The 230,686-nt window shown below is 47.3% G+C and carries 210 protein-coding genes, 5 tRNA genes, 3 riboswitches and 1 other annotated feature (2 of these 219 running past the window's edge); of the genes, 157 read left to right on the top strand and 58 right to left on the bottom strand.

Annotated elements, in window-relative coordinates; all coding sequences use genetic code 11:
• The 6 genes from ACM6JA_RS10355 to ACM6JA_RS10330 form a co-directional block, all read left to right on the top strand.
• On the top strand, window positions 1-7,978 hold the 3' portion of the coding sequence (locus ACM6JA_RS10355; RefSeq protein ID WP_414852204.1) for an SDR family NAD(P)-dependent oxidoreductase. 3,365 nt of this gene lie to the left of the window's left edge; the window shows 7,978 of its 11,343 coding nt (coding positions 3,366-11,343); the start codon falls outside the window, past its left edge; it ends in the stop codon at window positions 7,976-7,978.
• 18 nt (window positions 7,979-7,996) lie between these two features.
• Window positions 7,997-15,382 (top strand): beta-ketoacyl synthase N-terminal-like domain-containing protein, encoded by a 7,386-nt coding sequence (locus tag ACM6JA_RS10350; protein WP_414852203.1) that lies wholly within the window; start codon window positions 7,997-7,999, stop codon window positions 15,380-15,382.
• A 54-nt stretch (window positions 15,383-15,436) separates the two neighbouring features.
• The gene (locus ACM6JA_RS10345) at window positions 15,437-21,451 is read left to right on the top strand and encodes an amino acid adenylation domain-containing protein (RefSeq protein ID WP_414852202.1); all 6,015 of its coding nucleotides are present in this window, start codon (window positions 15,437-15,439) and stop codon (window positions 21,449-21,451) included.
• 26 nt (window positions 21,452-21,477) lie between these two features.
• Complete coding sequence (gene asnB / locus ACM6JA_RS10340) at window positions 21,478-23,295, top strand: asparagine synthase (glutamine-hydrolyzing) (protein WP_414852201.1); 1,818 nt, start codon at window positions 21,478-21,480, stop codon at window positions 23,293-23,295.
• A gap of 93 nt (window positions 23,296-23,388) precedes the next feature.
• Window positions 23,389-24,705 (top strand): condensation domain-containing protein, encoded by a 1,317-nt coding sequence (locus ACM6JA_RS10335; protein WP_414852200.1) that lies wholly within the window; start codon window positions 23,389-23,391, stop codon window positions 24,703-24,705.
• A gap of 46 nt (window positions 24,706-24,751) precedes the next feature.
• Window positions 24,752-25,918 carry a cytochrome P450 gene (locus tag ACM6JA_RS10330; protein ID WP_414852199.1) on the top strand — a complete coding sequence of 389 codons (1,167 nt, stop codon included), beginning with the start codon at window positions 24,752-24,754 and terminating at the stop codon, window positions 25,916-25,918.
• Window positions 25,919-26,099: 181 nt separating this feature from the next.
• Here the strand turns inward: ACM6JA_RS10330 and ACM6JA_RS10325 are convergent, their stop codons facing one another.
• A complete protein-coding gene (locus tag ACM6JA_RS10325; RefSeq protein ID WP_414852198.1) occupies window positions 26,100-26,324 on the bottom strand; it encodes a PLDc N-terminal domain-containing protein in 225 nt (74 codons plus the stop codon).
• 96 nt (window positions 26,325-26,420) lie between these two features.
• Window positions 26,421-27,308, bottom strand: a complete 888-nt coding sequence (locus ACM6JA_RS10320; protein WP_414852197.1) for a LysR family transcriptional regulator — start codon at window positions 27,306-27,308, stop codon at window positions 26,421-26,423.
• Window positions 27,309-27,418: 110 nt separating this feature from the next.
• Between ACM6JA_RS10320 and hutG the strand changes: the two genes are divergently transcribed.
• From hutG to ACM6JA_RS10305, 3 genes are all read left to right on the top strand, one after another.
• Window positions 27,419-28,387 carry a formimidoylglutamase gene (hutG, locus tag ACM6JA_RS10315; RefSeq protein ID WP_414852196.1) on the top strand — a complete coding sequence of 323 codons (969 nt, stop codon included), beginning with the start codon at window positions 27,419-27,421 and terminating at the stop codon, window positions 28,385-28,387.
• Window positions 28,388-28,399: 12 nt separating this feature from the next.
• Window positions 28,400-29,587 (top strand): sodium/glutamate symporter, encoded by a 1,188-nt coding sequence (gltS, locus tag ACM6JA_RS10310; RefSeq protein ID WP_414852195.1) that lies wholly within the window; start codon window positions 28,400-28,402, stop codon window positions 29,585-29,587.
• Window positions 29,588-30,042: 455 nt separating this feature from the next.
• Entirely contained in the window at window positions 30,043-31,617 is a 1,575-nt protein-coding gene (locus ACM6JA_RS10305; protein WP_414852194.1) for an FAD-dependent oxidoreductase, read from the top strand.
• Window positions 31,618-31,698: 81 nt separating this feature from the next.
• Here ACM6JA_RS10305 and ACM6JA_RS10300 read toward each other — a convergent pair whose 3' ends face one another.
• Window positions 31,699-32,304 carry an AAA family ATPase gene (locus ACM6JA_RS10300; protein ID WP_414852193.1) on the bottom strand — a complete coding sequence of 202 codons (606 nt, stop codon included), beginning with the start codon at window positions 32,302-32,304 and terminating at the stop codon, window positions 31,699-31,701.
• A 159-nt stretch (window positions 32,305-32,463) separates the two neighbouring features.
• Between ACM6JA_RS10300 and ACM6JA_RS10295 the strand changes: the two genes are divergently transcribed.
• A complete protein-coding gene (locus tag ACM6JA_RS10295) occupies window positions 32,464-32,937 on the top strand; it encodes a hypothetical protein (RefSeq protein ID WP_414852192.1) in 474 nt (157 codons plus the stop codon).
• 30 nt (window positions 32,938-32,967) lie between these two features.
• Window positions 32,968-33,555: a DUF3238 domain-containing protein gene (locus ACM6JA_RS10290; RefSeq protein WP_414852191.1), complete on the top strand. Its 588-nt coding sequence runs from the start codon at window positions 32,968-32,970 to the stop codon at window positions 33,553-33,555.
• A 159-nt stretch (window positions 33,556-33,714) separates the two neighbouring features.
• On the opposite strand, the gene ACM6JA_RS10285 is transcribed toward ACM6JA_RS10290, so the two are convergent.
• Window positions 33,715-34,089, bottom strand: a complete 375-nt coding sequence (locus tag ACM6JA_RS10285; RefSeq protein WP_414852190.1) for a hypothetical protein — start codon at window positions 34,087-34,089, stop codon at window positions 33,715-33,717.
• Between the two features lie 181 nt (window positions 34,090-34,270).
• Here ACM6JA_RS10285 and ACM6JA_RS10280 point away from each other — a divergent pair, with 181 nt between their 5' ends.
• The gene (locus tag ACM6JA_RS10280; RefSeq protein WP_414852189.1) at window positions 34,271-34,840 is read left to right on the top strand and encodes a GNAT family N-acetyltransferase; all 570 of its coding nucleotides are present in this window, start codon (window positions 34,271-34,273) and stop codon (window positions 34,838-34,840) included.
• Window positions 34,841-34,905: 65 nt separating this feature from the next.
• On the opposite strand, the gene ACM6JA_RS10275 is transcribed toward ACM6JA_RS10280, so the two are convergent.
• On the bottom strand, window positions 34,906-36,366 hold the full coding sequence (locus tag ACM6JA_RS10275; RefSeq protein ID WP_414852188.1) for a flavin monoamine oxidase family protein: 1,461 nt from the start codon (window positions 36,364-36,366) through the stop codon (window positions 34,906-34,908).
• A gap of 155 nt (window positions 36,367-36,521) precedes the next feature.
• Between ACM6JA_RS10275 and ACM6JA_RS10270 the strand changes: the two genes are divergently transcribed.
• On the top strand, window positions 36,522-37,085 hold the full coding sequence (locus ACM6JA_RS10270) for a putative glycolipid-binding domain-containing protein (protein WP_414852187.1): 564 nt from the start codon (window positions 36,522-36,524) through the stop codon (window positions 37,083-37,085).
• A 190-nt stretch (window positions 37,086-37,275) separates the two neighbouring features.
• Here the strand turns inward: ACM6JA_RS10270 and ACM6JA_RS10265 are convergent, their stop codons facing one another.
• From ACM6JA_RS10265 to ACM6JA_RS10255, 3 genes are all read right to left on the bottom strand, one after another.
• Entirely contained in the window at window positions 37,276-37,830 is a 555-nt protein-coding gene (locus ACM6JA_RS10265) for a DUF1700 domain-containing protein (RefSeq protein WP_414852186.1), read from the bottom strand.
• A gap of 3 nt (window positions 37,831-37,833) precedes the next feature.
• The gene (locus ACM6JA_RS10260; RefSeq protein ID WP_414852185.1) at window positions 37,834-38,166 is read right to left on the bottom strand and encodes a PadR family transcriptional regulator; all 333 of its coding nucleotides are present in this window, start codon (window positions 38,164-38,166) and stop codon (window positions 37,834-37,836) included.
• A gap of 348 nt (window positions 38,167-38,514) precedes the next feature.
• The gene (locus tag ACM6JA_RS10255; RefSeq protein WP_414852249.1) at window positions 38,515-39,684 is read right to left on the bottom strand and encodes a serine hydrolase domain-containing protein; all 1,170 of its coding nucleotides are present in this window, start codon (window positions 39,682-39,684) and stop codon (window positions 38,515-38,517) included.
• Window positions 39,685-40,619: 935 nt separating this feature from the next.
• On the opposite strand from ACM6JA_RS10255, the gene ACM6JA_RS10250 reads away from it, so the two are divergent.
• On the top strand, window positions 40,620-42,641 hold the full coding sequence (locus ACM6JA_RS10250; protein ID WP_414852184.1) for an endonuclease MutS2: 2,022 nt from the start codon (window positions 40,620-40,622) through the stop codon (window positions 42,639-42,641).
• Between the two features lie 69 nt (window positions 42,642-42,710).
• Here the strand turns inward: ACM6JA_RS10250 and ACM6JA_RS10245 are convergent, their stop codons facing one another.
• From ACM6JA_RS10245 to murB (ACM6JA_RS10235), 3 genes are all read right to left on the bottom strand, one after another.
• A complete protein-coding gene (locus ACM6JA_RS10245) occupies window positions 42,711-43,901 on the bottom strand; it encodes a multidrug effflux MFS transporter (protein WP_414852183.1) in 1,191 nt (396 codons plus the stop codon).
• 187 nt (window positions 43,902-44,088) lie between these two features.
• Window positions 44,089-44,442, bottom strand: coding sequence for a HesB/IscA family protein (locus ACM6JA_RS10240; protein ID WP_414852182.1), 354 nt, complete (start codon window positions 44,440-44,442; stop codon window positions 44,089-44,091).
• A 23-nt stretch (window positions 44,443-44,465) separates the two neighbouring features.
• Window positions 44,466-45,368, bottom strand: coding sequence for a UDP-N-acetylmuramate dehydrogenase (murB, locus tag ACM6JA_RS10235; protein WP_414852248.1), 903 nt, complete (start codon window positions 45,366-45,368; stop codon window positions 44,466-44,468).
• Between the two features lie 219 nt (window positions 45,369-45,587).
• Here murB (ACM6JA_RS10235) and ACM6JA_RS10230 point away from each other — a divergent pair, with 219 nt between their 5' ends.
• The gene (locus ACM6JA_RS10230) at window positions 45,588-46,223 is read left to right on the top strand and encodes a helix-turn-helix transcriptional regulator (RefSeq protein ID WP_414852181.1); all 636 of its coding nucleotides are present in this window, start codon (window positions 45,588-45,590) and stop codon (window positions 46,221-46,223) included.
• 53 nt (window positions 46,224-46,276) lie between these two features.
• Window positions 46,277-47,194, top strand: coding sequence for a phosphotransferase (locus ACM6JA_RS10225; protein WP_414852180.1), 918 nt, complete (start codon window positions 46,277-46,279; stop codon window positions 47,192-47,194).
• 55 nt (window positions 47,195-47,249) lie between these two features.
• Here ACM6JA_RS10225 and ACM6JA_RS10220 read toward each other — a convergent pair whose 3' ends face one another.
• Window positions 47,250-48,491: a sigma-54 interaction domain-containing protein gene (locus tag ACM6JA_RS10220; RefSeq protein WP_414852179.1), complete on the bottom strand. Its 1,242-nt coding sequence runs from the start codon at window positions 48,489-48,491 to the stop codon at window positions 47,250-47,252.
• Between the two features lie 564 nt (window positions 48,492-49,055).
• Between ACM6JA_RS10220 and fmdA the strand changes: the two genes are divergently transcribed.
• Window positions 49,056-50,237, top strand: coding sequence for a formamidase (gene fmdA, locus ACM6JA_RS10215; RefSeq protein ID WP_106782843.1), 1,182 nt, complete (start codon window positions 49,056-49,058; stop codon window positions 50,235-50,237).
• A gap of 36 nt (window positions 50,238-50,273) precedes the next feature.
• On the top strand, window positions 50,274-50,585 hold the full coding sequence (locus tag ACM6JA_RS10210) for an FmdB family zinc ribbon protein (protein WP_414852178.1): 312 nt from the start codon (window positions 50,274-50,276) through the stop codon (window positions 50,583-50,585).
• Between the two features lie 62 nt (window positions 50,586-50,647).
• Here ACM6JA_RS10210 and ACM6JA_RS10205 read toward each other — a convergent pair whose 3' ends face one another.
• A complete protein-coding gene (locus ACM6JA_RS10205) occupies window positions 50,648-51,382 on the bottom strand; it encodes an SDR family NAD(P)-dependent oxidoreductase (protein ID WP_414852177.1) in 735 nt (244 codons plus the stop codon).
• A 254-nt stretch (window positions 51,383-51,636) separates the two neighbouring features.
• On the opposite strand from ACM6JA_RS10205, the gene ACM6JA_RS10200 reads away from it, so the two are divergent.
• The 5 genes from ACM6JA_RS10200 to ACM6JA_RS10180 are packed head-to-tail and all read left to right on the top strand — an operon-like array spanning window position 51,637 to window position 56,964.
• Complete coding sequence (locus ACM6JA_RS10200; RefSeq protein ID WP_414852176.1) at window positions 51,637-53,256, top strand: AraC family transcriptional regulator; 1,620 nt, start codon at window positions 51,637-51,639, stop codon at window positions 53,254-53,256.
• A gap of 32 nt (window positions 53,257-53,288) precedes the next feature.
• Window positions 53,289-53,882 (top strand): nitroreductase, encoded by a 594-nt coding sequence (locus tag ACM6JA_RS10195; protein ID WP_414852175.1) that lies wholly within the window; start codon window positions 53,289-53,291, stop codon window positions 53,880-53,882.
• On the top strand, window positions 53,857-54,894 hold the full coding sequence (locus ACM6JA_RS10190) for a FecCD family ABC transporter permease (RefSeq protein WP_414852174.1): 1,038 nt from the start codon (window positions 53,857-53,859) through the stop codon (window positions 54,892-54,894). Before ACM6JA_RS10195 ends, ACM6JA_RS10190 begins: the two co-directional genes overlap by 26 nt.
• Window positions 54,894-55,919: a FecCD family ABC transporter permease gene (locus tag ACM6JA_RS10185; RefSeq protein WP_414852173.1), complete on the top strand. Its 1,026-nt coding sequence runs from the start codon at window positions 54,894-54,896 to the stop codon at window positions 55,917-55,919. The genes ACM6JA_RS10190 and ACM6JA_RS10185 overlap by 1 nt, the downstream gene beginning before the upstream one ends.
• 43 nt (window positions 55,920-55,962) lie before the next feature.
• Window positions 55,963-56,964 carry an ABC transporter substrate-binding protein gene (locus ACM6JA_RS10180; RefSeq protein WP_414852172.1) on the top strand — a complete coding sequence of 334 codons (1,002 nt, stop codon included), beginning with the start codon at window positions 55,963-55,965 and terminating at the stop codon, window positions 56,962-56,964.
• Window positions 56,965-57,119: 155 nt separating this feature from the next.
• Here the strand turns inward: ACM6JA_RS10180 and ACM6JA_RS10175 are convergent, their stop codons facing one another.
• Window positions 57,120-57,242, bottom strand: a complete 123-nt coding sequence (locus ACM6JA_RS10175; protein ID WP_414852171.1) for a hypothetical protein — start codon at window positions 57,240-57,242, stop codon at window positions 57,120-57,122.
• Between the two features lie 442 nt (window positions 57,243-57,684).
• Between ACM6JA_RS10175 and ACM6JA_RS10170 the strand changes: the two genes are divergently transcribed.
• Window positions 57,685-58,281 (top strand): PepSY domain-containing protein, encoded by a 597-nt coding sequence (locus ACM6JA_RS10170; protein WP_414852170.1) that lies wholly within the window; start codon window positions 57,685-57,687, stop codon window positions 58,279-58,281.
• A 30-nt stretch (window positions 58,282-58,311) separates the two neighbouring features.
• Here the strand turns inward: ACM6JA_RS10170 and ACM6JA_RS10165 are convergent, their stop codons facing one another.
• Window positions 58,312-58,650: a metallophosphoesterase family protein gene (locus ACM6JA_RS10165; protein WP_414852169.1), complete on the bottom strand. Its 339-nt coding sequence runs from the start codon at window positions 58,648-58,650 to the stop codon at window positions 58,312-58,314.
• A gap of 125 nt (window positions 58,651-58,775) precedes the next feature.
• Here ACM6JA_RS10165 and ACM6JA_RS10160 point away from each other — a divergent pair, with 125 nt between their 5' ends.
• Complete coding sequence (locus ACM6JA_RS10160) at window positions 58,776-59,708, top strand: manganese-dependent inorganic pyrophosphatase (RefSeq protein WP_414852168.1); 933 nt, start codon at window positions 58,776-58,778, stop codon at window positions 59,706-59,708.
• A gap of 50 nt (window positions 59,709-59,758) precedes the next feature.
• Here ACM6JA_RS10160 and ACM6JA_RS10155 read toward each other — a convergent pair whose 3' ends face one another.
• On the bottom strand, window positions 59,759-59,929 hold the full coding sequence (locus ACM6JA_RS10155; protein WP_414852167.1) for a hypothetical protein: 171 nt from the start codon (window positions 59,927-59,929) through the stop codon (window positions 59,759-59,761).
• 136 nt (window positions 59,930-60,065) lie between these two features.
• Between ACM6JA_RS10155 and ACM6JA_RS10150 the strand changes: the two genes are divergently transcribed.
• Window positions 60,066-60,824, top strand: coding sequence for a MerR family transcriptional regulator (locus ACM6JA_RS10150; protein WP_414852166.1), 759 nt, complete (start codon window positions 60,066-60,068; stop codon window positions 60,822-60,824).
• Window positions 60,825-60,871: 47 nt separating this feature from the next.
• On the opposite strand, the gene ACM6JA_RS10145 is transcribed toward ACM6JA_RS10150, so the two are convergent.
• Window positions 60,872-61,456 (bottom strand): pyridoxamine 5'-phosphate oxidase family protein, encoded by a 585-nt coding sequence (locus ACM6JA_RS10145; protein WP_414852165.1) that lies wholly within the window; start codon window positions 61,454-61,456, stop codon window positions 60,872-60,874.
• A 168-nt stretch (window positions 61,457-61,624) separates the two neighbouring features.
• Here ACM6JA_RS10145 and ACM6JA_RS10140 point away from each other — a divergent pair, with 168 nt between their 5' ends.
• The 7 genes from ACM6JA_RS10140 to ACM6JA_RS10110 all read left to right on the top strand — a co-directional run bounded on the left by ACM6JA_RS10140 (window position 61,625) and on the right by ACM6JA_RS10110 (window position 68,020).
• The gene (locus ACM6JA_RS10140) at window positions 61,625-62,569 is read left to right on the top strand and encodes an MBL fold metallo-hydrolase (protein WP_414852164.1); all 945 of its coding nucleotides are present in this window, start codon (window positions 61,625-61,627) and stop codon (window positions 62,567-62,569) included.
• A gap of 151 nt (window positions 62,570-62,720) precedes the next feature.
• A riboswitch (cobalamin riboswitch) is annotated at window positions 62,721-62,871 on the top strand.
• Between the two features lie 156 nt (window positions 62,872-63,027).
• Window positions 63,028-64,023, top strand: coding sequence for an ABC transporter substrate-binding protein (locus tag ACM6JA_RS10135; RefSeq protein ID WP_414852163.1), 996 nt, complete (start codon window positions 63,028-63,030; stop codon window positions 64,021-64,023).
• 1 nt (window position 64,024) lies between these two features.
• Window positions 64,025-65,062, top strand: coding sequence for a FecCD family ABC transporter permease (locus ACM6JA_RS10130; protein ID WP_414852162.1), 1,038 nt, complete (start codon window positions 64,025-64,027; stop codon window positions 65,060-65,062).
• Between the two features lie 8 nt (window positions 65,063-65,070).
• The gene (locus ACM6JA_RS10125; RefSeq protein ID WP_409174725.1) at window positions 65,071-65,847 is read left to right on the top strand and encodes a heme ABC transporter ATP-binding protein; all 777 of its coding nucleotides are present in this window, start codon (window positions 65,071-65,073) and stop codon (window positions 65,845-65,847) included.
• Window positions 65,848-65,871: 24 nt separating this feature from the next.
• On the top strand, window positions 65,872-66,438 hold the full coding sequence (gene cobU, locus ACM6JA_RS10120) for a bifunctional adenosylcobinamide kinase/adenosylcobinamide-phosphate guanylyltransferase (RefSeq protein WP_414852161.1): 567 nt from the start codon (window positions 65,872-65,874) through the stop codon (window positions 66,436-66,438).
• Window positions 66,439-66,716: 278 nt separating this feature from the next.
• Window positions 66,717-67,373 carry a YitT family protein gene (locus ACM6JA_RS10115; protein ID WP_007716449.1) on the top strand — a complete coding sequence of 219 codons (657 nt, stop codon included), beginning with the start codon at window positions 66,717-66,719 and terminating at the stop codon, window positions 67,371-67,373.
• Between the two features lie 170 nt (window positions 67,374-67,543).
• Entirely contained in the window at window positions 67,544-68,020 is a 477-nt protein-coding gene (locus tag ACM6JA_RS10110; protein WP_414852160.1) for a hypothetical protein, read from the top strand.
• Here ACM6JA_RS10110 and ACM6JA_RS10105 read toward each other — a convergent pair.
• The 3 genes from ACM6JA_RS10105 to ACM6JA_RS10095 form a co-directional block, all read right to left on the bottom strand.
• Window positions 68,005-69,117, bottom strand: coding sequence for an N-acetylmuramoyl-L-alanine amidase (locus ACM6JA_RS10105; protein WP_414852159.1), 1,113 nt, complete (start codon window positions 69,115-69,117; stop codon window positions 68,005-68,007). The two genes, ACM6JA_RS10110 and ACM6JA_RS10105, sit on opposite strands and share 16 nt — an antisense overlap.
• 102 nt (window positions 69,118-69,219) lie before the next feature.
• Complete coding sequence (locus ACM6JA_RS10100) at window positions 69,220-70,029, bottom strand: WYL domain-containing protein (protein ID WP_414852158.1); 810 nt, start codon at window positions 70,027-70,029, stop codon at window positions 69,220-69,222.
• Window positions 70,016-71,311: a helix-turn-helix transcriptional regulator gene (locus ACM6JA_RS10095; RefSeq protein WP_414852157.1), complete on the bottom strand. Its 1,296-nt coding sequence runs from the start codon at window positions 71,309-71,311 to the stop codon at window positions 70,016-70,018. Before ACM6JA_RS10095 ends, ACM6JA_RS10100 begins: the two co-directional genes overlap by 14 nt.
• Window positions 71,312-71,493: 182 nt before the next feature.
• Here ACM6JA_RS10095 and ACM6JA_RS10090 point away from each other — a divergent pair, with 182 nt between their 5' ends.
• From ACM6JA_RS10090 to ACM6JA_RS10055, 8 genes are all read left to right on the top strand, one after another.
• Window positions 71,494-72,930, top strand: coding sequence for an RtcB family protein (locus tag ACM6JA_RS10090; protein WP_414852247.1), 1,437 nt, complete (start codon window positions 71,494-71,496; stop codon window positions 72,928-72,930).
• Between the two features lie 281 nt (window positions 72,931-73,211).
• Window positions 73,212-73,754, top strand: coding sequence for a hypothetical protein (locus ACM6JA_RS10085; RefSeq protein ID WP_414852156.1), 543 nt, complete (start codon window positions 73,212-73,214; stop codon window positions 73,752-73,754).
• On the top strand, window positions 73,720-74,529 hold the full coding sequence (gene thiM / locus ACM6JA_RS10080; protein ID WP_414852155.1) for a hydroxyethylthiazole kinase: 810 nt from the start codon (window positions 73,720-73,722) through the stop codon (window positions 74,527-74,529). Before ACM6JA_RS10085 ends, thiM begins: the two co-directional genes overlap by 35 nt.
• An 886-nt stretch (window positions 74,530-75,415) precedes the next feature.
• Window positions 75,416-75,508 (top strand) — tRNA-Ser (locus ACM6JA_RS10075).
• A gap of 8 nt (window positions 75,509-75,516) precedes the next feature.
• Window positions 75,517-75,590: transfer RNA gene (locus tag ACM6JA_RS10070), tRNA-Glu, on the top strand.
• A gap of 62 nt (window positions 75,591-75,652) precedes the next feature.
• A tRNA-Val gene (locus tag ACM6JA_RS10065) sits at window positions 75,653-75,728 on the top strand.
• A gap of 9 nt (window positions 75,729-75,737) precedes the next feature.
• A tRNA-Leu gene (locus ACM6JA_RS10060) sits at window positions 75,738-75,824 on the top strand.
• A gap of 17 nt (window positions 75,825-75,841) precedes the next feature.
• Window positions 75,842-75,917 (top strand) — tRNA-His (locus ACM6JA_RS10055).
• 81 nt (window positions 75,918-75,998) lie between these two features.
• Here ACM6JA_RS10055 and ACM6JA_RS10050 read toward each other — a convergent pair.
• Together ACM6JA_RS10050 and ACM6JA_RS10045 are read right to left on the bottom strand one after the other, a co-directional pair.
• Window positions 75,999-76,367, bottom strand: a complete 369-nt coding sequence (locus ACM6JA_RS10050) for a glyoxalase superfamily protein (protein ID WP_414852154.1) — start codon at window positions 76,365-76,367, stop codon at window positions 75,999-76,001.
• Between the two features lie 344 nt (window positions 76,368-76,711).
• Window positions 76,712-77,620, bottom strand: coding sequence for an EamA family transporter (locus ACM6JA_RS10045; RefSeq protein WP_414852153.1), 909 nt, complete (start codon window positions 77,618-77,620; stop codon window positions 76,712-76,714).
• Window positions 77,621-77,908: 288 nt separating this feature from the next.
• Here ACM6JA_RS10045 and rarD point away from each other — a divergent pair, with 288 nt between their 5' ends.
• On the top strand, window positions 77,909-78,817 hold the full coding sequence (gene rarD / locus ACM6JA_RS10040; protein WP_414852152.1) for an EamA family transporter RarD: 909 nt from the start codon (window positions 77,909-77,911) through the stop codon (window positions 78,815-78,817).
• Window positions 78,818-78,888: 71 nt separating this feature from the next.
• Here rarD and pdxK read toward each other — a convergent pair whose 3' ends face one another.
• Entirely contained in the window at window positions 78,889-79,716 is an 828-nt protein-coding gene (gene pdxK / locus ACM6JA_RS10035; RefSeq protein ID WP_414852151.1) for a pyridoxine/pyridoxal/pyridoxamine kinase, read from the bottom strand.
• Window positions 79,717-79,886: 170 nt separating this feature from the next.
• Window positions 79,887-80,060 (bottom strand): hypothetical protein, encoded by a 174-nt coding sequence (locus tag ACM6JA_RS10030; RefSeq protein ID WP_007723176.1) that lies wholly within the window; start codon window positions 80,058-80,060, stop codon window positions 79,887-79,889.
• 220 nt (window positions 80,061-80,280) lie between these two features.
• On the opposite strand from ACM6JA_RS10030, the gene ACM6JA_RS10025 reads away from it, so the two are divergent.
• Genes ACM6JA_RS10025 through ACM6JA_RS10015 form a run of 3 tightly spaced genes read left to right on the top strand, consistent with a single transcriptional unit; the run spans window position 80,281 to window position 84,012 of the window.
• On the top strand, window positions 80,281-80,982 hold the full coding sequence (locus tag ACM6JA_RS10025; protein ID WP_007723179.1) for an ABC transporter ATP-binding protein: 702 nt from the start codon (window positions 80,281-80,283) through the stop codon (window positions 80,980-80,982).
• 24 nt (window positions 80,983-81,006) lie between these two features.
• The gene (locus tag ACM6JA_RS10020; RefSeq protein WP_414852150.1) at window positions 81,007-82,470 is read left to right on the top strand and encodes an ABC transporter permease; all 1,464 of its coding nucleotides are present in this window, start codon (window positions 81,007-81,009) and stop codon (window positions 82,468-82,470) included.
• A 24-nt stretch (window positions 82,471-82,494) separates the two neighbouring features.
• Window positions 82,495-84,012 (top strand): efflux RND transporter periplasmic adaptor subunit, encoded by a 1,518-nt coding sequence (locus tag ACM6JA_RS10015; protein WP_414852149.1) that lies wholly within the window; start codon window positions 82,495-82,497, stop codon window positions 84,010-84,012.
• A gap of 90 nt (window positions 84,013-84,102) precedes the next feature.
• Here ACM6JA_RS10015 and ACM6JA_RS10010 read toward each other — a convergent pair whose 3' ends face one another.
• Complete coding sequence (locus ACM6JA_RS10010; protein ID WP_414852148.1) at window positions 84,103-84,777, bottom strand: hypothetical protein; 675 nt, start codon at window positions 84,775-84,777, stop codon at window positions 84,103-84,105.
• The gene (locus ACM6JA_RS10005) at window positions 84,774-85,574 is read right to left on the bottom strand and encodes a class I SAM-dependent methyltransferase (RefSeq protein WP_414852147.1); all 801 of its coding nucleotides are present in this window, start codon (window positions 85,572-85,574) and stop codon (window positions 84,774-84,776) included. Before ACM6JA_RS10005 ends, ACM6JA_RS10010 begins: the two co-directional genes overlap by 4 nt.
• Window positions 85,575-85,773: 199 nt before the next feature.
• Between ACM6JA_RS10005 and ACM6JA_RS10000 the strand changes: the two genes are divergently transcribed.
• The 3 genes from ACM6JA_RS10000 to ACM6JA_RS09990 are packed head-to-tail and all read left to right on the top strand — an operon-like array spanning window position 85,774 to window position 88,937.
• Window positions 85,774-87,816, top strand: a complete 2,043-nt coding sequence (locus ACM6JA_RS10000) for a hypothetical protein (protein WP_414852146.1) — start codon at window positions 85,774-85,776, stop codon at window positions 87,814-87,816.
• Window positions 87,817-87,874: 58 nt separating this feature from the next.
• The gene (locus ACM6JA_RS09995) at window positions 87,875-88,069 is read left to right on the top strand and encodes a hypothetical protein (protein ID WP_414852145.1); all 195 of its coding nucleotides are present in this window, start codon (window positions 87,875-87,877) and stop codon (window positions 88,067-88,069) included.
• A 13-nt stretch (window positions 88,070-88,082) separates the two neighbouring features.
• Entirely contained in the window at window positions 88,083-88,937 is an 855-nt protein-coding gene (locus tag ACM6JA_RS09990) for an EcsC family protein (protein WP_414852144.1), read from the top strand.
• Here the strand turns inward: ACM6JA_RS09990 and ACM6JA_RS09985 are convergent.
• Window positions 88,912-89,460: a GNAT family N-acetyltransferase gene (locus ACM6JA_RS09985; RefSeq protein WP_414852143.1), complete on the bottom strand. Its 549-nt coding sequence runs from the start codon at window positions 89,458-89,460 to the stop codon at window positions 88,912-88,914. The two genes, ACM6JA_RS09990 and ACM6JA_RS09985, sit on opposite strands and share 26 nt — an antisense overlap.
• 68 nt (window positions 89,461-89,528) lie before the next feature.
• Entirely contained in the window at window positions 89,529-89,969 is a 441-nt protein-coding gene (locus tag ACM6JA_RS09980) for a flavodoxin (protein ID WP_392430151.1), read from the bottom strand.
• Between the two features lie 140 nt (window positions 89,970-90,109).
• Window positions 90,110-90,299: riboswitch (Lysine riboswitch) on the top strand.
• 91 nt (window positions 90,300-90,390) lie between these two features.
• Between ACM6JA_RS09980 and dapD the strand changes: the two genes are divergently transcribed.
• From dapD to ACM6JA_RS09955, 5 genes are all read left to right on the top strand, one after another.
• The gene (dapD, locus tag ACM6JA_RS09975; RefSeq protein WP_007723196.1) at window positions 90,391-91,101 is read left to right on the top strand and encodes a 2,3,4,5-tetrahydropyridine-2,6-dicarboxylate N-acetyltransferase; all 711 of its coding nucleotides are present in this window, start codon (window positions 90,391-90,393) and stop codon (window positions 91,099-91,101) included.
• A gap of 14 nt (window positions 91,102-91,115) precedes the next feature.
• Entirely contained in the window at window positions 91,116-92,330 is a 1,215-nt protein-coding gene (locus tag ACM6JA_RS09970) for an aspartate aminotransferase family protein (protein ID WP_414852142.1), read from the top strand.
• Window positions 92,331-92,333: 3 nt separating this feature from the next.
• Window positions 92,334-93,467, top strand: a complete 1,134-nt coding sequence (locus ACM6JA_RS09965; RefSeq protein WP_414852141.1) for an N-acetyldiaminopimelate deacetylase — start codon at window positions 92,334-92,336, stop codon at window positions 93,465-93,467.
• A gap of 273 nt (window positions 93,468-93,740) precedes the next feature.
• Window positions 93,741-94,340, top strand: a complete 600-nt coding sequence (locus ACM6JA_RS09960; RefSeq protein ID WP_007723201.1) for a hypothetical protein — start codon at window positions 93,741-93,743, stop codon at window positions 94,338-94,340.
• Between the two features lie 112 nt (window positions 94,341-94,452).
• Entirely contained in the window at window positions 94,453-94,815 is a 363-nt protein-coding gene (locus tag ACM6JA_RS09955) for a DUF4912 domain-containing protein (protein ID WP_007723202.1), read from the top strand.
• A 111-nt stretch (window positions 94,816-94,926) separates the two neighbouring features.
• Here the strand turns inward: ACM6JA_RS09955 and ACM6JA_RS09950 are convergent, their stop codons facing one another.
• Both ACM6JA_RS09950 and ACM6JA_RS09945 read right to left on the bottom strand, forming a co-directional pair.
• The gene (locus ACM6JA_RS09950; RefSeq protein ID WP_414852140.1) at window positions 94,927-95,565 is read right to left on the bottom strand and encodes a glycoside hydrolase family 73 protein; all 639 of its coding nucleotides are present in this window, start codon (window positions 95,563-95,565) and stop codon (window positions 94,927-94,929) included.
• Between the two features lie 111 nt (window positions 95,566-95,676).
• Complete coding sequence (locus ACM6JA_RS09945; RefSeq protein ID WP_414852139.1) at window positions 95,677-96,105, bottom strand: DUF1885 family protein; 429 nt, start codon at window positions 96,103-96,105, stop codon at window positions 95,677-95,679.
• A gap of 180 nt (window positions 96,106-96,285) precedes the next feature.
• On the opposite strand from ACM6JA_RS09945, the gene ACM6JA_RS09940 reads away from it, so the two are divergent.
• From ACM6JA_RS09940 to ACM6JA_RS09920, 5 genes are all read left to right on the top strand, one after another.
• Entirely contained in the window at window positions 96,286-96,834 is a 549-nt protein-coding gene (locus ACM6JA_RS09940) for a MarR family winged helix-turn-helix transcriptional regulator (protein WP_007723208.1), read from the top strand.
• Window positions 96,835-96,912: 78 nt separating this feature from the next.
• Window positions 96,913-97,212, top strand: a complete 300-nt coding sequence (locus ACM6JA_RS09935) for a DUF3055 domain-containing protein (protein WP_015892160.1) — start codon at window positions 96,913-96,915, stop codon at window positions 97,210-97,212.
• A gap of 108 nt (window positions 97,213-97,320) precedes the next feature.
• A complete protein-coding gene (locus tag ACM6JA_RS09930; RefSeq protein WP_414852138.1) occupies window positions 97,321-98,118 on the top strand; it encodes a lysophospholipase in 798 nt (265 codons plus the stop codon).
• A 118-nt stretch (window positions 98,119-98,236) separates the two neighbouring features.
• Window positions 98,237-98,362: a GapA-binding peptide SR1P gene (locus ACM6JA_RS09925; RefSeq protein WP_007723214.1), complete on the top strand. Its 126-nt coding sequence runs from the start codon at window positions 98,237-98,239 to the stop codon at window positions 98,360-98,362.
• Window positions 98,363-98,468: 106 nt separating this feature from the next.
• The gene (locus ACM6JA_RS09920) at window positions 98,469-100,367 is read left to right on the top strand and encodes a TolB family protein (RefSeq protein WP_414852137.1); all 1,899 of its coding nucleotides are present in this window, start codon (window positions 98,469-98,471) and stop codon (window positions 100,365-100,367) included.
• A 263-nt stretch (window positions 100,368-100,630) separates the two neighbouring features.
• Here ACM6JA_RS09920 and ACM6JA_RS09915 read toward each other — a convergent pair whose 3' ends face one another.
• Both ACM6JA_RS09915 and ACM6JA_RS09910 read right to left on the bottom strand, forming a co-directional pair.
• On the bottom strand, window positions 100,631-102,583 hold the full coding sequence (locus ACM6JA_RS09915) for a dihydroorotate dehydrogenase (protein ID WP_414852136.1): 1,953 nt from the start codon (window positions 102,581-102,583) through the stop codon (window positions 100,631-100,633).
• 104 nt (window positions 102,584-102,687) lie between these two features.
• The gene (locus ACM6JA_RS09910; protein ID WP_414852135.1) at window positions 102,688-104,160 is read right to left on the bottom strand and encodes an aminotransferase class I/II-fold pyridoxal phosphate-dependent enzyme; all 1,473 of its coding nucleotides are present in this window, start codon (window positions 104,158-104,160) and stop codon (window positions 102,688-102,690) included.
• 166 nt (window positions 104,161-104,326) lie between these two features.
• Between ACM6JA_RS09910 and ACM6JA_RS09905 the strand changes: the two genes are divergently transcribed.
• Window positions 104,327-105,286, top strand: a complete 960-nt coding sequence (locus tag ACM6JA_RS09905; protein ID WP_414852134.1) for an NAD(P)H-dependent flavin oxidoreductase — start codon at window positions 104,327-104,329, stop codon at window positions 105,284-105,286.
• 84 nt (window positions 105,287-105,370) lie between these two features.
• On the opposite strand, the gene ACM6JA_RS09900 is transcribed toward ACM6JA_RS09905, so the two are convergent.
• The gene (locus tag ACM6JA_RS09900; protein WP_414852133.1) at window positions 105,371-106,006 is read right to left on the bottom strand and encodes a YktB family protein; all 636 of its coding nucleotides are present in this window, start codon (window positions 106,004-106,006) and stop codon (window positions 105,371-105,373) included.
• A 231-nt stretch (window positions 106,007-106,237) separates the two neighbouring features.
• On the opposite strand from ACM6JA_RS09900, the gene ACM6JA_RS09895 reads away from it, so the two are divergent.
• The 3 genes from ACM6JA_RS09895 to ACM6JA_RS09885 all read left to right on the top strand — a co-directional run bounded on the left by ACM6JA_RS09895 (window position 106,238) and on the right by ACM6JA_RS09885 (window position 108,512).
• Window positions 106,238-106,837 carry a hypothetical protein gene (locus ACM6JA_RS09895; protein ID WP_414852132.1) on the top strand — a complete coding sequence of 200 codons (600 nt, stop codon included), beginning with the start codon at window positions 106,238-106,240 and terminating at the stop codon, window positions 106,835-106,837.
• A gap of 225 nt (window positions 106,838-107,062) precedes the next feature.
• Window positions 107,063-107,569 carry a DUF4446 family protein gene (locus ACM6JA_RS09890; RefSeq protein WP_007723233.1) on the top strand — a complete coding sequence of 169 codons (507 nt, stop codon included), beginning with the start codon at window positions 107,063-107,065 and terminating at the stop codon, window positions 107,567-107,569.
• A 346-nt stretch (window positions 107,570-107,915) separates the two neighbouring features.
• Window positions 107,916-108,512, top strand: a complete 597-nt coding sequence (locus tag ACM6JA_RS09885) for a hypothetical protein (RefSeq protein WP_007723238.1) — start codon at window positions 107,916-107,918, stop codon at window positions 108,510-108,512.
• A gap of 102 nt (window positions 108,513-108,614) precedes the next feature.
• Here ACM6JA_RS09885 and ACM6JA_RS09880 read toward each other — a convergent pair whose 3' ends face one another.
• A complete protein-coding gene (locus ACM6JA_RS09880; protein ID WP_414852246.1) occupies window positions 108,615-109,109 on the bottom strand; it encodes a GNAT family N-acetyltransferase in 495 nt (164 codons plus the stop codon).
• Between the two features lie 321 nt (window positions 109,110-109,430).
• Here ACM6JA_RS09880 and speD point away from each other — a divergent pair, with 321 nt between their 5' ends.
• Window positions 109,431-109,832, top strand: a complete 402-nt coding sequence (speD, locus tag ACM6JA_RS09875) for an adenosylmethionine decarboxylase (protein WP_007723244.1) — start codon at window positions 109,431-109,433, stop codon at window positions 109,830-109,832.
• Between the two features lie 79 nt (window positions 109,833-109,911).
• Here speD and ACM6JA_RS09870 read toward each other — a convergent pair whose 3' ends face one another.
• Entirely contained in the window at window positions 109,912-110,523 is a 612-nt protein-coding gene (locus ACM6JA_RS09870) for a YhcN/YlaJ family sporulation lipoprotein (RefSeq protein WP_414852131.1), read from the bottom strand.
• 139 nt (window positions 110,524-110,662) lie between these two features.
• On the opposite strand from ACM6JA_RS09870, the gene typA reads away from it, so the two are divergent.
• Window positions 110,663-112,504: a translational GTPase TypA gene (typA, locus tag ACM6JA_RS09865; RefSeq protein ID WP_017249600.1), complete on the top strand. Its 1,842-nt coding sequence runs from the start codon at window positions 110,663-110,665 to the stop codon at window positions 112,502-112,504.
• A 68-nt stretch (window positions 112,505-112,572) separates the two neighbouring features.
• On the opposite strand, the gene ACM6JA_RS09860 is transcribed toward typA, so the two are convergent.
• The gene (locus ACM6JA_RS09860; RefSeq protein WP_409174691.1) at window positions 112,573-113,046 is read right to left on the bottom strand and encodes a glutathione peroxidase; all 474 of its coding nucleotides are present in this window, start codon (window positions 113,044-113,046) and stop codon (window positions 112,573-112,575) included.
• A 231-nt stretch (window positions 113,047-113,277) separates the two neighbouring features.
• Between ACM6JA_RS09860 and ACM6JA_RS09855 the strand changes: the two genes are divergently transcribed.
• From ACM6JA_RS09855 to ACM6JA_RS09845, 3 genes are all read left to right on the top strand, one after another.
• Window positions 113,278-113,604 (top strand): YlaH-like family protein, encoded by a 327-nt coding sequence (locus tag ACM6JA_RS09855; RefSeq protein WP_173617182.1) that lies wholly within the window; start codon window positions 113,278-113,280, stop codon window positions 113,602-113,604.
• A gap of 10 nt (window positions 113,605-113,614) precedes the next feature.
• The gene (locus ACM6JA_RS09850; protein ID WP_414852130.1) at window positions 113,615-113,890 is read left to right on the top strand and encodes a hypothetical protein; all 276 of its coding nucleotides are present in this window, start codon (window positions 113,615-113,617) and stop codon (window positions 113,888-113,890) included.
• A gap of 190 nt (window positions 113,891-114,080) precedes the next feature.
• Complete coding sequence (locus ACM6JA_RS09845) at window positions 114,081-115,490, top strand: hypothetical protein (protein ID WP_414852129.1); 1,410 nt, start codon at window positions 114,081-114,083, stop codon at window positions 115,488-115,490.
• Between the two features lie 9 nt (window positions 115,491-115,499).
• Here ACM6JA_RS09845 and ACM6JA_RS09840 read toward each other — a convergent pair whose 3' ends face one another.
• Window positions 115,500-115,841: a DUF5665 domain-containing protein gene (locus tag ACM6JA_RS09840; RefSeq protein ID WP_414852128.1), complete on the bottom strand. Its 342-nt coding sequence runs from the start codon at window positions 115,839-115,841 to the stop codon at window positions 115,500-115,502.
• A gap of 138 nt (window positions 115,842-115,979) precedes the next feature.
• On the opposite strand from ACM6JA_RS09840, the gene ACM6JA_RS09835 reads away from it, so the two are divergent.
• From ACM6JA_RS09835 to ACM6JA_RS09825, 3 genes are all read left to right on the top strand, one after another.
• The gene (locus ACM6JA_RS09835; protein WP_414852127.1) at window positions 115,980-116,438 is read left to right on the top strand and encodes a pyridoxamine 5'-phosphate oxidase family protein; all 459 of its coding nucleotides are present in this window, start codon (window positions 115,980-115,982) and stop codon (window positions 116,436-116,438) included.
• 74 nt (window positions 116,439-116,512) lie between these two features.
• Window positions 116,513-116,632, top strand: a riboswitch (SAM riboswitch).
• Between the two features lie 94 nt (window positions 116,633-116,726).
• Window positions 116,727-117,890, top strand: a complete 1,164-nt coding sequence (locus tag ACM6JA_RS09830; RefSeq protein WP_414852126.1) for an aminotransferase class I/II-fold pyridoxal phosphate-dependent enzyme — start codon at window positions 116,727-116,729, stop codon at window positions 117,888-117,890.
• Window positions 117,887-119,074, top strand: a complete 1,188-nt coding sequence (locus ACM6JA_RS09825) for a trans-sulfuration enzyme family protein (protein ID WP_414852125.1) — start codon at window positions 117,887-117,889, stop codon at window positions 119,072-119,074. The genes ACM6JA_RS09830 and ACM6JA_RS09825 overlap by 4 nt, the downstream gene beginning before the upstream one ends.
• 23 nt (window positions 119,075-119,097) lie before the next feature.
• On the opposite strand, the gene ACM6JA_RS09820 is transcribed toward ACM6JA_RS09825, so the two are convergent.
• On the bottom strand, window positions 119,098-119,700 hold the full coding sequence (locus tag ACM6JA_RS09820; RefSeq protein WP_414852124.1) for a YhcN/YlaJ family sporulation lipoprotein: 603 nt from the start codon (window positions 119,698-119,700) through the stop codon (window positions 119,098-119,100).
• Between the two features lie 202 nt (window positions 119,701-119,902).
• Between ACM6JA_RS09820 and ACM6JA_RS09815 the strand changes: the two genes are divergently transcribed.
• Complete coding sequence (locus ACM6JA_RS09815; protein WP_007723274.1) at window positions 119,903-121,237, top strand: PhoH family protein; 1,335 nt, start codon at window positions 119,903-119,905, stop codon at window positions 121,235-121,237.
• 335 nt (window positions 121,238-121,572) lie between these two features.
• Here the strand turns inward: ACM6JA_RS09815 and ACM6JA_RS09810 are convergent, their stop codons facing one another.
• A complete protein-coding gene (locus tag ACM6JA_RS09810; protein ID WP_414852123.1) occupies window positions 121,573-122,049 on the bottom strand; it encodes a DinB family protein in 477 nt (158 codons plus the stop codon).
• A 140-nt stretch (window positions 122,050-122,189) separates the two neighbouring features.
• On the opposite strand from ACM6JA_RS09810, the gene ACM6JA_RS09805 reads away from it, so the two are divergent.
• Together ACM6JA_RS09805 and ACM6JA_RS09800 are read left to right on the top strand one after the other, a co-directional pair.
• Window positions 122,190-122,636, top strand: coding sequence for a hypothetical protein (locus tag ACM6JA_RS09805; RefSeq protein ID WP_414852245.1), 447 nt, complete (start codon window positions 122,190-122,192; stop codon window positions 122,634-122,636).
• Window positions 122,637-122,718: 82 nt separating this feature from the next.
• Window positions 122,719-123,258 carry a hypothetical protein gene (locus tag ACM6JA_RS09800; RefSeq protein WP_414852122.1) on the top strand — a complete coding sequence of 180 codons (540 nt, stop codon included), beginning with the start codon at window positions 122,719-122,721 and terminating at the stop codon, window positions 123,256-123,258.
• A 53-nt stretch (window positions 123,259-123,311) separates the two neighbouring features.
• Here ACM6JA_RS09800 and ACM6JA_RS09795 read toward each other — a convergent pair whose 3' ends face one another.
• Complete coding sequence (locus tag ACM6JA_RS09795) at window positions 123,312-123,812, bottom strand: hypothetical protein (protein ID WP_414852121.1); 501 nt, start codon at window positions 123,810-123,812, stop codon at window positions 123,312-123,314.
• A gap of 63 nt (window positions 123,813-123,875) precedes the next feature.
• Here ACM6JA_RS09795 and ACM6JA_RS09790 point away from each other — a divergent pair, with 63 nt between their 5' ends.
• Entirely contained in the window at window positions 123,876-124,523 is a 648-nt protein-coding gene (locus tag ACM6JA_RS09790) for an MBL fold metallo-hydrolase (RefSeq protein ID WP_047068392.1), read from the top strand.
• Between the two features lie 95 nt (window positions 124,524-124,618).
• A complete protein-coding gene (locus tag ACM6JA_RS09785; protein WP_414852120.1) occupies window positions 124,619-125,875 on the top strand; it encodes a CapA family protein in 1,257 nt (418 codons plus the stop codon).
• 13 nt (window positions 125,876-125,888) lie between these two features.
• Here the strand turns inward: ACM6JA_RS09785 and ACM6JA_RS09780 are convergent, their stop codons facing one another.
• On the bottom strand, window positions 125,889-126,962 hold the full coding sequence (locus tag ACM6JA_RS09780) for a hypothetical protein (protein ID WP_414852119.1): 1,074 nt from the start codon (window positions 126,960-126,962) through the stop codon (window positions 125,889-125,891).
• A gap of 93 nt (window positions 126,963-127,055) precedes the next feature.
• On the opposite strand from ACM6JA_RS09780, the gene ACM6JA_RS09775 reads away from it, so the two are divergent.
• Window positions 127,056-128,153 (top strand): class I SAM-dependent methyltransferase, encoded by a 1,098-nt coding sequence (locus tag ACM6JA_RS09775; RefSeq protein ID WP_414852118.1) that lies wholly within the window; start codon window positions 127,056-127,058, stop codon window positions 128,151-128,153.
• 49 nt (window positions 128,154-128,202) lie between these two features.
• Here the strand turns inward: ACM6JA_RS09775 and ACM6JA_RS09770 are convergent, their stop codons facing one another.
• A complete protein-coding gene (locus ACM6JA_RS09770) occupies window positions 128,203-128,469 on the bottom strand; it encodes a DUF2626 domain-containing protein (RefSeq protein WP_007723294.1) in 267 nt (88 codons plus the stop codon).
• A gap of 137 nt (window positions 128,470-128,606) precedes the next feature.
• Window positions 128,607-129,305, bottom strand: coding sequence for a helix-turn-helix transcriptional regulator (locus ACM6JA_RS09765; protein WP_007723297.1), 699 nt, complete (start codon window positions 129,303-129,305; stop codon window positions 128,607-128,609).
• A gap of 463 nt (window positions 129,306-129,768) precedes the next feature.
• Here ACM6JA_RS09765 and ACM6JA_RS09760 point away from each other — a divergent pair, with 463 nt between their 5' ends.
• The 3 genes from ACM6JA_RS09760 (at window position 129,769) to ACM6JA_RS09750 (ending at window position 131,776) form a co-directional block, all read left to right on the top strand.
• On the top strand, window positions 129,769-130,146 hold the full coding sequence (locus ACM6JA_RS09760; protein WP_007723299.1) for a Spx/MgsR family RNA polymerase-binding regulatory protein: 378 nt from the start codon (window positions 129,769-129,771) through the stop codon (window positions 130,144-130,146).
• Window positions 130,147-130,232: 86 nt separating this feature from the next.
• On the top strand, window positions 130,233-131,000 hold the full coding sequence (locus tag ACM6JA_RS09755; RefSeq protein WP_414852117.1) for an enoyl-CoA hydratase/isomerase family protein: 768 nt from the start codon (window positions 130,233-130,235) through the stop codon (window positions 130,998-131,000).
• Window positions 131,001-131,134: 134 nt separating this feature from the next.
• The gene (locus tag ACM6JA_RS09750) at window positions 131,135-131,776 is read left to right on the top strand and encodes an RsfA family transcriptional regulator (RefSeq protein WP_414852116.1); all 642 of its coding nucleotides are present in this window, start codon (window positions 131,135-131,137) and stop codon (window positions 131,774-131,776) included.
• A gap of 86 nt (window positions 131,777-131,862) precedes the next feature.
• On the opposite strand, the gene ACM6JA_RS09745 is transcribed toward ACM6JA_RS09750, so the two are convergent.
• Window positions 131,863-132,330: an N-acetyltransferase gene (locus ACM6JA_RS09745; protein WP_007723302.1), complete on the bottom strand. Its 468-nt coding sequence runs from the start codon at window positions 132,328-132,330 to the stop codon at window positions 131,863-131,865.
• A 276-nt stretch (window positions 132,331-132,606) separates the two neighbouring features.
• Here ACM6JA_RS09745 and ACM6JA_RS09740 point away from each other — a divergent pair, with 276 nt between their 5' ends.
• The 10 genes from ACM6JA_RS09740 (at window position 132,607) to ACM6JA_RS09695 (ending at window position 142,633) form a co-directional block, all read left to right on the top strand.
• Window positions 132,607-133,962 carry an acetyl/propionyl/methylcrotonyl-CoA carboxylase subunit alpha gene (locus ACM6JA_RS09740; RefSeq protein WP_414852115.1) on the top strand — a complete coding sequence of 452 codons (1,356 nt, stop codon included), beginning with the start codon at window positions 132,607-132,609 and terminating at the stop codon, window positions 133,960-133,962.
• 36 nt (window positions 133,963-133,998) lie between these two features.
• Window positions 133,999-134,211 carry a biotin/lipoyl-containing protein gene (locus tag ACM6JA_RS09735; RefSeq protein ID WP_015892116.1) on the top strand — a complete coding sequence of 71 codons (213 nt, stop codon included), beginning with the start codon at window positions 133,999-134,001 and terminating at the stop codon, window positions 134,209-134,211.
• A gap of 51 nt (window positions 134,212-134,262) precedes the next feature.
• Complete coding sequence (locus tag ACM6JA_RS09730) at window positions 134,263-135,162, top strand: hydroxymethylglutaryl-CoA lyase (protein ID WP_414852114.1); 900 nt, start codon at window positions 134,263-134,265, stop codon at window positions 135,160-135,162.
• A gap of 38 nt (window positions 135,163-135,200) precedes the next feature.
• On the top strand, window positions 135,201-135,974 hold the full coding sequence (locus ACM6JA_RS09725; RefSeq protein WP_414852113.1) for an enoyl-CoA hydratase-related protein: 774 nt from the start codon (window positions 135,201-135,203) through the stop codon (window positions 135,972-135,974).
• 17 nt (window positions 135,975-135,991) lie between these two features.
• Window positions 135,992-137,530: an acyl-CoA carboxylase subunit beta gene (locus ACM6JA_RS09720; RefSeq protein WP_414852112.1), complete on the top strand. Its 1,539-nt coding sequence runs from the start codon at window positions 135,992-135,994 to the stop codon at window positions 137,528-137,530.
• Window positions 137,531-137,702: 172 nt separating this feature from the next.
• Window positions 137,703-138,668 carry a ketopantoate reductase family protein gene (locus tag ACM6JA_RS09715; RefSeq protein ID WP_414852111.1) on the top strand — a complete coding sequence of 322 codons (966 nt, stop codon included), beginning with the start codon at window positions 137,703-137,705 and terminating at the stop codon, window positions 138,666-138,668.
• Window positions 138,665-139,063 (top strand): DUF3397 domain-containing protein, encoded by a 399-nt coding sequence (locus ACM6JA_RS09710; RefSeq protein WP_392427850.1) that lies wholly within the window; start codon window positions 138,665-138,667, stop codon window positions 139,061-139,063. The genes ACM6JA_RS09715 and ACM6JA_RS09710 overlap by 4 nt, the downstream gene beginning before the upstream one ends.
• A gap of 52 nt (window positions 139,064-139,115) precedes the next feature.
• Window positions 139,116-139,673 (top strand): helix-turn-helix domain-containing protein, encoded by a 558-nt coding sequence (locus ACM6JA_RS09705; RefSeq protein WP_007717657.1) that lies wholly within the window; start codon window positions 139,116-139,118, stop codon window positions 139,671-139,673.
• 124 nt (window positions 139,674-139,797) lie between these two features.
• Window positions 139,798-141,420 carry a bacillithiol biosynthesis cysteine-adding enzyme BshC gene (gene bshC, locus ACM6JA_RS09700; protein ID WP_414852110.1) on the top strand — a complete coding sequence of 541 codons (1,623 nt, stop codon included), beginning with the start codon at window positions 139,798-139,800 and terminating at the stop codon, window positions 141,418-141,420.
• Window positions 141,421-141,580: 160 nt separating this feature from the next.
• Entirely contained in the window at window positions 141,581-142,633 is a 1,053-nt protein-coding gene (locus ACM6JA_RS09695) for an S-layer homology domain-containing protein (protein ID WP_414852109.1), read from the top strand.
• A gap of 41 nt (window positions 142,634-142,674) precedes the next feature.
• Here ACM6JA_RS09695 and ACM6JA_RS09690 read toward each other — a convergent pair whose 3' ends face one another.
• Window positions 142,675-143,937, bottom strand: a complete 1,263-nt coding sequence (locus tag ACM6JA_RS09690; RefSeq protein WP_414852108.1) for an APC family permease — start codon at window positions 143,935-143,937, stop codon at window positions 142,675-142,677.
• A gap of 111 nt (window positions 143,938-144,048) precedes the next feature.
• On the opposite strand from ACM6JA_RS09690, the gene ACM6JA_RS09685 reads away from it, so the two are divergent.
• The 34 genes from ACM6JA_RS09685 to ACM6JA_RS09520 all read left to right on the top strand — a co-directional run bounded on the left by ACM6JA_RS09685 (window position 144,049) and on the right by ACM6JA_RS09520 (window position 180,735).
• Window positions 144,049-144,978: a LysR family transcriptional regulator gene (locus ACM6JA_RS09685; RefSeq protein ID WP_414852107.1), complete on the top strand. Its 930-nt coding sequence runs from the start codon at window positions 144,049-144,051 to the stop codon at window positions 144,976-144,978.
• Window positions 144,979-145,061: 83 nt separating this feature from the next.
• Complete coding sequence (locus ACM6JA_RS09680) at window positions 145,062-146,321, top strand: adenosylhomocysteinase (RefSeq protein WP_414852106.1); 1,260 nt, start codon at window positions 145,062-145,064, stop codon at window positions 146,319-146,321.
• A gap of 151 nt (window positions 146,322-146,472) precedes the next feature.
• Entirely contained in the window at window positions 146,473-146,904 is a 432-nt protein-coding gene (gene mraZ, locus ACM6JA_RS09675) for a division/cell wall cluster transcriptional repressor MraZ (RefSeq protein ID WP_007717680.1), read from the top strand.
• A 17-nt stretch (window positions 146,905-146,921) separates the two neighbouring features.
• Window positions 146,922-147,866, top strand: coding sequence for a 16S rRNA (cytosine(1402)-N(4))-methyltransferase RsmH (gene rsmH, locus ACM6JA_RS09670; RefSeq protein ID WP_414852105.1), 945 nt, complete (start codon window positions 146,922-146,924; stop codon window positions 147,864-147,866).
• Between the two features lie 33 nt (window positions 147,867-147,899).
• Window positions 147,900-148,313 (top strand): cell division protein FtsL, encoded by a 414-nt coding sequence (locus ACM6JA_RS09665; protein ID WP_414852104.1) that lies wholly within the window; start codon window positions 147,900-147,902, stop codon window positions 148,311-148,313.
• Window positions 148,314-148,453: 140 nt separating this feature from the next.
• Complete coding sequence (locus tag ACM6JA_RS09660) at window positions 148,454-150,925, top strand: penicillin-binding protein (RefSeq protein WP_414852244.1); 2,472 nt, start codon at window positions 148,454-148,456, stop codon at window positions 150,923-150,925.
• Between the two features lie 64 nt (window positions 150,926-150,989).
• Window positions 150,990-152,918 (top strand): stage V sporulation protein D, encoded by a 1,929-nt coding sequence (locus ACM6JA_RS09655; RefSeq protein ID WP_414852103.1) that lies wholly within the window; start codon window positions 150,990-150,992, stop codon window positions 152,916-152,918.
• Between the two features lie 152 nt (window positions 152,919-153,070).
• Complete coding sequence (locus ACM6JA_RS09650) at window positions 153,071-154,549, top strand: UDP-N-acetylmuramoyl-L-alanyl-D-glutamate--2,6-diaminopimelate ligase (protein ID WP_414852102.1); 1,479 nt, start codon at window positions 153,071-153,073, stop codon at window positions 154,547-154,549.
• A 42-nt stretch (window positions 154,550-154,591) separates the two neighbouring features.
• On the top strand, window positions 154,592-155,563 hold the full coding sequence (mraY, locus tag ACM6JA_RS09645; RefSeq protein WP_007717699.1) for a phospho-N-acetylmuramoyl-pentapeptide-transferase: 972 nt from the start codon (window positions 154,592-154,594) through the stop codon (window positions 155,561-155,563).
• On the top strand, window positions 155,560-156,924 hold the full coding sequence (murD, locus tag ACM6JA_RS09640; protein ID WP_414852101.1) for a UDP-N-acetylmuramoyl-L-alanine--D-glutamate ligase: 1,365 nt from the start codon (window positions 155,560-155,562) through the stop codon (window positions 156,922-156,924). The genes mraY and murD overlap by 4 nt, the downstream gene beginning before the upstream one ends.
• 65 nt (window positions 156,925-156,989) lie before the next feature.
• Window positions 156,990-158,084, top strand: a complete 1,095-nt coding sequence (gene spoVE, locus ACM6JA_RS09635; RefSeq protein ID WP_007717705.1) for a stage V sporulation protein E — start codon at window positions 156,990-156,992, stop codon at window positions 158,082-158,084.
• 79 nt (window positions 158,085-158,163) lie between these two features.
• A complete protein-coding gene (gene murG / locus ACM6JA_RS09630; protein ID WP_414852100.1) occupies window positions 158,164-159,267 on the top strand; it encodes an undecaprenyldiphospho-muramoylpentapeptide beta-N-acetylglucosaminyltransferase in 1,104 nt (367 codons plus the stop codon).
• Between the two features lie 102 nt (window positions 159,268-159,369).
• Window positions 159,370-160,275: a UDP-N-acetylmuramate dehydrogenase gene (murB, locus tag ACM6JA_RS09625; RefSeq protein ID WP_414852243.1), complete on the top strand. Its 906-nt coding sequence runs from the start codon at window positions 159,370-159,372 to the stop codon at window positions 160,273-160,275.
• A 15-nt stretch (window positions 160,276-160,290) separates the two neighbouring features.
• Window positions 160,291-161,547 (top strand): UDP-N-acetylglucosamine 1-carboxyvinyltransferase, encoded by a 1,257-nt coding sequence (gene murA / locus ACM6JA_RS09620; protein WP_048033747.1) that lies wholly within the window; start codon window positions 160,291-160,293, stop codon window positions 161,545-161,547.
• Window positions 161,548-161,678: 131 nt separating this feature from the next.
• A complete protein-coding gene (locus ACM6JA_RS09615; protein ID WP_414852099.1) occupies window positions 161,679-162,464 on the top strand; it encodes a cell division protein FtsQ/DivIB in 786 nt (261 codons plus the stop codon).
• A gap of 22 nt (window positions 162,465-162,486) precedes the next feature.
• The gene (locus ACM6JA_RS09610) at window positions 162,487-163,197 is read left to right on the top strand and encodes a DUF881 domain-containing protein (protein WP_007717717.1); all 711 of its coding nucleotides are present in this window, start codon (window positions 162,487-162,489) and stop codon (window positions 163,195-163,197) included.
• Between the two features lie 20 nt (window positions 163,198-163,217).
• Window positions 163,218-163,964, top strand: coding sequence for a DUF881 domain-containing protein (locus ACM6JA_RS09605; protein ID WP_007717719.1), 747 nt, complete (start codon window positions 163,218-163,220; stop codon window positions 163,962-163,964).
• Between the two features lie 2 nt (window positions 163,965-163,966).
• A complete protein-coding gene (locus ACM6JA_RS09600) occupies window positions 163,967-164,314 on the top strand; it encodes a small basic family protein (protein ID WP_007717721.1) in 348 nt (115 codons plus the stop codon).
• A gap of 142 nt (window positions 164,315-164,456) precedes the next feature.
• Window positions 164,457-165,710, top strand: coding sequence for a cell division protein FtsA (gene ftsA / locus ACM6JA_RS09595; protein ID WP_007717723.1), 1,254 nt, complete (start codon window positions 164,457-164,459; stop codon window positions 165,708-165,710).
• A gap of 126 nt (window positions 165,711-165,836) precedes the next feature.
• Window positions 165,837-166,985 carry a cell division protein FtsZ gene (gene ftsZ / locus ACM6JA_RS09590; RefSeq protein WP_087348016.1) on the top strand — a complete coding sequence of 383 codons (1,149 nt, stop codon included), beginning with the start codon at window positions 165,837-165,839 and terminating at the stop codon, window positions 166,983-166,985.
• Window positions 166,986-167,220: 235 nt separating this feature from the next.
• The gene (gene spoIIGA, locus ACM6JA_RS09585; RefSeq protein WP_414852098.1) at window positions 167,221-168,174 is read left to right on the top strand and encodes a sigma-E processing peptidase SpoIIGA; all 954 of its coding nucleotides are present in this window, start codon (window positions 167,221-167,223) and stop codon (window positions 168,172-168,174) included.
• Between the two features lie 51 nt (window positions 168,175-168,225).
• The gene (gene sigE / locus ACM6JA_RS09580) at window positions 168,226-168,948 is read left to right on the top strand and encodes an RNA polymerase sporulation sigma factor SigE (protein WP_007717727.1); all 723 of its coding nucleotides are present in this window, start codon (window positions 168,226-168,228) and stop codon (window positions 168,946-168,948) included.
• Between the two features lie 149 nt (window positions 168,949-169,097).
• Window positions 169,098-169,877: an RNA polymerase sporulation sigma factor SigG gene (gene sigG, locus ACM6JA_RS09575; RefSeq protein WP_007717728.1), complete on the top strand. Its 780-nt coding sequence runs from the start codon at window positions 169,098-169,100 to the stop codon at window positions 169,875-169,877.
• A gap of 160 nt (window positions 169,878-170,037) precedes the next feature.
• A complete protein-coding gene (locus ACM6JA_RS09570; protein ID WP_007717731.1) occupies window positions 170,038-170,316 on the top strand; it encodes a YlmC/YmxH family sporulation protein in 279 nt (92 codons plus the stop codon).
• A gap of 81 nt (window positions 170,317-170,397) precedes the next feature.
• Window positions 170,398-171,228: a peptidoglycan editing factor PgeF gene (pgeF, locus tag ACM6JA_RS09565; protein ID WP_414852097.1), complete on the top strand. Its 831-nt coding sequence runs from the start codon at window positions 170,398-170,400 to the stop codon at window positions 171,226-171,228.
• 20 nt (window positions 171,229-171,248) lie between these two features.
• Window positions 171,249-171,947, top strand: coding sequence for a YggS family pyridoxal phosphate-dependent enzyme (locus ACM6JA_RS09560; RefSeq protein WP_414852096.1), 699 nt, complete (start codon window positions 171,249-171,251; stop codon window positions 171,945-171,947).
• A gap of 42 nt (window positions 171,948-171,989) precedes the next feature.
• The gene (locus ACM6JA_RS09555; RefSeq protein ID WP_007717736.1) at window positions 171,990-172,418 is read left to right on the top strand and encodes a cell division protein SepF; all 429 of its coding nucleotides are present in this window, start codon (window positions 171,990-171,992) and stop codon (window positions 172,416-172,418) included.
• Between the two features lie 31 nt (window positions 172,419-172,449).
• On the top strand, window positions 172,450-172,716 hold the full coding sequence (locus tag ACM6JA_RS09550; RefSeq protein WP_007717740.1) for a YggT family protein: 267 nt from the start codon (window positions 172,450-172,452) through the stop codon (window positions 172,714-172,716).
• A gap of 12 nt (window positions 172,717-172,728) precedes the next feature.
• Window positions 172,729-173,502 (top strand): RNA-binding protein, encoded by a 774-nt coding sequence (locus ACM6JA_RS09545; protein WP_414852095.1) that lies wholly within the window; start codon window positions 172,729-172,731, stop codon window positions 173,500-173,502.
• A 100-nt stretch (window positions 173,503-173,602) separates the two neighbouring features.
• Window positions 173,603-174,094 (top strand): DivIVA domain-containing protein, encoded by a 492-nt coding sequence (locus ACM6JA_RS09540; RefSeq protein ID WP_007717747.1) that lies wholly within the window; start codon window positions 173,603-173,605, stop codon window positions 174,092-174,094.
• A gap of 90 nt (window positions 174,095-174,184) precedes the next feature.
• Window positions 174,185-174,454, top strand: a binding site (T-box leader).
• Window positions 174,455-174,500: 46 nt separating this feature from the next.
• Window positions 174,501-177,278, top strand: a complete 2,778-nt coding sequence (ileS, locus tag ACM6JA_RS09535) for an isoleucine--tRNA ligase (protein ID WP_414852094.1) — start codon at window positions 174,501-174,503, stop codon at window positions 177,276-177,278.
• A gap of 156 nt (window positions 177,279-177,434) precedes the next feature.
• Window positions 177,435-178,208 (top strand): TraR/DksA C4-type zinc finger protein, encoded by a 774-nt coding sequence (locus ACM6JA_RS09530; protein WP_414852093.1) that lies wholly within the window; start codon window positions 177,435-177,437, stop codon window positions 178,206-178,208.
• A gap of 19 nt (window positions 178,209-178,227) precedes the next feature.
• Complete coding sequence (locus tag ACM6JA_RS09525) at window positions 178,228-179,346, top strand: mandelate racemase/muconate lactonizing enzyme family protein (RefSeq protein ID WP_414852242.1); 1,119 nt, start codon at window positions 178,228-178,230, stop codon at window positions 179,344-179,346.
• A gap of 15 nt (window positions 179,347-179,361) precedes the next feature.
• Complete coding sequence (locus tag ACM6JA_RS09520) at window positions 179,362-180,735, top strand: MFS transporter (RefSeq protein WP_414852092.1); 1,374 nt, start codon at window positions 179,362-179,364, stop codon at window positions 180,733-180,735.
• Between the two features lie 74 nt (window positions 180,736-180,809).
• Here ACM6JA_RS09520 and ACM6JA_RS09515 read toward each other — a convergent pair whose 3' ends face one another.
• Together ACM6JA_RS09515 and ACM6JA_RS09510 are read right to left on the bottom strand one after the other, a co-directional pair.
• Complete coding sequence (locus tag ACM6JA_RS09515) at window positions 180,810-181,283, bottom strand: NUDIX domain-containing protein (protein ID WP_414852091.1); 474 nt, start codon at window positions 181,281-181,283, stop codon at window positions 180,810-180,812.
• A gap of 14 nt (window positions 181,284-181,297) precedes the next feature.
• Window positions 181,298-182,227: an NAD(P)/FAD-dependent oxidoreductase gene (locus ACM6JA_RS09510; RefSeq protein WP_414852090.1), complete on the bottom strand. Its 930-nt coding sequence runs from the start codon at window positions 182,225-182,227 to the stop codon at window positions 181,298-181,300.
• 237 nt (window positions 182,228-182,464) lie between these two features.
• Between ACM6JA_RS09510 and ACM6JA_RS09505 the strand changes: the two genes are divergently transcribed.
• The 3 genes from ACM6JA_RS09505 to ppsA all read left to right on the top strand — a co-directional run bounded on the left by ACM6JA_RS09505 (window position 182,465) and on the right by ppsA (window position 187,334).
• A complete protein-coding gene (locus ACM6JA_RS09505) occupies window positions 182,465-183,826 on the top strand; it encodes an LCP family protein (RefSeq protein WP_414852089.1) in 1,362 nt (453 codons plus the stop codon).
• 84 nt (window positions 183,827-183,910) lie between these two features.
• Window positions 183,911-184,507 carry an Hsp20/alpha crystallin family protein gene (locus tag ACM6JA_RS09500; RefSeq protein WP_414852088.1) on the top strand — a complete coding sequence of 199 codons (597 nt, stop codon included), beginning with the start codon at window positions 183,911-183,913 and terminating at the stop codon, window positions 184,505-184,507.
• Window positions 184,508-184,718: 211 nt separating this feature from the next.
• Window positions 184,719-187,334 (top strand): phosphoenolpyruvate synthase, encoded by a 2,616-nt coding sequence (gene ppsA / locus ACM6JA_RS09495; RefSeq protein WP_414852087.1) that lies wholly within the window; start codon window positions 184,719-184,721, stop codon window positions 187,332-187,334.
• Between the two features lie 86 nt (window positions 187,335-187,420).
• Here ppsA and ACM6JA_RS09490 read toward each other — a convergent pair whose 3' ends face one another.
• From ACM6JA_RS09490 to ACM6JA_RS09465, 6 genes are read right to left on the bottom strand one after another with little or no spacing between them, the layout of a single operon-like run.
• Window positions 187,421-187,636 (bottom strand): spore germination protein, encoded by a 216-nt coding sequence (locus ACM6JA_RS09490; RefSeq protein WP_007717765.1) that lies wholly within the window; start codon window positions 187,634-187,636, stop codon window positions 187,421-187,423.
• 3 nt (window positions 187,637-187,639) lie between these two features.
• Entirely contained in the window at window positions 187,640-188,032 is a 393-nt protein-coding gene (locus ACM6JA_RS09485) for a spore germination protein GerPE (RefSeq protein WP_414852086.1), read from the bottom strand.
• Between the two features lie 14 nt (window positions 188,033-188,046).
• Window positions 188,047-188,238 (bottom strand): spore gernimation protein, encoded by a 192-nt coding sequence (locus ACM6JA_RS09480; RefSeq protein ID WP_414852085.1) that lies wholly within the window; start codon window positions 188,236-188,238, stop codon window positions 188,047-188,049.
• Window positions 188,235-188,843 (bottom strand): spore germination protein GerPC, encoded by a 609-nt coding sequence (locus ACM6JA_RS09475; RefSeq protein ID WP_414852084.1) that lies wholly within the window; start codon window positions 188,841-188,843, stop codon window positions 188,235-188,237. Before ACM6JA_RS09475 ends, ACM6JA_RS09480 begins: the two co-directional genes overlap by 4 nt.
• A gap of 21 nt (window positions 188,844-188,864) precedes the next feature.
• Window positions 188,865-189,110: a spore germination protein GerPB gene (locus tag ACM6JA_RS09470; RefSeq protein WP_414852083.1), complete on the bottom strand. Its 246-nt coding sequence runs from the start codon at window positions 189,108-189,110 to the stop codon at window positions 188,865-188,867.
• Entirely contained in the window at window positions 189,107-189,358 is a 252-nt protein-coding gene (locus ACM6JA_RS09465) for a spore germination protein (protein WP_016740748.1), read from the bottom strand. The genes ACM6JA_RS09470 and ACM6JA_RS09465 overlap by 4 nt, the downstream gene beginning before the upstream one ends.
• Window positions 189,359-189,505: 147 nt before the next feature.
• Between ACM6JA_RS09465 and ACM6JA_RS09460 the strand changes: the two genes are divergently transcribed.
• Window positions 189,506-189,703, top strand: coding sequence for a hypothetical protein (locus tag ACM6JA_RS09460; protein WP_414852082.1), 198 nt, complete (start codon window positions 189,506-189,508; stop codon window positions 189,701-189,703).
• Window positions 189,704-189,711: 8 nt separating this feature from the next.
• Here ACM6JA_RS09460 and shc read toward each other — a convergent pair whose 3' ends face one another.
• On the bottom strand, window positions 189,712-191,694 hold the full coding sequence (shc, locus tag ACM6JA_RS09455) for a squalene--hopene cyclase (protein WP_414852081.1): 1,983 nt from the start codon (window positions 191,692-191,694) through the stop codon (window positions 189,712-189,714).
• On the opposite strand from shc, the gene ACM6JA_RS09450 reads away from it, so the two are divergent.
• From ACM6JA_RS09450 to ACM6JA_RS09425, 6 genes are all read left to right on the top strand, one after another.
• Window positions 191,667-192,800 carry a DUF2515 domain-containing protein gene (locus tag ACM6JA_RS09450; protein ID WP_414852080.1) on the top strand — a complete coding sequence of 378 codons (1,134 nt, stop codon included), beginning with the start codon at window positions 191,667-191,669 and terminating at the stop codon, window positions 192,798-192,800. The two genes, shc and ACM6JA_RS09450, sit on opposite strands and share 28 nt — an antisense overlap.
• A gap of 85 nt (window positions 192,801-192,885) precedes the next feature.
• Window positions 192,886-195,144, top strand: coding sequence for a DNA topoisomerase 3 (locus ACM6JA_RS09445; RefSeq protein WP_414852079.1), 2,259 nt, complete (start codon window positions 192,886-192,888; stop codon window positions 195,142-195,144).
• Window positions 195,145-195,260: 116 nt separating this feature from the next.
• Complete coding sequence (locus ACM6JA_RS09440; protein ID WP_007717775.1) at window positions 195,261-195,926, top strand: PspA/IM30 family protein; 666 nt, start codon at window positions 195,261-195,263, stop codon at window positions 195,924-195,926.
• A gap of 66 nt (window positions 195,927-195,992) precedes the next feature.
• Entirely contained in the window at window positions 195,993-196,397 is a 405-nt protein-coding gene (locus tag ACM6JA_RS09435) for a DUF350 domain-containing protein (protein WP_007717777.1), read from the top strand.
• A gap of 25 nt (window positions 196,398-196,422) precedes the next feature.
• A complete protein-coding gene (locus tag ACM6JA_RS09430) occupies window positions 196,423-196,929 on the top strand; it encodes a DUF4178 domain-containing protein (RefSeq protein ID WP_414852078.1) in 507 nt (168 codons plus the stop codon).
• 17 nt (window positions 196,930-196,946) lie between these two features.
• On the top strand, window positions 196,947-197,738 hold the full coding sequence (locus ACM6JA_RS09425) for a DUF4247 domain-containing protein (RefSeq protein ID WP_414852077.1): 792 nt from the start codon (window positions 196,947-196,949) through the stop codon (window positions 197,736-197,738).
• 77 nt (window positions 197,739-197,815) lie between these two features.
• Here ACM6JA_RS09425 and ACM6JA_RS09420 read toward each other — a convergent pair whose 3' ends face one another.
• Window positions 197,816-200,731: a collagenase gene (locus tag ACM6JA_RS09420; RefSeq protein WP_414852076.1), complete on the bottom strand. Its 2,916-nt coding sequence runs from the start codon at window positions 200,729-200,731 to the stop codon at window positions 197,816-197,818.
• 337 nt (window positions 200,732-201,068) lie between these two features.
• Between ACM6JA_RS09420 and ACM6JA_RS09415 the strand changes: the two genes are divergently transcribed.
• From ACM6JA_RS09415 to ACM6JA_RS09360, 12 genes are all read left to right on the top strand, one after another.
• Complete coding sequence (locus ACM6JA_RS09415; RefSeq protein WP_414852075.1) at window positions 201,069-201,689, top strand: DUF4912 domain-containing protein; 621 nt, start codon at window positions 201,069-201,071, stop codon at window positions 201,687-201,689.
• A 10-nt stretch (window positions 201,690-201,699) separates the two neighbouring features.
• Complete coding sequence (locus tag ACM6JA_RS09410) at window positions 201,700-204,537, top strand: 1,4-alpha-glucan branching protein domain-containing protein (protein WP_414852074.1); 2,838 nt, start codon at window positions 201,700-201,702, stop codon at window positions 204,535-204,537.
• A 30-nt stretch (window positions 204,538-204,567) separates the two neighbouring features.
• Entirely contained in the window at window positions 204,568-206,973 is a 2,406-nt protein-coding gene (locus ACM6JA_RS09405) for a sugar phosphate nucleotidyltransferase (protein ID WP_414852073.1), read from the top strand.
• A gap of 18 nt (window positions 206,974-206,991) precedes the next feature.
• Complete coding sequence (locus ACM6JA_RS09400) at window positions 206,992-208,953, top strand: glycoside hydrolase family 15 protein (RefSeq protein ID WP_414852072.1); 1,962 nt, start codon at window positions 206,992-206,994, stop codon at window positions 208,951-208,953.
• A 19-nt stretch (window positions 208,954-208,972) separates the two neighbouring features.
• The gene (locus tag ACM6JA_RS09395) at window positions 208,973-210,397 is read left to right on the top strand and encodes a phosphoglucomutase/phosphomannomutase family protein (protein WP_414852071.1); all 1,425 of its coding nucleotides are present in this window, start codon (window positions 208,973-208,975) and stop codon (window positions 210,395-210,397) included.
• Window positions 210,398-211,136: 739 nt separating this feature from the next.
• Window positions 211,137-211,778, top strand: coding sequence for a serine/threonine protein kinase (locus ACM6JA_RS09390; protein ID WP_414852070.1), 642 nt, complete (start codon window positions 211,137-211,139; stop codon window positions 211,776-211,778).
• A 77-nt stretch (window positions 211,779-211,855) separates the two neighbouring features.
• The gene (gene lspA, locus ACM6JA_RS09385) at window positions 211,856-212,305 is read left to right on the top strand and encodes a signal peptidase II (protein ID WP_007728465.1); all 450 of its coding nucleotides are present in this window, start codon (window positions 211,856-211,858) and stop codon (window positions 212,303-212,305) included.
• A 45-nt stretch (window positions 212,306-212,350) separates the two neighbouring features.
• Window positions 212,351-213,280, top strand: a complete 930-nt coding sequence (locus tag ACM6JA_RS09380) for an RluA family pseudouridine synthase (RefSeq protein ID WP_007728464.1) — start codon at window positions 212,351-212,353, stop codon at window positions 213,278-213,280.
• Between the two features lie 19 nt (window positions 213,281-213,299).
• The gene (locus ACM6JA_RS09375) at window positions 213,300-213,701 is read left to right on the top strand and encodes a VOC family protein (protein ID WP_414852069.1); all 402 of its coding nucleotides are present in this window, start codon (window positions 213,300-213,302) and stop codon (window positions 213,699-213,701) included.
• 100 nt (window positions 213,702-213,801) lie between these two features.
• A complete protein-coding gene (locus tag ACM6JA_RS09370) occupies window positions 213,802-215,163 on the top strand; it encodes a hypothetical protein (protein ID WP_414852068.1) in 1,362 nt (453 codons plus the stop codon).
• 225 nt (window positions 215,164-215,388) lie between these two features.
• Window positions 215,389-215,928, top strand: coding sequence for a bifunctional pyr operon transcriptional regulator/uracil phosphoribosyltransferase PyrR (gene pyrR, locus ACM6JA_RS09365; RefSeq protein WP_007728461.1), 540 nt, complete (start codon window positions 215,389-215,391; stop codon window positions 215,926-215,928).
• Window positions 215,929-216,089: 161 nt separating this feature from the next.
• Window positions 216,090-217,448, top strand: a complete 1,359-nt coding sequence (locus ACM6JA_RS09360; protein ID WP_414852067.1) for a solute carrier family 23 protein — start codon at window positions 216,090-216,092, stop codon at window positions 217,446-217,448.
• A gap of 14 nt (window positions 217,449-217,462) precedes the next feature.
• Here ACM6JA_RS09360 and ACM6JA_RS09355 read toward each other — a convergent pair whose 3' ends face one another.
• Window positions 217,463-217,615 (bottom strand): hypothetical protein, encoded by a 153-nt coding sequence (locus tag ACM6JA_RS09355; RefSeq protein WP_414852066.1) that lies wholly within the window; start codon window positions 217,613-217,615, stop codon window positions 217,463-217,465.
• Between the two features lies 1 nt (window position 217,616).
• On the opposite strand from ACM6JA_RS09355, the gene ACM6JA_RS09350 reads away from it, so the two are divergent.
• From ACM6JA_RS09350 to pyrE, 6 genes are read left to right on the top strand one after another with little or no spacing between them, the layout of a single operon-like run.
• Window positions 217,617-218,558 (top strand): aspartate carbamoyltransferase catalytic subunit, encoded by a 942-nt coding sequence (locus tag ACM6JA_RS09350; protein ID WP_039961401.1) that lies wholly within the window; start codon window positions 217,617-217,619, stop codon window positions 218,556-218,558.
• Window positions 218,525-219,805 (top strand): dihydroorotase, encoded by a 1,281-nt coding sequence (locus tag ACM6JA_RS09345; RefSeq protein WP_414852065.1) that lies wholly within the window; start codon window positions 218,525-218,527, stop codon window positions 219,803-219,805. Before ACM6JA_RS09350 ends, ACM6JA_RS09345 begins: the two co-directional genes overlap by 34 nt.
• 55 nt (window positions 219,806-219,860) lie before the next feature.
• Window positions 219,861-220,958 (top strand): carbamoyl phosphate synthase small subunit, encoded by a 1,098-nt coding sequence (locus ACM6JA_RS09340; protein WP_414852064.1) that lies wholly within the window; start codon window positions 219,861-219,863, stop codon window positions 220,956-220,958.
• Window positions 220,942-224,154 carry a carbamoyl-phosphate synthase large subunit gene (gene carB / locus ACM6JA_RS09335; RefSeq protein WP_414852063.1) on the top strand — a complete coding sequence of 1,071 codons (3,213 nt, stop codon included), beginning with the start codon at window positions 220,942-220,944 and terminating at the stop codon, window positions 224,152-224,154. Before ACM6JA_RS09340 ends, carB begins: the two co-directional genes overlap by 17 nt.
• A gap of 15 nt (window positions 224,155-224,169) precedes the next feature.
• Entirely contained in the window at window positions 224,170-224,907 is a 738-nt protein-coding gene (gene pyrF, locus ACM6JA_RS09330; protein ID WP_414852062.1) for an orotidine-5'-phosphate decarboxylase, read from the top strand.
• Between the two features lie 27 nt (window positions 224,908-224,934).
• Window positions 224,935-225,573 (top strand): orotate phosphoribosyltransferase, encoded by a 639-nt coding sequence (gene pyrE, locus ACM6JA_RS09325; protein WP_409174607.1) that lies wholly within the window; start codon window positions 224,935-224,937, stop codon window positions 225,571-225,573.
• A gap of 29 nt (window positions 225,574-225,602) precedes the next feature.
• On the opposite strand, the gene ACM6JA_RS09320 is transcribed toward pyrE, so the two are convergent.
• Both ACM6JA_RS09320 and ACM6JA_RS09315 read right to left on the bottom strand, forming a co-directional pair.
• Window positions 225,603-226,700, bottom strand: a complete 1,098-nt coding sequence (locus ACM6JA_RS09320; protein ID WP_414852061.1) for a saccharopine dehydrogenase — start codon at window positions 226,698-226,700, stop codon at window positions 225,603-225,605.
• Window positions 226,701-226,799: 99 nt separating this feature from the next.
• On the bottom strand, window positions 226,800-227,117 hold the full coding sequence (locus ACM6JA_RS09315; protein WP_007728447.1) for an ArsR/SmtB family transcription factor: 318 nt from the start codon (window positions 227,115-227,117) through the stop codon (window positions 226,800-226,802).
• Window positions 227,118-227,307: 190 nt separating this feature from the next.
• On the opposite strand from ACM6JA_RS09315, the gene ACM6JA_RS09310 reads away from it, so the two are divergent.
• The 6 genes from ACM6JA_RS09310 to ACM6JA_RS09285 form a co-directional block, all read left to right on the top strand.
• Entirely contained in the window at window positions 227,308-228,081 is a 774-nt protein-coding gene (locus ACM6JA_RS09310) for a peptidoglycan-binding domain-containing protein (protein WP_414852060.1), read from the top strand.
• Window positions 228,082-228,353: 272 nt separating this feature from the next.
• Window positions 228,354-228,830 carry a GNAT family N-acetyltransferase gene (locus ACM6JA_RS09305; RefSeq protein ID WP_414852059.1) on the top strand — a complete coding sequence of 159 codons (477 nt, stop codon included), beginning with the start codon at window positions 228,354-228,356 and terminating at the stop codon, window positions 228,828-228,830.
• Window positions 228,831-228,884: 54 nt separating this feature from the next.
• Complete coding sequence (locus ACM6JA_RS09300; RefSeq protein WP_414852058.1) at window positions 228,885-229,400, top strand: phage tail protein; 516 nt, start codon at window positions 228,885-228,887, stop codon at window positions 229,398-229,400.
• 27 nt (window positions 229,401-229,427) lie between these two features.
• Window positions 229,428-229,937: a phage tail protein gene (locus ACM6JA_RS09295; protein ID WP_414852057.1), complete on the top strand. Its 510-nt coding sequence runs from the start codon at window positions 229,428-229,430 to the stop codon at window positions 229,935-229,937.
• Window positions 229,938-229,952: 15 nt separating this feature from the next.
• Window positions 229,953-230,477, top strand: a complete 525-nt coding sequence (locus tag ACM6JA_RS09290; RefSeq protein WP_414852056.1) for a phage tail protein — start codon at window positions 229,953-229,955, stop codon at window positions 230,475-230,477.
• A gap of 183 nt (window positions 230,478-230,660) precedes the next feature.
• Window positions 230,661-230,686, top strand: partial view of an ATP-binding protein gene (locus ACM6JA_RS09285; protein ID WP_414852055.1) — the 5' end (the start) only. Its footprint extends 1,150 nt past the window's final position; the window shows 26 of its 1,176 coding nt (coding positions 1-26); it begins with the start codon at window positions 230,661-230,663; its stop codon lies beyond the right edge, outside the window.

The raw sequence follows: 230,686 nt of genomic DNA, 5'->3' as shown, positions 1-230,686 counted from the left end.
GCCAACGTACCCATTTGCGAAGAATCGCTATTGGATTCCGGAAAGCAAAAGTAAATCTGTAAGCGGCAAGACAGCAGCGCCATTCTCATTCACGAGCGAAGCTGCGATTCATCCACTGTTGCAGCGGAATACTTCTGATTTTTCTGAACAGAGGTTTAGTTCCACTTTTACAGGTCAGGAGTTTTTCCTAACGGACCATGTCGTGAAGAATCAGAGAATCTTGCCGGGAGTTGCCTATCTGGAAATGGCTAGAGCAGCAGCAGAGCAAGCAACGGCTGCCCTGACAGAAGAACCAGCCAAGATTCAACTCAAAAACGTGGTTTGGACACGGCCAATTGTTGTGGGGGACCAACCTGCACAGATACATATCGGTCTTGTTCCCGAAGAGAATGGTGAGATTACTTTTGAAATCTATAGCGAGTTGGAGGCTACGGATACAGAACCCGTCGTACACAGTCAGGGTAGCATCATGCTTCATTCAGTTGCTGAGAAACATGCCTTGGATCTGCCATTCTTACAAGCAGAGTGCGGTCAACGTGAGTTTTCATCCGAACAATGCTACAGCATTTTTCATTCAATCGGAATGGATTATGGTTCGGCTCATCAAGGGATCGACACCTTGTATGTAGGAGAGGGCAAAGTATTAGCCAAGCTAGCCTTGCCAGCCTCCATCTCCGAAACGGAGAATCCTTTTGTACTGCATCCAAGCTTAATGGATTCTGCTTTGCAGGCATCTATCGGGCTCATGATGGTTGGGGAGGATACCCCATCAGCTGATGGCGATTCCAGTCGCAAGCCCTCCTTGCCTTTTGCCATGGAGGAGGTCGACATTCACGACAAGTGCACATCCTCGATGTGGGCGTACGTTCGTTACAGTGCCAACAGCAGCGCAGATGACAAGGTGCAGAAGCTGGATATTGATTTATGCGATGACCAAGGAACCGTTTGTGTACGAATAAAGGGATATTCCATGCGAGTGCTGGAGGACGGGAAGCAGGCGAACCATGTTTCTTCGAGCATAGCTTCTTCCGTAACCTCACTGGAGCCTCCTGTGGGGAATCTCATGCTGTCCGCTGTGTGGGATGTGACTCCAGTTGAGAAGGGGGAGCTTTTCCCTAGTGCTGATGAGCAGATTGTCATTGTGGGGGGAAATGAAGAGAATAGCAGCGCCATTCAACAATACTATCCACGAGCAAAAGTGTTGTCCATTCAGGCTGAGAATACGATTGAGGAAATCGTACACCAACTGGAAGAACTTGGTTCCTCCATTGATCATATGGTGTGGATCGCTCCTTTTGATGAGATAGATTCCTTGGCGGATCATCGATTAATCGCGGGGCAAGATCAGGGAGTGATTCTATGCTTCCGAACGATTAAAGCCTTGCTTCGCTTGGGATACGGAAGTAAGGAGTTGGGGTGGAGCGTCATCACGGTTCAATCCCAGCCTATTTGCCATACAGATGTTGTGAATCCTTGCCACGCCAGTATTCATGGGTTAATTGGTTCGATGGCAAAGGAATATCCAAACTGGAAGATTCGACTCATGGATGTAGAGGCCGAATCTGAATGGCCAATGGATGATATGTTGAGGCTGCCAAGAGATCGTCAGGGGCGTCCATGGGTTTATCGTCAGGGTGAATGGTACCGCCAGCAGCTGCTTACCGTCGATCATCCTCCGATCGATCAGACACGTATGAAGCAGGGTGGCATTTATTTGGTGATTGGCGGTGCTGGTGGCATCGGTGAAGTATGGACCGAATATATGATTCGTACCTATCAAGCCCAGATCATATGGATTGGTCGTCGTCAAAAAAATGAAGAGATTCAAGCGAAGATGGATAGGCTTGCCGCTTTTGGACCAGCACCAGCCTATATAGCAGCGGATGCAACGCAGCAGAACGCTTTGCAACAAGCTTATGAGCAGATAAAGAAAACGTATAAACGGATTGACGGAGTTGTTCATTCTGCCATGGTCTTGGTTGAGGAAAGCTTGGAAAACATGCAAGAGGAAGGTTTCCGAGCAGTGCTTTCGTCTAAGGTTGATGTGAGTGTGAACATCGCTTTGGTGTTTGAGAAGGAGCCTTTGGATTTCGTATTATTCTTCTCTTCGCTCATGGCAGTTACGAAAGCTCCGAAGCAAAGCAACTACGCTGCCGGATGTACCTTTAAGGATGCCTATGCTCATCAATTGACCCAAGCATGGCCATGTGCGGTGAAACTGATCAATTGGGGATATTGGAGCAGTGGGCAAGTGGAAGAATCTCATCAAGAGATGGTAGAGACCTATCGTCGTTTGGAGCAAATCGGCATTGGTCTTATTCAGCCGCAAGAAGCCATGCAAGCTTTAGAGACACTTCTCGCAGGAGCCATGGATCAAGTTGCTTTCATGAAGATCACAAAGCCTATTGTCATTGAAGGGATGAAGGTAGAAGAATGGGTGGATGTTCACTCTGCACTTTATCCATCCCTGCTACAGCTGTCTGCCCATGAAAATGAAGGACTTGCTGATGTGGTGGCTGCCTTTATCAAGGAGAGATTGAAGCAGGATCCATCAGCGCGTATACGGATTCTCGAAATCGGAGCAGGTACAGAATCTACCAGTTCCTTGATTTCACAAAAATTACATGCCTATCAATCTTTTATGAGCTTCCAAGTTTTTGATCCAGAAACGGCGTTAAGTGAACAAGGAATGAATGCTGATGAATACGACCTGATTATCACAGCTGATAAACTTCACACAGCTCAACAAATTCGCCAAACCCTGCGTAACTGCAAGAATCTCTTAAAAAGGAATGGTCTGCTTCTAGTACAAGAGATGACCGATCAAAACGTACGTAAAGACCTCGCAGCAGGTCTTTCACTACCTCTGGAAGCTTGGCAGAAAGTATTGAGAGAAGAGGGCTACCGAGTTGTCTCCTATCCACAGTTGATGATTGCTGAAAGTGACGGCGTTGTCCGTAAGTCCAAACAACAGCAGAAATCAATGGGGACCTCAGCTTCCACTCTACCCATTCCTTCACATGCAGACAGAGGAACGAGCACAGAGGCTATGCTTCGAGAGAAAAGCATAGCCTATTTCAAGCAATTGGTCGGAGAGACACTGAAAATTCCATTCGACCAGATCGACTCTTCTGCTGCCCTGGAAGAGTATGGCATTGATTCGATTATGATTGTGCAGATGACGAATGTCTTACGGAAAAAATTGCATCAGATTAGCACGACCCTCTTTTTTGAATATCAAACAATTGATGCGCTGGTCGAGCATTTCATGACAACACAAACGAATGAATTGCAGGCATTAGTAGGAATAGATGAACAGCAGCCTGTTCAAAAGCAAATAACCAACTCAGTAGCTTCTGCAAAGCCAACCAGAGAGCAAGCTGGCTCGTCATTTCGAAAGGCAAAGTCTCGCCGTTTCCTGCAAGTTCTTGATACAGAATCGTTAAAACCAACAGCGCCGTCCAGACAGGATGTGGCGATCATTGGTCTTTCAGGTCGATATCCGCAAGCGGAGGATGTCTGGGAGTTTTGGACTCGCCTGAAAGAAGGGAAGAATTGCATCACGGAAGTACCGGAGGATCGTTGGAATTGGCAAGAATATTTCAGCGAAGAAAAAGGAAAAAGAGGATACATGTACACCAAATGGGGCGGTTTCATCAAGGATATGGATAAATTCGACCCGCTGTTTTTCCAAATTTCGCCTAACGAAGCAGAGCAGATGGACCCTCAGGAGCGCTTATTTTTACAAACGGCATACGCCAGTTTAGAAGATGCGGGCTACACTCCTGCCACATTAGGAGAAAGCAGAAAAATTGGTGTGTTTGTTGGTGTCATGAATGGAAATTATCCAGCAGGAACGAGCTACTGGTCGATTGCGAATCGCCTTTCCTACTTCTTCAATTTCCAAGGACCGAGTCTAGCAGTGGATACGGCGTGCTCCTCTTCTTTGACGGCGATCCATTTAGCCTTGGAAAGCCTGTATAACGGTACAAGTGAATGTGCCATAGCTGGCGGTGTCAATTTAATCGTTGATCCGTTTCACTATATTCGACTGTCTGGAGCGACTATGCTATCTGCTGGTGACCGCTGCAAGTCGTTTGGCGACCAAGCGGACGGCTTTGTAGATGGAGAAGGTGTGGGAGCTATCGTATTGAAGCCTCTGCAAAAGGCGATTGCCGACGGAGACCACATATACGGCGTGATCAAGGGAAGCATGCTCAATGCAGGCGGCAAAACAAATGGATATACGGTTCCCAACCCAATCGCGCAGTCGCAGGTAATCCATGAGGCATTGCAGCGGGCAGGAGTGGATGCTCGTACCGTCAGCTATATCGAAGCGCACGGTACAGGTACCGCTTTGGGCGATCCAATTGAGATTGCGGGACTGACTCGCGCATTCGGACAATACACGAAAGACAAGCAATTTTGCGCGATCGGCTCGGCCAAGTCGAACATTGGACATACGGAGAGTGCGGCAGGAATTGCAGGATTGACCAAAATATTGCTTCAGATGAAATACGGTCAAATCGCACCATCCCTACACACTGAGGTAATGAATCCAAACATTGATTTCAGTGATACACCATTTGCGGTTCAGCAAAAGCTGACAGAATGGCAAAGACCAACCATTGAAATCAACGGAGTAACCAAGGAGTATCCGAGAATCGCGGGGCTATCATCATTCGGGGCGGGAGGGGCCAATGTCCATATCCTCATCGAAGAGTATCTCGAAAAAGATAGAGAGCCCCAGAGTAACATTCAGCCACAGCATCCAAAAGTGATTGTGCTCTCAGCGAAGAACGAAGAGAGACTGTTCACTCAAGTGAATCGATTATTGAAGGCCATCAAAGAAGAATCATTCACCGATGCCCATTTGGCTGACATCGCTTTTACACTACAAGTAGGACGGGAAGCGCTGGAAGAACGCTTGGCTGTTCTCGTCAGATCAGTTGATGAGCTTGCGGAAAAGCTAACGCATTTTGCAGAAGGCGCAGAGAACATTGCCGATTTGTATCGTGGGAGAGTGAAACGCAACCATGACACGGTAGCTCTTTTTGCTGATGAAGATATGAAGCAAACAGTGGAGACATGGATTGCCAAGGGGAAATACGCAAAACTGATGAATCTTTGGGTCAAGGGTGTCTCTTTTGATTGGAATAAGCTAAATAGCGAAGATAAGCCGCGCCGCGTCAGTTTGCCTACCTATCCTTTTGCCAGAGAGCGTTATTGGATAGACATTCAAAAGCCAATAGCAACAGGTATGCCCGAAGCATCTTCGGCTAGCGGGGATATTCTCCATCCATTGCTTCATAAAAACACCTCTGACCTCTATGAGCTGAGATACAGTTCCAGCTTTACAGGGCAGGAGCCGTTTTTGGCTAATCATATTGGAAACGGGCAGTGCCTCTTTCCACTCACTGCTTATCTGGAAATGGCACGGGCGGCAGTGAAACAGGCAACAGGAGGTAGAGAGGGGACTTTATCTGGAATCCGAATGACTCATGTTGCTACAGATGATCCGCTATTGGTGGGCGATGATCTGGTTCAGGTACACGTGGGTATATATCCAGAGGACACTGGAGAGCTTGCTTATGAAATCTACAGCGAATCGAAAGAAGATGATACCAGGTCTGTGGTACATAGCCAAGGTATGGTCGAATTCACTTCGCTCGTGGAAGCACCAACTTTGAATCTAGCTGCCTTGCAAGCCGAGAGCAGCGAGATGCTTACTGCCCGACAATGCTACGAGCTGTTAAAAGAACGTGGAATGGCTGATCATCTGAATTTTCAAGGGATTGACCACGTATACAGGACGCGGGGACAAGTACTGGTAAAACTCTCCTTGCCTTCAATTGCGATGGAGACAGCAGGACAATTCGTTCTCCATCCTAGCTTGTTGGAGTCTTTGTTGCAGTCATCTCGTTATCTCATCACGGAGGCTACATCATCTGACAACATCAGCCCCATCCAACCAGATGGTACTTTTACCCTTGAAGAGCTGGAGATCTTCGAGAATCATCATTCTGTGATGTTTGCTCTCATTCGATTTAGTGATGAAGAGGAGAGTCAAACAAAAATAGATATCGATTTATGCGATGAGGCAGGCAGAATAGGCGTGAGGATGAGAGGCTTTTCAACTGGGAGTGAAAAACGGGTTGCGACGTTGAAAGAGACTCAGGAAACAGTGACTTCCGCTCCACCGCTGATGGGAACCACGATGCTCACTCCAGTATGGAACGCTGTGTCTGTAGAAAAAGGTGAAGTCACTCCGGCGACAAGTGATCAAGTAGTCATCGTTTGCGCCCAAGAAAAGGACAGAAGTCTTCTACAACGTCATTACCCTCAAGCTACTGTTTTACCGCTTCAGTCAGATGACTCTATTGAGGTTATCGCAAGTAAGCTGGAAGAGCAGGGTGTGATCGATCATATCATGTGGGTTGCTCCTGATAGCTCTGTGGAATCCGTAAAAGAGGAGTCCTTGATGATCGAGCAGGAGCGAGGCGTTATTCATGTTTTCCGCTTGATCAAGGCTTTGCTTGCGTTGGGGTATCAGACGAGAGACTTGGGCTGGACGATCATAACTGTCCAGGCGCAGGCTATCTACAAAAAAGATACGGTCCATCCAGCGCATGCCAGCATCCACGGATTGATCGGATCGATGGCGAAGGAATATCCGAACTGGAAGATAAGACTCGTCGATTTGGAAGCGCATGCCGATTGGCCGCTACGTGATATTTTTGCTTTGCCTGCCGATGCTCAAGGAAACGCTTGGGCATATCGTGGACACGCGTGGTATCGCCAGCAGTTGATGCCCGTGCAGAGTCCTTCCATCAACCAAACCGTCTACAGACAGCATGGAGTCTATGTTGTGATTGGAGGCGCGGGTGGTATTGGACAAGCGTGGAGCGAATACATGATCCGCACCTATCAAGCACAAATCATTTGGATCGGTCGCCGCAAGAAAGATGAGTCGATTCAGAACAAAATAAATCAACTTGCTGCCCTAGGACCTGCACCGCTCTACATCGATGCCGATGCTACGGATCGCGAGTCGCTGCGATCTGCTTACGAAGAGATCAAGAAGCAATATGGCAAGATTAACGGGGTAATTCATTCCGCTATTGTTCTCCTTGATAGAAGTCTGGCGAATATGGATGAGACAACCTTCCGCGCTGGAATGGTACCAAAAGTAGAGGTAAGTGTGCGGATGAGCCAAGTGTTTGGCGAGGAGCCGTTGGATTTTGTCCTGTTTTTCTCCTCGATTAACTCGTTTACGAAATCGCCTGGACAAAGCAATTATGCTTCGGGCTGCGCCTTCAAAGATGCTTTCGCCCAGCAGCTTGCCGAGGAATGGACGTGTGCGGTGAAAGTAATGAACTGGGGATACTGGGGCAGTGTTGGAATCGTTGCGTCCAAGGGCTATCAGGAACGAATGAAACAGATCGGCATAGGCTCGATTGAACCTTCAGAAGGGATGGAGGCATTGGAAGTCTTGCTTTCAGGTCCGATGAATCAATTGGCGCTGATGAAAGCGATCAAGCCACTCGATATGGAGGGAATCAATACAAGCGAATCTGTTGCAGTCGTTTCAAACAAAATTTCTTCCAGCATGGCAAGCATTAAAAACAAGTTAAAAGTAAAAGAAATGCCGAGAGCAGCCTATTTTGCATCAGACTTGGATACGAACAGGATCAGCTTGTTTGATGACATACAAGCAACGATCATTCAACTCGCCTCTCTAATCCTGAAAGTAGAGAGCGAAGAAATAGATTCGGATATTGAACTGAAGGAGTACGGATTCGATCCAGTCAAGCTCACCGAGTTTTCTACTAAAATCAATCAGAAGTACAAGCTTGAACTGACACCTGCTGTGATGATGGACTATCCAACGCTTAAGCACATCACTGAATTTCTAGTCAATACCACGCTGAAATCTCAATCGGAAAGAGAACAGGACAACCCGGTTCTATACGTGTAAGCCGAAGGAGTGCCTAGAATGAACAAAATGGACGAGCTTCTCTTAAAGTTATTGTGGGGTCAAATGCAGTCGCTTGGCTGCTTTACGGAAAAGAATCAAGCGCTTAGCGATCTCAAAAGAAAAAGCGGTCTGCTTGACTTATACGACATGTGGCTCAAAGAAACGGCTTCTGTTTTGGCCCGGAATGATTATCTCGTTTACGATAGCGCAACATCTACCGTGATCGATACTGCTCCCATTTCCAGTACGGCTGTCTGGCAAGAATGGGAGCAAGAAAAAGAAGTCTGGCTAAAAAATTCGGATACGAATGCGCAAGTCAAGCTAGTCGAGGCAACCTTGCGTGCTTTACCACAAATTCTCACTGGAAAAGTGCGGGCCACAGAGGTCATCTTTCCCAATTCGTCGATGGAATTAGTCGAGAAGGTATACAAAAATAACATGGTTTCCGACTATTTCAATGTAGTGCTTGCTGATACAGTGGTTGCTTTTGTGGAGGAACGGCTGAACCAAGATTCTGCAGCCCGAATTCGCATTCTCGAGATTGGTGCAGGTACGGGGGGAACGAGTGCCTTCGTTTTCCAAAAACTAAAGACGTATGAAGAGCATATCCAGGAATATTGCTACACAGACCTCTCCAAAGCCTTTTTCATGCATGCAGAAAAAGAGTATGGCCCAAGCAATCCTTATTTGACCTATCAGATTTTAAACGTAGAAGAGTCAGTGACGGGACAAGGAGTGGATCTGGGCGCGTATGATATTGTCATCGCAGCAAATGTCCTGCACGCCACTAAAAATATTCGCCAAACCGTACGTAATGCGAAAGCCGTTCTAAAAAAGAACGGCTTACTTCTTCTAAATGAAATGAGTAAGAACACCATCTTCCTCCATCTTACCTTTGGTTTGTTGGAGGGATGGTGGCTGTACGAAGACCCAGAGCTGCGTCTTTCAGGTTGCCCTGGGTTATCTTCGTCAACGTGGCAGAGAGTATTGGAGGAAGAAGGATTTCAGTCGGTCTTTTTCCCAACAGAAGAGGCGCACGCGATGGGGCAGCAGATTATTGTTACCGAAAGCGACGGCGTGATTCGCCAACAGCAAAGACAACAGCCTAAACCGAAGCCAAACATACATGCTGAACAGCCAAAAGCAAAGAGAGTGAATATACCTTCCGCTCCTAAAGGAAGGGAAATCGAGGATGTCCTGCGCGAAAAAAGTACGGAATACATCAGACAGCTAATCGCTGAAACATTGAAGATGCCGAGTAACCGAATGGATGCTTCCGAGCCTTTAGAGGCATACGGTATGGATTCCATTTTATCTGTACAACTGATCAATCAATTTCGGAAAATTTTCGGCGAAACCATCAGCGGTACTTTGTTTTTTGAATATCAGACGGTAGATGACTTAGTCGAGCATTTACTAGAGACACAAAGAGAAGCGCTGATTTCGCTCACAGGATTGGATGATCACAAGCAGGAGCAGGAGTTAAATCGAACGGAAGATCATGTTGAGTTTGCTCCATTGCCGAAAACCGAAGGGAAACAAAACCTAAGAAAAACGAGAGCATTTGCGCCATCTTCTCGTTCGCAAATGACGGCGTCCAAGCCTGCGACCTCCGGTAAAATAGCGATCATTGGCATGAGTGGGCGTTTTGCTCAAGCTAATAACTTGGACGAGTTTTGGGAGAATTTACTGCATGCGAAAAAGGCTATCTCAGAAATCCCAGCAAAGCGTTGGGATTGGACAGAATATTATCATCCAAATCGGGAGGAAGCCATTTCCCAAGGAAAAAGTTATAGCAAATGGGGTGCCTTCTTAGAAGAATTTGATCAGTTTGATCCGTTATTCTTTCAGATGACTCCGCGAGAAGCAGAAAATATAGACCCTCAAGAGCGCCTCTATTTAGAAGAGTGTTGGAAGGCGTTAGAAGATGCAGGATATGCCTCATCGAAAATGTCTGCGGAGCTCCGCAAGCGAACAGGGGTTTTTGGTGGCATTACGAAACAAGGATTTCATCTGTATAGCACGGAAACCACCCATCACTTTCCGACAACCTCGTATTCATCGATGGTCAATCGGGCTTCCTACTATCTAAACTTACAGGGTCCAAGTATGCCGATCGATACGATGTGTTCCTCAGCTTTAGTTGCGATTCATGAAGCATGTGAATACATCCGAAACGGGAAGGGAAGCATGGCGATTGCTGGTGGGGTGAATCTGTACACCCATCCGCTTACGTACTTCGGTCTGACTGTGGGACAGCTCATCTCGCATACTTCTGACAGTGCTGCCTTTGGGAACGGCGGAATAGGTTTTGTGCCTGGCGAGGGAGTAGGGGCTGTTGTTCTCAAGGATTACGATCAGGCTGTACAGGATAGAGACCATATCTATGCCGTGATACGCGGAACCGCTGTCAACCATAAGGGTAAAGCCAATAGCTACATGACACCAAGCCCCATCCCAATTGCAGATGTGATGGAAGAGGCTTTGGAAGAAAGCGGACTGGATCCTCGATCCATTAGTTATCTGGAAGCTTCTGCCTATGGATCAGACATAGTCGATGCCGTCGAAATGACAGCAGTGACGAAAGCTTTTCACAACCGTCAAGGAACAGAAGGGGATTATCGACTCGGTTCGGTTAAACCGAATATCGGGCATTGTGAATCGGCTTCCGGCATGTCGCAGCTGATGAAAGTGATTTTGTCATTACAGCATCAGACGTTGGTTCCAACCCTGATTCCTGACGAATTGAATCCGAATATTCATTTTGATCAACTCCCATTCCAATTGCAGCGAGAGGTATCGGAATGGAAGCAGGTCACTGTAGATGGGCAGACAGTCCCCCGGCGAGCAGGCATTACCAGCTTTGGCGGCGGTGGAGTGAATGCCCATCTTATCGTTGAGGAATACAACCACAATCCAGAAGCCCAAACGCTCTCATCATCTAGTAGAGTAAACGATTCAGATTCTGAGCTGTTTGTCTTTTCGGCTAAGAATAAAGAGAGATTGCAAGAATACATTCACCGCTGGATTGGTTATTTGCATAAGAACCAGCATATCGATGTAACGAATACAGCTTACACCCTTCAAATCGGAAGAGAAGAAATGCCTTGCCGTTTGGCTGTCATCACCAAAAGTCAAACAGAGCTTTACCAGCAACTGGAACGCTGGTTAGAAAATCAAGAAGATGCGGAACATTGCTTTTTTGGCGATCTAAAGGAAAACAAAGAATTGATGTCAGACCGGGTTACGCGGGCAATCGAATCAAAAGATGTAGGAGAACTAGCAAAATTGTGGGTTCTAGGCAATCCCATCCCGTGGCAGAAGCTGCATGAAGGGAAGGAGTTATCCCGAGTAGCTAAGCTCCCAACCTATCCATTTAAGAGGAGAACGTGCTGGATAGAACGCAATCAAACGAATCGCTCTAGGAGGGAGACGAGCATGACATCCACTCAGCCAGAATTCGAAAACAAAGCCGTTGAAATTTACACATATAGCGCCAACAGCAGCGAAGCGGAGTTTTCGGAGGATTACTTGACTGTATGTCCATTTGAAAGAAAGATTCCAGGCTTTTCAATGAGCCGTGTCATTTTGAACCCGGAAAAATATCCGTTGGAAAGAGAAATGGTAAGAGAGAAGCAAGTAGAGATGCGCCAAGTACTTTTTTACAAAGAAAATTTCTCTCGTGTGCAAAAAGTGTTGGACTTTGGATGCGGTCACGGGACAGATGTGATTCAAATAGCAGAGCTCTATCCGCATATTGAAACCCATGGATTTACGATTACCAAGGCGCAAGCAGAGCTTGGCAATCAACGAATCGCGCAGAAAAATCTGGGAGCTCGTGCGAAAATATTCAATAAAGACAGCTCCAAGGATACCTTTCCCGATCTCTACGACATCATTGTCGGGATAGAAGTGAGCTTCCATATTCGAAATAAACATGGACTATTTCAAAATATCTCCTCTTCTCTGAACGAAGAGGGAACCGTTCTGTTGATCGATTACATAGCCAATACGCGAGGACCGATCGTAGACCAGAACGTAGAAGTCAGCATTCCCACCGTGCAAGAATGGAGTGAGCTTTTAGCGGAGCATCAGTTAGTGATCGATGAAATCATTGACGTATCGCCGCAGATTGCTAATGCCTTACATGATCCTGACGTGGAACAGTACATCAAGCATCTGCCTAAAGCTGTTCAAAATTTGTATATCAACACGGTGAATCAATCTATCTCTCTTGAAAGAGGGTGGATCAGCTATTGCTTGTTTAAGTTGAAAAAGGCTCCGCATCTTGCGTACATGAAGCGTTGTGAATGGAATGCCAGCAAAATAACGAAGAAAAGAGCTTATCCAGAAGCATTAGCGGAAATGGTAAACAGCGGTTATATTCCTTATCCGAAACAGCAAATGAGAACTCTCCCTCATCCAAATCAGCATGACCACAGCTTTCATTGGAATAGCGAAACAATCAAAGAATCGTTAGTCGAGGCTTTTGCCGCCGTTTTAGGTCTTCAACCAGAAGAACTGGAAGAAGTAGAGACCTTGAAGGATATAGGAATTGGCTCTCTTAACGCCGTTGCCTTATCCGAAATGATTAACAGTAAATTCAATCTGAAACTACCGACCAGCGTTGTGTTTGAACATAATACGTTAGATTCATTGGCAAGCTATATTGCTAGCCAATTGCAGCAAGACGAGCCTAGCCAGCTCCATTCCAATAAACCATTCGTGTCGGATGCTCAAAATCAACCAATATCATCTGAATATTCTGGACAAAAACATAATTTGTCGATAGATCAGTCCATTCCAGATCGGACAAAAATCAAAGCGAGCCTAATCGAGGTCTTTTCGACCGTTTTAGGCTTGAGAGAAGAAGAGCTGGAAGATGTGGAATCCCTAAAGGAATTGGGAATCGGCTCGCTCAATGCCGTTCAATTATCCGAAGCTATCAATAGCAAGTTTCATCTAAAACTACCGACAAGTGTAGTGTTTGAACATAATACGCTAGAAGCATTGGCGAGCTACATCGCGACTCATCTACCAGAGCGCCAATCAGCGCAGACAGAATCGTTTATCCAAAATCATGGAAATCTTGAAGAGAAGCCTGCTTATACAGAGAGAGTCTCGACGCGGAATATTGCCTACGAGCCGCCTAAAGTAGCTTCCGATGATATTGCGATCATTGGGATTTCCTGCCGCACAGCAGGTGCAAAGGGGCAAGATGAGTTCTGGGAGCTTGTCAGTCAGGGCAAAGATTGCATCAGAGAAGTGACCAATCCAGACTGGCGCGCCTTTTTCAAAGAAAATGCACTCGGCGATATTCCGGTTAAATACGGGGCGATGGAGGATATTGAATATTTTGATCCAGCGTTTTTCAAAATTTCTCCTACCGAAGCCCAATCGATGGATGTCACGCAGCGCATCCTTTTACAAGAGAGCTACAAAGCGCTAGAGGACGCAGGTTATACCCCGTCCATGCTGCGAGGACAACCCGTTGGAACCGTCATTGGCGCAATGGCGGGAATGACGGTAGAACAAGATTTTTCTCATTTTGGCATGCTCGGATCGGATACGAGTATACTCGCCTCGCGCATTGCTTATTTCCTTGACCTAAAAGGACCAGCTCTGGCTGTGAACACAGCTTGCTCATCCTCTTTAGTTGCAATCGATATTGCTTGCCAAAAGCTAAAGACGGAAGAGGTTAATCTTGCTATCGCAGGAGGAATTACGATTTATTCCCATCCCGCTCCGTTTATCTCAATGAGTAACGCAAGGATGCTATCTCCTACAGGGGAGTGCCGCCCGTTTGACAATGGAGCCAATGGCATTGTCGTTGGGGATGGCGTTGGCGTTGTGATTTTAAAAAGACTGGAAGATGCATTACGGGATAACGACAGCCTCTATGGTGTCATCCGTGGCAGTGGAACCAATCAGGATGGACGGACATTGGGCATTACCGTGCCTAGCTTCCAAGCGCAAAGCGACCTGCAAAAATCCATTTACGCGAAAAAACAGATTGATGTGGAAGACCTTCAATATATCGAGGCACACGGAACCGCGACCAAATTAGGGGACCCTGTTGAGATTCATGCACTGAGTGAATCTTTTCGCCAATTCACGCCGAAGAAACGATTCTGCGCAATTGGTTCTTTGAAAGCCAATATCGGGCATACCACAGCAGCGGCTGGGGTGTTGAGTGTCATCAAGGTGTTACTCAGTATGAAAAACAAGAAAATGGCTCCGTCGATCCATTTTGTCAAAGAGAATGAACACATTGATTTTGAAAACAGCCCTGTTTATGTGAATACCAAGCTGCAAGATTGGCAGACCAATTCCAAAGGCTCTCGTTTGGCTGCGGTCAGCTCTTTTGGCTTCAGCGGCACCAATGCTCATCTGGTGATCGAAGAGTTTAATAGAAGCAAGGCCAGATCCGCTGCTCCTGTTGAGGGTCAAGAGATAGCGACGGGAGTCTTCGTGCTGTCAGCTGAATCACGTGAACAATTAGTAGCCTATGCCAAGAAAACAAAGGCATTTATAGAAAGGCATCATGATGTGAAACTAGCAGATTTTCTTTATACCTATCAGACTGCAAAGGAATCCATGTCTCATCGAGTAGCAGTCGTGGTCAACAGTAAAGAACAGCTGATTGCGCAGTTAGAGCAATTCATACAAAGTAATGGGGCGAAAACGTCTGATCTGTTTATCGGAGAAATAAACAAAACGGGCGGAATCAAGATCGGCGATACAGAAGAGGGAAGGGAATTTATCCGCAATCTCGCTCTGAACAAGAAGATCAAAAAGCTGGCGGAGATATGGGTTCATGGTAACGAAATAGATTGGGGAGCTCTCTATCCAAAAGGAATGGTGAGCCGTCTATCAGGTCTGCCAAGCTATCCTTTTGCCAAGGAACGATACCGTTTACCCAAAGTTGTCGTAGGCAGCCGTACCCATCAAGAAGCAGCAGCCACCTCCGAACAGACAGCAGAAAAGCACGAACACAGAGCAGCAGACATAGCCAACTTAACTGAGGTAACTCGTGTTCAGACAGAAGGAGCTGATGTGAGGGAGACAGAAATCCAAAACTCGGTTATCCATCATGATGTCATACATGCAGACGAAGACGATACACCACGTAACGAACTAGTCCGAAAAATTGCTGCTGCTTGGGAAGAGGTACTTGGTGTGAAAAAGGTTGATATCCACAAAAACTTCCAAGACTTGGGCGGTGATTCAATCATGGCCACTCAGATTATTTCCAGATTGAAGAATAGCTTCCCGGTTGATTTGAATTTAGACAATCTCTTTTCGGCGCCAACCGTTGCAGGAATGGCGGAGCTGATTGAAGAGGAACTGATTGCTGTTATTGATGAACTTCCAGAAGAGGCGATTTTGGAGCTATTAAGCTGATGAATTCCTCTAGAAGAAAGGGAGCAGAATCAACATGTGGGAAGGAGCAATCCGATGATCAATGATAAGGAATCAGCTAAATCAAGAGATGAGATACTTGCCGAGAGCAGATCGAAGCTTTCCGAGAAGAAACTGGCATTGCTGGAGAAGCTGAAAGGCTCAAAACAGGAGACGAAAAAGACTGGGATTCCGCGGCGTTCAAGAGAGGGCTTCGTGCCCCTCTCTTTTGCCCAGCAGAGACTATGGTTTTTAGACCAGTTGGTACCAAACAGTCCTGCTTATAATGTGGTGGCTGCCTTCCATCTATCGGGTGAGCTTCACACAAACATCATGGAGCGGTGCGTTAATGAGATAGTGAAGCGTCATGAAGCCCTGCGAACCACCTTTCAAGTCGCAGACGGAGAGCCGTATCAGCTAATTGCTCCTGCCTTGCAAATTCCTTTTCCTATTGTCGATCTTACAGGACATCCCGAGGCGGAGAGGGAGGATGAGTTTCGCCGACTCGCAAAAGAGGAAAGCATGTATGTTTTCGATCTAACCAAGGGACCCTTGTTGCGTGTTACTTTATTCAAACTCGGCGAGGATTTGAATATTTTACTTTTGAACGTTCACCATATCATCATTGACGGATGGTCAGTCGGGGTTTTCTTCAGAGAAATGGTTCTGCTTTATCAGGCCTATCTTGCGGACAAGCCCTCACCATTGCCTGAGCTTCCGATCCAGTACGCTGATTTTTCAAGCTGGCAGCGGGAGTGGCTTCAAGGAGAAGTGCTGGAGAAACAGCTTTCTTACTGGAGAGAAACCCTTGGAAAAGATAGCAGCGTGCTAGAGCTGCCAGTAGACCGTACAAGACCGCCTATCCAAACGTTTCAAGGAGGGAGCCTAAAACTACAAATTCCCTCTTCCCTTTCACATGCCATAAAAGCGCTGAGCGAGCAAGAAAATGCCACGTTGTATATGGTCATGATCACCGCGTTAAAGATATTGTTGCACCGTTACAGCGGGCAAAATGATATCCGGGTGGGAGTGCCCGTAGCGAACCGCAACCGCGTGGAAATGGAGAATCTGGTCGGCTTTTTTGTAAATACGTTGGTCCTCAAAACAGATGTTTCCGGCAACCGTAGCTTTAGAGAGCTGTTGTCACGTGTGAGAGAAACAGCGAACAGCGCATACAGGCATCAAGATGTACCCTTTGAACGATTGGTAGATGAATTGCAGCCTGAGCGTAATATGAGTCAAAATCCACTTTTTGAAGTCTGCTTTGTATTGCAGAACTTTCCTATGCCGAAAAAATCGGACATGTCTGCACTAGGCTTTTCTTTGGTCAAATTTGAAGAGTTCCGTAACAACACATCCAAGTTTGACCTCTGGATTCAGGTTGTAGAAAAAGGGGATATCCTTGACTTAGACGTTGAGTTCAATTCCGATATTTTTAATGAATCGACAATCAGTCGTATGTTAGAAAGCTTTACAATCGTGCTGGCAGGTATTGTCACGAATCCGAACCAGCCGATTTCAGATTTGCCGATTTTGACCGCTGCTGAAGAGCAAAAGCTGTTGGTTGAATGGAACAATACGAAGACGTACTACCCACAACAAGATAGGTGCCTTCATGAAATTATCGAAGCGCAGGCTGCCAAAACTCCAGATGCGCCAGCCGTTATTTTTGAAGAGGTGCCACTCACTTACAAGGAATTGGATCAACGGGCGAATCAACTGGCTAACTATCTCCGAAAACAGGGCGTAAGAGCGGAAACGCTTGTGGGCATTTATATGGAGCGCTCCTTTGAGATGGTCATTGGGCTGTTAGGTATCCTCAAAGCAGGCGGCGCCTACGTTCCCCTAGATCCAAGCTATCCGCAAGATCGGGTTGCCTTTATGATCACGGATGCGAATCCTTCTTTCCTCTTGACTGCGGAGGGGCTGAAGAACACACTCCCTGAATACGATGGACAACTAATTTGTCTCGATTCAGATTGGGAGACAATCAGCATGGAGAGCCATGTGGCGCCTGCAAGCGGAGTCAACAGCGACAATTTGGCGTACATGATTTACACCTCAGGTTCTACTGGTAAGCCAAAAGGTGCGATGAATGCCCATCGCGGTATCGTCAACCGACTTTTATGGATGCAGGAACAATATCAGCTGAATGAAACCGATCGGGTCATGCAAAAGACGCCTTTCAGCTTTGATGTGTCGGTATGGGAATTTTTCTGGCCGTTAATGACGGGCGCCTGCATGGTAGTAGCTCGTCCAGAAGGTCACAAAGATACGACATATTTGGCACGCCTGATCAAAAAAGAGAAAATCACCACCATGCACTTTGTTCCTTCGATGCTTCAAGTATTCCTGGAGGAGACGGAAATTAGCGGCTGCGATACGCTGCGACGAGTCATTTGCAGTGGGGAAGCCTTATCTTATTCAACGCAGGAGCGCTTTTTCGAGTGTCTCGATGCGGAATTGCACAACCTTTATGGTCCTACAGAAGCGGCGATTGATGTCACCTACTGGGCATGTCAAAAAGGAAGCAAGCTAAGATCCGTGCCGATTGGACGTCCTGTGGCGAACACCCAAATCTATCTGTTAGACGAGCACCTGAATCCTGTTCCCGTCGGTGTTGCTGGAGAGCTACACATCGGTGGTGTGCAACTGGCTCGTGGATACTATAACCGACCTGAGCTGACAGAAGAAAAATTCATCCCTGATCCATTCAGCAATAAAGAGGGAGCGCGCCTTTATAAAACAGGTGACTTGGCACGTTACATGTCGGATGGAACAATCGATTATCTGGGCCGCATTGATTTTATGGTCAAATTAAGAGGGTTCCGTATCGAGCTGGGTGAGATTGAAGCTGTATTAGATGAACATCCACATGTACAAAAAGCGGCTGTGATCGTTCATGAATCCGAGCAGAGACCAGGGCATAAGCAGTTGGTATCTTATATCGTGCCAGATTCACAGTCCAAGGAAAAACTGAAAAAGGCAACAGAAGAAGAAGCACTTCCTGCGGAACAGGTATCAGAATGGCAGGATGTCTTTGATAAAGCCTATGATGATGAAAATAAATATGAGGCCGATTTCAACATTACCAGCTGGAATAGCAGTTATACGGGTCAGCCTCTTTTAGCGGAAGAAATGCGTGAATGGGTCAATTCGACGGTTGATCGTATCCTTGCCTTGCAACCGAAAAAGGTACTCGAAATCGGGTGCGGTACAGGGCTGTTGTTATCCCGAATTGCGCCTCATTGTGAACAATATTGGGGAACTGATTTTTCGTCGATGGCGTTGGATTATATTACTGCGAATCTGATCAACCAAAGAGAGGATTTATCCAATGTCACCCTGCGTAAGAGCTATGCGGATGATTTTAGTGGACTAAAGGGACAGAAGTTCGATGTGATCGTGCTCAACTCTGTGGTGCAGTATTTCCCAGATGCGAGCTACTTGTTGGATGTGCTGAAAAAGGCCATACACTCCATGAATGACAAAGGATCAATTTTTGTCGGTGATGTTCGTAATCTTTCTTTACTGCAAACCTTCCTCACTGAGGTAGAGATGGAAAAGTCACCGGCGACGTTGACCACCGATCAATTGCAGCGCCGCGTGCAGAAGCGAATGAGACAAGAGCAGGAGCTGGTTATCGATCCTGCCTTTTTCTATGCGCTTCAAGAGCAGCTACATCAAATCAGCCATGTAGAAATCAAGTTGAAGCGTGGAAGTCATCATAATGAATTAACTCGCTATCGCTATGATGTGATTCTTCATCTCGGCAAAAAAGTGCAGCCGATTGAGGACTTTTCATGGCTGGATTGGCATGAGGAGCGAATCCAAAATATTGATGGGCTTCGTCAAATCATGACCAAGTATAAACCGCAAATCTTAGGTCTTACGAATATCCCTAATCTGCGGTTGGACAGGGCGAATCGATACCAGTCATTGCTTGCTGACAGAGATGTTCTCAAAACGGTGGAAGAACTGAGAACAGATCAGAACCATCCAGGCACTGGAATAGACCCTGAGGAGCTTTGGAAGTTGGGCGCTGAGCTACGATACCGTGTGGATATCGCTTGGATGGGTGATAGAGGGGATGGCAGCTATGAAGCTGTGCTCAGACCTGAGCATTTACTAGAAAAAAGACAGCGTAACACAGTGGTCACCGCGTGGCACCGTCCAGCGAAAAACCACCAACCGATCGAAACGTATGCGAACGATCCTTTGACAGACAGAGTTGCTCGCCAGTTCATTCCAGAGCTGCGCAGTTATTTACGGGATAAGCTGCCAGATTACATGGTTCCGTCTATCTTTGAGTTTATCAGGGAAATGCCAGTGAACATGAATGGAAAATTGGATCGCAAAGCGCTTCCTGCGCCGCTTATGGAAGTGCCAGAGATGGAAGGAGATTTTGTACCACCGACGACGGAGACGGAAAAAATTCTTGCCGATGTCTGGGCTGAAATATTGGGCTTGGATAAGGTTGGCATACATAATAGCTTCTTCGGATTGGGTGGCGATTCCATTCATACCATTCGAGTGGTTGCGAGAGCAAAACAACACGGTTTGGAATTGACTCCACAGCAAATTTTCCAATTCCAGACCATAGCTGAACTGGCAGAGGTTGCAGGTGAGGCTTCCACCCAAAGTGCGAAGCGAACGGCAACAGTAGTAGAGTTACCAACTCTTGAGAAACATCAGTTGGATAGGATAGTAGTAGACAACCCATACATGGAGGATGTATATCCGCTGACGATTATGCAAGAGAATATGCTTTATCGATACAAACATCATCCAGAGCCTGGTTTGAATGTGGTTCATCATGCTTTTCGCATAGAGGGAGGCCCTTTCCATGTATCTGCTTTTGAGCAGGCATGGCAGCATCTCATCCAACAGTTCCCTGCATTGCGAACATCCTTCATCTGGGAAGAGCTGGATGAACCGATGCAGATCGTGCATGAGAAAGTGGATATCCACATCAAACAGGAAGATTGGCGGGGCATTCCGGAAGAAAATCAACATGAACAATTGCAATCCTATATTCAAAAGCTGAGACAACAAGGATTTGAGATGGGCCAAGCACCACATGCGCATCTTGCTCTGCTTCAAGTAGGAGAGGATGTCTACTACTTTATTTATGTCTTCAACCTGATGTTGCAGGATGGCTGGAGCTATACGTTGATCGTTAAGAGACTATTCGAATATTATCAAGCGTTTTCCCAAGGGAAGGCGATTGATATTGTGCCTGTATATCCTTATAGGGATTATGTTGCGCAACAAAAACAGCAGGACTTAACGGATGCCGAGCTGTTTTGGAAGAAGAATCTGAAAGGAATGACCAGGTCCACTCTTGAATGGGCGCAAATGAGCAGGAAGGATATTTCTGCCGAAGAGCCTCCCTATTCTCAAGAAAGGTTCATCGTATCGCCAGAAGTCTCCTCGGCGCTCTTATCCTTGTCCAAGAAGTATCATCTGACGCCATATACATTGGTACAAGGGGCTTGGGCATTGCTGCTCCATCATTATAGCGGCAAGGAAGACGTTGTATTTGGTACGATCTTCTCCGGCCGCAGCATAGCGATGATGGAAGTCGAGCATTCTGTCGGGCTTTTCTTCAATATTCTGCCCATTCGCGTGAGCATCGAGCAAAACATGAGGTTCTTGTCTTGGCTCCAAAACATGCAATCCAAGGTAGTAGAGACGAGTCAGTACGAATACACACCGCTGAAAAATATATACGAGTGGTGCGATATTCCACGAGATCGGCTTTTATTTGACAGTTATCTGGTAAGCGAACAGCTCCCAGATTTCTCTTCCGTGTTTAGAGGATTTAATGATGTCCTCGGTGCTACCATCTATGAGTCGATCGCTCAGACAGAGCATCCATTACGAGTGGAAATCCTTTTCTATGAACAAGTGCTGGTCCTGCATATCAACTACTATCGACGTTTCTTCAACGATAAGGAGATTAGCAGTATGCTGCAGCACTTGAACGCTCTTTTAGAAGGATTGGTAGCGAACCCTGAGCAAAAGGTAAGCGAGTTAGTCAATGCGATAACGTATCATCCCCAACACTAAATTTGCGAACAAGAGGAGAGGTTACTATGTGTGGAATTGTGGGATGGCTTGACTGGGATGACGATTTGTCATCCCAGCATGCTATTTTGCACAAAATGGCTCAAGCGATCCAACACCGCGGACCAGACGAAGAGGGATATTGGTTGTCTCCCCGGGCAGCGATTGCGCATCGGCGCCTGATCGTGATCGACCCAGAAGGCGGCAAGCAGCCAATGATCTACCGGGAAGGAGATCAGACGTGTGTCTTATCGTTTAATGGGGAAATCTACAATTATTTGGAACTGCGCCGCCAGTTAGAGATGCTTGGGCACTCCTTTCAAACCAATTCTGATACGGAAGTATTACTGCACGCTTTTTTGGAATGGAGAGAGGAATGTGTCCGTCATCTCAATGGGATTTTTGCATTCGCCATTTGGGACGAAAAAAATCATCGCTTGTTTTTAGCGCGTGACCACTTAGGTGTAAAACCATTATTTTATTGCCAACGAGGGAGCTCGTTCTTGTTTGGCTCCGAACTGAAGGCCTTGCTTGCCCATCCAAAAGTGAAGCCTGAAGTAGAAGCGGATGGGTTAGCAGATATTATCGGACTCGGTCCGGCGAGAACGCCTGGATTTGGCATTTTCCGCAATGTAAATGAGATTCGAGCTGGACATTGTGTAACAGTCACGAAGGATCAAATCAGGACAAGGCCATACTGGAAACTTGAGAGCAAGATGCATACCGATGATATGGATACAACGACAGAAAGAATACGCGCCCTGTTACAAGACACGGTACAACGCCAGTTAATCTCTGACCTGCCTTTGGTTAGTATGCTGTCTGGCGGTTTGGACTCTAGTGGCTTGGTGGCTTTAGCTGCTGAAGAGCTTCGTAAAAAAGGGAAGACGTTGCAAACCTATTCGGTTGATTTTGTTGACAATGATCAGCATTTTGAAGAAGGGTTGCTGCATATTAGCTTGGATGCGCCATGGGCAAAATCAGTCTCAGAGCATGTACAAACGAGGCATCAAGAGATTACCTTCAACGCTCAAGATCTGATTACTCATTTTCATATGCCGTTGAGAGCGCGTGATCTACCGGGATTAGGGGAGACGGATACCTCGCTCTATTTGTTCTGCCGGGAAATGAAGAAAAAAGCGACTGTCTCGCTATCAGGTGAATCGGCAGACGAAGTGTTTAACGGGTATCCTTGGTTTCAGAAGGAGAAATTCTTGAATTCAGGAAAATTCCCTTGGATGGAGCATGACGGGTGGAGTTCCTTTTTAAATGAAGAAGCCATCGAAAAGATTCGCCCACAAGAATATCTTCGCAGGCGGTATGAAGAAGGGATTGCTGAGGTACACCCTTTGGAAGGGGAGACAGCATTGGAAGCTCAACAGCGCAAAATGTCGTACCTCTTTATCACACGGTTTCTTCCGTTGCTATTGGATCGCAAGGATCGAATGAGTATGTATACGGGGTTTGAAGTACGTGTTCCTTATTGTGATTACCGTCTGGTTGAATATTTATGGAATGTTCCATGGAAAGTAAAAAATATTGATCAAATCGAAAAAGGATTGCTTCGCAGAGCGTACAAAGGATATTTGCCGCATGACGTATTGTACCGCAACAAAAGCGCATATCCGATGACCTATCACCCAGAGTATTACCATGCGATTTTGGAGCATATGAAACAAATTTTAGCGAACCCTAATTCGCCTCTACTACCATTGATTAATAAGTCTGTGATCCAATTTGTACTGGATGGAAAAGCACCTATGAATCTAGCTCAATCAACGAAGCTGATCGAATACCTCGTCCAGATAAATATGTGGTTAGAGGAATACAAGGTTTCCATTCGATAGAAGCCCTAAGATTTGCTGATAAAAAGGACAGTCAGGATGTTTTTTCCTGACTATTTTTCTTTCAAAAATTGTAGTTGAAGGGATGTGTAGTAAATGAATGTCAGTGAGGTCAATCAGAATATGGCAATCCCACAACGACTGCCTGCAAACGGAAGTGACAGGTTTAATTACATGGTCAGCTATCTTTCCGATTGCCAACTTCAAATGGTGCTGGAAATGGACGGACATGTGAATCAACAGCGATTGCTTCAAGCGATGGAGGCAAGCACCATTGCGGAACCTATCATTGGTTGCCGCTTTATAAAAGATCCAGTCCGCCCCTATTGGGAGCGACGCAGCGATTTGGCGTCAAGCGGTTGGTGTTCCTTGCAACTTCTCAGTGAGTCCGATTCCGAAGAGAAAGCTATACAGGAGTGGCTGTCGAGCCCAATAGACATCGATGCTGATGCGATGGTCAAAATTCGTATTCTGCGGACCTCAACCAAAGATATCATTTGCATCAAATTGAATCATCTATGCAGTGATGGTGCAGGATTGATAGAGTATGTTCACTTGTTAGCTTCGCTATATAGTGAGCTTGCCAAAAACCCTCGCTACGTTCCCAAGTCAAACCCTGAGGGCAGGGATCAGAGCCGTTTGTTCAAGGAGATGGGTATCCCAAATGGCGGGATGCCGCAAGCTCCAGAACCCCAGGGACCAACACTTCCTTTTACGCTTGGAGAACCAGCTAAAAGGAGACAAGCCATTCGCAGAATACCGCGCGAAGAGTGGCTGGAGCTAGCGCAAGGATTTAAACAAAAAGGGTTCACGGTAAATGATGTGTTACTGGCTACCTACATGCGAGCTTTATATCAACAAATGGAGAATGTTCCAGCTGAGCAGGTCAAAGTCATGGTGACGGTTAATGTAAGAAAATTCTTACCCACGGGCAAGGCGGACGCCATTTACAACTTATCCGGCGTTGTTCACGCCTCCATGAATCAAGCAACAGGGACATTTGCAGATAAGGTGAAAGAAGTGGCGGAATTCATGAAGAGTCAACGCGATAACAAAGAGATTCTGCATGATGCGGTAAACACGTTTGCCTTTGTGGAAAATTTTGAGTTTCAACACACATTGCAGATCATACAGGATGTAAGAAAACAAATCGTAGCGGATGGAAACAGCACACCAATATTATCAAATTTCGGTATGATTGGTACTAGTCAGATATCATTCGATGATGTGAAAGTCGCAGGTGCGTATATCGTATCGCCAGCCTATTACGCACCAGGACTGATGCTTGGAGTCAGTACGTATCAAGATTGCATAAGCCTCAACATTTCCTTCTTTGAATCGAACACAGACATTGGGTTAATAGAAAAACTCCTGGATACCATGGTAGAAGAAATCAAGTCATACCGAGAGTAGCCAGCTTGCAGCAATTACTTACCCATTTAGATAAGGAGTGAATAAAATGAATAAAGTAGTATTTCCTAATGAAATATCAGGTGCCGAGAATCTGCAACAACAGTTCGAACCCTACGGCTGGTATGCAGAAATGAGAAAAAATAGCCCGGTACATTACGATGAAAAGCAACAGGTTTGGAACGTATTTCTGTATGCGGATGTAGAGCGTGTGCTGACCGATTATCACCTCTTTTCAAGCGATACAGGCACACGAATCGCTGGTTCCCTCGCATTGAAAGAAAAGGGGATCACAGAGATGGACCCGCCTGATCACGGAAAAAGGAGAGCTCTCTATACAAAGGCATTTTCAACCAGAACACTCCAGGAGTGGGAGCCGCGTATTCAAGAAATTTCACGTCATTTGCTAGAGGAAGTAAAAGAAAAGCAAAGCATCAAAATTTTAGGTGATCTTGCAACCCCGATGCCGGTGATTGTCATTGCTGATTTGCTCGGTGTACCGTCCAGTGATTGGATGCTGTTCAAACAATGGTCCGATGTTCTCATCTCTTCCGGGACCCGCGAAACGTATGAGGATATTAACCTCAAAAAGGAAGAAATCATGAAGGAAATGGCCGTTTATCTCTCTCCGATCATTCAAGAAAAAAGAGAGAATCCGGCAAAAGATTTCCTCTCCGATTTAACGCAAACAGAATATAAAGGTCAAAAACTATCTGATCGTGAGATTATTGATATTGCAATCAGCTTGCTGCTTGCCGGAAATGTAACGACAAGTACGCTCTTGTTCAGTGTTTTCTACTGCTTTTTACTGGATCGACCAGGCGTATATCGTGAATTAAGAGAGAATCCGCAACTGGTAGATCAAGCAATCGAGGAAGTATTGCGCTTCCGTCCGCCAGCACAGGTTTTGATGCGCAAGGTTCAAGAAGATACGGATATGTTCGGAAGTCTGATGAAAAAAGGCGAAATCGTCATGGCATGGCTCGGGTCTGCCAATCGTGATGAAAATACTTTTGCACAGGGAGATCAATTCGATATCCATCGACCTAATAGCAATAAGCACTTGTCCTTTGGAAAGGGCTGCCACCTATGCCTGGGCGCACCACTATCCAGACTGGAAGCCAAGGTGATGCTAACAGAAATGATCAAGTGCTATTCTGACATCTCAATCGGTGGATTTGATAACGATCTGATCCTCAATGTAACGAGAGACTAATCATATTTTCTTAGCAAGCAGTTGAGCAGGAAGGTTATCCCTGTTCGACTGCTTTTTTTTATCGGAAAGAAGAGCTCCTAACCGCATTGTTACGACCGATTGTTCACTTCCAGGGGATATTTCTATGGAGTTTGGTTTTCCTAGAAAATAAAAAAGTAAGGAAAATAGAATTCCTTACTTTTCAATACTTATCTTTCCGAATCAACAAATAAACAATCAACCCTATAATCGGAAAAAATAATAACGCAACAAGCACGATGATGGAGAACTCCTTGCTGTTCCCTCGTCTCCTTGCATCACGGTATACCCAAATACTGATGACAATATTAATCACGTTCAAAAATAAGATGAGAAGGATCGGGAGAAACACAAAAAAGGTAGAGGGGGCATCGCCTACTTGAACCAAAGGATCACCTGCTTTTGAATATTTTCAAGACTTTCCCAATTATATATAAAGAGGAGAGAATTGTGAAATTGATTTATGGAGTCATTTTCGCAACGATCACCGGGATGGAAACTTCCCCCGAACCTCCTCCAAAAAAGCCTGCACCGCTGGGGACAAATAACGATTTTTCATATACGCCAAATAAACTGTCCGCTCCAACGCAGGCGAATCAATCGTTTTCCGAACAAGCGAAGCATCTGTTGATCCGGACAAATAGTTCTCCGGAATAATCGTAACTCCGAGATTCTCCCTCACTAACGTTAACGCGGTTTCAAATCGCTCAATCTCAAATTTGATTTGCGGGTTGACTTGTTCAAAAGAAAAGGCAGTTAGAATATCCTCTCTCGTCTGAAATCCCTCTGTACTAATGATGAATGGCTCACTAGCCAAGTCTTTCAATCGAACCGTTTCCTTTTGCGCAAGTGGATGATCCTTGTGCAGCACCAGCATTAAGCGCTCATCATACAGGGGAAATAATTCGATATCTTCTTCATCGGTGAATTGGTTGGTTATGAGTAAATGCGTATGATACTTCCGCAGTGATTCCTTTACAGCTTTTCCGCTCAACACCTCGATTAGCTTGATGTTAATAGAGGGAAAACGCCCCTGATATCCGCGAATGACTTTTGGAATCCAGTGCTTCACGGACTCAATGATGCCGATGATGAGATCTCCGCTGCCGGTCAGCTTTACTTCTTCCATCTCTTTTTTCAACATGTTCATTTGGGAAAGAAGCACCAACGATTTCTGATACAAAATTTTACCAGCATCCGTCAATTCCATTTTTCTCGTGTTTCTCTCGAGCAGGGGAGAGCCGACTTCTTGCTCCAGATTTTTAATCGCGTTACTTAAGGAAGGCTGTGAAATATGCAGTTTTTGTGCGGCTTTGGAGTAGCTCAACTGATCGCAAACTGTCACAAAATAGTGCAAATGTTTGATGTCCAACTGGATCGCCTACCCTTATTTATAGCTTCAAGCTATCAATTTATTTAAATTATATATTAGAAATAATAAGTTTGTCATTATATAATCAATAAACAAAAGGTTCAGAAAGGATGAATAGCTTGCCAAAGAATGTATCAGCAGATTTGTGGACCGGCCGGACTGACCATACGGAGAGACGAAGCAGTTTTCGTTACCATCAGATTGTAGAAATAACGGACTTGGATACATTGCAAGCTGCCAAGGATCGCACAGTCGCTATCATTGGGTTTGAATGTGAAGAGGGAGTGAGGCGCAATCAAGGACGATTAGGTGCAGCCAAAGCTCCAAACGCAATTCGGCAAGCGCTTGCAAGCCTTCCTTGGAAGGTTGAGGAAGGGAAACGGATTGTTGATGTGGGGAATGTTGCTTGTCCAAACGAAGAGCTAGAAGCTGCCCAGGAAGAACTGGGGAACGCCGTCTCTGCAATCTTTTCCAAATCCATGACGCCCATTATTTTAGGCGGAGGCCATGAGACATTGTATGGTCATTACGCAGGTGTTCGAAAGCATATTGGAAAAGAGGCTTCTCTGGGAATCATCAATATTGACGCTCATTTCGATTTGCGTTCCTATGAAGTTCAGCCTTCATCGGGGACGATGTTTCGGCAAATACTAGAGCATGACAAAAATAGCAGCTATTTTGTGTTGGGGATTCAGCGTTTCGGAAATACGCAGGAGCTATTTGATAAAGCAGATGAGCTCGGTGCCCGTTATGTGTATGAAGAAGAGATGACAGACGCACGAATGGATGAAATTACTTTATCTGTAAGCGAATTCATTGAAAAACACGATCATGTCATGCTGACGCTATGTACAGATGTTTTAAACGCAGCTTTTGCACCGGGGGTAAGTGCTCCATCTCCTTTTGGCTTAACACCAATGGTTGTCCGCACTTTGATCCGTACCGTTGCCGCTCATAAGAAAACGCTTTCTTTTGATATTTGTGAAGTGAATCCGATTTTAGATGAAAACGGAAGAACAGTAAAGTTAGGTGCTTACTTGACGAATGAAGCCATCATGGGATTACTAGAGAACAACTAAGGGGAGACAACTATGACGTTAGCACTTAATCAAGTAACGACGATTTTTCTCGCAGTAGCACTTCTCGTATTAGGTACATTCCTCGTAAGAAAGGCTAGTTTCTTGCAAAAGTTTTGTATCCCGGCACCAGTGGTTGGGGGCTTGTTGTTCGCTGTCATTGCAACGGCTTTGAAAGCGACCGGAATTTTACAAATTACATTGGATACTTCCTTGCAAAGCTTATTCATGCTCACGTTCTTTACTACCGTTGGATTGGGAGCGAGCTTTAAGCTGATCAAGCTTGGCGGTAAGCTGCTCGTTATTTACTGGATCGCTTGTGGATTTCTGGCTTTGGCGCAAAACGTAATCGGTGTGTCTTTGGCTTCAGTGTTCGGCATTCATCCACTGATCGGGATGATGGCAGGGGCTGTTTCCATGGAAGGTGGACATGGAGCGGCTGGCGCTTTTGGACAAACGCTTGAGGATATGGGCATTCAATCTGCGTTGGCGATTGGGATCGCAGCAGCTACCTTTGGTCTCGTAGCAGGGGGCTTGGTTGGCGGACCGACTGTGAAATATTTGATTGCCAAATACGATCTGAAGCCGACGGAAACGGAAGAAGTAGTGGAGGCAGTAGAAGAAAAAGGACAAGCGATTAACTCGAATACCTTCTTCATCCAAGTCCTCTTGATTACATTCTGTATGGCATTGGGAACGTATTTGGGAGAGTTGTTCTCGACTGCAACCGGATTTGTTCTTCCTGGTTATGTGGGAGCGATGTTTGTAGCGGTGATTGTCCGTAACATTGTAGACAAGCTCAATCCAAAGGCAATCGACATGAAGAGAATCAACCTGATCAGTGACGTGACGCTTGGAATTTTTCTGTCCATGGCACTGATGAGTATTAAGCTGTGGGAAGTTGCAGATCTTGCGCTTCCAATGCTCGTGATCGTGTTTGTTCAAGTAGTATTCATCGTTTTGTTTGGGATTTTCGTCCTGTTCCGTTTGCTTGGCAAAAACTACGACGCCGCAGTCATGGTCGCAGGCTTTACAGGACATGGACTGGGCGCTACACCAAACGCAATGGCGAATATGGCGGCTGTAACGGGAAGGTTTGGTCCTTCGCGAAAAGCATACCTGGTCGTTCCGATCGTAGGTGCCTTCCTGATTGATGTGTTCGCAATGCCGATCATTATTACCACGATTAATTTGTTTAAATAAAGAGGATTCAAAAATCCCTTCATGCTGGAGAAAGTCGAGCTGGAGGGATTTTTTGTGCTTACGTTCACTCTGGCCTACTATCTACGCCTAGAATTCTACAAATAATAGAAAGAAAAGGAAATAATTCCTTGACTGTTCGCATCTTGTTCTTATATATTTATATAAGAACGTACGTTCCTGTTTTTGGTGCCTTTGCAAAGAAAATCTCACCCAAAAACACAAGATTCAGGGTGGAGATGTGGAATGCTGGCTTGGCAAGAGACAGCAGGAAGGGGATGAAAAGGGGCAGCAACTCCGAGGCAAATTTGAGGCACTGATACAGAGTCAAAGTTTGCACAAGTAGAAACTAATAGAAAAAATATTTAGTTTTTTTGCGAAAATTGTAACGTATTGTCATTTTTTGCGTATTAATTGGCAAGAACAACCAAAAATCAGAAAATATGGAGGGAAGAAGAATGAGAGAACTTCATGCTGATGTGGTAATTATTGGAGGAGGTACTGGTGGCTGCGCAGCAGCACTGGCAGCAGCGAAATCTGGAAAAACAGTCATTATGACGGAAGAAACCGATTGGATTGGCGGTCAATTTACGAGCCAAGCCGTACCGCCAGATGAGCATCCATGGATCGAACAGTTTGGTTGCACGCGAAGCTATCGTACATTCCGTGACAGCGTGCGCGACTATTATCGCAACCATTATCCAATGACGGCAGAAGCACGTGTCATCCCGAATCTTGACCCTGGTAATGGTTCTGTAAGTCGCCTTTGCCATGAACCAAAAGTAGCGCTCGCTGTTTTTTATCAGATGCTTGCTCCTTATATTAATAGTGGTAGACTTACTATTCTGACGAATCACAAACTGCATGCCGTTCGCATGGCTGGCGATAACGTACTGTCGATCACAGTAGAAGATCAGGAGCATCATGATTTTCATGAATTGGTAGCACCTTATTTCTTGGATGCGACAGAATGTGGAGATGTGCTCCCACAAGCCGGGGTAGAATACGTACTTGGCGCTGAATCAGTCGATCAAACAGGAGAGCCAAATGCTGTTGTCGGGCCGCCGCAGCCAAATGATATTCAGGCGTTTACGTATTGCTTTGCCATGGATTATTTGGAGGGCGAAAATCATACGATTACCAAACCGGAAACGTATGACTTCTGGCGAAACTACAAAGCAGATTTCTGGCCGGACAAGCTACTCAGCTGGACAGGCTCCAATCCGCGAAATACTGCTGAATCTGTACGATATGAGCTGTTCCCGGGTACTAAATATTTTCCGCTCTTCACGTATCGTCAGATTGCTGACCCGAAAAACTTCCAAACCGGATTGTACAAGAGCGGCGTAACGACCGTTAACTGGCCGCAAAATGATTACTGGCTCGGCTCGATCATTGATGTGCCAGAGGAAGAGCGTCAGCGTCACCTCTACGGCGGTAAACAGTTAAGTCTCTCCCTTCTGTATTGGATGCAAACTGAGGCTCCTCGCCCAGATGGTGGACAAGGGTATCCAGGCCTGCGACTGCGCAAGGATGTAATGGGAACAGAGGATGGACTGGCGATGTATCCTTATATTCGCGAATCCCGCCGGATCAAAGCCGAATTCACCGTATTGGAGCAACATGTGAGTGCATTCGTCCGCAATACAGGCAAAGCAGAAGCCTTCCATGATTCCGTTGGGGTCGGCAGCTACCGAATCGACCTGCATCCGAGCACGGCAAACCGCAATTACGTTGATGTGTCTACCTATCCGTTCCAAATTCCGTTGGGCAGCTTAATCCCCGTGCGTGTAAATAACCTGCTGCCAGCGGGCAAAAATCTTGGGGTTACGCATATTACAAATGGATGCTTCCGTCTCCACCCAGTAGAGTGGAACGTCGGTGAAGTAGCTGGCTATTTGACAGCTTATTGCTTGCAATACGGCCTGACTCCACGCGCTGTCCGAAATACTCCTGATGAGCTGAAAAAGTTCCAAGCTTTCTTGTACGCGGAAGGCGTAGAGTACTTCTGGCCAACGATGTACGCAGTGTAAGCAGTTAGACCATCTGATTGCCTGAGTTCGGGATTTCACCGAACTCAGGTTTTTTCATGGATAGCGGGAGATCATCCAGTTTCAAGGCAGCTGAGTTGCACGATGGGGATTTCGACAAGCAATCTGCAAGATTTCCTCGACAGTTTCCTGAGGTGTCTGCTCGGAAGAATCGATCCACATGCCGAGCTTTGGTGTTTCGGTCTGCAAGATTTTATTGAGGTGGGGAATCGTCCACGCACCATACCCTGATTTGGAACGGGAAGCCTCTCTCTCTTCAATCACTTTTTCATTTGGCGTGAGTACTACAACATACAACGGACGGTTCCGAATCATTTCAACAAATTCGCTCAAAAAGGGGCCGATCACAACATCCTGTACAACGACATTAAATCCTTCTTCAAAAAAAGTGTCTGCCGTAGAGGCTGTTATTTTGTAGCGCAACCACAACTGACGAATGGCTTCTTCTGACGGTTCGGGCATATATTCCTCTCTGCCATTTACAATCATTCGTCGAAACGAATCACCTCGGAGATGAACGCCTCGATTTAGCTTTTCAGCAAGTAACTGAGCTACTGTTGATTTACCAGAAGCCATAATCCCAGTAACGAGAAAAATACATCTGTCTGGAGCGTGAAGATTGGCATTCTCTTGCAACATCATCATCCCACCTTGCTCATTCGATGTCATGTGAGTCTATTTATGGTAATCACTGGATAATTCTTATCTTTTTGAATCATAACATGGCGGTCATGAAAAGGCGATTTAGAAAACGAGGCACAAATAGGATAATATTTCTACGTGTCGAAAAAGGAAGTACAGTCACACCAAAATGAGGGGGACTTTATCGTGATAGGTCCTATTTTTTTGCGCGGGGAATTAATAGAGAGATTTCGGGAGCATCTATTGAATGTGCCTTATTATCTGGTGATTCATCAAGGAATAAGCTGCGTTGATAACGAAATGAAGAAGGTATGCACAGATGAAGTAGATGAGATCATCAATCAATTTGTACATGCTCGTTTCCCTATTGTTTGTTCTGCTGGGAGTAAAAGCTCCATACCATTTTGGGACTATCATCTCGCCTTACAATATGACGAGGAGAAGAGAACAGCTACCATCTGCGAGCTTCTCGTGCGTGAACCAAACCAGGATCATTGTAGAAAAGCGTTGCTCATGGCGTATTATTTATTGGTGAATCCGAAGACGGGCGTAGAAAGGATACAAGCCCCCATGAATCTGTCCAATTTGGCTGATTGTAAAGAATTTGAAGATATCTTTATTGAGTTCATTCCGCACCAAAACATCACATATTTGTCTTAGAAGAACAATAACACATGGAGGTGCCAATGTATGGTAAACCTGATCAAAATTAGAGCGAGTGTATTTATCCCCCTGTCATGGACAGAACCAAGGACCGATCCGCAAACAGGAAAAATCATTCAATTCGAAGGCGATTCGCGTGAATTTACCCCTTATGCCGTTAACACCAAGCGGTCCAGAGTCGAGCAAGAGGTTGTCGTAGACTTTATGAAAAAAGAAATTTTTTCTTATCAGAATACGGGAATTACAACAGAGAAGATCACGAATCCTGATGGATCGATTCAGCTGCGAAAAGGAAAAGCGAGTACAGTGGGCATTTTATGCAGGAATATGGTATGGAAATCGGATGAAGAAGTTAGCTTTGAAATGAGCGCAAGTGCGAGTAATCCCCTGAATGAGCATGCGCCTCCGGTTGACTACTTATTGTCGGTAACTGCGAAAAGGGATGGGCTTGTTCAAATCGAAGGAGCGCATGATGGTTTCCCTTGCTTTGAGTTTTATAAACAAGCGGATTTTGGGCCGTTTGAAACGATTTATACCCATGATTTCCGAGTAACAGGTGATACTCCGGCAGCCTTGGCTGGAGAGATGGAATATCATTTTCGTAAGATTCTGTAGGACGAATAGATGGCGCTAGTTTAAAACCTTGGTAAATCAAGGTTTTTTCTTTTTGATATGCGCGGATTCAAAAAAAAATATCCAAATGGCGGGATGTTTTTTTCTTCCAGACGTAGTTAGTATGTGAAAGTCCAAAAAAGCGAAGCAGCAACCTGGAGTTCATTTCACTCTGCTTTCCTTCCACCAGTAGAACAAAGTTGTCACGACAAAAATACCGATCAAGACCATCGTCAAAAAAGGAGTCTTTTTACGATCTCCCCACAGCAAGAGGCCACACATGACGGTGAGAAGCAGACTATAAACTTGAGCCGAAATATCAAATTCAAAATTGACGATTGTAATATTCAAGGAAATGGGAAAGAGACAGATTGCAGCGATCGTTCTGGTCCGCGGAAAAAGAAGAAGCAACGCACAGGCCAGTTCAGCAATCCCAATGAATATTTCGTAAAACCGCGAGTAGCCAAAAAAGTGCCACGCCAAAATACGCGGCTCATCCCCATAAAGGAAGAAAGAAAAAGCTAAATAAAGCCGCATAGTAGCTGGAATGCTCTTTGAGAAACGCTCATGGAAAGGAAAGGTTACAAAGAACACAAACGAATCAATACATTGCTTCTGCTTCTTGTCCTTCCTATAATAAACCATATCATTCACTAGATTATGGAAGGGAGTAGGCACCAAAAATCTCCCATCCTACGTTTTTGAGGAGGTTCTTATCGTGAGTAATCCGACTATGTTCGATCAATTCCCTGTCATCGAAACAGACAGATTGATCCTTCGACAACCTGATCAACAAGACATCGAAGATATTTTTGAAGTGTTGTCACATGAAGATGTGGCGAGATATGTAGGGATAGCGAGGTTTCAATCGATAGCAGATGCTGAAAATGAACTTCGATGGTATCGAGACTTATTTGAACAAAAACAGGGACTCAGGTGGGCGGTCACGGATCGTTCCACTGGAAAATTTCTTGGCAGCTGCGGCTACAAGCATTATCATGCTGTACATAACAAAGCGGAGATTGGGTATGATCTGAATTTTTCGTGGTGGAATAAGGGGATCATGTCGGAAGCACTGCGGCCCATTATCGCGTACGGGTTTACGCATATGCATCTAAACAGAATAGAAGCAGACGCAGATACGCGAAATACGGCATCTATCCATTTGCTCCAAAAATTTGGCTTTCAAGTGGAAGGAATCCATCGAGAAACGGAATTTGAAAATGGGATGTACATTGATCTTGTGAAGCTGGCGCTGCTTCGAAAAGAACATGAGTTGAATTCGTAAAAGAATCGTAGTCGAAAAGCGGCGGGGGAAGGTACGGAATCTTTCATCGTACAGACGACCCCCGCTCATTTTCTCCCCACCTCTACAGCCACGCGTAAAGCAGACTCAATCGCCCCTTGAATCCAGCCGTGATGTTCATTCGAGGTGTGCTCTCCCGCAAAATAAATTCTTCCTTCAGGCGCACCAATGTAAGGAGTTAATTCTGTCTCTTGCAACGGTTTGAACAAGGCAAAGGCACCAGCAGCATGAGGCTGCAATGCCCAATTATGTGTGACCCCCGTAACGAAGGTAGTGTACACTTGCTCCCCATGAATGTCAGCCAGATGCTTTACCGCTTGCATAACTTGTTCTTCTTTCGACATGCTGAGCCACGGAAGGTCGTCATCCTCCCATGTGTAACTGACCAAAACGATACCACCAGGCTTATCAAAACCGTGGTTGGGAAAGTAGGAGAGGCGAATAGGCGAATCGGTTACGGTTTGTCCGCTCCTTATTCCTTGTGTTTCCCAGAATCGCTGAGAAAACTGGACGCCTATTTTGGATGAGGAAACATAGTGGAGTTGACGAATGGCTTTCCACTTTTGATAGGAAAATAGGTCGTACGGTTCGACCCGAACAAACTGCAATACGGTAAAAGGGATGGTAACAATCGCGATATCACCGGTCATCTGAAACAGTTCGTCCGTGTCGGTACGCACGCCAGAAATGGTTATTTGATTTCCCGTCTCGGCGATTCGCGTCATTTTATGCCGGAAGTAAATATTGTCCTGCAATTGGGGGAGAAATGCCTGTGGCAGCTGGTCAAATCCCCCTGCTATTTCGTAAAAGCTTGTAGAAGGATCAAACAGGATGAAGTCTCGTAAAATTTCGGGAAAGGCGAGCTCTGGGAATCCTTCGAAGCCAGTCATGACCTTAATCATATCGATAGCGGGGGCGGATAAGGAAGGGCCAACAGGATTGAAGCGCATAAATTGATCCATGGAAAATCGATCGTATTTTTTGACGACTTTGGGCCAATTCTTCGCTGGATCGAGGTTGATGAAATCGATGACAGGCTTTATGGCTTGCCCGGCTAATTCATTGAAAGTACGGCCTTTTTCATGTGGAGCTACAGGGAAGCGGAGGATGTCGGGATCGCGTTGATAGATCCAACGTCTTGTTTTGATGCCATTTACGTAGATGATGTCGTTCGGAGAGCTGTTGATAAACGGATGAAGCGGAAGAGCGAATTTCGTTACGTATGCCAGGGTAAGTTCGTGCGTGTGAGGAATACGCATTGCTCCAGCGTCTAGATAATGACCATGGGTAAAAGGAGAGCGCAATGTGAAAACTCTGCCGCCTATCCGGTCCGCTGCTTCCAAAATTGTTATGTTGTGTCCCGCAGTTTTTAGCAACGAGGCAGAAACAAGACCAGCCATTCCAGCTCCGACGATGATGATATTAAGGGGGGAGTGGGTTTGTGGGAGACCATTGCGAATAATGGACAGCATGTCAGGTTGTGTTAAGGAGAAGGAGGGATTATTCATAGATTGTCTCCTTTCCATTCTTTTCCGGTACTATGATCCTATTCCATGGGTTACTCGGGTATGCGTTGTGTAAGCCGATCATACAGGACTCTACCATTTTCATCCAAGAAATGATAGGATGGAGAAAAGGGGAACAAATGATCGGAGGGGTTTGCATGTTACCAATGAATGTTATCTGGAAACCAGCGACAGGTGTCGGATATGAGCACTTGAGAATACGGGAGGGCTCGAACAGAATCCACGTAAATAGCATCGTGATCGGGAGTCAAGATGACAGCACCCTAACAAGAATCCAATATGAAATTGTCCTTGATTCAGATTGGGTCACGCGAGAGGTTTCACTGGCAATCATGGGCGAAGAAGGCGCTTTGCATCTCGCATCAGATGGCAGGGGAAAGTGGACAAACGCAGCGGGTGAACCTATTCCGGAACTCTTTGGCTGCATCGATATTGATATTTCTTGTACACCATTCACGAATACACTGCCAATCCGGCGCTTGTCGTATACACCGTTGGAACCGCAGTCTATCCAAGTAGCCTACTTCTCAGCCCATGAGTTGATGTATAGACAAGTGCAGCAGCAGTATACGTTGCTAGAAAAAAGAGGGGCCTCTTCTGTATATCAATACCGGGCAGGAACATTCATGGAGAACATTACAGTAGATTCGAACGGACTTGTTCTGATCTATCCCGAACTGTTTTTGCGTGAGCAGTTGTAACGAGACAAGAAGTGATCGTTATGACTGAATGGGTTCAAGTCATCTCAGGCAACATTTTGGAAGCAAAGGAAAGGGGTAAGGGTTTTATACCTTTTCCCTCAAAATCAGCGTTCTACTGCGTGACATACCCATAGTAAAAACGGGGTGCGGTTGGTCTATGAATGACCGCCGCGCCCCGTTCTTTTTATTATTACAATTTTATCTTTTTCTGACTAATTGCGTGTATATATTTCATTGTAAGTTTCCATAACACTTTCCCCAACAAAAACATCAACACACCACTCACAATAGAAAATGGCAAGTACTGCATTGGGCGGGTTGCTGTAAATGCTCCAATTTCGAATGTTATTCCGGCAATATCATATCCCATAAGATATCCGACAAATTTAATAATTCCGCCTATCGGTGCAATAACTCCACTAATCATAAAAGTAATGGAAAGAATACTGATAATCGGCAAAACAAACATACCGTTGACGCCTGCATAGCTATAAAATGCAAATACAGCGCCGAATTTATGCCAACTAAATGTACTGTTCTTTGAAATGGCTTCACCTAAGTATGCTTTCGCTAATTCTTTTGGGTCTCCTAACCGTTCGATGATTTGCTCAGAAGATACACCATTATGTTGCAATTCAAGCATTACACTTTTGATTTCTTTTACAATGTCAATACGCTCGGGAGTGGACATAGGCATCAAATGTTTTCCGATTTTTTCAAGATATTCATTCAAAATTTTATCCATAATTTAACTCCCCTTAATTTCTGATATAGCTGTTAATAAATTTTCCCATTCTAAGGACATAGCGTTTAAGTATTCGTTTCCTTTTTCTGTAATGGTATAATATTTTCTCGGTGGCAAGCCCTCTGTACTATCTTGCCAAGATGAAGAAATATATTCTTCTTTCAATAATCTTCTAAGAAGGGGATAAATTGTATTTTCTTTTGCAGCAATAATAGGATACTGCTCTAACTTACTTATGATTTCATACCCATAATATGGTCGTTGCTTTATTAGCAATAGAATACAAAAATCGAGTGTTCCTCGCTTAATTTGTGATTTCCAATCTTCTACATTCATGTATTGTACCTCCTGCATATGCATCGTACAACACAGTACTTTGTTAATCAATAGTATATCAGAATTTTTTTATTCAACGTAATAGAGATATCTTGAACGAAATTCAGTACCAACAACCGCCGAACGCACGCAGAAACAGCGGGCAATGTTACGCATTAGTGGCGCATAAGTCCTTGTATAGCGCGGGTTTTCCGGGCGCGTTTTGAGAGGGGCAAGATTTAAAAAGTTGCCGACAAAATCCCAAAAATACCCAAATTATTTTTTAAAAGTAAGTTGGGGATTTTGAACCAGAAAGGTATATTTTTAACTATAAAAACTATGACAAAATTTCCCGTTTTTCCTTTTTTCCTACTTGCTAAATTCAGCAAGTAAAATATTTGTAAAAGGATTAGGACTGTTATCTCTACCCAAACTGTTCAAACTGACGACCAACGTATGCTTGCCTCCAATTGTACCTCCAGCAAAAGTAGAAAACCCTAGAAGGCCACCTGTGTGTCCCCATATCGAGACACCGTTTGGAAGCTTAAATTCAATGATTCCAAGACCATATCCATCCATTCCTGCTTTACCTGTAGGAACTGTAGTAAGCATTTCTTTTAGTTGCTGTTCCTTTAGTAATTTGCCACCGAGCAAGGAAGAGAAGAATTTATTTAAGTCGTCAGCAGTAGAAATCATATCTCCAGCCGAGCTACCTGCACTTGGGTTATAAAAAGTAACGTCTTTTATCTCACTTGCTTCGCTTGGTTGAGAATATCCCCGAGCATGCTTGGTGCCTGGAATAACGCTTGAATTGCCAGGTAGGAATGTATCCGACAATTCAAGCGGTTCAATAATCCGATTTTCAATCTCTTCCGCGTAGCTGTTTCCGGTTACTTTTTCAATAAGAATCCCCAGTAATACGTATCCTGTGTTTGAATAAGACCATCTCTTTCCTGGGGCAAAGTCTGGGGGCAGAGAAATCCCCATCTTCACAATTTCTTCAGCCGTATACGATTTTTTTGTATCCATAAAATCAGCGTCTTTTGACCTTGAGTATTCAGCGATCCCACTTGTATGATTCAATATTTGCCGGATGGTAATCTGCTTACCATTATATCCGTTTCCTTGAATGACACCAGGCAACCATTTTTCGATGGAGTCGTCTAGATTCAAGCGGTTCTCTCCAGCTAATTGAAGTACAACCGTTGCGGTGAACGTCTTCGTCACGCTACCAATGCGAAAGCGAAAATCTGTTTCCATTGGTTTCTTTGTGCTCAGATCCGCTACCCCAGCCGCATAACCCCACGTTTTTCCACCCTCAGAAGTTTTAGCAAGTATCCCCGGGAATCCCAGTTGCAATGTATCCCGCATTGCTTGCTCGACGGAATTATGATCTTGTTGAGTGCCTGTTTGTAACGAACAAGATACATTTTGAGTGGGCTCTGCTTTTACAATTGAGGTTGGCGATGTGTATAGCAAGGAACTTCCAGTTATTAAAAGGGCCAGACTTGAAAATATAATTTGACTATGTATTTTCATAAAGCATTCCTCTTCTCTATTCATATTGTATAGGTGGTTGCTTGTTGTTCCCTATTAGTCACACAGCTATCATCTCCACCAATGACAAAATCTCATCATTAAGTTTGTAATCATCTTCATAATTGTTTTACCAACGCCATTCTGTCCTAACAATCGGTAAATTCCTCTTTTTTCACATGTATGTTCCCCCCTAAATGCCTTCTTTTCCTCGAAATACTCTTGTAAACGGGTTTGTTTTTCATATATACGTCATATCTGTTCTGCCTTTCACGCCTACCTCCTGTATATACATCGTACAACACAGTACATCAAACAGCAACAGTATATCAAATTTATTCAACGTAATAGAGATATTTTGAAAGAAATTCAGTATCAACAACCGCCGCGCCCCGTTCTTTTTTTGCGCTTATCGTATAAGAGGGTCTGGCCAACGCGAAAAAAGAAAATCTGACCCTCGCCATTCCATACGGGATCGGTGCGGATTAGCAGGCGGAGACTGGGATGTAGTACGTAAACAGCTTGACGTTATTTTTGCTGGCTATGGTGTGAAGGTGTACAAATTCGAAGCGGATTGACGGCAGAAGATCACATGCGCTATAGTAGAGAGAACCATATCTAGGGAGAGATGTTGATGTCGGCGGTCGTTCTTAACTAAAGCAATTCCATACAAAAGGTCTTGATTCATCATTCGAAATTTTGCCATGTAGCAAAGTTTCTTTGTGCTGGATGATAATCGGCCTTGGAATTAGTTAAGAACAACGGATATCATACAATGCCTTAGGTGAAAACCCTATCATTGCGCCCAAAATCCGTGCTGTGTTCAGCGCGGTTTTTTATTTGGTTGCGTTTTGTTTAGGTAACCTAAAAAGGGCGGAGAATGACATTTGTTCATTCTTCGCCCTTTTTTATTTTTCATAAAAAAGGAGAAATCAGTCATGAATGAAAAAGCATTACAGCGTCTCGAATACGACAAAATCAAAGAAAAGGTAATGGAATACGCTTTATCGTACGCAGGGAAAAAGCATGTAGTACAAATGATGCCGATGGACTCTGTCAAAGTAGTGCGAAGTAAGTTGGACGAAACAGCAGAAGCCAAGAATATCCTGCAAAATGGAGCCAGTGTACCGATTCCCGCGCTGGAAGGGATGGAGAAGATCCTTTCCCTCCTGGGGACGGGATATGTATTTGGTGTAAACGATTTTACCAATCTGTACCTGTTCCTGACGAGTTGCTCACAGCTAATGAAGTACATGGCGACAAAAGCACAATTGGCACCACGCGTAAGCACTTATGCAGCATCGATGTACGTCGCCACCAAATTGAAAAATGAAATCGAACAATGCATCCGTCATGGGCAAGTTGTCGATTCTGCCAGCAAAGACTTGTTGAAGGTGCGTAAGCGCATCATCGTATTTGAAGAGCGCTTGAAAAGACAACTGGATTCCATCATGAACAAATATCGTTCGATCATGCAAGAAAATGTCATTAGTACACGCAATGGACGTTATGTCATTCCCATCAAAAAAGAACATCGCAAGCAAGTGGCTGGCAGTGTTTTAGATGAATCGGCGAGCGGTCAAACCGTCTATATGGAACCGACTGAGATCAGCACCGTACAGTTTGAACTCACAGCACTCAAGGCAGAGGAAGAACGCGAAGTAACAAAAGTACTGATGCAATTGTCCGCGTTCGCAGAAGAATATACGCATGAACTAACTGTGAATGTCGAGACCGTTGGCATGTATGATTTCCTTTTCGCAAAAGCGAAGTACGCGTTGGCAATCGGAGGAGCGAATGTCGAACTAAACGAAAAAGGGATCATTGATGTCAAGGAAGCACGGCATCCGCTACTCGGACCGAAAATGGTGCCGCTTCATATGAAGATTGGTCGAGAGTACAAATCGCTTATTATTACAGGTCCCAATACAGGGGGGAAAACATTGACGTTAAAAACCATCGGGCTTTTAACCATGATGGTGCAGTCGGGTTTGCTCGTACCCGTACAGGAAGGCAGTCGCTTCTCTATTTTCCGTAACATCGCGGTAGATATTGGGGATGGGCAAAGCATCGAGCAAGCGTTAAGCACGTTTTCCGCGCATATTCATAATGTCCTGGAAATCTTGCAGATTACCGACGCCTCGACCCTCGTTCTGATTGATGAGATGGCTACGGGTACAGATCCAGGAGAAGGTGTCGCCTTGTCGATTGCGATTTTGGAGGAGCTGCACAGAAGAGGTGCGACGGTGATTGTGAATACGCATTTTAACGAAATCAAGAATTTTGCCTCCGCAACTGCCGGGTTCCAAAATGCACGAATGGAATTCGACGAGGAGACCTTGCAGCCATTGTATCGATTGCGCATCGGAGAAGCTGGCCAGAGCTACGCATTCCTGATCGCATTGAAGCTAGGTATCCCATCCGAGATGATTCAGCGTTCTCGGGAAATTACTCGGAATGGATTCACGACTACGACTACCACTACGGAAAGGCTGGAACAATACCAAGACGTAGAGCAGGAAGAGGATGAGGATGAGACTCCAAGTTATGTGGGGACACGAATAATAGAAAACCCAGAAGAAGTGGAGGTAGAGGTGGAAGAGGAAAGACAAGAGCGTCTTCCACAGGAGATGTCAGAAAAAGCCGCAGATACGCCAGCCACGCCTGAGCGTGACAAACCATTTGCTGTTGGTGATTGTGTATTCATCTCCTATCTGGGGAGAACCGGCATCGTGTTTGCTGCGGAGGACTCCAAAGGCATCGTTGGCGTCATGATTCAAAATCAGAAATATAAAATCAACAAAAAGCGCCTCGTCTTGCATATTGAGGGCAAAGAACTGTATCCGGCCGACTATGACATGGACATCGTATTCGAGACAAAAGAGAACCGGAAGAAGCGCAAAATGATGAGTCGCAAGCATGTCGAAGGATTATCGATCGAGACGAAGCGGGAGGGGTGACGTATACGGGCAAAAAGCCGATTTTCTCTAAGAGAGAATCGGCTTTTTGATATTGATAGGATGAATGGGCTACTTGGCTGTATGGCTAACTGTCATTTGTTTACTAACAAGCACCATGATGATCGTCAATAGCAAGAAGTAGAGTGGCATGGTGACGAGCGAGCCATTATGAAAATAACTCATGCCGCTGGTGATAAGACTGACGACGATGTAGTAACCCAAACCAAAAATAGCGCCAGCTGTCCCGAGTACATCGCTGTAGTGGACAAGGGCTAAACTCAGGCAGTTTGGAATCATGATTCCAATCCCCAGCAGAAGAGTAAAGATAGAGGCTACCATGATCGCCATCGAAATAACGGACGGACTCACTCCATACAAAGTGAAGCTTGTGAGGCATACCGCCCCTAAAGTCGTCACCAGTGAGCCGATCAGGATAATGTTCTCAGCCGGGTATTTGGTTAGCAGTTTTTTCGAGAGCATGGCTCCGATCACAGAAGCCAACGCTACGAAAATACCCAAAAACCCAAACACACCAGGTGTCATACCGAAAAACGCAATGAAAATAAATGGAGCTTCGGCATAGTAACTGAACAATATGCCATTTGTCGCCCCAATTAAGAAACCAAAAGCCAAAATCTTTTTGTCCGTAACAAGTCGTTTGGCTACAGCAAGCGTACTTATCTTGGAAGCTGTAGATGTTTTGGTCTCGGGCAACGAGACAAACGCGTAAGCAAAAATCGCTAGGCTCATCGCAATCAGCGTGAAGAAAACAGCCTGATATCCAAACGATTGATCCACCCAACCACCGATTAAGGGGCCAATTGCAGGCGTAAAAGCGAGAGCAGCGGAAATCTGAGCAAAAACAGCATGTCGCGTGGTGGTATCGGTACTCTCTCGTAAGATGGTTTGGGTTACCACCGATCCTGCACTCGCACCGAAAGCTTGAATGAACCGACTCCATAACAACCAATCAGCCGAATCAGAGAGGTAGCAACCCAAACTGCCAAGTCCGTAAACGAAAATTCCCCAGAGCATGGCAGGGCGTCGACCGATAGAGTCAGAGAGTCTTCCCCAGCAAAATACACCAAAGGCAAAACCGAGGAAGTAAATACTGAGCGTCAGTTGGATCATATTGTTACTGGCATGAAGACTATTGGCGATATCAGGTAACGAAGGTGTGTAGATCGTTTCGCTAATTTGCGGAAAACCCACCAGGATGATCAACAGTAGCAAAGATGGTGTTGAGATTTTTCTATTCACTTGTCCATTCCCCCTACATTCCGAAAATCTCAAACAGCGCAGGAGGGAGATTACGGAATTGGGGGTTTACATTTAATGAGTCTTGAAAATGAAAGCATATTGTCACCTTACATAAGGAATAGGGGGAAATTTTTCAATAGAATAGCATTCATTTGGAGTCGGTGACAAGTCATTTTCGTCTGGTGTTTTACTCACACTTTTCTCTTTTTCCTCGATGTAGGGCTGTACGGAAGCTGCTTCCACAACCGCAGGTTGCGACTGCATTCGGATTTTGGATCGTAAATCCACCCATCATCCCTGTCTCTTTGTAGTCGATTTCGACGCCATCGACATACGGATAGCTTTCTGGATTGACGACCAGCTTCACACCATCCATATCGATTGTAGTGTCGCCTTCTTGATAGGTATCATCAAAACCAAGTCCGTAGGTCATCCCGGAGCACCCTCCGTCCTTCACGCCAAAGCGAATGAAGAGAGAAGAGCTTTCTTCTTCGAGCATATTTTGAATGCGAGACACGGCAGCTTCGCTGATTTGAATCATCGTGGGACCTCCCTTTTTTATGCTTACTGTTCACCTACGATCACAACCTCAGGAACAAGGTGAATGCCTGATTGGCTGTGAACTTTTTCCTGGATCTGCCTCATGAGTGTCCGTACATCAAGTGCGGTGGCATTGCCGGTATTCATAATAAAATTGGCATGCTTGCTCGATACTTCCGCACCTCCGTACCGCATGCCCTTTAAGCCAGCATCTTCAATGAGCTTTGCAGCAAAATGACCTGGGGGATTTCTGAATACACTACCTGCACAGTCAAACGGCAGAGGCTGTGTTTTTAAACGTTTTTCTTTATATTGGTTCCACTGGAGCTTGATGCTTTCGCTGTCGCGCGGGCTCAGCTCAAAAATAGCTTCCGTGATAATGACATCAGTATCTTGCAAGGAAGAGTGGCGATAAGAAAAATCCAAATCTCCAGCACACAAGGAGCGAATGGTTCCCGCTTGCGTGATCACTTCAGCTGAATAGAAAATGTTCGCTATATCTGATCCGTTCGCGCCCGCATTCATATACACAGCGCCACCGACAGACCCGGGTATTCCGCCTGCGAACTCCAAGCCACTGAGCCTGTGCTTGTTTGCCAACGCTGCGAGCTTGATCAAGGAGTAGGCGGCCCCTGCATAAATCTGATTGCCCACGATCCGGGCATAGTCCAAAGCTTTGTTTAATGTAATGACCGCGCCACGATAACCCTTGTCTGTGACTAAAAGGTTGGAGCCCTTTCCCATCACCATCCATGGGACATGATGTTCATTCAGTATTTGCAGGACCATGATCAGTTGGGATTTACTGCTCGGTGTAATCAGTAAATCCGCAGGTCCGCCAATTTTCCAGGTAGTATGTGCCGCCAAAGGCTCCTGATAAGTCACTTCGACCTGTCGTTCACGGAGAAGGGAGAATACAGGTTTCATTCGTTTCACCTATCCTTCTTGGAAAAAAGCACCTTGCACTACAATCACAGTATATGCACTATTTTATATATATTCAACTAAAATGTTTAATAAATTGCAATTGCGTAGGTTTTGCGATGAACAAAGAGTGTACTTTATAAACATGTTTGTTGAATTAGTTATACAAAGGACATATACTGTGAGCGTATCGTTCTTTTCCAATAAAGGGGCGAAGAGAAAATGGAGAGATATAGACACCTATCAACACGTGAATACATTCTATTGTTGCTGAAAAGGGAAGGGGAGCTCAGCACAAAGGATTTGCAAAACAGGCTGGAGCTCACAAAGGTAGCTGTCAGCAGGCAAATGATTTACTTGGAAAAAGACGGTTTTGTTGTGTGTAGAGTAGGCCGTCAAAAAGCAGGTAGACCGATGCACTACTACTCGTTGACACAGCAAGGTAACGAACAATTTCCGAATGATTATGGGCAATTGGCCGTGGATTTGATGGAGCATATCGTGCTGGCAGACGGGGAAGACCGAGTGGATCAATTTTTCGCAAGACAGCAAGAGAAGGTTATCCAGAAATACGAGGGACAAATGGAAGGAAAAGCGCTATCTGAAAAGGTGGCAGAGATGGCACGCATCCAAGATGAGAACGGATTTATGGCGAGATGGGAACAGGTAAGTGATGAGGAATATGTGATCACGCAGCACAATTGTCCCTATTTTAAAGTAGCAGATCGGTATCAGATGATCTGTACAAGAGAGCTTAATTGTTACCGAGCGTTACTCCAGACGAGTGTAGAACGGACCGAATGCGTGGCAATCGGCGGTAAGAAATGTGTCTATCAGATCCGTTCTACGCAATCGTAGCTACAAAGCACCATCACGGCAGATGAAACGACAAATGGGAGGGAACGAACACAATGACCAACTCGAATCCATGGGATGCTGACTGGGAAGTATCTGAACCATTGGCACGCGAACTCATCTTCCGTCAGTTTCCGCAGCTATCTTCTATGCCCATTAAGCTGATTGGCTGTGGTTGGGATAACGTGGTCTTTCGAGTGGGGGGCGAATATGTTTTCCGTTTTCCCAGGCGGAATGTCGCTGTTGAACTGATCAAAAAGGAAGGGGTGCTGCTTCCAAAACTTGCGGCATTCCTGACGATACCGTATCCGAAGCCAGTTTTTTATGGAGAACCAAACAACGACTATCCATTTCCTTTTTTGGGGTACAGGTATGTACCGGGAACGTTTCCAAAAGGCTTGACCGACGAGCAACGCGCTTCATCGGCAGTGGCACTTGCGACGTTTTTAAAAAGTTTGCACTCGTTTCCGCCCCAGCGTGCCCGCGAGAACGGGATCGAGCATGATCACAGGAACCTCCTGGACATTGCACAGAGAAAAGAAAAGATGCAGACGTTCTTGTCTACCTTAGCTGTACATATTTCTGAAGAAGATCGGGATGCGATCGTGAATTATTTAGGGCAAGTCGTGATAGACCGAATAAGTCCGCGTGAAGTGCTCCTGCATGGAGACTTGCATGTTAAAAATATGCTGGTAGATGAAGCTGGGCATATATCAGGCATCATCGACTGGGGAGATCTCAATGTGGGTCACCCGGGAGCGGATTTAAATGTGGCCTACAGTTTCTTACCGCCACAAGCCCGCCTGTCATTTTTTCATGCGTATGGAGAAGTGGATGAAGAGACAAAAATATTGGCCAGGATGATGGCGGTGTACATTCCGATGCTGCTCTGGATGCAAGCTATTGATCACAAGGACGAAGAAGTGGCAGAAGAAGCAAGAATGACTATAAGGCGAGCACTCGCTGACGATTAGGGCATCGGTAAAATGTTTCGGGGGACAAGCTGCTTACGCTCATCCCCCGATTTTCTTATCCGATTCCTAACTCTTCCATTTTTCGATATAGGGTGCTTCGCGCAATTCCTAGCTTTTTGGCAGCAGCGCTGATGGACGGAGCTTGTGTGATGGCTTGCTGGATCGTCTGTCGCTCTAATTCGCGCAATAATGGCAAACGTTCACCGGATGTTTCTTGCAGTCCGTACTGTTGCTGCCATTCACTCGGAAGATGGTGAGAGGTGAGCCACGAATCAGCGTACGCATGTAAAAAGGCTCGCTCTATGATATTGCGCAGCTCACGAATATTTCCGGGCCATGAATGCTGCTGCAAGATCGCCAGGGCAGATTCACAGATACCTGTCGGACCGCCAGCGTATTGGGTATGAAGCTGCTGGAGGAACTCGTTAGCCAAGCTTGCAATGTCTTCCTTGCGTTCGCGCAGGGGAGGGATGCGTATTTGCAGGACATTGAGCCTGTAGTAAAGATCTGCACGAAACTGCCCATTCCGTACTTCTTCTTCAATGGAACGATTAGTGGCAGCGATAATCCGAATGTCCAATGACTTTTCTTCGTGAGAGCCCAATCTCGTCACTTTGCGTTCTTCGAGGACGCGAAGCAAAAGCACTTGTAGCTCCATGCTCATTTCCCCGATTTCATCGAGAAATAGCGTTCCTCCATTTGCTGCTTCAAATTTTCCTGATTGCCCGCCTTTTTTTGCTCCAGTAAAAGCTCCTTCTGTATATCCAAATAGCTCACTTGCGATCAGTTCACGCGGAAGTGCTGCGATATTGACCGCAAGAAAAGGGCCGTCTTTTCGTGAACTGGAGGAGTGGATGGCACGTGCCAGAACTTCTTTGCCACAGCCTGTTTCTCCGAGCAATAACGTATTTGATAGAGATTGTGCAGCGATACGCGCTGTATGTAGTTGGGCGTGATAGAGGGGACTATTTGTATGAATCTCTGAAAACGAGTAACTGCTAGCTGTCTTTGACAAGGCTGACGTGCATGGGCGAATAAAAAAGAGGCGATACCACGTCTTTTCCCCCAGATCGAGTTCCTCCAAGAACCAATTGGTTAAGCGGTCTTGTTCCCAGTCCGACTCGAGCACGAGGCCTTCAACTAACGAAAATCGTTCTTGTGCTCGCTTGTTAGCAAAAAGTACGACGCGCTCGTCACTAAGTGCGATGAGGTATTCTTGGCTATTCTCGGCCCATGCGAAAAGAAGACTCTTCCAATTGGGAGCAGAATGAGAGGTATGCCTGAGAGCTGGAATCATAGGATCAGTTTGGAGTGCAGAAGAACGTCGCGTAGTGGAAAGGGATAGCGGGAAAAGTGGCAAAGAGCTATTTTGTAGCAAATGGATTAGCGCATCCCTGATCAGAGAAAATTCGTAGGGTGATAGATTCGCAGAGGCCTGTAATTGCTGATAGAGAGAATGAAAGACTGCAGGAGGGATCGCGCGATGATGGGAACGCTCGATTACGGAAGAAAAATCGAAAGACGAGAGCAGTATGCCGGCTTCAAAAATCGTTCTCGCATCCTTTCTTGGTAATAGTTTGTTTGTTCGATCGTGGGACAGGTGTCCGACAAGGAAGCAGGGAAACAAACGACACACAATGACGAAAGCGATACAAGAGATGAGGGAATTTTCCGATCAAAGACAGATCAACGGCATGACCTGTTTTGCGACAAGCTCTTTGTATTAAGTATACAGGAGAAAATAGCCAAAAGAATCGGTATCATCAAATTTTTATCGGGACCAGCAAGCATTGGCATGTCATTTGCTTCTTTTTGTGTATGTACGGCATACGCCATTTTGAACAAGTGAGGGGGAAGCAGCATGCCAGAAGTTTTATTTCGAGTTGACTTGAACAAACCGATGGAGGAGCAGGATACACCTGGTCACAACAGATGGCATCCAGACATTCCAGCAACCGTTTCGGTGAATCCAGGAGCTGTTTTCCGCATGGAATGTAAGGACTGGACGGACGGGCAGATCGCGAACAACGATGACCCTTCCGACATTCGCGATGTCAATCTCAATCGCGTCCATGTGCTCAGTGGGCCTGTCTGGGTGAATGGAGCAGAACCAGGCGACCTCTTGGTTGTCGATATTCTCGATATCGGGGCACTCCCCCAATCGGAATGGGGCTTTAACGGGATTTTCGCCAAAGAAAACGGCGGGAGCTTCCTCGTCGATCATTATTCGCAAGCGGCCAAGTCGATCTGGGACTTCCACGGCATTTACACGACCTCTCGCCATTTGCCAGGAGTCAAATTTGCTGGCATTCTTCATCCAGGCTTGATTGGTACGGCACCGTCCCATCAGCTACTGGATCGCTGGAACCGAAGAGAGAGCGACCTCGTAGCGACAAATCCTGAACGAATGCCGCCACTCGCGAATTTGCCGACCCCGCACAGTGCCGTGTTGGGCAGTCTAAAAGGAGCAGAGTTTGATCGGATTGCCAGAGAAGCGGCTCGAACAGTTCCCCCTCGCGAGCATGGCGGAAACTGCGATATTAAAAACTTGTCCAAAGGCACTCGCATCTACTTCCCGGTTTATGTAAATGGAGCGAAGCTGTCCATGGGCGATTTGCATTTTTCACAAGGAGACGGAGAAGTGACCTTCTGCGGCGGAATTGAAATGGCTGGTTGGCTGGATCTTCATGTGGACGTCATCAAGGGCGGGATGGCGAAGTATAACATCGTGAACAACCCTGTTTTCAAACCAGGTCCAGTAGAGCCTCGCTATACGGAATACCTCGTTTTCGAAGGAATTTCCGTCCATGAGACGACAGGGCAGCAGCTGTACATGGATGCGCATGTCGCTTACCGTAATGCATGCCTGAATGCTATCGAGTATTTGAAAACAGCAATGGGTTTCACGGGGGAGCAGGCATACATGCTGCTGGGGACGGCACCAGTGGAGGGAAGAATTGCGGGGATCGTAGATATTCCGAACGCGTGCTGCACTTTGTCTATCCCGACAAGCATTTTTGATCGAGATATTTTGCCGAAGTAGCCAAGAAAAAGACCGCGAAAGAAGGAGCCAAATACGATGCCGAGATACGATTACATGTGCGAGGAATGTGGTCCATTTGTACAGTGGTTGAAAATGAGCGAGCTGACAGATAGCGTTGCTTGCCCCGATTGCCAGCTACCGTCAAAGCGTTTGTATGCTGCACCAGGATTGATCATGACACCGCAAGCACTGCGCCAACGGATCGAGCGTGGTGTGGAACCGAAAGTTGTACGGAGACAAGTGCATTCTCATGAAGGAGCAGGGTGCAGCCATAGCCACGGTAGCCAGGCGCATCGGGGACATACCCACAGCCGTGGGGGCAAACGCCCATGGATGGTAGGGCACTAAACGGAATTGATGAAAGGGCGTTCATTCAGTCTCCAGCTGTCTGAATAAACGCCCCTTTGCTATTACCGCAGATATCCTCCGTTGTTGATGTCAAAAGTCGCTCCGGTGTAGTGTTTGGACTTCTCCGACAGCAGGAAAACGACGGTATCCGCCACGTCCGCAGGCAATACAGGGCTGTCAATGAGGCCATGAGCGAGATATTCTGCCCGACGCCACTCTGGAATGGTGTCCATCATCGACGTAGCAACCATGGTGGGTGCTACCGCATTGACACGGATGTAGGGAGAGAAGTTCATCGCGCAGCTTTTCGTCAAGCCGAGAATCGCCGCCTTCGAGGCTCCATAGACTGCATCCGAGCTGCCCTCGATTCCGGATACAGAGGACAGGTTGACGATCGTTCCACGTTTTTTGGCAGGAAAAAGGAGCTTCCCGAGCATCTGTGAGAAATAAATGTAACCTTTTACGTTAATCGCGAGCACTTTTTCAATCGTTTCGGAGTCGTAGTCCAGTATGTTTTTCGCTAGGTAAATGCCGGCGTTATTGACAAGACTGGTACAATCCGCATGCTCTGCCTCGATATGCGCAAAAAAAGCCGCGACCTCCTCATATTTGCTAACATCCACACAATACGTATGTAGTCTTTCTGCTCGATCCATCTCTTCTTCCAGTGCGAGCAAGGCTTTCTGATTGAGGTCACACGCGATGACAGCGGCCCCTTCTTGCAGGCATTGCATTACTACGGCTTTCCCGATCCCAGAAGCTGCTCCCGTTATAATTACTTTTTGATTGCTCAGCATACCTGTACCTCTTTCTGTCTGTGATTTAGTAGAAACATAGGTAGAAAATATGAGATGCTTTGTTAACATATAAGTTCATTTAGAAATATTTGTCTACAAGGAAAGTAAAACGTCGAGTGGTCATCTTGATGGTCGTTAGGCGTTTTTTTGCTTTTTCTCAATCAAGTGCAATTGCAGTTTTGTCAAGTCTCTCGTACAATTGGTGAGAATTGTTATCAATAGATTGCTACATCATGATTTTAGAGGAGTCAGTTATGGGAAAAACAGACAAATATCGTGATCCGAATGTCATCACTGTAAATGATGTGCAAGTTTTGTCCATTTCAAAAGAATGGAAGCTTGTAGAAGCGAGAGATAGAAGCGAACAAATAATCATTTTGGTAATAGAGGGCAGGGCGTCGTTTCGGTTGGATAAGACAGGAGGGATGCTTAACCAGGGAGATTTCATGGTCATATCTCCAGAGGATATGCAGGAAGGGCTTGCCCTTTTGCCCATTACGGAGAACATCTATGTTTGTTACGTGGCGCTTTTTGCTGCTCATGCCAGAAAAGAAAGGGATGGCTGGCTCATAAACGAAGTGATGCTACCGATCCAGGGGAAGCACCATATTGAAACAATCTCCTTGATTCACCACCACATCGAACAATTGCATTTGGCATGGAGAAAAGATCACTTCGATCAGCCAACCATGCAAATTCTTTTTTGGAAGCTATGGCAAGCTATTATGGCTGGAGTCACGCTGCAAGAGAAAAAAACAGATCGACAGCAACTTCTTCAAGGGATCGCTGAGCATATGGAGCAGCATTGTGAGGAGACTTTTCAGATTGAGGAGATGGCTCGCTACTCAGGAATGACGCCGACCCTTTTCTATCAGCAGTTTAAGGAGTACACCTCGCTCACTCCCTTGCAATTCATCAATCGGAAACGAATGGAGAAGGCCTGTCAGCTTCTGGTGGCGGAGGACGTGATGATTCCTGAGGTAGCTAATGAAGTGGGCTATCGGGATGTGTACTATTTCAGTCGGATGTTTAAAAAGATCGTTGGCGTTCCCCCTTATCGCTTCAAGAAATCGTTACAAAAGAAAATCGCCGTACTCCATCCAGCAATCATCGGTGATCTGCTCGCATTGGGGGTTTCGATCCAACATCTGATCCCTGTTTGGGAAAAGCATCGGCAAAAGAGACCGTACTCCCAGATGGAAGCAGCCACGCTGGAATTTGACTTGTACCGTCTGCGCCAGATGGAGCCGGATTTGATTGTTGGTACAGATCAGGTTGCACCCTGGCTTGAACAAATGGAAGCCATTGCACCAACACAGCTCATTCCTTTCAAATCAACGACCTGGCGGGATCATTTGCAGCAGGTAGCTACCATGCTGGGAATTGCAGAAGTGGCGACGAGTTGGCTCTATTATTATGATCTGAAAGCAGTTGCAGCCCGCGAGCGTATCCGCAAAAAAATTGGGAATGAAACCGTTATGGCAGTGAGGGCTTGGGATGGTGGAGCCCGTATATTTGGTGCGAGAAGGCGGAAAATTTCCGATATTTTATACGGAGACCTCCAGGTAAGACCTCCAGTGGGAACAGATCATTTTGCCTTTCTGGATATCGCGAGCCTGGATGAGCTTCATGATTTTCAGGCTGATCATATTCTGCTATTCGACGAAAGGAAAATTCGAACAGATGTACGCAAGCATCGTTTGAAAGGGAATGTACATCGAGCTGGGGTATATCCTTGGCTGCATTATTCCGCACTAGGCCATGAGCAAGCCATATCAGAGGCGCTCACGCATCTTGCAGAGTCACAGGAATGTACAAAAAAGGAATCAGGTTCTTCAATTTTCTTGCGGCCACAAGTTTGTGATAATGATTGAGAATGAGTATCACTATTGTTGGAGGGAACGAGATGAAGTCACCATTGTATCCGATTGCACAAGCGATCCGTGACCGCAGAACCATAAAGAAATTCAAGCCAGACCCGATTCCACTGGAATTGATTCGTGAGTTACTGGATGTAGCTGTCTGGGCACCTAACCACGGACTACGCGAGCCTTGGCGATTCGTCCTTTATGTGGAAGAAGGGAAGCGGGTTGTTGTCGATGCCATTCTTCAAAACGCCATGAAAAAAAGAGATCCGGAATTGCTTTTACGCGTCCCAGCATATCTTTTGGTTATCGTAAATGAAGACTCTCGGCAAAGAGAACGGGAAGAGGACTATGCGGCAGCCTGCACTTTGATTCAAAACTTTCAGCTAGCGGCGTGGGAGCGGGGATTGGGCGTCGTTTGGAAAACGGAACCGTTCACGTATCAAGCAGGATTTTTGCAAGCGGTTGGGGTACGTGAGGAGGAAAAACTCGTAGGAATGCTTCAGCTTGGCTTTCCGGAGGTCATCCCGGAAGCACGAGCGAGAACGGCTGCAAGCGACAAGCTGACCGTGATTCATTCGAACGTTGCTCTGGAGGATAAGAAGGGAAATGTCACTGTCACAGCCGATCGCTAAAAATGCTTCGCTTCGAACCAGGCCGTGGATGGCGACCGTGTTGATTGTTGCGGGGATTTGCGCCATCGTGTTCGGGCTAGGTTCATCCATTATCACGGGAGTGGCTAACATCTCGTTTGCGACCGTATGGAACTCGATTTTTCACTATGATTCTAGCAACGAGCATCACGTCATTATTCAAACACTGCGAATGCCGCGTGCCTTGGCAGGAGCGCTGGTAGGAGCTGCTTTTGCCGTAGCAGGAGCCATTATGCAAGGAGTCACGAGAAATCCGATTGCCGATACGGGCTTGATGGGCATTAATGCAGGGGCTGGATTCGTGCTCGTACTCGTTTTTGCTTTTGCACCAGGACTCCCTTTTGAGTCTATTATTTTCTTTTCTTTTATGGGAGCGGGTGTGGGGGTTGGGCTTGTTTATGGACTGGCCTATTTTTCCAAAAACGGTTTGACACCTTTACGACTCGCGTTGGCGGGGGCAGTCGTCAGCTCGCTCATCTCAGGTATCAGTCAGGCGATTTCCCTGTTGTTTCAGATCAACTACGATCTGGCTTTCTGGTCAGCAGGAGGGATCTCTACAGCAGAGTGGTTTCAAGTATCCGTCATGATGCCATGGATTGTGGGAGGAATCATTGTGGCCATGATCCTTTCTCGCTCCATTACCATTTTGAGTCTGGGAGAAGAGATCGCAGCAGGACTCGGACAAAAGACCAGGCTGGTGAAGGGGTTGTCGGCGGTTGTCGTCATGGTGCTGGCAGGTGCTTCGGTCTCAACGGTTGGCGGTGTTGGGTTTGTCGGTCTCGTCGTCCCACATATCGTCCGTTTTCTGGTCGGGGTTGATTACCGCTGGATTATTCCTTGTTCGGCAGTCATGGGAGGCGTTTTGGTTGTTTTTGCAGACATCGGAGCCAAAATGATAGCAATGCCCTACGAGACACCGCTTGGCGCCATTATCGCTGTCATCGGAGTCCCTTTCTTCCTGTACCTGGCCCGTAAGGAAAGGAGGGAGTGGTAATGGACATCGATCTATTTTCCCAAAAAAGAAAAAGTCGTAGTGTCCGACTGATCCTTCTATTCGCGGTACTTTTGCTTGTCGGTTTTGTCCTGAGCTTGAACACGGGACCGTATAGTATTGGTCCCTTCGAGGTGTTACAGACGTTGCTGGGGGAGGGCTCGAAAAAGCAGAATCTCGTGTTGTTTGAGCTGCGGCTTCCTCGCATGGTGATAGCGGTCATGATTGGGGCTGGGCTAGCTGTATCGGGGGCGATTCTGCAAGGAATCTCTCGCAATGGTCTGTCTGACCCCGGTATTCTTGGAATCAGTTCAGGTGCTGGACTGGCCGTATTGTTGTTCGTCTCTCTTTATCCCGCGACGAACATGGCTCCGCCTTTTTTGATGCCGTTTCTCGCACTCATCGGTGCCACTGCCACAGCAGCCATAATTTATATGCTTGCATACAAGAAGGGGCACGGCATATCTCCTACCCGTCTCTTGCTTACAGGGATTGCAGTAGGGGCGGGACTTAGCGCCATCAGCATTATTTTGACACTTCAGTTGAATCCGCGAAACCTCGAGTTTGTCGTCACTTGGCAAATGGGATCGTTGTGGGGTTCCAATTGGAAGTTCGTGCTGGCACTTTTGCCGTGGATGGTGATTCTGCTGCCGTACGTGTATCGGAAGGCAAATGTGCTGAACCTGCTCAGTATGAACGAACAAATTGCAGCAAGTCTGGGCGTATCTCTTCAACGGGAGCGACTTGCCTTGATGGCGGGAGCGGTTGGTCTGGCTGCGTCGAGTGTAGCGACAGGCGGAGGCATAGGCTTCATCGGCTTGCTTGGCCCACATATCGCGCGCAGATTGGTCGGACCCCAGCATCAATACATGCTGCCTATTACGGCGCTCGTCGGTTCATTGCTCGTATTGGCCGGGGATACGATAGGGCGAAGCATCATGCCGGCTACGGAAGTACCGGCGGGTATTGTCATTTCCCTCATTGGGGGGCCTTATTTTTTGTATTTGTTGATCCGGACAAAGGGGTAAGACACGTTTGAAATCAGGAGATGAAAAAAGGAGTTCAATCGATATGAAAAAGAAATTATCAGGCATTCTGTCTGTAATCATAGCGACAGTTGTCGTGGCGGGGTGCGGAGCAGGACAGGCGACTACAAACACAAACGCTAACAATAAAGCGCAAACGGCTGAAGCGGGAGTAGCACAATCCGATACGAAAGGGACAGGGGAGCCTGTGTATCCTCGAACCATCAAGCATACGATGGGGGAAGTCACATTGGAGAAAAAGCCGGAGCGTGTCGCTTCTGTCGATATCATGGGAACAGATTACTTCCTCGTGCTAGATTTTGCTCCGATTGTATCGGAAGGCTTTGATTCGACGAAAAGTAAGTCACCAATTTTTGCAAAGTATGCGGAAGGTAAAACAGTGAAGGATCTGGGTGGAAAAACGAATTTGGAGACTTTGTTGGAGATGGACCCAGAGGTCATTGTCATGACAAGCACCGGAAAAGGCTCCAGATTTGAGGAATTCAACAAAATGGCTGATTCCATCGTCATTGATTTCTCAGTGGATGCACCCACCCGCCTCATGAAAATAGCTGAAGTTATTGGCAAAGAAGATAAGGCGAAGCAAGTTTTGGCCGATTTTGATAAGCTGAAAAACGAAGCAAAAGCAGCAGCAGACAAGCATAAAGGAGAAACAGTGCTATTCCTCGTTTCCAATGGCAAGGATTTTACGGTGATGCATCCCAAAAACTTCCCGATTTACTATGAGGAAGTGGGACTAACACCGATAGCAGGATTGCCCGAGGATGGAAAGATTGGGGGGCGTATCGGAATCGAGGCGTTGAGTGAGCTCGCTCCCGATCATATCTTTATTGCCGAGAACCGCCGTTCGGCAAAAGCAGAGGAGCCGGAAGGGTTGATTCATATCTGGAAGGATCATCCTGTCTGGAAAAACCTCAAAGCAGTGAAAAACAACCATGTATACACGATGGATACACTCGCGGGCGATACGTTCTTCCTGGGAGAAATCGCTGGATTGGAAGCCATTAAGAACAATCTCGGAAAATAGAAATTTGCTACTGCTCATTCTGAGAATTTTCCATACAAGCGCCTACCGAGCTCTCCCCGAGGTTCGTAACCATTCCTGCTGTCACTCCTTTTTCACATGAATGGTTCTAGCAGAAATATAAGAAGCACTCTACAAGATTAGTAGAGTGCCTTTTTTCATTTCCGATTGCCTGATTCTGTATAGGCATATGAGATAGCTTGGGTTGCTTGTGCAGTCAATTGGATACGTGCTGGGTTTTTTACTTCCAAGGTCATAACCGACATGACGACCGTTTGCATGGTGACGAGAAAATAGATTCAAAAAAAGATGTTTTTCAAAAGTGGTGATTCCACGGAAAAATCGTTTCTCCTTCTCATGTAAGAAAAATAGAAAGTAGTTAGAAACGATATGTATTACACTGCCATTCACGCTCTCTTTCGTATGTCATCGAGTTGGTTGTTGTCCACTCGATTGCTTTTATTATACGGATTAAAGCGGAAAGCACGCAAAAGCACGGATGTTTCATTTCCGTCGATTTACAGCCGGAATGGATCATTTTTGCCAGTAGAAAACACTCGCTCTTTTTGTTAATCGCTGTGGCTCTCCGGCAAACATGAATTCTGTGAGAGGTCTCATCTATTTTCTCATCAATTTCTAATCTCTCTCTTTTTTTCCCTTCATCTGTCCTTTTTATGATAAAGGAGATCAAACAAAACCAGCCGAAAAAAGGAGCGAGATCATATGAAAAAAGTAGTCATGACCATGGCAGGAGCACTGATTGTAGGGAGCCTCAGCGTAACAGCGTTTGCACATAGCAACCAATACTACAGCGTACCGCAAAAGAACACTTCTACCGTGTACCTGCAAATCGACGATGATGTGAAACACAACTGGGCGAAGCTCGTGCGCATCACGCCTGAAAAAGCACTGAAAAAAGTTCGGGATGCACAGTCTGGTGTCGTTACCGAGTGGAAGCTGGATGAAGAGGACGGTTTCCTCGTATACAAAGCAGAGATCAAAAACAAGCATCAAGAGATTGACGTGTACGTCGATGCGATGACTGGAGATGTGTGGCAAACAGTTGACCACGATGATGACGATGATCATGACGACGACAACGACGATCAGTGGAAAAACCAACCAGTGAAAATCAGTGTAGAGCAAGCGAAAAAAATCGCTTTGGCTAAAGTGAGCGGCAACATCAAATCCATCAAGCTGGATGAAGACGATAACCACTATGTGTATGATGTGGAAGTGAAAACGCCTAAAGGACAGGAAGTAGATTTGGAGATTTCCGCTACGACAGGCGCTGTACTGGATGTAGACTGGGACGATTAATCGATTCCGCTATCTTTCTCAACCGACCCTTTAATAAGTAGAGGGGCGGTTTTTTCGTGCGATGGCCTCCAAAAATTCCATTGCTTCTTGAGCCGTAGGTATTTTTCGGACATTCTCTTCGGCAAATTGCTGAGCTTGCGGATAGTTCGTGGAAGCGATTTGTTTTGCAGCTGCCTCTACGTCATAGGGTGTAAAGCGATGTTCATAGCGGTCACCATCAAGTAGTAACCAGTATGCACCTGGTTCGTCGGCAAACGGCATGCCCACACTTCCAGCATTGAGAATACGCAGCTCGCCAAGTCGACGTTCAAATTGGACATGTGTATGACCACAGATGACCGTTCGTTGCTGTGTCCCCTCGAATCCCATTTTTTTCCGAATGATCTCAAAACCTTATTTCCAACGATCGAGTTTGAACCTATAATGTATCTTGGGCACAACCTCTAAGCTATGGTATAATTTTGACGCCAAATCACGATTAAGGAGTATGGATGATGGAAAAAAAATTAATCTTCGGTCATAAAAATCCAGACACAGATTCCATTTGTTCAGCACTTGTGTACGCTGACTTGAAAACAAAACTGGGCGCGAATGTAGAGCCTGTACGCCTGGGTGTAATCAGCAGCGAAACAGCATTTGTGCTGAATTACTTCCAAGTAAAAGAGCCGCGCCTCGTAGAAACAGTGGCGAATGAAGTAAATGAAGCCATCCTTGTAGACCACAACGAGCGCCAACAAAGCGCGAATGACATTGAGCAAGTGCAAGTGGTAGAAGTGATCGACCATCACCGTATTGCGAACTTTGAGACGAGCAATCCTCTCTACTTCCGTGCCGAGCCAGTTGGATGCACCACAACCATTTTGAAGAAAATGTACAAAGAAAACGGCGTAGACATTCCAAAAGAGATGGCGGGCTTGATGCTTTCCGCGATCGTTTCGGATACATTGCTGCTGAAATCCCCGACTTGCACAGAGCAAGATGTAGCCGCTGCTCATGAGCTGGCTGAAATCGCGGGTGTTGATTTGCAAGCATACGGTCTGGAAATGCTCAAAGCAGGCGCAGACCTGAGCGACAAAACAATCGCACAACTGCTCACATTGGATGCAAAAGAGTTCCAAATGGGCAATGCGAAAGTAGAAATCGCACAAGTAAATGCAGTGGATGTAAATGATGTACTCGTACGCCAAGGCGAACTGGAAGCGGCTATGAATGCAAACATCGCTGAAAAAGGTCTGGACTTGTTCGTGTTTGTTGTAACGGATATCTTGAATAACGATTCTGTTGCGATCGCTCTCGGCAGCGCAACGCAAGCAGTAGAAAAAGCGTACCAAGTAACATTGGTGGACAACAAAGCTGTTCTGAAGGGCGTTGTCTCCCGCAAAAAGCAAATCGTACCAGTATTGACCGATACGTTCCAAGCTCTGTAAGAAATAAGAATGGCTGCCCAAGCACAAGTTGCGGGCAGCCTTTTCTATTTTTACATTCCTTGGGTAGGGTTGTTGTGCATTTGGAACAAGGTTTGCTGGTTATAAGCATCGTCGCTGTAATGGGTGATGGCATGTTTATCTCTCGCTCTTAGACTAAGCAGCCCTGTTAATCCCCATCCTGCACCGAGTAAGGCTACAATGAAGCCGATGATATAGAGCATCGAAATCCCTCCTTGTATGGCTTTCTCTATATTTTAACAAATTATGAAAATGGAGTAACGCCAATTTTATTATGAAAATGTGTTTGACATTGACGGTCCGTAAATGTGTACGATCAATTTGTCAGGAGGAATGAACATGGAATATACGGTGCAAAAGCTAGGACTCCTGGCGGGTGTCAGCACCCGGACGCTCCGATACTACGATGAAATTGACCTTCTCAAGCCGGCGAGAATCAATTCGTCAGGGTATCGCATTTACGGACAGCAAGAGGTGGATCGATTGCAGCAAATCCTTTTTTACCGCGAGCTGGGTGTGAGCTTGGAGGAGATCAAGGAGATCCTGAATTCACCAACCTTTGATGCTGAACGGGCACTGCGGGAGCACCGCGAGAAGCTCCTGGAAAAGCGAGCGCAATTGGATGCGTTAATCGCCAATGTCAATTTGACCTTAGCACAAAGAGAGGGGACCAAAACGATGAGTGACAAACAAAAATTCGAAGGCTTCAAGCAAAAGTTGATTGACGACAACGAGGCTCAGTACGGAGAAGAAATTCGTGCAAAATATGGAAGTGACCAGGTTGACAAATCCAATCAGAAAATCAAAGAAATGACCAAGCAGGAGTACGCTGCACTAGAGAAGTTGAATGAAGAACTGCATGAGACGTTGGCACAGGCTTTTGCGACGGGAGATCCTGCTCATGAGCTTGCCCAAAAAGCAGCGGATCTTCACCGTCAATGGCTTAGCTTTTATTGGGACAGCTACAGTAAAGAAGCGCACGCAGGTCTTGCCCAGATGTACGTCGATGACCCGCGTTTTACCGCTTACTATGACAAGGATCAGCCGGGTGTAGCCGAGTTTCTCAGAGATGCAGTGGTCATTTATACGAGTAAGTAAAGAGATTTCAAAAAAAGAAGCTGCGAGCAGGGCAGCTTCTTTGTGTTTTACTTTTCGTTATCCCCTCCTACTGTGGGAAAAAGCTTTTGTCCCAATGGGGTTGGCAATCCATCCATGCTTACTACGTTGTTTTCCTTTTGATAATCAAGCAGTTCTTGTTCGTCTTTAGCCAAGGTCCATTTTTGAAGGGTGTCGCGTTCTTTTGAAAAGGAATAGAAGGGGATAGCCCAGCCGCAAGAGGTCTTTACTTCCTGTATGTTGACGGTAATGATTTGACGAGCGCCAGGGAGAAGCGGGAAGTCTTTTACGAGCTCATCCCACCGAGGCGTATCTGGGAGAATAACCGTCCCTTTGCCGAATAGGCGCATGATGAGAGGGGGGCCTTCAAACGCACAGAACATAAGAGTTATCCTGCCATTTTCCTGGAGATGAGCGCTGGTTTCGTTTCCACTTCCAGTCAGGTCCAAATAGGCGACCTCGGTAGGCGATAATATGCGAAAAGAATCGTACCCTTTCGGTGAAAGATTCACGTGACCATCTGTGTCCATAGGAGCAGAGGCAACAAAAAACATCTGTTGCTTCTTGATGAACGCCTCATGCTCAGGTCGTAATTCAGAAAAAAGCTTCCCCATTTTCGCACTCCTCCAGATAATGGAATTGTTTTTGCTGCCCTCATATTATCATGAAAATATGAAGATTTTGTGTTATGCATTCCCAATCCGTCCCAAATAGATGGTAAAGTGTAAATATTCACGCATCACAATAACTACACGAGACTTTTGAAAAGGAGGAGTATTTACATGCAAGCAACAGAGCCAATTTATTTAGGGAAACGCATCCATTTAATAGACGGTTTCGATATGGGCTGGGCAGAACGTACAGGGACGTATGTGATCGCGGAAGAGGAGCTCACATTGGTAGAAACAGGGCCAAGCCCCTCCGTCCCATACATCAAGGCCGGTCTCGCCAAGCTCGGTTATACACCGGAACAAGTAAAATACATCATCGTGACGCACATACACTTGGATCATGCAGGAGGAGTAGGACTGTTTCTGAAGGATTGTCCGAACGCAAAGGTCGTCGTCCACCCGAAAGGTGCACGTCATCTCGTAGATCCGAGCCGACTGATCGCAGGGGCGAGAGCGGTGTATCATGATGATTTTGATCGATTGTTTGATCCGATTGAGGCGGTTCTCGAGGAGCGGATTTTGATTCGCGGGGACGGGGATACACTAAAGATCGGAGAGAATTGCGTGTTGGAGTTTCTGGATTCGCCAGGGCATGCCAATCATCACTTCAGCATCTACGATCCAGTAAGCCGTGGCATGTTCACAGGTGATACCGCAGGTGTACTCTATCCACAGCTTAAAAAGGATGGCATACACCTCGTGCTTCCATCTACTTCGCCGAATCAGTTTGACCCGGATGCCATGTTAGCGTCTCTAAGCCGTTTTGAAGCGCGGAAGCTAAGTCGCATTTACTTTGGTCATTTTGGGATGTCAGAGCAGGTAGACGACGTGTACCGCCAAATACGTGAGTGGCTCCCCGTGTTTGTGGCGGAAGGAGAATCAACGATTGCTGCCGGGCAAACCTATGACGAACTGTCTCGTAAGTTATTTGAACGAGTCTCGGATCATCTACAGTCACAAGGCATCAGTGGTGACCACGAAGTTTTCGAGGTACTCAAGCTCGATTTACAAGTATGCTCCATGGGCATTCTAGATTGTTTGCACAAACGAGGGTAATAGCCTGCCAAAAGCTTTACATTTGCCTGAACCTTTTGTTCAGGCGTTTTTCATTTTTAGGAGGCAAGAAAGTATTGGCTTATGTGTTTGTCATTCTTTTTTCATCCAAGGAATGCTATGATGTAGGGTGAGTCATGGACTGTGACAATTTCAAACGTAACAACAAATAGGTGCCTCGTCTTTTTAACAAAAAGATCGGGTGAAAAGGGAAGTCGGTGAAAATCCGACGCGGTCCCGCCACTGTAAATCGGCTCGTTCCTCAGCCGTAAGCCAGGAGACCTGCCTGTTTGTTTTAGTGCCTGTTGCCTTCGCGGAAAGGATCGGCCTATTTCAGGAAACAGACCGTCCTGTCTGTTTGCCCCTGAGGTGCCGACCCTTTGATTTCCGAATGGAAGCAAGGGTCGATTTTTTTATTGGAAGGTACAGTCAATCAGACATGCAGAAAGGAAGTTCTACATATGAAACGTTCATTGCAATTTATGATCCCACTACTAGTTGCGGCGAGCCTCGCAGGTTGTGCCGGTAACGATAACGGCCAACCAGCACCAGGTGGACAAACAAGCGCACCGCAGACAGCACCGCAAGAGAATGCGGCCGAGCAGCCTGCAAAACAAACAACGTATCCGTTGACAGTTACGGATGCGACAGGAAAAGAAGTAACCTTTGCAAAAGCTCCTGAGCGAATCGTCTCGACATCACCTGCCGAGACAGAAATTTTGTTCGCATTAGGCTTGGAAGATCGGATTGTAGCTGTCTCAGACTATGATGATTATCCAGATGCTGCGAAGGCAAAGCCGAAAATTGGCGGAGTCGTCAAACCAAATGAAGAAGCGATTCTCGCTCAAACGCCGGATATGGTCGTTGGTGGGATTTCGATGGAAAAGCCAGTGGCTGACAAGCTCAAATCTCTCGGAATGCCAGTCTATATTACCCATCCGACAAAGATGGACGACATCCTAAACAATGTTTTGGCGATGGGCGTTATCACCAACACACAGGAGCAAGCTGAAAAAGTCGTCGCGCAAATGAAGAAGGATATCGCGTACGTTCAAGAAGCAGTGAAAAATGTAAAACCGGAAGAGAAGAAAAAGGTATACCTGGAATTTTCCCCAGGCTGGACAGTCGGAAAAGGCGAATTCATGGACGAACTCATCACACTGGCTGGGGCGACAAACATTGCCTCCGACACCGAAGGATGGAATCCGATCAGTGAAGAAAAGATTTTGCAAAACGACCCAGACGTCATTTTGTATGCGAGCGGAATTACCGATGAAAAGACAGGCGTCAAACTGGAGGATATGATCGCCAAGCGTAATGGCTGGGATAAAATGAAGGCGATTCGTGAAAAACAAATCTTTGGCATGGACCAAAATATTTTGTCCCGTCCTGGTCCGCGTATTACACAAGGCTTGATCGAAGTAGCCAAGGCGATTTACCCTGATTTGGTGAAATAAAATGAAGAAACGATTGTTCATATGGGGAGGAGTCAGCTGTCTCGTCCTTTTGGCATCAATAGTCATCAGCATCTCGATGGGAGCGGCACACCTCCCCATTTCGCAAGTATGGCTCATCCTGCTCCATCAAATCCCTGGCTTGTCTGAGTGGATCACCGTAACGTGGCCGGAGTCATCTGAGCAAATTGTCATGAAGGTTCGTTTTCCACGCGTTGTATTGGCTGTCTTGATTGGGGCCTGCTTGTCACTTGCAGGAGCGGGCTTTCAGGGAGTTTTGCGCAATCCGCTCGCCGATCCGTTTACGATGGGCGTGGCATCCGGTTCTGCTGTCGGAGCAGCTTTCTTGATCCTTTTTGGCTTGCAAATCAGCTTTTTGGGTGCATGGAGCACGCCTGTCGTCGCTTTTCTTACAGGACTGCTCAGTCTATGGATCGTCCTCGGACTCGCGAACACGCAAGGAAAGCTGCAAACGGAGAGCCTGATTTTGTCTGGGGTAGTGGTGCAGGCTTTTCTCGGCTCTCTCGTTTCATTTATGGTGTCGCTATCCGACCAGACGGTGAATGAGATCGTGTTCTGGCTTATGGGCAGCCTGTCATTTCGCGGCTGGGCCTTTACGTACGTCTTGATTCCTTACTTGGTCATCGGAGGCATGGTGCTCGTTAGCTATGCGCGTTCCCTAAACCTATTTGCGTTGGGGGAGCGGCAGGCTGCGCATCTCGGCGTCCATGTGGATCGAACGAAGCTGGTGGTTCTAGTCGTCTCGACTCTCCTGACTGCAGCGGCGGTTTCTATCGCGGGAATTATCGGGTTCGTTGGCCTGGTGGTACCGCATCTCGTCCGAATGCTGGTTGGTCCTGACCATCGTATTTTACTTCCGATGGCTGCGATCTGCGGTGGTATTTATGTGCTGTGGGCCGACACTCTTGCCAGAATGCTGCTGAGTCCAACGGAAATCCCGCTCGGTGTCGTGACAGCATTTCTGGGAGCACCGTTTTTCGCCTATTTATTGAAGCAAAATAAACGCTTTAGGAAGAGGTAACGTAAGTAATGATCAATGTGCGCAACTTACAAAAATCGTATCAAGATACGCCTGTTTTGCACGGCATCGATTTTTGCGTGGACAAGGGAGAATTTTTTGGCATCATCGGACCGAATGGAAGCGGTAAATCCACCTTGCTGAAAATGATTTCAGGTGTCATCAAGGCAGATGCAGGAGACATTTTGCTTCAAGAGAAAAAGCTTCATTCATATCCACGCAAAGAGCTTGCCAAAATACTGGCTGTTTTGGAGCAAGAGGGTCTGCCGCCAGTCGGTTTTCGTGTCCGAGAGGTGTTGGAGATGGGGCGCTTTCCTTACCAAAATTGGCTAGGGGAAGAGAAGCAGGATGTCGCATCGCTCATTGATGAAATCGTTCAGATGCTCGGTCTTGAACATTTGGAAGAGCGCACACTGGATCAGTTGAGTGGTGGAGAAAAGCAGCGCGTAGCTTTAGGGAAGGCATTAATCCAAAGACCTCAGGTGCTGTTGCTCGATGAACCCACGACTTACCTCGATATCGGGTACCAGATTCAACTCATGGACATCGTGAGAAAATGGCAAAAGACGACGCAGGTGACGGTCATTGCTGTGCTGCACGATCTGAATCTGGCCTCCCTATACTGCGATCGTATTTTGATGCTGCATAAAGGAAAGCAGATAAGCGTTGGCGCTCCAAAAGACATCTTGCAAAGTGACAGGATAGAGGCTGTATACGGAACCAGACCGATTGTCATGGAGCATCCTGTCCATCATTTGCCACAAATTATTTTGCAATCGCAAGTATAAGAGGTTGTTTAAGGAGACAGAAGCATGATCGTACTCATTACAGGCGGAGCACGCAGCGGAAAAAGCACGTTTGCCGAAAAATACGCGGCTCATTTGGGCTCCTCGGGTGTTTACATCGCGACCGCACCAATCACTGATGAGGAAATGGAAGAGCGGATCCTGCACCATCGAGACCGCCGCTTGCAGTCCAATTTTCCTTGGCAAACGATCGAGGAGCCGTACGCATTGACAGAGTGGCTAGCGAAGCTGGGAGCACAAAAGGACATACAAGAACAGCAGACAGTGATTTTGGTTGATTGCTTGATCCTTTGGGTGTCCAATTGGTTGCTGCATGATGGAGAGGAGCAGCCGTTTGAGCGAGTGCTCCAGCAGGTTGATGTGCTGGTAAACAAGCTAAAAGACTACCCAGGGACGGTTTTGCTGGTGACAAACGAAGTAGGCGACGGACTCGTCCCACAACATCCGTTGGGCCGTAAGTTCCGTGACTTAGCGGGCTTGATGAATCAACGCGTGGCAGCTGTTGCAGATCAAGTTTTTCTTGTCACAGCAGGGATTCCGGTGGAGTTAAAAGGACAAGCTTTCCGATTTTAACTCGGTGAAAAGACGCTTTCGAGTCGTCTTTTCACTTTTTTTATGGTATAATACAAGAAAAGCCATGGAAGGGATCAGGATACCATGCGTCCCCATAGGACGATCTGGAAACGTTTTGACCTCTCCTACATCTAGCTTCGTAGTAGTCGATCGTCACTGAAGACGACTAATCTACTACGAAAGCGAGGCCCTTTGTATGAGTAGCGACTTATACTTGCGATGTTCCTCGGTAGTCGGTTGGTCGTCTGTGCCTAAACCGACAAAAATGCGAGGAAACCATGATGAAGAGAGCGCTGCAGTTATCTAAGCGTTACAGTATGATTTTGTTTGGAGCTTGTTTACTTGCTTTTGCGTATTATCACATTAACTTTCAGAACCATTTATCTGAAGGTGGGTTTGTTGGCTTGGGGTTATTGGCGAAATACGCCTTTGACTTGTCGCCAGCGATGGTGATGCTTTTGCTGGATATTCCACTGTTTTTGGTTGCCTGGTTAGTAAGAGGCCGCCAGTTCATTTGGGACACGATCTTTGCATCACTTGCTTTTACCGGGTTTTACGATTTGTTTGAACGATTTTCACCGATTGTCATGGATATGAGCAGAATGATGCCGCTGGCGTCTGTCTTGTCCGGTGTATTGACCGGGCTGGGTACCGGATTGGTTCTGCGCTATGGAGCTGCGACAGGTGGAGACGATATTTTCTCCCTGTTGATCAGTAAGTACACGGGATTGTCCATTGGTACGGTCTTTCTTTTACTGGACGTCATTGTGCTTTGCATGTCGTTCTGGTTCGTACCGATGAAAGAGATGATGTATACCATTTTGGCCGTTGTCATTTCCAGCCAAGTCATCACCTGGACCGTCAATCATGGTGCAGGAATGGAGGTCATGGAAGAGGAGCACGGGCATGGAAGCGTCTCGATGACCCACCGGTAATGAGTAGATATTCAGTTGAAAAACATGCCTATACAAAAGCAAGCAAAAGGCCAAGTCGGTTTTCATGTCGACTTGGTCTTTTGAACGTTTATGACCGTTTTTGTACATAATATCCTGCTTTCCTAGTGGATACTAACCAACACAGATACTATCGAAGGAAAGGAACTGCCATGAGCGATCCGTTTTTTAGCAACTACAAAGCATTCGTCGTCATACCAGCGGATGAGAAGCAAATGGGACCGGAGCCTTTTGACCCGAAGGATTTCGCCAGCCATTTCATCCTGACGTTTTCGTTGTACGATGCGGTTATTTCCTCTTGGGGGGAAGCGACAAAGTATAAAGTACAGGCAAAAAAGGGTCTGTCGAATGTGATTGATGGTTTTAACGCCAAACGTCGTGGTACAGCCCGTCTGCATTTGTTGGAAATGGAAGAAGACCAGGCGTATTTCGTCCTGGCCTTGTCGTTGAAAATCCAAAAAGACAATGAGAAAGCGGTCATAGAGTTGATTACCGATCTGCTGGAGAAAGATTTCGCAACCGACTTGTTGATCGGAGAGACCTGGTATCAGATCATTGGTGCCAAAGGGAAATTCGAGCGGAAGCTGTTCTCCTACAGTGTCCAGCCTTACGATTATCGACCGAAGTAATCAGCTAGAGCTTCTGTAATCGCCTGCGCAGCTTTGTCCTGATAGGACGATGTACGGACGATACCCTCATCCTTTGGATTCGAAAGGAAGCCAAGCTCAATTAAGACGGATGGATCATCGTTTTCGCGCAGGACGTGATAATTGCCGAATGAAATGCCGTTGCTTCTTAAACCGATGCCACCTGCCAGGCGAGACTCAATCGCTCGAGCTAATGGCTCATCTTTGTCTTGCGAATAATAAAACGTAAGTGTCCCGCTATTTGGCTTCGGAGAAGAATTGTAATGGATGCTGATGAAGGCATCTGCCGCCTTGGATTCGCTAAAAACGACACGCTGCGATAGCGTAGGCTTTTCTGTGTCACTTGTCCTCGTCATGTAGACTTTCGCACCGCGTTGTCGCAGTTTGCTGGCAAGCAGCATGGATGTTTTGTAATTCAACGTTTTTTCTATGCTATTCCACTTGGTTCCTTGTGTCCCGATATCAGAACCACCATGTCCCGGGTCGATGACGATGACTTTTCCTTTTAAGCCTGGCGTTTTGGAGCTTTTGGATACCGGAACGTTGGCCTTGGCATCGCCAATATACGTCGCAGACACCCAGCCTGTTTGTCCATTGGAAGTCCGCGCTTGGATCCAGTCTCCTTGCTTTTTCAAAATGTCTACACGGGTTCCTCTGGGCAGCGAAAGGATAATCTCATGGCTCGTGCTTGGCCCTTTCCGCATTCGAAGCGAATCGGCCAAAACCGTTCCTTGCTTGCTTTTGACAGTGGCTGTATTGGCTGGTGATGAAGCTGAACCTGCACCTGCACTTGTTACCGCTCCTTTTTGCAAGTAATACCCCGCCACCCAGCCTACCTTTTGATTGTATCTAATTTTTGCCCAACCGTATGCTTCATCGGTAATCGTCACGACCGCTCCATACGGTACGGTAGCGACAACAGAAGCATTCGGAGCTGGTTCACTGCGAACGTTCAGAGAGGTTGCAACCACTTTTGCTTGGATGACGCCTGCTGCTTGCGCCGGCTCCGTAATAAATGGCCATGACAGACTAAGCCATAGCCCACATATGAGAGACGCTTTTTTACATGTTGTTTTCATCATTTCTACCTCTGCCTTGGATTAGCTACTATCTCACCTGAACTATAATAAGGGAAATGCAGGAAATCGAATAGGGTATGATTTCCTGATTTTTTGGGACAATCAAAGTGGAGTTTCTGTATATCTTGCCAAGGCGTTCGTTGCTGACTCTGCCATTCGCTGTTTGAGTTGATCGTTTTCTACTACTTTTACCCGCAGGCCGAGAAAACGAATGCGCGATAAAATAAACTCCTGCTCGTCGGATAGAAAGTGCAGGGTGATCGTATACACCTGTGATTCTGGATCAAAAGCGACCTCTTTGTCAAAGCAGGAAAAGGCGTACAATATGCGCTGGAGCTCACCGTTATAACGACGGATGATCACAATTTTTGCCATCTGCTTGCGCTGTTGGATCTGTTCCGAAATAGTCGGCAAAAAACTGTCATACCATACATCTTCTATGTAAATCTCATCGACGGAGCGAATGAGATGCAGTGGAGTCGTGATCAGGCGATTGGAAGACATGTTTAGCCAAATCAGGTACCAGGCCTTCTTGGCAAGTGAATATTCCAGCTTGTAGGGAACCCCTCGTTGATTGCGAAAAACCGGGCCTTTGTTCGTGGCTGCGGTTATTTTTATGTGATTCTTGCCGAGAATGATTCGCCGAAGTGTTCGCACGAGTGGACTCCAGAGCTGTTTGGCTTGTGTTTGCGCTTTTTCCACGAATCGTTCTTGTTCGGTCGATTCACTTTCTGGCATGTGTGTCAAACGCTGAAGCTTATCGAGTGTAGCGGGCTCGAAAATTTCTGCCGCAGACGGATTCGCCAGCATCAGGGCCAGCCACGCTTTTTCGTGTGAGGTAACCGGATAAACCCCCGCTTCATCTAGCCGTGTCACTAGCTGGTAATTATGTATCTTATCAAACAGATTCATAGTAGGCGAGCAGCTCCTCCCATTCTTTTTGGAATTGCTTGCGAAGAAACAGCGGTTCAAGAACTTCGACGCTTGAACCGAAGCTGCGAATCCACGGTGTAATTTCCATCGTGCTGTTCACTTTTATCTCGTACACAAAGCTCTCCCGTGATTCCTCGGTCACAATCCCCCATTGCCCCTGTGCCTCCACTCGCTCTTGGATAAAGGAATGGGGCGTATCCCTAGGCTGAAAAAAGCGAAGGCGTACGGTTACGAGTTTTCCGGTATCAATCAGCCAACTATGGGCAATGCGCTCATCCGCACTTGCTTGCAAGGAAGAGAAGATTTCCGGCGTAACGGACCTGCCTGTTACGAGCTTGGTCATACCTTCCACACGGTATTTGCGCAGCGGACCATTGCCGCATCCTTGTGCCAGCAAGTACCATCTGCCGTATTGATGATCAAAAATAACCCGGAGTGGAATCACTTTTTGATGTCGCCCCGATGTATCCCGTTGGAAAGCCGGATTCGTATTTTGGGAATCGTAAAACTTTAGGCGTTTGGGCGTGTAGTAGTGAAATTCAACGATTTTTCGCTGACGAATGGCTTCCGTGAGAAGCAAAGCTTGATATTCATCGAGAATACGTGAGACGAAATGATATTTGTATAAAAACGCAGATGCATCGGTTAGTTTCAAGCGAAATTTGAGATAACGCTTCACTTTTTCTTGCAGAAGATAACCAGGGACGGCCGGCAGCTGTGTATTGGCCATGAAATCGATGAAATCATACAGATCCAATAGCTCGTCGTCCGTCAGCGAGTCCAGTAGCTCACTGTCGAAATGATAAACGTATGGTCTGACCTCACTACCATTTTTAATCACGCCAATTTCTTCGAGGTACTTCATGTCCTGGCGAATCGTTTTTTCATCAGGCTCTGTGTCCACAAACGTATCCAGCAAGCCTTTAATGGAGAGAGGCTGTTGTCTGAGCTTTTCCAAGATGTGCGACAGTCGCTCTACTTCCGAATCCTTCAATGATTTTGCATGGTACAAAAACATCAAGAAATTGTCGGTCACCTCAAAATAGTTGTAACGAAGCTGCGCGTAATACTCTTTTTTCTCCTCATCGCCGACATGCTGATAAAAGGTCGATTGGATGTCCTTCAGCTTTTTTATCGTTTTATCAAGCGTATGAACGGAGATCCCGAGCCGCTCGGCTAACTGCTGCCGATTGTAGGCACCAGCGGTCAAAAACAGGAGACGGAGCAATTGCAGCTCTTTGTCAAAGCTTTCGCGTGCCATTACATTCATCCTTATTCACTCGTCATTTATTTCCAAATTAGTCCTCATATTACGAAGAGGCTGAAGAGAAGTCAATGAAAAAAGAGGTTCGTAATACTTTTACCATGTTCAAACCACATGCGCGGATGGAAAATAAGGGTATGAAAAACAGCGCAGGCTGTGAGAGACAGGAGAAATGGATGATGAAAACAATTTTGCATGGAAATAACCATCGTGAAGTGAAGCTGGAGCATGGAGATGTGCACGTTTTTGCGAATGACGAAGTATTTGCGAGCTTCGGTGAACGCGTATATCAAATGGCAGACAATAATTTGCGTATTCCGCGAAATGTTTATTTTTCGTATACCCCTGATGCGCATGTGGGCGTTGGGACCTGCATTGGGACGACAGCGGTTTGGAATCTTGCCGATGGATTTGTCTCGCCTTCCATCGTCGGATCAGATATTGGATGTGGAATGCGTGTGCATCTGACTCCGTTGCATCGAGACGACCTCAAAGACAAGAGCCTGAAACGTGCATTGATCGAAGCGATCGAAGCGTACGTTCCGACAAACGAACGGGGAAATACGCATTTTACAGATATTCGCTTGGAGGAAGTCGTGAAGCATGGCTTAAAAGGATTGCCTGGCAACTACATTCCGGATACAGAAGAAGCGCCTGATACCTTACGTCGTTCTTTCTCGCATGTGGAAAAGTACACATTTGAATTCGACCATTCCTTCCTGGAGCAAATACCGCAAAAATCTTGGAGTCGTGGGTGGGGCCAGTTGGGAACATTGGGGGGCGGTAACCACTTTATTGAAATCCAGCATATCGACATCGCGGAGGAGAACAGGGAGATTGCGAAAGCGTGGGGACTGTTCGACGGCCAAGTCGTCATCATGATTCATTCTGGTTCGCGGGCGTGGGGGGCAATGCTAGGACGTGATTATACCAAAAGCTTCAAGGAAGCCATGTACAAATGGGGGATCCGTAATCCCGACCCGAGCCTGGTATATGCTCCGATCCAAAGCGAGGAAGGGCAACAGTATTTGAATTTGATGTACTCCGCGCTGAATTTTGCGGTAACGAATCGGCATATGATTGGATTTTCAGTGGAGCAGGCGTTTCGGGATGTTTTTGGTAGTGAGATGCGTACACCAGTCCTGTATGATCTGATGCATAATTACGCTTTGAAAGAATTCCATCGCAACACACCGATGCTCGTCCACCGCAAAGGAGCGACGAAGGCATTGCCAGCAGGACATTTCCAAAATCCGAAGGCTTACCGTGAAACGGGACATCCAGCCTTGATTCCAGGCTCTATGGGAACATCGTCCTATATCATGGTCGGATCGGACGCCGGAGCCAAAAACTTTTATTCGATCTGTCATGGTGCAGGGCGAGTTCGTTCCCGCAAAGCAACGAAGGAGCTTGTGACCATCGATCAATTCGAGCAGGCAATGCGCGTAGGACAGGAAGATGAGATCATGGTGAATCACCGTTCGCTCGCTTCCATCCTTGATGAATGCCCGCAAGCCTATAAAGATGTAGATCAAATCATCGATTCGGTTGTGGGAGCAAATCTTGCATCAGTCGTAGCAAAATGTAACCCTCTTATTGCCATAAAAGGAGTATAATGAAGAGTGGCTTCCTGAAACATTTTGGGGGAGCCACCTTTTGCGATTTAACTCACACTAAATACTAGAATTTAAAATGTGAACAAATTGCGTGAGAAGTTTAAAAAATAGGTTCGAATGTAACATAAATTGCTTTGCTTCCTCAACCGATACCAAAAGAGAGACAAAATAGGGGAGATAGGGGAACAGATATGCCTACATACTATTACTTCACCTGCCTAAAATGCCGAACCCGGGGGGGAGTTTTCGGCGAACAGGCCTGGGGCTGGGGGAACTTTGACATGATCGAGTCCTTCAAATACCTGGCTCACCACATCCGTACATGCGGAGAAGATTCGATTCGCGTGATTTCTGAGGATGTAGATGATTATGTAGATCAGCTGCACGGAGAGTACAACACCTTCCTTGAGCAAACGAAGCATATATTTCCGCATTCCAAAGATTGGGAGTTTCTTGATCGATGGAAAACATTAAAAGTAGAAGAAATGAAGATAAAATGGGTCGAGGAAAACCGGATCATGCATCCAGATGATCGGATGAAAATATGCGGAGTCCTTGATGCCTTGGACATCTTGAAAGAAGGGGCGGGAAGAGTCTCCTTCAGTGCTAGCGTGACGGATGATGATGGGAAAGTGTGGAACATCGTAGCTAACATGCGCGAATTACCCCTCTTAAAACACTCGTATATCATCATTGGCGTCATGCAAGAGCATTCTATATTAGGGGAAGTCATCGAGGTGTACAAGATGATTCCACGATTCGCCGTTCAAGAGGAAAGGAGTAACGATCATGATTCTGGAGACAATCGGGCAATTACTAATTAAAGTGCGCGAGGAAAATCCACTTGTACATAACATGACGAACGTAGTAGTCACGAACTTTACAGCGAATGGCTTGTTAGCACTTGGTGCATCACCTGTCATGGCGTATGCCAAACAAGAGGTGGCAGACATGGCAAAGATCGCCGGAGCTCTTGTATTGAACATAGGGACATTGAATGAGCATGAGATCGAAGCGATGCTGATCGCAGGAAAATCGGCGAATCAGCATGGCGTTCCTGTTTTGTTTGATCCAGTGGGAGCGGGAGCAACATCGTACCGAACCGAAACAAGTCAACATCTTGCGCAGGAACTGGATCTTACCCTCATTAGAGGAAATGCTGCCGAGATTGCCAATGTCATCGGGGAGCGTTGGGAGATTAAAGGTGTAGATGCGAAGGAATCGGGCGGAGATGTCGCGGACCTAGCGAGAGCAGCAGCGAAAAAGCTAAGGACAATCGTTGCGATTACAGGCAAGGTCGATGTGATTTCGGATGGAGAAACGACTTACTCGATCCATAATGGTCATCCAATCTTAACGAAGGTGACCGGAACTGGCTGTTTGTTAACGTCTGTTATGGGAGCGTTTGCAGCCATTGCAAATGACAAGCTGATCGCAGGTGCTGCAGCATTGGTATGCTACGGTGTTGCTGCGCAGCTGGCAGCAGAGAAAGCAGCAGGAGTAGGTCCAGGCAGTTTCCAAGTCGAATTTTTGAATGCCTTGCATAACTTGACCGCAGACGATGTTCGCCGTTTTGGGTACATCGAAAAAAAACAATAAAAATTCCCCTTTAAAAAAGGGGAGACAAATGGCCGTAGAACGATTAAGCTAGATATGTTAGACAGTAGCTGTAATTTCGTAGTGAATAAGACAGCAGCTTCTTCTGGTGCTCTGATAGTGCTAGGAATATAAATTCTACTTGATCAGCATCGAATGGACGGACATAAAAACGGGAAATACCATGACAAATAATTTCTCTCTTTAACGTCAGCGCCACACTGGCGTCTGTTCGTATGTGCAATTCCACGCTGCGTACCCTCCTTGGACATTCAATAGAGTACCAAAAAAATACAAGGAAAAACAAGGTAATTATGTCTGATTCATGTCCAAGTTGTTACCGTTTTTTGGATGAAAATTGACGAGGAAAACGATTCAGATATAACTAGCGGGGATTGTTGGGAAAGCATCCTGTTCGAGAGAAAAAATTCGAGATGAGTCCGGCCATTCTCCCTTTTTCCGTTGAGTTATTTACTTTATTTCGAAGGCAGCGTACGAGCTCCTGATCGCAATGACAAGAAAAATAGCCGTGCTTTTGATAGCAATCATCATGCCTCTTGCAGCATCTGTCGACGTCATCAATCGGAGCACCCGGCCCGGAGCATCCAGGCCCACACCAGTTTCCGTACAAACAGGGGAAGCCTACTGAACGGCGTTTTCTTTTTGACAACTGACATCACTCCGTCTTGTAAAGGAATACTACTTGTATCATATTGAACAGAACGTGAAGTTGCTTTAGGCAATCTCCCTTTTTTCTTTTTGAATGAAAAACACCTAAGATTGATGAAACGACGGTAGTACGAGGGGAAAACTTTCAAAATATCACTTGAAATCATGTTGTGAATATGATAGATTAATTCTTGCCGAAGCGAACGCTTGCAGGCTCGATGGATGGATGTCCGAGCGGCCGAAGGAGCACGATTGGAAATCGTGTAGGCGGTGTCGAACCGTCTCGTGGGTTCAAATCCCACTCCATCCGCCATCATACTTGGCCCGTTGGTGAAGCGGTTTAACACAGCAGCCTTTCACGCTGTCATACAGGGGTTCGAATCCCCTACGGGTCACTTTATACCCCACAAAGTGAAGTGAATGCTTTGCGGGGGCCTCAACAACTGGTTTGGGGTATGGAGGCTTAGCTCAGCTGGGAGAGCATCTGCCTTACAAGCAGAGGGTCGGCGGTTCGATCCCGTCAGCCTCCACCATTTTTATATGCGGTCGTGGCGGAATTGGCAGACGCGCTAGATTCAGGTTCTAGTGGTGGCAACACCGTGGAGGTTCAAGTCCTCTCGACCGCACCAAGCAAACCCTATATATGGCGGTCGTGGCGAAGGGGTTAACGCACCGGATTGTGGCTCCGGCACTCGTGGGTTCAAGTCCCATCGATCGCCCCATATATGTTCAAAATGTAAAATGAAAATAGCCCAGCGGTGGCTCCTGTAAAGGAACTCCGGCTGGGCTTTCTTTATATCCGTCTACGATTGAGCAACAGGCTGATAAAAATGAAGGCGATTGCCAAAAGGATCGGTCACGCTCACTTCACTCGTTCCCCACGGCGTCTCCTCTAGACCGGGACGAGCGTACTTATATCCTTGACGCAACAGTGACTGATGAAAAAGCTCGATGTTCTCTACCTGTACGCGAATCGCTGAGCCAGGACAAGCATCCCCGTGATGTTCGGATAGATGAAGCGTGCACGATGGAGAAGAAATTTGCATGTACAACGGAAAGTGATCCTCGTAACGATGCTCCCAATCAATCTGAAAACCTAGAAACTCCACATAAAACTCTCTTGCCTTCTCAACGTTAAACATACGAAAAATCGGCGTTATGTTCTGATTCATTTGCCTAGAAACCTCCGGATTGTATTGAGGGAAGCGAGGTGCACCCCTTCGTGAAAAATAGTTCGGACAAGCACTTGTGCAATCGTGTGCATGCCGGATTCAGTTGCGGGAAATTCTTCTAATCGATCCTTGTAAGCAGCTTGTATCTTCTGAGGTTGTTCGTGTAATAAGGTGACGAGCACTTCGAGATTCGGTGGCGGTGTATCCCAGTCAGCAGTCTTTGCAAATAGATTCGAGTCAGTGAATCTACCTTCCTTCTATAGAGAAGGGGGTGTATCAACAAAAAAGCGTGCAGAACCAGCTCGTCTGCACGCTTTTTTGTATGCTGTGTATAGGAAACGGCACTACATTCTTTCCTGCTCGAGGGTGTGAGAAGGGGAGAATAGTTTCCGCCATTTTACTTGCGGTACACAAATGGCAGCGAGGATCATGAATACGCCACCCCATTGAGGGAGAGATACAGTCTCTTGAAGCACGAAACTCGACAAGAGCACGACTGTAGGCAATTCGACTGCACTTAAAATGGTAGCCAGTCCATTGCCGATCCGCGGAACACCGACAGCCAAACAGAAGATAGGGATGACCGAACCGAAGATCGCAACCAAAAGACCGAGCGGCAGCAAACCTTGCAGAAGCTGACCATTTACCAGGAAAGTCGGTGGATAAACGATCGAGAGCATCAGGGCAGCCATACTAATCGAAATCGCGCTTCGCAAGTATGGATCCATTCCAGGGAGAATTCGCCCGCTGAAGAAAATAACCAAGGCAAAGGTCGCGCCCGACATCAGACCGAAGATCAGTCCGACCATGTCTACATTCTGAATGCCGCTTTCGCCAAGTCCGCTTGCAAGAACCGTCCCTGCTCCAAGCATAACCAGAGACACCCATTTTTCAGCGGTCGGCCATTTGCGATCCACAATCGCCTCCAGCAAGACACCGATCCAGGTAAACTGAAAGAGGAGAACGATTGCGAGCGACGCAGAGACCCGGCTAACAGCCTGATGGTAAAAAAGACTGGTTGAGGCCATCATGAGGCTGGCTGGTGCCAAAAACAAGAAATACTTGAACGAAAATCGCTGCTTGGAGAAAAAGATGGCCATGACCGTCATGATCAATCCGCCAAAAATCAATTGGCTTCCGCTCATTTCAAAGGGAGTAAAGCCGAGTTGAAAAGCATGCTTCATGAAGATAGAGAGGACACCGTAGCTGCACGCACCAAGTAAAACTAAGAAGATAGATCGCCAGTATGTCATAAGTAAAAGTTCCTTTCGTATGACTAAACTCGGAAGAATAATGACTATTGTACTACAGGTATAAAAGTGGTACAATAAAATTTTTGTCCGCTCTTTACTGTGCTACTAAGGTAATTAGCTAGCTGCATGCATTGGTAATATGGTAACGGATGAAAGTGTAATTGGCTCCTTATTCTATGTGAGAATACATAGCTGTTTTTTCATATTTCCGTTACACTACACCATAGAGAAGAAGTTCAAAAAGTCGTCTATAGAGAAAGAGAAGGCGAAACACATGGAGGAGCAAGGATGAGACAGGGGATTATTTACGCAATTGTGGCGTATTTGGCTTGGGGGTTACTCCCCCTCTATTGGAAGCTGTTTCAGGCAATGGGGGCATGGGAGATACTCTCTCATCGAATCGTCTGGTCGATTATTTTTGTCGCAATCATTATTCAGGTAACGAAACGCTGGCGTAGTATGTGGAGAGCGGTTACTGGTTTTAAAATGTTCGGAGCATTAGCGATATGTTCACTGCTAATCAGCGCGAACTGGCTCATTTTTATCTGGGCAGTGAATAACGATCAAGTCATGCAAACGAGTCTTGGTTACTACATGAATCCTCTCATCACCGTACTGCTCGGAGTCATTTTCTTAAAAGAAAAAATGCATGCTGGGCAATGGCTCGCGCTAATGCTCGCAGCTTTCGGAGTCATGTTCATCACCTTCCAGTACGGTGAGATTCCTTGGGTCTCTCTATCACTTGCCCTGACCTTTGCTTTCTACAGCTTGGCGAAAAAGCTTGTCCGGATGGAGGCGATGATCGGACTGGCGTGGGAGACGCTGTTTGTGGCTCCTATTGCTTTCGGTTATCTGTTGATGCTACAGGTCAATGGCACGGAGACCATGACATCCTTAGCATGGTGGCAGCTTTTATTGCTGACGCTGGCGGGGGTAGCTACTGCCATGCCGCTCTACTGGTTCGCCCAAGCAACGGCTAGACTCCCGCTTTCCGTTGTGGGCTTCATTCAATACTTGGCGCCTACTATATCGCTCTTATCTGCTGTTTTCTTGTTTGGAGAGTCTTTCACCCAAACACATCTCATCAGCTTTGGATTCATCTGGTCTGCGCTCATCGTATTTACGGTGTCTTCCGTACGCATGAAACGAAAAGCTACCCCAATCAGTCCCAAGGTCGCTATCAAAAAACAAGCGTAAACTTAAGAAAACTCCTGACCCGCCGAGGAAGACTCGGATATGGTCAGGAGTTTTTGTTTACAAGGACGTAATTAGCAAATCGCTTCGCCGTGCTTTTTCATGCGGTACGCACCATGATTAGTAGGACCCACATATTGATTGAGCGCAAACGAGTGGCGAATCGCTTCGGTAATAAATTCTTTAGCAACAGCTACTGCGTTGTGTACGGAGCTTCCTTTTGCCAATTCAGCACAGATTGCAGCTGAAAACGTGCAGCCAGCACCATGAGTAAAGCTCGTTTCAAAGCGCTCTGATTCCAATACCTCGATCGTTTTCCCGTCATAGAAAACATCTACGGCATTGCCGCTTTGAAGCTTGCTGCCGCCTTTTACAACGACATAAGAGGTGCCGAAGTCGTGGATGCGCTTTGCCGCTTCCTTCATGTCATCGACACTTTTCAGTGCGCCCATTTGGCTGAGAATACCAGCTTCGAACAGGTTAGGAGTCGCAACTGTTGCGTGCGGGAGCAAGACTTCACGCAGGCTGACTGCAATTTCTGGATGGAGTGCTTCATCTGCACCCTTACAGATCATCACAGGGTCAACGACAACATTTTTCAAATCGTACTGTTTTATTTTACGGGTAGCGAGGTCAACCAGTTCAGTGGTTCCGAGCATCCCTGTTTTTACAGCATCTACGCCAATTCCTGCCAGTACGGTTTCAATTTGTTTTTCCAGGATCGCGACATCGATCGGAAACACTTCGTGAAACCATTCGTTATGCGGATCTTGGGCTACGATAACGGTGAGGGCGGTCATCCCGAAAACACCAAGCTCCTGAAACGTTTTGAGGTCTGCTTGCTGGCCAGCTCCGCCGCTGGTGTCGGAACCTGCAATGGTGAGTGCTTTCTTCATGGTCATTGTGATTATCTCCCTTTGTATACCGCTGCACAATCGAAGCGGATCTATACTGTCATGCACTGTAATGCCTCTCTCTATATTAAAGAGGAAGAAATCGGTGCTGTCAATAATATCCCCAAAATATAAAAACCGCCTCCCTTAGCGGGCAAGCGGTTTATGTATGTGTGCATTTATGCTTGAGAAGCAGCGTGGTGAAAAGAGAAGCTGATGGTAGTGGACATGGACTTGGAACGCTTGGTTGCAAGTTGTTTGGCTTGCTTTGCTGCCTCAAACATACTGGGTGCCTTGATGATTTCAACCCATCTGCGTGTTGCTGTTTCAAATAAAAAGCGATAGATAGTCATCTTCTTCGACCCTCCATGGTTTGTTGACATCTACATTGTATTACGTAACAGCCTGCAAAAGGTTACATAGCTGTTACATATTTTTGAAGAATATATGGTTATTCTGTAAATCGTAAATTGTTTCCGAAAGAAGCGTTACGTTTTGCGAAATGTTACGTCTTTAGTATGTGATGTTTACGAAAGTTTCCATTTTGAAAGAACGAATGAGGTGCGACAAACGATGGTCAATTCAACAGGAGAGCTGACGGTGACAGGGGTCAATCACAGCTACGGAACGGGAAAAATCAAAGTACCCGTGCTGTATGATATCAACCTTCATATCAACAAGGGAGAATTCGTGGCTTTGTGTGGCTCGTCGGGATCAGGCAAGTCTACGCTCTTGAATTTGCTTGCAGGTTTGACCAAGCCGGAGGAAGGGAGTGTCACGGTTAGCGGAGCACAGATTTCCAGCTACAGCGAAAATGAACTATGCATGTTTCGCCGTAAAAATATGGGCTTTATCTTCCAGTCATACAATCTGCTCCCAAATCTGACAGCGTTGGAAAACGTGGAACTTCCCTTGATTTTTGCAGGCGAAAGCAAGAAAAAACGTCGGGCTAAAGCAACGGACATCCTACATCGCGTAGGGCTGGAAGGTCGTATCGATCACAGACCCAATGAGCTCAGTGGTGGACAGCAGCAGCGTGTCAGTATCGCGAGAGCGCTCGTCAATCAGCCTGGCATCATCTTGGCGGATGAGCCGACGGGGAACCTGGACTCAAAGACCGAACAAGAGATTCTTCTATTAATGAGAGAAATGAACAAGGAAAATGGGACTACGTTCATCATCGTTACCCATGAGCAGGAAGTAGCGGAACAGTCCGACCGCGTCATTTATCTCCAGGACGGACGGGTTGTACAAAAAAGGACAAGACCAGCGTAGGCGAGGGTATGAGGTGAACAAACAGTGAAGGTAATGGATTCTTTTCGCATCGTCTGGAGGAACCTGTGGCGAATGAAGCTGCGGACAGCCCTCACGTCGGTTGGTGTTATGATCGGGACGGCAGCAATCGTCGCGATGATGGCACTTAGTTTAGGGCTTAAGGAAAGTGCAGTAAAAAGCTTGGAGAACTTCGGAAACTTGACAGAGATGGACGTCGAGCCATTGCGTTGGTACGAGGAAAATGGCGAATGGATTGATGTTCCAGAGGATAAAGTCAAGAAGCTGAACATGCAAGCGGTGCAGGAATTAAAAAAGATTTCTGGCATTCAGGCAGTTATGCCGATAAAAGAATTACGAGAGCAAGCGAAGCTTAAGGTAGGTAGACGAGAAGGTTACGTACAGCTAATTGGGGTGGATGTGAATGAGTCGGCTGCCTATCGCAAAAATGACATTGAAAAAGGAAGCTATCTGACAGGGGCCCCACAAGAGATAGTGGTTGCTTTCGATGTATCCAGAGAAATGCGCGACGTAGAAAAGGAAAAGCGCGAGGAACGGCGAAGAAAGGCCGGAGCTGGACGGCATGAAATGTCTCAGATGCCACCTCCTGATATAGGGGGCGGAGAAGCACTGGCCTTCAATCTCGTAGACAGAGCAGGGACTCTCATCTTGTCACGCGAATATCGCATCGACGATGAACCGAAATACGAGAAAAAAGAACTGCGTGTGAAGGTTGTCGGTCAATTAAAAAAGTCTGAAGAACGTAACTCGTCAGCCGCGGTTTATGTACCGATTAACGTAGTGAAAGAGCTGAACGAGTGGGTCACGCGCAGTCGAGGTGACGAAGTCGAAGAGGGAGCATCGCGCCGTTCACGCGATAAAGCCAAAAAGGATACCTTTGAATTTGACAGAATTACAGTCAAGGTAGAATCTCGTGAAAAAGTCGAGGGTGTAGTCAAAGCATTGAAGGAAAAGGGCTTTGAAGTATGGTCGCCTGCACGTGAGCTGGAAACCATCAATAACTTCTTCTTCGTGATTCAGATGGTCCTCGGAGGAATTGCAGCAATCTCTTTGCTCGTCGCAACCATTGGAATCGTCAATACGATGATCATGTCGATTTTAGAGCGAACCAAAGAGATTGGTATCATGAAAGTAATCGGAGCCACTGTGTTGAATATTCGTTGGCTGTTCTTAATGGAATCAGGCTTTATTGGTTTAATAGGTGGACTGGCTGGTCTTGGCATGGCGTGGGGAGCGGTTGAGCTCGTGAATTACTTCGGAGCGTCTGGCGGTCTCTTGGATAGTCTGAACATGGGCTACGGTGGTGGTAGTGGTGATCCAGAGGCTGAGCCAACAAAATTGGCGGTCATTCCGAGCTGGCTTGCATTCTTTGCGATTGGCTTCTCCTTTATTATTGGGGTGTTGGCGGGAATCTTCCCGGCGATCCGTGCGTCTCGTTTAAGTGCACTGCAAGCGATTCGATCTGAATAAGTGATGAAATGTGAGGAACGTAAGATGAACAAGAAAAAATGGATCATTATCGCCACGGTCGTGGCTGTTCTTGGAGGGGGAAGCTATTACGGCTATTCGTACTTCAAGGGCGAAGAGGTTACAGAAGAAAAGCCAGAAGAAAAACCGAACTTCCCGACAGCGCCCGTGGAACGTGGTGACGTCAAGAAGACGATCAACTCAGCAGGTACAGTGGAAGCGAAGGCGCGAGAGGAAGTCAAGCCAGAGCTCAATGGCAAGGTGCAACGTGTGCTAGTTAAGGAAGGGCAGTCCGTAAAAAAAGGCGATGTTTTGTTCACGATCGATAGCTCGGATGCACAGTTAGAAATTCAAAAGCTGGAGCTGGACATTTTAAAGGCGAAAAAAGAGCTAAGTGAAATTAAACAAAAGAAAGACAAGATCACGGCTACTAAAGAAGGAAAAGTGGTTGAGGTCCTTGTAGAAGAAGGGCAAGATGTAAGACCGGAGCAGGTAGTAGTCAAGCTTGCTAATACCGACTATTTGAAAATAATTGGGCAATTTACCCCCTATGAGTCTGAACGATTCAGTGTAGGTCAAAAAGTGAAGGTATTCATTCCGACTTCCATGTATTTTGTAGATGGTGTTGTCACGGAAGTGGATAGAATAGGTGAAAAAGTAGAAGGTGCTGGCGGAATTCACAATGTCGAGGTATTGGTTAAGAAGCCTGGGGCCATTTATGTTGGGGACAAGGGTGTGGTACAGTATACGGATGATAAGGGCCTCTTATATGTAAGCCGTAATCAGAAAGAATTCCAGTTGCCTGATGAAATAGAAATTTTGGCGGGTACTCACGGAAAAATTGGCAAGGTCGACGTAAAAAAAGACGATGTAGTCAAAGTAGGACAACAACTGTTCAAGATGGATATGGAAGCGTCCGGTATGGAGCTGATGGAAAAAGAGCTCGCGCTAAAAACGTCTTTATTGAACATGGAGCAGAAAAAGCGTGAAATTGCGAAGAACCAAGTAACAGCGCCAATTAGCGGTGTAATCACCAAGCTAGGAGTAAAAGAAGGCGAAGCGCCAGGGTCAGAACCTGCAGCCATTATTATGGATACAACTTCTGTTTACTTTATGGCAGCCGTTGGAGAGCTTGATATTCCCGCGATTAAAATCGGACAAAATGTCGATGTTTATGTCTATGCGTTTGGTACCGAGCCGTTTAAAGGCAAAGTCGTAGAGCTCCCGAAAGAAGGAAAGAAGGAAGAAAAGGAAGTTCGTTTCGCGGTAAAAGTGGAACTGCTAGACAAGGCTGATTTTAAGCATGGGATGACGGGAGATAACGATATTATCGTCGCCCAAGCACAGAATGTCCTGCGCTTGCCCAGCAATGCGGTTGAAATTTTGGGGCCAGGTCAGGGAACGGTAATGGTGAAAGATCCGAGTACCGGAGACCCAATGCCGAAAGACGTAGAAATCGGTATTGAAGGATATGATTTTATTGAAATCAAAGGCGGCTTGAATGAGGGAGAAGAGGTTCTGGTGACCAACTCCGAAGGCATGTAAAAGCCAATCGAATTCGTTTATAGCGACAGCCCCGTTGCCACTGGCCAAAGACCTGAGCAAACGGGGCTGTTTTTTACACGCGTACACTTTTCAATGGTTTGAACGCATTCGTAACGTTGCGGACATTTGCGTCGTCAAACTATGTAAAGGATGGGAAATTGTACAGCCGTTTTCCTTCGCAAACTGGTCAGCAACAGGTGCCATGGAGAGCTGTGCCACTGCAATAGGTTGGTCTGGAAACGTTTGATGGAGTTGATACAGGGCGTTTTTAATCGCTTCTCTGTACGATTCCTGCTTGTTTTCCATGAGCAGGGCAAAAGCATTTTCAACGATGGTTACTTGTATCTCTGGATGAAGGTTGTGGGAATGGGCGTGTTGCACGAGACGCTCCATCGTAGGTTGGACAGTAGCGGGATTGGAGAACAGAAGAACTTGTGACTCAGTATATCGTGCAAGCTCATGAAAAAAAGGTCCATCGATTGTGAAGATGGGAACAGTGGCAGTTGCCTCATCCTCCGGTGTTACCAGTGCGGCATACTGTGTGCAAGTGATCACGATTGCATCGACCGCGCAGCTCTGCATCCAGGCTAGTTGATCACGTAATTTGACATGTGCTTGTTCCTTGGTATGGATAGGGGTTTCCGCGTTTTGCAGGAGTAAACCAGGATCAACAAAATGAATGAGCTCTACGTCAAAGGCTGCGAACGCATCTGATAAGAGGGAAATATTCGAATAATGTCCATGGAGACAGGCAATACGAGTCATCGTGCAGCTCCCCCATGAAGAGTATCATTCTCTGATTTCTTATGGGCAAGGACGCGAATACGCTTGTAATCGAGCACCCAGTGACCCTCTTGAAACAGGGCAGGACGCAGTAAGTCAGTGACTTCCCTACATAATTGCTGGATTTCATCTGAGGACAGTCCCGCAAAAAAAGGACTGCAAAAAGAATTCAGCCAATGCGAAAGCCCCAAGTCCCCATCAGCCATGACTGTCGGACGATCAAAATGGGAGGCAAGTACGACATGGAAGCCTTGTTTCTCCAAAAGAGTCGTGTACTCTCCAATACTGGGAAAATACCAAGGCGAGCGCTCATCGGCAGGTATTCCTTTTCGTGCTAAAACAGTCCGTAATGCTTTTGTGATTTGTCCGCAATTGCCGTGTCCTCCAAATTCGGCAACAAAGCGTCCATCGGGAGCAAGAGCTAACCAAATGGTTTCAACGACTTCAGCAGGGCGTTTCATCCAGTGGAGTGCGGCATTGGAAAAGACAGCGTTGTAACTGACATCTGTACGATACGTATGCGCATCGGCTACTTCAAAGGCAAACTGAGGATATTTTTGGCGAGCAGTCTCAATCATGGCGGTAGAAAAGTCGATGCCTGTCACATTTGCTCCTGCAAGCGATAGTTGAGCACACAGGTCGCCTGTTCCACACCCTAAGTCAAGAATGTTTTCTCCAGGAGCCGGCTGCAGCCAGTCCACTAATCCTTTTCCGTATTCAGAAACGAAGTTCATTTTGGCGTCGTATAGCCCGGCATTCCATTGATTGGTTTGAATCATCTGTATCCCTCCCTTTCTTCCTTTTTACCGCCTTAAAAGACATAAGTCAAATCTATATAAATTATTAAATAAATAGTTTTTAACTATATCGAGCTTAGGAAAAAGCGTGCGAACATACAAGGATATAACACGGTTATTGTCGAATAAAATCAGTTGTTCAAATGAAAATACGTAAGACAAAAAAGTAGGAGGGCAGTTCGTGAAAAAATGGGTTGTAAAAGCACTTCTCGTGTGTTTGGCAACTGGTACTTTTTTGTCAGGTGTGTCAGTACCGCCAGCCATGGGAGCCGGGGCAACAGCATCAATGAAAAAAAACAGCCAAGTATCTAAGCCAATCCGGAAGCAGCCTGTTCACGATATGGTTATCTTTAACGATTATCAGGTTGCGGGACTGGATTCAAGAGGTTGGAACTGGGTGAAGAATGATGAGTTTATTCTACCTCCGGAGACACCACTCGATATTGACTTGATACAGACTACTTATGGAAATGGAACAAACCTAAGTCGGAAGCAAGTATATTTGGATGATGTAGAATTAACGGAGTTTCAAATGGAGCAAAGCTCAAATCAAGCTGTGTTCAAATGGCAGGTACCTCGCTTTACAATTCCCGCAGCGAAATTGTCTGCTGGCTCTCATACGTTGACCTTTGTCGTGACTGATGCCAATGCAAAGAGCAGCACGTTACACGTGAGCTTTCAGGTAGAAGCACAAAATTATCCACGTATTTATAAGGGAGAAAAAGCAGAGGGAGAGGCTTTGGCGACAGGCGGGCAGACGACCATTTTCGGAAATATGGGGTCAACTGATTTTAACAGTTCTGTACCTGGTACGTGGAAGCTAACAAACAAGTCTACGAACCAAGACATGAGATCTGTTTCTGCTACTGTGTTTTCAACAGGTACGTTGTTGACTGGTCAATACCAGCTTCTTTTTCTACCTGATGATTCCTCGATGTCGCCTTGGACTACGACGGTTCAGATTGGTATGGCGGAGCTATATATGGGGACAGATGCAAGCGGTCAAAAACTCGTACCGGATCAGACCATTACTGCCCCGGAGTCACTAGGTAAGATTTCGTTGTATTCGGCATACCCAGGTCGATGGTCAGTGAACGGAACTGGACAAACGTTGACGAATGCGCAACATTTTGAAGTGGATATCCCGATGATGCTGGCGGGTATGACGATTTCTGTCACTTTTGAGCCAGAATCCAAGGAAAACAAAACGGATTCTTTATGGGGAGGTTCTACGTCGACTACGATTCACATACAAATTCCAGGTGCACCGAATGCTTGTGGTCCCACAAGCGGAGAGGTTACGATGGATGTGTTGATGCAGCCAAACGAAAAATCGACACTCATGGTCGAAAAAGCAAACGTGTATTCATCAGACAATACAGTGAAGCTCTATCAAAACCCGGTTCATGTGATATGGCTGACTACAGCAGCAGAGCATATCGAATTCGGAAGTGAAGCAGATGACGATGAAGGACCAGGAGTATGGGCAGTCGATAACGTCGTGGTCGATAGTGATAAATTGAATTGGGATCATACAGGCTTGTTACTGTCTGGCTATAAGCCAGGGCGTTACAAGGTAAACTATTACAGCAAAAGAGACCCTGCCAAGACATGGTGCGGTTACATACAGGTCATAGAGGACACGCCACCAATCCCAGCGTCCCAAAGTTGTGATTCAGGTGATTCAGGTATAGCTCCACCACAAGCGCCGATGTTTATGAGAGGAAAAGAGGGCAAGGAATTTCGAAATGGAGATCTTGTGACTGTGGAATCTGATAGTGATCTTGCTGAATTGGAGAACCTACAACTCATCTCCACGTATGCAGAGCGGACTGGGACGAAGAAAGTTAGAGAGAGTAGAAAGGCTTCCGCTTACCATATGCCCAGGTATGAGTGGAAATATGGTGAGAACGCCATCGGTGCTAGACAAGAGCATAGCAGTGCTACGATATCTTCAGAAAATCGGATCGAGATCTACTACGAAGGAAAAGAAATCACAACCATTAAGCCTTCCAAACGAGATAGCGACACTGATAACGGACTGGAATCACTTGATATCAGCAAGTACATTGATCGGCAGCAGCCCGGTAAATACGAGATCAAAATAACCAACATCCTTAGCAACAAGACTTGCCAACTCGTTAATAGACAAAAAAGATCAGTCAAAAAAACAGACGTTGATGAACGAAAAGAAACGATCGCATTCACAATCGAAGTGAATTAACGATTGACCCCCTTGCAATTTGGCATGGGGGTTTTCGACTACAAGGGGAGGAAGTCCTGTGACAAACGAGCAGAAGGAGATCTTGGAAAAGTTCGGGTTTCGGATCGAAGGAGAGGAAGTGAAACATTTGAAGCTGGGAATCGTAAGAAATAAAAAAGAATTCGTCTCTCACGCCACGTCAGAAGAGTTGCAGGACTACATCAAGTCTATCTTGCGCAACCAATGTCAGTGGAGGCGAGGAGTATCTGAATGAGTAGCCAGGGAGGTTGTTGGATTTGAGGGAGTCTAGGGAGACTTTAGTTACGGCATTACGTGAAGTGGAGGCTTGGGAGAAGGACCAGAACGACTTGTGGTTCTGGGAAAAGCTTGGCAGACTTCCTTTTGTTCTGTTAGATCGGATTACGCCTGCATTCGTTCAAGAGAAGCTGGGAAAAGCCGTAGATGAAATGGCAGCCTTTCTTGAGACAGGTGGAACTTATTTGGTGCAGGATGAACCGATTTACAAGAGGTTTGGCAAACGGTTAGAGGGACAGGGCACGTCTGTTATTGGCAAAGAGGAGATTGCTGCTGTACCGCTTACGATCATGAATGATGTCGCAATGGAGCTGAAGGATTCACGTGCGAATTTTGCCACGGTACAAGGTGCGACGACTGGCTTCGGAGGGATTTTTACCCTCGCGATCGATATCCCGTTATTGATGGGGACATCCCTAAAAGTATTACAAGAGATGGCTCTTGCCTATGGCTATCGACCTGAAGAGAAGAGGGAGCGGCTGTTCGTCGTCAAATGCTTGCAGTTTGCTTCATCAGATATCGTAGGGAAAAAAGCGATACTCGCTGAGCTCTCCCGCTTTGATGATCCAAATGCGCAGAGAGAGGTAATGGCGCAATTGCAGGGATGGCGTGAAGTCGTGGTAACGTACACAGAGAACTTTGGGTGGAAAAAGTTATTTCAAATGGTGCCCATTGCAGGTATTTTGTTTGGGGCGTATTTGAACCGCTCAACCGTACAGGATGTCGCCGAAGCGGGGATGATGCTGTACCGCAAACGGCGCATCCTGGAGCGGCTGCGTGAGAGCGAAAAGAGCGAGGAAATTACTGAGACAACTCCTCAACTGTAAGAGCGTAGAGGAGATGGTCCTCCCATACACCGTTAATTTGCAAATAGCGTAACGAAAGCCCTTCCTGGCGAAAACGGTTTTTTTCCAAGACGCGAATGGAAGCTTGATTGCGAGGCATAACAGCAGCTTGTACCCTGTGCAGTTTAGCATCAGAAAAAGCAAAATGAAGGGCGAGATTTACTGCTGATGTCGTATAGCCTTTGCCATTGCACTCCTGATCCATAAAGTAGCCAATCGTAGCATTTTGCCAAGCACCGCGTGCGACATTCGACAACGCTACACGTCCAATCATCTTACTGGATTCTCGGGTAAATACGCCGAAAGCATAGGCTGTGCCACGTTCAAAATCAATCTGTGCTTGCGAAATCTGTTCTTGCTGTCCTGGGAGGGTCAGAAATGACGGGGGGCGGATCGGTTCAAATGGTTGGAGAAAGTCATGATTACGCAGCCGAAGCTCTAGGAGCACGGCTGCGTCTTGTTGTTGGAGAGGCCGTAAGAGAATCTCGTCCGTATGTAGTGACATGAGATCAATCCTCCTTAAAAAGTTGGATTGATAGTATATCATGTGCCAGAGTATTTGGGAAACATCAATTAGCCGAGCAATTCAGCAAACGATACCCCAAACGCTTTGCAAGTTTCCACTTCTTTGGCAGTAGGAGAAAGCTCGATTTTCAAACCTTCCAAAGGAGTTTCCGCACCACGCTCGCTTGCCTTTTTCAGCAAAATATCAACAGCTGCACCGACATGCTCGTAAGCGGAGTCGCAAGAGCCAAAAGCAACTACCTTTTTCCCGCTGAGGTCAATATCGTCCATTTCCTCATAAAAATCCATGCATTCGTCTGGCAGTTCGCCATCGCCCCATGTGTAGGCACCAAGCAAGATTCCATCGTAAGCTTCGAGTTCTTTTGCGTTCGCATCCATCACTTCTTTTATCTCCAGCTCAGCACCAGTTGAACGAATACCTTCTGCAATTGCTTCAGCAATTTCCTGAGTATTCCCTGTCATGCTCGCGTATACCATCAAAATGCTCATAAAACGGAAAACCTCCAATTAGATAATGAGTATCATTCTCACAAATAAAATTAATGAAAATGAGAATCGTTGTCAATAACTTTTTTCTTATTGCCACGTTTCATTGATTTTGGTAGAGTTAAATAAAATTATAATAATGTACTCTAAATAGAGGTGCGCCGAAGAAGAGTAAGTCTTTTCGTAATCTGCCAGGGGGCAGGAGAAGGAAGAAAGGCTAAAGCGCCGAAGCTTATGCTATGCCCCTACGTAGCACGGGCTGGGGTGTCTCATGAAAAATGATCATCCTGTCACAAGGGACCTCAAGTCTTTTTGTGGAGCGCTATTTATGATTTGCTTATGTAGTATCAAAAGCAATGAGATAGCGAATGCACTCATTGCTTTTTTTGATTTACCATGCTGTTATTTTGAGGAGGATGTAACTATGAACATGATGGATGCTAACGAAATTATCGCGTTTATTCAAAAAAGCGAAAAGAAAACACCAGTGAAGGTATATGTGAAAGGGAACCTGGAGGGAATCGACTTCGGTGCGAGCTCCAAAGCTTTCATTACTGGTCCTACTGGTGTTGTTTTTGGTGAGTGGAAAGAGATTGAGCCAGTGCTCGCGGCTAACGCAGACAAAATTGAAGATTATGTGGTAGAAAGCGACCGTCGCAACTCCGCTATTCCATTGCTGGATACAAAAGGGATTCAAGCGCGTATTGAGCCAGGCGCAATTATCCGTGACCAAGTGACAATCGGTAACAATGCGGTCATCATGATGGGTGCTTCCATTAACATCGGTGCAGTGATCGGTGAAGGTACGATGATCGACATGAATGTTGTAGTAGGTGGACGTGGAACCATCGGGAAAAACTGCCACATCGGCGCGGGATCAGTTATCGCGGGCGTTATCGAGCCGCCATCTGCACAGCCAGTTGTTGTCGAGGACGATGTTGTCATCGGAGCAAATGCTGTCATTCTGGAAGGTGTACGCGTAGGAAAAGGTGCTGTCGTTGCAGCGGGTGCTGTCGTGATTGAAGATGTACCTCCATACGTAGTAGTTGCGGGAACACCTGCACGTGTGATCAAGCAAATCGATGAAAAAACTCGTTCCAAGACAGAGATCAAGCAGGAGCTACGTCAGCTGTAAGGGAGAGAGTGCACATGGACTGGCGTTCGCTCGATGAACAATATATCGTCTCCTCTTACAAAAGACTTCCGATTGCCATAGAAAAAGGCGAAGGAAATTACTTGTACGATACGAACGGGAAGAGCTATCTCGACTTGTTTACCGGACTCGCGGTAAACGTTCTGGGGCATTCTCATCCGCGCATTGTACAGGCTTTACGTGAGCAGGGAGAGCGCTTCTTGCATATTTCCAATGTATTTTTAAACAAGCCGGCTATTCGATTGGCCGAGCGTTTGGTTGCGAACAGCATTAGTGGGAAGGTTTTTTTCACCAACTCTGGTGCAGAGGCTACAGAGACTGCGATCAAGCTGATTCACAAATGGACGAAGAACGAGGGCGCAGGTCGTGAAGGCATCGTTGTCTTACGCAACAGCTTTCACGGGCGAACACTCGGAGCAGTGCGTTTGACGAGACAGGCTCACGTCTATCAAGACTTTCCTCAGCCGGCTTTTCCTGTTTATGAACTGGATGTGGAGGACACGGAAGGATTGCGAGCGATTTGCCAAGAAGCAAGGCCTGCTGCGGTCCTCATGGAGCCAGTCTTGGGTTCCGGCGGTGTCGTGCCGTTAACGGAAGCATTCTTGCGAGAGGTAGCTGTGATCTGTGAACAAGAAGGCATGCTCTTTGTCATGGATGAGATCCAGACAGGAATGGGCAGAACAGGAAAGCTGTTTGCTTATGAGCATGCAGGCGTAACGCCAGACCTTATCCTTTTCGCCAAAGGTATAGGGGGAGGGCTTCCCCTCGGCGGTGTCATCGCTGGTCCAAAGCTGATGAACCAGTTCAAACCGGGGGATCACGGAACGACGTTCGCACCATCACCACTGTCTGCTGCCCTGGGGAATGTCGTGTTGGACGAATTGCTTGATCCAGCCTTCATCGCTCACGTAGAAGAAGTGATTACGTACCTGTGGTCGGGCTTGGAAGCATTGCGTACTCGTCTTCCGGATCAGCTGCAATCCCTTCGCGGAAAAGGCTTGATGGTTGGAATTCCACTCTCTTCCACCCCGGAAGAGGTCAGCCACTTGCAGCAAGCGTTGCTTGACGAAGGAATTCTCGTTGACGTGACGCAGAAAACGATTGTTCGTTTGCTTCCGCCACTGACGTTGACAAAAGCCGATGTGGACCGTTTCCTTGCCGTGTTTGAGGAGCATTTAAAAGTAAGATCAGGTACGAAAAAGGAGGCGTAGGGTATGACGACTTCCTTGTTTACACAAATTCGACGAGACCTGCACCAAATACCGGAGCCAGGCTTCGCTGAAGTGAAGACGCAACAATACTTGCTCGATTATTTGAAGAAGCTACCTCAGGAGCGAATCGAGATCAAAACGTGGCGGACAGGCATTTTAGTCAAGCTGGCAGGAACAAAGCCTAAACGATTAATTGCCTGGCGGACGGATATGGATGGCCTGCCGATCGTAGAGGAAACGTCCTACCTGTTTCGCTCGCTTCATGAAGGATACATGCATGCATGCGGGCATGACGTGCATATGGCAATTGCTCTTGGCCTCCTGACGCATTTTACCCAGCATCCGATAGCAGATGATTTGCTGTTCCTCTTTCAGCCGGCAGAAGAAGGTCCTGGCGGTGCTGAGCCGATGATGGGAAGTGAAGAGTTTGCAGGGTGGCGACCGGACTGCATTTTTGCCTTGCATATCGCGCCAGAATATCCAGTTGGTCATATTGCGACGAAGCCAGGAATTTTGTTTGCCAACACTTCTGAGTTGTACATTGATTTGGTTGGCAAAGGTGGGCATGCAGCCTTCCCGCACAAGGCGAATGACATGGTGGTTGCAGGAAGCCATCTTGTGACACAGCTTCAATCGATTATTTCGCGCAATATGGATCCATTGGATTCAGCTGTCGTAACAATTGGCAAGCTGGAGAGCGGGACGAAGCAGAACATCATCGCGGAGAAGTCCAGGCTAGAAGGGACCATCCGAACCTTTTCTATGGAATCGATGGCACTCGTCAAGAGCCGCATTGAATCTCTCGTTAAGGGAGTGGAAATAGGCTTTGATTGCCAGGCAGCGATTGACTACGGGGTTGGCTACTGCCAGGTTTACAACGAGGAGCAGCTAACGACAGACTTCATGCAATGGGTACAGGAACAATGTGAAGATGTAACTCTCATTACCTGCAAGGAAGCCATGACTGGAGAAGACTTCGGTTACTTTTTGAAAGAAATTCCCGGCTTTTTGTTCTGGCTGGGTGTGCAAACGCCATACGGCTTGCACCATTCCAAAATTGAGCCGAACGAAGACGCGATTGAGGTGGCTATTCGACTGGTCTCTCGGTATTTTACATGGCTTTCGCAACAGGAGTAGCAGGTGTCAGGAGCAAAAAAAGAGTGGCTGGATAGCCGCTCTTTTTTCTGTGTCATTCCCAACCGTATTCTGGTCAAGAGTAAGAAGTAGTTACTAACATCTCTGTGCATAAGTCTTTCTTCCTAAGGTTTTTGTGCTTGTGGATATTGTGGATATTGTTGAAAAAACTTATCAGGGCAGCACAACTATTTCCTTTTCCAAACGTATAAACTAGAGAGAAGAAATTCCGGAAAAACAAGCGCTGCCGCGCACACATACAGGAGGATTATTGACATGAAAAAAGCATGGTTATCGGCCCTGTTGGCGTTGACTGTAGCAGCAGGGGTGGGGAGCACTACTGCGCTGGGAGAGGGTGCGATGCGCGTATTTTTCGGTGCGGAAACCGTAGCGAGTGAAATGCCAGCATCCAAGGCCGAATCGGTAGAAACAATAGTGAACAAGCTCGGTGGTTTTGCCGATTACGATCAGCAATCTGGCAAATTGCAAGTGATTAAGCCAAACGTAAATATTATTGTGGTCGAAGGAATTCAGCAGACCCGCAATAAAAATGTCGTTTTCAGCAACCCTGTCAAAGGATACAGCGACAAAAATGTACCTCGTACGTTTAACGTGTTCGTAGAAGTTGATGACGCGCCTGTAGCCAAAGACTTGCGCATGCAACTCGTGTTGGTCGGACCGGATGGCAAAGAAGTGTCTAAAGGGAAAGAGTGGAAATACTCCACACAAAATGCAAACAGCTTCTATTTTTCTGAGCCTTTTGTATCTACGAAACTCGAAGCATACGGCACTTATAAAGTACAAGTTCAAATGAAATCCGAGAAATTCACTTCTTATGTAACCGTCGGGGAAAATACATTTACAGTTGGACGTTAAAAATTATGGCTTGGATGCGTTTCCACTTTGTATGTCCCCGTGCTATAATATACGGAAAAGCCAATATACTTGGTGATAGTAAGTACATGAAAGAAAGGAACGATGGGAGCGAATGGAGACAAATCCCCCGCGATCGTCCACGGATGTAGAAGGCCCGAGTATACGCATTGCCTGGAAAGATGAGCAATCCATTCAGGCAGAGTGGAGCATGACGAAGGAGTTCGAGCAAGAAATAGAGCGAAAGTTTGCTATTCCGTTTGCTGAACTGCCTTTTGTCCTACGCCTTTTTGATGTGACGTACCGCAAAGAGATCCGAAATGATGGCACTGACCTTTACACTGATTTTGATATCAACCACCGTTCTTCCGAATGGATTTTGTACGGAGTGACGCAAGGATTGGAATATTGCGTCGATCTGGGAATTCGGATGGTGGACGGAAGGTTTTATTCGCTGTCCAGGTCTCAAATGATTTGATCAACGTGCTCAAGCAATGTACGACTGAGGCAACTGCATTTTTATACGGAACAGCCCCATTATCCACGAGATTTGCTTGTGGCAATGGGGCTTTTGATTTTTATTTATGACTCATGGCTTCTCTCGTTGTTTGTCCAGCAGTCGCAGGGCAACCGCTAAAACAGCCCATACTGGCATTGGTTCGTCTAACTTATTTAGCCATTCAGGCGAGGTCAGCAAGCCCTCCTGCAACGCTCGATTGCCCAGTTCCAATTTCCAGGGAGGAAACACCTGTGGCACTTCTGAGGCGAATTGATCGTACTGAGACAAGTTGTACGTTTGAATGAGGCGCGTCAGCTTTTCAGCGTACGCTGGATCGGTAGCGTAGCCGGCTTCTTCTAAAGCCTGTGCGGCTTGTGCAGGAGTAGCGGCTGCCAGCACGTTTTTATATGCGGGCTTACGTAAAAATTGGGCATGGTCTTCCATGGATTGCTGGTAATTTTCATAAGCGCGGAACTGGGAAGTATGTGTGACCGTCTTTCCGTTTTCCACCTCTTTGCTTTCGATGGTGACAGAGCCGGCAGGTCCCGTTCCCTTCATTCCAAAGAGGTTGTACGAGGATGTCCCAGTGGCAGGGTCAACAGGTACTTTTTTACCCCAACCTGACTCGAGTATGGCTTGCGCTATGATAATGGAGGGGAATATACGATGGTTCAGATAAGAGTTTCTGGCATGGTCAGCAACTAACTGAATAAATGCTTGCGCCTCCATAAGCACACCCCTTTCCACTCTTTGTTATTCGTATGAAAAAAAGAGGTCAGGGGGAATAGGCCTGAACATGAAAAAACAGTCGATATTGCTCGACTGTTTTTACGTTTTTCTTTATGGCTTTCGAGGTTGGAAGTATTGAATGCGCTTGTTGAAGAGATGGAGCTCTGCTTTAAAATCACGTGCCAAGTATCGACAGTACTCATTCGCCTTGTTTTTATCGCCATGTGTGGCCGATTCAGGGAGGGACACTTGTATGTAGTGCTTTTCGGAACCGTTTTCATTTTTGCTACCGACTCCAACAACGATAGCTTTATACATGTTTGGATCTTTTCCTTTGAGAAGGAACCACGAGTCTTTTCCTTCAGGGCGTTCTTCTAGGGTGTAAGGGAAAGCGGCGTCAGCATAGGTCCAGCCCAACTGCTTTCCTGTTTTTGAGGTCATGTCAACGTATCGCGTAAACTTGGCTTTCACGTCGTCAATACTTACAGATGCTGAGGTAGAACCATCAACGAAATAGATGTAGGCCGATTGAAGTTTCACGACTGCACTCACTCCTAGTACCGGTATTCTGTGCGTTAAGTGTAGCATTGTCTTCCACTCTTTGGCAATGAGGCAGTTGGTGACCGAAAACAATTGCGTGTTTTTTCTGAAAAGTGTAAAATATATATCATATTAATATGCCATTAGATGAACGATAAAGGATCATGGAGGAATATACGCATGCAGGAGGCCTCAATTAGACACGTATTCGAAGCTTTAAACACCATGCGCGCCATCGATGTGGTGAACAAAGAAGACTGGGAGCGGGCAGCGAAGGAAGCCGAATTGGATTCCTCCGTACAGTTAAACATTCTCTGGATCATCTACTGTTATGAAGGTGTACGCGTCACGCAAATTGCAGATTGGACCTTCTGGCATCCCTCATCGATTGTCATTCATATCAAGAAATTAATGGAGAAAGGCATGGTGACGATCGAAAAGTCGGAGTTGGATGGGCGTGTGGTTCACGTATACCCGACTGAAAAAGGAAAAGAAGTATTGGAAGCCAGTCGAAGAAGTGTACCAGATATTTTTAGATTGACGTATGCATTGGAGAAAATGGAGGAACGATACAGTACAGCAGTAGTTGAACTGTTCTTTGAATGTCTCTCCTTTGTCGCGCAATCGTTGCATGGTGCAGAAAAAGTGAGATGGATTCAAGAAGGGGAAGACAGGGTCATTAACCCAACGCGTCTGGTAAATGATGCTGTTTGGGTGGCAAAAACGTGATTTTTCGCTTATACTAGTTAATAATCCGAATATTTCACGAAATTCGGAGGCCAAAATACTGTTGAGGAGGGATTGCTGATGGAGCACTACGACCACTTATACGACGTTTCGGAGAATGCTAATGTACGTTTCCTTGGATTTATTTCAGAGGGAACACGCTACGACTTTGGCATGGTATTTACACACAAGTTTTATGGGAAGCCGTTGGTGATCTGTATGCAGACAGGGCAATCGACTCTTCTCAGTTCTGAAGATGCGGTGAATCCAGGATACCTGCAAAAAATTTTCAGGCTGGATTCAGAGAACGAGGCAGTCGCACTTGCTGAGTTTTTCCAGGAACATTTACCATCCATTCCATTTGAAGAAAATCAGTATTAGCAAACGAGCAGAAGTTTATCTTCTGCTCGTTTTGGTTTTTCTGTAAAATACGGCCTTCCGTTTTTTAGTATAATCGAAAGAAATCAAGCAGTAGGAGGAACAGGGAGAATGGGTGTACATAAATGGTCGGCCAAAGAGTCTCGGGGAGCGATTGTTCTCGTCCATGGAACGGGAGAACATCATGGACGCTATGAGCATGTAGCGGCTTATTTCAATCAGGTAGGCTGGGACGTATATGCAGAAGACTTGCCCGGATGGGGGCGCTCTCATGGGAGACGGGGGCATATTCAATCATTCGAAGACTATTTGTCCCGTGTACGTGAGTGGACGAGTACCGCGCTTGGTGATGCGTCAGGAGAGAAGCCAGTATTTTTAATGGGGCATAGTCTGGGGGGGCTCATCGCGACTCGATTTATTCAGACGAATGAGCAGAGTAAAGAGTTGGCTGGCTTAATTCTCACATCTCCTTGCTTAAAACTGAAACTGACTGTACCGGCTTGGAAAGAGCAATTGGCACAGTTTCTCGATAGGGTCTGGCCAACACTTGTCATGCCTAATGGAATTACTCCCGACATGGTATCGCGTGACGAAGCTGTTCAGGCTGCTTATGAGAACGATCCGCTCAATTATTCCAAGGTAAGTGTCAGATGGTTCACGGAATTGAACCGCTCTATGGAAAAGGCGTGGGAGGAGAGAAATCAAATCAAGCATCCTGTCCTTGTTTTGCAGGCTGGTGCTGATACATTGGTTGATGCGGATGCAGTGGAGCGGTTTACAGCGGGCCTTCCAGATGGACAAATGTTTGAACGGTTCGCGGGCTTGCGGCACGAAATTTTGAATGAGCCTGAAAAGGAAGAAGTCTTGCAAAAAATCGTGAACTGGTTGAATGACAATATTCCACATTAATGTGACATACTAATTATCAACAAATGCATCTTGACTCCGAATGTAATGGCATATTAAGATGAATGTAACATAACATTTGTGATAATATGTGAATTAATTGAATGCGGAGGGGACATAGATGGGAACTATCGTATGTCAGACTTGCGGAACCATCATCGAGCATTTTGAATGTAATTCAGTAAAAACGCTTTATGCGGTGTGCAACTGTGACTGCCGACCTGGTGAAAGACAGGAAAAAGAATAAATAATTGTCAACAGGCCTATGTGGAGGCCTGTTTTTTTTGACAACCTTTTCGGTATGGAGGATAATGGAGAAGTGTGAGAATTGTTGCAAAAGGAGGAATTGTGTCATGAAGCGACAACCGATGCAGGGATTGCTGGCCGCTGCACTTTTGGTCACATCTCTGTGGAGCGGGACACCAGCGCTTGCTTACAGTATTGGTGATGAAGAAAAAATAGACGGTAGTCAACCAACAATATCCTCAGCAGGATATGATATATCAAAAAAATATGCGGTATGGATGGTTGAAGGTGGGCAAAGAGTAACACTCTACAATCTGGATAAAGGTAACCAGAGCGAAATAGGTGACAAGGAATCAGAAAAGACGAATCCAAAGGTCGATGGAGATTACGTCGTATGGATTGATTCCCGTGATGGCGGCTCAGATGTCTATTTGTATGACATTGTGAAAGAGAAAGAAATCCGTTTGACAAGTGGTTCTGCTTCGGTCGAGGGTTTGGAAATTGCCGATAAAAATATTGTTTGGACAGACAACGGCGATGTTTATCTACATAAAATTTCTACTGGGGATACAGAGATCGTATCAGCGAGTGGAAAAGCAAGCAACCCGGTGGTAAGCAGTGGTTATGTTGCTTGGGAAGATGATCGTAATGGCAATGATGACATTTATTTCTATGACATCAAAGCAAAAGAGGAAAAGGCTGCCGTCACTGCTAAAGGCGATCAAGGGCGTCCTAGCATTTTCTCCAATCAAATCGTGTACGAGCATCAATCGGCTGGAGACCTCTATTCCTATTCCATTAGCAACGGTAGAATTAAGCAATTGACCAATGACAACAATGAACAGCAAAACGTACATTTGTATCAAGAGGATTATGTCTACTCTGACGATAATGACTTGAGATATCGTGAGCTTGGCAAAACGTCTGGTAAAAAGATCGCGAGCAATCTGTACGGTGAGACCGGACCGAAAATTTATGGTGATTTTATCTTATTCGCGAAAAAAGACAGTAACAAAAAGCTCCAACTCCACCTGCATGACCTGGACGAAAAGGAATTAGTTCCGATAGGTAATGCAGGAGGAAAACCAAATGAGCCAAGTGCTCATGATCGTTATGTAGCGTACGTAACCGAGTCTAAAAAAAATAATACGGTCGTTTTATACGATGTCGAAAATAAAAAAAGTAAAGTCGTCAGTAATCCGGAGCATGATTCTGTTCGCCCTGTTGTAAGCTCGCGTTATGTTGTCTGGTATGACGAGCATGATGATGCACTCTTCTCCTACGATATTCGTAAAGACATTCAAAAGCAGATTACATATGAAGATGATGATCAAAAGCCGAGTGAGAAGCTTTATGAGATTGACGGAGAGCGTCTGTTATGGGTGAATATCGCCGGCAGACCAGAAGTGACCATCACTGATTTATCGACTGGAAAGCATAAGGATGTTACGACGGTAAGAAATGAACCACTGAGTGTTGATATTTACAAAAACTACGCTACATGGGTAGTGGAAGAAGGCTCAAAGAGCGCAAGCATCGTACTCTACGATATCGAAGAAGATGACGAGACAGAAATCCGCGATAACGTAAAAGTAGAGAAAGCAGAAATCGGCGATGACTTTGTTGTTTGGAGCGAAGATACAGGCAATTCCAAAACCGGTTGGGATTTGTACTATTACAACATGGACCGTCAAAGAGTCAATCCGTTGCTTCGTTATACGGATGGTGACCAGAAAAATCCACAGGCTTCAAGCAATATGATTTTGTATGAAGACAATCGTCTGTCCGCAAAAGGCAAGGAATTCTACTATGAGCTGTATGATTTCGAAGAGGATTCCTATAGCGATATTGAGTGGGATGATGATGCGGAGATGGAAAATGCCCGCATCGGTGGAAATCGCGTTGTCTGGGTCGATAAGCGTGATAAAGACCCATATGTATACACGGTAGCATTCGCTCCGGGCAATGATGATGACGAAGATGAAGAAGACGAAGACGAAGACTGATTCTGAATAACGGTAGTCAGACTTTTATAAAGAAAAACAGACGAAAGAATTTCTTTCGTCTGCAGGCTGTCGAGAAACCCCCAGTCTGGATTTCTCGGATTAAGATAAAAAATTTTGACCTTCTAGATTCGCTTCTAAGGCGTTTTACGAAGGTGGGGAGACATATTTGTACCCCCTAAAATGGCACAGAAAGTCCCCTTTTTTGCGAAAGGGGACTTTCTCAACACTCTGCAGACGAAAGAATTTCTTTCGTCTGTTTTCTTTTATGTCCGGCATAAATACGGCTTCAAAAGTACGAGTGCTACGAGAAAGAAAATGACTGCGACATAAGCGGGCAAGAGATGAATAAAATCGACATAGCCAACAGTAAAATGGATACCTATGCCAGAAACAAAGCCTGGAATGCCTGCTAAAAACAATGTCCACCAAATCCACGCTTCTCCTCGCCTAATACCCCAAAGGCTAATCAGCAAGACGGCCAGGCCATTCGAAACTAATGCCCCACCAAAGCCAGCACGGTCATGAGCAATGACCGGAATTAATCGCTCATTGTAAGACTGCAAGGTATCAGCAGACACACAGAGAAAGACGAGGTCGGAAGGAACGAAGACACCAGTGACGCCGATGATCGAGATGATGATACCAGCCCCTGTCAAACCAAATCCGATGATGACAAAGAGCAATTGTCCCCATAGAGCCATTCGCCAATCCCGATCGTTGTGAAGCTGAGGCGGTAGGCGAGTCAAATGAACCTTTGCAGGTGTTCGTAATGCGAGCAAAAACATGGGGAACAACACGAACGCTAAAATCGCGTGCAAGTAATCGAAATACCCGTATCCAATAAATAATAAGATGCTGGAAAATCCAACAGCACCGGAGACGAGCAAGATGATCCGCGTCCAGTGAATGTCTTTGCGCAGGCCATGGTAAGCAAGTTGGCTATACAAAATTCCTATGGATATCATCGTTCCTGCCAGACTAATCCGATCGTGTGACATAAAAGAGAGGATTTGCGCATTGATGAGCGCAAGCTGGTCGGCTGACATCCCGAGAAAGCGTTCGTCGTACGGAAGGACGACAGTTGTTGCTGCGACCAGCCAAGCAAGTGCGCCACCGATCATCATGCCCACGCCCAACAAAATTCCCCATATCCAAGAAGGAAATAAAAAAGCAGGTCGCTTTTCTTGAGGAGGGTCAGTGTCTGGTTGTGTTTGCAAGATGGCTTCGTTAATTCGTTTTGGCAAGCCGGGGCCAGAATAGACCAAGCCACTGTGCAACTGCACAAAATTGGCACCCGCTGAAAGAAAAGTCAGCGCATCTTGTGGCTCCAGAATGCCGCCTGATCCAATGATAAGGGCATCTGACCACTGCTCCCGTGCCCAAGAGACAAATTTGACGGCTTTCTCGTGTGAACTCCTCCCCGTGATGTAAACAGAGTTGTTCGCGCATGGTGAATCTTCCTGAATCGTACCTCCAGCGACAACTAAGCCGTTGAGTCCTGCTTCTTTTGCCGAGGTAAGAATCGGGAGTGCTTCCGCTTCTGTAAGGCTCGGAGGGATCGCCAGCAAGAGTGGCAGATCCGTTTGGTTACGCAAACAGGAAAAATGTTCCTTCCACGCTGTATGGCTCCATTCTGGCTGTCCCATATTCGCTCGTGAATCTATTGTGAAAAACGAACAAAAACGTTCTAATTTTTCGATCAGCTCCTGAAGCTCTTCTGTGGCTTCTCTCAGGCTGGCTTTTGGTCGGCCGGCCAATCTGACTCCAATAGGAATTTTGATGCCAGAAGCCCCCTCCAGGCGCCTCAGAAGGGCATAAATACCATTATTTACCAACGGGCTGGAATAGTGGATATTCATCGCGGCAATGTCACGTTGAACGGTGCCGCGGGAATCAATCGGTTCTTTGGACACAGGGCCCAGCTCTAGAAACCCGAAGCCGAACTTGGACAGCGCCTGAATGGCGATGCATTCCGGGTCCAATCCGGCACCCAATCCGACTGGAGTAGGGAACGTGACTGGACCAATTGTTTTGGAGAGCTGTGAGGGAGGCTCCATATGTCCCATCCATTCGATGATGAACGGACCACCCGGAATTTTTGCCAAAGTGCCGATTGACTGCAAGGTAATAGACCGGGCCCGTTCGGGTGGCATGAGAAAGAGAAGTGGCCGGAACATCGTTTGATACGACCAGTCTGGCATTGCAGCATCGCCCACCTTTCCTGATTTTTCCCATTTCCATCTTATCTCAAAATGTTTGCATAAAAAATAAAAAAAGCTGCTCTCTCGTGAAAGAGGCAGCCGTTTATGGTTCGGATCGCTTAGCCAGAAATAGCGGTTTGTCTTTTTACGACTTTAATCGTTTTCAGTGTCTCATCTTCAGGGCCTTGTACGGGTAATCCGACTCGAATGTTTTCCTGAATGTACGCGATATTTTCCTCAGTGATTACCTCCCCAGGAAGGAAGATCGGGATGCCTGGAGGATACACCATGATGAACTCAGTGATGACTCGACCTGCTGCTTCCACCAACGGAATCGTCTCTGTTTCTGCATAGAATGCATCTCGAGGGGTTGTGGATAGCACAGGGATATTCGGCAGTGAGATGGTAGGCTTCTCTTCTGCTTGTACGTGCGAAAATTCAACGGACAGATCACGCAAGCCATTTACCAGCGTACGGATGGATTCTTCCGTATCTCCCGCAGTAACGAAGCAGAGGATGTTGTACAAATCGCTCATCTCTACTTCAATGTTGTACTTGTCACGCAGCCAGTTCTCGACTTCCCATCCAGTGATTCCGAGATCGCGTACGTGGATGAGGAGCTTGGTTGGGTCCATCGCAAAAGTCGCAGGCTTTCCAAGAATCTCCTTGCCAACGCAGTAGATGCGCGGGATTTCGTTAATCATATCGCGTGCTTTTGCTGCCAGTTCCATCGCTTGATCCGCGAGCATTTTCCCGTTGAGTGCCAAATGCTGACGCGCCATGTCCAAAGACGCGAGGAAGATGTAAGAAGTCGAGGTCGTCGTGAGCATACTCATAACAGTTTTCACCCGATCAACATCGACGAGACCTTCCCGTACATTCAAGATCGACGTTTGAGTCAAAGAGCCGCCCAGCTTGTGTACGCTGGTTGCTGCCATGTCGGCACCTGCTTGCATGGCTGAAATCGGCAGTTCCTCATGAAAATGAATATGCACACCATGAGCTTCGTCTACCAATACAGGAATTTCATAGTTATGCGCAGCCCGCACGATCTCACGCAGGTCACCTGCAATACCGAAGTACGTAGGGTTAATCACCAACAGGGCAGCAGCATCAGGATGGGCTTCTAGTGCTTTTTGCACGGCTTTCACTGTGATCCCGTGAGAAATGCCCAGACGCTCGTCCATTGAAGGGTGAATAAAGATTGGGATTGCTCCAGCGAAAATAATTGCCGACATAATCGATTTGTGTACGTTACGCGGTACGATAATTTTGTCGCCAGGACTGCAGGTCGCCATAATCATCGCCATGATGGCACCGCTTGTACCTTGCACGGAAAAAAATGTATGGTCAGCGCCGAATGCCTCGGCTGCCAAATCTTGTGCTTCTTTAATCATTGCCTTCGGGTGATGCAAGTCATCCAATGGCGCAATATTGATGAGGTCTATCGAAAGAGCGTTGTCCCCGATGAACTCGCGAAATGCCGGATGCATACCCATACCCTTCTTATGGCCCGGAATGTGAAATTGAATCGGGTTCCGGTTGGCGTGCTCCAACAACCCGCTGAACAAAGGAGTTTTCATTTGTCTCACTACGATCGCCTCACTTTACTAATCAAGAATAATAAGGGGAAAAACAAACAAATTGAGTATAGCAAAATAGGGGGGGAAAGCAAGCGAATTTTTATTCATGCTTACGAGTGGTGGCAGGAGTTTGGCCTGTAAGCCGAGAAGGTCATTTACACGGGGTGATAAATGGATGAAAACGAGAGTAACGGAGCTACTTCAAATTACATATCCGGTAGTTCAAGGTGGCTTGGCTTATTTGGCTTACGCAGATCTGGCTGCGGCTGTATCAAATGCCGGGGGACTCGGTCAAATTACGGCTATGTCCTTGCCTTCGGCGGATGCACTGCGGGAGGAGATTCGCAAGGTCCGTGCATTGACGGATAAACCATTTGGTGTGAATTATGCCATTGGTCAACACGGTCGGCCGTATGAAGAAATGCTGGATGTGGCGATTGAAGAAGGAGTGGCAGCTGTTTCGGTAACAGGAGGCAATCCAGAGCCGCTGCTGCGCAGACTCGATGGTCATCCCATCAAAAAGCTTGTCTTGGTTGCGTCTGCCCGCCAAGCGCAAAAAGCAGAATCGATTGGCGCGGATGCTGTGATGGCTGTTGGTCAAGAAGGTGGGGGTCACCTGGGACGAGATGATATCGGGACGTTTGTATTAATTCCGCGTGTGGTGGATTCCGTGAAAATTCCGGTATTGGCTAGCGGTGGCATCGGTGATGGTCGGGGGATTTTGGCAGCGCTTGCACTGGGTGCAGAGGGTGTGGAGATGGGGACGCGATTTATTGCGACGCAAGAATGTGTCCATGCGCATTCGGCTTACAAAGAAGCTTTGGTTACTGGAACGGAGCACGATACCGCAGTTATCAAGCGCACATTGGGAACACCTGCGAGGGTCGTTCGTACACCAGGCTCTGATCACATTCTCCAATTGGAAAAAGAAGGGGCAGGCTACGAGCAGTTAAAGAGCCTCATCAGTGGTGCGAACAATTGCACATTTATTTATGAGGGCGACAGCCAGCGTGGCTTTGGTTGGGCTGGTCAGGTTATTGGATTGATTGAGGATGTACCAAGTGTCCAACAATTGTTTGACCGCATGTTTGGCGATGTGAACAAGTCGTTGGATCGACTGCGGTCTTTTTCCTAAAACAAAAGAACAGGCCTGCGTTTTTCAAATGAAAGCGGACCTGTTCTTTTGCATATAACTCAACTAAAGAAAGCGGGAGGCAGTCTATCCACGAGAATTTCCTAATGTATAGAGCTTACTCAACACACCAAATGTTTCTTCGAGACGACTCACCAATGCTTCTCCGTCTGCCAGGATTGGATCATGACGGTCAATGGTAATTCCACAGAGCAACTCCGCTTTTTTTACCTGTGCCAGCCTATCCACCAACTTTTTCACTCCAGCCGTGCCCAGCTCTTTTTGAGACGTGCTTGCTGGTTGCATATGATCTGGAGACCAGTGAAAATGCTCCGGAACCATCGCGATGACCTCAGCTAGACGCTTGTTAAACGCATGACTGATGATCTCTTTGGAAGGAGACTCGTAGATTACCGCGTACCAAACGAACAAATGTGTTCCCCACAAGCCGATTTGAAAGTGCGGATGTTTTTTGTAACCGCGTTTATCATTAGCCCAGGCAACCCACGTATCAGCTGGTGGGTTCACCGTACGGCGTGCATGTTTTGCTATGTGCGTAAACATTTCATCCCCGGTTGCTACGGAGAGAAAAGGCGCAAAGTGTTGGCTGAGTACTTCGAATTTGGGACGGATATTGGTTTTGATCGCGTCCATTCGAGCATCTAGTCCATCAATGGCAAAAACATCAAAATCTTCTTGACGAAAGCCTGGAAACGTTGGCATGTAACAAACACCTCTTTTAAGCATCATCGAACCCCACTGGAAAGAAAAGGGCGATCGTCCCCGTCAAGGGAGCTTGGAATCCTCCATATGATATCATACCATCCAGGAAAAAAATACATGCCGAGTTTTATGAATAGCAAAACCAAAGCCTGAATAATATGATATACCACTCACTCCCTTACGGCGAAAATGATATCTGAGTATTCGGTCAACGGGAGGGGCCTGTAGAAGATGAATCTCGGCATGGAGTTGGAGTATTTTCATTTGGCAGTTTGGTTTGACCGCAAAACATTGCACGCGATGGTGCAGGCCCTGGTGGAAGCAGGGGTGAGCGTCACGTGGAAAGAATCTCCCGAGCAGTTTCACCTCCTCGTGAACACCACAGATGGCCGATCCGACTGGAAAATGCAGCGTTTAAACGGGTCCTATAAGCTGCACATTACAGGCATTCCTGTCAATGATTCTCGAGTGGCACACGTACTGTACCACTTCGTAGAGCGGGCAAAAGGGCATGCCATGATCAAGGTCACTTTTGAAGAGTGCGTCTTGCTGAAGCAAATCCAGTACGGTGAAGTTGTCAGAATAGTGGAATTAAAAGGAGCTGAGAAAAAAGTGATCTATGAAAAATTTTGCAATGTAACGATGGATCAGGTAATTGCCGCGATGAAACGACGTGACTCGGAAGAACGCATCCCGGTGCTGCGTCTGGAGTTGGATTATGAACTGGCAACGTTGTATGACGCCATGCAGGCCAAAGACCAAAGTCAAATGAAGCAGTCTACAGAGCGATTAAAACAGCTCCGTCGGGAAATGTTGCTTTTGGAAGCGTAGGCAGACTGGAGGATAGCCAAAGGACGATGAGTTTGACACAAACCAATACGGAATGAAAAAGCGACATCTCAAACAAATGAGGGTGTCGCTTTTTTTGGTTGCAAGTCGCTTATTTAGTAATTGTTGTTTTTATGAAAGACTTGTTTGAATGGGAGGCCCGGCGGTTGTACAATAAAGAAGGTTTTGACAGCATATTTACGCACGCGCCGGAAAGGAAGAAAAGTTTTGGAAGCATTCCTATCACAAATCCCCAATGTAGCTATCCTGCTTTTAGCCGTCATCGCATTGACACTGATCCTGATATGGATCGTGATTATGCAGTCCGTCCGGATTAGTCGATTGAGGAAATCAATCAACCGGATCATGACAGGGACGGGAGGAGCCAATCTCGAGGAGGGCTTGCACAGACTGCTGGATCAGGTAGAAGAAATGAAAAAGCAGCACAGTGATCAGCAGTTTGCCATCAATCGTCTGTCACAACGAATGGCAGCGCAATGCGGCAAAGTAGCGATTATCCGTTACAATGCCTTCGGGGATGTCGGCAGTGATCTTAGCTTTTCGCTGGCGGTAACAGATGACGTTGGGAACGGCGTCGTGATCACCAGCATTTTTGGACGAGAAGAATCTCGCGTGTACGCCAAGCCGCTTGAGCAAGGGACATCGAGCTACCATTTGTCTGAAGAAGAACAGGCTGCGATCAAAAAAGCGATGACCTCAATCGCAGGGATATAAGTCCCTCTGAATTTCAATGAAACAGCAAGCATATGAATGATTCAGGGAGTTCTTTTCGTTTCCCTGCGTCTGATTGCGGATATTCCGGTTTTTTGCTAAAATTCATCGTCATTTTGCTCAAGACTTTTGAGGGCACCTGAGGTATAATAAAGATGTCAAAAATGGCTTTTTTGCGAAAAACAAAAAGTAGGTGATCCGCCTTCATTACCCAAATCGATTTTCGATTCGCGGGGCAAGGCCAGGTTCTACAGCGTTCTTTTGTTGACACTTAGCGTATCTCCTCTGATTTGGATAACTGTTCGGTCGTACTCGGCCCATGTAAACCAAAAGAATTGAGGAGATATTTATGGCACAGCGTTTAGCAACTAATTACGCCAAGGCCTATTTCACGGTGAATGAAGAAGAGCTGAACCAGTTCGTTTCGCTTTTCACCAATGAACACATTTCAGTCCAAGTCAAAGTGTGTGACAATGGCGATCGTGACGTAATCTTGAATGACAAGAACGGCGAAATTCAATTGAGTTTTTGTCGGGTTGGCAGCCGCTACTCTTGCGACAGCTCATATCTGATCCGAGATCGGCAGCTGGCAAATGCAATGAGAAAAGCAATGAAAGCGTTCCGAGGCTATGGAATTGTCCACCGGATTTATGACGGCTTCACAATGGTGTATCACTACGATCAAGGATCGGTTGTGAGCATTCAGGAGCTTACCGGAGACGAAGAAGTGTCCATCTTTGAAAATAACTCTCTGCACATGGCTAATGAGCTGGAGGCGTTGTTCCAGCAGGATGGCAGTGAGCAGGAGATTGAGTCCTTACGTCAAGAAACGGACCGATGGCTGGATTTGCGTAATTGGGCAAAGAGAACTGCCCCGGAAAAACTTCCAGCAATTGATGTTCGATTAGTAACGTTATCGCGACGTCTATTTGAATTAGAAGTTTAGTGAAAAAAAGGGTGCCTGGGGCGCCCTTTTTTATGTATGTGATTAACAAAAAGCGGGTTTCCTCCTAACAAGAGGTGCCCGCTTTTGCTATTTGCCCTTCACTTAGCGCAATTGTAATGGTTTGCTCATATTGTACCAAATTGCTCCAGCGTGATCTGAGCTGGAAACACCGTTGTTGATGTATCCATGACTTTCATAGTAGCCAATCAAATTTTCCTTACACGTAAGCGTGATCGTCGCACGGGCGGACTCTCTTGCTGATGATTCTAGGTGTAATAGGAGCATGGAGGCAATGCCGCGATTTTGAAAAGCGGGAGAAACGGCTAATCCTAAAATGGTTTGATGTCCGCCAGATGCCGGATTTTCTTTAATTGTTTGAAATAGATCATCGGTAATGAAGGTGGATTCGATGACGGGTCCATTGACCAAACCCGCAATGACCCCATCCGCTTCCGCTACAAAAAAGCTGTCAGGAATCAAATGAATACGCTTCTCAAATGCTCCCTGTGTCGCAGCCTCATCTGGTGAGAAGCAAAGGTGCTCGATGGCGATCAATGCAGGCAAATCTTCTCCTTTGGCATTACGGATAGTAATCATTTGTTTGCGATCCTCTCCATTCTGGTTCATTTCTGAAAGTGTAGCATATTTCAGAACATGTGAAATCCACTTGTAGCAGGTGGTTGCTCTCCATCCTGTAGAGATAGCCGTCAGCCTATTTATAGTGTTCTAAATAGATTATTGAAAAAGGGTATTGTCAAACTAGGCCAAAGCATGGTATTGTTGTTTTCGTTGGAAACAGGATTAGGAACCAGGATTCACTTTAAAGGGTGGATAACAACGGAAACCGCCCCCGTTAGTGAATGACGCAGGTCCTAGCGATGTTTAACATTACACTCGTTAGGAAGGGGGAACCGAAAGATGGAATATTCGACTTTCGGAAGACACGTTGCTGTTGACACATGGGGAGTTCAGTTTGATTTGTTGAACGACGCAGAATTTTTGAAAAAGGAAATGATTGAGGCTGCTGAGGCATGCGGTGCTACGGTACTGAGTGTGCAAGCGAAGCAGTTTTCTCCTCAGGGTGCTACCGTACTGGTTCTTCTCTCGGAAAGCCACCTGTCCATTCATACGTATCCTGAGCGCGGCTTTGCTGCTCTGGATTGCTACACGTGTGGGGAAACCGTTGATCCGCAAATCGCAATCGACTACTTGGTATCCGTGCTGAAGCCGGAAAAAACTTACGCGAAGAAATTAGTTCGTGGTTTGGGTGAACTGCAAGTTGTTGAGCCAGAAATGAAACTGGTTGAAGCGGCAAAGTAAGTAACAAATGGAAAAGTTTTCAAGAGGTGCGGGCTAATTCCGCACCTCTTTTATATGGAGCTTCGATTCATATTGGTCATCATGGAGTGACAGTAGGAATTCTGCGGCCAATATCGTGGAGCAGAGAACGAAATTCCGTGGATGTATTGGTGATCTGGCTTTTCATGTCGGGTCTCACATCAACTTGATTGGTCCGATGCGTCGCTTCTTCATAAATATCTGCGTGGATGGCACGAATCCGGTCAAATGTGGCTGAGTCGGAGGCTACTTGGATCGAAAAGTTGGGAACACGTGAACGAACAGCTGAGTGGACTTGCTGTTCGATTATGCGCGTTTGCTCAGGGCCAAAATTTTTCCGAACACGAATTCCGATGACGGCATCTGTGCCGCTCACGAGAACAGTAGCACGTTCCACACCAGGCACGTCATCTGCGACCATGGTGAGCTGCTCAGCCAAATCCTGATTAAAACCGTTAACCGTATATCCGTTTCGATAATTGCGGGCATTGATTCCGCCAGTGTAGGCATGATAATCATGAGCGAGGCTTGCCCTGGCACCTGGGGCCTGTTGATAGGTGGTACTTTGTGTGTGCGCTTGATTTTTTGGATGGCTGCTCGAGCTTGCGCATCCGGTCATCATGGTTGCAATCATAAGCAAGCCAACCAAACATTTCGGGCCGTACCGTTTCATACGTATGCCACCTCCATTTTCCTTAGTATGACGAAAATAAAGTCCCTTACTCTGGAAGTGGCTCCCGTAAAAAACTGCCCATTGTGCCGCGTTTCACTACCTGTTAATATGGAAGGTATGCATAATAGAGGAGGTTCACATGAAGCGTCTTGACATACGCAACATTGCAATTATTGCCCACGTTGACCACGGAAAAACAACACTGGTTGACAAACTTTTGATCCAATCGGGCACATTCCGCTCGAACCAACAGGTAGAAGAGAGAATGATGGACTCTAACGACCTGGAGCGCGAGCGTGGAATTACGATCCTGGCGAAAACCACTTCGGTCAAATACAATGATTTCACGATTAACATCTTGGATACACCAGGCCATGCTGACTTCGGTGGTGAGGTTGAGCGTATCATGAGCATGGTGGATGGCGTTCTGTTGATCGTCGACGCCTTCGAAGGCTGTATGCCACAAACGCGCTTTGTATTGAAAAAAGCGCTGGAAGCAAAAGTTACCCCTATCGTTGTCGTGAACAAAGTTGACCGCGACAATGCACGTCCTCAAGAAGTAATCAACGAAGTGTACGACCTGTTCATTGATCTGGATGCGACGGAAGACCAGCTGGAATTCCCAATCGTATATGCTTCCGGTCTGCAAGGGATTGCAGGACTTGAGCCAGATAAGCTGGAAGGCGACCTTCGCCCACTGTTTGACACCATCGTAGAGCATATGCCTGCTCCTGACGCAGACGAATCTGCTCCGCTCCAAATGCAAGTAACCATGCTGGATTACAACGACTTTTTGGGTCGTATCGGGATTGGCCGCATCTATCGCGGAACCATGAACCTGAATGAAATGGTATCTGTCACTACACGCGAAGGCGAAGTGAAAAAAGCACGGATTCAAAAGCTGTTCGGTTTCTCCGGTTTGCAACGTGTTGAGCAAAAAACAGCAAGAGCAGGAGATATTGTAGCGATTTCTGGTATTGACGATATCAACGTAGGGGAAACCGTTTGCCACGTTGATCATCCCGAGGCATTGCCACTCTTGAAAATTGACGAGCCTACTCTGCAAATGACGTTCCTCGTGAATAACAGCCCGTTTGCTGGTCGCGAAGGTAAGCACGTGACTTCCCGCAAGCTACGTGATCGTCTGATGTCTGAGCTGGAGACAGATGTATCTCTGCGTGTAGATGAAACAGATTCGCCAGATGCGTATGTGGTTTCTGGACGTGGTGAATTGCACTTGTCCATCTTGGTAGAGAACATGCGTCGTGAAGGCTTTGAGCTGGGTGTGTCCAAGCCTGAGGTTATCATTCGTATGATCGATGGACAAAAAATGGAACCGGCTGAGCTGTTGATTATTGATGTACCTGAGGAATACACAGGGCCGGTTATGGAGACATTGGGTCAACGTAAAGCCGAGATGGTTAACATGATCAACAACGGCTTCGGACAAGTTCGTCTGGAATTCATTATTCCATCCCGTGGTTTGATCGGATATCGTACAGAGTTCTTGACGATTACACGCGGTTACGGTATTCTCAACCACTCCTTCGACAGCTATCGTCCACTTGTACCAGGAGCGGTAGGAGGACGTCACGCAGGGGTACTTATTTCCCACGAGACAGGAACAGCTACCACGTACGGCTTGATGTCCGTAGAAGATCGCGGAACGATGTTCATTCACCCAGGTACAGAAGTATACGAGGGCATGATCGTGGGCGAGCATAACCGTGACAACGATCTTGTTGTTAACGTATGTAAAGAAAAGCATGCGACAAACGTACGTTCTGCGACCAAGGATGAGACTGTCAAAATGAAGGCTCCTCGCATGTTGTCTTTGGAAGAGGCATTGGAATATCTGAACGACGATGAGCTGTGCGAAGTAACACCTCAATCCGTTCGTCTGCGCAAAAAATATCTGAACAAATCAGATCGTGAGCGCTATGAGAAGCAAAGACGCTATGAAGCACAACCGCAAGCGTAAGATTGAAAAGAAAAGAACGCCACTTGATCCTGTTGGGGATGAAGTGGCGTTTTTATTTGGGCTTGTCCTTACAACAGACTCTCGATATCAGAGCTGAGTTCCTCAGGTTGAGTACGAGCACTGATGCGTTTTGCGACATGACCGTCTTTATCCACGAGGAATTTGGCGAAGTTCCATTCGATATCTGGATTTTCTTCACTAGTAGCATGTTCCTTCAAGTATTGATACAACGGGTGAGTACCAGGACCATTGACATCGATCTTTGCAAAAAGCGGGAACGTCACGCCGTAATTGCGATCGCAGAACGTTGCGATTTCTTCTTCTGTTCCTGGCTCTTGTCCAGCGAACTGGTTGCAAGGGAAGCCGAGAACGACGAGACCCTTATCCTGATAACGCTCATACAGCTCCTGTAGCCCTTTGTATTGAGGGGTAAGTCCGCATTGGCTGGCGACGTTCACGATTAGCAGGACATGCCCTTTGAAGGCGTCCAATGTCTTTTCTTCACCGGAAATCGTTTTGACGGCAATATCATACAAGCTCATCTTATTCCCACCTTTTTCTACTGACATATCCTCATCATAGCATGTACGGCGAAATTCATGCCAGCAACATGGAAGGGCCTACCGTTTTTTGACACAGAATCCACCACCTGATAAAGTAAGAAAGATAGCGTTTTCCTAAGAAAAAAGGAGTGACTATTCGCTTCATTCCGCCTATGAGGTGGCATGTGAAGTGGTAGGAGTTTCACCGCTTGAAGACAGGAGAGATAAGTGATGGACTGGATACAAATCGCATCAACCTATGTGCCAACGAATCCAGATCAGCTCACAGCATATGACAGCTTTCGCATATGGGCTGATAAATACCGGGCTTGGATTTTGTTTGTGGAATTAATTATTGTCTATTATCTTGGATTTGCTACCCGTATCCGTATGCCAATTTTGAAAACCTTACTCTTGTACATCCTTTTATTTGCTGGAGCTCTCATTTTCGCTATTTTGGATGTGCAGCTACCTGTGAAAAGTGCAATGCTGGTGGCGATCGCGATTCTCGTGATTGTAAAGGTACGGATCAAGCCGGAGCAAACTGGTCGAAAGTGAGGAGAACCGCGTGAAGCGTGAAGATGCACTATTTAACTGGCTCCAAATTCAAGTGGTTGCCGATGCGCGACCAGAAGATCGCTCTGCTTTGGAGACAGCTGCTTTTTTCTTGCAATTGCTGCAAGAGGATCATCAAATGAGCGATATCGGCTATCGTCAGGAAGGTAGCTGGTACGTGCTATTTGGGAACGCTGATTCACAGTCCATGGAAGTACGATACCCTGCTGAATCAATCGAATCTTTATTGGTCGCGATTGAAAGTGAACCCAAGTTCAACTGTAACTAACCGTGACAAAGACTCCCTCTCTACTTGCCGAAATGATTCGGAGGTTGGGGGGGGTTTTTGTATCAAGGGCTTTTCATAGGTAATAAGATGCGGTTTCTAGGATGATGCAACTTTTGAAAATGATTTCACGTCAATATTCATGCCCCAAGCAACCAGGGGGATTTTGGCAGACTAGAAGGGGGAACTACCGTTGAAAAAGTACATGACCAAGCCCGTATTAGCAGTGGTGACAGCTGCAGGTATTCTTGGCTGTTTGACGCCAATTTTTGCCAATGCAAGCTCGATTGCTAGTCCAAGTGCCACAAAGGTAGTCATGAATGACGAAGGCAAGCAAGTCACACGCTACAATCTGAAAGAACTTGCCCAAAATGATCCAACCACGTTGAACATGCTCTTGAAAAATCAAGCGGAACACTTGTACATCATTGTAGAAGAAATCAACTTGAATACGAAGCTCCAAGCGTTTATGGAAGAAAACAAAGCGGAGTGGGAGCGTATCTACAACGAGTACTACAGCGATATTTGGCTGGAAGTGCGCCTGACAGACAATGATGAAGAAATCGTGAGTGTAAATGCCAAGACTGAAAATAACAAGGTGTACATAAAGGGGATTGTGACTTCGGATGTCACCAAAGTGGTTGTGAAAAAGCCGAATTCCGACATCATTGAAGTCGTGCCGACCAACGAGCACTCTTTTACGGTCAGCTTTGAAGCTCCTGATGCATCTTATGAACCGTATGTAACCGTGAGTGCCTATGCAGGCAGCAAGTTGGTTGATAGCGAAAAGGTAAAGATCGTTCCAAAAGCAGAAGAAGATAAGGAAATGATCATCCATACCATGTCTGTATTGGATGCGAAGAAAAAGGAATTAAAAGTAAAAGGAATTGTCAAGCAGGGGGCAGACAAAGTAACTGTCACCTATAATGGCGTGAAAAAAGACGCAAACGTGAAGAAGCTGTGGGATGGCGTAGGCAGCTTTACGGTTTCAGTAAAGGATGTACAAGCAGCAAAAGATCAAAAAGCCTTGATCGAGGTTTACGAGGATGGCAAGAAGGTTGATTCCGAATCCGTTCAGGTAGAAATCGTTAACGCTCCTGACAAGGATCAAGCGACCGTATATGCCATCAAGGGGACTGCTGTAAACAATCCTGCCGCCAAGTCCATTCAGGTGAAGGGGACAGTAAGCGGCTGGAATAAAAAGGACGATACGGAATTGTTTGTGATCGCTCCTGACGGGAAGAAAAAAGAGATTGAACCGAATGACAAAGGTGAATTTTCTTTGACGTTGTCTTACAAGGATCGTTCCTTTAGCGCCAAATCGATTCAATTCGCATTGTATGAAGACGATAAGCTGGTTAAGAAAGCTGACGTTGCATTAAGCACAAAAGTCATTGTCGAGCCTGTGAAGCCAACAGACGACGATGAAGGCGATGATGATGACAAAAAGAAAAAAGAAAAAGGGAAGCAGAAAGATAAGCAGAAAGATAAGCATCCCAACGGCAACGCGTATGGCTATTGGAAAAAGCACGGTAAAGAATGGAATGACGACCACGATGATGATCATGACGACGATGACGATCGTGACGACGACAGAGACTAGTCTCTATCGTTAAGGCCGCTGCTTGTAAGTCTCGACGTACTCCACCAATTGTCTGATGTAATCCCCCAGAATGGGGATCGAAAGAAATTGCGTCAAGAGGGAGCCGAGGAAAGCCAAAACGATAGCAGTACCAATCGTCAATCCCAGACCCCGGGCAAGACCTGCGAGGAAATTGATCCAGAGCAGCTTGCGCGGGGCTGTGTAATTTTGGATCACATCTGCTAGTCGAATATCTTCCAGGAACATCGCAATTTTATGCATCCGCTCATTTACCTTCCGAACTTCCTGAAGCTCTTCAAGTACTTGGTCAATTTGCTGGATAAGGCGGTCTGTAGGCGACAAGCTGTCCATCCCCTTCCATCATTCGATATCGTTACCTACCAGTCTAGGGAAAAAGACCACCAGAATCAAGGTGGAGAGGAAACGTTTGCCTATCAGCTATGTGAAGGGTAAAATGAACGTACAAAACGTTTGTTAGGAGGCTTTAAAATGGCTGAAACTGTTTCCCAATCTCTTTCCGAAGATTTATTCAAGCTCTTGCAAAAGGAGCGTTTTGTTACCTTGGGCACAGTAGACCATGAGTCAGGGGCACCATCGCTCAGCTCCTTGTCCTGGACGTATGCTGTCAGCGCCGATACGATTCGTTTTGCCGTGGATAATCGCTCACGTATTTTGGCTAATATTGCGAAGGAACCACAAATTGTTCTGCATTTGATCGGTGCCGGCTCGTCTTTCGCCATTAATGGTCGTGCTGTCGTCAAAACAGACCGACTGGAAGGTGTTCCGCTCAAGCTGGCCATGGCAGAAATCAAGATTGAGGCTGTTCGTGATATTATGTTTTACGGTTCCCGTATTTCCGTAGAACCACAATATGAAAAGACGTATGACAAAAACGCGGCAGCGAAGCTGGACAATCAAGTTATGACAGCCTTGAAGGATGCAAATTAACGGGTGGAAATAAATTGTTGACAAGGATCCTGCCGATCCTTTAGTATTAGGGTCAATCAAATTGAATAGCAATCTTCTTATCCAGAGCGGCGGAGGGACTGGCCCGATGATGCCCGGCAACCAATCACCTGTATTTTAACAGGGAGATAATGGTGCTAATTCCTGCAGAGTTATCAAACTCTGAAAGATGAGAAGGATTTGCTTACGGTGACGTAAACAAAGCCTTCTTTCAGAGGAAAGGGGGCTTTTTTGATGCCCTCGTACACTATTGGAGGGAGAGAAATAGACATGAAGTTAGAAACGAAATTGATTCAGGCGGGCGTAGGCAGAGACGAAAAAACAGGGGCGGTGAGCTTTCCTGTTTACTATGCAACGGCTTATCGCCATCCTGCCTTGGGCCAGAGCACTGGATATGATTATACACGCACAGCTAATCCTACTCGCACCATTTTGGAGGAGACCATCGCTGAAGCAGAATCAGGAGATACAGGATTTGCTTGCGCCTCCGGAATGGCTGCTGTTCATACCGTCATGGGTTTGTTTTCCCAAGGGGATCATCTGATCGTTTCACTCGATCTGTACGGGGGAACCTATCGATTGTTCGAGCAAGTGCTCTCTCGTTACGGTCTGACGTTTTCGTACGTGGATTTACGTGACATTCGTGCACTCAAAGATGCGATTCGCCCGGATACAAAGGCCATCTTTGTTGAGACACCAACCAATCCGCTCATGCAGATTACCGATATTCGAGCAGTAACACAATTGGCGAAACAGCACGGGCTCCTGACGATTGTAGACAACACATTCTTAACCCCGTATTGTCAACGCCCATTAGAGCTTGGTGCAGATATCGTCTTACATAGTGCAACCAAGTATTTGGCAGGACATAACGATGTGCTGGCTGGACTCATCGTAACAAAAGGGGAAGAGTTGTCGGAAAAAATCCGGTTTTTGCACAATTCGATCGGTGCTGTACTTGGGCCGCAAGATTGTTGGCTTCTCGTTCGCGGGATGAAAACATTGGCATTGCGGATGGAGCGCCATCAATCCAATGCCTTGATTGTAGCGGAAAAGCTGCGTGAGCATCCGGCAGTAGCGGAGGTATTTTATCCAGGTCTGCCAGAGCATCCGGGACATGAGATCCAGGTGAATCAAGCGACTGGGCATAGTGGGATGGTATCGTTCCGCGTATGCGATGCAGAGCAGGTGGGATTGTTCCTGCAAAATCTGCAAATGGTGTCCTTTGCAGAAAGTCTGGGTGGTGTCGAGTCATTGTGTACGTATCCGGCGACGCAGACTCACGCCGATATCCCGCAAGAAGTCAGAGAGCATGTCGGTGTTTGTGATCGATTGTTGCGACTGTCGGTTGGCATCGAGCATCCAGATGATGTCGTAGCCGATTTGTTTCAGGCATTGAATGCTAGTTTGGTCGTAGGGGGGAGTGTACGATGAATTTTGCAACCAAGATCCTCCACGGTTCGACTTGCATTGACCCGTTCACAGGTGCGTCGTCGGTTCCGATTTATCAGGCTTCCACATTTCATCAGGCTGATATCGATCAGCCAGGTACATTCGATTATGCAAGATCAGGCAATCCGACCAGGCAGGCTTTGGAGGACGCCATTGCGTCTCTGGAGGGAGGCGCACGCGGTTTCGCGTTCTCATCTGGCATGGCTGCCATTTCCAGCGTGTTCATGTTGTTTTCAGCTGGAGACCATGTTGTAGTGGCGGAAGATGTATACGGTGGCACGTTTCGGTTTTTGACCAAGGTATTGTCGAGAATGGGCATCTCCGTTACGTTCGTGGATGCAACAGATACAGAAGCCGTTCGTGCGGCCATTACACCGGCAACGAAAGGGGTTTACCTGGAGACCCCCTCCAATCCCACCTTAAAGGTGACAGATATTGCAGCGGTTTCTCGTATAGCGAAGGAGCACGGCTTGCTCGTCATTGTCGATAATACGTTCCTTACCCCGTATTACCAGCGGCCATTGGAGCTTGGCGCAGATGTGGTCATTCATAGTGCAACGAAGTTTATCGGAGGGCATAGCGACGTCGTTGCAGGTCTGGCTGTGACCAGAGAGGCTGCGTTAGGGGAACAGCTCTACTTTATCCAGAATGGCATGGGAGCGATTTTGGGTGTGCAGGACTGCTGGCTCGTGATGCGTGGGCTCAAAACATTGAAAGCCCGACTGGATGTCAGCACGAAAACAGCCGCGAGCTTGGCTGACTGGTTGTCTTCGCATCCACAAGTAAGCCGAGTTTACTATACGGGGCTGGCGGATCACCCCGGTCACCTGATTCAAACACAACAAGCGACTGGTCATGGGGCTGTTCTTTCTTTTGATGTTGGGAGCCACGAGCGAGCAAAAGCGTTGTTTGATCGCGTAAAATTGCCGATTGTGGCTGTCAGCCTCGGGGCAGTGGAAACGATTCTCTCGTACCCAGCTACGATGTCACATGCAGCGATGCCTGCTGAGGAAAGAGCTGCAAGGGGAATCACGGATGGTTTGATCCGGTTGTCAGCTGGTTTGGAGGATTTCGATGACTTGGTGGCAGATTTGAAGCAAGCTTTGGATCATTTGCCATCTGAAGCACCCGTCCATAAAGAAAAAGAGGTATTCTCCCGGGCTTAAATCCGGGGGATACCTCTTTTCTTTTAAGGTGTTCCTGTACGATTTGCGTTGATCTTGTTTTGTCCTTGCGGCTCTTTGTGCATGCGTTTTTCTTTTACTTGAGAAGGGGTTTGTTCGCGAGGCTGCACACTGCGCGGTAGTTGCGGTATGATCCGACCAACGATATCCGCTAACTCTTCCGTAATTCCGGCAACAGGACGACCGCGACGAATATCATCTCTCATCTCCCGTAACCGTTGTACGACGGCAGGGTCTGCGGTTACGACAACGTTCGCTCCTTGAGGGTCTTCTTTCAGCGCTTCCGCAACCGTATACTTAATGACGCCGACTTCTGGGCGATCCAGATTCGGGTCCACAGTAATACCGACTACGGCATATTTGCCCAAGACCACAGCAGTCGCGCTGTGTACCCTTTTCACACGGGTTGCCAGTTGGACCAGACGATCAGCGGTGGCTTGAGAAGATTGATTATAAGCAGGCTCAGGAGCTGTTTGCTGAACGCGTTGAGTATGAGTGGCATGCTTCGGCTGTGCAGCCTGATTGGCCGGTGGTTTATTGCCCGACATGCATGCTGTAAGCAACAAGCTAAAACCGAGGCAGTAGATCATGATCCGTTTCACAGGCATTCTCCCTTTCCCAGTATTGCCTTCCTTCGTGAGGAGGGCAGGGTTACAAGTATTTTGTTCTGGGCTGCCCATTTTCATTCTGCCAATGGGTCGTCTATCTCTGTCTACCTGAACATAGACTGTAGTACATCACGTCGCCGCACTTGAGCATCCCTACAAAAATTGCATAGGGTATATAAGAAGGGTAATAGGAGGCGAGATTTTGAAGAAAATCTACGTACTGGACACCAACGTACTCCTGCAAGATCCTAGGGCGATGTTTTCTTTCGCTGACAATGAAATTGTCATACCAGCTGTCGTATTAGAAGAAATCGATTCCAAAAAGCGGTACATGGATGAAATTGGCCGCAATGCTCGGTACGTATCTCGGCTCTTTGACAGTTTTCGTGAGCTGGGGCAATTGCACACTGGCATTACCCTAGAAACAGGCGGGTTGTTTCGGGTGGAACTGAATCATTCCTCTTTCCACCGCCTTCAGAAACAATTCACGGAAATGAGCAATGACAACCGCATTTTGGCGGTCGCACTAAACTTACAGGAGGAGGAAAACGGAAAACCACAGCCAAGACCAGTCATTTTGGTAAGTAAGGATGCTCTCATGAGAGTCAAGGCTGATGCATTGAATATTTCCGCAGAGGATTTTCTTTCGGATCGAGTTGTGGGGGAGTTCTCCAGTATTTACCCGGGGTATCAGAAGATGATGGTAGCGTCCAACATCATCAAGACTTACTACGCGACAAGAAAGCTGCAACTGGCCTCCTGTTTTCCACGCTATCGCTTTTACCCTCATCAATTTTTAGTGCTGAAGGACGAATGCAACCCATCTATTTCAGCGATTGGAAAAGTCGACCCGGACGGAAAAATGTTAGAAATGCTTGTGTCAGATGATGATCCGATTTGGGGCATCCGAGCCCGTAACGTGCAGCAACGGATGGCAACCGAATTGCTGCTGCGAGATGATATTCCTTTAGTAACCATGACCGGGAAGGCCGGTACAGGAAAAACCTTGCTGGCATTAGCAGCGGGCCTGCTGCAAATCGAGGACCAGCAAAAGTACAAAAAACTGTTAGTGGCAAGACCTATCGTTCCGCTTGGAAAAGACATCGGTTATTTACCCGGCGAAAAGGAAGAAAAGCTTCGACCGTGGATGCAACCGATTTATGATAATTTAGAATATTTATTTAATACAAAGCGCCCAGGTGATCTGGATAAAATTTTGGCAGGCATGGGTAGTTTGCAGGTGGAAGCTTTGACGTATATTCGTGGGCGCTCCATCCCAGAACAATTTATTATCATTGATGAAGCTCAAAACTTGACAAAGCATGAAGTGAAGACGATCCTGACGAGGGTGGGGGACGGCTCGAAAATTGTGCTAATGGGTGATCCAGAGCAGATCGATCATCCGTATCTGGATGAGAGCAACAACGGTTTAACCTACGTGGTAGAAGTATTTAAAGACCAAAAGCTGGCTGGACATATCCAGTTGGAAAAAGGCGAACGGAGTGTGCTTGCACAGCTGGCCGCAGATTTATTGTAAAGAGGATGTATGAAAAACTGCGAGGAGGTCATACTATTTTTGTCGAGCCCGATGATTCATGTAAGTAAACGGCGAAATGCCTTGCAGGAGGCGAAGATCCGTGGATAACCATGATCAAGCAATCGACGAAAGTCGTATGGAAATACACCGATTCCTTTAGCTACTTTTCTCTACGATGGAGGTTGAAGAGCCAAAGAGAATAACCGGTAGAACCCCATAAGCAATTCGGGCTCGACAAGGACCGCTCCTCATTGGAGCGGTTTTCATTTTTTGAGGATTTGGCAGGCAAAAAGAAAAACGCGGATAAACGATCCCGCGTTTTTGTCCGATTTTCCTTATTTAGCAACCGCAATCGCTTTTCGCAATGACGAAATACATCCGATGTGCATTCCTTCATGGAAAAGAGTGAAGACCATCATTTCTCCATAAGTATGCATAGTGCCTTTGTCTCCTAGTTCAAACGGTTTTGGCAATGGATCATTCAAGCGGGCATGCAATTCTTCTTTGATTCGCACATGTTGTTCCTTTAGCTCGGCAGCTAAGGCTTCGAGGGAAGGCCCTTCTTTTTGCCAATCAGCAGGTTTGGTTCCTGGAGCGAACATGGCTGCGTAATGCGGAGGACATTTCATTCCTTCTGGTCCGAAGAGCAAATAATCTTGTGTCAGAAGAATATGACCAATATTCCAGCGAATGTTGTTTTTAAAGCCAACTGGAACCACATCTGCTTCTTCCTCGGTTATTTCCGTCAATCTCGCCAAAAACATTCCGCGAATCAAGTCGTACTGATTCCATACAAAAGAAAAGTCCTGCATAGCAATCCCTGCCCTTCCTCATATTTACATGCACTTCACATCTTACCGCATAAACAACAAAGGGGAAATATACAAACTGCAAAAAAAATTTGCAAGTTGTCCCTCCAACTCCATACATATGTACAAAGGAGGGAAGCATGATGGTTACGTTGGATTCATCTATTTCTTTTTTGATTTATATAACAGCGGTGTCCAGCGCGGCAGCAGGAGTTACAGAAGCTTTTAAATCAGTCATTCCCTTTTTGGCGACGGACTATGAGGCGAAAGAAAATTGCTGGGAGGATCAGTATCACGCTGCTCGATTGATGCATTACAAGCGCTTTTTCAATTTGGTAATTTCCGTATTGGCTGCTGGTGTCATTTTTGGCATGCTTGGTCTGGACCCGGCTCTCATTTTAACTGGTTCAGAATCAGCTTATGTAAAAAAATCGTGGCAGTTAGGAACCTGGATGTGGGGAATTGTTGCGGTGTTTGGCTCGCCTTTTTTCGCATCACTCCTCAAAATACTAGAGAGCTTCAAACAATCGGTGGACAGTAATCTGCCGCCTAATCGACCGCGCCGCAAAGTCAGTGGAACACGAGAATAACCTCATCTTCCTATGGTTGCCCGATGCTTGCCGGATACGCTAAGATAGCCAAAAGAGCGGTAGCAAAGGTGGGCACAGCAAAATGATGTGGAAATGCTTGCGAATGACTGCGTTTTGGGTGTTGACAGTAGTTGTCTTGGTGGCGTGTTCGGCCCAGTCGGAACCAACTGCTACATTTGACCCCGAAAATCAAAAGGAATACGGAGTGAACGGCATTTATCTCGGGCAGAACATAAAAGAAGCGATGGACATTTTGAAGCCGACAAAAGCTGATTTTATGGATATGGTGACAAGGCAAAGCTACACGGTAGAACAGATGGCGCAGGGTGCGGGAGATGCAGTGATGGGGATGCTGCTGGTTGATCAGACCCAGTTGATGATCAAAGTCCACAAAGGTGAATTGACATCGATCATGCTAGGAGGAGTTCCCCGTGGGGACGCGCAAAAATTCAAAACATACCGAGGTCTCGCCATGTTTGATAGTGCTGAGCAGCTAGAGAAGCTGTACGGCAAAGGAGCAGGCGAACAAGAAGTGGTATATGAAGGCAGCAAATACACCGCTAATTTTGGTCTTATAGACAATCAAGTGGCGTGGTTTCGATTTAATCGTAAATCATCGTAAAAAGGAGAAGGGAGTTCTCTTATCAGGAACTCCCTTTTTTGCATGGAAAGGATTCATTTAGTCGGATGGAGCCAAACGAGCTTCACTTGATAAGCATTCGCGATTCCCTCCGCCAGTGGAATCAAGCTTTGATCGATCAGGTAGGCTTCGGGTTGCTGTGTATTTTCGGGTATCACGCCTAGAACATGCTCGTGGAGTTGCTCCATAGCAGCCCACTGATCTTCTGATTGGGATGGAGCCCCGAGCGTTACGATGGCAACTTGATCTGCATATACATACAAATGTTCATTTTGGGAGACAAAACCGATATCATCGAGTTGATCAATTGTGGTTGCAGACGGGAGCAGCAATAGGGAAAAGGCATCGCCTAACATGTTGGACTTCTCCAAAATGGTTTCCAGCTTCTCCTGTTCGGCTTGATTCTCTACAATAAAAAGCAGTTTGTCCCGATCAAAGACATTGACATGATCTCCGATTTTATGTATGACTTGAGCATAGAAGCCAGGGAGCTTCCCGGCTGGTATATTCAGTTCAATTCCGTACATATGGCGCATGTCATACCCCCATGTTTGCAAGCGTGTTTTTTCTATCGTATCAAAAAATCAAGGAGGTTTCCTATGACGAATCAAAATCTTGCCATTGAATCTTATGCGTTGGGAGCATTTCAAACCAATGCGTATGTGGTGACAAACACCGCTACCAACCAAACCATTGTGATTGACCCGGGTATGGAGCCAGATCAGTTGCTCCGCGCCCTCGCAAATAAAAACGTCGTTGCCATTCTTTTGACGCATGCCCACTTGGATCATATTGGTGGTCTCAACCAAGTAAGAGAATTGACAAAAGCACCGGTTTACATTCATCCACTGGAGCAGGAATGGCTCACAAACCCTGATCTCAACGGCTCTCGACGTTGGAATCTGCCTGAACTCATCGTATGTGAGCGGGCCGAGCACGAACTGGAGGATGGTCAGACTCTGGAACTGGCAGGTTTTCACATTCAGGTGCTGCATACGCCAGGTCATTCACCAGGCAGCTGTTCCTTTGTCATTGGCCAGCATTGCTTCGGTGGCGACGTTCTGTTTAACCAGAGCATCGGGCGTACGGATCTCTTCGGAGGAGATTATGAGACACTGATGATCAGCATCCAGGACAAACTGTTTGAGCTTGATGATGAAACCATCGTTTATCCAGGACATGGACCGAAGACGACGATCGATTACGAGAAAACGTACAATCCGTTTGTCACAGGCATGCTTCGCTAAGTCATTTCATCATTCTTTATAAAGGTTGGGAGAGGATTTTGTCAGGTGGTGGAGAAAAGGAAGGGGGTCACCATTTACTAAAGGAGCTATTCATTATGAAGCGAACATGGAAATGGGCACTCATTCTCGTTATCGCCTGCACGAGTCTGGTTGGGTGTGCGGCACCCATCGCCCAAGCAGATAAGACGAACCAAGCTCCCAACGTGAAAGCGCCTGATCCCGAAACACCACCGCAGACAGCGCCCAATCATCAGGAGAAACAACCTCCGACTTTGCCATCAAGATTTCCGGAACAGCGTATCTCCCTTCTTGCCGTTGGGGATATCATGATGCATCAGGAGCAGTTGGATGCCGTTTGGGACCCGGCGACGAAAAGCTATGATTTTAAACGATTCTTCCCGAATGTCATCCCGATGTTCCGCGAGGCAGACTGGGTCATCGGCAATCTTGAGACAACGATGAGCGGTAGCCAGGCAAAATACTCAGGCTATCCGATGTTTAATTCTCCTGAGTCGCTTGCACAGACGTTGAAGGAAATTGGATTTACTGCGGTATCGACAGCGAATAACCATTCGATGGACCGCAAAGAACAAGGGGTTCTGCAAACCATCAAATATCTCGATGAAGCCGGTCTTCCGCACACGGGAACGTTTGCAAGTCCCGAGGATCGAGACGAGCCCTTGTTGTTGACCAAGGACGGATTCACACTAGCCTTGCTATCGTATACGTACGGAACGAATGGAATCGCGATTCCAGAAGGCAAGCCGTATCTGGTCAATCTGATTTCGCCAGCGCTGATGAAAAAAGACATTGCACGGGCAAGAGAAAAAGGAGCCGATCTGGTTGCAGTAGCGCTTCATTTCGGAAATGAGTATCAACGCATGCCCAGTCCTGAACAAATCAAGACCGCCGAGCAAGCTCTAACGTTTGGAGCGGATTTGATTTTGGGGGCGCATCCACATGTGGTACAACCTTATGAATGGAAGACGGTTACCCTAGAGGATGGACGTCAACACCAAGGACTGATCACCTACTCTTTGGGTAATTTCATCTCTGCGCAGCGTTGGGACTACAAGGATGTTGGCGCAATCCTGAAGCTTGTGCTGTACAAGAATGAGTCAGGAGAGGCCAGCATCGAAAGTGCTGAAATGATTCCGACTTACGTTCATTTTTATCGGAAGAATAACAAGCGCAACTATGTCATTTACCCGGTGTCAGAAACATTGGAAAAGCTGAAGCAGGGACAGAAATACCCTACGCTGACGAAAGAAGCGATCCAGTACATGACACAAATGCAGAAGGAAATGCCGGCTCATGTCAATAAGGTTGTCTCCAAGAAAAAAGCCAGCTAATGAATAGCTGGCTTTACTTCTTTCCGAATCCAAATGGAAGATTGAATTGCAGTTGGAGTTTTAATTCCTCGTCCATCAGCGTGATGCCTTGCACTTGGATATTGGGGGAGATCAGTTCCGGATAAAATCCGAGATCGTACGCTTCCTCCATTTCCTCCACGGTCGATTGAGGCAAGGCAAAGCCGTCAAAGTACAGCTCGGTAATGTGGAATTTGAGTTGGGTAGGAGAGACGAGCTCATAGTTACCAACGAGCTTTAGCTCCATCTGATCATACGTGCCTTCCACGGTCAGCTTGTTATCCTCAAAGGAGAAATGGGATTGTTTGAACAAGGCGTCTTTCTCTATCAAAAAATTGTTGAAGTCAGTCTGGTTGATGGTTAACGTATGCTTGAGGAGACCTTCCGACTGAATTCGATCGGGCGTCGCCAACTCGGGAACTTGAACCATGACCTGCGCGAGCATTCCGAAGAAGGTCTGGAAAGCGGGCAAACCACGTTTTTCCCAGTCTAAAATCAAGTGATTCATCATGGATTCCACAACTGTCGGGTCATCCAGTTTTTGTACGTTTTTTTCTTTTTCAGCGGTGACGGCGAGCATCTCTGCTAATTGAAGCTCGTATTTTTTTCGCAGCGCTTGAAGTTGGTCCAATCGATTCTTTTTGTCGGTTTGCATAGCGGTGAGCTTGGTGCGCTCAGTATGATAGGACTCTAGTCGAGACATGTCACGCTCGTACAAGATCTCGTAGAAGTCGTACATCAATAAGAACTGATTGAAATTTTCCGCATTTAATAGTAACGTCAGAAGATTAGTACGCTCGCCCATGTAATAGGCCCGCGCTACTTCACCGGCTCGGCGTTGTGTCGCTTCCATCACCAGCTTTTGCCGTTGCAAATCGAGATCCATTTGAGCGATTTCCCCGTATGTCCGCGTCTCTTCTTCCTTGAGTAAGGTGAGGGTTCGCTCCAGCTCTTTTTGTGTAAAATGCTGCTGCAGGATGAGCTGCTCCAAAGGAGTAGAGGGATCTTCCTGGGCGAACACCGTCAGTGGACATACAAGTAGGAACAAGACGAGAAGAAGTTTGCGCATGATTTCACCTTTTGCTTTTGCCTTTCCATATTGTATGCTTCTTTTCGTATTATAGCCTTATCTAGTTGAATTTGGATAGCAGGAGAAGAGCTTATGACGATGATCGAACTGATTCACGAGGAAATAACAAGCCAACCAGGGAAAGCGATTACGTTCGCGCACTTTATGGAGTTGGCCCTCTATCATGACACTTATGGATATTATATGGTTGAACAACCCAAAGTTGGCAAAGCGGGAGATTTTTATACGAGTGCATCGGTACATCCTGTCTTTGCGGAAACAGTCGCAGATGCAGTCTTGGCATTATGGGAGAAGGCGGATATCACTTCGCCTGTGCTCGTTGAGATCGGTGGTGGAACCGGAGCTGTTTGCCGTCACATGCTGGAGCGCATCCGTGAGAGCAAGCCAGAGGTATACAAAGAACTGACAGTCATTTTGATAGAGGCGAGTCCGTATCACCGGAAAATGCAGCAGGAGGCGCTCCAGTGGCACGAGGGTCCGAAGCGTTGGTATTCTTCCGTGAATGAAGCTGCCAAGCATGAAAAAATAGAAGGGGTTATTTTCTCGAATGAGTGGCTGGACGCATTTCCGGTACATATTGTGGAGAAAACCAGATCCGGCTGGCAGGAAATATGGGTGCGTGTTGGTGAGGACGGGTTGGAAGAGTTTTTGGGAGAGATGACACCAGCGCTAGAAGAATATTTGCGCGGGCTGAACTTGAAGCTGCCGATCGGAATGCGGATTGAGATAAATATGGGGATGGAGCAAGCTGCACAAGAAGTTTCCAGCCTATTGAAAAAAGGGTTCGTCATCACGATTGATTACGGTGATCTGCAAGAAGAGCTTTACCATCCCAGTCGAAAAAACGGAACACTGATGTGCTACCATCGTCATCAGGCGCATACGAATCCGTATATCAACATAGGTGAACAAGATTTGACGACACATGTGAATTTTTCTGCGTGGAAGCATCATGGAGAAAAGGCGGGTTTACGGGAAATAGACTATATGAGACAAGATCGTTTTTTGATGCGGAATGGCTTGCTTCATAAAGCGGTCGCGCATATGGATACAGACCCTTTTACGAGCGTTGCGATGAAACGGAATCGGGCGATCCAGCAGTTGATTGATCCCGCTGGCTTGGGTGGGCGTTTTTGGGTCATGGTCCAAGAAAAAAACACCCGGGAGTAAAAGATGAGGAGAACACAAAAAAAGATGCTCATGGCGAGCATCTTTTTTCTTACATGATCAATTGTAGCAAAGCGTGTTCTTGTGGGCCAACAGGCATCACGAAGAATGTGTAATACGTGAATCCAACAAAAGACAGGAACATGAAGCCGAAGAAAATGTTTAGGTATACTCGTTCAGTCAGGTTCATGTAGCTCAGCGCTACGAAGAAAGCAGTCAAACTGAAGAAGATGAGCGCCATCGGATACAATTCTGCCCAAAACGCCATCAACGCGATCACGATGGTCCAGAAACCAAGAACGCGATACATACGATCCATTTTTGTCCCCCCTTTTTGCCTCCAACGGTAAGATTTACAAGATTCCTCCCCCATTATATAGGACAGGTGAACACGTGTAAACGATAAAGGTATGACGGATTGTTGTCACCCGGGGAGGAGAGACTGGACTTGCGATGCTAATACTGAATCACCGTATAGTTGCAGGATTGGCATCCGCGAATTTTGGAATCATCCTCACGTAATTCAATGTTCCCCAAGTACGTTTCGAATATTCCCATCAACAGAGCGTTGTGCATCTGGCATACGGCATTCGGATATTTTTTTGCGCTGTCGGAGAAGGTGCAATTATTTACGCGAAAACGCAGCTTTCCTTCGGCCATTGCTTCGATGTCTGGTTTCAATCCCTGAGCCACGACAATCCGATGGACCAGGTCCAATTTTTCTTCCATAGAGGCTATTTCTAGATTGATTCCGCTTTGGACAACCGCCCGTTTTGCCATCTCTGTGCCAATGCGATGTCCCATTTTAATTAGAGCGGCTTCGCCAGCCTCGCCGAGCGAGAGCAGACTTTCAATCGCGATATCGGCCAACAGCTGATAATCACGAGGAGGGAATTGCAGACTCACAACCTGTTCAGACAGTGAGTACAACCGACTGGGACGTCCTCCCTTACCACTTTTGTCTGTAACAGCAGTGAGTAAATTCACGTCCTCTAACTTCGTCAAATGCAAGCGTGCCACATTAGGGTGGATAGAGAAGTGATCAGCTATATCCTGAACCGTGATGGGATCTTTACTGTAGGCGACAAATTGGTAAATGGAAAAACGGGTGGGGTCAGCTAAAGCACTGGTTAACTTTTGCGCATCGTGGTCCATGCCGATACCCCTTTCTCAAAACAATCTCCATAAGATCAAATTCAAAAAGTTGTCTTTTCAGCACCGAGAAAGTGGTGAGAACCTGAAAAAGGAGGAGCGGAGTGTAGGGGACCTACATGAGCACCGGACTTTGAAGGTGAACGCCTCTTTCGATGTTGCCCAAGCTTTCAGGACTCCATCGTGATCAAAAGACGACTTTTTGAACAATCTTCATAAGTGTATCCCATTTTGTGTTACTTGTTAAGGTAGCAGTGTGCTACAACAGCATATCGTATAAATTTTCGTCTAGTTTTTAGATTAACTACTATTGACATAGTGTTAATCAAGCATTAAAATCCAAAGTAAGGAAAGAAAATTTATTGACTAACTTTTTGTAAGAGCTTGAACGTAACATCAAGAACTGCAAATGGTAAGACTTTTATAGATGAAATCACTCGTGATAGATGAGATGGAGGGGTAACCAATGGCCGTTGCTGAACGTACACAAACACAAAAATTAACGTTTTTCACTTATCCTAGCTGCACATCCTGTCGCAAAGCGAAGGCATGGCTGGCAGAAAACGGAGTGAATTACGAAGAGCGTCACTTGTTCAAAAATCCACCGACAGCGGAAGAACTGCTGGATATTATCAAAATGACATCAAATGGCTTGGATGAGATCCTGTCGACGAGAAGTCAGCGTTTTAAAAACCTGGATGTCGATGTTAATGATATGTCGGTGAAGGAACTGCTCGAAATGCTTAGTGAAGAACCGCAGCTTTTGAAGCGTCCGATCCTGACTGATGGTGAAAACCTGATCGTCGGATTCAATTCTTCCGCCATGAAAAATCTGCTGTCCTAATGAAGAGGGGGGAAAGACCTCCTCTTTTTTGTTTGTCCATCGAAAGGTAAAATAAAGCCACAAGCTGATAAAAGGTGGGAGTTCTTATGGAGACTTTGCTTTTGCAAAAACAGGACGGTATCGCCACGATCACATTAAATCGACCGCATGTACATAATGCGATCAGCGTGGAGCTGGTTGACGAACTGCATCAGGTCTTACGAGACTGCCAAGCCGATCCTGAGGTAAAGGTTCTGATTGTGACGGGGACAGGCAGAAGCTTTGTTTCCGGAGGCGATCTGAATCAGTTTATTGCAGCGCGCGGCTTTGAACAGGCGCATCCTTTGCTCAGTAAAGTAACAGGGCTTTTGTCCGCCATTGATCAGTATTCGAAACCGGTGATTGCCATGATTAACGGTGCAGCGGTCGGAGGTGGCTGTGAGTTTGCGGGCGCATGTCATTTTCGCTTTGCCAGTGACCGGGCGACCTTCGGGTTTGTACAAATCAGCATGCATATTACAACAGGCTGGGGTGGAGGAAGTCGACTGTTGGACTTGCTGCCAGAGTCAAAAGCACTCGCTCTCCTGTTGACTGGTGACAGATTGCGTGCAGAGGAAGCCAAGTCCTACGGCTTTGTTGACGAGGTATACATAGAAGAGAAGCTGCATGAGGAAGTATATCGATTCGCTCGAAAAATCGCTGCCCAGCCGCTTGCTGGCATTGAGGCGTACATGAAGGTCTTGCAGTGGAAGCGTATGGGCCTTCCGCAAGAAGAACGAATCCGGCGTGAAGTGAGTCAATGTGCGCATCTATGGGGTAGCCCTGAACACGTTGCCGTAGTGGAAAGCTTCCTAACTAAGCGCCCAACGTCCTGATCGATGTAGTCCTTTTCGTTTAAACATTTATTTGCTTGGACATACTTTTTCTAGTAGAAAGCGATTCTACAAGAGTAGGGAAAAGCATAGGATGAATTACATCATCCTTTTTAAAGGTAACGGGAGGGACTCATATGGTAGCTTCCAGACAAGACGCATGGACCGAAGATGACGATCTAGTGTTGGCGGAAGTCACCTTGCGCCACATACGCGAAGGCGGCACACAGCTTGCTGCATTTGAAGAAGTGGGTCAAAGGTTAGGAAGGACAGCAGCTGCGTGCGGCTTCCGCTGGAACAGTTGCGTACGCAAACGGTACGATGCGGCTATTTCGATTGCGAAAAGCCAAAGGCAGCAGCTGAAAAAGCTCGGGAGGCTTCAAGCACCACCTCCTGTTGTGGCAGAGGTCGAGGTCGTCGCGTTGCACACAAAACGATCTGAAACACCAGTAGCAGAGGTACAAAAGTACGCGGATGTAGAGGAGCAGCAGATTGAGGCAGTCATTCGCATGCTCGTCAATCAAAAAGAAATGACTCGTCGTTTGCGACAATTGGAACAAGAGTTGGAAGGAAAAGAGTCGGAGTTAAAAGAATTGAAAGAAGCCCACGAACGCGCTAGAAAAGAGCTGGATCAGGTTCAGGGGGTCAATGATGACTACCGTGCCTTGGTGCAGATCATGGAACGTGCACGCAAGCTTGCTTTTTTACAGGAAGAGGATTCCAATAAAGCGATCTTCAAAATGGATGAAAACGGAAATTTAGAGCGCGTGGAAAAATAAGCGCAAGGCATGAAAAAAGAAGCGGTCATTGATCCGCTTCTTTTTGTTTACGCATTCATTTGTCATTCATGTTGGGCAAGAGAGAGCTAGTCTTGCAGCTCTACGCTCTCTGGCAACCATACGTACGGGTTTTCACCACGGTCACGCATGAGGTTGTATTTCACAGGTGTGAAGCCCATTTTCAACCAAAAATCGTCTGCGCGACAGCGGGAGTTGGTTTTAATAGGAGCCCCAAAGCTCTTCGCGTGGTTGACCAAAGCAGTTCCGTAATCTTTGTGACGGTAGTCGGGCAGGACTTCGAGCTTCCACAGCTCATAATAGTCTTGCGCAGGTTGGAAGTAACGATCGTATTTCCCGTCAATTTTGTAGAGGCTCATACGTGCTACCATAAGATCGTTGTCATAAATACCGTAAAATGGAGATTCCGAATCGTTTTCCACGATGTTCGCCTCCAGGTCTTCCTTCATAGAAAGCTCCTCCAGGCCAAATTCGCGAAACTTCTGGAATTCCTCCAGTGTCTTATAGTTGATTTGCAAACGTCTTACTTCAAACATGGTTAGCCACTCCTCTCACAGCTCTTTGCCTTGGCCACCTTTTGGCCCCGCCCCTTTATTATACACGATGATTGGCTTTTCCGAAGTGTTTTTCTTTTTTAATTGGAGGGATTGTCAGGAAATGATTTCGCTTCCTTGGAAAAATTTAAAATTTCATCCTAGAACTATGATCATTCTCGTGGCAAAATAGAAAGTAGCATCACATGATACAAACCAGGCAAACAATTTGGAAGCGCTTACGGTTGTAGTCGGTTTGTCAAAGAGGGGAGCGTTGCCATGAACAAGGTATTAATCGCAAACCGTGGTGAGATTGCCAGACGAATTATTCGTACATGCAGGGCAAGAGGAGTGGCTACGGTTGCTGTCTATTCGGATGCAGACAAGGATCTGCCGTTTGTTCGTGAAGCAGATGAGTCAGTCCATATTGGTCCACCGCCTGTGCCACACAGCTACCTGAACGTAGAGGCCATTCTTGCAGCAGCGAAAAGCACCGGTGCCGATGCTATTCATCCAGGCTACGGTCTTTTGTCAGAAAACGAATCTTTTGCCCGCCGCGTTCTGGAGGAAGGTCTTCTTTTCATTGGTCCAACCCCGGAGGTCATCGGTCAAATGGGTGACAAGCTGACTGCCCGCCATATTATGGAGACCGCGGGAGTACCAGTCGTTCCAGGGTGCGAACAGGCTATCGATTCACCAGATGAAGCAGCTGTCATCGCGATGACCATCGGATATCCTGTAATGCTAAAGGCCAGTGCTGGCGGCGGAGGAATCGGGATGCACATTTGTCGAGACGAGGCCGAGCTGCGTCAAGCCTACCAATCGGCGAAAGGTCGCGCAAAAGCGTATTTTGGTAACGATGCGATGTACATGGAGAAGTACGTGGAACGTCCGCGCCACATCGAAGTGCAGGTCGTTGCCGATCAGCATGGAAATGTCATCCACTTATTAGAACGGGAATGCTCCATACAGCGCAGACATCAAAAGGTGCTCGAAGAAAGCCCTTCGCCCTTTTTGGACACAGCAACGAGAGAGCTTCTGTGCGATGCAGCGGTTACAGCAGCAAAAGCAGTGGGCTACTCGGGTGTAGGAACGGTCGAGTTTATCGTAGATGAGCAGAAGAACTTTTACTTCTTGGAAATGAATACACGCTTGCAAGTGGAGCATCCCGTGACGGAAGAAATGACGGGCATTGACCTCGTATCGCTCCAACTGGATATTGCCGATGGTCACCCGCTGTCTATCAAGCAAGAGGACGTCAAGGCTCTGCGCCACGCGATTGAGCTGCGTGTCTATGCGGAAGACCCTGTCACCTTCCTGCCATCACCAGGGACGATTACGTTGTACCAACCACCTGCATTCGAACATGTACGAATCGATGATGGGGTAGAGACAGGTACACAGGTGACTCCTTTTTACGACCCGATGATTGCAAAGGTCATTGTATCTGGGGCCACAAGAGAAGAGGCTGTGCAACAAGCGCAGAAAGCTATGAATCATTTTCTGATTACTGGCATTAAAACGAACATTCCATTTTTGCAAGGAGTATTACTGGACGAACAATTCCGAGCAGGTAACTATACGACATGGTTCGTTACTGAGCGTGGAGCAGCGTCAAGCACGGAAAAACGCTAAGCGAATAAAAATGATATGCAAGGGAGAGGACCATCCATGAAACAAGTAGCAGCCAATATGGCAGGAACCGTTATTAATGTACTGGTGCAGCCAGGTGACGAGATCAATGAAGGACAAGACGTTCTTGTACTGGAATCGATGAAAATGGAAGTTCCTGTACAGGCTCAAGCCTCAGGCAAGGTTGTGGAAGTAAAAGCGAATATTGGTGATTTTGTCAACGATGGCGATATCATTGTCGTTTTGGAATAGGATTAGAATACTTCTAAACTGAGCGACCGCTAGGCGAGGAGGTGACTTGTTGTGCGTGTGCAAATCGTGGAGGTCGGGCCTCGTGACGGACTACAAAATGAGAGTGCGATCGTTCCGGCAGCAGCAAAAATCGCGCTGATTCATAAGCTGATGGCAGCAGGCTTGAAGCGAATAGAAGCAAGTTCGTTTGTGAATCCGAAATGGATACCGCAATTGGCGGATGCAGATGAGGTCTTGCAGGGAATCAAACGCAGCCAAGAAGTAATGCTTAGCGCATTGGTTCCAAATATTCGCGGTCTGGAGCGGGCGCGCCAATGCGGACTGACAGAGATTGCCTTGTTCATGTCTGCCTCTGAAACGCATAATCAAAAAAACATCAATAAACGGATAGAAGACACGTTTCCGATCCTGCGGGAGGCTGCCCAGGAAGCACTGGCTCTCGGGATGAAAGTTCGCGGATATATCTCAACGGTGTTCGGTTGTCCGTACGAGGGAAGCGTTCCGCTGGACAATAGCCGCAGGGTGACAGAGGCGCTTTTGGAAATGGGAGTGTATGAGATTTCTCTCGGGGATACGATAGGGGTTGCAACACCGAAGCAGGTTCACGAGGTTTTTGGCGAACTTGTGAAAGAGGTTACGAACGAGCGCTTAGCCGCCCATTTCCACGATACGAGAGGAACTGGATTGGCGAACGTAGCAGCAGCGCTGGATGAAGGAATCCGGATCTTTGACAGCTCGATCGGCGGCCTGGGTGGATGCCCGTATGCCCCAGGAGCTGCCGGCAACATTTCGACTGAAGATTTGGTCTACATGTTGCATGGAATGGACTATGAAACGGGTGTCGATCTCGAGAAGTTGATTGAGGCAGGTGCGTATATTGGGCAGCAGTTGGACAAAGAGCTCCCCTCAAAAGTGCTGCGGGCATCGCTCGCAAGTAAATCAGCTGGATGATCTGTATTTTCCACACATTCGCAAAGAGGGGATAGAATATGACGGTTTCCCTGCAAAGAGAGGGCGCAATCGGCGTACTAACGCTGCAACGGCCAGAAGTTTTTAATTGCCTCAATCTTGAAACGCTCGTGACACTGCGCGGCTTGATCAGTGAAATCAGCCATGATCGTGACATCCGGACAGTCATTATGACAGGTGCTGGTGACAAGGCGTTTTGCTCTGGCGCTGATTTAAGAGAGCGACGCTCAATGTCACCACAACAGGTTGATGTATATATCCAAACGATTCGAGATACGTTCACAGAGCTGGAAAAGCTACCGAAACCAGTCATCGCGGCGATTAACGGGCTGGCACTGGGGGGCGGTACAGAATTGGCGTTGGCGTGCGATCTGCGGATCATGAGTGAACATGCGCAGATGGGATTAACGGAGACATCGCTCGGGATCATCCCGGGTGCTGGCGGAACACAGCGTTTACCTCGGCTGGTTGGAAAAGGCGTCGCCAAGGAACTGATCTTTACGGCAAGGCGTGTATTTCCAGAGGAGGCACTGTCCATTGGGTTGATCAATCGGATTGTTCCCGCTGATCAACTCATGGCGACAGCGATTTCTTTGGCCGAGCAAATTTCAGAGAATGCTCCACTAGCCTTAGCCCAAGCCAAGTTTGCCATCGATTGTGGAGTAGAGGTCGAGCTAGCTAGCGGACTTCAGATTGAGAGCAATGCGTACAAGCTGCTCGTCCCGACGAAAGACCGCCTAGAAGGACTCGCAGCCTTTCAAGAAAAACGAAAACCGATATACCGCGGTGAGTGACGAGGGGGATTACGCTGATGACCAAACATTTGGAAGACACATTGCACGGAAAAATCGCCCAAGTAGTGCAAGGGGGCGATGCCAAGTATCATGACAAGCTCAAGGAGCAAAACAAGCTGTTCGTCCGCGATCGCCTCAAGCTATTGTTCGATGACGAGTTCATGGTCGAGGATGGGCTGTTCGCGAATGTCATGGCAGGTGATCTGCCAGCGGATGGAGTTGTAACTGCAATCGGCAAGGTAAATGGTCAAACTGTCTGCGTGATGGCCAATGATTCGACAGTGAAAGCAGGGTCGTGGGGATCGCGGACCGTCGAAAAAATTATTCGCATTCAAGAGACAGCAGAAAAAATGCGTGTTCCTCTTCTGTATCTCGTCGATTCAGCAGGAGCACGTATCACTGACCAATTGGAGATGTTCCCGGGCCGACGGGGTGCAGGGCGAATCTTTTACAACCAAGTGAAGCTTTCCGGCAAAATTCCACAAGTGTGCATTTTGTTTGGACCTTCTGCTGCTGGTGGCGCTTATATCCCAGCTTTTTGTGACATTGTCATCATGGTCGACAAAAACGCGAGCATGTACTTGGGCTCTCCGCGTATGGCGGAAATGGTGATTGGAGAAAAAGTGAGCTTGGAAGAGTTGGGCGGCGCACGCATGCATTGCTCCGTCAGCGGATGCGGCGACGTACTGGCTGCCAATGAAGAAGAAGCGATTCAAGCAGCGCGCAGCTATCTGCGTTTCTTCCCGGCGAACTATACGTTGACGCCGCCGACTACACTGGCGAAAGCCCCTGTGCCTACAGCGAAGGAAATCACGAGTATCGTGCCGGAGAACCAAAATGCAGCTTTCAATATGCATGAAGTCATTACAGCATTGGTCGACGAGGATTCGTTCTTTGAAATCAAAAAATTATTTGCCCAAGAGCTGATTACCGGATTGGCGAGACTAGATGGCAAGCCTGTTGGAATCATTGCCAACCAACCGCGTGTGAAGGGAGGAGTCTTGTTTGTCGACTCGGCTGACAAGGCGGCTCGATTCATCACGTTGTGCGATGCGTTTTCGATCCCACTCCTGTTCTTGGCGGATGTTCCTGGCTTTATGATCGGGACAGCAGTAGAGCGGGCAGGCATTATCAGACACGGGGCCAAAATGATCTCCGCCATGGCGGAAGCCACGGTACCGAAAATATCCGTCATTGTACGCAAAGCGTATGGTGCCGGCTTGTATGCAATGGCCAGCGCTGCGTTTGAACCAGATGCTTGCCTCGCACTGCCTGGTGCCCAAATCGCCGTGATGGGACCAGAAGCAGCGGTCAATGCCGTGTACAGTAACAAAATTCAGGCGATTGAGGACCCGGCAGAGCGTCAAGCGTTTATTCAGGAAAAACGCAGAGAGTATCAAGAAGATATCGATCTGTACTTACTGGCATCCAACTTGATTGTTGATGCTGTTGTGCCTCCAAGCGAACTGAGACGAGAATTAATCCAGCGCTACGAGGTATACAAGGAAAAGCGCCACGTTTTTTCGGACAGAAAGCATGCGGTTTATCCCGTATAAATCAGGGTTCAGGCTGTCGTCAAAAGGCGATAGCCTGATTTTTTTTACAGAAAATGTGTAATAACCTAGGAATATTTCGATAATTTCGATCTTTTTTTGTGGCAATCAATTGAACAATCCCGAAAACTCTGTTATTCTTGAAAAATAAGCATTGATTAATGTGGGTGAACAAATGCTGCTAGAACCAAGGAAGTATCAGGTGGTAGTCATAGGTGGAGGGTCTGTCGGGCTGCTGTATGCAGCAAGGCTCGCACTCGCTGGACAACCTGTTACGATTGTTACACGCAGTTCACTCCAGGCGAATCAGCTAAATGAACGCGGGCTCAGCTTTCAAAAGCTTAATGGCGAAACAGTCACTGTTCCCGTTGCCGCCAGCCCCATTGAAGAAGGATTGCCTGAAGGGAATCTGTATCTGTTAACTGTAAAGCAACCAGATTTGCACAGCGTGCTTCCAGTCTTACAAGGGGTAGACCTTGAGGCAAGAGTGATCGCTTTGCAAAATGGCATGGGTCATTACGAATTGCTTCGAACCGTTTTAACGGAGACACAGTGCTTCTTTGCGATTAATACGGAAGGAGCAAGGAGATTGTCGCCTACAGAAGTCGTGCATACCGGTACAGGTACTTTGCGCGTAGGTTCTTGGGAGACATCCGATTGCAATGATCCACTGATTCGCACATTTGTTGAGTGGGCGTTATCAACAGGCATGGAGGCTGTCTATGAAAAGGCAATACAGCCCTTCGCTTGGCGCAAGCTCATCGCAAATGCGCTGATCAATCCGTTAACCGCGCTTTTTGAAATCCCAAATGGTGCTCTCCTCGAAAGTTCACATACACAACAGCTCATGCGTGCTTTATTTGTGGAAGCGGCTGCAGTGGCTGCGTATGCCGGACAAAAAATCGAGGATGCAGACTTGCAGGAAATTGTCTCCATTTGCCGAAATACTTCCCGTAATCTTTCCTCCATGCTGCAGGATATAAAGAAGCGCAGACCGACGGAAGTGCAGTCTATCAACGGCTATCTCGTCCAAGTAGGACAAAAGGCTGGGATTCCGACTCCGCTGCACGAAACCTTGCTTCGCGTTATCCTTCTGAAGTCAGACATGGGAATACGGAAGGAGGGAGGCGACAGTAGATGACCTTTTTGGCGAATGTCTGGGCCTATTTGTGGGGTACGCTGACGGTTGTGCCGTTTCTCGGGTTTCCGCTCGTTTATTTCATCTTGTACGTGACGACGCGGAACAAGAAATTGGCAGGCCGCTTCGCGATAAATATCACGAATCTTTTGGTGATTCGTTCTGCCGTTTCCACATACGAACTGATCTGGCCCGAGGCTTTTTCCGCTTGGTGGTGGGTATTCTGCTTTTACCTGGTGGTAACCGTGCTCCTTGGGTGGGTACAGATGAAGTGGAAGGGACGGCTCTCCCTCAAAAAGGTAGGATTTTCGGCTTGGCGTTTGTCGTTTCTCTGGTTTGGAATCGTCTACATAGTGCTGTTTACGACCGGAATTATCAAAACGATGGGTGTCGTGTAAAGCACTGTTGATACATATCGTATTTATTCCGATAAGAAAGAAGGTTGGAAATATGCGACTTCCCATCGAGACCATCGGTCACAAGATTCGAATGATTCGGAAAGAACGCGGCTTTACCTTGGAAATTATGGCAGGCAAGACGGGGTTAAGCAAAGGTTTGCTGAGCCAAGTAGAGCGTGGAATTTCGCAGCCGTCGCTTGATTCGCTGTGGAAAATCACCAAAGCTCTGGAGTCACCCATCATTCATTTTTTCGAAGATATTGATCAAAAGCAGGTGCATGTGACTCGCTTGCAAAAACGTAGACAACTGGTCTTTCCTGAATCGACGGGCACTTATTCGCTGCTCTCGATGGGAGGTAGCGCCAAGCTGGGGATGCTGGAAGTGCGACTGATGCCTGGAGAAATGGCTGTCGACAAGTTCGTGCAGTCGGAGGGAGAAGAGTGCTTCACTGTCATTACCGGTAGTGTGACAGCGCGCTTCAACGATGAAGAGCATGTATTGGAAGCAGGAGACAGTATTTCATTTGACAGCAGCAAAACACACTCAATCGAAAATACAGGAGAAACGGAAGCGTTGTTAATCTGGTCCGTCACCCCTCCGCAATTTTAATACAAGCGCAAACGAGCCTGTATTACACTTTGACAACCCATTAAAGTGGGTTGTCTTGTTTTTTGTGGCCGTGGAGCATGTTATAATTTTGGTTGACCATGGCCCGTAAGAAAGGTGAGCTAGCATGAATGTTGAATGTCTCGCGCTTCCATTGGCGAATCCGCTGGCACAGGAGTACCAGCAGCAAAATGCCTCTGCATTACAGTTTTTTGCGCATAATCCCTACCGTGAACAGTCCTACCGAGAACGCGTGGAATGGCTTCAAAGTCAATCCTATCCTCACCGGAACCAGCTCGTGGAAGGCTTATATCATTTTAATAAAGAGATGGGTACTCACCCTGAAGCACTGAAAAATATCGAGTTGCTCAAACAGCCAGACACCTATGTGGTCATTGGCGGTCAGCAAGCAGGAGTTCTGGGTGGACCACTCTATACGGTCAACAAAGCTGTTCATCTGATCCAGGCAGCGAAGAGGCTGTCTGCCGAGCTTCAGGCGAACGTCATTCCGGTGTTCTGGATTGCTGGCGAAGACCATGATATCGATGAGATCGATCATGTGTACTGGGGAGCGGACGATGGGAAGCGCCTACACAAAGAGCGACTGGCTCTGAACAAAAAGGGCCGCCAATCGGCAAGTACGCTACCCTTGGACCCTGAACTGTGTACGCAGTTCCTGGAAAAGTTTTTCCAGGGACAGACAGAGACTGCCGAAACCAAACAGATTCGTGAGTTGCTGACGCAGACTGCAGCAGATTCGCGTACAGTCGCAGAGTGGTTTGCCCGCTTGATGGCAAAACTGTTTGGCAAGCACGGTCTGGTTCTGGTTGAATCCTCGTTGCCGATTGTTCGTGAACTGCAACAACCCATCTTTTCACAGATCATTGAGAACAATGAGCAATTGACGAAGGTGTTGCTACGGGCAGCGGATCGGATTTTAACGGCTGGCTATCCGCTTCAATTGCAAGTGGAAGAGCATCAAGCTAATCTATTCGTCTATGAGGGCGATGATCGATTGTTGCTAGAACGTCACGGGGAGCGCTTTATCAATCGGAGACGTTCTTACAGTCGCGATGAATTGCTCAAGCAGGTTGCAGATTCTCCGGAGCGTTTTAGCACAAATGTTGTTACCCGTGGGTTGATGCAGGAGCATCTGTTTCCTACGCTTGGCTTCATTGGAGGTCCGGGCGAGATTGCTTATTGGGCATATTATCGGGAGGTATTCGAGCTATTCGGGATGCAGATGCCGATCGTATTGCCTCGTATGTCCATTACCCTTGTGGAAGGTGCTCAACTGAGACTGCTGGATAGCTTGGGGCTTTCTATTGAACAAGTCTTGACTGATTTCACCGCTTGGAAAACCGAGTGGTCCAAAAACCAGGCGCCACATCCGTTGGAGCAGCAATTCGCATCGGCACGGGAGTCGATCTTGTCGATCTATCGTCCGCTGGTAGAGGAGGTCGTTACTCTGGATGGCGGATTGCGTGGTCTGGCTGAGAAAAATAGTAAGCTGCTGTTAGAGCAAGTATCCTTTTTGGAAGAGCGTCTGATTCGCTCGCTACAGCAAAAAGATGACGTGGAGCATGTGCGCGTCCAACGAATTGAGACCGCATTGTTACCTGACGGTGGCCTGCAAGAAAGAAAGCATTCGTTTTTCCCGTATGCAAATAAGTATGGTCTTGGCTTGGTTGACCGTTTAGTAGACGCGCCATTCGCGCATGATGGTACTCATCAACTTTATTACCTGTAAAATACAACGCAAAATAGTCGGATCGTCCTAGAAGTGGACCCGGCTATTTTTTGTTGTTTACGCACATGGAAAACTTTTCTTCAAATTATGCCGAAACTTTTCCGACAAATTCTGCGTATTAGTAGTAATCGATTGTTTTTGGGGAAAGGTGGTACTCGGGATGCAGATTACATTACAACAAATCGGGAAAAAAGCCACTCTACTAGTTGTAAGCTTGTCAGTTTTATTGACAGGCATCGCAACCATAGGATTGAAAAAGGCCGACGCACGGGAAGAATACGTGGCCAATTCACCTGCATTTATCGACACAAATGGACATTGGGCAGCAAAAGAAATAGGGATTGCTACCAAAAAAGGATTGATTAAAGGCTTTCCCGACGGAACCTTTAAGCCAGAGCAAACGGTGACGCAAGAACAGTTTTTATCCCTGATTGAACGCGTCATTCCTTCCTTTACAGGTCATGAGCCTGAGAGCTTTATCAAAGAGACCTACTTGCAAGCTGCGGCGGGACGTTGGTCGGAAAAAACCTATCACCATTTGGTTTCAGCGGGTATCATGCCATCCGGGAAACCGACGGATAGCATGACGCGGTTGGAAGCGGCAAGAACCTTGCTGGCAGCCATCGGGCATCAATCAGAAGGGGAAAAATATCGGGGAACGACAGCGAAATTTTTCACGGATCTTTCGGTCGAAAATGAAACACAGGTGATGACGGTCTACCCTGCCTACAAAATGGGGATTTTGGCTGGCTTTCCAGATGGAAGCTTTCGTCCTGATGACAAAATTAACAGAGCACAGGCAGTCGTCCTGTTAAATCGTTTGGAAACAAAAATCGGCGAGCTGTACCCTGGCAATGTAACAGAGAGCGAGAAAAAGGCAATGACACAAGCTGTCTCGTCATTTGTAGGTGACGTGATGGATAAGGAAAAGATTCGTCGCTTTGATGACTTGGTCGCGTATGTAAAGAAAAACAATCTGCCTGTGAGTGAATCGTTTTTACGCGAGCATTTTTCGTTTATGCAGTATGAAGTGTATGATTACGTCCGGTTTCCGCAGTTTAATGAGCTGATGTACTTTGCAAAAATCGGAATGAATAAATATAGAATGACGGTTCAATATTACGCAGGAGATTTGGGGGGAAGCGTCGATCGCACGTTTTACCTTTACTCAAGCGATGGCAAAACGTTTCGACTGATTGGAAAAGATGAATAAAGAAAAAAGGTTGGGACATGACCCCCAGCCTTTTTTTCGTGTCAGGCATGACGTTTTTGCCAGATAAAAAGGACGAGTGCGATCACGAGGGGATAGAGAGCGGACCATCCCAAAAAAGGATAGAGTCCTACTGTACAGACGAGAGAAGTCCAGGAAGCGATTCGTCCTACGCGACTATTGCGCAAGAGTCGGACCCCAGCTAGACACCCGCCGATGTAAGTCGCAAAAAAGGTTGCATTGGGTAGCTCGATGAGTCTGGACAAGTCGATCACGTCGAAATAGAGTACGCCGAGAACGACGACAAAACAAAGAGAGAGAAACAGAAGCCCGCCGGTTGGTGTCCGGTACTTGACGTGGAGGGTGCCAAACCAGCGAGGAGCGATCTTTTCTTGTGCCAACGAATAGGCGATGCGCGAAGCCGCACCAATGTAAGCGTTGGCTGTTGCAATACAAATGAACAAGGCGGTTACGGCTACAATCCATCCGCCGATCGGACCCAGGGAGAGTTGAACCATGACACTGAGCGATGCAGCGGAGATGCCGACCCCGTAGCTATGCGTAGCTACAGTCATAAAGGCTACGGCAAAATACAAGAGAGCAACGATTCCCGCACTCCAGAAAACACCGCGAATCGCGTTATTCGCAGGATCGACGAATTCCTCTGAGAGATGCGTTACTGCTTCCCACCCAATGAAGCACCAGAACATCAGACCTGCTGCTTGCACGACACTCAACCATCCGTTTGGCATAAAAGGGGTAAAGTGAGTGACAGATGCATGCGGAATGCTTGCGACAACGGCCAAAATCAAAATCGTGATAATCAGCGAAACAACAATCGTTTGGACACGTGCAGCTACATGCAAGCCTACAACATTCATCATAAGGACAGCGAGAAGAAGCAGAGCCGCAGCCGCATATACTTGCGACTCACTCCAGCTCAGCAGGATCGCAATGTAGTTAGCCCCTGTAACACTCAGAATCGGTGCGCCAATTGGGACAGACAAGAGAAAGAACCAGCCAACCGTGTTTCCGAATCGGTCTCCGTACGCTGTCCGTACAAATGTAGAGACTCCACCTGAGCTCGGATAACGAGCAGATAACAGCCCCATCGTAATGGCCATGGGCAGGACGAGAATAGACATGACGAGCCAAGCTAAAATGGAAGCAGGGCCAGCCTTCTCAGCTGCGAGTCCGGGGATGAGCAGTACGCCGGAACCGATCACCGCCCCGATGTATAAGGCGACGATCTGCGGAAGTCGCAGTGTTTTGGCTAGTCCGGGGGCTTGCTTGGATAATTTCCCCATAGGTAGATCCCTCACTTTTTTTACTTACCTTGTCGTTGGTAACGGAAGTGTAGCATAGACTTAATCATCGGAGTTATCTATAATATTAGATAATTCGAATCGATTTTTTCGATGAAAAGAGGGGGAAATCTGGATACTCGTTATTTGCAAACATTCCGTGAAGTAGCAAAATGCCAGAGCTTTACACGTGCAGCAGAAATTTTAGGCTACGCACAGTCTAGTGTGACGGCCCAAATTCAAAATCTGGAATCGGAGTTCGGTGTCAGCCTATTCGAGCGTTGGGGCAAAAAAATCAGGCTTACCCACGCAGGCGAAGTGCTTCTCGGCTACAGCGAGCAGCTGCAAGCTGTATTAGATGAGGCAAAAGCGAATCTGTCGGAGCAGGCACATCTGGCGGGAACATTGAGTATCGGAACAGTGGAGTCACTGGCAGCCTTTTATTTACCACCTTATTTGCAAAAATTTCGCATGGAGCAGCCACGTATGCGGATCATGCTTGCGCCGGGCATCTGCCAAGACTTGAGACAGGGGGTAAAGGAAGGGAAGTTCGATTTCGCCTTTGTGCTCGATTGGCTCCAAGATCAATCTGAGCTGACCAATGTCGTTTTAGGTGAAGAAAAACTCGTTGTTGTTGCTGCCCCTACTCATCCGCTGGTGAAAAAAGAGAAGGTAGAAACTTACGATTTTACCGGGGAAACCTGGATTTTTACAGAAAAGGGATGCAGTTACCGAGGAATGATGGAATCGGTGTTGCGTGAAGCAGGGGCCTCCGTGGAATCTTCTTTTGAATTTGGCAGTCTGGAAGCGATAAAACAATGTGTTACATATGATTTAGGAATTGCGTTGCTTCCGAAAATTGTCGTACAAGAAGAAGTGAAAAATGGTACACTTGTGATACTCCCGTTTTCCCATCCGGATATCCGTGTTTTCCGACAGTTGGTCTACCATAAAAAGAAATGGATGCCACAGGCTTTGTTACGCTTTTTGGAGCTGCTTACGGTAGAAACCGCAAAGTGTCAACTGCCGATAACAGGAAAGTAATTGGAAAAACTGATGATGGTTGAACTGGCGTATGATATGATAGACAAGGTTGCTTTATGAGATAAAAGGAGGTCCATCCGTACATGAACACAGTATCTGAAAGCATCGTAAAAGATATGGCGTTGGCGCACAACGGCCATCTGAAGATTGATTGGGTAAAAGAACACATGCCTGTCCTTAACCGCATTCGTGAGCGCTTTGAAAAAGAGCAGCCGTTTGCAGGCCTGAAAGTTGCGATCTCCTTGCACTTGGAAGCGAAAACGGCTTATCTGGCAAAAGTAGTTCAAGCTGGTGGCGCTGAAGTAACCATTACCGGTTCCAACCCGCTGTCCACGCAGGATGACATTTGCGCAGCATTGGTGGAAGACGGTATTCGCGTATTTGCGAAATACAACCCAGATCCTGCTGAATACAAAGAACACCTGATCAAAACACTGGAAACTCGTCCTGACCTGATCATTGACGACGGTGGCGACCTGATCACTATCTTGCACAGCGAGCGCCGTGATCTGTTGTCTCAAGTACGTGGTGGTGCAGAAGAAACAACAACAGGTATTCTGCGTCTGAAAGCGTTGGAGAAAGAAGGCAAGCTGGAGTTCCCGATGGTTGCCGTAAACGATGCATTCTGCAAATACTTGTTCGATAACCGCTATGGGACAGGTCAATCCGTATGGGATGGTATCAACCGTACAACGAACCTCGTAGTAGCTGGTAAAACTGTTGTGGTAGCTGGCTATGGCTGGTGCGGTAAAGGTGTAGCGATGCGTGCAAAAGGTTTGGGCGCAAAAGTAATCGTAACCGAAATCGACCCAATCAAAGCGGTAGAAGCTTACATGGATGGATTTGAAGTAATGCCAATGCTCGAAGCTGCGAAGCATGGTGACTACTTCGTAACAGTGACAGGTAACCGCGATATCATCAGCAAAGAGCATTTTGCAGTGATGAAAGATGGCGCAATCTTGTCCAACGCGGGTCACTTCGATGTCGAAGTAAACAAGGTGGATCTGAATGCAATGTCGACATCTTCCCGTATTGTGCGTAAAGATATTGAGGAATTTGTCTTGACTGATGGTCGAAAAGTGTATCTGCTCGCAGAAGGCCGCCTCGTGAACTTGGCTGCTGGCGACGGACATCCGGCTGAAATCATGGATATGACATTTGCTCTGCAAGCGGTATCCTTGGCTTATGTCAATGAACAGTACAAAAACATTGGCAAAAAAGTACTGAACGTACCATTCGAGTTGGATCAAATGGTTGCTCAGTACAAGTTGGAAGCTCTGAACATCGGAATCGACAAATTGACAAATGAGCAAAAATCCTACCTGGAAAGCTGGGTCGAATAGTCCCTCGAATCCCGTCTTTTCCCGGCAAAAAAATATGCGAAAAAATCCTGCATACAAACGCAGGATTTTTTTTTATAATAACAAATAGGTACTAGGTGGGGAAAAGTGGGGGAAAGTGGAGCCAACCGACAGGAAAGTGGGGGACCAGGGCGTGTTCATGGGGGAATATCAGCACAGCATCGACGAAAAAGGCCGCCTGACGATCCCAGCCAAATTCCGTGAAGGGCTAGGTACTTCCTTTGTTATTACCCGCGGGCTGGACCAATGTTTGTTTGCTTATCCGCAAGATGAGTGGAAACAACTAGAGGAAAGACTCAAGTCTCTCCCATTTACAAAAGCAGATGCTCGCGCATTTACACGATTTTTCTTTTCAGGTGCCACCGAATGCGAGTGGGACAAGCAGGGAAGGGTAAACATACCACCCAATTTACGTGAGCATGCAGGCATGCAAAAAGAATGTGTGATCATCGGGGTGTCAAACCGTGTAGAGGTATGGAGCAAGGAACGCTGGGAAGATTACTTTGCCCAGTCAGAAGGCTCTTTTGGAGAAATTGCCGAAAAACTGGTTGATTTTAATTTGTAGCAGCGAGAAGAACAGGAGTGACGACATTGTCGTTTCATCACGTAACCGTTTTAATGGATGAGGCTGTCCAAGGGCTAAATATTCGTCCTGGAGGCATTTATGTAGACTGTACACTCGGTGGAGCTGGGCATAGCAGTTTGATTGCTTCCAAGCTGACGGAGGGTGGTCGACTTATCGCCATCGATCAGGATGACTGGGCGCTGGATAATGCCCGCGAAAGACTCGCTTCCTATATGGATAGAGTCACGCTGGTAAAGAGCAACTTCCGCCATATCAAAGACATTGTAAGCGATTTAGGCTTGTCTGGCGTAGACGGAATTTTGTTTGACCTTGGGGTATCCTCTCCACAGTTGGATGAGGGAGAGCGTGGCTTCAGCTACAATGCTGATGCGCCTCTGGATATGAGAATGGACCAACAAGCGCCATTGTCAGCCTATGACATTATCAATGAGTGGGAAGAAGAAGAGATTGCCAAGATCATCTGGCTGTACGGAGAAGAGAAATTTTCCCGGAGAATTGCCCGGCAAATCGTTCAACAACGAAAGAAGCAGCCGATCCAAACAACAGGCGAGCTGGTTGAATTGATTAAGGAAGGAATTCCTGCCGCTGCGCGCCGTACCGGACCCCATCCGGCAAAGCGCACATTTCAGGCAATTCGGATCGCAGTCAATGATGAGCTGGATGCATTCAAAGAGGCCGTCGTCGATGCTATTACTGTCTTGAATCCAGAAGGTCGGGTAAGCGTCATCACGTTTCATTCCTTAGAGGACAGAATCTGCAAGCAAATTTATCAAGACTTTTCAAAAGGGTGCACATGCCCGCCAGCCTTTCCGATTTGCACATGTGGGAATAAAGCTGTCGTAAAAGTCATTACAAAGAAGCCGATTTTGCCATCTGAAGAAGAATTGGAAGCGAATAAGCGTGCACGATCAGCTAAGCTACGGGTAGCGGAGAAGCTGTAGAACGGAAACAACGAGAAAGGAGAGGGAGAAGCGATGAGTTATTACTACCGAGGAAATTTAGCTATGGAGTTGGAACAACAATCCAAATCTGTAACGAAGACAACAAAGCGAACGGTTCGGATCAAGCCAACGATTCCGACCGGAGAAAAATTGCTGTATCTCTTATTTATCTCGTTAACCGTCGTCGGCTTGGGTCTAGTGGGTGTCCGCTACTCGCAAATTTCCCAGTTGAATTACGAAATCCAAAGCACTAAACATGAAAACCGTGTGACGACAGAAAAAAATGCAACGATGAAATTACAAATTGAGCAAATGACTAACCGGGATCGCCTGCAAAAAGAAGCAGAGAAGCAGGGGATGGTATACAATCCAGCAGCTGTACATACGATTGGGAAACCAGAAGTACAGGCGAGTTCTCTGCCACAAACACAACCCAAAAAACCTTAAATGTTACTGCTCTTACATGCGGTAACATTTTTTCTTAGATGAACCCGAGTCTGCTCCTGACTCGGATAGGTTGCGTTCGTCTCCCCCATCTGCCTTTCTTGGGAAGCGGGCGATCTTTGATGCGACGGAGTTGAATGGAGATGGAATGGAAACGAAAAGTAAATTGGCGAATTCTCGTGGTAGCCTTATGCCTGATCTTGACCTTTTCGACGTTGAGCTTTCGAATTTATTGGATCCAAACGGCAGAGGCTGCCAGAATTATGGAAACTGCACAAAAGCAGTGGGACAGAGAACATGTTTTGAAGCCGAAGCGTGGAGCGATCTATGATCGAAACGGAGAGATTTTGGCGTATGAGGGTAAGGCATACACGGTAAATGCAAGGCTGAAGCCACTTGATGCGAGAGACGAAGATGTAGTGAAAGACCCTTACTACACAGCGAATATGCTGGCTCCTATTTTGAATGCGCCTGTTCAAGAATTGGTGAAGAATTTGACCAAGCCAAACAAAGTGGTGGAATTAGGGCGTTACGGGCAAAAGATCAGTGAAGAGCAGAGGAATCGCATTCTGCAATTGCAATATCCCAAGTTGCCAAGTGGAGAGCAAGTCAAAAAGAACCAGCTCCCAGGCATCTATTTGACTGAAACGACTCGCAGAGTCTATCCGAATAATGCCTTCGCCTCCCATGTAATCGGTTATTTGGATTTATACGATGAACCGAAAATGGGAATTGAGCTACAATTGAACGAACAATTGGCTGGCAAAAAGGGACATATTGCGTACCAAAGGGATCGTGCTGGCTACCAGCTGCCAGACGGAGAAGGGGAGTACATTCCGGCAGAAGACGGCTTAGATGTATATCTCACCATTGATCGCCAGATACAGGATTATGTAGAACAAGCGCTTGACAAGGTGGAACAGCAGTACAAGCCGCAGGGCATGACGGTCATTGTAGCCGACCCGCAATCGGGTGAGGTATTGGCGATGGGCAACCGCTCGCAGTTTAATCCGAATACGTACTACAACGGGATTGAGAATTACAATAATCATGCTGTCACCACAATGTTTGAGCCGGGCTCTACGTTTAAGATTATTACTCTTGCGGCAGCGATTGAAGAAAAAATGTTTAATCAGAATGAAACCTATCAATCAGGTGCTTATACCATCAAGGGGCAGATTCCGATCCGTGACCACAACAATGGTGCTGGTTGGGGGACTATCAGCTTTTTGGAAGGGGTTCAGCGATCCAGTAACGTATTGTTCGCGAAGTTGGGGTATGAACGGTTGAAGCTGGAAGGTCTGAAGAAATACTTCAAAAAATTCGGGATGGGTGAAGTAACCGGAATTGAGCTTCCCTACGAGAAAAAAGGAAGTCTGATCAACCTGGAAAAACCTCGGTCACCACGTGACTGGGCTGCAACAACGTATGGACAAGCAGCGACGGTTACGGCGATCCAGCAGGTTGCCGCTGTGGGGGCGATCGCGAATGGAGGAGAGCTTCTAAAACCTCATATTGTAAAAGAAATGCGCGATCCTCACACGGGAGCAGTCGTCAATCGCACGCAACGTGAGGCTGTGGAGAGGGTTGTAAGTGAAGCGACTGCGAAACAGACACGAGACATTTTGGGTAAGGTTGTCTCAGAGAAGCCCGGAACCGGTTTACAATATCAGATCGAAGGGTACCAAGTAGCGGGAAAAACGGGAACTGCACAAAAATATGATCCCAACACAGGAAAAATTATGGATGGACGTTATGTAGTTTCCTTCATCGGTTTTGCGCCAAAAGACAATCCAAAGCTGTTGGTCTATGTCGTTATTGATGATCCGCAAACAGATGCTTGGTATGCATTGTGGGGTAAAATGATGCTCGCTCCCATGTTTACATCCATTATGGAACGCAGCCTGCAATATTTGCAGCAGCAGCCCGATCTGTCGTTAGTCAAGGATAAACAGCCTGAAAAGGCGACGACGAAAAAAGAAGCACAGGCAGCGCTGGCATCCTCACCTGCTACACCGAAGACATTGCCAAAGTTTGAAGGCATGTCCACGACAGCTGCGCAATTGCGAGCGAAGCAGGACAATTTGACGGTCACGGTAGCCGGGACAGGTACGAAGATCGTCAAACAGTATCCGGAAGCCTATGATCAGGTCGTTCCAGGTGAACAGATCGTCCTAGTAACTGACAGGGTCAAAGGAACGAAGATGCCTGACTTCAAAGGAAAATCATTGCGGGACGTCATGGAGTTCAGCTCTTTGATCAATCTCGCAATGAAATCGACTGGAACTGGCTTCGTCACCCAACAAAGTATTCCTCCGGGAACGGTGCTCCAGGGTACAGAGTTGCTTCAGGTGACGCTGCAATCCGTGTCGGAACCATCTGTACCGACAACACCTCCTCCAGGTCAGGAGGGCAGCACAGTACCTACTACAACGACGCCAAGCAATACGGCAGCGGACACTACTACAAATCCAACAGGTGGAAATAATCCGGCTCCGCCATCTTCTGGTCAGCAAACTGGGCAAGGTGGAGCGGCACAGCCGCCAGCATCTGGACAGGTACCTCTTCCTGACAAACCAGGAGACCAAACAACGCAAACACCTACAACTCCATAGTTCTAACTAGTCCCCCCTGCGAATAAGGTTAAGAAGAGACAACCTATTTGAGGGGGGACTCGCTTTGCGGGTATCCAATGCTACTGTACGCCGTCGCATTTTTATCATCTTGATTGTAGGAGTCGTTTTGTATTCGGCACTTGTCACCCGTTTGGGTTATGTTCAATTGATAGAAGGACCGAAACTCTCGCAAATGTCAGATGAACTGCTCAAGCGGGAAATTAAATTTCAACCCAATCGCGGTCGCATTCTAGACAGAAGCGGCAATGAGCTCGTGACGAATATGACCGTCCCCACACTGGTATCGGTAGGGGCGCAAATCAAAGACCCTAAAGAAACAGCGAGACAGCTCGCCGTCATTTTGGAGCGAAAAGAAGAAGATGTATTTCGTGCCATTACGAAAAAAGAAATGAGTAACAACCAGATTCCAGGTGGAAGAAAACTGTCTGTTGAAAAGGCAAGAAAAATACAAGAATTGAATTTGCCAGGTATATACTTGGCAGGGGATACGAAGCGTTTTTACCCGAACGGTAATATGGCAGCCCATATTCTTGGTTTCACAGGCATTGACAATCAAGGGTTGACAGGGCTTGAAAAGATTTACGATCCCTTCTTGATGGGGACCGAGGGGCATATCTCATTTCCGTCAGATGCCAAAGGGCGCGTACTGCCAGGTGGAACCGAAGACTACGTAGCACCCGTCAATGGCATGGACATGTATTTAACACTCGACAGTACCATCCAATCGTTTATCGAACGCGAGCTGGATCAGGCGGTGGTCGCGTATCAGCCAGATGATGTTCTGGCGATCGCCATGAATCCAAAGACAGGAGAAATATTGGGGATGGGAAGTCGCCCGACTTTTCAACCGGATGCGTACAGAGACTATCCTTCAGAGGTGTACAATAGAAATCTCCCTATCTGGAAAACATACGAGCCTGGTTCCACATTCAAGATCGTGACACTGGCAGCCGCTTTGAACGAAGGAGTCATCAATCTGAACGAAGGCTTTTACGATCCGGGATTCATAAACGTGGCCGGTAAACGATTGCGTTGCTGGAAGCGGCAGGGGCATGGACAGGAAACGATGCTGGAAGTGGTAGAGAATTCTTGTAACCCTGGCTTCGTTACAATGGGCCAGCGACTGCAAAAAGAACGACTTTTTGACTACATCAAAAAATTTGGCTTCGGACAAAAGACAGGGATCGATTTGATTGGCGAAGAAAACGGGCTGTTATTCAACTTGAATAAAGTGGGACCGGTAGAGCTGGGGACGACTTCTTTCGGTCAAGGGGTATCGGTAACGCCCATTCAACAAATGGCTGCAGTCTCAGCCGCTATCAATGGGGGCAAACTTATGAAGCCGTTTGTCGCCAAAGAATGGCGGGATAGTGTGACACACGATGTCGTAGCGAGGACCTTGCCGACAGAAGTTCGACAGGTGATTACCGCGGAGACCTCAGCGAAGGTTCGGCATGCGTTGGAAAGTGTGGTCGCTCAAGGAACGGGTAATAAGGCATATATTGAAGGGTATCGGGTAGGAGGAAAGACGGGAACCGCGCAAAAAGTAAAAAATGGCCGTTACATGGATGGGGAATACATCGTGTCGTTTATCGGCTTTGCGCCGGCTGATGATCCACAGATCGTCGTATATTTCGCCGTAGACAATCCGAAAGCACTGGCGTTTGGTGGATTGATTGCCGCTCCGAGTGTAAAAAGTATCATGGAATCCTCCCTTCAACATTTGAATGTACCGAAACGAAAAGATGGCATCCCTAAGGAAATTAACAAAGCACTTGGAGAAAGGGCGCCAATCGAAGTACCAAACATGGTCGGACAATCCATGAGAGACGTAGTGACAACGTATGATACTCTGCCGCTAGTCGTTTCAGGTAAAGGTCAGTACGTCATCCAGCAGTCTCCTGCTCCCGGAGTAAAAATTGATGAGGGCGGAAAAATTCGCATATACCTTGGTGACAAATTGAGCAATTAGCTATAAAATGAGATTTCGAAGGCGGAGGGGAGTAGGCTTGTCTACGTTCGCTCTGCCTTTGTTCGTCAAGACTGCGCCTAAATATACGGCGTAGCCAAGTACAAATGTTCAAATTTCTGTCTATACTAGTTGGAGAATGGGGTGCCTGTTTCATGTTTCTACGGGATCTGCTCATGCCTTTGTTGCCAGTAACGGTTTCGGGGGATGACAGCATGGAGATTACGGGTTTGACAGCAGACTCGCGCCAGGTAAAGCCCGGCTACTTGTTTGTCTGTCTGACTGGATATACCGTGGATGGACATACGTTCGCGGCCCAGGCGGTGAAGGATGGTGCCGTTGCCGTGTTATCTGAACAAGATCTGGACGTGCCAGCGACTATTGTCAAAGTACCGGATACCCGGCGGGCAATGGCTATGCTGGCTGATCGTATTTTCGGATCTCCTACGAAAGAAGTAAAAGTCATTGGCGTAACGGGGACAAATGGCAAGACGACCACTACGCATCTGATCGACAAAATTTTATGCGATCAAAGCAAGCAAACAGGCTTAATCGGGACGATCCATATGAGAATTGGAGACGTAACGGAGGAAGTCAAAAATACGACTCCGGATGCCATAGATTTGCAAAGAAGCTTTCGTCGCATGTGCGATGTAAACACAGACTATGCGATTATTGAGGTTTCTTCTCATGCACTGGAGTTGGGAAGAGTCCGCGGTTGCGAAATCCATACAGCGGTTTTCACCAACCTGACGCAGGATCACCTCGACTATCATAAAACGATGGAAAACTATCGCTACGCCAAATCATTGTTGTTTTCCCAGCTGGGCAACAGCTATGACACAGACCGTTTAAAAACGGCTGTACTGAATGCGGATGATGAGGCGTCCGAATTATATGCTACCGTTACACCGGCGCGAGTCATTACATACGGCATTGATCAACCAGCAGATGTAAGGGCAAAGCAAATCGAAATCACCAGTAAAGGAACTTCTTTTACAGTCGAAAGCTTCGCTGGCAGTGCGCGTCTGAACTTGAAGCTGATGGGAAAGTTCAATGTGTATAACGCTTTGGCAGCCATCGCGGTTACACTCGCAGAAGGTATTCCACTAGAAGCAATCAAAGCGAGCCTGGAAGAGGTAGCGGGCGTAAATGGGCGATTTGAAGCAGTAGATGCTGGTCAGCCGTTTGCGGTACTCGTCGACTACTCCCACACACCAGACAGCTTGGAAAATGCATTGATGACCGTCAAGGAATTTGCCCGTGGCAACGTATTTTGCATCGTTGGCTGCGGAGGCGATAGGGATCGAACCAAACGCCCAATCATGGCGCAAATTGCAACGAAATATGCTGATCTGACCGTCTTAACATCAGATAATCCGCGCTCGGAGGAGCCGCAGGCGATTCTTGATGACATGCTGGCTGGCTTGTCAGAAGTGGCACCAGATCGTTATACGGCACTGGCAGACCGACGCGAAGCAATTGCGCATGCAGTTTCACTTGCAAAGCCGGACGATGTGATCTTGATCGCCGGAAAAGGACACGAAACGTATCAAATTATTAAAGACCAGGTGTTGCCCTTCGATGACCGTGAAGTTGCGCGCGAAGCGATTGCCCGGTACAACCAAGAATAAAACAGATGCCACACACTGCATCGAAAGAAAGGAGGCTCGGGCATGTTCGTTGACAACGTCCTAATCGTCACGATCGTCGCTGCGTTTCTCATCGCCGTACTCATTGGCCCATTGTTTATTCCATTCCTTCGCCGCCTGAAATTTGGGCAGGCAATTCGTGAGGAAGGACCGCAATCCCATTATAAGAAGGCTGGAACTCCCACCATGGGAGGCACCATCATTCTTTTGGCACTCATATTTACCGTGTTGAAGTTTGCCAATGCGAAAATGGAAATTTACTTCCTGTTATTGGTGACTCTCGGATACGGTTTAATCGGGTTTTTGGATGATTTCATCAAAATCAAGAAAAAACGCAACCTCGGGTTGACCGCCAAACAGAAGTTTGCTGGTCAGATTGTCTTGGCAATCGGCGCTTATATTTTACTGCTCATGATGGGGCATGACACGTCTATTCATCTGCCAGGTACACCGTGGAAGCTGGAGCTCGGCTATTTCTACTTCCCATTCCTGTTGTTCCTCTTGGTAGGTACAACGAATGCCGTTAACATCACAGATGGAGTGGATGGACTATTGGCAGGGACGGGAGCCATTGCTTTTGGTGCTTATGCGATCATCGCATGGTTTGGTCAAGATTATGACACCGCTATTTTTAGTGCGGCTGTTGTAGGTGCGCTACTTGGCTTCCTCGTCTTCAATGCACATCCGGCACGCGTGTTCATGGGTGATACCGGTTCACTCGGACTTGGTGGAGCGCTCGCGGGAATTGCAATCATGACCAAGACAGAATTGCTCTTGGCTATTATCGGTGGGGTATTTGTTGTCGAGACGCTCTCTGTTATTATGCAGGTAGTCTCCTTTAAGACACGTGGAAAGCGCATTTTCCGTATGAGTCCCCTGCATCATCATTTTGAATTAACAGGCTGGTCAGAGTGGCGCGTGGTTGTCACGTTCTGGCTGGTCGGTATGTTCTTTGCTGGATTGGGTGTATACCTTGAGGTGGTGACAATCAGATGATGCGTTTTCAAGATAAGCATGTCGTCGTTATTGGTATGGCAAAGAGCGGTGTCGCAGTGGCAAAACTGCTACACCGCTTTGGTGCTCATGTCGTCGTAAATGATAAAAAGCCACGTGAAGAAGCGGTGGGGATAGAAGAGCTGGAATCGTTGGGGATTCCGGTCATTTGCGGCTATCACCCAGATGATCTCATTCATGAAGGCGTATCCCTGGTGGTCAAAAATCCGGGGATTCCGTATGAAGCAGCACCCGTCAAGCAGGCGCAGGCACTAGGCATTCCTGTTGTGACGGAGGTGGAGCTGGCCTCCCAGATTGCCAAGGCACCGATTATCGGCATTAGTGGCTCCAATGGCAAGACCACGACTACTACGCTCGTCGGACTGATTTTTAAAGAAGCGGGTCTGGATGCGAAGGTAGGAGGAAACATTGGTACCGTGTTGTGCGGGCTAGCGGAGGAAGCTGGTCCCGACGAATGGCTCGTTGCCGAATTGAGTAGCTTCCAGCTGATGGGGACGAGGGAATTCCGCCCGCATATCGGTGTTTTGCTCAATCTGTATCCTGCACATCTGGATTACCATCACACAATGGAAGAGTATTTGGCAGCCAAACTGAAAATGTTTGCGAACCAAACGGCAGATGACGCAGCTATTTTGCCATATGACCAACCAGAGATCGTAGAAAAATGCAAAGATCTCCCTTCAGCTATCTACTACTTTAGCAAGAGTCAAGAGGTGCCAAAGGGAACTTTTATCAAGGATGGTTTGATCCTGTTTGCGGATGGGAATGGGAATACAGAGCCAATCGTTGCGATAGCGGATATTACTGTTCCTCATCTGGACAACGCATTGGCAGCGATTCTAGTTGCGAAGCTCGCGGGTGCGGACAAGCAATCGATTATTCAAGTTCTTACTACCTTCCCAGGGGTAGAGCACCGGATGGAGTTCGTGGATTCGATTCGCGGTGTTAAATACTTCAATGATTCAAAAGCTACCAATCCGGAAGCGGCATCGCGCGCCTTGCAAGCATGCAAGGAGCCAGTCGTATGGATTTGCGGCGGATTGGATCGTGGCGTTGATTTTCGGGAACTGCTACCTGTGATCCAAGGTCGAGTAAAAGCAGTCATCGCTCTCGGGCAAACGGCTCCGATTTTACTGGAACGTGCTCAGGAAGCAGGGATTAATGAGCGTATCCATGTCGATACTGTGGAAAAAGCCGTTCTTGCTGCTTCCCGGTTAGCCGAATCAGGTGATGTGGTCTTACTCAGCCCTGCTTGTGCGAGTTGGGACATGTTTCCTTCGTTTGAGACAAGGGGGAGCATGTTTAAGGACGGCGTGCATAGACTTAAAACAAGCCTAGCATAACGTCCCACTGCACCATCAAGAATATGACAAAAGCGGGACGGCATGAGAAAGGATGACCTGGCACGATGAGCAAGGTACGCTCTGCCCCCGACTTCGTAATTATTTTTGCAACACTTTTTTTATTGGGAATTGGCATCGTGATGGTGTACAGCGCCAGCGCGATCGTGGCGCAAAAGCCGCCATTTTCTGATCCGTATTTTTTTGCCAAGCGGCAACTGATCTTCGCTTTGTTAGGGATTACATCCATGTACATTACGATGAATATCGACTACTGGGTGTGGAAGCACTGGGCCAAGCCAGGGTATTTGATGAGTATCGGTTTGTTGATTCTGGTTCTGATCATCGGGATTGAAGTAAATGGCTCGAAAAGCTGGCTTGGTTTTGGAGCTTTTGGAATTCAACCAGGTGAATTTGCAAAGCTTGGCGTCGTTGCATTCTTGGCGAGGTGGCTCTCAGATAATCAGAAGCAAATTGTCTTGTTCCGAAAAGGTCTTATGCCTGCCTTGGGAATCCCAGTTCTTTGTTTTGGTTTGATCATGCTGCAACCGGATTTGGGCACAGGAACGGTTTTGATGGGAACAGCAGTTGTCATGATTTTTGCGTCAGGTGCGCGGATCAGTCATTTTGTCGGATTGGGAATGATCGGAGTTGTTGGCTTCATCGGCTTGGTATTGTCAGCACCTTACCGAATCAAAAGGATTACGTCTTTCCTCGATCCGTGGTCTGACCCGCTCAATACTGGCTATCAAATCATCCAATCCCTTTACGCAATAGGTCCCGGCGGTTTGTTGGGTCTTGGTCTAGGGCAAAGCAGACAGAAGCATCTGTATCTGCCTGAGCCTTACAATGATTTTATTTTCTCGATTGTCGCGGAGGAGCTTGGCTTTATCGGAGGCACGCTCATTCTCTTGCTTTTCCTCCTCTTGTTGTGGAGGGGAATGCGAACGGCGATTACGGCTCCAGATTTGTTCGGAAGTCTACTTGCGCTAGGGATCATCGGCATGATTGCCATCCAGGTGGTCATCAATATTGGTGTTGTGACAGGGATGTTTCCGGTGACAGGAATCACGTTGCCGTTCTTAAGCTACGGTGGTTCATCGTTGACGCTGATGCTCACTGGTGTTGGTGTTTTGTTGAACATCTCTCGTTTTTCTCGATAATAGAAACCTCAACAGGGAGTACGCAATAAGCAAGTAAATCAGCCTATTGCTACTCCTTCTAAAAAAAGGGTGTGAACGTATGCGTGTCGTCTTAACAGGCGGTGGCACAGGTGGACATATTTATCCGGCGCTTGCGGTGGCGAGGGAAGTTTCTCGCCAGAATCCGCAGGCTGCCTTTTTGTATATTGGCAGTAAAAAAGGCTTGGAAGCTGGTTTGGTTCCGAAATCCAATATTCCTTTCCAATCCGTGGAAATTAGCGGGTTGAAGCGCAAGCTGTCGTTGGACAACCTGAAGACCTTATGGAAATTCGTCCGGGCCGTTGGCGATGCCAAGAAAATGTTGCGCGAATTCAAACCAGATGTCGTAATTGGGACAGGTGGCTACGTATGTGGTCCAGTCGTATATGCAGCTTCTCGATTGGGAATCCCGACTCTCATCCATGAGCAAAACGTAGTGCCGGGCTTGACCAACAAGTTTCTTTCTCGATCAGCTACAAGGGTGGCCGTTTCGTTCAAAGAATCGCTTGCCCATTTCCCGCCTTCTAAAACAGTACTGACCGGCAACCCGCGTGCTACGGAAGTCATGCACGGTAATGCAGAGGCGGGGCGTAGCTTTTTGGGCGTGGACAACAACAAAAAAATCGTACTGATCTTTGGTGGCAGCAGGGGAGCGCGCGCAATAAATGAGGCAGTGCTTTCTGTTGTTACGCAGTTGGGCAAATATGCCGATACTCATTTTGTATATGTGACGGGCGACGTTCATTTTGAAACGATTTCGGCACAGCTTCGTGAACTGGGAACACTTCCAAGTAACATTTCTGTGCTTCCTTTCGTCCATAATATGCCGGATGTTTTGGCGGCGACGCATGTATTGGTTGGGCGTGCAGGGGCATCTACCCTGGCAGAAATAACGGCACTAGGTGTGCCTGCGATCTTGATTCCGTCCCCGTATGTCACGAACAACCATCAAGAGAAAAATGCAAGGGGATTGGAGCGAGCAGGGGCAGCTCATGTTATCGTAGAGCGGGAGCTCACCGGAGAGAGCTTGCTACTTTCCTTGGAAAATATCCTTGCCAATCCAGCGAAATGGGAAGAGATGAAAAACAGTTCTCTTTCATTGGGAATGCCGCAAGCTGCGACGGAGATTGTCCGTCAATTAGAGGCGATTACACGAAAAAAATGATCAGATGGGCGATTGTCACGCCGATCTGGGCGAACGCATAGTATGGAGCAAACACGTGAGAAGACTAGGTCCGACCTAGCAAACGTATCAGGAGGTTCACAAATGAAAAAGATCGCAGATGAACTCATGCAAGCAGGAATCGAAAAAGTGTGGACCGATGAACCCCTTGCTAATCATACAACGTGGCGGATCGGGGGTCCTGCTGATTTGTTAATCCAACCCAAGGATAAAGCATCCTTGCAAAAAGCCTTGCAGATCATCCATCGTCATGAAATTCCTTGGAGTGTAATCGGGCGCGGTTCAAACCTTCTGGTGAGGGACAGAGGGATACGTGGAGCCGTGCTTAAAGTGGCCGAGGGCTTGAGCCACTGTGAGTTCAAGGGCGAAGAGGTGTGTGTGGGTGCCGGATATTCCATGATCCGCCTGGCGGTGGAGACAGGCAAGGTGGGATTAACAGGTATGGAGTTTGCAGGAGGGATTCCTGGTACGGTAGGCGGCGCCGTCTATATGAATGCGGGGGCACACGGATCTGATCTTTCACGTATTCTTATTGATGCCGAGATCCTTTTCGAAAACGGCGAAAGTAAAGTGTTGAGTAACGAGGAACTGAGCTTTAGTTATCGGACTTCTCTTTTGCAAAAGCAAAAAGGGATTGTGCTAGAAGCCCGTTTTCAATTGAGGATGGGCGACCGCAAAGAGATTGCGGCCACGCTCGCTGCCAATAAGGAACGACGGCGCAATACGCAGCCACTGCAGATGCCGTGTGCCGGCAGCGTGTTCCGAAATCCGCCAAATGACCACGCAGGTCGCCTGATTGAGGCGGCTGGGCTGAAGGGCTATCGGGTCGGAGGAGCTCAGGTTTCAGAAAAACACTCCAACTTCATCGTGAATTGCGGAGGAGCAACGGCTGCCGACGTCCTCACCTTGATTGATCACGTTCGGAGCACCATTCTCGAGAAAAATGGGATTGACCTGCATCCGGAAGTCCTGGTGGTGGGCGAGGGGTAACACGGAGGTGAAAGTTTGGAGACTTTTGCGATCGAAGGCGGAAGACCTCTGTCCGGTTCGCTTCGGATCCAAGGTGCTAAGAACGCTGCTCTTCCCATTCTTGCCGCTGCTGTGCTCGCGGAAGGGCAATTCTATATCTATGACGTCCCCCATCTAAAAGACATTAAAGTCATGCTCGAAATCTTGACGTTGCTTGGGGCGAATACGAAGCATGAGGACGGATGTGTCGATCTGGATACAACGTCTGTCTGTGTCCCGCAGGTGCCGGATGATTTAATGAGCCAGATGCGATCTTCGATTTTTTTGGCGGGACCACTCCTGGCACGTCTGGGTGAGGTCACGATTTCCAGGCCAGGTGGATGTGACATTGGAGAGCGCAGGATTGACTTGCACTTAGCTGGATTGACTGCGCTAGGAGCCAAAATCGAAGAAACGGAAGGCTACATTACATTTCGGGCCAAACAATTACGTGGGTCCAATATCTTTCTTTCCTTCCCCAGTGTGGGCGCGACGGAAAATATCATGATGGCAGCTGTGCTGGCAAAAGGCACGACCCGAATTTGTAATGCAGCACGAGAACCGGAAATCATCGACCTCCAAAATTTCCTGAATGCAATGGGGGCGCGGATCAGAGGGGCAGGCACCGATACGATTGAAATCAGTGGTGTACCTCGCTTGCGTTCTGTCAGTTACCGGATCATACCGGACAGGATTGTGACAGGAACCTATATGCTGGCTGTCGGTATTTCACAGGGACATATCGAATTGACCAATACTCTGCCTGAGCAATTAACGGCATTGATTGAGGTCGCCCGTAGCTGCGGTGTTGAAATCAAGACCCGCCATGATATAATGGAAATCAAAAGCACCTCCCGTCCACGTGCCTACGACCGGATTATCACCTCGCCATATCCTGGGTTTCCAACCGATTTGCAGGCGCAGCTGATGGTGTTTCTGTCACAGGCTAGGGGAACGAGTGTCATCAAAGAGACCATTTTCGAAGGAAGATTCAAACATGTGAATGAATTGGCGCGAATGGGCGCCTCTATATACGTTGATCTTGGCTCCGCAATCATTCGGGGTGTCAACAAATTGACCGCTACGAATGTCGAAGCTACTGATCTTCGAGCAGGTGCTGCCTTAGTCCTCGCAGGGCTTGCTGCAGAAGGTATTACCACGGTGAACCAGATCCATCATATCGATCGCGGATACGATCGGCTGGAAGAGCAGTTGCGTCAATTAGGAGCCGATATATCACGAGTATCGATTTAACCGAGGGAGAGTGGGCGGCATAATGTTATGCCGCTTTCCCTGTTTTGTTTAATGACATTTATTCGAAAGACATCCAGTAATTTACTTTGCTCTGGGCAATGAGCCTAAAAAACATGAGGAAGGGTACGGCCATGGCGGTATATGAGGAACGCATTCCGCAAGTCAAGCAACAACGCCCCAGAAGAAGGGGCAACCGCAAGCTGGTCATTCTATTGGTATTGTTTTTTCTTACCATTCTCATCATCGTTTTTATCCGTTCCCCTTACAGTAAGGTGCAAGAGATTCGAGTGATTGGTAATGATATTTATACGACGGAGCAAATCATTACACAATCTGGATTAAACAAGGACATGCAGTTTCTAAACGTATGGGAGAACAGTGTTCGAAATAACTTGAAACCACTAGAGGCCATTAAAGATGTGACGGTGAGCCGCTCTTTCCCCGGATTGATCACGCTACATATAACTGAACAAAAGCGCGTCGCTTTTTGGAGTGGGCAGGACGGAAGCCGCTATGCCTTACTGGACAATGGCTATGTGCTGAAACAAGTTAATTTTGCCAAGCGCGTAGTGGACAGGCCATTGATTAGCTCGTGGGCCTCACCTGAGCTCCTTCCCCATCTCGCGAAGTCGCTATCGAAATTATCGCCAGATGTACTCGCCGAGATTTCGGATATTACACTGACGCCAACGGTGTACGACAAGCAACGCGTAACGCTGTACATGCGAGACGGGAATGAAGTAAGAAGCGTTATCTACAAGCTGGACAAGATGTTGAACTGGTATCCGACGATCGTGAAAGAATTGCCGCCAGATACAAAAGGGGTGCTCTCTTTGTTTGAGCAGCCATGGTTTATTCCGTACGGGGCTCAAGGGGCTATTCCTATTCAGGAAGGGCAAGAGCAACCGCAGCAGTAAATGAAAAAGGGGAAAGTAGACAATGAGTCGTCGTCGCAAATTTCATTTGTATTTAACCATCGTGACGTTTTCTACCGGCTTTCTAGTGGCCACTTCCTTCGAAACGAACAAGCTTACGCGCAAAGAACGGCTGAATGATCAGCTGTTCCAGCAGGAAACGCAATTGAATGACCGAATTTTGGCTGAGAAGGAGCAAAATCGGCATCTGGAAAATCAACTGCTCGATTTGCAGCGTCAGGTGGGAAAAGTGGAAGAAGCGATGGCGGAGCGTAAATCGGAGGCTGCCGAGACACTCAGTCAACTGGATGCAGCGCGGATGCTGGCAGGGGTAGTCGCTGTCCAAGGGCCAGGTATCGTGATAACGATGCAGGATAGCCAGAATGCAGCGAACAGCGCAGACATCGCGAACTACATCGTACATGAGCAGGATGTCCGCCTGGTCGTCAATGAACTGCGTGCAGCAGGAGCAGAGGCGATCAGCATTAACGGACAGCGAGTGGTGAGTAATTCCGAGATTCGTTGCATTGGACCAACGATCATTGTAAACGGCATCAAGTCGGCCGCTCCATTCGTCGTAACTGCGATCGGAAACCCCGACACACTAGACAGTGCGTTGAACTTGCCGGGAGGTGTTTTGCACTCCTTGCAAGATTTTGTCCAAATAAGCGTAGCCAAAAAAGAGCGAGTCGAGCTACCTGCCTTTGTTGGTGACGCGAAAACGAAACACTCCTAAATAAAAGGATGCGTTTACCTATGTTACAAAAAAGCCGTAAAATCACATTTATTCTTGCCATTATTAGTGCTATCATAGGTGTGATGTTGACTGTGCAATTACGAAGCAGTCTTCATCCTATTCATAAAGAGTCTCGCAGCATCGCGGAACTTCGGACCACGTTGCAAAAAGAACTGGAGAAACACAAAAACCTGCTCGCAGACATTTCAAAGTATAATCAGCTGTACTACCAATACGAAACCTCACTCAGTGAAGATGAAAGTATCTCCGTTATGAAAGAGGAGTTGGCACGGACTCGCCGCATGGCTGGTATGGTAGGGATGGAGGGAGAAGGCATCGTTATTGATGTTGTCGATGCCCATACGCCTGAAGAACCAGCTATGGATGAACATATGCCTGTGCCAGTTGTAGGCGACTATACGATTGACGATGAAGATTTGCGCTGGTTGGTAAATATCCTGTTTGCAAACGGAGCACAAGGAGTTTCCATTAATGGTCATCGACTGATTGCTACCACTGCGATCCGCAATGTGGGAGACGTCATCCAAATCGATACCAGGACGATTAGGGCTCCGTATGAGATAAAAGCATTGGGGGAACCTGAAGTATTGTTGTCCGCATTGAAGCTGGAGGGCGTAGAGGAGAACTTTCAGCTGGCGAATAAGAAGGTGCTGGCCGAAAAACGGGACAAGCTGATGATCTCAGCGAATAACGAAACACGTGTCATTCAATTTATGAAACCTGTGAAAGAAAAAGGAGATTCGTAACCATGTGGCTCCCGCTTATCGGACTGATTGTCGGTCTTGTTGTCGGCTTCCTGCTGGATTGGCGTGTGCCCCAGGAGTATAGCAGCTATCTATCAATAGCCCTCTTGGCTGGATTGGATACGATCTTTGGGGGGATTCGTTCGTTTTTAGAACGTACTTTTAACGTTCGTATTTTCATGTCTGGATTCTTTTTCAACACACTTTTTGCAGCAGGCTTGGCCTTCATCGGAGGGTTCTTGGGGATTGATCTGTATTTGGCTGCGATCGTGGCTTTCGGGGTCCGCTTGTTCAACAATCTCGCTGTCATTAGGAGAATTGTTCTATCCAAATGGATCAATCAGCAAGAATAACGCGAAGAAAAATGGGAAGATGGTCATTTTTTTGCAAAAAATCAATAAGAAAAAAAGGGAATGGTTGTCCTGTGTGGAATAATTTATGCAGGTGTTCTCACTTTAACAAGAAAAAAGACGTAGCAGGGGAGGTGTCACAGGTTTGGTAAGCAATGAATTCATCGTCAGCCTAGACATTGGAACATCCAAAGTACGCGTCATGATCGGCGAGATCAACAACGGTTCCATCAACATCATCGGCGTCGGACAATCACACTCGGAAGGCATCAAGAAGGGCGTGATTGTAGACATCGACCAAACCGTGCATGCCATCCGAGAAGCGGTTGATCATGCCGAGCGCATGGTTGGCGTTTCAATCGAAGAAGTGTATGTGGGGATCACTGGAAACCATATCGATCTGCATGAAACCCAAGGGGTTGTCGCTGTATCCAGCGAAGACCGTGAGATACGAGAAGAAGATATTCAACGCGTAATTCAGGCAGCGAAGGTCGTGGCTATTCCTCCAGACCGTGAAATCATCGAGGTAGTCCCAAAAGAGTACATCGTTGATGGACAAGGGAGCATTAAGGACCCGCGTGGGATGATTGGTGTCCGACTGGAAATGGAAGGGACCATTGTGACCGGATTGAAAACGGTCGTACATAACATCGTTCGCTGTGCTCAACGAACCAATCTGCGTGTAGCTGGAATATTCTTGCAACCGCTTGCGGCTAGCACTGTTGCTCTATCCAAAGATGACAAAAATATGGGTGTCGTTCTTGTCGACATCGGTGCGGGTTCTACCACGATCGGTGTATTCGAGCAGGGGAAACTGGCAGCGACCACCGTGATCGGCATCGGTGGCGACCACATTACGAGCGATATCTCACTGGGGCTGCGCACGCATACAGATGTGGCAGATCGTGTGAAAACCAAGAACGGCTGTGCCCTTATTGACGAAGCATCCGAAGATGTGAAGTTCAAGGTGAACCGGATTGGCAGCGAAGTCGAGAAGCAATTTACGCAAGTGGATTTGGCCAATATTATCGAGCCGCGCGCTGCGGAAATATTCCAATTAGTCGAGGATGCTGTATACAAATTAGGCTACCGCGACGAAATTGCAGGTGGATATGTTCTTACGGGTGGTACCGTAGCCATGCCGGGCATGTTGGAATTGGCAAAAGAAGAATTGGACGCACCTGTTCGAATTGCGATTCCTGATTACATCGGAGTGAGAGATCCTGCCTACACCACTGGGGTAGGTCTGATTCAATATGCCTTGCAGTTGATGGAGCGCCGCAGCATTCGCGTGACCCCCTCATTCAAGGGCACTCAGAAGCAAACCGTCTCGTCTAAGCCAAAAGAAGGCGGCGGTTTGATGGAAAAAGTAAAAAACTGGTTTAGCGAATTTATTTAATGGAGTTCGCTTACCAAGCTTAACTACAATGACGAAGATGAGGATCGATTCGTTCCATTGTGTTTAGTTGACAGGCTTCTGTAGCCACGAAGTTTTCTTATGTTGAAGTTGGGGAGGACTAGCAATATGCTGGAATTTGATATGGACTTGGAATCCTTTGCACGAATTAAAGTTATTGGTTGCGGGGGCGGAGGTAGCAACGCAGTAAACCGCATGATCGCCGGTGGAGTAAAGGGTGTAGAATTCATCACCTTGAACACCGACGCGCAAGCACTTCAGCTCTCCAGTGCAGATATCAAGCTGCAAATTGGGGAAAAGCTGACACGTGGACTGGGAGCAGGTGCGAATCCTGAGATCGGTAAAAAAGCGGCGGAAGAAAGCCGTGATTTGATTGAGAACGCTTTGCGTGGAGCTGACATGGTATTCGTAACTGCCGGTATGGGTGGGGGTACGGGTACAGGTGCAGCACCTGTTGTTGCAGAGATCGCCAAAGAAATGGGTGCTCTTACAGTTGGTGTAGTAACTCGTCCGTTCTCCTTCGAGGGTCGCAGACGTTCCCAGCACGGTGAGATCGGTATCGCTGCTCTGAAAGAAAAAGTAGACACACTGATCGTGATTCCTAACGACCGTCTTTTGGAAATCGTTGATAAAAATACGCCAATGCTCGAAGCGTTCCGCGAAGTTGACAACGTACTGCGACAAGGGGTTCAAGGTATTTCCGATCTGATTGCGGTACCTGGACTGATCAACTTGGACTTCGCTGACGTGAAGACGATCATGACTGAGCGCGGTTCTGCTCTCATGGGTATCGGTGTAAGCAGTGGCGAAAATCGTGCGGCTGAAGCTGCACGTCGGGCTATTTCCAGCCCACTGCTCGAGACTGCGATTGATGGTGCACGCGGTGTTCTCATGAACATCACTGGCGGTACCAACCTGAGCTTGTACGAGGTAAACGAAGCAGCCGACATCGTATCTTCTGCATCTGACCCAGATGTTAACATGATTTTCGGTGCGGTGATTAACGAGGATCTGAAAAATGAATTGGTAGTGACCGTAATTGCTACAGGCTTCGAGCATAGTCAACGCGCGGTGGAAGCTCCTCGCCGTCAACAACAGCCGATCAACACGCCTGGCAATCGTCCGACACCAGTTTCCAATACGAATAACAGCCGTGCGAAGGAAGAAGAGGAAGACAAGTCTTTCTTCTCCATGGGCAACCTGGATAATCTGGATATTCCAGCATTCCTGCGCAATCGCCGCCGCAACAAAAACTAAAGCAATAAATGACTGTCAAAAGCCTTGTTCCCGTCAGTGGGGACAAGGCTTTTTTTCTTTGATTGGATGAAAAATGTTAGACAAAAAAACCAAAAAAACACCGTCAAGAATTGACAGACTTTACATACACATTGATATATACTGCTTTTACTGATAGAAGTCGTCCTACTATTTACCATTTTTGCTAGGACACATGCTTGCTGCCAAGTCGGTCAAAAGATGAGGGGGAAAGCACGTGGTTGTGTATCTTGATATCATTCTACTCCTGAATGTGGCTATTGATACCTTGTTACTCTGGTTTACTGCTTATTTTCGTAAAGAGCGCATGGTGTGGTGGAGAATGATACTTGCCTCCCTGTTTGGCTCCGTGTATCTGGTCTTTTTCTTTTTTCCTGTGTTTTCTCCGATGTATCAATGGTGGGTCAAACTGCTCTTTTCTGTCATCATGCTGTGGATTGCTTTTGGGAACAGGAGGTTGTTGTCCTTTGCGCAAAACTTGATCATTTTTTACTTTGTCGCATTTGTGTTCGGAGGGGGAGTGCTTGGTCTACAGTATTTTATGGCACCGCAGAGTGAAATTGTGAATGGACTGGTTGTCACACATAATGATGGGTTTGGTGTTGGGTTCAAGCCAACCTTTGGGATTGTCCTGATCGGTTTTATCCTGATCTTTTTCCTCGGGAAAAAGAGCTACCGCGCAATCCAGGAGCCGCGAAGAATCGAAACCTTTCTCGTCGATGTCGTCGTTACGTTGGCAGGGGAAAAAGTCATTTGCCGTGGACTTGTGGATACAGGAAACCAGCTCCATGAGCCGATTACACGCATACCCGTCATGATTATGGAGAATCGCATGTTCGCACATTTGCTTCCGCCGTCGCTTCTCCGACAAGCCGATGAAAACGGTGGAGTGTGGGAGAAGCTAGACGGATCTTGGGACCATCTGCCGCTGGAATGGCAGTCTCGGGTACGCTTGATCCCGTATCGCAGCGTGTCAAGAGGTATGGATTTTTTGCTCGCAATCAAACCAGACCATGTCATGGTCGTGCAAGACGGGATTCGTTTTGAAACAGAACGGGTGTTAATCGGGCTTAACCCGATCCCATTGGCCGCTGACGGCAAGTATCAGGCCATCGTGCACCCAGCCATGATGGAAGCTTATGAAGCGGATGTTCAAAAAGTCATCAATTGATCAGGAAATAAGAGAAGAATCAACCTTTATTCTCAAACAGGAGGGCTAATCATGTATGTAAAACTTCGCCTACAACTCCAATTGACCTGGTACCGAATCTTGCTCTGGCTTGGTGTACGCGCCGAAGAAGTCTATTATATTGGCGGGAGTGAAGCATTGCCTCCACCGTTGACCAGGGAAGAAGAGGAGCTGTTGCTCGGACGACTGCCTTCTGGTGATCCGGCTGTCCGCGGTATGCTAATTGAACGCAATCTTCGTCTGGTCGTATACATCGCCCGCAAGTTTGAGAATACGGGAATTAATATCGAGGACTTGGTCAGCATTGGCACCATTGGCTTGATTAAGGCAGTGAACACCTTTGATCCAGACAAGAACATCAAGCTGGCAACGTATGCATCTCGTTGTATCGAAAACGAAATCCTCATGTATCTTCGCCGCAATAATAAAATTCGTTCAGAGGTATCTTTTGATGAACCACTTAACATTGATTGGGATGGTAATGAGCTGTTGCTCTCAGATGTTTTGGGTACGGAGAATGACACGATCTATAAAAACATTGAGGATCAAGTGGATCGAAAGCTTCTGAAAAAAGCACTGGATAAGCTGTCTGACCGCGAGAGAATTATCATGGAGCTGCGCTTCGGCTTAGCGGGAGAAGAGGAAAAGACACAGAAGGATGTAGCGGATTTGTTGGGTATCTCACAGTCGTATATTTCGCGTTTGGAAAAGCGAATTATAAAACGGTTACGAAAAGAATTCAACAAGATGGTCTAACGCATATTTTCCCAGCTTGGGGGGATACTGTTCCTAAACCGAAACAGATGGTGGTTTTTGCCACCTTCTTGGTCGGCTACGCGTCAGTTACGCGGCCTTTCAAGACAACCGGGTTAGGGACTTTTTTCTTGCTTCGAGGAGGGAAAGACGTGACGCGCAATAAGGTAGAGATATGCGGGGTAGATACCTCCAAGCTTCCGGTGTTGACAAACAAAGAGATGCGGGAATTGTTTGAGCGCCTGCAAAGTGGGGAGCTGGCTGCCCGCGAGAAACTGGTCAACGGCAACTTGCGACTGGTGCTTAGCGTAATCCAACGGTTCAACAATCGCGGAGAGTTCGTGGATGACTTGTTTCAAGTGGGCTGCATCGGATTGATGAAAGCGATCGACAACTTTGATCTCGGACAAAACGTGAAGTTTTCCACGTATGCCGTACCGATGATCATCGGAGAAATTCGACGCTATTTACGGGACAACAATCCGATTCGCGTTTCCCGCTCTTTGCGAGACATCGCGTACAAGGCCTTGCAAGTGCGTGACAATCTGACCAACAAACATTCGCGTGAGCCTACCATTATCGAGATTTCTCAGGAATTGAACGTAGCCAAAGAAGACGTCGTGTTTGCACTCGATGCGATCCAGGATCCGGTTTCATTGTTTGAACCGATTTATCAGGATGGTGGCGATCCGATTTACGTCATGGATCAGATTAGTGACGAGAAGAACAAAGATGTCACGTGGGTAGAGGAAATTGCGCTTCGTGAGGGAATGCAGCGACTAGGTGACCGAGAAAAAATGATATTATCCATGCGCTTTTACGAAGGAAAAACGCAGATGGAAGTAGCAGAGGAAATCGGTATCTCACAGGCTCAGGTATCCCGATTAGAAAAAGCGGCAATTGCCCATATGCAAAAGCACGTTCAATCGTAAGGAGAAACCAAATAGGCGACCCGGCGGTCTTGTACCGTTCGGGTTTTTTGTACGAGCGGAAAAGTTAGTTTTCAATCGCCTTACTTTTTGCCAAAGAAGCGGACATATTCCTCATTGGACTCATATACTGAAAGTAACGGAGAAAAGAAGGTGAGGAAGAATGGTAAAAATCTCTGACTTCCAGACCAAAGAAGTGGTAAATATTCTCGATGGGAAGCGGCTTGGGCAAGTTTCAGATTTGGAGATCGATCTGCGTCACGGTCGTGTAGAGGCTATCGTCGTACCGGGACCAGGCAAGTTTCTCGGCTTCTTTTCTGCCGGGAATGATTATGTCATACCCTGGCGCAATATTGTGAAGATCGGGAAAGATGTGGTGCTTGTTCGGATGGAAGAAGCACTTAAAGTTGAAGTAAAAACTTCTGGTGGAGAAGAATACTAACGCGTAAAGGGAGAAAGGCACGGATAGCCTTTCTTTTCTTTTCGGCTATGGTATGATTAGCCATATGAGGAAGGTGACAACATGAGAGAACCTTTTGTCAGGGTAGAGGATAAGTCAATCTTATCGTTAACAGTGTGGGAGCAACAATTTCCTGGATTAGTGGCGGGGTTTACTATTCGCTCAGGCGGGGAAAGTGAACAACCGTACGGGTCTTTTAATATGGGGCTGCATGTGGGTGATGAATCTGCAAACGTAGTAGCCAATAGACGCAAGCTGGCAGAACAAGTCGGGATGTCTTTTACGGCGTGGACATGCGCCGATCAAGTGCACGGAAATCGGGTATGTCAGGTCACAGCAGGCGGTGCGGGAAAAGAAAGTCTAGAGGATGTCATATCTGCAACGGATGGTTTGTTTACCCTTGAAAAAGGAGTCATGCTGACCTCGTTTTACGCAGATTGTGTTCCCCTCTATTTTCTGGATCCCCATTCGGGAGCAATTGGACTAGCTCACGCAGGCTGGAAGGGGACAGTAGGCCGTATTGCCGAGGAAATGGTGAATGCCATGACGAAGCACTATCAGGCAAAGCCAGAGGACATTCGCGTCGCAATTGGCCCATTCATTGGCGGCTGTTGCTATGAAGTCGATGAGCGAATCATGACGCAGGTACGCACTTGTGCAGCCGAATGGGAAAAAGCAGTCATCTCCTCCACAGAGGAGCGGTACATGCTGGACCTTCGTCAGCTAAACACAGAGATTTTGCTCGAAGCAGGAATTTCTTCAGGCAATATTTTATCCACGGATTGGTGTACAAGCTGCAGAACAGACTTGTTTTTCTCTCATCGCAAGGAAGCCGGGATACAAGGGACTACTGGACGCATGGCTTCCTATATCGGCTGGAAGGAAAACCTGTAGAAGAAAGGGAAGGGTTCGTTATGACCAAGGAACAAGAACTGTTAAAAGAACGACTGCAATCCATCGAAGCAAGAATTCAGGCTGCTTGCGATCGGGCGAACCGCAAACGTGAGGAAGTAAAAATTATTGCCGTGACCAAGTATGTCGACGCAGATGCCATTGGGGACTTGCTCGCGGTAGGCGTAGAGAATATCGGCGAAAATCGCGTGCAGGATGCCCTGCCCAAGCACCAGCTACACGGCGATAAAGGGATCTGGCATTTTATCGGGCACCTCCAGACGAACAAGGCAAAAGAAGTTGTAGGACGATTCCCGTACATCCATTCTCTGGACCGACTTTCTTTGGCACAAGAGCTAAATCGACGCGGTGAAGCGTTGGATCATGTCGTAAAATGCTTTTTGCAGGTCAATATATCCGGCGAAGAGACAAAATTTGGGCTTAGTCCCAATGACGTATTGGCTTTTTTGCGCGAAACCAGTAATATGAAACATATAAGTATCGTCGGATTAATGACGATGGCGCCTGTTGTCGAAAACCAAGAGGAAGCCAGGAAGGTGTTCCGTGGCCTCTATGAGTGGAAGCAACGGATTAACGAAATGGCACTCCCACACGCACAGGTGAAAGAGCTGTCCATGGGCATGTCTAGTGATTTTGAAGTGGCCATTGAAGAGGGAGCTACATATATTCGTTTGGGATCGGTATTGGTCAAGCCGGAGTAAAGGAAAACAGACCAAACCACGGAGTAAGAGAGGAGGAAGAGTATGGGTGTTATGAATAAATTGATGGGGTTTCTGGGGTTAGAAAACGAGGAATACATCGAAGAGACAACAACGGTGGAAGAGGAAAGAGAAGAGCAAGAGTCCTCGCACAAACGCCAGCCAGCGATCGGTCGAGCTAACAACGTGGTACCGTTTCAAGCACGGGAAAAGGAGGGAATCCGTTTGATTCTCTGTGAACCCCGTCATTACAGCGATGCACAGGATATCGCAGACAACCTGCGTCATCGTAGACCGGTTGTGGTCAACCTCCATCGTGTGGAAAAAGACCAAGCTAAAAGAATTATCGACTTTTTGAGCGGGACGGTCTACGCACTGAACGGCGATATCCAAAAGGTCGGAGACACGATCTTCGTGTGCACGCCTGACCATGTAGATATTCAGGGTACGATCTCCAGTGTGTTGGAAGAGTAGCCAATTAAGACGAAATTAAAAGGGTGAGCAAATGATTGCTGTCTTTTCGGTTTTAAATTTTGCTTTTACGGTATATCAATACATGATTATTGCTTACATTTTGATGTCATGGGTTCCTCAAATGAGAGGTACAGGCATCGGACAGTTACTGGAAAAACTGGTTGAGCCTTATTTGGCTCCATTTCGCCGGTTTATCCCATCGCTCGGCTTCATCGATATCTCCCCCATTGTCGCATTGATTGCACTGCGCTTTGCCCAATCTGGCCTGTTCGCCATTTTGCAACAAATCATGTTCTAGGCGAGTGATACGATGAGCATATTTGACCATTTTTCAAAAGAAGAACGTCCCTTTGTTGAACGGGCGCTGGAAATGCTGACGCAAGTAGAGCGGACGCAGGCCATGCGCCTTACTGATTTTATAGACCCGAGGCAATTGATGATTTTTGAGAGTCTATCTTCACAAGTAAGAGATGTGAAGGTTTCTCCCTATGGAGGCTACGAGGGTGCCGAGCGTGTTCGGATTATCATCCATCCGGAGTACCTCCCTGTTGAGCCTGAGGATTATCGCCTCACCTTATTGGCAATCAAGGCTGATCAGCGCTTTCATGTGCTGGAGCATCGAGATGTGATGGGGGCGATGCTGGGCGTCGGGATGAAGCGGGAGAAATTCGGAGATATGCTGACAGATTCTGCTGGCAGCTACGCGATTGTAGCAGAGGAAGTCGCTGATTTTGTTTGTGCGCAGGTGACGCAAATTCATCGGACATCTGTTCAATTTGAGCGGGTAGCATGGGAGGCGTTTACACCGCCTGCACCCAAGTTTGTAGAGAAAACGATTACCGTGCCATCACCGCGAATGGACGCGATCATCGGAGAAGTACACAATATGTCTCGCGCAAAAGCATTGGTGCCAATTCGAGCGGGAAAAGTAAAAATCAACTGGAAAGTAATCGAAGACCCATCTTATCAACTCCAGATGGGTGATATGGTATCTCTTGCAGGCTATGGTCGGTTCAAAATTCTTGAGGTAGCAGGTCCAACACGCAGTGGAAGACTTCGCATGATTGTCGGACTGGTTACATAAGATGGACCAAGGCTCAAAAATTTGTAAAATACGGCAGGAAACACAGCTAATTCTGTCGAAATGATTGAAGACGAATTATCGGGAAAAGTGGGGGGTTCATGTGCCATTAACGCCGTTGGATATACACAATAAGGAATTCAGCACAGGCTTTCGTGGGTATAACATTGACGAAGTGAATGAATTTCTCGATCAGGTGATCAAAGATTTTGAGCTCTTGATAAAAGAGAAAAAAGAACAGGAAGAGCGCGTAGCCATTTTGAATGAGCGCGTAGATTACTATAAGAGCTTGGAAGAAAATTTGAGCAAGTCGATTCTGGTGGCGCAGGAGACAGCGGAGGACGTGAAGTCGAATGCCCGCAAAGAAGCGCAGCTCATCTTAAAAGAAGCCGAGAAAAATGCAGACCGAATCGTCAATGAAGCATTGGCGAAGTCGCGCAAAATCGCAATCGAAATCGAAGAATTAAAAAAACGTGCTTCGGTTTACCGCATGCGCTTTCGGACGCTTTTGGAAGCGCAGTTGGAAATGCTGGAGAATGGCGATTGGGATAGCATTGAACAGCCACAAGTTGATTCGCCTGTAACAGTTGAATAAATCATTGACGTTCGAGCAATGATGGTATTATAATGAAAGACAACTTTTTCGAAATAAAGCACTTATAGTAGTTGAACAGACTTATACAAATCATAGACGATGAACGGGAAGAGTACGTGAGCCAGCACTGCCTAGAGAGTCGGGAAAAGGTGAAAACCCGGCCAGTTGCTTTCGCAGAAAATCACCCGGGAGTTCAATATCCGAAAGCCCAGAAAAACCTTGATGGTGAAATTGGTGAGTAAGTGAGCGCGTCATTCCCGTTACGAATGAGTGAAGTGGAACGAATCCAATGTTGGCTTTTTTGTCGTACGGGTTTGTTCAATCAGGGTGGTACCACGGGAGCTTTCTCTCGTCCCTTTTATGGGATGAGTGAAAGCTTTTATTTATTTAAGGAGTGAATCAGGCCATGGATTACAGCAAAACCTTAGCGCTACCAAAAACAGATTTCCCCATGCGCGGAAATTTACCAAGCCGCGAGCCACAGATGCAAGCGGCATGGGAAGAGCAAAATATTTATCAACAAGTGTTAGATCGTACGAAAGACCGCCCGTCTTTTGTCTTACATGATGGCCCTCCGTATGCAAATGGAGACATCCATATCGGTCACGCACTGAACAAAATCCTCAAGGACTTCATCGTTCGCTACAAATCCATGGCAGGCTTTTATGCGCCGTACATCCCAGGCTGGGATACACATGGTTTGCCGATTGAGCAAGCGATTATCAATGCACAAGGGCTGGATCGCCGCAGCATCGAAGTGAACGATTTCCGCCAGCGCTGTGAAGAGTATGCTTGGTCCTACATCGACAAGCAACGCGACCAATTCAAGCGTCTGGGCGTTCGCGGAGATTGGGAAAACCCTTATGTGACACTCTTGCCTGAGTATGAAGCCAACCAAATTCGCGTATTCGGCGAAATGGCGAAAAAGGGTTATATTTACAAAGGTCTGCGCTGCGTGTACTGGTCTCCGTCTTCTGAGACTGCTTTGGCTGACGCAGAAATCGAATACAAAGACAAGCGCTCTCCTTCTATTTATGTCAGCTTCCAGGTAGCAGATGGAAAAGGCAAGCTGGACACAGAAACAGACGTTGTTATCTGGACAACGACTCCGTGGACATTGCCAGCAAACCTTGCGATCAGCCTGCACCCTGAACTCGAGTACAACGTAGTGAAGGTAGATGGCCGCAAATTCCTGGTAGCCAACGGTCTGATTGAAGCTGCGAGCAAAGAAATTGGCTGGGAAGGCGTAGAGATTCTCGCGACCTTTAAAGGTCAAGATCTGGAAGGCGTAGAAACTCAGCATCCGTTCTACGATCGCAAGTCTCCACTCATCCTGGGTGAGCACGTAACCTTGGATGCAGGTACTGGTTGCGTTCATACTGCTCCAGGCCACGGGGAAGATGACTTTAACGTTGGTCAAAAATACAATTTGGGTGTCCTTTGCCCGGTAGATCACGAAGGTAAAATGACCAATGAGGCACCAGGCTTTGAAGGTCTGTTCTACGAAGATGCCAACAAAGTGATTACAGAAAAGCTGAAAGAAAACGGAGCACTTTTGAAGCTCAATTTCTTCACGCACTCCTACCCACATGACTGGCGTACGAAAAAACCGGTTATCTACCGCGCGACAGAGCAATGGTTCGCGTCTATCGACGGATTCCGTGCGCAAATGCTCGAAGCGATTAAAAATGTAAAATGGATTCCGCATTGGGGAGAAACTCGTCTGGCAAACATGATTGCGGATCGTGGCGACTGGTGCATTTCCCGTCAGCGTGTATGGGGTGTACCGATTCCAATCTTCTATTGCAAAGCGTGTAACGAGCCGATCATTAACGACACGACGATCAACCATGTTGCTGATCTGTTCCGCAAAGAAGGATCGAAAGTATGGTTCTCCCGTGAAGCAAATGAGCTCGTTCCAGAAGGGCTTTCTTGCACCAAATGCGATTGCAAGGAATTCCGCAAAGAAACGGATATTATGGACGTTTGGTTCGACTCCGGTTCCAGCCACCAGGCTGTTTTGCGCGAAAGAGGCATTGCTTGGCCAGCCGACATGTATCTGGAAGGCTCTGACCAGTATCGTGGCTGGTTCAACTCTTCTCTCTCGACGGGTGTTGCTGTGTATGGCACAGCTCCTTACAAATCCGTCCTGAGCCACGGCTTTGCATTGGATGGAGAAGGACGCAAAATGTCCAAATCCCTCGGAAACGTCATCGTGCCTCAACAAGTAATCGATAAGATGGGCGCAGACATCTTGCGTCTGTGGGTAGCTTCTGTTGATTATCAGGCTGATGTGCGCATTTCCGATGCGATTCTGAATCAGATCGCTGAAGTGTACCGCAAAATCCGCAATACGTTCCGCTTCCTGTTGGGTAACCTGGATGGATTTAATCCAGCAACAGACCGCGTAGCGTACGAAGAGCTGGGAGAGCTGGATCGTTATGTTCTCGCGAAAGCGGCAAAAGTATCGAAGCGTACACGCAAAGCGTACGATGAATATCAGTTCCATACCGTTTTCCATGCCGTTCACAACTTCTGCGTTATTGATTTGTCCGCGTTCTATCTGGACATTTGCAAGGATCGCCTGTATGTAGAGGCGCCAGATAGTTTGAAACGACGCACTGCACAGACAGTGATGTACGATTGCTTGATCAGTCTGGTGAAGCTGGTTGCTCCACTGTTGCCGCATACAGCCGATGAGGTGTGGGCGTTCATTCCAGGCGTAGAAGAGAAGAGTGTGCAGTTGACGGATATGCCAGAAGGCGACGAACAACATCTCAGCTTTGCAGCAGAAGCAGAGAGCAAATGGGATGCGTTCCTGGCGATCCGAGATGAGGTTCTCAAAGCCATGGAAGAAGCGCGCCGCAACAAGGTGTTCGGCAACTCCGTTGATGCGAAGCTGGCTCTGTACCCACAAACGGAAGAAGTTGCGAAAACATTGGCAGCAATGGACGATCTGGCTGACCTGTTCATCGTGGCTCACGTGGATGTATACAGCGGTTCTGCTCCGGCAGAAGCGGTACAACTCGAAGGAATTGCTGCTGTGGTCTCTGCCGCAGACGGTGGAAAATGCGAGCGTTGCCGCGTAGTGAAACCGGATGTTGGCACTCGCGAGGCTCACGCGTCGCTCTGCGTACGTTGCGCAGATATCGTAGAACAACACTACGCACATGTAACAGAATAAAAATCGGTTGATTAACCTGTCATTCCCTTTGGGGGTGGCAGGTTTTTTGCTGTGAAAAACATCATGATGCTTTTCATAAAGGTGGATATGGTTGTTTTGTTGGTCATATTTCCTACGGGACCAAGACATACTACCTGTTGAGGAAACCAAACAAAGGTGGTGTACAGCGTGGACCAAAAGATGGTGGCCAGCTTCCGGGAAAAGCTGCTGGAACAGAAAAAAGAACTGGAAGACCGCGTACAGGACCATTATGGCATGAGAGAACCGATGACAACCTCTTTGCAGGAGTTTGCCATGTACGATAACCATCCGGCAGATATCGGCAGTGAGATGTTTGAACGGGAAAAAGATTTGGCCCTAGACAGTCTCGATCGTGAGACATTAAAAGAGATTGATCAGGCGCTACTGCGTATGGAGGAAGGCACCTACGGGCTGTGTACGGTCTGTGGAGAGCAAATACCAGTGGAGCGACTGGAAGCACTGCCTCAGGCACAAACGTGCAAGGAGCATGCACCAGCGCCGTCAATCAACGAGTCGCGTCCGATTGAGGAACAGTTTTTGCAGCCGCCGTTCGGTCGTACATCTCTGGATGAAAAAGAAGACCAGAACGGATTCGACGGTGAGGATGCTTGGCAAATTGTCGAGTCATGGGGGACATCCAGCACGCCTTTTTCGTACCAGGAACCCGACAAAACGGATTACGACGAAATGTATATCGAGAGCAATGAGCCGGATGGCTTTGTAGAAGCCGTAGAGGAAATCGGTTATACCGATATTGAAGGCTATCATGGACCGGACAGTGTGCATTTTATGAGAAGCGGGACGTATGAGGAGTACATGAGAAAAGGAGAAGGGAAAGGAAACTTCCTCTCCTATGACGATTACGAAGGAGAGCAAGCAGAACGAGAGGGATTGGATGACTACTCATGAGCAGATAGCGGTCATTGACCTGCAAATTGAGCGAGTGGAAACGTATCCACTACTTTATCGTCTATCGCAAGCTTACGGCGATGCGAATGGGTATAAGCGTTATCGAACCAGTTATCTCATTCGGATTATCACAAGGGCTGGAATAGATGGCTGGGGAGAAATTATCGACTGGCTGCCGACGCTCCATAAGGGCTTTTGTGAGCGCATCATTCCGTACTTGCTGGGTAAGCAGGTGGACAACAGAGTAGCCATTGTCGATGTCATAGGAAAGTGGCATCAGCGATCGGCTTCAGGTGTCAGTATGGCACTTACGGAAATTTTGGCGAAAGCGGCGGGGCTATCTGTTTGCCAACTGTGGGGAGGCCAGGTTCATCCTGGTATCCCGGTGTATGCCTCCCTCCAATCCTACCGTGAAACAGAAGACTGGATGCAGCAGTCATGGAAGCAAGTCAGCCAGCAAGTCGACGACGGCTTCAAGATGGTGAAAGTAAAGATTGGTGGACGCTCTGTTCAAGAGGATCAGACGCACATCGAAAAACTGATGAATTTGCTTCCCGAACAAGTTCAAGTAGCGGTAGATGCCAATCAGAGCTACGACAGTGCGACTGCAAGGAAGTGGGAGGGGCTTTTTTCCCGTTATGGCAATTGGCTTTGGCTGGAGGAGCCGATGCCCATGGATCGTACAAACGAGTATATCAAGCTTCGTTCGTCATTATCCATCCCGCTTGCTGGTGGAGAAAACTTGATTCGCTTCGCACAGTTTTTGCCCTTGTATGAGGGGGGCGCCATCGATATTGCTCAGCCTGACCTGATGCATACGGGGGGCATTGACGATTATCGAACGCATCTACAAATGGCCCGTCAGTTTGGCTATCGCGTGTCTCCACATTCCTTTGACGGATCACTGGCACGATTGTATACGTTATTTGCACAGGCGTGCTTGCTGGCATGGACCAAGATGGATAGCCATCCGATTGAGCCTGTCGAATGGGATGTCATGGAGAACCCGTTTTCACAATTGTTTCCGCTGCGACCCATAAATGGCGAAGTGTCGCTTCCTACTGGCGTGGGAATAGGCGTTGAACCTGACTGGGAGATTATTAACGCGTTGCGCTGGGATGGTAGCGCTTATGCGTAAGACAAGGAGTTTCGTATGGCACAAAATGCGAAAAACCTGATTGGGCTTGTCGGGGTTCCATTAGTTATGGTGCTAGGCAACTCGATGCTGATTCCTGTACTGCCTACAATGAAAACAGAAATGAAGCTCACTGCCTTACAGACGAGCTTGTTGATCACTGCTTTTTCGATTGCAGCAGGTATTGTTATCCCTTTTGCCGGCTATTTGTCAGATCGATTTGGGAGAAAAATTGTCATTATCATCTCCCTTGCCTTGTACGGTCTTGGTGGTTTGCTTGCAGGGCTTGCCGCGTTGTGGATAGATCAACCCTATATGGCGATCATGGGAGGGCGAGTCTTGCAGGGGATCGGGGCCGCCGGGACAGCGCCCATTGCTATGGCATTGGTAGGGGATCTGTTCGATGGTGCCTCGGAGAGTAGGGCATTGGGGCTGTTGGAGACATCAAACGGGATGGGAAAAGTATTAAGTCCGATTTTTGGCTCCTTGCTTGCTCTCATTTCTTGGTACATGGTCTTTTTAGCTTTTCCAATTATTTGCGGTGTCGTCCTCCTGATGTTTTTATTTCTGACCAAGGAAAAGAAACAGGATAAGAAGCCGCTCCCCGTCAAGCAGTACATGCATTCGATCGCGCAGGTATTTAAACAGCATGGAAAATGGCTTGTCCCCGCGTTTTTTATTGGGAGCATCTGCTTGTTCACGTTGTTTGGTGTACTGTTTTACCTGTCTGATTTACTGGAGGAAAAATACAAGATCGATGGTGTCATCAAAGGCTTCTTTTTGGCGATTCCCTTGCTTGTGATGAGTATCGCGGCATATGTGACAGGAATCATCATCAAAAAGAAGCTGAAGCTGATGCGTCTGTTTGTGATTATCGGCATGTTTTTGCTGGCTACGTCTTACATTCTGGCCAGCTTTGTCAAAGGAGCTTATGTCCTGATTGGCATTTTGGTCATCGGCAGCGCGGGGACGGGAATGATTTTACCGTGCTTGAACTCCATGATCGTTGGGGCCGTACAAAAAACAGAGCGGGGCATGATTACTTCTTTGTATAGCGGTGTCCGTTTTATCGGTGTTGCGATTGGCCCACCTATTTTTACCTGGTTGCTCGGGATTTCTCGGACGGTCATGTTTCTATCAATCGCAGGTTTATCGCTCGTTTTCGCCGTGCTTGCGATCTTTTTCTTGAAGCCCAAGCAGGTCGAGCAGCAAGGACAAGGGACAAAAGACAGCGAGACAAATGGGTGGCGGCAAATATCAGAGGTACTGGGAATTGAACCAGAAACGGTACACGAGGTACAACGTGAGAGAGCCATCGAAAAGTATGGCTTTGATCCAAATGAGCTCGTCAAGCGTGTGTTGTCGGGAAAGAAGGAAAAGGAAAAACAATAAACAGGCTGTCTCTGTCGGTCATTCTCACCGAATACAATACCGGGGAGCGACAGGGACGAGCCTGTTTATAATGGCTAGGACTCCGCAAAGGGATGACGTAAAGCTCGTTCGAGTGCGAGCGGATACACATCATCTTGCAGAATGCGACTAAACTCTTGATTGCCTTTTACATCTCGCGGGATATCCGCAAACACAATGGTAGCAAGCACATCTGAGCCGCTTGGCTGGTTTGTATAATGTGCTACCTTTGCGATATAAATGTCTTTTCGCATCGAGTCGTCGATGGTGTACTGTCCGATGCGCTCAATCCCTTCCAGAATGGCGCCGGTTTCTTCATAAACCTCTCGAACTGCTGCCGCCAGGCTGTTTTCACCCGCTTCTACTTTTCCCCCTGGTAGCTCCACACCGCGTGTACGATGGCGAGTAAATAACAGCTTTCCCTGATAAAAAGCGAAGATCAGCACGTGACCTGCTTGGTGGTTACGATACTCTTCGGGGGAAAAGGTTAGCTTGACAGGTAAGCCGAAATCGTCGTAAAAAGCGTACATGCAAAGCGCTCCTTCTACAGGCTCATTGATCTATTGTTTTGAATTTGCAAGGAAATATGCTTGACTGCCTTCATCGCTTGACCAACTGCCAGTGCCAAACTCGCATAAGCGGCTCCGTTGCTCACATCTCCGACTGCGTATATCCATGGAGAGTTCACTCGTTGATACGAATCCGTTTGCAAATAGTCATCACCAAACGTGTCCAAGCCTTCGAGACCCGTTGTGTTTCCATGAACACCAATTCGTGGCAGAATCCAATCGACTACGATCGTCTCTGGATTGCCTGCGCGCGTAGAAGTGAGTGTCAGAACCGTCCGTGCCTCTTCGTCCTGATAGTCAGTTACTTGTGTTTCCCACAGGACTTGGATGTTGGGTAGGCCTGTGATTTTCTTTTGCCATTCGGGACGAGCACGCCACTCACTGCTCCGAACCAACAGATAAACTTGTCGGGCATGGAAGCTCAAATTTGCTGCACTCTCTAATGCACGATCTCCTCCGCCAATAACGGCGATATCTTGACCGGAGATGGTGTGCGCTTGGGCAGTTGTAGAAAACCAAGGATTCAGGACGCTCGGACAATCAGCTAAGGCCGGTATTTCATTCCAGCCAACTCCTGTGGCGATGAGTAGATTGTCGACACGATAAACGGATTTCGAAGTGATTACCTGTTTCGTTTCCCGATCAATGGAAAGTATGGCTTCGTTCAATCGTATGTTTGGCTGCTGGATGAAAGGATGTGCGATCAGTACCTTTACAAGGGCAGCTCCCTGGTCATATACAAGGGGCGGAAAGTCGGTAATCTCGTTGTAAATGTGATGCAATTGGCCGCCGAGTCTATCCGTTTTTTCGATAAGAAGACAAGAAAGACCTAATCGTTGGCACCATATTGCTGCGGACAACCCTGCGATGCCGCCACCTGCGATCAGCACCTGTATGTGTTCCACTCTCAAGTCCCTCCGATTCCCTTATTCATCTATCTGATTTTCCTCAGTTTTAGACTACCTGTTTCGATTCGCAAGTGCAAGAACTCTCAGGGAAAACCGATCGAGTTGAATCGGCAGGATTCTACATTTTGACGGAAGATTGTGGTAAAATAGGACAAAAGTTTTCCAGAATATATTGAAAAAAGAAAAGCCCAAAGCACTATGGACCCCGTGATTTTAAAAAGGAGTGAACCGAACGTGCAAGCCAAGAATGACAAGCCTCAAGCTCCTGCAAAACAGCCGCGTAAACGAATCAAGCGTGGCCAGCGAAGCAAGCGGATGTATCTGCTCTTGGCGGGTTGCTTATTCCTCTGTTTGTTGGCCGTAGGAGCAGGCTTCGCCCTCAACCAGTTTAACAAGACACTGGACATCGTAACGCAAGACCCTTACAAGCTACCGGATCAACCTGTAGTAGAAAAGCCGTACGAACAAAAGAAATCAATCGCCTTTGTCATCGTCGGGGTGGATACGCGCAAAAACATCGGCATGTTGAACACGGATGTTCTGGTCGTCGCAGTCGCCAATCCGGTTACGCAAAAGCTGAGCATGGTATCGTTGCCCCGTGATACCCGCGTTCAAATTCCAGGATATCCAGGCTATCACAAGGTTAATGAAGTATTTGCATTAGGGGAAAATATCAGGAAAGATGCGGAAATCAAAGGGAAACCTGTTACAGAAAATGGCATGACGATGCTCAAAAAAACATTGAATCACATGCTGGGAATATCGGTTGAGCATTACGTGCAGCTTGACTTTGAGGGCTTCACAGCGGTCATTGACAAGCTGGGCGGGATTACGGTTGATGTAGATCGCGATCTCGTATACGAATTGCCGAAGCAAGGTGTATACCGTAATTTGAAAAAAGGGAAACAAGTATTGAACGGAGAGCAGGCACTCGGCTTCGTCCGTCATCGCATCGACAGACGTGGAGACGCTTACAACTCGAGCGACTTCGATCGCAATCGCAGACAGCAGCAGGTAATCCGAGCTGTGGCAGAAAAGAGCATGTCTCTGGATGGGATATCGAGTTTGACAGCCGTATTGGATACCGTTGGTCAACATATCAAAACCGATCTCTCACAAAACCAAATAAAAGGATTGGCACTCGATTTTGCCAGCTTTTCGTCAAGCAACATGGTTACTTTGGATAATGGGGCGATCTGGAGCTCTCCTTATTCCTTGTGGCCGAGGGAGAACATGCAAGCTGTTCGAACTGCCTTGCAAACAGAAGTGGGGGCAGCTGGAGCGAGCGAACAGCTCAGTGATGCAGCTGTAGCGGAAGTAGCCAAGGTCGAAATGAAAGCAGAGAAGAGAACACCAGCTCCGAAGCCCAAGCCCACGACAGGTACAAAAGAGCAGCCCAAAACACAAAAACCAGCCACACCATCACCAAATCCGGCGCCAGAATCAACACAGGAGCCTGTAACACCGCCAACTGTACCAGATGGAAATGGCGGCGAATCCAATCCTGAGTCGACGGATAGTAATATGCCACCACCAGATATTTTGGCTCCGCCTACACCAGCTACAGATAGTGCTGATGTAGGGCAAACTGGATGATCTTGAGCACACTCCCCAGGCAAAAGCACATATTCTATCGTACAAAGACAGTCTTGCCTTTGCTGGGGAGGGAGTGCGGAAGTGATGAAAAACCTGCAAGAGACCATGAAGCAGTTACAAAAAGCATCTGAAAGTTTGTCCAAGCTCGGCTTTGACCCAGATCATCCGTGGAAAGCATTGAGCCAGATGGGGCAGGTGCTGGATACGAACTTTTGGGAGAATATCGCGTCGCTCAATAAGCAAGCAGCACAAAAGACGGCCACCGCCGCCGCGCCAAATGTACCACCCGTGAAAAAGGGGAAAAAAAAGACGAAGGAAAAACCGATGCGTTTCATGCAGGTAGACGATTCGCATTTTTCCCCAGCCTCGGATATTTTCCAATCAGAGCAAATGGTCATTGTTTCCTGTGAACTGCCGGGCTTCGATCGCGATAGTCTGGAGATTACCCTCTCCGACCAACGGTTGCTGGAGGTCAAGGGGATCATCAAAGAAAGTGAGCACCAGGGTCTCCGTACACAAGGGGAAAGAAGCTATGGCCCCTTTTATCGCAAGCTGGCTTTACCGGTTTCCGTTAGTTCAAAAGGGATGAAGGCCCAGTATCAGGACGGGGTGTTAGAAATCTATTTGATGCGTGATGGAGCTGCGAACGAACGAAAAACAACATTTAAAGCGAGCGTGTAAAAGCAGGTGGTAGTGGAAAAATCAAAAAAGAACCTGGATATGTCTACCAGGTTCTTTTTTATTGCACATAAACAGACACGATGATATAATCAGATCACGACTGTTTATGCATATGTAGTCATAATTATTGCATCTTACACTTTAATCGTACCATGCTGGTGAACTCTTGTCAAATGTTTTTTCTCAATTTAATGGTTAGGAGAGATATTGAATGAGTTCTTTGGTTCTCAGTTTTCAGGAGATGGAAAAAACGCAGCTTTTACTCGTTGGCGGAAAAGGGTTACATTTAGGGGAATTGTCAAAAATTCAAGGAATACAAGTACCGGAAGGATTTTGTGTGACAACAGTGGGATATCAAAAGGCCATCGAACAAAACGAAAGGTATCGTGCTTTGTTGGATCGACTAGCCATGCTAAAAGTACAAGATCGAGAACAAATTGGTGAGATCAGCAGGAAGATTCGACAAATCATTATGGAAATAGAAATTCCTTCCGATGTTGTGAAAGCCGTTACTCACTATCTCTCCCAATTCGGAGAGGAGCATGCCTATGCAGTGCGTTCCAGTGCGACTGCTGAAGATTTACCACATGCCTCTTTTGCAGGTCAACAAGACACCTATTTAAATATCATCGGCAAAGAAGCAATCTTGCAGCACATCAGCAAATGTTGGGCTTCCCTATTTACGGATCGCGCGGTAATCTACCGGATGCAAAATGGATTTGACCACCGTCACGTTTATTTATCCGTTATCGTTCAAAAAATGGTTTTCCCACAGGCTTCCGGTATTTTATTTACCGCTGATCCCATTACATCCAACCGGAAGTTGCTATCAATCGACGCCAGTTATGGACTTGGAGAGGCACTGGTCTCTGGCCTGGTATCTGCTGATTGTTATAAAGTGCAGGAAGGGGAAATCGTCGATAAGAGGATAGCAACCAAAAAATTGGCTATCTTTGGACGAAAAGAAGGTGGAACAGAGACAAAGCAGATCGATCCTGATCAGCAAAAGACCCAAACACTTACTGAACCACAAATATTACAACTGGCACGCATTGGAAGACAGATCGAAGCTTATTTTGGTTGCCCACAAGATATCGAATGGTGTTTGGTTGATGATACTTTTTCTATTGTCCAGAGTCGTCCCATCACGACTTTATACCCCATCCCTGAAGCGAATGATCCAGATAATCATGTCTATGTATCTGTTGGCCATCAACAAATGATGACTGACCCCATGAAACCATTAGGACTGTCTTTTTTCCTGTTAACGACTCCTGCACCTATGCGCAAAGCGGGTGGAAGGTTGTTTGTTGATGTTACAAATATGCTAGCTTCACCTGACAGCAGACAACTCATATTAGATACCCTGGGACAATCCGATCCGCTTATAAAAGACGCGCTTATGAACGTAATAGAGCGAGGAGATTTTATACCATTGATACCGATAGATAAAAAAGAGCAGAGTCCCGGTAAAAGCAAGAAAGGTATGTCATCTTTGGGTTTTCAAGAACAATTCGAAAACGATCCGACAATTGTTTCTGATTTGATTAAGCGTAGTCAAACATCGATCGAAGAGTTAAAGCATAACATCCAAACGAAATCAGGACCGGATTTATTTGATTTTATTCGAGAAGACATCCAGCAATTAAAGAAAATTCTTTTTGATCCACAAAACATAGGTGTGATTACGGCTGCTATGAATGCTTCAAAATGGATCAATGAAAAAATGAACGAGTGGTTGGGGGAAAAAAACGTAGCAGACACGCTTTCTCAATCTGTGCCACACAATATTACTTCGGAAATGGGGCTGGCACTCATGGATGTTGCAGATGTCGTTCGTCCTTATCCAGAAGTAATTGATTTTTTACAGCATGTAAAAGAAGATAACTTTTTGGATGAACTGGTTCAGTTTGAAGGTGGACAGGAAACCCAAGCCGCTATCTATGCTTATCTCACGAAATACGGAATGCGATGTGCTGGCGAAATCGATCTTACGAAAACTCGTTGGAGTGAAAAACCAATGACGCTTGTCCCTATGATTCTAGGTAACATCAAAAACTTTGAGCCGAATGCTGGAAATCGGAAATTCGAACAAGGGCGACAGGAAGCTTTGGAAAAAGAGCAAGAGCTATTAGATCGATTGAAGCAATTACCGGATGGTGAACAAAAAGCCAAAGAAACAAAACAAATGATCGACCTCATTCGGAATTTCAGCGGCTATCGGGAATATCCAAAATATGGCATGGTGAATCGCTACTTCGTTTATAAGCAGGCTTTACTGAAAGAAGCCGAGCAACTCGTACAAGCAAGCGTTATTTATGAAAAAGAAGATATATACTATCTCACTTTTGAAGAACTTCACGAGGTTGTACGCACAAACAAATTGGATGTTCAGATCATCAGCAAACGAAAAGACGATTACAAGTTTTTTGAAAAACTGACTCCCCCACGTGTAATCACGTCTGATGGTGAAATCATTGCAGGTAAGTATAAACGAGAAAATCTACCAGCCAATGCGATTGTAGGTCTACCTGTTTCTTCCGGGATTATAGAGGGGCGAGCACGAGTCATCTTAAACATGGAAGATGCTGATCTAGAAGATGGAGATATATTAGTCACCTCCTTTACTGACCCTGGCTGGACACCGTTGTTTGTATCCATAAAAGGTCTTGTCACCGAAGTGGGTGGACTGATGACCCATGGGGCAGTTATCGCGCGTGAATATGGCTTGCCAGCAGTTGTTGGTGTGGAAAATGCTACCACTCTGATAAAAGACGGGCAACGAATTCGCGTGCATGGAACAGAAGGGTATATTGAAATATTGTAGTCAGGGGGCCTTGTGCCTCCTTTTTTGTTTCGTTTTTCAGCCAAAATAAAAACAGTGTCAATGAAAAGACATTAACACTGCAGGGATTAGATGTTCCCAAACATCGGTTGATCGACGACATTGGGGTCCAGTGTATTCGTTGCGTTGACACCATTGAGCGTGTTGACGACGTTACCTGTGTTGCCGCCTCCTGAACCGGAGAATGTCTTGGCGGCTGTTTTTGGCGATATGTTGAGCGTATCTCCGAAGTTAACTGTACCCGAATTATTATTGATATTGACAGCTCCAATGACAGAAGGCACAGATTACCCCCTCCCTCCAGTTTTCGGCTCTTCTTGGAAAATGTGACGAATATTTACGACTCGTGTTTCGAGTTTTATGGATTCGTTCGAACCAACATGGACAACGGAGGATCCTGCTAAGAAAGGGACTTCCACTTTTCGAATGAAAATGTACGGGCAGTCGTGGAACGTATCGATGCAAATCGAATCTGAGAGACTAGGGGGAGTTAAAGGAACGGAAAAGGCCGAGTAATTCTCAAACATAAATTCATTTTCATAGAAGATGGCCTGCTCACGTTGGACGGCTAATATGTTTGCGACAGCATCAATCTGCCGGGAATCACCTATTTGCAGAACAGATGAGGTATCGACCGAGAGAACATCCAGCTTACGGACATGACTGGTCCTTCGGTACATGGTGACAACCCTCCTTATGAAGCGGGCAGCGCAGTATCAATCGGGATCGAGGCTCCGACAATCATTTTTTCGGGTGGCGTTTCATAAATCGCTCTGAGGTCTACTGTCTGTGTGTCCCCAATAAACAGGGAAGCGGCAGAAGTGAGAGCACTGACGGAGACCTTCTTTACACAAATGGCTTCGTTTATCACTTGATACCTCATCATGGTTCGTTCACCTCACGAGGCAAATTTTTCACGAATGTTTCGCAGGTCTTGTTGATATCCCGTTTCACTTTTTGGACCGTATTTTGCACGAAAGCATCGAGCTGCTCTGGTTCTAGTTCTTCGGTGGGGAGCTCGCTCAGGTAATACTTAATCCGTTGATCGATCTGCTTTTTAATGTCATCCAAGATAAAGGCACGATAATTATTATCCAGTGGATAGTTGCACTCTGTTTCGATTCTTTCAAGAACGAGGTAGGCATCTTGCTCCAAGTATTGATAAATTTCTCTCTGGACACGGTCAAAAAGTGGGGCATTGCTTTGGTGCGGATTAGGGACATCCATCGATTGATTGATGGAAAAATCACCGATTCCTGCATCATTTCCTTTCGGGTTTAAGCCGATATTGAGAGTTCCTTCCAGTCGCTCAACTTTTAGCAGATCGAATTTGTACTCGTTTTTGATGACGGAAGGAATCTGTTTTTCCTTGAGATCATTTACATCTTGCTGCAGCTGTTCAATCATTTGCTTCAATTTCTCGATCTTATCGTTTTGCAATTGTATATAGTCATGTAACTGTTGAAAATACTGCATCATTTCGGGATCCATGTACATGACGACCATCCTTCTTCATCTAAGAGTGCCAGAGCGAACAGGTGAAGGCTGAACCAATGGAATGAGGGGCACGAATTCTTCCGCACCGGTTGTGGGGAGAGGCCCCACCTGTGGAGCTGGCTCTGTGAATCCGCCGGTGTTGTACAGCTTGGTAACGGGCTTGATAATCCCTGCGCTTCCTATTTGGCACACCGAGGAGTTGCTTATGCCTTCGATCTTGAGCGAATTGATTACGATATGTTGCGTCACAAAAAAATTCATGCGAAATCTCGTCCCTTTGCCCTGAAATCGTTCGTTTCTTCTACAAAAAGCGGGATATCATTATCGGATTGTTCATTGACGTAGACGACGCTACGTGGAATTTTAAAGGACAGATTGGTACCAGAATTGAATGATCCTCCACCCGCGAAGGTTTTGGCATAAGTGGTAGGTGCGATTTTACGGACGTCTCCGACATTGAAAACGCCGCCCACGTTGTTTACATTGATGACTCCAACGAATGCTGGCATGTTCGGCACATCCTTTTGGGAGAGATCCTCTCTGTATTGTATGTCGTAGGCCATTGGGTGTTCATACCTGTTTTTGCGACCGAATCAGTGTAAGCAGCATACGATGTATGGATAGGCCCGAGTTTTAGGAAAAGGAGTAAAAGTTCCATGAATATGAAGGTGACGAATAAAAAAATAGACGTCGGTGATTTCAGCTTTGGTGGTGTAACGAAGTCGTCGATTGTGCTGATTGGGGACACCGATGTCCTTTCCTGCTACTCTATATTTGATACGCCGCCACACGCCGTGATTTATTCACCCCAGGTTCCTCTCCAGCCGTTAGACCTTGATTTGCGAAGAGGGTAGAGGTGTTTTTACTGGTTCACGTATTTCATCTGGTAGTGGCTGAGAGCCAGCAACGGCCAAATCCAACGATAGCTGTGATAAGCAAAGTAAGTGCCGGCAGGACGTCCCCCGCCAGTCGGGTAGCGAGTTGTCCAGTCATTTGCCTGATTGTGAGTGAGCAAATAGTGAATCCCTCGTTGAAGCTCTGCTGTCGGCATTGGTGACACGGCTATCAGTGCATCGATTGCCCATGCCGTCTGCGAGGGAGTGCTTGCTCCGAGGGGGACGTACATCTTTTTTCGGTCGCTTTGGCAAGATTCTCCCCAGCCGCCGTCGGGATTTTGGATGGCAACCAGCCACGCAACCGCTTTTTGAATGGCGGGATCAGTAGGGGAAAAGCCAATCGCCATCAGCCCGGTAATCGCAGCCCATGTACCGTATAGGTAAGCAATTCCCCAACGTCCATACCAGGAGCCGTCGGACTCTTGATGTTTGAGAAGCCAGCGGACTCCTTTTTCTACATGCGGGTCAGTCAATGTTCGTCCGGCATAGTTTCCGAGGAACTCTAAGGTCCTCCCTGTCAAATCGGCAGAGGAGGGATCTGTACTGACGGTATCGGCACCTTCGATCGGCAGGTGGCGAATGAAATCAGCATCTGTATTTCGTTCAAAAGCAGGCCAGCCCCCATCGTCGTTTTGCATGGATAATAGCCATTCGAGACCGCGATTCCAAGCGGCTGCTGTTGTTATATCCGTACGGGCGAGCAGGCGCAGAGAGCGCAGAGCTGCCGTCGTATCATCAATATCCGGGTTCATGGTGTTGTAGTCAGAAAAGCCCCAACCGCCAGGCTTTCCTTTTGGATTGCGGATTTTCCAGTCACCGTACGTATGCTGCTGCTTTTGGAGAAGGTAACGATTTGCTTTTTGAATCGCGGGATGTGTAGTAGAAAGTCCGCTTTTTTGCAGAGAAGAAGCCAAGAGCGCCGTGTCCCAGACGGCTGAGGTAGCTAGCTGCAAGTGTGCGCCGTTTTCATATTCATAGACACTATTCGTAAGTCCCTGCATCGCTTTTTGGATGAGTGGGTCTTTCGGAGAAAACCCCCGAGCGAGCAGCGCAAATATCATGAAAAAGGTAGAGGTCGAATAATTGTACAGAGTTCCGTCCGGCTCGATTCTCGCCAGGATGTATTGTTCCAGGCGCCGTAGGGCGAGCTTGTGTAGTTGTCCGGGTAAAAAGGGGAGACGCTGCAAGGAATCGTGGATGGTAGCGAGGAACGGTTGGCCCTCTTTGAGGAAATGATCTAGGAATCGATGCGGATACAGCCCGCGAGTGATAGGTGTATCTGCGTATAGATCGGACAAGTCTGGCGCATCGTCAGGCTTTTTTACATATTTGCGATCAGCCACAATCATCATGGGGGCAAGATGGACACGTGCGTAGCCGACAAAATCGTAAAAGCTGACAGGGAAGCTCGGGGGCAATAGTGCAATCTCGACGGGAACAAGAAAATGCGAGGGCCATTGGTATTGGCCTGTCAAGGCTGTAGAGAATTTGGTCAGCATGTTCGCTTGTGTCAGCCCACCCTTTTCCAAAATATACGAGCGAGCCAGAGTCATTCTCGGTTCGTCCTTCGTGTATTTGCCTGATAGTAGAAGGGCGTAATACGAATCAATTGTCGTAGATAGATGGCCTTCATGCTCGTCAGGATACAGCTTCCATGCCCCATTATCGTGTTGGAGAGACGTGATGTGAGCAGTGAGCTTCTCCATCAAACGCTCATCATGAATACCCAGCGTGCGCAATAGGATGATCATGTGAGAATCTGTCATCGGTGAGCTTTCCAGACAAAAGCGCCAAGTGCCATCCTCTTGTTGGCGCTGTAACAAAAAGGTTTGAATGCGGTTAATTTCTTGCTGGACTTCACGCAACTCATTCACCTCCCGATAAAATACGGCACCAAAGGAAGAGAGGGGGAAGAGCATCGATGGGTTTGTCGTGGTACCAATACGCATCTCGCTTGCCACTTGCCAAAAATCTGGGGAAAGTCCGTACGGCGACAGCGCCATTGCCAGCACAAGATCAAAAGACGGTAGAGCGGATTAGACAGGAGACGCTCGACCACAATCGTGACAACATAGACAGAACGCGCGCCTATTTGTCGTTTTATCAAAAGCATCCACAAATTCATTGGACGCTATTGGCCCATCTCGTATCGCGCAATGCCGGATGGAGTATGACCGATTTGCGGGGAGAATTATTGCCTAGCTTGCTGCGAACAAAAGAGCAGCAGGATTATTTTTTGTTTTTGGAGCGGGGAAACTGGCTGATTTTTCACGATGCGTACCCTCAATTGTTACTGTATGAAGAGAGTGTCAGGCGACAGACCAACCTTTTTTATATACTGCCTCATTTGGGCGTCTCTACTTTTATGCAGGCGATTTGGGATCATTTCTGGAAGACCACTGACAAAGAGCTGCTCACTATTGGACTGATTATCAATGAACAAAACTACTTGGAAGAACAGGTCATGAAAGACCCGGCCTATCAAAATTCAGTGGTCCGCACAATCCCGTTTGCCCTGCAGGAGCTTTTGCGACTGAATATGATCTTGCTTCCCTATCGGAAAGTGCCTGATGTGCAGGGTAGCTCCTTGCAGCTCGCGGGTGAGCGAGTGTTTCATTTTGCCTCCTTACCAGAGAGAATCAGCTTGGGAAAAAGGCTGTACAGTCTGCTGTTCGGCGATCATAAAAGGCAGGAGACAGCGTACACTTGGGCATTGGAACAGCCACACACAGGTTCGCGAAAAGATTATTGGCCCCATCTCTTTCACGATGTGAATGACACAGCTCCTGGCAAGCCTTATCAGGTAAAACTAATGAACTGTCAGCTGCGTTCAGGGGCAAAGCGACTATTTTCCCCAACGTTGCGCCAAGTTTGGAAGCCTATCCACCATGAGCCACCAAAGGAGTTAGACTGGTACAAAAACAAGAGGGATGTATGGCGTGTGCTGACTCAGACGGAGGAGACAGCAAATTCAGCAGAAATGAGTGAAGCGTATTGTCAGGCGTTGGCAAAAATCGAGTGGGCTGTCGCAGCCAGAACGAGAATACTTAGCTAACTTGTAGTAAAATAGAAAGGAATCCAGAACGTAAGACTGATCCTCGCCGGGTTGCTTAGAGAGTTTTAGAAGGAGCGATTATCATTTGAAGACACTAATTATTGCGGAAAAACCTGACATGGGACGAAATATTGCCGCCGCAATAGATCCTAAAGCTAAAAATCACCGCACCTATTTAGAAGGTGAAAAATACATTATTACGTGGGCAATCGGGCACTTAATTGAACTAGCGGAACCGGAGGCGTACGACCAAAAATATAAAAAGTGGAACATCAATGATCTTCCTATCATTCCCGATCCATTTAAGCTAGTGCCCAATCGGAAAACATTCGATCAGCTAAAAATGATCGGGCAGTTGGCCAAACGAAGCAATCAGCTTATTAATGCATGCGATGCCGGGCGGGAAGGTCAACACATCTTTTCACTCATTCAGCGACATCTAAAATTGAGCCACCCCGTTAAAAGACTGTGGATCTCGGACTTGACCCCTGAAACGATCAGGAAAGGATTTGCGGAGATGAAAGATGCCGCAGCCTATGAAAACTTAACGAGGGCAGCAAAAGCTCGTAGTGAAGCAGACTGGCTAATCGGGATGAATGGCTCACGTGCATTTACGACCAAACATAACGTGCTCCTTTCTGTCGGACGAGTACAGACCCCTGTCCTTGCTCTCATTTATGATCGACAGAAGCAGATTGAGGCTTTCTCATCGGTTACGTTTTTTCAAGTGGAAGGGCATTTTTCGCAGGGTGAGAGGACGTACAAGGGTCTTTGGCAAGGTGATCGCTTAACCGATCCGTCTAAAGCAGAAATGTTGGCTCGTAAAGTGAAAGGAAAACAAGGGCGGATAGCATCCTACGAAGTAAAGGATACCAAGGAGTATCCATTTAAGTTGTATGACCTGACATTGCTGCAACGTGAGGCCAATGGCAAGTACGGTTTTTCCGCCAAAAAAACCTTGGATTTAGCACAGGCACTCTATGAAAAACACAAAGTGATTTCTTATCCGAGGACGAACTCCAACTATGTGACAGAGCAAAATATTCCCGAAATGCACAACACCTTGTCGTCCTTGCAAGGCACTGGATATGACGACCTGGTAAAGGGTGCAAACCGTAGTTTGGTTCATAAAGGCAACAAATTTATATGTAATCCAGCAAAAGTAGACGACCACCATGCCATCCTGCCGACAAATCGTAAGGCTTCGGGGCTTACGCCAGATGAGCAAAAGCTATACGATTTGATCGTGCGCCGCTTTCTGTCACAGTTTTATCCGCCAGCTGAGTATAAGATGCATACGGTCATAACCGATGTGGAAAATGAAATGTTCAAAACGTCGGTGAAAGAACGGAAAAGTCTCGGTTGGAAGATTATTTATGCCGATCAGCAGAAGGAGAAGCCCAAGAATGTGAAAGGTGCGGCCAAAGAAGAAGAGGACAAAGAAGAGATTGAAGTGAACGAGCCTTTTATCATTCAATCTGATGCCAGCGTAGTATGCTCGGATGCGATGGTAAAGGAGAAAGAAACACAGCCGCCCAAGCACTTTACGGAAGGGACGCTTCTAAAGGCCATGGAAAGCGCAGGTAAGCAAATCGAGGACGAGGAACTGCGTGATGCGATGAAAGAATCTGGTCTGGGAACCCCGGCAACTCGTGCCGCTACCATCGAACGACTGAAAAAGGTCGGATACGTTGAAATGCAGGGGAAAAGGGTTCAACTTACGCTAAAAGGGCGTACCGTTATCGAATTGATTAGGGGAGCAGGTATCGAACTATTAACCTCTCCTGAAATGACGGGGCATTGGGAGCGCCGCTTGAATGAGATCTCCCGAGGGACCGCCTCCGACGGGCAATTTATGGAGAATGTGAAGAAATTCGCTACGATGATCGTAGAAAAGGTTCGCGTACAATCTCGTGCTGAGAAGACCTTGTTTGAGAGTGAGAGTACCACTCAAAAAGGATCTTCGAAAACAAGAGGACGAGCTGGCGGGCGAAGTACAGGCAGATCAGATGGCAGGAATGCTACAACAAAGGCTTCAACTCGAACGGTAGCAAAGACCGCTAATACAACTTCGAGTATCATCACCAAATGTCCACGACCGGGTTGCGGAGGCTCCATTTTCATGGGACGCAAAGGTTACGGTTGTTCGAATTACAACGTGGGCTGTAAATTCGTCATATGGAAAGAGAATTACGGGCGAATGCTGACGGATACACAGATTAAAGCACTCATTGAAAAAGGCAAAACAGGTAAAATGAAGCTTGAACGTCAGGATGGGACACAATTTCAAGCAAAGCTTATTTTGAAAAGTGTAGAATCGGGCGAACTTACTTTCGAGCAGTAATCCAATAAAAAAATAAATTGTTGAAACTTACTTGCGTAATGATCGTAAATACAGGTATAACGGGGACGGCAAATTTAGGCCGAACTACCTAGCAGGTACTTAAGGAGGAATATTCCATGTCCATTTTTAAAAGACTGCGTGATTTGACTATGTCCAATTTGTACGCTTTGATTGAGAAAGCAGAAGATCCAATCAAAATGACAGACCAGTATTTGCGTGATATGCAAGAAGACTTGAATGAAGCAGAGAAAGCGGTTGCCGCCCAAATTGCTTTGGAAAAGAAATTCAAGGTGCTGTATGAAGAACAGGAAGCCTTGGTGAAAAAGCGTGATGAGCAAGCTCATATTGCAGCACAAGCGCAGAACATCGATCTGGCTCGACGAGCTCTGGAAGAAAAGAAAGCCGCCGAGCAAAAAATGAACGAATACAAGGATAGCTACGAGAAAAACAAGCTGGCAGCCGATGGATTGCGCGAGAAGCTGGCTGAAATGAAAAAACAGATTACCGAGCTGAAGAACAAGCGCGAAACATTAGTTGCCCGCGTCAATGCAGCCAAAGCCCAAAAGACGATCAACCAGGCGATGGGTGGCTTCGACACGAACTCGGCTATGTCTGGCTTGAAACGCATGGAAGAAAAAGCACTGCAAATGGAAGCAGAAGCAGAAGCCAGCGGCGAGATTTACAAAAAACAGAGCTCTTTAGATGATGAAATTGCGAAGCTGAATAAGGATCAAGCCGTTGAGGACGAACTGGCTGCTCTGTTGAAAAAATATGAGGGGTAAACCGCTTTAGGCGGTTTCCCTTTTTTTCAGACCTTAAACACCTTGACGAAAGTGGAGTGATTCGCTTTGACGTGGACAGAAATACTGGGGATGCTGGTTTGGACTGGAGCCGGCGGCATTTTACTTTTTGTTTTGATGTGGATCGATTCGTTGTTTACGAAATACAAGGACATCACGGAAATCAAAAATGGAAACATCGCGGTCACGACGCGTTTTGTCATGAAGCTGTTTGCGCAAGGATATATCTTATCGCAATCTATCATTACCTCCAACTTATTGTGGACAGCACTGCTCGTTTCTGTGCTCTCATTTATCATTCTGTTCCTTTTGGAGAGAATCGTGGAGTGGCTGTTAAAGCAAGTGGCCGGACTGGACTTGGAAAAAGGGACGCAGGAAGGAAAAGTGGCACATGCCATGATGGCTGGTTCATTCCATCTCGTGGGTGCCTTGATTTTGGCTGCATGTCTGTAAGACGTGATAGGGAAGGGAGTACAGCATGAGTTTGATGAAGCGAATCCAAAACATTTTTGCCAAGCATGAGCCTCCTGCACCGGAGAAGAGCATCCTGACGGTGGGACCGGGTGATGTGGTCGATGTATCGCTCGTTACCTATCAAGTAATAGGGAAGGCGAGCAATGCGAGTCGCAAAGCCACAATGCTTACGTTGCAGGATGGAACGACCATTCGCTACCTGTATATCGAGGAACGGGAGAAGATTGTCTATCATCTGTATAGCGTGATTGATGGACGACTGGATTCAATAGACGAAGTACCAACTACAATCGAGATGGACGATGTTACCTACCATTTGGAGGAGCAATATAATGGCTCCGTTCAGACTGTGGGGAAAGCGCCGTTTCACACATCAGGGGAGCAGTACATCTGGCAATTCCAATCGGATCAGCGCCAATTGTTGCGAATCGAGTGGCAGGATGGCCGTTTCATGCTCTATGAGGGAGAAAGTGTTCTGCCAGCGGACGTGCAGGTACTGCGCGGCACATAGAGAGGAGGGACAAGTACATGCCAAATCCATGGATGAAATCAATCAAGCTCCTGCTGATTCCGGCGTTGTTCCTCCTTACGCTAGCGGGTTGTGGCAGCCCTGCGGTTGGCGAGACATATCCGCTTGAGTCTGTCTCTACCAAGGACAATGGACAGTCGTCACGCGTCTATCGGGCGGAAGACAAGACTGTACCGGAAGTAGCCTTGGAGCTGGCGGAGCAGAATACGCCAGATGAAATCTCCAAAGAAGATCCGCAGCATATGTTCCTCATTTACCCGGACGAGATATACCATCTGCAGCAAGACGCTGCCAAGCCGACGGATACGTTGATCGAGGTCGACAGCAAAGAGTACGTCCGGCAAAACTACGATTCTTCGTTTTTGCAGGGATACATTGTAGCCAGCGTACTGGATGATTTGTTCGACGGGCTTAAGAAAAGTACAAAGGGCAGCTATCGTGGCTACTCTAGCAAAGACATATACAAGCCTTCCGGAACGTATCGCGTGCCTACAACCGAGGACAAAAAAGTAGTGCCCCCGATTACCAAAGAGGGTACGGGAAGTATTTTCAAACGGAGTAATGCGAAGAACACGGATGGTACGGTAGGTTCTGACGGCAGCCTTTTCAAGAAGCAGGGGGAGTCGTCTTCTAGCGGTAGTTCAGGTAAAATTATTCGTTCTTCCAGCGGGCAATCGTCGAAGTCGAGTGGATCTGTCTCATCTAAACGCTCGAGCTTTTCCCCGCCGAAAAGTAAATCGCCTCCACGGACGAAGGTAGGGGGCTCTGGGCGAATTACAAAGCGCCGATAACTGTAAAAAAACAGGAGAGAAACGAACACCCCCAAACGATTTTTGTAGCTCGTTTGGGGGTGTTTTTGTTTTGCAGATTAGCGCTGCTTGGTCTCTACCGTATACACAACGTCTTCATTTTGATATTTGTACACATACAAGTAGTAACGGCCAGGCATTACTTGATAATGGGCACTTTGCAGATTTCCCTCTATCTCTTGCGGGTACGCTACAGGCTGATCTTGATTTCCTTCGTGGAATAGCATCCAAGTCACACCTTGTCCCTGCTGAGGGTTCAGAGAAATACGAATTTCTTCTGGCTTATCTACCTGGAAGGCATAGATATCTTGCCAGTCGTTTCCTTTCATGTCACCTGAAACAGTCGTACCTATCGGCAATGGACCATTTGCTTGCTCGGTAGAATCGTTGTTCTCGCTTTCTTGATAGCGTTGCTCTTGCGGGCTATCTTCACCCGTAACCAATAAGGTAAACGGTTGGTCCTCTTGTCCTGTACGATACGTATAAGCAGTCACATAGTAAGTCCCTGGTTTCGCATCGAATGATCCGATCAGCTTGTTACCTTCACGCTTGGTGGGATAGGCGATGTAGTTCTCTCTATCAGACTCGTGGAATACAAGCCACGCAATTCCATCTCCTTGCTTCGTTTCCATCTCTACTTGGAGCTGTTGGGCTGATTTCACATCGAGACGGAACTCCTGATTCGGTTTTTGTGGATCGATGATACCAGTTATCGGCTTACCCAATGAAATAGACGATTCGTCAGGATTTGGCTGTTCCGTTTCGGAGCCATCTTCTTGAGCCAGCTTCCCGTGGAACACGACATCATAGGCAAAGCGTCCATCTTTTGTCGTACGATAATTGGTGAAGTAGCTCGTAACCGTGTCATAGCCATTCCAGGAAAGATCCGATAACTCCTTGAGGAATCCATCTGTGAGGCGATTCATTTCTTGCCAATCCTGATATTCCCCTTGGGAAGCTCCTCCCGTATAGACCCCACGCAACGTGAAGCTGCGGAATTCCTCAGAGTCCTTTTCATCTGTTTTTACATCGGTCAGAGAGGCAACCTCTGCGATTTGACGATAAACCTCTTCTTTGCTCGTCACGTCCACTTTTTGTAAATAATCATCTGAAACGAGAGGGACATCCAACTCTTCATACTGGTCGATCAATTCTTCTAGCGTTTCTTGATAGCCACGTTCAAGAGCGCGATCACGGCTGAAATCTTCGATCAAGTCATCATAAGCTGATACATCATTGGAACGGATCGTATCATTGATTTTATCCAGACGAGCAAAATCATTCTTGAACATATGGTACTGAAGTGCGAATGAATAGTCGTAGAATGCAAGGGTTCCATATTTGGCACGCATCATATCTGCCGCAGTGTAATCGAGATAAGACGATGCATTTCGGATATTGCCTACAACTGATTGGCGAGGCTTGATTCCTTCTGTTCGGGTAGCACCTGCGAAAAACTCAGCTCCGCCTTCTTCATACCAAGGCAGGCGGCTGTTCTCATAAATCTCTCCACGTCCCCACATGCCCGGTACTTCATATCTTCCTTGCAAATAATGGACGAATTCATGACGGAACAGCTCTTCCAGGCTGTAGATGCTTTGTTCTTTTGTTCGATCGTAGGTGAAGAAGGTGCCGGTACCCTCAATGTAGATACCACCATTATCTGTGTCGTATCCGTACAAGAAGCGATTCATTTTATATTCATCAGGCGTATTGTAGATGACAATAGTCAGTACATCATCCGGATTACCGCTCTCTAGCTCCTTGTCATTGCCGATGACACGATGAAATTGTGCCTTCACTTCCTTGGATGCCCAATACAAGCGCTCAACCTGTTCTTCTGTTAGTTTATCTCCCGTTTTGAAAACAACCGCTCCGCCATCAAAAGTAAATTGCTGCGGAAGATAATGCTTTTTCCCTTCTTTTTTCATTTCCTCGAGGTCGATTTTGTTTCCATTGGCATCCTTGCCATATGTTTCCTCGATTTGTTGCGCGGCAGTGAAGTATGGCTCGCTCCACTTTTTATAAGTTTTCATCGCTTTCGTCAAAATGTCATTGGCTTTGTCTGGATCACTGTAGTAGCTTCCTAATTTCCCTGTGTAATACAAGGCATTGTTCGTCAACCATACGTGATCAGCGGAAGTGTCACCATTTTCCGCCATGTCAAAAATGGGGTCGAGAAATGCGTCGATGCTGCCTTTTAGATCATCTCTTTCTGAATCATCTACACCCCAAATCAGAACATAGCCAACACCTTGAAGGACGCTGTAAAAGGCCTCGCTTGCTTCGCGATCATCTGACCATTTATCCCGATTGTCGTTAAAGTCCTCCATTACTTTTGACAGAAGGCCGATTGTCTCAGAATCAACAGTCGTGTTGCTAATTAATTTTCCTGTAGAACTGATGATTTCATTTTGAGTCTTTGTACCTAAGGCGAAATTTGGATTGGAAGTAATTGCTTGAAGTGCTGGAATAATGTTTTGCTTATACTTTGGCTCCATCAAATACTTTAATTCATCATTGTAATATCCCAAGTAATACCCCGAACGCAAAACCTCTATATATGTATGTATGCCTTGCTCGTCATCCTTGGTGAAGTTCTTGCCACTCTCTTGCAAGGCATCGATAATCGCCTGAACCCGCTCCCGATCTTCATAAAATTCCTGGGTGTCGTCGTTGTAAGTAAACAGCTCAGGGATTTGCGTCCAACTGATTTCCTTCAACAATTCAACAAGCTCTGAATTGTCTAATGTATTCAGGTGCGAGATGCTGTACTTCTCCTGTTTGGCTGCTTGGCGTAACTGTTGTTTCGACATGTTTTCCTGAACCGGTGTATGACCAATCTGCGAATCACTGGGCTCTTGAGATGGGCTTGGCAGCGTGTTTTTGGCTTGAGCTGCTAGTGGCATGCCTGCCGCTACCGTTGAAATTGCAATTGATCCTGCTGTTACCATGCTAATCCATGAACGATTCATTTCTTCATTGACTCCTTTTTCATTCTTTTTGGAAGTAGAATTGAATATTTTATAGTATCGGTATCTAACATGAAAATCCTTACAAATAAAACAAAAAATGGCGAAATGCAGCTCTTTTTTCCTATTTGCCAAAAAGAAAAGAATGTCTAGAGAAGTAGCTTTGTAAGAATGGAAGGAGAACGACTTTTGTTTGCCTATGACGAAAACCTGATTGTTGATCGACAAAAGAAGAAGGGATGTGCATCCAGCATTCGACAGTCTTTGTTAGCAGCATTGGCTATGATTGACATTGGGAAAGCACAGATAGGCGAAGTTGGCGGAGGGGGAGTGCTAGAAGATGCTGGAAAAAATTCTCGAACTGCGTTCACGATCCATGTCCATTGCACAAATTGCCAAAGAGTGCGGCTTAACGATCGGTCAAGTTAAGTATCGCCTACAAAAAGACCGTGCGAAGCCAGAGACATCACCTCCCGCTAAAACGGAATTGGAATGGCAATTGCCTGCGTTTTATGGTCGGGACATTGTCAAAGTCATGGCACAAGGACCGAGTGTGTTATTCATCTATTGGGAAATCACTTGGCCGCGCATGAGAATGGTAGCATCGTACCTGCAAGCCGAATATCGTCACATCCAGAAGGGCTTGCGTCTGTATGATGTTACCGAACGCTTATTTGATGGAAAAAATGCGCATTCCGTCCGAGATGTGTTTGTACATGAAGAGGCTCATTCCTGGTACGTGAAAGATGTAGAGCCAGGACGTACATACATTGTTGATTTTGGTTTATATGAACACAATCGGTTTTGTCCGATTTTACGCTCGGAAATGGTAGTTACCCCGCACAATTCAAAAGCTAGCTGGGGGGAACCGTTAGTTGAACCCGTCCACGATCCAGCTACACCTTCCTGGTTTGAGAACTTTTCCTCCTACTCGTTGTATACCAAAACATCAAATAAGTGAGGTGTCATTTGTGCAAAAAGGTTATCTCTCCCTCGTGTTGCATGCCCATCTGCCTTATGTCCGACACGGGGATCGGGACGATCGCCTGGAAGAGCGCTGGGTGTATGAAGCCATGCTGGAATGCTATCTTCCCTTGCTCATGGTTTTCGACAAGCTCCTCTCAGACGGCATCGCTTTTCGCATGACCCTTGCTATTTCTCCGACATTACTTTCCATGCTAGATGATGATCTGATCGTGACACGCTTTCGTACACATCTAGCGAAGACCGTTGAATTGGCTGGGAAGGAAGTCAAACGAACCGCAGGTCAACCCGAAGAACACCGTATCGCCAAAATGTACGTGGAGCGTTTTCGAAGCATCATTGCCTATTGCCGCAAGTGGGATTTTCAACTGATCAAGGCCTTTAGGCATATCGCGGATAGCGGATGCCTCGAACTCATCACTTGCGCAGCCACACACTCCTTTTTGCCCTATGTGGAAACAGAAGAGGCGATTCGGGCACAGCTTCAGGTGGGCATCGTTACACACGAGCGGATTCTGGGAAGACGTCCGAAGGGGATTTGGCTGCCAGAGTGCGCGTATACACCTGGGCTGGATCGCTTGCTGAAAGAGGCAGGGCTTCGGTATTTCTTTGTAGACAGTCACACGATAGAGCATGCGACGCCGATACCTCGCAGAGGGTTGTTGGCTCCCTTGTTCACGCCGCATGATGTGGCTGCCTTTGCCCGTGATGAAGTGGCTTCCCGCCAGGTATGGAGCTCGATCGATGGTTATCCTGGGGACTATGACTATCGTGAATACTACCGGGATATTGGATTTGACAGGGAGATGAGCTACATCGAGCCGTACATCCATCCTGATGGCATTCGCGTCCATACCGGTTTGAAATATTATCGAATCACCGGAAAAGAAGGGGATAAAGACTGGTATGAGCCAAGCTGGGCGCGCGAAAAAGCAGCATCACATGCGGGACACTTCCTGTATCACCGAGAGCGTCAAGTGGAGGAAGCCAGTCACTGGATGGATCGCAAGCCGTTGGTCGTCGCCACTTATGATGCGGAGCTATTTGGTCATTGGTGGTTCGAGGGTCCGCAGTTTTTGGATGACCTCATGCGGAAAACGGTTTGTGATTCAAAAGAAGTGAAATTAATTACACCAACTGAATATTTGGAGGAGTATCCAGAGCAGGATCGCGGTCACTTGCCTATGTCTACATGGGGAAGAAATGGCTACGGAGAAGTCTGGCTGAACGAGAACAATGGCTGGATATACAGGCATCTGCATCAAGCAGAGCGGGAACTGATCGGAGCGATTACTACCTTTTCTGAGCAGAAAGGAGATCAGCTTTCTTTACGGTGCCTCAAGCAGGCTGCACGCGAATTGATGTTGGCCCAAAGCAGTGATTGGTCATTTATATTAGACGGTCAAACGGTCACACGGTATGCGGTGCAACGCGTTCATGACCATTTGGTTTGCATGCGGGCTCTCTTGGCGATGTATCGAGCGCATCAACTGGATGAAGAGGCTATTACACAAGCAGAAGCTGACTTTCCGATCTTTCCTGACTTGGATATCACGTTCTATTTGCCTAAACAAACGCATAGAGTGAACGTATCGCGTCATTTGGTAGCGGCTACGCAAGATCAGTCTTCGACAAAAACAGTTTTGATGCTTGCATGGGAATTTCCCCCTCATGTGGTAGGGGGGCTTGGTCGGGCTGTCTACGATCTCGCTAGGCATCTTGTCCAGCAAGGTATAGAGGTGCATGTGCTGACACGCGCGACAGATTCATGCTCCATAGATGAGACGATGGAAGGGGTTCACGTACACCGTTTGCCTACGTACATTCCTTCTGAACAAGCTGACTTTCTGGCATGGGTGTTTCAACTGAATTTGGCAATGGTCGATGCTGCCTCCAAGCTCTGGTCACTTGGGGTGCGACCAGATGTCATCCACGCTCACGATTGGCTTGTCAGCTGGGCTGCGATCGAACTGAAACAGGGGTACTCTCTTTCGCTCGTCAGCACGATTCATGCTTTGGAACATGGTCGGCATCAAGGCATTCATACACCGTTGCAGCAAAGGATTCATGAGTGTGAACGTACACTAACACAAAGCTCTGACTCAATAATCGTTTGCAGCAAGTATATGGAGTCGGAAGTCATGCGCCTGTTCGGAACACCATCATCCCAATTACGTGTCATTCACAATGGTGTCGATCTCATTCCCCTACCGGATGTAAATCGTGAACAGCTTCGGCAGGAGTTGGCGATAGGCGATGGACCGGTCCTCTTTTTTGTAGGGCGTTTGGTCCAGGAAAAAGGTGTTCATCTATTGTTGGAAGCCATGGCAAGGCTGCGCAATGAGTTTCCGCATGCGAAGCTGCTTATAGCTGGCAGAGGACCGATGCAAGACGAGTGGAAGCAGTTGGTTCATCAGATGGGACTTTCTGAGCAAGTCCGCTTCTTGGGCTTCGTAGACGATGGAAGGCGAAATGAGCTGTTCGCCTTGGCTGATGTGGCGGTATTCCCGAGCTTGTATGAGCCATTTGGAATTGTTGCGCTGGAAGCGATGGCTCTGGGTACGCCAGTTCTTGTTGCGGATACGGGAGGGCTGAGAGAGATCGTTCGCCATGGCGAAAACGGCGCCATGATGTACACAGGCGACCCCGAATCCTTGACGAATCAACTCCGCTGGCTACTGCGCGACCCTGATCAGCGGCATCAACTGGCCCAGACGGCAATGCAAGATGTTAAACAGTTTTATAACTGGACACTTCTGGCTAGTCAAACCATCGATCTATACCGTTCATTTGACGTACCTGCGGAAATCGGCATGACAACATAGATTGCAACGATGAAGGAGGAAGAAAAGAAAATGAAGGCAGTAATCATGGCTGGGGGTAAAGGTACACGTCTACGTCCGTTAACATGCCACACGCCAAAACCAATGGTGCCACTCTTAAACCGGCCTTGCATGGAGTACACGATTGATCTATTGAAAAAGCATGGGATTACAGAGATAGCAGTGACACTCCAGTATCTGCCTGATGTCATCCGCGATACGTTTGGTGATGGATCTCGCTACGGTGTTTCGCTCGTCTATTTTGAAGAAACAATTCCTTTGGGCACAGCAGGCAGCGTGAAAAACTGCGACGATTTTCTCGATGAGCGCTTTGTCGTGATCAGTGGGGATACGTTGACAGACATCGATTTGTCGGCAGCTATTCGTTTCCATGAGCAAAATAACGCACTGGCTACGTTGATTTTGACTCGTGTTGAAACACCGCTGGAATTCGGAGTTGTCATGACAGACGAGGGCGGACGTATTACCCGCTTTTTAGAAAAGCCGAGCTGGGCGGAGGTTTTTAGCGATACGGTGAATACCGGGATATACGTCTGCGAGCCTGAGGTCTTGTCTTATATAGAAGAAGAGCGGGAAGTGGATTTCAGCAAGGAAATTTTCCCGTCTTTTTTACAAGCAGCAAAGCCTCTATACGGATATGAGGCGAGTGGTTATTGGTCTGATATTGGCTCTTTGGAGGTTTATCAGCAAGCCCAGTTTGATTTGCTGGACGGACGCGTGCATCTCGAAATAAAAGCACAGGAAATCGCGCCGCGCATTTTCTTGGAAAATGATGTTCGCATCGATTCATCGGTCCGTTTGGAAGGCCCTGTCTATATCGGTGAAAATGTACACTTGCAGGCTGGAGTTGCCGTTGGTGCTTATTCCATTCTGGGAAAAAACACCGTGATTTCTTCTGGTACGAAGCTGTCCCGGGCAATCATTTGGGAAAATAGTGTCATTGGGAAAAAAGCAGAGATCACAGGAACGACCCTCTGCCGCAACACCCGAATAGCAGATTGCGTACAACTCGGGGAAGGGGCGGTCATTGGAGACCAGTGCCTCATTGGGGCGAAGTCGGTGGTAAAGGCAGGGGTCAAAATTTGGCCGGATAAGGAAGTCGGGGAAAATGCCACTGTCACCACCTCGCTCATCTACGGTGCCAAGCAAACCAAAAATCTGTTTGGGACGCATGGAATCAAGGGCATTGGCAATGTTGATATCACGCCCGAATTCGTTACAAGACTTGCTGCTGCCTATGCATATTTACTACAAGCGGGGGATAAAATTGCGCTCTCGGCATGCGCACACCCATTTGCTCAGCTATTGAAGCATAGCATCATGACGAGCTTGTGCTCTTCCGGAATTGATACGGTCGATCTCGGGATTGGCAATTCACCCTTGATCCGATACGGCGTGCGCTCCCTGGCTTGCAAAGGCGGCATTCATATTTATATGGCAGAGCCAGTCGATGAAAAAGAGATTGTCATCCAATTCATCGATCATGCGGGCTTGCCGATTTCTCGTGATATGGAGCGCAAAATTGAGAATGCTTACTGGCAAGAGACTTATGTTCGCAACCTGCATCGGTTGGGAGCACTGCAGGTCGAGCATCAAGTACAAGAAGCTTATCTTCACGCTATGGTCCAACAGTTGAATGTATCGTCCACCCAGCGTCAGCGCTTCCACCTGCTGATCGATTGTGAACAGCGTTTTTTCCCTACTTTTCTTGCGCCACTCTTGCATGCACTGGGAGTCTCTGCACATTACAGCTCCATACAAGAGGGTATTCGTAAAAAGGGAGCGGATTTAGGCGTTCGTCTCGATAAAAATGGCGAGCAATTTACCTTGTTTACCGAGCATGGAGAGAAACTCTCGAATGAACAGATCACGGCTCTGCAACTGCTGGCTTGCAGTGGTCAACATCGGCGCATCGGTCTTCCTGTGAGTGCACCGATTGAATTGGAGCATATGGCCCAGCTGTTGCAAATGGAAGTTGTACGCACCAAGGTCTCTCCGCGCTCCATGATGGAGGTATCGAGCGAACAGCGCTTTCATCCGATGTTTGATGCCGTGTACAGCCTCATGAGAATTCTTTCGTATCTCGCTTCTGAGGAAAAACCGCTCAGTGTTTTGCTGGATCTGTTGCCAGCGTGCCATATGGAGAAAAAGACTGTCTTTTGCCCATGGGCAGCAAAAGGGAAGGTCATGCGTAGAGTGATGGAAGAAAACAAAGGCAAGCTGCTGGAGCTCGTCGATGGAATCAAGGTATACGATTCGAACGGCTGGGTGCTGATTTTACCCGATTCAGAGGATTCGCACGTAAAAGTGATTTCGCAAGGGGCGACGGCAGAGACCGCAGCTACGCTTGCTTCTTCCTATGCGAGGCGAATTACCGAATATCAGTTTCACGAAAAGAGAGAGATCGACAGCCTATAACGAAAAGGACGTGAAGGCATGCCGAGACCGCTCGTCGTCGGGAACGGAAAACTGCTGATTAATTTTGATGACAAGCTGCACATGCGTGATCTCTATTTTCCGTATGTCGGTCAGCTGAATCATGTTGGGGGACACTTTAGCAAGCTGGGGATATGGGTGCAAGGTCGCTTTTCCTGGCTGGATGAAGACGGCTGGACGCGGAAGCTCGGATACGGACAGGAGTCTTTGGTGACAGATGTTCATGCGCTTCATGAACATCTGGGCATCTCCCTGCAAATTGCAGATGGTGTGCATCAGCGTGACCCGATTTATTTGAAAAAGGTGTGCGTTCGGAATTTGACGAGCGAGGTGCGGGAGGTCAGGCTGTTTTTTAATCACGATTTCAGCTTGAATGAGACGGAGGTAGGGGATACCGCTGTTTTTGATCCCATCTTGCGCACCATTTATCACTACAAGCGCAATGTGTACATCATGGCAAATGGAAAAACGGATACGGGTGGGATCGATCAATATAGCGTCGGGATCAAGCGGTTCAATTATGCGGAGGGGACCTGGAGGGACGCGGAGGATGGTCTTTTGTCCGGCAATCCGATTGCACAAGGCTCCGTAGATAGTACGATCTCCTTTTCCCTCATGCTGCAACCGCAAGAAGAGAAGGCGCTCTTTTACTGGATGTGCATTGGTGAATCGTATGAGGATGTCAAAGTATTGAACCAGTATGTACTCGAAAGTGATCCAGAACGTTTACTCAGTCGGGTCGCTGTGTATTGGCAGCGTTGGGTCAATAAGGAAGAGCGGGACTTTGCTGATCTTCCAGCAGAGGTTGTCAATCTGTACAAAACCAGCTTGCTACTCGTGCGCACGCAAATCGATCAGAACGGAGCAATTCTCGCTGCGAATGACTCAGATATTCTCCAATTCAATCGCGACCATTACAGCTACATGTGGCCAAGAGATGGGGCGTTGATTGCGAGTGCGATGGCGAAAGCGGGCTATACGGGAGTGGTCGCACCATTTTTCCGATTTTGCGCAGATGCCTTGAATAAGGACGGGTATTTGCTGCACAAGTACAATCCAGATGGGTCTGTCGGCTCCAGTTGGCATCCGTATATTGTTGACGGAGAAATTCAGATCCCGATTCAGGAGGATGAGACGGCGCTCGTGCTGTACGCGCTCTGGGAGCAATACAAGAGTGGCAAGCAAATTGAAGACTGCCAGGCGCTCTATCCCACGCTGGTTCGTCCGGCGGCCCGCTTTTTGCTGGAGTATGTCCATCCAGAGCTGCAACTCCCGAATCCAAGCTACGACTTATGGGAAGAGAGACGGGGAATTTTTACGTTTACTAGTGCGACGGTTTTCGCGGGCTTAATGGCTGCGGCTCGTTTCGCCCAGCTGTTCGGGGATGATCGGCGCTACAAACGCTACGCAGAAGGGGCAGAGCGCATTCGTGGGGCAATGGAAAAACATCTGTACGACCCTGAAATCGGGCGTTTTCTGCGAGGGATTTATGTAAGAGCAGATGGGAGTGTCGAAAAAGATTTCACGGTGGAGAGTAGCTTGTTCGCCTTGTTTGCGCTTGATGTGTTTTCCGTAGACGATCCGAGAGTTGAGCGGACAATGGAAGCAGTCAAAAAGAGTTTGCGGGTAGATACTGTGATAGGTGGAATTGCTCGCTATCAAGGGGATTATTATTTCAAAAAATCACATGACACGGCGAAGGTGCCGGGAAATCCATGGATCATTTGCACGTTATGGGTGGCTGATTGGGAAATTGCCAAGGCAAAATCGCTCGATGAACTCCAAGAGCCAAAGAACAGACTGGCCTGGGTCGTACGCCATGCCCTACAAAGCGGCGCGCTATCCGAACAGCTCGATCCGTATACAGGTGCTCCCGTATCCGTTGCACCGCTGACGTGGTCGCATGCTACTTATGTTGCCACTGTTTTGCGATATTTGGAGAAGGTGAATGAGTTGCGGTAACGAGGGGAGAGATGAGGAGATGACAACGATCCGTTTCGGTACGGACGGTTGGCGTGACATAATCGCAGATGGCTTTACTGTCGAGAATGTCCGCATTGTTGCACAAGCCATCGCCAGCTATACCAAAGAAATCGGACAACAGGAGCAGCCTGTTTTGGTTGGGCACGACACGCGGTTTTTGGGGAGACGCTTTGCAGAGGAGGTTGCAGCTGTTCTGACCGCGAATGACATTCGTACCTATTTGGTGAACGAAGCAGCGCCAACGCCTGCCGTAGCCTTTGGAGTGAAGCATTTTGCAGCGAGTGGCGCAATCATGATCACGGCCAGTCACAATCCACCCGAATATAACGGCATCAAATACATTCCGGAATATGCTGGACCTGCAACGCCTGCGATCACGCAAAGATTGGAAGAGTGGATCACCGAAACCTGCCAGACGAAATCGGTGCGTACGATTTCCCTCGCGGAAGCAAAGGCCCGCAAGTTGCTGCAAGTCATTGTGCTGCGTCCTCATTACGAGGCGCATCTTAGACGGATGATAAACATGGATGTTTTGCAAAACTCTTCCTTGTCCGTTGTTGTCGATGCCATGCATGGTGCAGGCATGGGCTACGTGAGCGGTTTTTTGTCAGAGGCGGGGGTGAAAAACGTCGGAATCCGAGAAGTCCCGGATGCGGCTTTTGGAGGAAATTTGCCTGAGCCAAACGATAAGCATTTGCATTTGCTAAAAAAAGAAGTCGTAGAACGCCAAGCATCTCTTGGTCTTGCCAATGACGGCGATGCGGATCGTTTCGGAGTCGTCGACCGCTTCGGACAGTACATCACGCCAAACGAAGCACTCGTGCTCCTAACCTATCATTTGCGAAAAAATCGTGGCTTGACCGGACGGATTGTCAGGACAGTAGCGACCACGCATCTACTGGATCGGATGGCTAAGCATTATGGACTTGAACTGGTGGAGACGCCAGTCGGCTTCAAGTATGTAGGTGAGGAAATGCGCAAAGGCGACGTGCTCATCGGCGGAGAGGAAAGTGGCGGGGCCAGTATTCTCGGTCACATCCCGGAGAAGGACGGCGTACTCATCAATTTGTTGCTCGCTGAGATGTGCGCGTATGAAAACAAAGGAATCGATCAAATATTGCGAGACGTATACGAGCAGTTCGGCGAGCTGTTCCATACGAGGCTTGATATGAAATTGCCGGAAAAAGATCAATGGGTACAGCAAATGATCGCCAAGCCACCTGCACTCATTGGGCCTTATCAGGTTTTGGAGATTCAACGAGTGGATGGGGTCAAGCTGTTGCTCGAGGAAGGACATTGGATCTTGATCCGTCCGTCTGGCACAGAACCGTTGGTACGCATCTATTGTGAAGCAACGAATGCGACTGCCTTGCAAAAGCTGCAAGATGCGATTCGCGAATGGTTTTTGGAGATTAATGTGTAAACTCTGAAGGGGAGAGCCTGCATGGATGTGCCAGGTTCTTCTTTTTTTGACGACAACGTAAGGCTTCTGTTATGTGGCTGCGGAGAGGAGAAGAATATTTCCAGTCTAGGCTCCAGGCTCCAGGCTCCAGGCTCCGTCCCGCGGGGAAGTCTGTACTGTCCGCTCCGAAGGGACTAGCGGGGAAACGCAAAAGTGTGTAGCCGCTACGTAGCGAGGGCACGTTGCGTTTCTTTTGCCCGCTCATCCCTTCTCCGCTAGGTAGGACTCCACAAGTCGCTACGTCTGGAAATATTCTTCTCTAGCGTAACAGATGACATTTCTTCATTCTTTCAAAGCTTTAAAAAGCGGGGTAAACACGGAAAGCTCGTAGAGGAAACAGGAGAAAAAAGCGAAGATCTTAGGGACACCGACCGAGACGCAATGCAAAAAGCGAAACACGCCGTTAAGCGTCCACCTCTGAAACACATCCTGAAAGGACCACTTTGGACGCGGTTTCGCTTTTTGCATGGAGATGCTATTGCTGGACATTCACTACCCATTTACCAAATCAAAAAAATGAGGTATTCTTGTCCATATGCAATCCTTTCATTGGAATCGGACAGGACTTCCTGGCCTCACCAGTGTAAAGGATTTTTTGCCCCTTATAAGAAGTGTCTGAATGATCGTAGTAGATGAACCTTCATTAATTTTGTTTTAACGTAGTTCGAAGTCGGTAACTGATGAGAGATGATGAGAAACGATGCGGATCGATCAGCATATAATGCAAGCATTTTTACAGGAAGTTCAAGTGGAGAGTCTGTCACCGGATGATCCAGTCGTAGTACACCATACGCCGTACCCGTGGGAGCTGGTCGGTACCGGCAATTATGCTGCCGTATTTGCCCACCCGGACTATCCAAAGGTAGTGATCAAGCTGTACGCACCTGGAAGACCAGGAGCCGAACAGGAAATCGAAGTCTATCGCAAGCTAGGGGAGACTCGTTCCTTCCCCGTCTGTTATGATTATGGGGAAGGATACTTGGTCATTACACGGATGAACGGCATCCCCCTGTTTGACTGTGTTCGCTTTGGTATTCCGATTCCTCCGCAGGTGATTGAAGACGTGGAGGAAGCGCTAGAAGAGGCGCGCAGGAAGGGTTTGTTTCCGCATGATGTCCATGGGAAAAATGTATTAATGGATCAGGGACGAGGTTATCTGATTGACGTATCGGATTACTATGTCAATGATACAGACACGAAATGGCGTGATTTACGCAAGGCGTATTACAAGGTGTATCTGCCATTTATCAAGGATCGTGGATGGAAAATTCCATTGTGGATGCTGGAAGTCGTGCGAAAAGGCTATCGACTGTACAAAAAAGGAAAGCGCTTGTTCACGTAGACTGTCTCTGGTAAAATTGTCATTTGACATTGTGTTTGTACAGTTGCTGGTCGAAGTAGAATAAGGAGGACATTCCATTGTTGTACTATCTCATTGCGGCAGTAATTATTGCGCTTGATCAGTTTACAAAGTATTTAGTCGTGAAGTATATGGAACTGGGAGAATCCATTCCTTTGATCGCGGACGTATTTCATCTAACTTCCCATCGAAACATGGGAGCGGCGTTTGGCATCCTGCAAAATCGACGTTGGTTTTTTATTGTCATTACCACTGTCGTTGTGATTGGGATTGTCATTTCCTTGATTCGCTTGGGAAAAAAACAACCTCGTGCATCGTTGGCGCTGTCATTGGTCTTGGGTGGAGCAGTCGGGAATTTCATTGATCGTGCGATGACCGGTCAAGTCGTAGATTTTCTCGATTTTACGTTGATTAACTTCCCGATCTTTAACGTGGCTGATATGGCCATCACGTTTGGTGTGGGGATTTTGCTTCTCGATGTTTTTTTGGATGGGAAGAAAAACAGATAGTCATGAGAATAATAGTGGGAAAGCTCGGATAGGTGGAGAACATACATGAATGACACGCAATTGTTTGAACGTTACGATTGGGCGGTAGACCCAGCGGATAAGAGCGAGCGCATCGATAAATTTATCACGCTGCAAAATGAAGATTGGTCCCGTTCACAAGTGCAGGCTTGGGTGAAGGAAGGCCGTGTCACTGTTAATGGTGAACCGATCAAAAACAACTACAAGCTGCAGGCAGAGGACGAAGTGACCCTCCGTGTTCCGCCGCCAAAAGAAATGGCGATCCAGCCAGAAGAGATGTCCTTGGATATTGTATACGAGGATAGCGATGTCGTGGTCGTGAATAAACCACGTGGCCTCGTTGTGCATCCTGCTCCTGGTCATTACAGTGGGACACTCGTCAATGGGCTTTTGGCACATTGCAAGGATTTGTCCGGAATCAATGGCGTTTTGCGTCCGGGAATTGTCCATCGCATTGACAAGGATACTTCCGGCCTGTTAATGGTAGCCAAAAACGACAAGGCACACATGGGGTTGGCAGAACAATTGAAAGCACATACGGTCAATCGAAAGTATGTCGCGATTGTTCATGGTGTCATCCCGCATGAAATGGGAACGATTGAAGCACCGATTGGGCGCGATCCGAAAAATCGCCAGCAAATGGCGGTCGTTTTTGAAAACAGCAAGCCGGCTGTCACGCATTTTATCGTGCTGGAACGCTTCAAAGAGTACACATTGGTGGAATTGAAACTCGAAACAGGTCGTACCCATCAAATTCGGGTACACATGAAGTACATTGGCTATCCATTGGCGGGCGATCCGAAATACGGTCCGAAAAATACAGTGGAGCTCGATGGACAAGCTCTGCATGCGAAAACACTGGGCTTCAGCCATCCCCGTACAGGAGAGCAGCTCGAATTCGAAGCACCAATGCCGAAGGAAATGCTTGACGTCATAGAAGTTCTCAAACAAGCGTAAGAGAACAGGAGGAATAGCCGTGCTAAAAAGATTAGCGCATGTGACGCTGTACGTTCACGATTGTGAAGAGGCATTGCGATTTTACACGGAAAAACTCGGTTTCGAAAAACGCATGGATTCTCGTATGGATGATGGCTCTCGGTGGCTTACTGTCGGTCTTCCAGGGCAGGAGATCGAGATCGTATTGCATGACCCAACCCATTGGCATCGGGAAAATGTTGCGCAGGAAATGCTTCGTCAGGTCGGCAAAAATCCAATGTGGGTTTGGGAGACGGATGATTTTGGGTCCACATACGAAACGCTGCTTCAACGCGGCGTGAAGTTTGTGAGTGAACCAACCGAAGTGATGTATGGCATGGAGGTTGTTTTCGAGGATCTGTATGGCAATCGTTTTTTGTTGTTGCAGCCAGTCTTCATGTGACACTTACATAATGGTAGTTGGAATGGAAAACGCTAGTAGAGAGCTTATTACTTTCTTCTGGCGTTTTTTTTCATCATTCAATTGAGAGTGTAAGGAGTGGATGCCTGTGATTCGAAAATGTGGGAAGCTGATCAGCCTTTTTGTCCTTTTGGTTGTACTTGTCACAGCAAACGGTGAAGCAAAGGTGGCAGCCCAAAGCCAACAGCCAGAGCGTGTGAACAAGGAGATAAGCGTTCCGGCAAAAATTGCATTTACGAGCAACCAGCATTTGTTTTTGGCAGATGGACGGGATGTAACGGGAAAGATAAAGCAAATCACGAAGGACGGCTATGCACAGATCGTGGGTTGGTCGCCAGATGGCAAGTGGCTCCTGTTTGTGAAATACAAAGGCAACGACAATTACTCGACGCCTGGCTACGTATGGATCGTCAGTGCTGACGGCAGCAAAGCTGTGCAGGTAGACGAGCGAGCGGTTTTTGAAATGCCTAAATGGTCCCCGAAAGCGAACAAGCTAGCGTACACCGTGAATATCGGCAGTAATGAAGCGCCGAGACCATTGTTGATTGTAAAAGATGTCCATGAGCAGGGAGAATTAACTTTGCAAAGTTCAACAAATGCTGATTTCGCAGATTTTGCCTGGATGCCGGATGGGGAAAACATGCTTGTCTCGTTACCTGCCGAAAAAAATAAGCCGATGACGCTGGCCTTGCGCACGCTTGCAGGTAAACCGTTGGCTGCCTACCCGATTGCAGAACCGCCAAAAGTGGAGGAAGGTATCTACCCATGGGCAGCGACAGGCTTAAAAGTATCCCCGGATGGGAAGTCTGTGGCCTACTTTGTCAGGTATAACTCCGGCTCCTTGTCTGCTGATGGCGTACCGATTCAATGGTTTGATTTGACACAGCCTGCCAAAAAGCCAATAGTGCTCGGTACAGGATTGGCTTATCCTGATTGGCTTGCCTGGACACCAAATAGCGAACGGCTCGCTTTTGTCGATGGCACTGACCGGATCGCCACGACAAACAAGCAGTTGAAGCTGGCGGATCGAGCAGGAAAGGTTAAAGCAGTCAGCCCTGGTCCAGTGGTGGTAGACACTTATCCGGTATGGATTCCAAAAGCTCCGTACACGCTGCTTTTCACTAGAGGCTTGTCTACGCCGTATTCGTATGATCCAAAAAAGGTCATGGTACCGGAACAAGGCATCTGGCGGCGGTCCGCAGATGGAGCTGAGCAGCAGGTGACAAAAGGAGAAGCGAATACAACGGACTACTATCCTGCGCCGTCTCCAGATGGTAAACAGCTTCTTTTCTTGCGTTTGAATCGAGCGGAGCATGGTTCCCTGTTTATCCAAGGAATTGGCGAGGATGCGGACAAACAAGTCGAGCTGATCAAAGACATTACAGGGGATATTGGTTATTATGCGAACTACTTGCCACCGTGGGTCAGCGTCTATTGGGAATAGTTAGACTTTTCCGGGCTGCATTGACACCCGTCCAGAATCGTGACATAATTTCTACATGACGAATGGAACCTTTAAATCCAGTCCAGTGAGGCTGGCAAGGGCACGGAATGACAAGCAGGCGGGACTCTTAAAAGTCCGGTCAGTTTGTCCGAGGGCTTCTTGTCTCCTGACAAGGAGCCTTTTTTCGTAAGGTCCACTGTTCCCGTCGAGAAGGGGGATATTGAGATGATCAACAAAAGCGTCATTATGGATGAAGCCGCAATTCGCCGAGCGCTTACACGAATCGCACATGAAATTATCGAGCGAAACAAAGGCGTCGAGGATCTCATTATCGTGGGCATTAAGACCAGAGGGATCTACCTCGCGCAACGTCTTGTGGAAAGAATCGAAATGATTGAAAATGTGAAAGTACCAGTCGGTGAGTTGGACATTACGTTCTATCGTGACGATCTGCAACACAAGTCCGAAGATGCCATTTTACAAGGCTCCAAGCTCCCGGATCAAATCACAGGCAAGACTGTGATTCTGGTGGATGATGTTCTCTACACAGGAAGAACCGTGCGTGCCGCATTGGATGCACTGATTGACAACGGTCGCCCACGGATGATTCAACTGGCTGTTCTGGTTGATCGCGGTCATCGCGAGCTACCAATCCGCCCTGATTTCGTCGGAAAAAACCTCCCAACTGCTCGAACGGAAATTGTCGATGTACAATTGGCAGAAGTGGACGTTATGGACATTGTGTCCATCCGACAGCTACTGTAAAAATAAAATACCCCTCTTTAAAAACGATCCCGTGAGGTCGGCAAGAGGCAAGAAACTTCCCATGAGCATGGCGAAGCTAGCCTCTTTGTGTCCGCACAAAGAGGTTTTTTGTATAAAAGAAGCTTTTTGAATGAAAGAAACAAAACAGGGGGCATACAGGCATGAGCCAGAAAAATTACATCGATGTAGACGAAACACCACATATTTCGCGATTGCTGCCACTAAGTATTCAACATTTGTTTGCGATGTTCGGCTCGACTGTACTCGTACCGATCTTGACGGGTCTGGATGTTGCAACCGCCCTCTTGGCGAGCGGGATCGGGACACTGCTGTTCCTGTGGATCACCAAAGGAAAGCTTCCGAACTATCTCGGTTCTTCCTTCGCCTTCATTGGTCCGATTATCGTCGTGAGTCAATCGCATGGCGTAGGTACGGCACTCTTAGGCTGCTTCCTCTCCGGGATTGTGTACATCATCGTCGCCGGGATCGTGAAGAAGGCAGGAGTCAAATGGCTCGATCGGGTACTGCCACCAGTTGTCATCGCATCCGTCATCGTTGTGATCGGTCTGAGCCTGGCTGGCGTAGCAGTAGATATGGCAACGAAAGTCACTGTAGACGGTCAATCGCAAATGTCACTGACTTCGATTGAAATCTCGCTCATTACCGTGGTTATAACAGTTCTTGCAGCGGTCATGCTGCGCGGTTTCCTTGGTCTTATCCCAATCTTGATCGGAATGGTTTCAGGTTATGTATACACACTGCTGCGTCACCCTGATCTGATTCATTTTCAAACAGTGAAAGATGCTCCTTGGGTTGTTGGATTCAGTGAAATGTTTACCTCCCACTTCAAATTCGCAGAGGTGACGAGTGCAATGGCGAATCCAAGCGCATGGATCGCTGCCCTGGTTATCGCACCAGTCGCTTTCGTCACATTGGCAGAGCATCTGGGTCACTTGCTGGTAACGAGTAAAGTCATGGATCGTGATTTGATGAAAGACCCTGGACTGCACCGCAGCTTACTCGGGGACGGTATTGCAACGTCACTCGCTGCGATTATGGGCGGTCCACCTGCAACGACGTACGGTGAGAACATCGGAGTCCTTGCGATTACAAAGGTATACAGCCGCGTCGTCATCGGTTTGGCTGCCGTTCTCGCGATTATGTTCGCCTTCGCAGGTAAGGTCAGTGCCTTCTTGATGACGATCCCAACGCCGGTACTTGGCGGTGTCTCCATCATCCTGTTCGGTATCATCGCGGCACAAGGCTTGCGGATGTACGTCGAGCACAAAGTGAATTTTGCAGACAAGCGCAACATGATTCTCGCAGCGGTCATCCTCGTAACGGGAATCGGCGGATACAAAATCAGTTTTGCAGGTACAGGTATCGCTTTCCTGAACGATCTGACCATCGATAATATCGCACTCTCTACCTTCCTGGGAATCATTCTGCACCTGATCCTTCCAGGAAAAGAGTCCGCGATGGGAGAAGCGCACCGCGAAGAACAAAAACAAATAGCCTAAACGTTCCCAATCCTTTAAATCCAGTCCAGAGAGGCTGGCAAGGCAAAGAACGCTGTTTTGGCTGCCCAAAAAAGGCACTCAACCAGCTTCTTGTCTCGCTTGCCTCCAGATGCAAAGCGATGCCAAGAAGCTTTTTCTTTTAACATGAAAGAATCGGAGGGATTCATGATGAAAAATGTAGCGCATTTGATTGGCCTCAAAGACTTATCGAAAGAACAGATCATCCAGCTCCTCGAGCGAGCAGAGTATTGGGCTGCCAGACCAACTGAGCAAGCGGATATCCTGCGCGGACGGTTTGTCGCGAATCTGTTCTTCGAGGCCAGTACCAGAACCCGCTTCTCTTTTGAGGTAGCACAAAAGCGACTGGGCGCACATGTTTTGAACTTCATTCCGGAAACCTCCTCTACCGTAAAAGGCGAGACGGTCTATGACACGATCCGCACCTTGGAAGCAATGGGAGTGGAAGCAGCCGTTATTCGCACTAAGAAAGAAGGCCTGCTGCAAGAGTTGGCAGAAAGCGTAGACATGAAGCTGATCAACGCGGGAGATGGAACGAATGAGCACCCGACCCAATGCCTGCTCGATCTTTTGACCATGAAAAGGCAGTTTGGCAAGCTCTCTGGTCTCACGGTAGCGATCATTGGAGACCTGCGCCACAGCCGCGTGCTCGGTTCTCACCTGCATGCGCTGCCGAAGCTCGGCGTGAATCTGCTGCTCTCAGGTCCAGCTACGATGATGCCGGCACATATCCCGCAAGGTGTCAAAATCGTGGAAATGGAAGAAGCGGTTCAAACCGCAGATGTGGTCATGATGCTGCGCGTTCAGCTGGAGCGCCATGCTGAATCCCTCTATCTATCGAAGGAAGAGTACCACAAGGCACACGGGCTGACTCTGGAAAGAGCCAAAATGATGAAGTCCGGCGCAGTTATCATGCATCCGGCACCCGTCAATCGCGGGGTTGAGATTCATACCGATTTGGTAGAAAGCGAAACGTCCTTGATTCAAACCCAAGTGACCAACGGAGTCGCAGCAAGAATGGCAGTTCTAGAAACTCTTTTGAAAGGGAGCGAAATGACATGGGAATCATCCTTGGCAACGGCAACGTACTAAATCAGGCGGGGGAACTCACCCCGATGGAAATATTGGTGGAAAAGGGAAGAATCACAGCGATGGGGGAAACGCTCGATCGCTGTGGGCATGAATGGATCGATTGCCACGGCGGCATGATTAGCGCGGGTCTCATCGATGCCCACGTACATCTACGTGAGCCAGGCTTTGAACATAAAGAAACGATCGAAACAGGGGCAAAAGCAGCGGTACAAGGCGGATTTACAACAGTAGCATGCATGCCGAACACACGACCGTCCATCGACAGTGTCGAGACCGTGACCTACATTTTGGACAAAGCGAGCGAGGCTGGTATGGCGCGCGTGATCCCGTATGGTGCGATTACTGTTCGCCAATTGGGAAAAGAGTTGACGGATTTCGCAGGGTTAAAAGAAGCGGGGATCTTCGCGCTGACAGATGACGGTGTAGGTGTGCAATCCACAGCAATGATGAAAAAGGCCATGCAAAAAGCAGCAGAGCTCGGTATCGCAATCGTTGCTCACTGTGAAGACGAAGACCTGTTGATCCCGGGAGCAGCCTTGCATGACGGGGTGGTAGCAGCTCGACACGGACTCCCTGGAATTCCTTCTGAGTCAGAGTCCATCCACGTTGGCCGCGATATCTTACTGGCAGAACAGACAGGTGTGCACTACCACGTATGCCACATCAGCGCGAAAGAGTCGGTGCGTCTGGTACGCGACGGGAAACGCGCTGGCGTAAATGTAACATGTGAAGTCAGTCCGCATCACCTCTTGCTGTGCGACGAGGATATCCCGGACAATCTGGATACGAATTGGAAAATGAACCCGCCACTGCGCTCTCGTGAGGATCGCGCTGCACTGATTGCGGGATTGAAAGACGGCACCATTGATATGATCGCCACAGACCACGCACCTCACACTCAAGAGGAAAAAGCAAACGGGATTAACCGTGCACCGTTCGGAATCGTCGGACTGGAGACAGCATTCCCGCTCCTGTACACAAATCTCGTGCAAACTGGAGAGCTGACCTTGAAGAGGCTGGTTGAGCTGTTGACCGTGAAGCCAGCAGAAGCATTCAAACTGCCATACGGACGTCTGGAAGTAGGCGCACCAGCAGACCTGACTGTGATTGATCTGGAAACCGAAAAAACAATTGACCCAAGCACATTCGCAAGTAAAGGAATCAACACACCATTTGCTGGTTGGGCATGCAAAGGCTGGCCGACCCTGACGCTGGTAGATGGGAAGATCGTATATCAAAACGTGTAAAAACGACTTACAGACAAGACACAAGTTTTTACACGACAATGGAGGAGGAGCATAGATGCGTGCAAGATTGATCTTGGAAGACGGAACAGAATTTATCGGGACGGCATTTGGAGCGACAAAGGAGTCCTACGGGGAAGTGGTTTTCAATACAGGGCTGACTGGCTACCAGGAGGTTTTGTCCGACCCATCCTACTGCGGACAGATCGTCACCATGACATACCCGCTAATCGGAAATTACGGGATCAATCGAGACGACTTTGAAGCTGTTCGTCCGTACATTCACGGCTTCGTTGTTCGCGAGCATTGCGAGGCACCCAGCAACTGGCGCAATACGAACACACTCGATGAACTGCTGAAAACATACGACATCCCGGGCATTGCCGGTATCGACACACGGATGTTGACGAGAAAAATTCGTTACCACGGCACAATGAAGGGCATGATTACAACCAGTGAAGCCCCGTTGGCTGAATTGGTTGCTGCCCTGAACGGCACGACATTGATGACAGACCAAGTATCACGCGTTTCTACGAAAAGCGTCTTCAGCTGCCCAGGTACAAGTCATCGGGTAGTGCTGGTAGACTTCGGAGCCAAGCACGGGATTTTGCGCGAGTTGACCAAACGCAACTGCGACGTTGTCGTTGTGCCTTACAATGTGACAGCAGAAGAGATTCGCCGCATTCAGCCGGACGGGATTCTCTTGTCCAATGGCCCTGGGGACCCGAAGGACGTACCGCAAGCTGTAGAGATGATTCGCGATATCTTGGGTGAATATCCGCTGTTCGGAATTTGCCTTGGTCACCAGTTGTTCGCACTAGCATCTGGCGCTGACACGACGAAAATGAAATTCGGACACCGTGGCGGCAACCATCCGGTAAAAGAGCTGCCAACCGGACGCACATATATCACATCCCAGAACCACAGCTATGCAGTCAAAGAAGACTCACTGGCAGGCACGGAACTGGAAGTTACACATATCGCACTTAATGATGGCACCATCGAAGGCGTACGACATGCAGCGAAGAATGCATTCTCAGTACAGTACCATCCAGAAGCAGCTCCAGGACCGTATGATTCCGGCTACCTGTTCGACCAGTTTCTTGCGATGATGGAAACCGCTAAGGAGGAAAAAACTCATGCCAAAACAAGATAATCTGAAAAAAATCCTCGTAATCGGCTCTGGACCTATCGTCATCGGGCAGGCTGCAGAATTTGACTATGCAGGAACGCAAGCATGCGAAGCGTTAAAAGAAGAGGGCATGGAGGTAGTTCTGATCAACTCCAACCCAGCGACCATCATGACTGATACAAACATGGCGGACAAAGTATATATCGAGCCAATCACACTTGAATTCGTAGCGCGCGTCATTCGTCAAGAGAAGCCGGATGGACTACTGCCTACTCTTGGAGGTCAAACAGGCTTGAACATGGCTGTTGCCCTCTCAGAAGCAGGCGTTCTCGAGCAAGAAAATGTAAAGCTGCTCGGAACCAAGCTGGAATCGATCAAGCAAGCAGAAGACCGCGACCTGTTCCGCTCCCTCATGAATGAACTGGGCGAGCCGGTACCTGAATCAGTCATCGTGAGCACGGTAGAAGAAGCTGTCGATTTTGCAAACGAAATCGGTTATCCCATCATCGTTCGTCCTGCTTACACCTTGGGTGGTACAGGCGGCGGAATTTGTGAAGATGAAGAAACCCTCCGTGAGATCGTCGCAAGCGGATTGAAATACTCCCCGATTACGCAATGCTTGATCGAGAAAAGCATTGCCGGCATGAAAGAAATCGAGTACGAAGTGATGCGCGATGCCAACGACAACTGCATCGTAGTCTGCAACATGGAAAACATCGACCCAGTCGGCGTGCATACAGGTGACTCCATCGTAGTAGCGCCTAGCCAAACATTGGCTGACCGCGAATATCAAATGCTGCGCACATCCGCACTGAACATCATCCGGGCGCTTGGTATCGAGGGTGGCTGCAACGTACAATACGCACTCGACCCGCACAGCTTCCAGTACTACGTGATCGAAGTGAACCCGCGTGTGAGCCGCTCTTCTGCACTGGCTTCCAAGGCGACAGGCTACCCAATCGCAAAGATGGCAGCCAAAATCGCAATCGGCTACACGTTGGATGAACTGAAAAACCCAGTGACAGGCCAAACATACGCATGCTTCGAGCCAACACTGGACTACATCGTCAGCAAAATCCCACGCTGGCCGTTCGACAAGTTCCAATCCGCCAATCGCAAGCTCGGTACGCAAATGAAAGCGACTGGAGAAGTCATGGCGATCGGTCGGACTTTTGAAGAATCGATCATGAAAGCCATCCGTTCCTTGGAAATCGGCAGCTATCACATCGAGATCAAGGGAGCAGACGAAATCAGCGAAGACGATTTGAAAACACGACTGGTGCACGCGGATGACGAACGCCTCTTCCTGCTGGCAGAAGCACTGCGCCGTGGCTGGACGATCGAACAACTGCACAACCTGACCAAGATCGATCTGTTCTTCCTGCACAAGTTCCATAAAATGATTGCCTTTGAAGCGGAACTGGCAAAAGGCTTGACGAGCGAAAAGCTGTACGAAGCAAAACGCATGGGCTTCACGGACCGCAAAATTGCTGAACTGTGCGGTGAGACAGAAGAAGCGGTACATGCAATGCGCAAAGAAAAAGGCTTTGTACCTGTATATAAAATGGTAGATACTTGCGCGGCAGAATTCGAAGCGCAAACACCGTACTACTACTCCGCGTATGAAGTAGAAGACGAGCGCATCGAGACTGGCAAGAAGCGTGTGGTCGTGCTGGGCTCCGGACCAATCCGCATCGGGCAAGGAATTGAGTTTGACTATGCGACTGTCCACGCTGTCTGGGCACTGAGAGAAGCGGGCTATGAGGCAGTGATCATCAACAACAACCCGGAGACCGTTTCTACAGACTTTAACACTTCTGATCGCCTGTACTTCGAGCCGCTGTACATCGAAGACGTCATGAACATTCTCGATGTGGAAAAACCAGAGGGTGTCATCGTACAATTCGGCGGACAAACCGCGATCAACCTGGCTGACAAGCTGACTGCACGCGGAATCAAAATCTTGGGTACGAGTCTGGAAAACATCGACGCAGCGGAAAACCGTGAGAAGTTCGAAGCGCTGCTGCGCAAGCTGGAAATCGCCCAACCACCAGGCAAAACGGTTACGTCAGTCGAGCAGGCAGTAGTGGCAGCAGAAGGTCTTGGCTTCCCAGTCCTGGTTCGCCCATCCTACGTACTTGGCGGACGTGCGATGGAAATCGTCTACAACCAGTCCGAACTGTTGGAGTACATGGAAAAAGCGGTGAAGGTAAATCCTGATCACCCTGTACTGGTAGACCGTTACATGGTCGGGGTAGAAGTGGAAGTCGATGCGATCTGCGACGGCGAAAACGTTCTGATTCCAGGCATTATGGAGCATATCGAACGCGCAGGTGTGCACTCCGGTGACTCCATCGCCGTATATCCTCCGCAATCCTTGTCCCAAGCGATCAAGGATGAACTGATCGATATGACGACAAAGCTGGCACGTGCCCTGCAAATCAAAGGCTTGCTCAACATCCAGTTCGTCATCTATAAAGACCGCCCATACGTAATCGAGGTCAATCCGCGTTCGTCCCGTACGGTGCCATTCCTCTCCAAAGTAACGGGGATTCCAATGGCGAACATCGCAACGAAAGCAATCCTTGGTTACTCTATCATCGAACAAGGCTTTACACCGGGCTACCATCCAGAAGAGTCGATGGTTTCTGTCAAAGTACCAGTCTTCTCCTTCGCAAAGCTGCGTCGCGTCGATATTACGCTCGGCCCTGAAATGAAATCGACCGGAGAAGTCATGGGACGCGAGAGCACTCTGGCAAAAGCGTTGTACAAAGGCTTAGTCGCAGCAGGCATGAATATCCCGACACAAGGCACCTTGCTCGTGACAGTTGCTGATAAAGACAAGGAAGAAGCGCTAGACATCGTGAAACGCTTCCGCCACCTCGGCTTCAAGCTGATGGCGACCGCAGGCACAGCCGATTATTTGGAGCAAGCAGGACTACAAGTAACACGCGTAAGCAAATTGTCCGAAGGCACGCCAAACCTGTTGGATGTCATCCATACAGGCGAAGCGAACATCGTACTCAATACACTGACAAAAGGCAAAACGCCACAACGCGACGGCTTCCGCATTCGTCGGGAAGCAGTAGAGAACGGCGCCGTATGCTTGACTTCACTCGATACAGCTTCCGCTCTCCTGCACGTACTAGAGACGATCACATTCTCAACAGAAGCAATGCCAGCCCAGCGTGCTGGTGCCAAAGTGGCAGTAACCGTATAAAAAGGGGAGAGCAGCGTGCAACAACAACTAACCGATATTCGCGAACGCATGATTGTTGCGCTCGACTTTTCCACTCTGGATGAAGTCAAGAAGTGCATCGAGCCGCTACAGGGGCATATCCGCTATGTAAAAGTAGGGATGGAGCTCGCTTACGCAGAAGGACCAGCGATCGTTTCCTTTCTGAAGGAAAAAGGATTCAAAGTGTTCCTCGACTTGAAGGTTCACGATATTCCCAATACCGCTAAAGGCGCGATGAGAAGCCTGGCGCGTCTGGGAGCAGACATGGTAAACGTTCATGCAGCAGGCGGCGTAGCCATGATGGCGGCAGCCAGAGAAGGTTTGGAGCAAGGGACAGCGGCAGGTGCTGCTCGTCCCCTCCTGATCGGTGTGACGATGCTGACATCCACTGGTTTGCAAACGATGAATCAAGAATTGGCGATTCCAGGTGCGGTAGAAGATGTTGTGGTGCACTATGCACGGATGACCAAGCAAGCTGGCTTGGATGGAGTCGTTGCTTCTCCACTAGAAGTACCGATGATCAAAAAAGCTGCTGGAGACGCATTCGTAACCGTAACGCCAGGAATTCGTCCGCTGGGAGCAGATCAAGGCGATCAGACGCGTATCACGACGCCGGAACAGGCATTCCGCTTGGGCAGTGATTACCTCGTGATCGGACGCGCCATAACGGGTGCAAAAGATCCGGTAGGGGTTTGGCAAAGTATCGTCGCAGCAGTGGAAAAAGATCGTTCGTAAAGTAGCCAGCTGGAGGGAATAAGTGAAATGACGACAATGACAACCGCTAAACAAATTGCAGCGAATCTTCTCGAAATCGGGGCAGTTCATCTGCGACCGGAGCAACCTTTTACATGGACGTCCGGGATCAAATCCCCGATCTACTGCGACAACCGGATCACGATGTCCTATCCGCATGTGCGCCGTGCCATTGCGAGAGCGTTTGCCGATTTGATCAAGGAGCAGTACCCAGATGCGCAAGTCGTTGCTGGAACAGCGACTGCTGGTATTCCACATGCTGCATGGGTAGCAGAGCTGCTTGATCTGCCTATGATTTACGTACGGGACAAGGCAAAAGGCCATGGTCGCCAAAATCAGATTGAGGGCGCACTGGCGGCTGGTCAAAAGGTAGTCGTGATTGAAGACCTGATTTCCACAGGAGGCAGCTCCTTGAAAGCAGCGCAAGCGGTGCAGGCTGAGGGTGGAGAGGTACTGGGGGTCGTAGCCATTTTCAGCTACCAATTCCCGGATGCCCAAGCCTTGTTTGAGGAAGCGGGCATTCCTTGCTCCACGATATCGAATTACACAGCACTTTTGGAAGTAGCTTCAGAGCAAGGGGTTATTACAAGCGAACAGGAAAAAGTATTGGGCGAATGGCGGAAATCCCCGCGTACTTTTTTTGAATAAGTGATATATGATGAAGAGTAGGGCGGCGGTCAAACCGTCCTACTCTTTTTTGTTTCATCGTGGATCACAATCTGGACTCCTTCGGATCGATAGAACTGGAGGATATCGTCGCCAGTCATTTCGAAATGACCAAAATCCTCTGGAAAAAGAATACCGGGCGTAACCGTAGAGTTTTCATTTTGCAAAATGATTTGTTGTGCAAAAATGGCAGCGCCCAAAGCGGTCAGATGAGTCTGCCCTTTCGGATCAGTAATGTCGACTTGGCGTTTTACGTTTATGCCATGCTGATTGCGTCCATTTATTTGGATGACAACATGGTGAGGTGACCCTGCGCCTGGATTGTACAGTATTTTTTGACGTGTGCTCTTGCTGAGCAGGTTCCATATCCGGCTTTTTACCAATGAAACGAGGGCAAAAGTAGACAGTTTATGGTCAAAGGCGATGCGAAAATCAGCGGTAGTTACGTTTTGGGCTTTCACGAGCGTCATGTGATCCGGTGTGTCAAGACGATAGCATTTCGTATGGTATCCATTCGGAAAGGTCACGGGTACCGGATCTGACATGGGTGTAACTTCTTTTACGCCAGTGGGTGAGATGACAGTAAAAGGGATCGTCATGCGATCCATATAGTCGGTGGAATCTGGACCTGCTTTGTCTTGAAGGGAATAAAGGGCGTGAAGATGGATCTGGACATCTTGCAGGGCAGCTGCATGTATGCTTGCGAGAAGCGCTACAGTTCCCCCCATCCACCCTGAGGCGAGAATGACTGGAGAGCCAATGTTCTCATTCTTCAAGCGTTCGATCGAACGTGTAAATCGTTCTGTCCAACGCGTGACGTCAATCAGAGGGATCTGTCGGCGAACTGCAGCAAGTAGCAGTGTGTCATCAGGATCATTTACTGCACTAATTATCAAGGTCAAATCATCTGGGGCATGGGCGAGAGGATCGGATTTGGAGATATCCAAGAGGAAAGGCTTTAGCCTAGTGGACGCAAATGGCAAAGTCTTTCCCGCAGACCTTCCTCCCAGCAATAATTCGAGATTAGGGTGGCGATCGTGCAGGATCTTGGCAATTTGGCTCCCGACCGTTCCGTAGCCGCCGACAATTAGAACTTTGGTGAGATTCATGTAGATTTCCCCTTTGATTAAATGTTTATTCGTTTAAGTTTATTAACGGATGATTGTGAAAAACAGGGACACACTGTCCCTTTTCGTGACGGTTCAAATTCAGTTGCACTCTTCTTCGACGAAAGTCACCAATTGCTTGAAAAGTCGGATCGCTTCTGTAATTTCAAGCCGATAGAACATCTCTGTTCCCTTCTTTTGAACGTTTACTAGGCCCGCTTGTTTTAATATTTTCAAGTGATGAGACACCGTAGGTCTAGACATGGGAATATGCTCGGCGATTTGTGTTACGTTCATGCTTTCCTTGTCGATGAGAAGAGCTACGATTTGCTGCCGAATCGGATCACCCAAGCCTTGGAAGTATGGACTTAACTCCATAAATATTTGAATTGCTTTTTCATTGCAGGTTGGATTCGTCATTGCACACTCCGTTAATAAACTTAATCATTTAAACCAAAGTATATGGGTTCTTCCTTATTTTTGCAAGTCATAAAAACGTTGATAGATCAGCAATAAAGTAAGAGGAAGCTAGAATCGCCAGATGCAATAGGAAAGAAAAGTAGGGAATAGTAAGGGAGGTTACAAAAAAAGTAAAGGTAGGTGCTTGTGTATGAATAAAGGAACGGGGAGCCTGGGCTCTCTTTTGAAAACAGGGAAGGTTAAGAAAATCATCGGTGCAGCTTTTTTGTCTGCCACACTCATGTTTTCCCTTCCTCATACGGGACAGGCTGTGGGCAAAGGTGCTCATGGGCCAGATATTTATGTGATTCAGGGGATGTTGAAATCAATAAGTAGTTACTCGGGTCAAATCAATGGATACTACGATGATGTTACCGTACGAGGTGTGAAGCATTATCAGAAAAAACACGGGTTGCCTGTTACAGGAAATGTAGATAATCGTACGTTCCAAAGTATTGTTTATTCCTATGATAGTATCAAATCTGGCAAACGTGGCCATGGAGGCGGCAAAGGTCACGGTGGAGGAGCAGACCATGGAGGCGGCAAAGGTCAAGGCGGAGGCATGGGAGGCGGAGCAGATCAAGGCGGAGGCATGGGAGGCGGAGCAGGTCAAGGCAAAGGCTACGGCGGTGGAACTAGCCAAGGCCAAGGTAAAAGCTATGGCGGCGGAACAGGCGAAGGCCAAGGCCAAGGCCAAGGCAAGGGCCAAGGCTACGGCGGCGGAACAGGCGAAGGTCAAGGCCAAGGCAAAGGTTACGGCGGCGGAACAGGTGAAGGCCAAGGTAAAGACAACGGTAACGGCGGTGGAACCGGCAACGGTGGCGGAAAAGGCAACGGCGGCGGAACTGACAACGGTGGCGGAAAAGGTAACGGCAACGGCAACGGTAAGAACATTGAGGATAACGAAGGCACTGGAAAAGACTAATTGTACACGTGAGATAAAAACGCTTCTTCTCTTTTTGGGGACGAAGCGTTTTTCATGTAAAAGAGCTAACTTTAGTTAGTGTTAGAAGGAATTTGGCTAATGATATCATTATTCATGATTGCTATTTAATCAGGCAGGATATCAGAAAAAGTTCGAAGGAGGAAGAGCGATACACATAGGAAGGACAAGTCGGCGTATCCAGGCCTGAAAGAATGCAAGCAGGTAACTGATCAAATGACAGAAAAGTACAACGATTGCATGCAAGGAGGATTATGGTACATACCAGACCTTTTGAATATGAGCAAGACGAAGCATTTATTTGGGAATTGTACTGTTCTACGAGAACCGAAGAAATGGCTCTTTGGGGTTGGAGTGAGTCGGACAAGCTTGCTTTTTTACAGTCGCAGTTTATCATGCAGCAGAAATCATACCAAATGCAGTTTCCCGCTCAGAAGCACCAAATCATTCTCCGATCCGAGCAGCCTATCGGTCGGATGATCACGGATGCGAGCGGAGATGATTTGCATCTTGTAGATATTTCTTTGCTGCCTGCTTATCGGGGACAGGGTGTTGGTTCTAGCGTGATTGGCGATCTGCAAAAAGAGGCTCAAGCTTTCCAATTACCAATCCGTTTACGTGTTTTACAAGGGAACCCCGCCTTTCGATTATATGAACGACTTCATTTCATCGTGACAGACTCAACGGGGCTGTATATCCAAATGGAATGGCAGCCACTTCTGCAAAAATGAGCAAACTGTTCGTTCGACAACGGAAATAACCACTTTACATAAGGAGGATGCAACATGGCAGAGCCATTTCTAGGAGAAATCAGGATGTTTGGAGGAGATTATGCACCACAAGGATGGGCATTATGCGATGGGCAGATCTTATCTATTTCTGAATACGACACATTGTATAGTTTGATTGGAACCACATACGGCGGGGATGGACAAACGACTTTTGCGTTGCCTGATTTACGGGGACGTATCCCGCTCCATCAAGGGAAAAATCCGAGCACAGGAACTACCTTCGTGATAGGTGAAAAAAATGGTGTAGAATCCGTCACCTTAAACGTCCCACAATTGCCCGCGCATACACATACGGTCCATGCATCATCGCAGCCAGGAACGCAGAACAGCCCTGCCAATGCAGTATGGGCAAAGAATTCGCAGCTATATTCAACAAATGCACCTGATGGATTGATGAACGCGTCCAGCTTGAGTACTGTAGGTGGAAATCAACCACACAGTAACCTGATGCCGTTTACGGTTATTAATTTCATCATTGCCCTGTATGGGATCTATCCTCAACAAAATTAACATTCCAATCGAACAGGAGGATTTTACATGGAACCATTTCTTGGAGAAATTCGATTTTTCCCCTTTCCATTTGCGCCAAAGGGTTGGGCTTTGTGTAATGGTGCGTTGTTGTCTATCAATGGAAACCAGGCACTGTTTTCCTTGTTAGGAGCTGTTTATGGGGGGGACGGGAAAAACACGTTTGCTTTACCAGATTTAAGAGGGCGTGTCCCCGTTCATAAAAACAATCAACAAGATCGTCCAATCGTACCGCTTGGTATGTCAGCCGGAGAAGAAACGCATGTATTAACAACAAACGAAATACCCGATCATACCCATACCGCGACGGGCTCGAATGCAGGTGCCAATGAAAAAACTAGCGCTGGGAACTACTGGGCACAAGCATCCACCACAACCTATGGGACAACCCCTGATACAACGATGAGTGAGAGTGCGTTGCAAACGGTAGGAAACAGTGCACCTCATACGAATATGCAGCCGTATTTGGTCGGGAATTTTTGCATCGCGATTCAAGGGATTTACCCGCCAAGAAACTAGAGGAGGCACTATCATATGGATCCGTATATTGGAGAAATTCGTATCTTCGCTGGCAACTACCCGCCGAGGGACTGGGCTTTTTGTGATGGACAACTGCTTGCGATCCCTTCCAATCCTGTTTTGTATTCGATATTGGGAACAAAGTATGGCGGCGATGGCAAGACCACATTTGCGCTTCCCAATTTAAGGGGCACAGCCCCGATGAACCAGGGGGAAGGACCTGGATTGACACCGCGTACGGCAGGTCAGACTGATGGCACAGCCAAGATAACACTGCTGCAAAACGAAATTCCGGCGCATACTCATGTTCCCAATGCTTGCTCAACGCCTACAGGGGATACGCCAACAGGGGCGAAATGGTCGTCCACTGGTGGCCGGGGAGGTATCATTCCTTACTCTAACACGAGTGATGGGACACAGCTTAGCCCGCAAGCAATTGGAACCACAGGCGGGACTCAGCCTCATAATAATATGCAACCTTATCTCGGACTCTCGTTCATCATTTGTGTGGAAGGCGGAGCTTTTCCGGCGAAAGGATAGAGACTGAATTTTGGACGCCCAATGCTGTGCAGCTGGAGGCGTCTTTTTCGCGTGACGGTCACAGCCCTTCTTCCATCTTTTCCTACTTTTCGTATTCTTCTTGCGAGACGTATGCATTATAATAGATATGTCCGTGATACTAAACGATCGCTTGGAGCAGAACGATCGCAGAGGATGAAGCAGATGACGAAGATAGAAATACTGAAAAG

This window comes from Brevibacillus sp. IT-7CA2 (assembly GCF_949767855.1).
Lineage (GTDB): Bacteria > Bacillota > Bacilli > Brevibacillales > Brevibacillaceae > Brevibacillus.
Note: the sequence above shows the minus strand (reverse complement) of the source record. Positions and strands in the feature narration are given on the sequence as shown.

What these genes read in the sequence shown, in the direction of transcription:
- ACM6JA_RS10350 (WP_414852203.1), top strand. Translation starts at nt 7,997, where the DNA reads ATGAACAAAATGGACGAGCTTCTCTTAAAGTTATTGTGGGGTCAAATG.
- ACM6JA_RS09615 (WP_414852099.1), top strand. Translation starts at nt 161,679, where the DNA reads ATGGCGGTATATGAGGAACGCATTCCGCAAGTCAAGCAACAACGCCCC.
- ACM6JA_RS09345 (WP_414852065.1), top strand. Translation starts at nt 218,525, where the DNA reads ATGGGAATCATCCTTGGCAACGGCAACGTACTAAATCAGGCGGGGGAA.
- ACM6JA_RS09300 (WP_414852058.1), top strand. Translation starts at nt 228,885, where the DNA reads ATGGCAGAGCCATTTCTAGGAGAAATCAGGATGTTTGGAGGAGATTAT.
- ACM6JA_RS10275 (WP_414852188.1), bottom strand. Translation starts at nt 36,366, where the DNA reads ATGAATAATCCCTCCTTCTCCTTAACACAACCTGACATGCTGTCCATT.
- ACM6JA_RS09485 (WP_414852086.1), bottom strand. Translation starts at nt 188,032, where the DNA reads ATGTACCGAAGGACCAGTCATGTCCGTAAGCTGGATGTTCTCTCGGTC.
- ACM6JA_RS09290 (WP_414852056.1), top strand. Translation starts at nt 229,953, where the DNA reads ATGGATCCGTATATTGGAGAAATTCGTATCTTCGCTGGCAACTACCCG.
- ACM6JA_RS09710 (WP_392427850.1), top strand. Translation starts at nt 138,665, where the DNA reads ATGACCTTTTTGGCGAATGTCTGGGCCTATTTGTGGGGTACGCTGACG.
- asnB (WP_414852201.1), top strand. Translation starts at nt 21,478, where the DNA reads ATGTGTGGAATTGTGGGATGGCTTGACTGGGATGACGATTTGTCATCC.
- ACM6JA_RS10050 (WP_414852154.1), bottom strand. Translation starts at nt 76,367, where the DNA reads ATGAATCAGAACATAACGCCGATTTTTCGTATGTTTAACGTTGAGAAG.
- murG (WP_414852100.1), top strand. Translation starts at nt 158,164, where the DNA reads ATGCGTGTCGTCTTAACAGGCGGTGGCACAGGTGGACATATTTATCCG.
- ACM6JA_RS09860 (WP_409174691.1), bottom strand. Translation starts at nt 113,046, where the DNA reads ATGAGCTTGTATGATATTGCCGTCAAAACGATTTCCGGTGAAGAAAAG.
- ACM6JA_RS09600 (WP_007717721.1), top strand. Translation starts at nt 163,967, where the DNA reads ATGTGGCTCCCGCTTATCGGACTGATTGTCGGTCTTGTTGTCGGCTTC.
- ACM6JA_RS10090 (WP_414852247.1), top strand. Translation starts at nt 71,494, where the DNA reads ATGAAAACAATTTTGCATGGAAATAACCATCGTGAAGTGAAGCTGGAG.
- ACM6JA_RS09930 (WP_414852138.1), top strand. Translation starts at nt 97,321, where the DNA reads ATGGGTGTACATAAATGGTCGGCCAAAGAGTCTCGGGGAGCGATTGTT.
- ACM6JA_RS09825 (WP_414852125.1), top strand. Translation starts at nt 117,887, where the DNA reads ATGAATTTTGCAACCAAGATCCTCCACGGTTCGACTTGCATTGACCCG.
- pyrE (WP_409174607.1), top strand. Translation starts at nt 224,935, where the DNA reads ATGACGACAATGACAACCGCTAAACAAATTGCAGCGAATCTTCTCGAA.
- ACM6JA_RS10015 (WP_414852149.1), top strand. Translation starts at nt 82,495, where the DNA reads ATGAACAAGAAAAAATGGATCATTATCGCCACGGTCGTGGCTGTTCTT.
- ACM6JA_RS09985 (WP_414852143.1), bottom strand. Translation starts at nt 89,460, where the DNA reads ATGTCACTACATACGGACGAGATTCTCTTACGGCCTCTCCAACAACAA.
- ACM6JA_RS09795 (WP_414852121.1), bottom strand. Translation starts at nt 123,812, where the DNA reads ATGCGCCATATGTACGGAATTGAACTGAATATACCAGCCGGGAAGCTC.
- ACM6JA_RS10260 (WP_414852185.1), bottom strand. Translation starts at nt 38,166, where the DNA reads ATGAATGTAGAAGATTGGAAATCACAAATTAAGCGAGGAACACTCGAT.
- ACM6JA_RS09380 (WP_007728464.1), top strand. Translation starts at nt 212,351, where the DNA reads ATGAATGACACGCAATTGTTTGAACGTTACGATTGGGCGGTAGACCCA.
- ACM6JA_RS10205 (WP_414852177.1), bottom strand. Translation starts at nt 51,382, where the DNA reads ATGCTGAGCAATCAAAAAGTAATTATAACGGGAGCAGCTTCTGGGATC.
- ACM6JA_RS09310 (WP_414852060.1), top strand. Translation starts at nt 227,308, where the DNA reads ATGAATAAAGGAACGGGGAGCCTGGGCTCTCTTTTGAAAACAGGGAAG.
- ACM6JA_RS10290 (WP_414852191.1), top strand. Translation starts at nt 32,968, where the DNA reads ATGGTAAACCTGATCAAAATTAGAGCGAGTGTATTTATCCCCCTGTCA.
- ACM6JA_RS09605 (WP_007717719.1), top strand. Translation starts at nt 163,218, where the DNA reads ATGTTACAAAAAAGCCGTAAAATCACATTTATTCTTGCCATTATTAGT.
- ACM6JA_RS09935 (WP_015892160.1), top strand. Translation starts at nt 96,913, where the DNA reads ATGGAGCACTACGACCACTTATACGACGTTTCGGAGAATGCTAATGTA.
- ACM6JA_RS10230 (WP_414852181.1), top strand. Translation starts at nt 45,588, where the DNA reads ATGGAGAGATATAGACACCTATCAACACGTGAATACATTCTATTGTTG.
- ileS (WP_414852094.1), top strand. Translation starts at nt 174,501, where the DNA reads ATGGATTACAGCAAAACCTTAGCGCTACCAAAAACAGATTTCCCCATG.
- ACM6JA_RS09770 (WP_007723294.1), bottom strand. Translation starts at nt 128,469, where the DNA reads ATGGATCGTATGTATCGCGTTCTTGGTTTCTGGACCATCGTGATCGCG.
- pyrR (WP_007728461.1), top strand. Translation starts at nt 215,389, where the DNA reads ATGATCAACAAAAGCGTCATTATGGATGAAGCCGCAATTCGCCGAGCG.
- ACM6JA_RS10220 (WP_414852179.1), bottom strand. Translation starts at nt 48,491, where the DNA reads ATGATTCCAGCTCTCAGGCATACCTCTCATTCTGCTCCCAATTGGAAG.
- ACM6JA_RS09960 (WP_007723201.1), top strand. Translation starts at nt 93,741, where the DNA reads ATGAAAAAAGCATGGTTATCGGCCCTGTTGGCGTTGACTGTAGCAGCA.
- ACM6JA_RS09420 (WP_414852076.1), bottom strand. Translation starts at nt 200,731, where the DNA reads ATGAATCGTTCATGGATTAGCATGGTAACAGCAGGATCAATTGCAATT.
- carB (WP_414852063.1), top strand. Translation starts at nt 220,942, where the DNA reads ATGCCAAAACAAGATAATCTGAAAAAAATCCTCGTAATCGGCTCTGGA.
- typA (WP_017249600.1), top strand. Translation starts at nt 110,663, where the DNA reads ATGAAGCGTCTTGACATACGCAACATTGCAATTATTGCCCACGTTGAC.
- mraY (WP_007717699.1), top strand. Translation starts at nt 154,592, where the DNA reads ATGTTCGTTGACAACGTCCTAATCGTCACGATCGTCGCTGCGTTTCTC.
- ACM6JA_RS10095 (WP_414852157.1), bottom strand. Translation starts at nt 71,311, where the DNA reads ATGGCACGCGAAAGCTTTGACAAAGAGCTGCAATTGCTCCGTCTCCTG.
- ACM6JA_RS09955 (WP_007723202.1), top strand. Translation starts at nt 94,453, where the DNA reads ATGGAGACAAATCCCCCGCGATCGTCCACGGATGTAGAAGGCCCGAGT.
- ACM6JA_RS09980 (WP_392430151.1), bottom strand. Translation starts at nt 89,969, where the DNA reads ATGAGCATTTTGATGGTATACGCGAGCATGACAGGGAATACTCAGGAA.
- ACM6JA_RS09430 (WP_414852078.1), top strand. Translation starts at nt 196,423, where the DNA reads ATGAGTTTGATGAAGCGAATCCAAAACATTTTTGCCAAGCATGAGCCT.
- ACM6JA_RS09745 (WP_007723302.1), bottom strand. Translation starts at nt 132,330, where the DNA reads ATGTTTGAAGTAAGACGTTTGCAAATCAACTATAAGACACTGGAGGAA.
- ACM6JA_RS09715 (WP_414852111.1), top strand. Translation starts at nt 137,703, where the DNA reads ATGCTGCTAGAACCAAGGAAGTATCAGGTGGTAGTCATAGGTGGAGGG.
- ACM6JA_RS09900 (WP_414852133.1), bottom strand. Translation starts at nt 106,006, where the DNA reads ATGCCAACGTTTCCAGGCTTTCGTCAAGAAGATTTTGATGTTTTTGCC.
- ACM6JA_RS09360 (WP_414852067.1), top strand. Translation starts at nt 216,090, where the DNA reads ATGAGCCAGAAAAATTACATCGATGTAGACGAAACACCACATATTTCG.
- ACM6JA_RS10010 (WP_414852148.1), bottom strand. Translation starts at nt 84,777, where the DNA reads ATGACTCGTATTGCCTGTCTCCATGGACATTATTCGAATATTTCCCTC.
- dapD (WP_007723196.1), top strand. Translation starts at nt 90,391, where the DNA reads ATGAACATGATGGATGCTAACGAAATTATCGCGTTTATTCAAAAAAGC.
- ACM6JA_RS09665 (WP_414852104.1), top strand. Translation starts at nt 147,900, where the DNA reads ATGAGTTATTACTACCGAGGAAATTTAGCTATGGAGTTGGAACAACAA.
- ACM6JA_RS09830 (WP_414852126.1), top strand. Translation starts at nt 116,727, where the DNA reads ATGAAGTTAGAAACGAAATTGATTCAGGCGGGCGTAGGCAGAGACGAA.
- ACM6JA_RS09340 (WP_414852064.1), top strand. Translation starts at nt 219,861, where the DNA reads ATGCGTGCAAGATTGATCTTGGAAGACGGAACAGAATTTATCGGGACG.
- ACM6JA_RS10285 (WP_414852190.1), bottom strand. Translation starts at nt 34,089, where the DNA reads ATGCGGCTTTATTTAGCTTTTTCTTTCTTCCTTTATGGGGATGAGCCG.
- ACM6JA_RS09775 (WP_414852118.1), top strand. Translation starts at nt 127,056, where the DNA reads ATGACGATGATCGAACTGATTCACGAGGAAATAACAAGCCAACCAGGG.
- ACM6JA_RS10270 (WP_414852187.1), top strand. Translation starts at nt 36,522, where the DNA reads ATGTTACCAATGAATGTTATCTGGAAACCAGCGACAGGTGTCGGATAT.
- ACM6JA_RS10255 (WP_414852249.1), bottom strand. Translation starts at nt 39,684, where the DNA reads ATGAAAATACATAGTCAAATTATATTTTCAAGTCTGGCCCTTTTAATA.
- ACM6JA_RS09885 (WP_007723238.1), top strand. Translation starts at nt 107,916, where the DNA reads ATGGCACAGCGTTTAGCAACTAATTACGCCAAGGCCTATTTCACGGTG.
- ACM6JA_RS09965 (WP_414852141.1), top strand. Translation starts at nt 92,334, where the DNA reads ATGACGACTTCCTTGTTTACACAAATTCGACGAGACCTGCACCAAATA.
- ACM6JA_RS09925 (WP_007723214.1), top strand. Translation starts at nt 98,237, where the DNA reads ATGGGAACTATCGTATGTCAGACTTGCGGAACCATCATCGAGCATTTT.
- cobU (WP_414852161.1), top strand. Translation starts at nt 65,872, where the DNA reads ATGATCGTACTCATTACAGGCGGAGCACGCAGCGGAAAAAGCACGTTT.
- ACM6JA_RS10200 (WP_414852176.1), top strand. Translation starts at nt 51,637, where the DNA reads ATGGGAAAAACAGACAAATATCGTGATCCGAATGTCATCACTGTAAAT.
- ACM6JA_RS09735 (WP_015892116.1), top strand. Translation starts at nt 133,999, where the DNA reads ATGAAACAAGTAGCAGCCAATATGGCAGGAACCGTTATTAATGTACTG.
- ACM6JA_RS10345 (WP_414852202.1), top strand. Translation starts at nt 15,437, where the DNA reads ATGATCAATGATAAGGAATCAGCTAAATCAAGAGATGAGATACTTGCC.
- hutG (WP_414852196.1), top strand. Translation starts at nt 27,419, where the DNA reads ATGAATAGCTTGCCAAAGAATGTATCAGCAGATTTGTGGACCGGCCGG.
- ACM6JA_RS09720 (WP_414852112.1), top strand. Translation starts at nt 135,992, where the DNA reads ATGACCAAACATTTGGAAGACACATTGCACGGAAAAATCGCCCAAGTA.
- ACM6JA_RS09800 (WP_414852122.1), top strand. Translation starts at nt 122,719, where the DNA reads ATGATGTGGAAATGCTTGCGAATGACTGCGTTTTGGGTGTTGACAGTA.
- shc (WP_414852081.1), bottom strand. Translation starts at nt 191,694, where the DNA reads ATGCGTATTGGTACCACGACAAACCCATCGATGCTCTTCCCCCTCTCT.
- ACM6JA_RS09785 (WP_414852120.1), top strand. Translation starts at nt 124,619, where the DNA reads ATGAAGCGAACATGGAAATGGGCACTCATTCTCGTTATCGCCTGCACG.
- ACM6JA_RS10135 (WP_414852163.1), top strand. Translation starts at nt 63,028, where the DNA reads ATGAAACGTTCATTGCAATTTATGATCCCACTACTAGTTGCGGCGAGC.
- ACM6JA_RS09660 (WP_414852244.1), top strand. Translation starts at nt 148,454, where the DNA reads ATGGAATGGAAACGAAAAGTAAATTGGCGAATTCTCGTGGTAGCCTTA.
- ppsA (WP_414852087.1), top strand. Translation starts at nt 184,719, where the DNA reads ATGAGTTCTTTGGTTCTCAGTTTTCAGGAGATGGAAAAAACGCAGCTT.
- ACM6JA_RS09920 (WP_414852137.1), top strand. Translation starts at nt 98,469, where the DNA reads ATGAAGCGACAACCGATGCAGGGATTGCTGGCCGCTGCACTTTTGGTC.
- ACM6JA_RS10250 (WP_414852184.1), top strand. Translation starts at nt 40,620, where the DNA reads ATGAATGAAAAAGCATTACAGCGTCTCGAATACGACAAAATCAAAGAA.
- ACM6JA_RS09355 (WP_414852066.1), bottom strand. Translation starts at nt 217,615, where the DNA reads ATGAATCCCTCCGATTCTTTCATGTTAAAAGAAAAAGCTTCTTGGCAT.
- ACM6JA_RS09810 (WP_414852123.1), bottom strand. Translation starts at nt 122,049, where the DNA reads ATGCAGGACTTTTCTTTTGTATGGAATCAGTACGACTTGATTCGCGGA.
- ACM6JA_RS09440 (WP_007717775.1), top strand. Translation starts at nt 195,261, where the DNA reads ATGTCCATTTTTAAAAGACTGCGTGATTTGACTATGTCCAATTTGTAC.
- ACM6JA_RS09470 (WP_414852083.1), bottom strand. Translation starts at nt 189,110, where the DNA reads ATGAATTTTTTTGTGACGCAACATATCGTAATCAATTCGCTCAAGATC.
- ACM6JA_RS10175 (WP_414852171.1), bottom strand. Translation starts at nt 57,242, where the DNA reads ATGCAAACGGTCGTCATGTCGGTTATGACCTTGGAAGTAAAAAACCCA.
- ACM6JA_RS10180 (WP_414852172.1), top strand. Translation starts at nt 55,963, where the DNA reads ATGAAAAAGAAATTATCAGGCATTCTGTCTGTAATCATAGCGACAGTT.
- ACM6JA_RS10160 (WP_414852168.1), top strand. Translation starts at nt 58,776, where the DNA reads ATGGAAAAAAAATTAATCTTCGGTCATAAAAATCCAGACACAGATTCC.
- ACM6JA_RS10030 (WP_007723176.1), bottom strand. Translation starts at nt 80,060, where the DNA reads ATGACTATCTATCGCTTTTTATTTGAAACAGCAACACGCAGATGGGTT.
- ACM6JA_RS09755 (WP_414852117.1), top strand. Translation starts at nt 130,233, where the DNA reads ATGGAGACTTTGCTTTTGCAAAAACAGGACGGTATCGCCACGATCACA.
- ACM6JA_RS09415 (WP_414852075.1), top strand. Translation starts at nt 201,069, where the DNA reads ATGCTGGAAAAAATTCTCGAACTGCGTTCACGATCCATGTCCATTGCA.
- ACM6JA_RS09905 (WP_414852134.1), top strand. Translation starts at nt 104,327, where the DNA reads ATGAAAACGAGAGTAACGGAGCTACTTCAAATTACATATCCGGTAGTT.
- ACM6JA_RS09610 (WP_007717717.1), top strand. Translation starts at nt 162,487, where the DNA reads ATGAGTCGTCGTCGCAAATTTCATTTGTATTTAACCATCGTGACGTTT.
- ACM6JA_RS09725 (WP_414852113.1), top strand. Translation starts at nt 135,201, where the DNA reads ATGACGGTTTCCCTGCAAAGAGAGGGCGCAATCGGCGTACTAACGCTG.
- ACM6JA_RS10330 (WP_414852199.1), top strand. Translation starts at nt 24,752, where the DNA reads ATGAATAAAGTAGTATTTCCTAATGAAATATCAGGTGCCGAGAATCTG.
- ACM6JA_RS09870 (WP_414852131.1), bottom strand. Translation starts at nt 110,523, where the DNA reads ATGAAACGGTACGGCCCGAAATGTTTGGTTGGCTTGCTTATGATTGCA.
- ACM6JA_RS09650 (WP_414852102.1), top strand. Translation starts at nt 153,071, where the DNA reads ATGTTTCTACGGGATCTGCTCATGCCTTTGTTGCCAGTAACGGTTTCG.
- ACM6JA_RS10150 (WP_414852166.1), top strand. Translation starts at nt 60,066, where the DNA reads ATGGAATATACGGTGCAAAAGCTAGGACTCCTGGCGGGTGTCAGCACC.
- ACM6JA_RS09295 (WP_414852057.1), top strand. Translation starts at nt 229,428, where the DNA reads ATGGAACCATTTCTTGGAGAAATTCGATTTTTCCCCTTTCCATTTGCG.
- bshC (WP_414852110.1), top strand. Translation starts at nt 139,798, where the DNA reads ATGAATGTTGAATGTCTCGCGCTTCCATTGGCGAATCCGCTGGCACAG.
- ACM6JA_RS09970 (WP_414852142.1), top strand. Translation starts at nt 91,116, where the DNA reads ATGGACTGGCGTTCGCTCGATGAACAATATATCGTCTCCTCTTACAAA.
- ACM6JA_RS10085 (WP_414852156.1), top strand. Translation starts at nt 73,212, where the DNA reads ATGATCGAGTCCTTCAAATACCTGGCTCACCACATCCGTACATGCGGA.
- ACM6JA_RS09790 (WP_047068392.1), top strand. Translation starts at nt 123,876, where the DNA reads ATGACGAATCAAAATCTTGCCATTGAATCTTATGCGTTGGGAGCATTT.
- ACM6JA_RS10305 (WP_414852194.1), top strand. Translation starts at nt 30,043, where the DNA reads ATGAGAGAACTTCATGCTGATGTGGTAATTATTGGAGGAGGTACTGGT.
- ACM6JA_RS09480 (WP_414852085.1), bottom strand. Translation starts at nt 188,238, where the DNA reads ATGATGAGGTATCAAGTGATAAACGAAGCCATTTGTGTAAAGAAGGTC.
- murB (WP_414852248.1), bottom strand. Translation starts at nt 45,368, where the DNA reads ATGAAACCTGTATTCTCCCTTCTCCGTGAACGACAGGTCGAAGTGACT.
- ACM6JA_RS09520 (WP_414852092.1), top strand. Translation starts at nt 179,362, where the DNA reads ATGGCACAAAATGCGAAAAACCTGATTGGGCTTGTCGGGGTTCCATTA.
- ACM6JA_RS09940 (WP_007723208.1), top strand. Translation starts at nt 96,286, where the DNA reads ATGCAGGAGGCCTCAATTAGACACGTATTCGAAGCTTTAAACACCATG.
- ACM6JA_RS10190 (WP_414852174.1), top strand. Translation starts at nt 53,857, where the DNA reads ATGTCACTGTCACAGCCGATCGCTAAAAATGCTTCGCTTCGAACCAGG.
- ACM6JA_RS09500 (WP_414852088.1), top strand. Translation starts at nt 183,911, where the DNA reads ATGAAAAACCTGCAAGAGACCATGAAGCAGTTACAAAAAGCATCTGAA.
- speD (WP_007723244.1), top strand. Translation starts at nt 109,431, where the DNA reads ATGGAATATTCGACTTTCGGAAGACACGTTGCTGTTGACACATGGGGA.
- ACM6JA_RS09835 (WP_414852127.1), top strand. Translation starts at nt 115,980, where the DNA reads ATGGCTGAAACTGTTTCCCAATCTCTTTCCGAAGATTTATTCAAGCTC.
- ACM6JA_RS10125 (WP_409174725.1), top strand. Translation starts at nt 65,071, where the DNA reads ATGATCAATGTGCGCAACTTACAAAAATCGTATCAAGATACGCCTGTT.
- pdxK (WP_414852151.1), bottom strand. Translation starts at nt 79,716, where the DNA reads ATGACCATGAAGAAAGCACTCACCATTGCAGGTTCCGACACCAGCGGC.
- pgeF (WP_414852097.1), top strand. Translation starts at nt 170,398, where the DNA reads ATGAGAGAACCTTTTGTCAGGGTAGAGGATAAGTCAATCTTATCGTTA.
- ACM6JA_RS09400 (WP_414852072.1), top strand. Translation starts at nt 206,992, where the DNA reads ATGCCGAGACCGCTCGTCGTCGGGAACGGAAAACTGCTGATTAATTTT.
- ACM6JA_RS10335 (WP_414852200.1), top strand. Translation starts at nt 23,389, where the DNA reads ATGAATGTCAGTGAGGTCAATCAGAATATGGCAATCCCACAACGACTG.
- ACM6JA_RS09450 (WP_414852080.1), top strand. Translation starts at nt 191,667, where the DNA reads ATGGGTTTGTCGTGGTACCAATACGCATCTCGCTTGCCACTTGCCAAA.
- ACM6JA_RS10100 (WP_414852158.1), bottom strand. Translation starts at nt 70,029, where the DNA reads ATGAATCTGTTTGATAAGATACATAATTACCAGCTAGTGACACGGCTA.
- ACM6JA_RS09315 (WP_007728447.1), bottom strand. Translation starts at nt 227,117, where the DNA reads ATGACGAATCCAACCTGCAATGAAAAAGCAATTCAAATATTTATGGAG.
- ACM6JA_RS10265 (WP_414852186.1), bottom strand. Translation starts at nt 37,830, where the DNA reads ATGGATAAAATTTTGAATGAATATCTTGAAAAAATCGGAAAACATTTG.
- ACM6JA_RS09760 (WP_007723299.1), top strand. Translation starts at nt 129,769, where the DNA reads ATGGCCGTTGCTGAACGTACACAAACACAAAAATTAACGTTTTTCACT.
- fmdA (WP_106782843.1), top strand. Translation starts at nt 49,056, where the DNA reads ATGCCAGAAGTTTTATTTCGAGTTGACTTGAACAAACCGATGGAGGAG.
- ACM6JA_RS09305 (WP_414852059.1), top strand. Translation starts at nt 228,354, where the DNA reads ATGGTACATACCAGACCTTTTGAATATGAGCAAGACGAAGCATTTATT.
- ACM6JA_RS09685 (WP_414852107.1), top strand. Translation starts at nt 144,049, where the DNA reads ATGAAAAGAGGGGGAAATCTGGATACTCGTTATTTGCAAACATTCCGT.
- ACM6JA_RS09950 (WP_414852140.1), bottom strand. Translation starts at nt 95,565, where the DNA reads ATGGAGGCGCAAGCATTTATTCAGTTAGTTGCTGACCATGCCAGAAAC.
- ACM6JA_RS09550 (WP_007717740.1), top strand. Translation starts at nt 172,450, where the DNA reads ATGATTGCTGTCTTTTCGGTTTTAAATTTTGCTTTTACGGTATATCAA.
- ACM6JA_RS10195 (WP_414852175.1), top strand. Translation starts at nt 53,289, where the DNA reads ATGAAGTCACCATTGTATCCGATTGCACAAGCGATCCGTGACCGCAGA.
- ACM6JA_RS09780 (WP_414852119.1), bottom strand. Translation starts at nt 126,962, where the DNA reads ATGCGCAAACTTCTTCTCGTCTTGTTCCTACTTGTATGTCCACTGACG.
- spoVE (WP_007717705.1), top strand. Translation starts at nt 156,990, where the DNA reads ATGAGCAAGGTACGCTCTGCCCCCGACTTCGTAATTATTTTTGCAACA.
- ACM6JA_RS09820 (WP_414852124.1), bottom strand. Translation starts at nt 119,700, where the DNA reads ATGCCTGTGAAACGGATCATGATCTACTGCCTCGGTTTTAGCTTGTTG.
- ACM6JA_RS09350 (WP_039961401.1), top strand. Translation starts at nt 217,617, where the DNA reads ATGAAAAATGTAGCGCATTTGATTGGCCTCAAAGACTTATCGAAAGAA.
- ACM6JA_RS10155 (WP_414852167.1), bottom strand. Translation starts at nt 59,929, where the DNA reads ATGCTCTATATCATCGGCTTCATTGTAGCCTTACTCGGTGCAGGATGG.
- ACM6JA_RS09840 (WP_414852128.1), bottom strand. Translation starts at nt 115,841, where the DNA reads ATGGACAGCTTGTCGCCTACAGACCGCCTTATCCAGCAAATTGACCAA.
- thiM (WP_414852155.1), top strand. Translation starts at nt 73,720, where the DNA reads ATGATTCTGGAGACAATCGGGCAATTACTAATTAAAGTGCGCGAGGAA.
- ACM6JA_RS09390 (WP_414852070.1), top strand. Translation starts at nt 211,137, where the DNA reads ATGCGGATCGATCAGCATATAATGCAAGCATTTTTACAGGAAGTTCAA.
- rarD (WP_414852152.1), top strand. Translation starts at nt 77,909, where the DNA reads ATGAGACAGGGGATTATTTACGCAATTGTGGCGTATTTGGCTTGGGGG.
- murB (WP_414852243.1), top strand. Translation starts at nt 159,370, where the DNA reads ATGAAAAAGATCGCAGATGAACTCATGCAAGCAGGAATCGAAAAAGTG.
- ACM6JA_RS10115 (WP_007716449.1), top strand. Translation starts at nt 66,717, where the DNA reads ATGATGAAGAGAGCGCTGCAGTTATCTAAGCGTTACAGTATGATTTTG.
- ACM6JA_RS09515 (WP_414852091.1), bottom strand. Translation starts at nt 181,283, where the DNA reads ATGTACGCTTTTTACGACGATTTCGGCTTACCTGTCAAGCTAACCTTT.
- ACM6JA_RS09695 (WP_414852109.1), top strand. Translation starts at nt 141,581, where the DNA reads ATGCAGATTACATTACAACAAATCGGGAAAAAAGCCACTCTACTAGTT.
- ACM6JA_RS09475 (WP_414852084.1), bottom strand. Translation starts at nt 188,843, where the DNA reads ATGGATCCCGAAATGATGCAGTATTTTCAACAGTTACATGACTATATA.
- ACM6JA_RS09395 (WP_414852071.1), top strand. Translation starts at nt 208,973, where the DNA reads ATGACAACGATCCGTTTCGGTACGGACGGTTGGCGTGACATAATCGCA.
- ACM6JA_RS10165 (WP_414852169.1), bottom strand. Translation starts at nt 58,650, where the DNA reads ATGGGATTCGAGGGGACACAGCAACGAACGGTCATCTGTGGTCATACA.
- ACM6JA_RS09570 (WP_007717731.1), top strand. Translation starts at nt 170,038, where the DNA reads ATGGTAAAAATCTCTGACTTCCAGACCAAAGAAGTGGTAAATATTCTC.
- ACM6JA_RS10110 (WP_414852160.1), top strand. Translation starts at nt 67,544, where the DNA reads ATGAGCGATCCGTTTTTTAGCAACTACAAAGCATTCGTCGTCATACCA.
- ACM6JA_RS09750 (WP_414852116.1), top strand. Translation starts at nt 131,135, where the DNA reads ATGGTAGCTTCCAGACAAGACGCATGGACCGAAGATGACGATCTAGTG.
- ftsZ (WP_087348016.1), top strand. Translation starts at nt 165,837, where the DNA reads ATGCTGGAATTTGATATGGACTTGGAATCCTTTGCACGAATTAAAGTT.
- ACM6JA_RS09460 (WP_414852082.1), top strand. Translation starts at nt 189,506, where the DNA reads ATGAATATGAAGGTGACGAATAAAAAAATAGACGTCGGTGATTTCAGC.
- ACM6JA_RS09880 (WP_414852246.1), bottom strand. Translation starts at nt 109,109, where the DNA reads ATGATTACTATCCGTAATGCCAAAGGAGAAGATTTGCCTGCATTGATC.
- ACM6JA_RS09805 (WP_414852245.1), top strand. Translation starts at nt 122,190, where the DNA reads ATGGTTACGTTGGATTCATCTATTTCTTTTTTGATTTATATAACAGCG.
- ACM6JA_RS09320 (WP_414852061.1), bottom strand. Translation starts at nt 226,700, where the DNA reads ATGAATCTCACCAAAGTTCTAATTGTCGGCGGCTACGGAACGGTCGGG.
- ACM6JA_RS09855 (WP_173617182.1), top strand. Translation starts at nt 113,278, where the DNA reads ATGGACTGGATACAAATCGCATCAACCTATGTGCCAACGAATCCAGAT.
- ACM6JA_RS09765 (WP_007723297.1), bottom strand. Translation starts at nt 129,305, where the DNA reads ATGGACCACGATGCGCAAAAGTTAACCAGTGCTTTAGCTGACCCCACC.
- ACM6JA_RS09465 (WP_016740748.1), bottom strand. Translation starts at nt 189,358, where the DNA reads ATGCCAGCATTCGTTGGAGTCATCAATGTAAACAACGTGGGCGGCGTT.
- ACM6JA_RS09370 (WP_414852068.1), top strand. Translation starts at nt 213,802, where the DNA reads ATGCCTGTGATTCGAAAATGTGGGAAGCTGATCAGCCTTTTTGTCCTT.
- ACM6JA_RS10300 (WP_414852193.1), bottom strand. Translation starts at nt 32,304, where the DNA reads ATGACATCGAATGAGCAAGGTGGGATGATGATGTTGCAAGAGAATGCC.
- murD (WP_414852101.1), top strand. Translation starts at nt 155,560, where the DNA reads ATGATGCGTTTTCAAGATAAGCATGTCGTCGTTATTGGTATGGCAAAG.
- ACM6JA_RS09405 (WP_414852073.1), top strand. Translation starts at nt 204,568, where the DNA reads ATGAAGGCAGTAATCATGGCTGGGGGTAAAGGTACACGTCTACGTCCG.
- ACM6JA_RS09680 (WP_414852106.1), top strand. Translation starts at nt 145,062, where the DNA reads ATGAACACAGTATCTGAAAGCATCGTAAAAGATATGGCGTTGGCGCAC.
- ACM6JA_RS09690 (WP_414852108.1), bottom strand. Translation starts at nt 143,937, where the DNA reads ATGGGGAAATTATCCAAGCAAGCCCCCGGACTAGCCAAAACACTGCGA.
- ACM6JA_RS10025 (WP_007723179.1), top strand. Translation starts at nt 80,281, where the DNA reads ATGGTCAATTCAACAGGAGAGCTGACGGTGACAGGGGTCAATCACAGC.
- ACM6JA_RS09560 (WP_414852096.1), top strand. Translation starts at nt 171,249, where the DNA reads ATGACCAAGGAACAAGAACTGTTAAAAGAACGACTGCAATCCATCGAA.
- ACM6JA_RS10005 (WP_414852147.1), bottom strand. Translation starts at nt 85,574, where the DNA reads ATGATTCAAACCAATCAATGGAATGCCGGGCTATACGACGCCAAAATG.
- ACM6JA_RS10170 (WP_414852170.1), top strand. Translation starts at nt 57,685, where the DNA reads ATGAAAAAAGTAGTCATGACCATGGCAGGAGCACTGATTGTAGGGAGC.
- ACM6JA_RS10225 (WP_414852180.1), top strand. Translation starts at nt 46,277, where the DNA reads ATGACCAACTCGAATCCATGGGATGCTGACTGGGAAGTATCTGAACCA.
- sigE (WP_007717727.1), top strand. Translation starts at nt 168,226, where the DNA reads ATGTATGTAAAACTTCGCCTACAACTCCAATTGACCTGGTACCGAATC.
- ACM6JA_RS10105 (WP_414852159.1), bottom strand. Translation starts at nt 69,117, where the DNA reads ATGAAAACAACATGTAAAAAAGCGTCTCTCATATGTGGGCTATGGCTT.
- ACM6JA_RS09555 (WP_007717736.1), top strand. Translation starts at nt 171,990, where the DNA reads ATGGGTGTTATGAATAAATTGATGGGGTTTCTGGGGTTAGAAAACGAG.
- ACM6JA_RS09895 (WP_414852132.1), top strand. Translation starts at nt 106,238, where the DNA reads ATGAATCTCGGCATGGAGTTGGAGTATTTTCATTTGGCAGTTTGGTTT.
- ACM6JA_RS10185 (WP_414852173.1), top strand. Translation starts at nt 54,894, where the DNA reads ATGGACATCGATCTATTTTCCCAAAAAAGAAAAAGTCGTAGTGTCCGA.
- ACM6JA_RS10045 (WP_414852153.1), bottom strand. Translation starts at nt 77,620, where the DNA reads ATGACATACTGGCGATCTATCTTCTTAGTTTTACTTGGTGCGTGCAGC.
- ACM6JA_RS10240 (WP_414852182.1), bottom strand. Translation starts at nt 44,442, where the DNA reads ATGATTCAAATCAGCGAAGCTGCCGTGTCTCGCATTCAAAATATGCTC.
- gltS (WP_414852195.1), top strand. Translation starts at nt 28,400, where the DNA reads ATGACGTTAGCACTTAATCAAGTAACGACGATTTTTCTCGCAGTAGCA.
- ACM6JA_RS09705 (WP_007717657.1), top strand. Translation starts at nt 139,116, where the DNA reads ATGCGACTTCCCATCGAGACCATCGGTCACAAGATTCGAATGATTCGG.
- ACM6JA_RS10140 (WP_414852164.1), top strand. Translation starts at nt 61,625, where the DNA reads ATGCAAGCAACAGAGCCAATTTATTTAGGGAAACGCATCCATTTAATA.
- ACM6JA_RS09545 (WP_414852095.1), top strand. Translation starts at nt 172,729, where the DNA reads ATGAGCATATTTGACCATTTTTCAAAAGAAGAACGTCCCTTTGTTGAA.
- ACM6JA_RS09425 (WP_414852077.1), top strand. Translation starts at nt 196,947, where the DNA reads ATGCCAAATCCATGGATGAAATCAATCAAGCTCCTGCTGATTCCGGCG.
- ACM6JA_RS09740 (WP_414852115.1), top strand. Translation starts at nt 132,607, where the DNA reads ATGAACAAGGTATTAATCGCAAACCGTGGTGAGATTGCCAGACGAATT.
- ACM6JA_RS10145 (WP_414852165.1), bottom strand. Translation starts at nt 61,456, where the DNA reads ATGGGGAAGCTTTTTTCTGAATTACGACCTGAGCATGAGGCGTTCATC.
- ACM6JA_RS10210 (WP_414852178.1), top strand. Translation starts at nt 50,274, where the DNA reads ATGCCGAGATACGATTACATGTGCGAGGAATGTGGTCCATTTGTACAG.
- ACM6JA_RS10130 (WP_414852162.1), top strand. Translation starts at nt 64,025, where the DNA reads ATGAAGAAACGATTGTTCATATGGGGAGGAGTCAGCTGTCTCGTCCTT.